201 protein-coding genes, 4 tRNA genes, 2 pseudogenes and 1 riboswitch (1 of these 208 cut by a window edge) are annotated in these 225,623 nt (G+C 73.7%); of the genes and pseudogenes, 95 read left to right on the top strand and 112 right to left on the bottom strand.

Going from position 1 to position 225,623, the window contains the following annotated elements; translation table 11 throughout:
- Together GA0070606_RS15165 and GA0070606_RS15170 are read left to right on the top strand one after the other, a co-directional pair.
- On the top strand, nucleotides 1-890 hold the 3' portion of the coding sequence (locus tag GA0070606_RS15165; protein WP_091099892.1) for an adenylosuccinate synthetase. It extends 391 nt beyond the left edge of the window; the window shows 890 of its 1,281 coding nt (coding positions 392-1,281); the start codon falls outside the window, past its left edge; it ends in the stop codon at nucleotides 888-890.
- A 102-nt stretch (nucleotides 891-992) separates the two neighbouring features.
- Complete coding sequence (locus GA0070606_RS15170; RefSeq protein ID WP_091099896.1) at nucleotides 993-1,607, top strand: DedA family protein; 615 nt, start codon at nucleotides 993-995, stop codon at nucleotides 1,605-1,607.
- A 39-nt stretch (nucleotides 1,608-1,646) separates the two neighbouring features.
- On the opposite strand, the gene GA0070606_RS15175 is transcribed toward GA0070606_RS15170, so the two are convergent.
- Complete coding sequence (locus tag GA0070606_RS15175; protein WP_091099899.1) at nucleotides 1,647-2,288, bottom strand: response regulator; 642 nt, start codon at nucleotides 2,286-2,288, stop codon at nucleotides 1,647-1,649.
- Nucleotides 2,285-3,679, bottom strand: coding sequence for a sensor histidine kinase (locus GA0070606_RS32915; protein ID WP_218106021.1), 1,395 nt, complete (start codon nucleotides 3,677-3,679; stop codon nucleotides 2,285-2,287). Before GA0070606_RS32915 ends, GA0070606_RS15175 begins: the two co-directional genes overlap by 4 nt.
- Before the next feature lie 193 nt (nucleotides 3,680-3,872).
- On the opposite strand from GA0070606_RS32915, the gene GA0070606_RS15185 reads away from it, so the two are divergent.
- Entirely contained in the window at nucleotides 3,873-4,514 is a 642-nt protein-coding gene (locus tag GA0070606_RS15185; protein WP_091107762.1) for a DedA family protein, read from the top strand.
- A gap of 81 nt (nucleotides 4,515-4,595) precedes the next feature.
- Here the strand turns inward: GA0070606_RS15185 and GA0070606_RS15190 are convergent, their stop codons facing one another.
- A complete protein-coding gene (locus GA0070606_RS15190; protein WP_176737328.1) occupies nucleotides 4,596-5,231 on the bottom strand; it encodes a TetR/AcrR family transcriptional regulator in 636 nt (211 codons plus the stop codon).
- Nucleotides 5,232-5,299: 68 nt separating this feature from the next.
- On the opposite strand from GA0070606_RS15190, the gene GA0070606_RS15195 reads away from it, so the two are divergent.
- The 4 genes from GA0070606_RS15195 (at nucleotide 5,300) to GA0070606_RS15210 (ending at nucleotide 10,314) form a co-directional block, all read left to right on the top strand.
- The gene (locus GA0070606_RS15195) at nucleotides 5,300-5,752 is read left to right on the top strand and encodes an SCP2 sterol-binding domain-containing protein (RefSeq protein ID WP_091099907.1); all 453 of its coding nucleotides are present in this window, start codon (nucleotides 5,300-5,302) and stop codon (nucleotides 5,750-5,752) included.
- Nucleotide 5,753: 1 nt separating this feature from the next.
- Nucleotides 5,754-6,968 carry an acyl-CoA dehydrogenase family protein gene (locus tag GA0070606_RS15200; RefSeq protein ID WP_091099911.1) on the top strand — a complete coding sequence of 405 codons (1,215 nt, stop codon included), beginning with the start codon at nucleotides 5,754-5,756 and terminating at the stop codon, nucleotides 6,966-6,968.
- Between the two features lie 311 nt (nucleotides 6,969-7,279).
- Complete coding sequence (locus tag GA0070606_RS15205; RefSeq protein ID WP_091099914.1) at nucleotides 7,280-8,842, top strand: AMP-binding protein; 1,563 nt, start codon at nucleotides 7,280-7,282, stop codon at nucleotides 8,840-8,842.
- Between the two features lie 146 nt (nucleotides 8,843-8,988).
- Nucleotides 8,989-10,314, top strand: a complete 1,326-nt coding sequence (locus GA0070606_RS15210) for an MFS transporter (protein WP_091099918.1) — start codon at nucleotides 8,989-8,991, stop codon at nucleotides 10,312-10,314.
- Between the two features lie 94 nt (nucleotides 10,315-10,408).
- Here GA0070606_RS15210 and purD read toward each other — a convergent pair whose 3' ends face one another.
- The 3 genes from purD to GA0070606_RS15225 all read right to left on the bottom strand — a co-directional run bounded on the left by purD (nucleotide 10,409) and on the right by GA0070606_RS15225 (nucleotide 14,315).
- Nucleotides 10,409-11,659 (bottom strand): phosphoribosylamine--glycine ligase, encoded by a 1,251-nt coding sequence (purD, locus tag GA0070606_RS15215; protein WP_091099922.1) that lies wholly within the window; start codon nucleotides 11,657-11,659, stop codon nucleotides 10,409-10,411.
- Nucleotides 11,660-11,805: 146 nt separating this feature from the next.
- Nucleotides 11,806-12,777, bottom strand: coding sequence for a hypothetical protein (locus GA0070606_RS15220; RefSeq protein ID WP_091107764.1), 972 nt, complete (start codon nucleotides 12,775-12,777; stop codon nucleotides 11,806-11,808).
- 248 nt (nucleotides 12,778-13,025) lie between these two features.
- The gene (locus GA0070606_RS15225; protein ID WP_091099925.1) at nucleotides 13,026-14,315 is read right to left on the bottom strand and encodes an adenylosuccinate synthase; all 1,290 of its coding nucleotides are present in this window, start codon (nucleotides 14,313-14,315) and stop codon (nucleotides 13,026-13,028) included.
- A 123-nt stretch (nucleotides 14,316-14,438) separates the two neighbouring features.
- Here GA0070606_RS15225 and GA0070606_RS15230 point away from each other — a divergent pair, with 123 nt between their 5' ends.
- Both GA0070606_RS15230 and GA0070606_RS15235 read left to right on the top strand, forming a co-directional pair.
- The gene (locus GA0070606_RS15230) at nucleotides 14,439-15,584 is read left to right on the top strand and encodes a diacylglycerol kinase family protein (protein WP_091099929.1); all 1,146 of its coding nucleotides are present in this window, start codon (nucleotides 14,439-14,441) and stop codon (nucleotides 15,582-15,584) included.
- 77 nt (nucleotides 15,585-15,661) lie between these two features.
- A complete protein-coding gene (locus GA0070606_RS15235; protein ID WP_091099933.1) occupies nucleotides 15,662-17,899 on the top strand; it encodes a MinD/ParA family ATP-binding protein in 2,238 nt (745 codons plus the stop codon).
- Between the two features lie 52 nt (nucleotides 17,900-17,951).
- On the opposite strand, the gene GA0070606_RS15240 is transcribed toward GA0070606_RS15235, so the two are convergent.
- The gene (locus GA0070606_RS15240; protein WP_091099937.1) at nucleotides 17,952-18,380 is read right to left on the bottom strand and encodes a DUF3151 domain-containing protein; all 429 of its coding nucleotides are present in this window, start codon (nucleotides 18,378-18,380) and stop codon (nucleotides 17,952-17,954) included.
- A 582-nt stretch (nucleotides 18,381-18,962) separates the two neighbouring features.
- Here GA0070606_RS15240 and GA0070606_RS15245 point away from each other — a divergent pair.
- Nucleotides 18,963-20,240: an LOG family protein gene (locus tag GA0070606_RS15245; RefSeq protein WP_425413050.1), complete on the top strand. Its 1,278-nt coding sequence runs from the start codon at nucleotides 18,963-18,965 to the stop codon at nucleotides 20,238-20,240.
- A 68-nt stretch (nucleotides 20,241-20,308) separates the two neighbouring features.
- On the opposite strand, the gene fbaA is transcribed toward GA0070606_RS15245, so the two are convergent.
- The gene (gene fbaA / locus GA0070606_RS15250; protein WP_091099946.1) at nucleotides 20,309-21,334 is read right to left on the bottom strand and encodes a class II fructose-bisphosphate aldolase; all 1,026 of its coding nucleotides are present in this window, start codon (nucleotides 21,332-21,334) and stop codon (nucleotides 20,309-20,311) included.
- 152 nt (nucleotides 21,335-21,486) lie between these two features.
- On the bottom strand, nucleotides 21,487-21,870 hold the full coding sequence (locus tag GA0070606_RS15255) for a phage holin family protein (RefSeq protein WP_091099949.1): 384 nt from the start codon (nucleotides 21,868-21,870) through the stop codon (nucleotides 21,487-21,489).
- Nucleotides 21,871-21,996: 126 nt separating this feature from the next.
- Here GA0070606_RS15255 and GA0070606_RS15260 point away from each other — a divergent pair, with 126 nt between their 5' ends.
- From GA0070606_RS15260 to GA0070606_RS15270, 3 genes are all read left to right on the top strand, one after another.
- Nucleotides 21,997-22,209 carry a hypothetical protein gene (locus GA0070606_RS15260; protein ID WP_091099953.1) on the top strand — a complete coding sequence of 71 codons (213 nt, stop codon included), beginning with the start codon at nucleotides 21,997-21,999 and terminating at the stop codon, nucleotides 22,207-22,209.
- A 536-nt stretch (nucleotides 22,210-22,745) separates the two neighbouring features.
- Nucleotides 22,746-24,188 carry an aldehyde dehydrogenase family protein gene (locus GA0070606_RS15265; RefSeq protein WP_281191072.1) on the top strand — a complete coding sequence of 481 codons (1,443 nt, stop codon included), beginning with the start codon at nucleotides 22,746-22,748 and terminating at the stop codon, nucleotides 24,186-24,188.
- Between the two features lie 55 nt (nucleotides 24,189-24,243).
- The gene (locus GA0070606_RS15270; protein WP_091099961.1) at nucleotides 24,244-24,810 is read left to right on the top strand and encodes a TetR/AcrR family transcriptional regulator; all 567 of its coding nucleotides are present in this window, start codon (nucleotides 24,244-24,246) and stop codon (nucleotides 24,808-24,810) included.
- A gap of 182 nt (nucleotides 24,811-24,992) precedes the next feature.
- Here GA0070606_RS15270 and GA0070606_RS15275 read toward each other — a convergent pair whose 3' ends face one another.
- Nucleotides 24,993-26,042, bottom strand: coding sequence for an LCP family protein (locus GA0070606_RS15275; RefSeq protein ID WP_091099965.1), 1,050 nt, complete (start codon nucleotides 26,040-26,042; stop codon nucleotides 24,993-24,995).
- A complete protein-coding gene (locus GA0070606_RS15280; RefSeq protein WP_091099968.1) occupies nucleotides 26,039-26,524 on the bottom strand; it encodes a SigE family RNA polymerase sigma factor in 486 nt (161 codons plus the stop codon). The genes GA0070606_RS15275 and GA0070606_RS15280 overlap by 4 nt, the downstream gene beginning before the upstream one ends.
- 180 nt (nucleotides 26,525-26,704) lie before the next feature.
- Between GA0070606_RS15280 and GA0070606_RS15285 the strand changes: the two genes are divergently transcribed.
- From GA0070606_RS15285 to GA0070606_RS15300, 4 genes are all read left to right on the top strand, one after another.
- Nucleotides 26,705-28,249, top strand: a complete 1,545-nt coding sequence (locus GA0070606_RS15285) for an LPXTG cell wall anchor domain-containing protein (RefSeq protein ID WP_091099971.1) — start codon at nucleotides 26,705-26,707, stop codon at nucleotides 28,247-28,249.
- A 362-nt stretch (nucleotides 28,250-28,611) separates the two neighbouring features.
- Entirely contained in the window at nucleotides 28,612-30,054 is a 1,443-nt protein-coding gene (locus tag GA0070606_RS15290) for a 3' terminal RNA ribose 2'-O-methyltransferase Hen1 (RefSeq protein ID WP_091099974.1), read from the top strand.
- On the top strand, nucleotides 30,051-32,576 hold the full coding sequence (locus tag GA0070606_RS15295) for a polynucleotide kinase-phosphatase (RefSeq protein ID WP_091099976.1): 2,526 nt from the start codon (nucleotides 30,051-30,053) through the stop codon (nucleotides 32,574-32,576). The genes GA0070606_RS15290 and GA0070606_RS15295 overlap by 4 nt, the downstream gene beginning before the upstream one ends.
- Nucleotides 32,577-32,665: 89 nt before the next feature.
- Nucleotides 32,666-33,379, top strand: a complete 714-nt coding sequence (locus GA0070606_RS15300; protein WP_091099979.1) for a DedA family protein — start codon at nucleotides 32,666-32,668, stop codon at nucleotides 33,377-33,379.
- Between the two features lie 58 nt (nucleotides 33,380-33,437).
- Here GA0070606_RS15300 and GA0070606_RS15305 read toward each other — a convergent pair whose 3' ends face one another.
- The 14 genes from GA0070606_RS15305 to GA0070606_RS15370 form a co-directional block, all read right to left on the bottom strand.
- Nucleotides 33,438-33,815 carry an ArsR/SmtB family transcription factor gene (locus tag GA0070606_RS15305; protein WP_007073957.1) on the bottom strand — a complete coding sequence of 126 codons (378 nt, stop codon included), beginning with the start codon at nucleotides 33,813-33,815 and terminating at the stop codon, nucleotides 33,438-33,440.
- 57 nt (nucleotides 33,816-33,872) lie between these two features.
- On the bottom strand, nucleotides 33,873-34,412 hold the full coding sequence (gene pyrE, locus GA0070606_RS15310) for an orotate phosphoribosyltransferase (protein WP_091099983.1): 540 nt from the start codon (nucleotides 34,410-34,412) through the stop codon (nucleotides 33,873-33,875).
- Between the two features lie 168 nt (nucleotides 34,413-34,580).
- Nucleotides 34,581-35,387, bottom strand: a complete 807-nt coding sequence (locus tag GA0070606_RS15315; protein ID WP_091099987.1) for an SDR family NAD(P)-dependent oxidoreductase — start codon at nucleotides 35,385-35,387, stop codon at nucleotides 34,581-34,583.
- Nucleotides 35,388-35,396: 9 nt separating this feature from the next.
- Nucleotides 35,397-36,074, bottom strand: coding sequence for a hypothetical protein (locus GA0070606_RS15320; protein WP_091099990.1), 678 nt, complete (start codon nucleotides 36,072-36,074; stop codon nucleotides 35,397-35,399).
- A gap of 71 nt (nucleotides 36,075-36,145) precedes the next feature.
- Complete coding sequence (locus GA0070606_RS15325; protein ID WP_245724694.1) at nucleotides 36,146-36,979, bottom strand: hypothetical protein; 834 nt, start codon at nucleotides 36,977-36,979, stop codon at nucleotides 36,146-36,148.
- Between the two features lie 123 nt (nucleotides 36,980-37,102).
- Nucleotides 37,103-38,674: a polyamine aminopropyltransferase gene (locus GA0070606_RS15330; protein WP_091099994.1), complete on the bottom strand. Its 1,572-nt coding sequence runs from the start codon at nucleotides 38,672-38,674 to the stop codon at nucleotides 37,103-37,105.
- Nucleotides 38,671-39,477, bottom strand: coding sequence for a hypothetical protein (locus GA0070606_RS15335; RefSeq protein WP_245724695.1), 807 nt, complete (start codon nucleotides 39,475-39,477; stop codon nucleotides 38,671-38,673). The genes GA0070606_RS15330 and GA0070606_RS15335 overlap by 4 nt, the downstream gene beginning before the upstream one ends.
- Nucleotides 39,477-39,899, bottom strand: a complete 423-nt coding sequence (locus tag GA0070606_RS15340) for a DUF350 domain-containing protein (protein WP_091099998.1) — start codon at nucleotides 39,897-39,899, stop codon at nucleotides 39,477-39,479. Before GA0070606_RS15340 ends, GA0070606_RS15335 begins: the two co-directional genes overlap by 1 nt.
- A 33-nt stretch (nucleotides 39,900-39,932) precedes the next feature.
- A complete protein-coding gene (locus GA0070606_RS15345; RefSeq protein ID WP_091100001.1) occupies nucleotides 39,933-40,358 on the bottom strand; it encodes a DUF4247 domain-containing protein in 426 nt (141 codons plus the stop codon).
- Nucleotides 40,355-40,861 carry a DUF2617 family protein gene (locus tag GA0070606_RS15350; RefSeq protein ID WP_091100004.1) on the bottom strand — a complete coding sequence of 169 codons (507 nt, stop codon included), beginning with the start codon at nucleotides 40,859-40,861 and terminating at the stop codon, nucleotides 40,355-40,357. Before GA0070606_RS15350 ends, GA0070606_RS15345 begins: the two co-directional genes overlap by 4 nt.
- Nucleotides 40,861-41,484, bottom strand: a complete 624-nt coding sequence (locus GA0070606_RS15355) for a DUF4178 domain-containing protein (protein WP_091100008.1) — start codon at nucleotides 41,482-41,484, stop codon at nucleotides 40,861-40,863. The genes GA0070606_RS15350 and GA0070606_RS15355 overlap by 1 nt, the downstream gene beginning before the upstream one ends.
- 185 nt (nucleotides 41,485-41,669) lie before the next feature.
- On the bottom strand, nucleotides 41,670-42,050 hold the full coding sequence (locus GA0070606_RS15360; protein ID WP_091100011.1) for a hypothetical protein: 381 nt from the start codon (nucleotides 42,048-42,050) through the stop codon (nucleotides 41,670-41,672).
- Nucleotides 42,051-42,171: 121 nt separating this feature from the next.
- Nucleotides 42,172-44,763 carry an ATP-dependent chaperone ClpB gene (gene clpB / locus GA0070606_RS15365; RefSeq protein ID WP_091100013.1) on the bottom strand — a complete coding sequence of 864 codons (2,592 nt, stop codon included), beginning with the start codon at nucleotides 44,761-44,763 and terminating at the stop codon, nucleotides 42,172-42,174.
- Between the two features lie 85 nt (nucleotides 44,764-44,848).
- Entirely contained in the window at nucleotides 44,849-45,484 is a 636-nt protein-coding gene (locus tag GA0070606_RS15370) for a TetR/AcrR family transcriptional regulator (RefSeq protein ID WP_091100017.1), read from the bottom strand.
- Nucleotides 45,485-45,567: 83 nt separating this feature from the next.
- On the opposite strand from GA0070606_RS15370, the gene GA0070606_RS15375 reads away from it, so the two are divergent.
- The 5 genes from GA0070606_RS15375 (at nucleotide 45,568) to GA0070606_RS15395 (ending at nucleotide 50,186) form a co-directional block, all read left to right on the top strand.
- Nucleotides 45,568-46,710, top strand: coding sequence for an epoxide hydrolase family protein (locus GA0070606_RS15375; RefSeq protein ID WP_091100022.1), 1,143 nt, complete (start codon nucleotides 45,568-45,570; stop codon nucleotides 46,708-46,710).
- Between the two features lie 447 nt (nucleotides 46,711-47,157).
- Nucleotides 47,158-47,568, top strand: a complete 411-nt coding sequence (locus tag GA0070606_RS31995) for a hypothetical protein (RefSeq protein WP_141721697.1) — start codon at nucleotides 47,158-47,160, stop codon at nucleotides 47,566-47,568.
- 294 nt (nucleotides 47,569-47,862) lie between these two features.
- Nucleotides 47,863-48,363, top strand: a complete 501-nt coding sequence (locus GA0070606_RS15385; protein ID WP_091100031.1) for a cation:proton antiporter regulatory subunit — start codon at nucleotides 47,863-47,865, stop codon at nucleotides 48,361-48,363.
- A 7-nt stretch (nucleotides 48,364-48,370) separates the two neighbouring features.
- The gene (locus GA0070606_RS15390; RefSeq protein ID WP_091100034.1) at nucleotides 48,371-49,576 is read left to right on the top strand and encodes a cation:proton antiporter; all 1,206 of its coding nucleotides are present in this window, start codon (nucleotides 48,371-48,373) and stop codon (nucleotides 49,574-49,576) included.
- A 178-nt stretch (nucleotides 49,577-49,754) separates the two neighbouring features.
- Entirely contained in the window at nucleotides 49,755-50,186 is a 432-nt protein-coding gene (locus tag GA0070606_RS15395) for a hypothetical protein (RefSeq protein ID WP_091100038.1), read from the top strand.
- A 178-nt stretch (nucleotides 50,187-50,364) separates the two neighbouring features.
- Here the strand turns inward: GA0070606_RS15395 and GA0070606_RS15400 are convergent, their stop codons facing one another.
- From GA0070606_RS15400 to dnaK, 5 genes are all read right to left on the bottom strand, one after another.
- On the bottom strand, nucleotides 50,365-50,571 hold the full coding sequence (locus GA0070606_RS15400) for a hypothetical protein (protein ID WP_091100042.1): 207 nt from the start codon (nucleotides 50,569-50,571) through the stop codon (nucleotides 50,365-50,367).
- A 265-nt stretch (nucleotides 50,572-50,836) separates the two neighbouring features.
- Nucleotides 50,837-51,274: a heat shock protein transcriptional repressor HspR gene (locus GA0070606_RS15405; RefSeq protein ID WP_091100044.1), complete on the bottom strand. Its 438-nt coding sequence runs from the start codon at nucleotides 51,272-51,274 to the stop codon at nucleotides 50,837-50,839.
- 46 nt (nucleotides 51,275-51,320) lie between these two features.
- On the bottom strand, nucleotides 51,321-52,508 hold the full coding sequence (dnaJ, locus tag GA0070606_RS15410) for a molecular chaperone DnaJ (protein ID WP_091100047.1): 1,188 nt from the start codon (nucleotides 52,506-52,508) through the stop codon (nucleotides 51,321-51,323).
- Between the two features lie 83 nt (nucleotides 52,509-52,591).
- Entirely contained in the window at nucleotides 52,592-53,326 is a 735-nt protein-coding gene (grpE, locus tag GA0070606_RS15415) for a nucleotide exchange factor GrpE (RefSeq protein ID WP_091100051.1), read from the bottom strand.
- A gap of 47 nt (nucleotides 53,327-53,373) precedes the next feature.
- Nucleotides 53,374-55,239 carry a molecular chaperone DnaK gene (gene dnaK, locus GA0070606_RS15420; RefSeq protein ID WP_091100055.1) on the bottom strand — a complete coding sequence of 622 codons (1,866 nt, stop codon included), beginning with the start codon at nucleotides 55,237-55,239 and terminating at the stop codon, nucleotides 53,374-53,376.
- 221 nt (nucleotides 55,240-55,460) lie between these two features.
- Between dnaK and GA0070606_RS15425 the strand changes: the two genes are divergently transcribed.
- The 3 genes from GA0070606_RS15425 (at nucleotide 55,461) to GA0070606_RS15435 (ending at nucleotide 60,344) form a co-directional block, all read left to right on the top strand.
- Entirely contained in the window at nucleotides 55,461-57,302 is a 1,842-nt protein-coding gene (locus GA0070606_RS15425; protein WP_091100059.1) for a GTPase domain-containing protein, read from the top strand.
- Nucleotides 57,299-58,984 carry a GTPase gene (locus GA0070606_RS15430; RefSeq protein ID WP_091100065.1) on the top strand — a complete coding sequence of 562 codons (1,686 nt, stop codon included), beginning with the start codon at nucleotides 57,299-57,301 and terminating at the stop codon, nucleotides 58,982-58,984. The genes GA0070606_RS15425 and GA0070606_RS15430 overlap by 4 nt, the downstream gene beginning before the upstream one ends.
- Before the next feature lie 136 nt (nucleotides 58,985-59,120).
- A complete protein-coding gene (locus GA0070606_RS15435; protein ID WP_091100068.1) occupies nucleotides 59,121-60,344 on the top strand; it encodes a hypothetical protein in 1,224 nt (407 codons plus the stop codon).
- Nucleotides 60,345-60,398: 54 nt separating this feature from the next.
- Here the strand turns inward: GA0070606_RS15435 and GA0070606_RS15440 are convergent, their stop codons facing one another.
- Nucleotides 60,399-61,157 carry an SDR family NAD(P)-dependent oxidoreductase gene (locus tag GA0070606_RS15440; protein ID WP_091100071.1) on the bottom strand — a complete coding sequence of 253 codons (759 nt, stop codon included), beginning with the start codon at nucleotides 61,155-61,157 and terminating at the stop codon, nucleotides 60,399-60,401.
- A 56-nt stretch (nucleotides 61,158-61,213) separates the two neighbouring features.
- Between GA0070606_RS15440 and GA0070606_RS15445 the strand changes: the two genes are divergently transcribed.
- Entirely contained in the window at nucleotides 61,214-61,837 is a 624-nt protein-coding gene (locus tag GA0070606_RS15445) for a TetR/AcrR family transcriptional regulator (RefSeq protein WP_091100074.1), read from the top strand.
- A gap of 127 nt (nucleotides 61,838-61,964) precedes the next feature.
- Here GA0070606_RS15445 and GA0070606_RS15450 read toward each other — a convergent pair whose 3' ends face one another.
- Nucleotides 61,965-62,402, bottom strand: coding sequence for a VOC family protein (locus GA0070606_RS15450; RefSeq protein ID WP_091100076.1), 438 nt, complete (start codon nucleotides 62,400-62,402; stop codon nucleotides 61,965-61,967).
- 1 nt (nucleotide 62,403) lies between these two features.
- Nucleotides 62,404-62,979 (bottom strand): DinB family protein, encoded by a 576-nt coding sequence (locus GA0070606_RS15455; protein ID WP_091100080.1) that lies wholly within the window; start codon nucleotides 62,977-62,979, stop codon nucleotides 62,404-62,406.
- A gap of 61 nt (nucleotides 62,980-63,040) precedes the next feature.
- Between GA0070606_RS15455 and GA0070606_RS15460 the strand changes: the two genes are divergently transcribed.
- Nucleotides 63,041-64,000 carry a helix-turn-helix transcriptional regulator gene (locus GA0070606_RS15460; RefSeq protein WP_091100083.1) on the top strand — a complete coding sequence of 320 codons (960 nt, stop codon included), beginning with the start codon at nucleotides 63,041-63,043 and terminating at the stop codon, nucleotides 63,998-64,000.
- Nucleotides 64,001-64,053: 53 nt separating this feature from the next.
- Here the strand turns inward: GA0070606_RS15460 and GA0070606_RS15465 are convergent, their stop codons facing one another.
- The gene (locus GA0070606_RS15465) at nucleotides 64,054-64,644 is read right to left on the bottom strand and encodes a phosphatase PAP2 family protein (protein WP_245724696.1); all 591 of its coding nucleotides are present in this window, start codon (nucleotides 64,642-64,644) and stop codon (nucleotides 64,054-64,056) included.
- 395 nt (nucleotides 64,645-65,039) lie between these two features.
- Here GA0070606_RS15465 and GA0070606_RS15470 point away from each other — a divergent pair, with 395 nt between their 5' ends.
- The 10 genes from GA0070606_RS15470 to GA0070606_RS15510 all read left to right on the top strand — a co-directional run bounded on the left by GA0070606_RS15470 (nucleotide 65,040) and on the right by GA0070606_RS15510 (nucleotide 78,572).
- Nucleotides 65,040-66,476 carry a serine hydrolase domain-containing protein gene (locus tag GA0070606_RS15470; RefSeq protein ID WP_091100089.1) on the top strand — a complete coding sequence of 479 codons (1,437 nt, stop codon included), beginning with the start codon at nucleotides 65,040-65,042 and terminating at the stop codon, nucleotides 66,474-66,476.
- Nucleotides 66,473-67,459, top strand: a complete 987-nt coding sequence (locus tag GA0070606_RS15475) for a sensor histidine kinase (RefSeq protein ID WP_091100092.1) — start codon at nucleotides 66,473-66,475, stop codon at nucleotides 67,457-67,459. Before GA0070606_RS15470 ends, GA0070606_RS15475 begins: the two co-directional genes overlap by 4 nt.
- Nucleotides 67,456-68,115, top strand: a complete 660-nt coding sequence (locus tag GA0070606_RS15480; protein WP_091100095.1) for a response regulator — start codon at nucleotides 67,456-67,458, stop codon at nucleotides 68,113-68,115. The genes GA0070606_RS15475 and GA0070606_RS15480 overlap by 4 nt, the downstream gene beginning before the upstream one ends.
- A gap of 72 nt (nucleotides 68,116-68,187) precedes the next feature.
- Nucleotides 68,188-68,766: a hypothetical protein gene (locus GA0070606_RS32530; RefSeq protein WP_176737329.1), complete on the top strand. Its 579-nt coding sequence runs from the start codon at nucleotides 68,188-68,190 to the stop codon at nucleotides 68,764-68,766.
- A gap of 713 nt (nucleotides 68,767-69,479) precedes the next feature.
- A complete protein-coding gene (gene pdhA, locus GA0070606_RS15490) occupies nucleotides 69,480-70,655 on the top strand; it encodes a pyruvate dehydrogenase (acetyl-transferring) E1 component subunit alpha (RefSeq protein WP_091100103.1) in 1,176 nt (391 codons plus the stop codon).
- Nucleotides 70,655-71,644, top strand: coding sequence for an alpha-ketoacid dehydrogenase subunit beta (locus tag GA0070606_RS15495; RefSeq protein WP_091100107.1), 990 nt, complete (start codon nucleotides 70,655-70,657; stop codon nucleotides 71,642-71,644). The genes pdhA and GA0070606_RS15495 overlap by 1 nt, the downstream gene beginning before the upstream one ends.
- A 5-nt stretch (nucleotides 71,645-71,649) precedes the next feature.
- Nucleotides 71,650-73,125: a dihydrolipoamide acetyltransferase family protein gene (locus tag GA0070606_RS15500; protein ID WP_091100111.1), complete on the top strand. Its 1,476-nt coding sequence runs from the start codon at nucleotides 71,650-71,652 to the stop codon at nucleotides 73,123-73,125.
- A 220-nt stretch (nucleotides 73,126-73,345) separates the two neighbouring features.
- Entirely contained in the window at nucleotides 73,346-73,483 is a 138-nt protein-coding gene (locus GA0070606_RS32535; RefSeq protein ID WP_165947779.1) for a hypothetical protein, read from the top strand.
- Nucleotides 73,484-73,828: 345 nt separating this feature from the next.
- Nucleotides 73,829-76,615: an LppU/SCO3897 family protein gene (locus tag GA0070606_RS15505; RefSeq protein WP_091100114.1), complete on the top strand. Its 2,787-nt coding sequence runs from the start codon at nucleotides 73,829-73,831 to the stop codon at nucleotides 76,613-76,615.
- 121 nt (nucleotides 76,616-76,736) lie between these two features.
- On the top strand, nucleotides 76,737-78,572 hold the full coding sequence (locus GA0070606_RS15510) for an NHL domain-containing thioredoxin family protein (protein WP_091100117.1): 1,836 nt from the start codon (nucleotides 76,737-76,739) through the stop codon (nucleotides 78,570-78,572).
- Nucleotides 78,573-78,582: 10 nt separating this feature from the next.
- Here GA0070606_RS15510 and GA0070606_RS15515 read toward each other — a convergent pair whose 3' ends face one another.
- From GA0070606_RS15515 to GA0070606_RS15525, 3 genes are read right to left on the bottom strand one after another with little or no spacing between them, the layout of a single operon-like run.
- On the bottom strand, nucleotides 78,583-79,332 hold the full coding sequence (locus tag GA0070606_RS15515) for a LamB/YcsF family protein (RefSeq protein WP_091100121.1): 750 nt from the start codon (nucleotides 79,330-79,332) through the stop codon (nucleotides 78,583-78,585).
- Nucleotides 79,316-80,179 carry a 5-oxoprolinase subunit C family protein gene (locus tag GA0070606_RS15520; protein ID WP_091100124.1) on the bottom strand — a complete coding sequence of 288 codons (864 nt, stop codon included), beginning with the start codon at nucleotides 80,177-80,179 and terminating at the stop codon, nucleotides 79,316-79,318. Before GA0070606_RS15520 ends, GA0070606_RS15515 begins: the two co-directional genes overlap by 17 nt.
- Nucleotides 80,176-80,865 (bottom strand): 5-oxoprolinase subunit B family protein, encoded by a 690-nt coding sequence (locus tag GA0070606_RS15525; protein ID WP_091100128.1) that lies wholly within the window; start codon nucleotides 80,863-80,865, stop codon nucleotides 80,176-80,178. Before GA0070606_RS15525 ends, GA0070606_RS15520 begins: the two co-directional genes overlap by 4 nt.
- Nucleotides 80,866-80,973: 108 nt before the next feature.
- On the opposite strand from GA0070606_RS15525, the gene trhA reads away from it, so the two are divergent.
- Nucleotides 80,974-81,651: a PAQR family membrane homeostasis protein TrhA gene (gene trhA / locus GA0070606_RS15530; protein ID WP_091100132.1), complete on the top strand. Its 678-nt coding sequence runs from the start codon at nucleotides 80,974-80,976 to the stop codon at nucleotides 81,649-81,651.
- Nucleotides 81,652-81,840: 189 nt separating this feature from the next.
- Here trhA and GA0070606_RS15535 read toward each other — a convergent pair whose 3' ends face one another.
- On the bottom strand, nucleotides 81,841-82,128 hold the full coding sequence (locus tag GA0070606_RS15535) for a DUF6458 family protein (RefSeq protein ID WP_091100135.1): 288 nt from the start codon (nucleotides 82,126-82,128) through the stop codon (nucleotides 81,841-81,843).
- A gap of 114 nt (nucleotides 82,129-82,242) precedes the next feature.
- On the opposite strand from GA0070606_RS15535, the gene GA0070606_RS15540 reads away from it, so the two are divergent.
- Nucleotides 82,243-82,779 carry a SixA phosphatase family protein gene (locus GA0070606_RS15540; RefSeq protein ID WP_091100139.1) on the top strand — a complete coding sequence of 179 codons (537 nt, stop codon included), beginning with the start codon at nucleotides 82,243-82,245 and terminating at the stop codon, nucleotides 82,777-82,779.
- Between the two features lie 237 nt (nucleotides 82,780-83,016).
- On the opposite strand, the gene GA0070606_RS15545 is transcribed toward GA0070606_RS15540, so the two are convergent.
- From GA0070606_RS15545 to GA0070606_RS15560, 4 genes are all read right to left on the bottom strand, one after another.
- Complete coding sequence (locus GA0070606_RS15545) at nucleotides 83,017-83,286, bottom strand: DUF6458 family protein (RefSeq protein ID WP_043961115.1); 270 nt, start codon at nucleotides 83,284-83,286, stop codon at nucleotides 83,017-83,019.
- Nucleotides 83,287-84,107: 821 nt separating this feature from the next.
- A complete protein-coding gene (locus GA0070606_RS15550) occupies nucleotides 84,108-85,964 on the bottom strand; it encodes an acyl-CoA dehydrogenase (protein WP_091100141.1) in 1,857 nt (618 codons plus the stop codon).
- Between the two features lie 164 nt (nucleotides 85,965-86,128).
- Complete coding sequence (locus GA0070606_RS15555) at nucleotides 86,129-87,256, bottom strand: PP2C family protein-serine/threonine phosphatase (RefSeq protein ID WP_091100144.1); 1,128 nt, start codon at nucleotides 87,254-87,256, stop codon at nucleotides 86,129-86,131.
- Nucleotides 87,257-87,357: 101 nt separating this feature from the next.
- A complete protein-coding gene (locus tag GA0070606_RS15560; RefSeq protein ID WP_176737330.1) occupies nucleotides 87,358-87,987 on the bottom strand; it encodes a septal ring lytic transglycosylase RlpA family protein in 630 nt (209 codons plus the stop codon).
- Nucleotides 87,988-88,251: 264 nt separating this feature from the next.
- On the opposite strand from GA0070606_RS15560, the gene GA0070606_RS15565 reads away from it, so the two are divergent.
- A complete protein-coding gene (locus GA0070606_RS15565) occupies nucleotides 88,252-88,800 on the top strand; it encodes a phosphoribosyltransferase family protein (RefSeq protein ID WP_091100150.1) in 549 nt (182 codons plus the stop codon).
- A 60-nt stretch (nucleotides 88,801-88,860) separates the two neighbouring features.
- On the top strand, nucleotides 88,861-89,334 hold the full coding sequence (locus GA0070606_RS15570; RefSeq protein WP_425413051.1) for an ASCH domain-containing protein: 474 nt from the start codon (nucleotides 88,861-88,863) through the stop codon (nucleotides 89,332-89,334).
- Nucleotides 89,335-89,351: 17 nt separating this feature from the next.
- On the opposite strand, the gene GA0070606_RS15575 is transcribed toward GA0070606_RS15570, so the two are convergent.
- The gene (locus tag GA0070606_RS15575; RefSeq protein WP_091100152.1) at nucleotides 89,352-90,233 is read right to left on the bottom strand and encodes an LLM class flavin-dependent oxidoreductase; all 882 of its coding nucleotides are present in this window, start codon (nucleotides 90,231-90,233) and stop codon (nucleotides 89,352-89,354) included.
- Between the two features lie 98 nt (nucleotides 90,234-90,331).
- Here GA0070606_RS15575 and GA0070606_RS15580 point away from each other — a divergent pair, with 98 nt between their 5' ends.
- The 4 genes from GA0070606_RS15580 (at nucleotide 90,332) to GA0070606_RS15595 (ending at nucleotide 95,300) form a co-directional block, all read left to right on the top strand.
- Nucleotides 90,332-90,652 carry a PadR family transcriptional regulator gene (locus GA0070606_RS15580; RefSeq protein WP_091107773.1) on the top strand — a complete coding sequence of 107 codons (321 nt, stop codon included), beginning with the start codon at nucleotides 90,332-90,334 and terminating at the stop codon, nucleotides 90,650-90,652.
- A 62-nt stretch (nucleotides 90,653-90,714) separates the two neighbouring features.
- Nucleotides 90,715-91,812: a hypothetical protein gene (locus tag GA0070606_RS15585; protein WP_091100155.1), complete on the top strand. Its 1,098-nt coding sequence runs from the start codon at nucleotides 90,715-90,717 to the stop codon at nucleotides 91,810-91,812.
- Nucleotides 91,813-91,913: 101 nt separating this feature from the next.
- Nucleotides 91,914-92,714, top strand: a complete 801-nt coding sequence (locus tag GA0070606_RS15590) for an AAC(3) family N-acetyltransferase (RefSeq protein ID WP_091100158.1) — start codon at nucleotides 91,914-91,916, stop codon at nucleotides 92,712-92,714.
- 240 nt (nucleotides 92,715-92,954) lie between these two features.
- On the top strand, nucleotides 92,955-95,300 hold the full coding sequence (locus tag GA0070606_RS15595; RefSeq protein ID WP_091100162.1) for a flagellar hook assembly protein FlgD: 2,346 nt from the start codon (nucleotides 92,955-92,957) through the stop codon (nucleotides 95,298-95,300).
- Nucleotides 95,301-95,510: 210 nt separating this feature from the next.
- On the opposite strand, the gene GA0070606_RS15600 is transcribed toward GA0070606_RS15595, so the two are convergent.
- Both GA0070606_RS15600 and GA0070606_RS15605 read right to left on the bottom strand, forming a co-directional pair.
- A complete protein-coding gene (locus GA0070606_RS15600; RefSeq protein WP_176737331.1) occupies nucleotides 95,511-98,924 on the bottom strand; it encodes a S8 family serine peptidase in 3,414 nt (1,137 codons plus the stop codon).
- Nucleotides 98,925-99,389: 465 nt separating this feature from the next.
- Entirely contained in the window at nucleotides 99,390-100,253 is an 864-nt protein-coding gene (locus GA0070606_RS15605; protein WP_091100171.1) for a helix-turn-helix transcriptional regulator, read from the bottom strand.
- A 100-nt stretch (nucleotides 100,254-100,353) separates the two neighbouring features.
- Between GA0070606_RS15605 and GA0070606_RS15610 the strand changes: the two genes are divergently transcribed.
- Complete coding sequence (locus GA0070606_RS15610) at nucleotides 100,354-101,073, top strand: SDR family oxidoreductase (protein ID WP_091100175.1); 720 nt, start codon at nucleotides 100,354-100,356, stop codon at nucleotides 101,071-101,073.
- A 136-nt stretch (nucleotides 101,074-101,209) separates the two neighbouring features.
- A complete protein-coding gene (locus GA0070606_RS15615) occupies nucleotides 101,210-101,626 on the top strand; it encodes a hypothetical protein (protein ID WP_091107775.1) in 417 nt (138 codons plus the stop codon).
- A gap of 763 nt (nucleotides 101,627-102,389) precedes the next feature.
- Here GA0070606_RS15615 and GA0070606_RS15620 read toward each other — a convergent pair.
- Nucleotides 102,390-102,968, bottom strand: coding sequence for a class I SAM-dependent methyltransferase (locus GA0070606_RS15620; RefSeq protein ID WP_091107776.1), 579 nt, complete (start codon nucleotides 102,966-102,968; stop codon nucleotides 102,390-102,392).
- A 95-nt stretch (nucleotides 102,969-103,063) separates the two neighbouring features.
- Between GA0070606_RS15620 and GA0070606_RS15625 the strand changes: the two genes are divergently transcribed.
- From GA0070606_RS15625 to GA0070606_RS15640, 5 genes are all read left to right on the top strand, one after another.
- Nucleotides 103,064-103,840, top strand: coding sequence for a TnsA-like heteromeric transposase endonuclease subunit (locus GA0070606_RS15625; RefSeq protein WP_245724697.1), 777 nt, complete (start codon nucleotides 103,064-103,066; stop codon nucleotides 103,838-103,840).
- Nucleotides 103,840-104,304 (top strand): hypothetical protein, encoded by a 465-nt coding sequence (locus GA0070606_RS33305; protein WP_245724698.1) that lies wholly within the window; start codon nucleotides 103,840-103,842, stop codon nucleotides 104,302-104,304. The genes GA0070606_RS15625 and GA0070606_RS33305 overlap by 1 nt, the downstream gene beginning before the upstream one ends.
- Nucleotides 104,305-104,433: 129 nt before the next feature.
- Entirely contained in the window at nucleotides 104,434-105,765 is a 1,332-nt protein-coding gene (locus tag GA0070606_RS15630) for a Mu transposase C-terminal domain-containing protein (protein WP_245724699.1), read from the top strand.
- A gap of 94 nt (nucleotides 105,766-105,859) precedes the next feature.
- Nucleotides 105,860-106,126, top strand: a complete 267-nt coding sequence (locus tag GA0070606_RS15635) for a hypothetical protein (protein ID WP_141721699.1) — start codon at nucleotides 105,860-105,862, stop codon at nucleotides 106,124-106,126.
- Between the two features lie 172 nt (nucleotides 106,127-106,298).
- Nucleotides 106,299-106,709 carry a tyrosine-type recombinase/integrase gene (locus tag GA0070606_RS15640; RefSeq protein WP_425413097.1) on the top strand — a complete coding sequence of 137 codons (411 nt, stop codon included), beginning with the start codon at nucleotides 106,299-106,301 and terminating at the stop codon, nucleotides 106,707-106,709.
- A gap of 51 nt (nucleotides 106,710-106,760) precedes the next feature.
- Here GA0070606_RS15640 and GA0070606_RS15645 read toward each other — a convergent pair.
- Nucleotides 106,761-106,834, bottom strand: a tRNA-Gly gene (locus GA0070606_RS15645).
- A gap of 401 nt (nucleotides 106,835-107,235) precedes the next feature.
- Here GA0070606_RS15645 and GA0070606_RS15650 point away from each other — a divergent pair.
- A complete protein-coding gene (locus GA0070606_RS15650) occupies nucleotides 107,236-108,219 on the top strand; it encodes a zinc metalloprotease (protein WP_091100182.1) in 984 nt (327 codons plus the stop codon).
- 106 nt (nucleotides 108,220-108,325) lie between these two features.
- Here GA0070606_RS15650 and GA0070606_RS15655 read toward each other — a convergent pair whose 3' ends face one another.
- On the bottom strand, nucleotides 108,326-108,877 hold the full coding sequence (locus GA0070606_RS15655; RefSeq protein ID WP_091100184.1) for a pyridoxamine 5'-phosphate oxidase family protein: 552 nt from the start codon (nucleotides 108,875-108,877) through the stop codon (nucleotides 108,326-108,328).
- Between the two features lie 78 nt (nucleotides 108,878-108,955).
- On the opposite strand from GA0070606_RS15655, the gene dcd reads away from it, so the two are divergent.
- The gene (gene dcd, locus GA0070606_RS15660) at nucleotides 108,956-109,534 is read left to right on the top strand and encodes a dCTP deaminase (protein ID WP_091100187.1); all 579 of its coding nucleotides are present in this window, start codon (nucleotides 108,956-108,958) and stop codon (nucleotides 109,532-109,534) included.
- A 59-nt stretch (nucleotides 109,535-109,593) separates the two neighbouring features.
- Here the strand turns inward: dcd and GA0070606_RS15665 are convergent, their stop codons facing one another.
- Nucleotides 109,594-110,634 carry a C40 family peptidase gene (locus tag GA0070606_RS15665; protein ID WP_091100191.1) on the bottom strand — a complete coding sequence of 347 codons (1,041 nt, stop codon included), beginning with the start codon at nucleotides 110,632-110,634 and terminating at the stop codon, nucleotides 109,594-109,596.
- 12 nt (nucleotides 110,635-110,646) lie between these two features.
- Nucleotides 110,647-110,783: riboswitch (cyclic di-AMP (ydaO/yuaA leader) on the bottom strand.
- Between the two features lie 239 nt (nucleotides 110,784-111,022).
- On the opposite strand from GA0070606_RS15665, the gene GA0070606_RS15670 reads away from it, so the two are divergent.
- Complete coding sequence (locus GA0070606_RS15670; RefSeq protein WP_091100195.1) at nucleotides 111,023-113,044, top strand: N-acetylmuramoyl-L-alanine amidase; 2,022 nt, start codon at nucleotides 111,023-111,025, stop codon at nucleotides 113,042-113,044.
- A 95-nt stretch (nucleotides 113,045-113,139) separates the two neighbouring features.
- On the opposite strand, the gene GA0070606_RS15675 is transcribed toward GA0070606_RS15670, so the two are convergent.
- From GA0070606_RS15675 to GA0070606_RS15695, 5 genes are all read right to left on the bottom strand, one after another.
- Entirely contained in the window at nucleotides 113,140-114,153 is a 1,014-nt protein-coding gene (locus GA0070606_RS15675; RefSeq protein WP_091100198.1) for a C40 family peptidase, read from the bottom strand.
- 129 nt (nucleotides 114,154-114,282) lie between these two features.
- Nucleotides 114,283-115,326: a hemolysin family protein gene (locus GA0070606_RS15680; protein ID WP_091100202.1), complete on the bottom strand. Its 1,044-nt coding sequence runs from the start codon at nucleotides 115,324-115,326 to the stop codon at nucleotides 114,283-114,285.
- The gene (locus GA0070606_RS15685; protein ID WP_091107780.1) at nucleotides 115,319-116,632 is read right to left on the bottom strand and encodes a hemolysin family protein; all 1,314 of its coding nucleotides are present in this window, start codon (nucleotides 116,630-116,632) and stop codon (nucleotides 115,319-115,321) included. Before GA0070606_RS15685 ends, GA0070606_RS15680 begins: the two co-directional genes overlap by 8 nt.
- 185 nt (nucleotides 116,633-116,817) lie before the next feature.
- Entirely contained in the window at nucleotides 116,818-119,037 is a 2,220-nt protein-coding gene (locus GA0070606_RS15690) for a (Fe-S)-binding protein (RefSeq protein ID WP_091100205.1), read from the bottom strand.
- A 418-nt stretch (nucleotides 119,038-119,455) separates the two neighbouring features.
- Nucleotides 119,456-119,719, bottom strand: coding sequence for a cell division protein CrgA (locus GA0070606_RS15695; RefSeq protein WP_091100210.1), 264 nt, complete (start codon nucleotides 119,717-119,719; stop codon nucleotides 119,456-119,458).
- Between the two features lie 228 nt (nucleotides 119,720-119,947).
- Here GA0070606_RS15695 and GA0070606_RS15700 point away from each other — a divergent pair, with 228 nt between their 5' ends.
- From GA0070606_RS15700 to GA0070606_RS15715, 4 genes are read left to right on the top strand one after another with little or no spacing between them, the layout of a single operon-like run.
- Complete coding sequence (locus GA0070606_RS15700; protein WP_091100213.1) at nucleotides 119,948-120,754, top strand: DUF881 domain-containing protein; 807 nt, start codon at nucleotides 119,948-119,950, stop codon at nucleotides 120,752-120,754.
- Nucleotides 120,751-122,763 (top strand): class E sortase, encoded by a 2,013-nt coding sequence (locus GA0070606_RS15705; protein WP_245724700.1) that lies wholly within the window; start codon nucleotides 120,751-120,753, stop codon nucleotides 122,761-122,763. Before GA0070606_RS15700 ends, GA0070606_RS15705 begins: the two co-directional genes overlap by 4 nt.
- Nucleotides 122,764-122,766: 3 nt before the next feature.
- Nucleotides 122,767-123,048, top strand: coding sequence for a hypothetical protein (locus GA0070606_RS15710; RefSeq protein WP_091100214.1), 282 nt, complete (start codon nucleotides 122,767-122,769; stop codon nucleotides 123,046-123,048).
- Between the two features lie 7 nt (nucleotides 123,049-123,055).
- The gene (locus tag GA0070606_RS15715; RefSeq protein ID WP_091100216.1) at nucleotides 123,056-123,706 is read left to right on the top strand and encodes an aminodeoxychorismate/anthranilate synthase component II; all 651 of its coding nucleotides are present in this window, start codon (nucleotides 123,056-123,058) and stop codon (nucleotides 123,704-123,706) included.
- Nucleotides 123,707-123,804: 98 nt separating this feature from the next.
- Here GA0070606_RS15715 and GA0070606_RS15720 read toward each other — a convergent pair whose 3' ends face one another.
- The 8 genes from GA0070606_RS15720 to GA0070606_RS15755 form a co-directional block, all read right to left on the bottom strand.
- A complete protein-coding gene (locus tag GA0070606_RS15720) occupies nucleotides 123,805-124,500 on the bottom strand; it encodes a SanA/YdcF family protein (RefSeq protein ID WP_091107782.1) in 696 nt (231 codons plus the stop codon).
- Nucleotides 124,501-124,671: 171 nt separating this feature from the next.
- Nucleotides 124,672-126,474, bottom strand: coding sequence for a Stk1 family PASTA domain-containing Ser/Thr kinase (pknB, locus tag GA0070606_RS15725; protein ID WP_091100219.1), 1,803 nt, complete (start codon nucleotides 126,472-126,474; stop codon nucleotides 124,672-124,674).
- Nucleotides 126,471-127,868: a serine/threonine-protein kinase gene (locus GA0070606_RS15730; protein ID WP_091100223.1), complete on the bottom strand. Its 1,398-nt coding sequence runs from the start codon at nucleotides 127,866-127,868 to the stop codon at nucleotides 126,471-126,473. The genes pknB and GA0070606_RS15730 overlap by 4 nt, the downstream gene beginning before the upstream one ends.
- A gap of 1 nt (nucleotide 127,869) precedes the next feature.
- Nucleotides 127,870-129,375 (bottom strand): peptidoglycan D,D-transpeptidase FtsI family protein, encoded by a 1,506-nt coding sequence (locus GA0070606_RS15735; RefSeq protein ID WP_091100227.1) that lies wholly within the window; start codon nucleotides 129,373-129,375, stop codon nucleotides 127,870-127,872.
- Complete coding sequence (locus GA0070606_RS15740; RefSeq protein ID WP_425413098.1) at nucleotides 129,372-130,808, bottom strand: FtsW/RodA/SpoVE family cell cycle protein; 1,437 nt, start codon at nucleotides 130,806-130,808, stop codon at nucleotides 129,372-129,374. Before GA0070606_RS15740 ends, GA0070606_RS15735 begins: the two co-directional genes overlap by 4 nt.
- An 84-nt stretch (nucleotides 130,809-130,892) precedes the next feature.
- Complete coding sequence (locus GA0070606_RS15745) at nucleotides 130,893-132,317, bottom strand: PP2C family protein-serine/threonine phosphatase (protein ID WP_091100234.1); 1,425 nt, start codon at nucleotides 132,315-132,317, stop codon at nucleotides 130,893-130,895.
- The gene (locus tag GA0070606_RS15750; RefSeq protein ID WP_091100238.1) at nucleotides 132,314-132,799 is read right to left on the bottom strand and encodes an FHA domain-containing protein FhaB/FipA; all 486 of its coding nucleotides are present in this window, start codon (nucleotides 132,797-132,799) and stop codon (nucleotides 132,314-132,316) included. The genes GA0070606_RS15745 and GA0070606_RS15750 overlap by 4 nt, the downstream gene beginning before the upstream one ends.
- A gap of 6 nt (nucleotides 132,800-132,805) precedes the next feature.
- A complete protein-coding gene (locus tag GA0070606_RS15755; RefSeq protein ID WP_091100240.1) occupies nucleotides 132,806-133,594 on the bottom strand; it encodes an FHA domain-containing protein in 789 nt (262 codons plus the stop codon).
- Nucleotides 133,595-133,819: 225 nt separating this feature from the next.
- Here GA0070606_RS15755 and GA0070606_RS15760 point away from each other — a divergent pair.
- The 3 genes from GA0070606_RS15760 to GA0070606_RS15770 all read left to right on the top strand — a co-directional run bounded on the left by GA0070606_RS15760 (nucleotide 133,820) and on the right by GA0070606_RS15770 (nucleotide 135,890).
- Nucleotides 133,820-133,905: transfer RNA gene (locus GA0070606_RS15760), tRNA-Leu, on the top strand.
- A 66-nt stretch (nucleotides 133,906-133,971) separates the two neighbouring features.
- The gene (locus GA0070606_RS15765) at nucleotides 133,972-135,087 is read left to right on the top strand and encodes an NAD-dependent epimerase/dehydratase family protein (RefSeq protein WP_176737333.1); all 1,116 of its coding nucleotides are present in this window, start codon (nucleotides 133,972-133,974) and stop codon (nucleotides 135,085-135,087) included.
- Nucleotides 135,084-135,890 (top strand): WecB/TagA/CpsF family glycosyltransferase, encoded by an 807-nt coding sequence (locus tag GA0070606_RS15770; protein ID WP_091107784.1) that lies wholly within the window; start codon nucleotides 135,084-135,086, stop codon nucleotides 135,888-135,890. The genes GA0070606_RS15765 and GA0070606_RS15770 overlap by 4 nt, the downstream gene beginning before the upstream one ends.
- Nucleotides 135,891-135,957: 67 nt before the next feature.
- On the opposite strand, the gene GA0070606_RS15775 is transcribed toward GA0070606_RS15770, so the two are convergent.
- On the bottom strand, nucleotides 135,958-137,823 hold the full coding sequence (locus tag GA0070606_RS15775) for a S8 family peptidase (RefSeq protein ID WP_091100246.1): 1,866 nt from the start codon (nucleotides 137,821-137,823) through the stop codon (nucleotides 135,958-135,960).
- A gap of 213 nt (nucleotides 137,824-138,036) precedes the next feature.
- On the opposite strand from GA0070606_RS15775, the gene GA0070606_RS15780 reads away from it, so the two are divergent.
- Nucleotides 138,037-138,636 (top strand): hypothetical protein, encoded by a 600-nt coding sequence (locus GA0070606_RS15780; RefSeq protein WP_091107786.1) that lies wholly within the window; start codon nucleotides 138,037-138,039, stop codon nucleotides 138,634-138,636.
- Here GA0070606_RS15780 and GA0070606_RS15785 read toward each other — a convergent pair.
- The 3 genes from GA0070606_RS15785 to GA0070606_RS15795 form a co-directional block, all read right to left on the bottom strand.
- Nucleotides 138,604-139,011: a hypothetical protein gene (locus GA0070606_RS15785; RefSeq protein ID WP_091100251.1), complete on the bottom strand. Its 408-nt coding sequence runs from the start codon at nucleotides 139,009-139,011 to the stop codon at nucleotides 138,604-138,606. The genes GA0070606_RS15780 and GA0070606_RS15785 overlap by 33 nt on opposite strands.
- A gap of 192 nt (nucleotides 139,012-139,203) precedes the next feature.
- On the bottom strand, nucleotides 139,204-139,425 hold the full coding sequence (locus tag GA0070606_RS15790; protein WP_091100254.1) for a DUF397 domain-containing protein: 222 nt from the start codon (nucleotides 139,423-139,425) through the stop codon (nucleotides 139,204-139,206).
- Nucleotides 139,395-140,276, bottom strand: coding sequence for a helix-turn-helix domain-containing protein (locus GA0070606_RS15795; protein WP_091100258.1), 882 nt, complete (start codon nucleotides 140,274-140,276; stop codon nucleotides 139,395-139,397). Before GA0070606_RS15795 ends, GA0070606_RS15790 begins: the two co-directional genes overlap by 31 nt.
- A gap of 631 nt (nucleotides 140,277-140,907) precedes the next feature.
- Here GA0070606_RS15795 and GA0070606_RS15800 point away from each other — a divergent pair.
- Together GA0070606_RS15800 and GA0070606_RS15805 are read left to right on the top strand one after the other, a co-directional pair.
- Nucleotides 140,908-141,195 (top strand): hypothetical protein, encoded by a 288-nt coding sequence (locus tag GA0070606_RS15800; RefSeq protein WP_091100261.1) that lies wholly within the window; start codon nucleotides 140,908-140,910, stop codon nucleotides 141,193-141,195.
- Between the two features lie 98 nt (nucleotides 141,196-141,293).
- Nucleotides 141,294-141,737, top strand: coding sequence for a hypothetical protein (locus GA0070606_RS15805; protein WP_176737334.1), 444 nt, complete (start codon nucleotides 141,294-141,296; stop codon nucleotides 141,735-141,737).
- A gap of 69 nt (nucleotides 141,738-141,806) precedes the next feature.
- Here the strand turns inward: GA0070606_RS15805 and GA0070606_RS15810 are convergent, their stop codons facing one another.
- Both GA0070606_RS15810 and GA0070606_RS15815 read right to left on the bottom strand, forming a co-directional pair.
- Nucleotides 141,807-142,436 (bottom strand): PASTA domain-containing protein, encoded by a 630-nt coding sequence (locus GA0070606_RS15810; RefSeq protein ID WP_245724952.1) that lies wholly within the window; start codon nucleotides 142,434-142,436, stop codon nucleotides 141,807-141,809.
- A 332-nt stretch (nucleotides 142,437-142,768) separates the two neighbouring features.
- Nucleotides 142,769-143,431, bottom strand: coding sequence for a PASTA domain-containing protein (locus tag GA0070606_RS15815; RefSeq protein ID WP_091100268.1), 663 nt, complete (start codon nucleotides 143,429-143,431; stop codon nucleotides 142,769-142,771).
- Nucleotides 143,432-143,552: 121 nt separating this feature from the next.
- On the opposite strand from GA0070606_RS15815, the gene GA0070606_RS34020 reads away from it, so the two are divergent.
- Nucleotides 143,553-145,136, top strand: a complete 1,584-nt coding sequence (locus GA0070606_RS34020; RefSeq protein WP_091100270.1) for a hypothetical protein — start codon at nucleotides 143,553-143,555, stop codon at nucleotides 145,134-145,136.
- A 242-nt stretch (nucleotides 145,137-145,378) separates the two neighbouring features.
- Here the strand turns inward: GA0070606_RS34020 and GA0070606_RS15825 are convergent, their stop codons facing one another.
- Together GA0070606_RS15825 and GA0070606_RS15830 are read right to left on the bottom strand one after the other, a co-directional pair.
- Nucleotides 145,379-146,857 carry a glutamate-cysteine ligase family protein gene (locus tag GA0070606_RS15825; protein ID WP_091100273.1) on the bottom strand — a complete coding sequence of 493 codons (1,479 nt, stop codon included), beginning with the start codon at nucleotides 146,855-146,857 and terminating at the stop codon, nucleotides 145,379-145,381.
- A 297-nt stretch (nucleotides 146,858-147,154) separates the two neighbouring features.
- Nucleotides 147,155-147,736: a YceI family protein gene (locus GA0070606_RS15830; protein ID WP_091100276.1), complete on the bottom strand. Its 582-nt coding sequence runs from the start codon at nucleotides 147,734-147,736 to the stop codon at nucleotides 147,155-147,157.
- A 102-nt stretch (nucleotides 147,737-147,838) separates the two neighbouring features.
- On the opposite strand from GA0070606_RS15830, the gene GA0070606_RS15835 reads away from it, so the two are divergent.
- Together GA0070606_RS15835 and GA0070606_RS15840 are read left to right on the top strand one after the other, a co-directional pair.
- Nucleotides 147,839-148,345 (top strand): MarR family winged helix-turn-helix transcriptional regulator, encoded by a 507-nt coding sequence (locus GA0070606_RS15835; RefSeq protein ID WP_091100279.1) that lies wholly within the window; start codon nucleotides 147,839-147,841, stop codon nucleotides 148,343-148,345.
- Nucleotides 148,346-148,743: 398 nt separating this feature from the next.
- Complete coding sequence (locus GA0070606_RS15840) at nucleotides 148,744-150,315, top strand: S8 family peptidase (RefSeq protein WP_091100284.1); 1,572 nt, start codon at nucleotides 148,744-148,746, stop codon at nucleotides 150,313-150,315.
- A gap of 308 nt (nucleotides 150,316-150,623) precedes the next feature.
- Here the strand turns inward: GA0070606_RS15840 and GA0070606_RS15845 are convergent, their stop codons facing one another.
- The 4 genes from GA0070606_RS15845 to GA0070606_RS15860 form a co-directional block, all read right to left on the bottom strand.
- Complete coding sequence (locus tag GA0070606_RS15845; protein WP_091100288.1) at nucleotides 150,624-153,290, bottom strand: ATP-binding protein; 2,667 nt, start codon at nucleotides 153,288-153,290, stop codon at nucleotides 150,624-150,626.
- Between the two features lie 249 nt (nucleotides 153,291-153,539).
- Nucleotides 153,540-154,694 carry an acyl-CoA dehydrogenase family protein gene (locus GA0070606_RS15850; RefSeq protein ID WP_091100291.1) on the bottom strand — a complete coding sequence of 385 codons (1,155 nt, stop codon included), beginning with the start codon at nucleotides 154,692-154,694 and terminating at the stop codon, nucleotides 153,540-153,542.
- 107 nt (nucleotides 154,695-154,801) lie between these two features.
- Complete coding sequence (locus tag GA0070606_RS15855) at nucleotides 154,802-156,334, bottom strand: acyl-CoA carboxylase subunit beta (RefSeq protein ID WP_091100294.1); 1,533 nt, start codon at nucleotides 156,332-156,334, stop codon at nucleotides 154,802-154,804.
- Nucleotides 156,335-156,561: 227 nt separating this feature from the next.
- Nucleotides 156,562-157,482: a hydroxymethylglutaryl-CoA lyase gene (locus GA0070606_RS15860; protein ID WP_091100297.1), complete on the bottom strand. Its 921-nt coding sequence runs from the start codon at nucleotides 157,480-157,482 to the stop codon at nucleotides 156,562-156,564.
- Between the two features lie 197 nt (nucleotides 157,483-157,679).
- On the opposite strand from GA0070606_RS15860, the gene GA0070606_RS15865 reads away from it, so the two are divergent.
- The 6 genes from GA0070606_RS15865 to GA0070606_RS15890 all read left to right on the top strand — a co-directional run bounded on the left by GA0070606_RS15865 (nucleotide 157,680) and on the right by GA0070606_RS15890 (nucleotide 163,191).
- Nucleotides 157,680-158,219 carry a SigE family RNA polymerase sigma factor gene (locus GA0070606_RS15865; RefSeq protein WP_091100300.1) on the top strand — a complete coding sequence of 180 codons (540 nt, stop codon included), beginning with the start codon at nucleotides 157,680-157,682 and terminating at the stop codon, nucleotides 158,217-158,219.
- The gene (locus tag GA0070606_RS15870; RefSeq protein ID WP_091100303.1) at nucleotides 158,216-159,448 is read left to right on the top strand and encodes a sialidase family protein; all 1,233 of its coding nucleotides are present in this window, start codon (nucleotides 158,216-158,218) and stop codon (nucleotides 159,446-159,448) included. Before GA0070606_RS15865 ends, GA0070606_RS15870 begins: the two co-directional genes overlap by 4 nt.
- Before the next feature lie 71 nt (nucleotides 159,449-159,519).
- Nucleotides 159,520-160,140: a hypothetical protein gene (locus tag GA0070606_RS15875; RefSeq protein ID WP_141721703.1), complete on the top strand. Its 621-nt coding sequence runs from the start codon at nucleotides 159,520-159,522 to the stop codon at nucleotides 160,138-160,140.
- Nucleotides 160,137-161,255, top strand: coding sequence for a peptidoglycan-binding protein (locus GA0070606_RS15880; RefSeq protein ID WP_245724701.1), 1,119 nt, complete (start codon nucleotides 160,137-160,139; stop codon nucleotides 161,253-161,255). Before GA0070606_RS15875 ends, GA0070606_RS15880 begins: the two co-directional genes overlap by 4 nt.
- Entirely contained in the window at nucleotides 161,252-161,947 is a 696-nt protein-coding gene (locus GA0070606_RS15885; RefSeq protein ID WP_091100310.1) for an ABC transporter ATP-binding protein, read from the top strand. The genes GA0070606_RS15880 and GA0070606_RS15885 overlap by 4 nt, the downstream gene beginning before the upstream one ends.
- A 101-nt stretch (nucleotides 161,948-162,048) precedes the next feature.
- Complete coding sequence (locus tag GA0070606_RS15890) at nucleotides 162,049-163,191, top strand: ABC transporter permease (RefSeq protein ID WP_245724702.1); 1,143 nt, start codon at nucleotides 162,049-162,051, stop codon at nucleotides 163,189-163,191.
- 89 nt (nucleotides 163,192-163,280) lie between these two features.
- Here GA0070606_RS15890 and GA0070606_RS15895 read toward each other — a convergent pair whose 3' ends face one another.
- The 4 genes from GA0070606_RS15895 to GA0070606_RS15910 all read right to left on the bottom strand — a co-directional run bounded on the left by GA0070606_RS15895 (nucleotide 163,281) and on the right by GA0070606_RS15910 (nucleotide 170,088).
- Nucleotides 163,281-164,618: an acetyl-CoA carboxylase biotin carboxylase subunit gene (locus GA0070606_RS15895; RefSeq protein WP_091100313.1), complete on the bottom strand. Its 1,338-nt coding sequence runs from the start codon at nucleotides 164,616-164,618 to the stop codon at nucleotides 163,281-163,283.
- An 85-nt stretch (nucleotides 164,619-164,703) separates the two neighbouring features.
- Nucleotides 164,704-165,327, bottom strand: a complete 624-nt coding sequence (locus tag GA0070606_RS15900) for a TetR/AcrR family transcriptional regulator (protein ID WP_091100317.1) — start codon at nucleotides 165,325-165,327, stop codon at nucleotides 164,704-164,706.
- Nucleotides 165,328-165,438: 111 nt separating this feature from the next.
- On the bottom strand, nucleotides 165,439-168,297 hold the full coding sequence (locus GA0070606_RS15905) for a hypothetical protein (RefSeq protein ID WP_091100321.1): 2,859 nt from the start codon (nucleotides 168,295-168,297) through the stop codon (nucleotides 165,439-165,441).
- Nucleotides 168,298-168,300: 3 nt separating this feature from the next.
- Nucleotides 168,301-170,088, bottom strand: a complete 1,788-nt coding sequence (locus GA0070606_RS15910) for an HSP90 family protein (RefSeq protein WP_091100324.1) — start codon at nucleotides 170,086-170,088, stop codon at nucleotides 168,301-168,303.
- Nucleotides 170,089-170,205: 117 nt separating this feature from the next.
- Here GA0070606_RS15910 and GA0070606_RS15915 point away from each other — a divergent pair, with 117 nt between their 5' ends.
- From GA0070606_RS15915 to GA0070606_RS33710, 7 genes are all read left to right on the top strand, one after another.
- A complete protein-coding gene (locus GA0070606_RS15915) occupies nucleotides 170,206-171,486 on the top strand; it encodes an MFS transporter (protein ID WP_245724703.1) in 1,281 nt (426 codons plus the stop codon).
- A gap of 120 nt (nucleotides 171,487-171,606) precedes the next feature.
- Nucleotides 171,607-172,152, top strand: a complete 546-nt coding sequence (locus GA0070606_RS15920) for a SigE family RNA polymerase sigma factor (protein ID WP_091100328.1) — start codon at nucleotides 171,607-171,609, stop codon at nucleotides 172,150-172,152.
- Nucleotides 172,149-173,327: a hypothetical protein gene (locus GA0070606_RS15925; protein WP_091100332.1), complete on the top strand. Its 1,179-nt coding sequence runs from the start codon at nucleotides 172,149-172,151 to the stop codon at nucleotides 173,325-173,327. Before GA0070606_RS15920 ends, GA0070606_RS15925 begins: the two co-directional genes overlap by 4 nt.
- Before the next feature lie 67 nt (nucleotides 173,328-173,394).
- Nucleotides 173,395-174,075 (top strand): response regulator transcription factor, encoded by a 681-nt coding sequence (locus GA0070606_RS15930; protein ID WP_091100335.1) that lies wholly within the window; start codon nucleotides 173,395-173,397, stop codon nucleotides 174,073-174,075.
- A gap of 90 nt (nucleotides 174,076-174,165) precedes the next feature.
- Nucleotides 174,166-175,104: an ABC transporter ATP-binding protein gene (locus GA0070606_RS15935; RefSeq protein WP_091100338.1), complete on the top strand. Its 939-nt coding sequence runs from the start codon at nucleotides 174,166-174,168 to the stop codon at nucleotides 175,102-175,104.
- On the top strand, nucleotides 175,104-175,853 hold the full coding sequence (locus tag GA0070606_RS15940; protein ID WP_091100342.1) for an ABC transporter permease: 750 nt from the start codon (nucleotides 175,104-175,106) through the stop codon (nucleotides 175,851-175,853). The genes GA0070606_RS15935 and GA0070606_RS15940 overlap by 1 nt, the downstream gene beginning before the upstream one ends.
- A 63-nt stretch (nucleotides 175,854-175,916) precedes the next feature.
- Nucleotides 175,917-177,050: a sensor histidine kinase gene (locus tag GA0070606_RS33710; RefSeq protein WP_091100346.1), complete on the top strand. Its 1,134-nt coding sequence runs from the start codon at nucleotides 175,917-175,919 to the stop codon at nucleotides 177,048-177,050.
- A gap of 140 nt (nucleotides 177,051-177,190) precedes the next feature.
- On the opposite strand, the gene GA0070606_RS15950 is transcribed toward GA0070606_RS33710, so the two are convergent.
- The gene (locus tag GA0070606_RS15950; RefSeq protein ID WP_141721705.1) at nucleotides 177,191-177,688 is read right to left on the bottom strand and encodes a hypothetical protein; all 498 of its coding nucleotides are present in this window, start codon (nucleotides 177,686-177,688) and stop codon (nucleotides 177,191-177,193) included.
- 155 nt (nucleotides 177,689-177,843) lie between these two features.
- Nucleotides 177,844-178,746, bottom strand: a complete 903-nt coding sequence (locus GA0070606_RS15955; RefSeq protein WP_091100351.1) for a sulfurtransferase — start codon at nucleotides 178,744-178,746, stop codon at nucleotides 177,844-177,846.
- A 108-nt stretch (nucleotides 178,747-178,854) separates the two neighbouring features.
- Here GA0070606_RS15955 and GA0070606_RS15960 point away from each other — a divergent pair, with 108 nt between their 5' ends.
- Together GA0070606_RS15960 and GA0070606_RS15965 are read left to right on the top strand one after the other, a co-directional pair.
- Entirely contained in the window at nucleotides 178,855-179,382 is a 528-nt protein-coding gene (locus GA0070606_RS15960) for an RNA polymerase sigma factor (RefSeq protein WP_091100354.1), read from the top strand.
- The gene (locus GA0070606_RS15965; RefSeq protein WP_091100358.1) at nucleotides 179,375-180,652 is read left to right on the top strand and encodes a WD40/YVTN/BNR-like repeat-containing protein; all 1,278 of its coding nucleotides are present in this window, start codon (nucleotides 179,375-179,377) and stop codon (nucleotides 180,650-180,652) included. Before GA0070606_RS15960 ends, GA0070606_RS15965 begins: the two co-directional genes overlap by 8 nt.
- Nucleotides 180,653-180,765: 113 nt before the next feature.
- On the opposite strand, the gene GA0070606_RS15970 is transcribed toward GA0070606_RS15965, so the two are convergent.
- The 4 genes from GA0070606_RS15970 to GA0070606_RS15985 all read right to left on the bottom strand — a co-directional run bounded on the left by GA0070606_RS15970 (nucleotide 180,766) and on the right by GA0070606_RS15985 (nucleotide 183,834).
- Nucleotides 180,766-181,212 carry a hypothetical protein gene (locus tag GA0070606_RS15970; RefSeq protein WP_091100362.1) on the bottom strand — a complete coding sequence of 149 codons (447 nt, stop codon included), beginning with the start codon at nucleotides 181,210-181,212 and terminating at the stop codon, nucleotides 180,766-180,768.
- A 3-nt stretch (nucleotides 181,213-181,215) separates the two neighbouring features.
- On the bottom strand, nucleotides 181,216-181,983 hold the full coding sequence (locus tag GA0070606_RS15975) for an SGNH/GDSL hydrolase family protein (protein WP_091100366.1): 768 nt from the start codon (nucleotides 181,981-181,983) through the stop codon (nucleotides 181,216-181,218).
- A gap of 160 nt (nucleotides 181,984-182,143) precedes the next feature.
- Entirely contained in the window at nucleotides 182,144-183,307 is a 1,164-nt protein-coding gene (locus GA0070606_RS15980; protein ID WP_091100370.1) for a TolB-like translocation protein, read from the bottom strand.
- A complete protein-coding gene (locus tag GA0070606_RS15985; protein WP_091100373.1) occupies nucleotides 183,304-183,834 on the bottom strand; it encodes a SigE family RNA polymerase sigma factor in 531 nt (176 codons plus the stop codon). Before GA0070606_RS15985 ends, GA0070606_RS15980 begins: the two co-directional genes overlap by 4 nt.
- A gap of 152 nt (nucleotides 183,835-183,986) precedes the next feature.
- On the opposite strand from GA0070606_RS15985, the gene GA0070606_RS15990 reads away from it, so the two are divergent.
- Genes GA0070606_RS15990 through GA0070606_RS16005 form a run of 4 tightly spaced genes read left to right on the top strand, consistent with a single transcriptional unit; the run spans nucleotide 183,987 to nucleotide 187,375 of the window.
- A complete protein-coding gene (locus GA0070606_RS15990; protein WP_091100376.1) occupies nucleotides 183,987-185,756 on the top strand; it encodes a proline--tRNA ligase in 1,770 nt (589 codons plus the stop codon).
- A 57-nt stretch (nucleotides 185,757-185,813) separates the two neighbouring features.
- The gene (locus GA0070606_RS15995) at nucleotides 185,814-186,239 is read left to right on the top strand and encodes a CBS domain-containing protein (RefSeq protein ID WP_091100381.1); all 426 of its coding nucleotides are present in this window, start codon (nucleotides 185,814-185,816) and stop codon (nucleotides 186,237-186,239) included.
- A 54-nt stretch (nucleotides 186,240-186,293) separates the two neighbouring features.
- Complete coding sequence (locus GA0070606_RS16000) at nucleotides 186,294-186,722, top strand: SufE family protein (protein WP_091100385.1); 429 nt, start codon at nucleotides 186,294-186,296, stop codon at nucleotides 186,720-186,722.
- 20 nt (nucleotides 186,723-186,742) lie between these two features.
- The gene (locus tag GA0070606_RS16005; protein ID WP_091100390.1) at nucleotides 186,743-187,375 is read left to right on the top strand and encodes a DsbA family oxidoreductase; all 633 of its coding nucleotides are present in this window, start codon (nucleotides 186,743-186,745) and stop codon (nucleotides 187,373-187,375) included.
- Nucleotides 187,376-187,483: 108 nt separating this feature from the next.
- Here GA0070606_RS16005 and GA0070606_RS16010 read toward each other — a convergent pair whose 3' ends face one another.
- The 4 genes from GA0070606_RS16010 to GA0070606_RS16025 all read right to left on the bottom strand — a co-directional run bounded on the left by GA0070606_RS16010 (nucleotide 187,484) and on the right by GA0070606_RS16025 (nucleotide 191,061).
- Nucleotides 187,484-188,032 carry a YbaK/EbsC family protein gene (locus tag GA0070606_RS16010; protein ID WP_091100394.1) on the bottom strand — a complete coding sequence of 183 codons (549 nt, stop codon included), beginning with the start codon at nucleotides 188,030-188,032 and terminating at the stop codon, nucleotides 187,484-187,486.
- A 293-nt stretch (nucleotides 188,033-188,325) separates the two neighbouring features.
- Entirely contained in the window at nucleotides 188,326-188,520 is a 195-nt protein-coding gene (locus GA0070606_RS16015; RefSeq protein ID WP_091100397.1) for a hypothetical protein, read from the bottom strand.
- Between the two features lie 37 nt (nucleotides 188,521-188,557).
- A complete protein-coding gene (locus tag GA0070606_RS16020) occupies nucleotides 188,558-189,343 on the bottom strand; it encodes an SDR family oxidoreductase (protein ID WP_091100401.1) in 786 nt (261 codons plus the stop codon).
- Nucleotides 189,344-189,663: 320 nt separating this feature from the next.
- Nucleotides 189,664-191,061, bottom strand: coding sequence for an MFS transporter (locus GA0070606_RS16025; RefSeq protein WP_245724704.1), 1,398 nt, complete (start codon nucleotides 191,059-191,061; stop codon nucleotides 189,664-189,666).
- Between the two features lie 382 nt (nucleotides 191,062-191,443).
- On the opposite strand from GA0070606_RS16025, the gene GA0070606_RS16030 reads away from it, so the two are divergent.
- On the top strand, nucleotides 191,444-195,904 hold the full coding sequence (locus tag GA0070606_RS16030) for a cation-translocating P-type ATPase (protein ID WP_091100405.1): 4,461 nt from the start codon (nucleotides 191,444-191,446) through the stop codon (nucleotides 195,902-195,904).
- A gap of 50 nt (nucleotides 195,905-195,954) precedes the next feature.
- The gene (locus GA0070606_RS16035; protein WP_091107798.1) at nucleotides 195,955-196,758 is read left to right on the top strand and encodes an MBL fold metallo-hydrolase; all 804 of its coding nucleotides are present in this window, start codon (nucleotides 195,955-195,957) and stop codon (nucleotides 196,756-196,758) included.
- A gap of 88 nt (nucleotides 196,759-196,846) precedes the next feature.
- Here GA0070606_RS16035 and GA0070606_RS16040 read toward each other — a convergent pair whose 3' ends face one another.
- The 4 genes from GA0070606_RS16040 to GA0070606_RS16055 form a co-directional block, all read right to left on the bottom strand.
- On the bottom strand, nucleotides 196,847-197,266 hold the full coding sequence (locus GA0070606_RS16040) for a CBS domain-containing protein (protein ID WP_091100408.1): 420 nt from the start codon (nucleotides 197,264-197,266) through the stop codon (nucleotides 196,847-196,849).
- 88 nt (nucleotides 197,267-197,354) lie between these two features.
- Nucleotides 197,355-198,341 (bottom strand): L-threonylcarbamoyladenylate synthase, encoded by a 987-nt coding sequence (locus GA0070606_RS16045; protein ID WP_091100411.1) that lies wholly within the window; start codon nucleotides 198,339-198,341, stop codon nucleotides 197,355-197,357.
- A 152-nt stretch (nucleotides 198,342-198,493) separates the two neighbouring features.
- The gene (locus GA0070606_RS16050) at nucleotides 198,494-199,096 is read right to left on the bottom strand and encodes a hypothetical protein (RefSeq protein ID WP_091100413.1); all 603 of its coding nucleotides are present in this window, start codon (nucleotides 199,094-199,096) and stop codon (nucleotides 198,494-198,496) included.
- Nucleotides 199,096-199,980 carry an ABC transporter ATP-binding protein gene (locus GA0070606_RS16055; protein ID WP_091100416.1) on the bottom strand — a complete coding sequence of 295 codons (885 nt, stop codon included), beginning with the start codon at nucleotides 199,978-199,980 and terminating at the stop codon, nucleotides 199,096-199,098. Before GA0070606_RS16055 ends, GA0070606_RS16050 begins: the two co-directional genes overlap by 1 nt.
- A gap of 93 nt (nucleotides 199,981-200,073) precedes the next feature.
- On the opposite strand from GA0070606_RS16055, the gene GA0070606_RS16060 reads away from it, so the two are divergent.
- Nucleotides 200,074-201,018, top strand: a complete 945-nt coding sequence (locus GA0070606_RS16060) for an RNA polymerase sigma-70 factor (RefSeq protein ID WP_091100421.1) — start codon at nucleotides 200,074-200,076, stop codon at nucleotides 201,016-201,018.
- Between the two features lie 143 nt (nucleotides 201,019-201,161).
- Here GA0070606_RS16060 and GA0070606_RS16065 read toward each other — a convergent pair whose 3' ends face one another.
- Complete coding sequence (locus GA0070606_RS16065; protein WP_091107800.1) at nucleotides 201,162-202,100, bottom strand: GNAT family N-acetyltransferase; 939 nt, start codon at nucleotides 202,098-202,100, stop codon at nucleotides 201,162-201,164.
- Between the two features lie 211 nt (nucleotides 202,101-202,311).
- On the opposite strand from GA0070606_RS16065, the gene GA0070606_RS16070 reads away from it, so the two are divergent.
- Together GA0070606_RS16070 and GA0070606_RS16075 are read left to right on the top strand one after the other, a co-directional pair.
- A complete protein-coding gene (locus GA0070606_RS16070) occupies nucleotides 202,312-203,508 on the top strand; it encodes an NAD(P)/FAD-dependent oxidoreductase (protein ID WP_091100424.1) in 1,197 nt (398 codons plus the stop codon).
- A 102-nt stretch (nucleotides 203,509-203,610) separates the two neighbouring features.
- Nucleotides 203,611-204,378, top strand: a complete 768-nt coding sequence (locus GA0070606_RS16075; protein ID WP_091100428.1) for an HAD family hydrolase — start codon at nucleotides 203,611-203,613, stop codon at nucleotides 204,376-204,378.
- Between the two features lie 125 nt (nucleotides 204,379-204,503).
- Here the strand turns inward: GA0070606_RS16075 and GA0070606_RS16080 are convergent.
- The 3 genes and pseudogenes from GA0070606_RS16080 to GA0070606_RS32545 all read right to left on the bottom strand — a co-directional run.
- Nucleotides 204,504-206,129: pseudogene (locus GA0070606_RS16080) on the bottom strand (TlrC/CarA/OleB/SrmB family ABC-F type ribosomal protection protein); the annotation flags it as partial.
- Nucleotides 206,130-206,295: 166 nt separating this feature from the next.
- On the bottom strand, nucleotides 206,296-206,481 hold the full coding sequence (locus GA0070606_RS16085; RefSeq protein WP_091100435.1) for a hypothetical protein: 186 nt from the start codon (nucleotides 206,479-206,481) through the stop codon (nucleotides 206,296-206,298).
- Between the two features lie 58 nt (nucleotides 206,482-206,539).
- Nucleotides 206,540-206,704: a hypothetical protein gene (locus tag GA0070606_RS32545; protein WP_176737335.1), complete on the bottom strand. Its 165-nt coding sequence runs from the start codon at nucleotides 206,702-206,704 to the stop codon at nucleotides 206,540-206,542.
- An 87-nt stretch (nucleotides 206,705-206,791) separates the two neighbouring features.
- Between GA0070606_RS32545 and GA0070606_RS16090 the strand changes: the two genes are divergently transcribed.
- Nucleotides 206,792-207,349: a DinB family protein gene (locus tag GA0070606_RS16090; RefSeq protein ID WP_245724705.1), complete on the top strand. Its 558-nt coding sequence runs from the start codon at nucleotides 206,792-206,794 to the stop codon at nucleotides 207,347-207,349.
- A 51-nt stretch (nucleotides 207,350-207,400) separates the two neighbouring features.
- Here the strand turns inward: GA0070606_RS16090 and GA0070606_RS16095 are convergent, their stop codons facing one another.
- The 10 genes from GA0070606_RS16095 to gyrB form a co-directional block, all read right to left on the bottom strand.
- Nucleotides 207,401-207,772, bottom strand: coding sequence for a hypothetical protein (locus tag GA0070606_RS16095; protein ID WP_091100442.1), 372 nt, complete (start codon nucleotides 207,770-207,772; stop codon nucleotides 207,401-207,403).
- A gap of 278 nt (nucleotides 207,773-208,050) precedes the next feature.
- Nucleotides 208,051-208,545, bottom strand: a complete 495-nt coding sequence (locus GA0070606_RS16100; protein WP_091100445.1) for a DinB family protein — start codon at nucleotides 208,543-208,545, stop codon at nucleotides 208,051-208,053.
- Nucleotides 208,546-208,684: 139 nt separating this feature from the next.
- Nucleotides 208,685-209,053: a hypothetical protein gene (locus GA0070606_RS16105; protein ID WP_091100448.1), complete on the bottom strand. Its 369-nt coding sequence runs from the start codon at nucleotides 209,051-209,053 to the stop codon at nucleotides 208,685-208,687.
- A 149-nt stretch (nucleotides 209,054-209,202) separates the two neighbouring features.
- The gene (locus GA0070606_RS16110) at nucleotides 209,203-209,856 is read right to left on the bottom strand and encodes a Type 1 glutamine amidotransferase-like domain-containing protein (protein WP_091100451.1); all 654 of its coding nucleotides are present in this window, start codon (nucleotides 209,854-209,856) and stop codon (nucleotides 209,203-209,205) included.
- A 404-nt stretch (nucleotides 209,857-210,260) separates the two neighbouring features.
- Nucleotides 210,261-210,336: transfer RNA gene (locus GA0070606_RS16115), tRNA-Ala, on the bottom strand.
- Between the two features lie 42 nt (nucleotides 210,337-210,378).
- Entirely contained in the window at nucleotides 210,379-210,507 is a 129-nt protein-coding gene (locus GA0070606_RS32920; protein WP_218106023.1) for a DLW-39 family protein, read from the bottom strand.
- Between the two features lie 43 nt (nucleotides 210,508-210,550).
- Nucleotides 210,551-210,624 (bottom strand) — tRNA-Ile (locus GA0070606_RS16120).
- 217 nt (nucleotides 210,625-210,841) lie between these two features.
- On the bottom strand, nucleotides 210,842-211,750 hold the full coding sequence (locus GA0070606_RS16125) for a DUF3566 domain-containing protein (protein ID WP_091100455.1): 909 nt from the start codon (nucleotides 211,748-211,750) through the stop codon (nucleotides 210,842-210,844).
- Nucleotides 211,751-211,754: 4 nt separating this feature from the next.
- A complete protein-coding gene (gyrA, locus tag GA0070606_RS16130) occupies nucleotides 211,755-214,274 on the bottom strand; it encodes a DNA gyrase subunit A (RefSeq protein ID WP_091100457.1) in 2,520 nt (839 codons plus the stop codon).
- Nucleotides 214,275-214,402: 128 nt separating this feature from the next.
- Nucleotides 214,403-216,349 (bottom strand): DNA topoisomerase (ATP-hydrolyzing) subunit B, encoded by a 1,947-nt coding sequence (gene gyrB, locus GA0070606_RS16135; RefSeq protein WP_091100461.1) that lies wholly within the window; start codon nucleotides 216,347-216,349, stop codon nucleotides 214,403-214,405.
- A gap of 507 nt (nucleotides 216,350-216,856) precedes the next feature.
- Here gyrB and GA0070606_RS16145 point away from each other — a divergent pair.
- Nucleotides 216,857-217,411, top strand: coding sequence for a hypothetical protein (locus tag GA0070606_RS16145; protein ID WP_091100468.1), 555 nt, complete (start codon nucleotides 216,857-216,859; stop codon nucleotides 217,409-217,411).
- 317 nt (nucleotides 217,412-217,728) lie between these two features.
- Here GA0070606_RS16145 and GA0070606_RS16150 read toward each other — a convergent pair.
- Nucleotides 217,729-218,166, bottom strand: a pseudogene (locus GA0070606_RS16150) (MarR family winged helix-turn-helix transcriptional regulator); the annotation flags it as partial.
- Between the two features lie 82 nt (nucleotides 218,167-218,248).
- Here GA0070606_RS16150 and GA0070606_RS16155 point away from each other — a divergent pair.
- The gene (locus GA0070606_RS16155; protein WP_091100473.1) at nucleotides 218,249-218,476 is read left to right on the top strand and encodes a hypothetical protein; all 228 of its coding nucleotides are present in this window, start codon (nucleotides 218,249-218,251) and stop codon (nucleotides 218,474-218,476) included.
- Nucleotides 218,477-218,479: 3 nt separating this feature from the next.
- Here GA0070606_RS16155 and GA0070606_RS16160 read toward each other — a convergent pair whose 3' ends face one another.
- The 5 genes from GA0070606_RS16160 to dnaA all read right to left on the bottom strand — a co-directional run bounded on the left by GA0070606_RS16160 (nucleotide 218,480) and on the right by dnaA (nucleotide 225,083).
- The gene (locus tag GA0070606_RS16160) at nucleotides 218,480-219,118 is read right to left on the bottom strand and encodes a DciA family protein (RefSeq protein WP_091107802.1); all 639 of its coding nucleotides are present in this window, start codon (nucleotides 219,116-219,118) and stop codon (nucleotides 218,480-218,482) included.
- A 16-nt stretch (nucleotides 219,119-219,134) separates the two neighbouring features.
- Nucleotides 219,135-220,268, bottom strand: coding sequence for a DNA replication/repair protein RecF (gene recF / locus GA0070606_RS16165; RefSeq protein ID WP_091100476.1), 1,134 nt, complete (start codon nucleotides 220,266-220,268; stop codon nucleotides 219,135-219,137).
- 16 nt (nucleotides 220,269-220,284) lie between these two features.
- Complete coding sequence (gene gnd, locus GA0070606_RS16170; protein ID WP_091100480.1) at nucleotides 220,285-221,157, bottom strand: phosphogluconate dehydrogenase (NAD(+)-dependent, decarboxylating); 873 nt, start codon at nucleotides 221,155-221,157, stop codon at nucleotides 220,285-220,287.
- Nucleotides 221,158-221,198: 41 nt separating this feature from the next.
- Nucleotides 221,199-222,332, bottom strand: a complete 1,134-nt coding sequence (gene dnaN / locus GA0070606_RS16175) for a DNA polymerase III subunit beta (protein ID WP_091100483.1) — start codon at nucleotides 222,330-222,332, stop codon at nucleotides 221,199-221,201.
- Between the two features lie 843 nt (nucleotides 222,333-223,175).
- Nucleotides 223,176-225,083, bottom strand: coding sequence for a chromosomal replication initiator protein DnaA (gene dnaA / locus GA0070606_RS16180; protein WP_091100487.1), 1,908 nt, complete (start codon nucleotides 225,081-225,083; stop codon nucleotides 223,176-223,178).
- Nucleotides 225,084-225,623: the final 540 nt, after the last annotated feature.

Raw genomic sequence — 225,623 nt, forward strand, 5'->3', positions numbered from 1 at the left:
ACGGCTCCTGCGGGCTGGGGGTGGGCGAGACCATGGCGTACGCGCTCGCCCACCCCGACGAAGCGCCCCGGGTGGCCGACTGCCTCCACCCGGCGCTGCTGCGCCGCCGGCTGGCAGCCCTGCGGGACCGGCTGACCGCCGAACTCGGCCCGCTGGACGCGCCGCCCGTCGACGACTGCCTGCCCGCGTTCACCGGGTTCGCCGGGCGGGTGGCGATCGTCGACCGGGGCTGGCTCGCCGGGGCGCTGCGCGCCGGCACCTGCGTCTTCGAGGGCGCACAGGGGGTGCTGCTCGACGAGTGGCACGGCTTCCACCCGTACACGACATGGAGCACCACCACGTTCGCCAACGTCGACAGCCTGCTCGCCGAGGCGGGCCAGGCCGGCACTGCCACCCGGATCGGGGTGCTGCGCGTGGTCACCACCCGGCACGGCCCGGGCCCGCTGGTGACCGAGGACCCGGCTCTGCCGCTGACCGACCCGCACAACCCGACCAACCCGTGGCAGGGGCGCTTCCGGTTCGGCCACTTCGACGCGGTCGCCCACCGGTACGCCCTCGCCGCCGCCGGCGGGGTCGACGGCCTGGCGCTGACCCACCTCGACCTCGCCGGCCCCGGGCTGCGGATCTGCCGCCGCTACGACTGGACCGACCGGCTCACCCCGGGCCCGCCCGGCGACCTGGACCGGCTGGCGGCGCTGACCGCCCGGCTGCTGCGCTCCCGCCCGGTCCACGACGACGCCCCCGTCGACTGGCCGTCGGCGGTCGCCGAGGAACTGGCCACCCCGGTGGTGCTCACCTCGCACGGCCCCACCGCCGGAGACAAGGTCCCGAACGGCCCGCTGCTCGCCCCGCCGACCCTGGTCGACGCCGGGCCCGGCAGGTCGGGCTGATCCGGCGCGTCTGGCGGCGCGGCCCCGGTCCGGCACGTCCGGCTGCCCCGCGAGTCTCGCGACTCGGCCACCGGGCGGGCCGCGCCCGGCGAGCATGGGGGCGTGGAGTCCGCGCTCGACCTGCTGCGGCAGCTGGTCACCTCCCCGTGGGTGTACCTGCTGCTGTTCGGGCTCACCGCGGTCGACGCGTTCTTCCCGGCGGTACCCGGCGAGGCGGCCGTGATCACCGCCGCCGTGCTCGCCACCGGCGGCAACCCCAACCTGGTCGCGGTGATCGTCGCCGCCGCGCTGGGGGCCTGCGCCGGCGACCACGTCTCGTACGCCATCGGGCGCGGCGGCGGCGCCAACCGGCTCGCCCGGTTACCCGCCGACAGTCGACGGCGGGCCGGCTCCGAGTGGGCCCGCCGGGCCGTGCACCGGCGCGGCGGGCTGATCCTGACCACCGCCCGGTACGTGCCCGGTGGCCGCACCGCGGTCACCCTCACCATGGGGGCGGTCCGCTACCCGCTCCGCTCGTTCCTGCTGTTCGACGCGGTCGCGGCGACGAGTTGGGCGCTCTACTGCGCCCTGCTCGGCTACTTCGGCGGGCTGGCGTTCGAACGCGACCCGGTCAAGGGCGTCCTCGCGGGGGTGGGCGTGTCGGTGGCGGTCACGCTGCTGCTGGAGTCGTTCCGCTGGCTGCGCCACCGCACCCCCCGCCAGCGCACCCGCTCCTGACCAGCCCGCCGCACGGCGGCCCTCCTGCCGCACGGGCTGTCAGAGGAGGTCGGCGTCGTGGACCAGGATCGCGAGCTGCACCCGGTTGGCGAGCTGGAGCTTGGCGAGCGCGCGGCTCACGTGTGCCTTGACGGTCGCCTCGCTCATCGTCAGGCGGCGGGCGATCTCGGCGTTGCCGAGCCCCCGGCCCACCTCCCGGACGATCTCCAGCTCCCGCTCGGTGAGCTGGCCGAGCCGCTGCCGCGCGGCGTCCCGCCGGGCCGGGCCACGCTCGGCGAAGGAGTCGATCAGCCGCCGGGTCACGGTCGGGGCGAGCATCGCGTTGCCGGCGGCCACGGTACGCACCGCGGCGGCGAGGTCCCGGGGCGGCGTGTCCTTGAGCAGGAAGCCGACGGCTCCGGCGCGTAGCGCCCGGTGCACGTACTCGTCCTGATCGAAGGTGGTCAGCATGATCACCTTCGCGCCGGTGGCGACCAGCTCCGGCGCGGCGGTCAGCCCGTCGGTGCCCGGCATCCGGACGTCGAGCAGGACCACGTCGGGGCGGAGTCGCCGCGTCTCGGCCAGCGCCCCCGCCCCGTCGGCGGCCTCGCCGACGACGGTGAGCTCCGGCGCCGCCTCCAGGATCAGCCGCAGGCCGGAGCGGACGAGGTGCTCGTCGTCGACGACCAGGACCCGGATCACGTCGCCTCCTCCACCGGGATCAGCGCCCGGACCAGGAAGCCGCCGTCGCACGGGCCGGCCTCCAGCCGCCCGCCCAGCAGCTCCACCCGCTCCCGCAGGCCGATCAGCCCGAGCCCCGCCCCCGGCAGGCCCACACCGCCCGCCGACCCACCACCCGAGCCCCGCACCGCCGCACCCCCCGCCGGCCGACCCGCCGCACCCCGCACAGCCGCGCGATCCACCACCCGGCCACGTGCACCCGACAGACCCGCATCGTCCGCCGACCCACCCGCCGCACCCCGCACGGCCGCGCGGTCCGCCACCCGGCCCCGCGCGCCCGGTCCGGGCTCGGCACCCTCCGGGGGCGCGCCCGCGTCCGCCCCGGGCACGCCGCCCGACGGGGTGTTGCGGACGCTGACCTCCACCCCGCCCGACAGGTGGCGCAGCCGGACGGTGGTGTCCGTGTCCGGCGCGTGCTTGCGGACGTTCGTCAGCGCCTCCTGGACCACCCGGTACACGGTCCGGCCGACGGTGGCGGGAACAGGCCGGGGCGTCCCCTCGTCGCGCCGGTCGACCCGGAGCCCGGCGGCGCGGGACTCCCGCACCAGGTCGTCGACGCCGGCCAGCCCGTCCGCAACGGTCGCCGGCCGGCCGGCGGGGCCGGGCTGGCGCAGCACGCCGAGCACCTCGCGCAGGTCGGTGAGGGCCTGCCGCCCGGTGGACCGGATCAGGGTCGCGGCCTCGACGGTCGCCGGGTCGGCGGCGGTGACCTCGAGCGCTCCCGCGTGCACCACCATCAGCGACACCCGGTGCGCCACCACGTCGTGCATCTCCCGGGCGATCCGGGCGCGCTCCTCGGCCCGGACGCGCTCCGCGCGCGCCTCCTGCTCGCGTTCCAGCCGCTCGGCCCGGTCCCGCAGCACGCTGAGAGTGTCCCGGCGGGCGCGTATCCAGAGCCCGACGACCAGCGGAAACAACACGGTCAACGCGAACATCGCCGTCGCGTTGGCGGGCGTGGCGGTGGTCAGCCGCCGCTCGCCGCCGACGGCCACCCCGATCAGCACGCCCACGGCCGAGACCAGGGCCGCGCCGGCGAGGAAGGCGAGGAGCCGCCGCCGGTCCCGCAGCCGCAGGCCCGCCTGACCGGAGGCCACGACCGCCGCCGGCCAGGCCGCCAGGAGCAGCCACGCCGCGGCGGCCGCCACGAACAGCGGCCAGCACCGCGCGCGTACCGTCGCGGCGGCCCAGCCTGCGAGGACGGCGACGGCGAGGACCAACGCCCGGGGCAGCGGCGAGCGTGCCCCCAGCGCGCCGGTCGCCGACCCCCAGACCGCCGCCGCCACGACGACGGCGAGCAGCACGGGGGCGTACCGGTCGACGGTGTGGCGGAGCGCGACGGCGCGGGAGGTCACGTCCCGAGCCTAGGCCGGACGGAGGCCGCTGCCGCCCGGCCTACGCTCGGCTGCCCGCGCCGCCCGCGCCCGACCCTGAGAAACCGCCGGGCCCGACCCGGATCCGTCTCCGGGTCGGGCACGACTTAAGTCGCACGTGCCGCCTGACCGTCGGCCGATGGCGGCGCCGTCCCGCCGCACCAGCATCGAGATCATGGATTCGGTGCTCGACCTGCTCCACCAGACGATGTCCTCGCCCTGGGTCTACCTGGCGCTCTTCGCGATCGCGGTGATCGACGGCTTCTTCCCGGCGGTGCCCAGCGAGACGGCCGTGATCACCGCCGGCGTGTTCGCGGCGACCGGTCGGCCCGACCTGACGGCCGTGATCGTGGTCGCGGCGGCCGGCGCGCTGGTCGGCGACCACGTCTCGTACGCCATCGGCCGGCACGGCGGCGGTCGGCTGCTCGCCCGCCTGCCCGAGGGCGGCCGGCGGCGTGCCGCCTACGAGTGGGCGCGGCGCGGGATCGCCACCCGGGGCGGGCTGATCCTCACCGTCGCCCGGTACGTCCCGGGTGGCCGGACCGCCGTCACGATGACCATGGGCGCGACCCGCTTCCCCCGGCGGCGGTTCCTCGCCTTCGACGCGCTCGCCGCCTGCTCGTGGGGCGTCTACTCGGCGCTCGTCGGCTACCTGGGCGGGCTCGCCTTCGAGCAGGACCCGATCCGCGGGCTGCTGCTCGGCCTGGGCCTCGCCCTGACGGTGACCCTGGTGGTGGAGGTGACCCGCTGGCTCGTCGGCCGCCGCCGGGCGGCCTCCGCCGCGCCGGCCCGGGAGCCGGTCAGGCTGCCGCGCTGACCCGCTCGGGCGGCCTGCGCCGCGCCGGCCCGAAAGCCGGCCAGGTCGCCGGGCTGACCCCGCTCCTCCCGGCCCGGCTTCCTACCGCCCGGGCCGCCAGGTGGCGCCGGCCAGCAGCTGCCCGGCCCCGAGCCAGGCGACGTTCATCATCCGGGTCGCGGTCTTCTCCGGATCGGCGTCCGGGTGGTCAGCGAGCCAGTCGGCCAGCGACTCGGTCGCCCCCACCAGGGCGTACGCGACGACCTCCAGGTCGGTCTCGCCGGCCTCGCGCCCCTCGGCGCGCAGCGCGTGGTCGAGCATCCCGGCGACGATGTCGACCAGTCGGGCGCGCATGCCCGCCAGCTCGCCGGCGAACGGCTGCTCGCCCCGGGCCTGCCGGTAGAGCACCGCCCACCCGTCCCGGTGCGCTCCGACGAAGCCGAAGAACGCCCGCAGGCCGCGCCAGAGCCGCTCGTCGGCCGGCAGCTCCGGGGCCGCCGCCCCGGCGATGGCCTGCATCATCCGGGTGCCCTCCCGGTGCAGGCAGGCGACGAAGAGTTCCTCCTTGGTGCCGAGGTACGCGTAGACCATCGGCTTCGAGATGCCGGCGTCCTCGGCGATCTCGTCCATGCTGGCCGCGTGGAACCCCCTGCGGGAGAAGACTTTCACGGCCGCGTCGAGCATCTGCTGCTCGCGTACGGCACGGGGGAGGCGCTTGAAGGTGGGTGCGGTGGACACCCTTGCGAGCATACCTACTCGTGCGTAGGGTTACGCACGAGTAGCCAATACCCGGAAGGTGCAGCCCCATGACTGACTTCGACCCGGCCAACTTCGCGAACGTCGGCCCCAAGGAGTTCGCCCAGCTGGTCAAGTCCACCCCGGACGACAAGATCGCCGAGGTCATGTCCGGCGACCTGCGCGGCAAGATCCTCAGCGAGGTCTTCGGCCGGATGCCGCAGCTCTTCCGCGCCGACCGGGCGGGCTCGACCAACGCGGTCATCCACTGGAACATCACCGGCCGTCCCGACGGCGGCACCGACACCTACGAGGTGGTCGTCGCCGACGGCGCCTGCACCGTCAACGAGACCCCGCAGCACGACCCGAAGCTCAGCCTCACCATGGGCCCGGTCGAGTTCCTGAAGATCGTCTCCGGTGGCGCGAACCCCGTCATGATGTTCATGACCGGCAAGCTCAAGGCCAAGGGCGACCTGGGCCTGGCAGCCAACATCGCCAACCTGTTCGACATCCCCAAGGCCTGAGATGGCCGAGTTCTCGCTCGACCTGAACGAGGAACAGCGGGATCTGCGCGACTGGGTGCACGGCTTCGCCGCCGAGGTCGTGCGCCCGGCCGCGGCCGAGTGGGACGCCCGGGAGGAGACCCCCTGGCCGATCATCCAGGAGGCGGCGAAGGTCGGCCTGTACGGCTTCGAGTTCCTCGCCACCTGCTGGGCCGACCCCACCGGCCTCTCCCTCCCGATCGCCAGCGAGGAGCTCTTCTGGGGTGACGCCGGCATCGGGCTGGGCATCTTCGGCACCTCCCTCGCGGTGGCCGCGATCTACGGCGCGGGCACCCCCGACCAGATGGTCGAATGGGTGCCGCAGTGCTTCGGCACCGTCGACGAACCGGCCGTCGCCGCGTTCTGCACCACCGAGCCCGAGGCCGGCTCCGACGTCGGCGCGATGCGCACCCGGGCCGTCTACGACGAGGCGAGCGACGAGTGGGTGCTGAGCGGCCAGAAGGCGTACGCCACCAACGGCGGGATCGCCGGGGTGCACGTGGTCACCGCCTCGGTCGACCCGTCGCTCGGCTCCCGTGGGCAGGCGGCGTTCGTCGTACCGCCGGGCACCGCCGGGCTGACCGCGACCCGCAAGCTGCGCAAGCTGGGCCTGCGCGCGTCGCACACCGCCGACGTCTTCCTCGACGACGTACGCGTGCCGGGGCGCTGCCTCCTCGGCGGCAGGGACGCCCTGGACGAGCGGTTGGCGCGGGCCCGTTCCGGCCGGCGCGCCTCCGGCCAGGCGGCGATGCGCACCTTCGAGCTGTCCCGACCCACGGTCGGCGCGCAGGCGCTGGGCGTGGCCCGGGCCGCCTACGAGTACGCCCTGGACTACGCGAAGGACCGGGTCCAGTTCGGCCGGCCGATCATCGAGAACCAGGCGGTCGCGTTCGCGCTGGCCGACATGAAGACGGAGATCGACGCCGCCCGGCTGCTGGTCTGGCGGGCCTCCTGGATGGGCCGCAACAACCGGCCCTTCACCGCCGGCGAGGGCTCGATGTCCAAGCTGAAGGCCGGCGAGGTGGCCGTCTCCGTCACCGAGAAGGCCGTGCAGCTGCTCGGCGGGGCCGGGTTCCTGCGGGACCACCCGGTCGAGCGCTGGTACCGGGACGCCAAGATCTACACCATCTTCGAGGGCACCTCCGAGATCCAGCGACTGGTCATCTCCCGCGCCATCTCCGGCGTCCAGATCCGCTGACCCCGCACCCCGCCCGACCGGGCCGTCGCCGAGCGGCCCGAGCGACCGCAGCCCCCCGATGGGCCGCCGTCCAGCGGCTCGGACCGACCGCAGCAACCCCGAAGGGCCGCCCACCAGCGGCCTGAACGACCGCAGCAACCCCGAAGGGCCGCCGACCAGCGGCCCGAACGACCGCAGCAACCCCGAAGGGCCGCCCACCAGCGGCCCGAACGACCGCAGCACCCCGACCAGCCCCGGCGCGTGATCGAAGTGATCGCCCGCGGAGGGACCCCGTGCGGGGCCCTCCGCGCACCGCACGAGGAGGCCACGTCATGGACCTGCCGTTCGTCGTCGCCACCCTGACCCGGCGCGGGTTACTCACCCCCGGCCGGCCGTCCCGCATCGCCGCCCAGCTCGGCGCGCTGCGCAAGTGGGGCCTGAGCCTCGGCGGCGAGCTGCGCCAGGCCACCGCCCGCAACCCCGACCGGACGGTGGTGATCGACGAGGAGGGCGCCGAGCTGACGTACGCCGAACTGCTGGACCGGGCCGAGCGGACGGCCCGGGCGATGCGGGCGGCGCTCGGGGTGCGGGCCGGCGACCGGGTCGGCGTGCTGTGCCGCAACCACCACGGCCTGATCGAGACGATCGTGGCCGCCACCCTGCTCGGCGCGGACGCCGTGCTCGTCAACACCGGGCTCTCCGCCGCTCAGCTCGCCACCGTCGCGGAGGAGCAGCGGCTGCGGGTGCTGGTGCACGACGCGGAGTTCGCCGAGCGGGTCGTCGGCCTGCCCGCCGAGGTGCACCGGCTCGACGAGCGCGCCCGGGAGGAGCTGGTGGCCGGCGCGTCCCCCGGCGCGCTGCGTCCGCCGGAACGCGACGGCCGGATCATCGTGCTCACCTCCGGCACCACCGGCGCCCCGAAGGGCGCCCGACGCCCGACGCCGCACGGGTTCGGGCCGCTGGTCTCCATCATCGACCGCATCCCCCTGCACGCCGGGGACCGGGTGCTGATCGCCGCGCCGATCTTCCACACCTGGGGGTTCGCGGCCCTCCAGGTGTGCTTCGCCCTGCGGGCCACGATCGTGCTGCACCGCCGGTTCGACCCGGCCGCCACGCTCGCCGCCCTGACGCGGCAGCGCTGCGACGCGCTCTTCGCCGTGCCGGTGATGCTGCAGCGGCTGCTGGAGGTGCCCCCGCCGGACCCACGTCCCCCGTTGAAGGTGGTCGCGGTCAGCGGGTCCGCGCTGCCCGGCGGCCTCGCCCCCAGGTTCATGGACGTCTACGGCGACGTGCTCTACAACCTGTACGGCTCGACCGAGGTCTCCTGGGCCTCCATCGCGGACCCGGCCGACCTGCGCGCGGCGCCCACCACGGCCGGCCGCCCGCCGCACGGCACCCGGCTGGCGATCCTCGACACGGCCGGCGAGCCGGTGCCGGACGGCGCGGTGGGCCGGATCTTCGTCGGCAACGAGATGCTCTTCGAGGGCTACACCTCCGGCGCCACCCGGGAGCGCCGCGACGGGCTGCTCGACACCGGCGACCTGGGCCGGCTCGACGCCGACGGGCTGCTCTTCGTCGACGGCCGGGCGGACGACATGATCGTCTCGGGCGGGGAGAACGTCTTCCCGTCCGAGGTGGAGGACCTGCTGGCCGGGCTGCCGCAGGTGCGCGAGGCCGCGGTGATCGGCGTACCCGACCCCGAGTACGGCCAGCGGCTCGCCGCGTTCCTCGCCCTGCACCCCGGCGAGACCCTCGACCCGGAGGCCGTCCGCGAGTACGTCCGGCACTACCTGGCCCGCTTCTCCGTGCCCCGCGACGTCGTCTTCGTCAGGTACCTTCCGCGCAACGCGACCGGCAAGGTGCTCACCCGCGAACTGCGCCGCTACTACACCTGACCGCCGGGCGGGCCGCTCGGTCCGGCGGGGCCGGGCGCCGGCCGTTCCCGTTCGCGGTCCCGCGCGCCGGCCGTCCCCGTTCGCGCTCCCGCGCGCCGGCCGTTCCCGTTCGCGGTCCCGCCGGCGGCCCTTAGGCTGGCAGCACGATGATCAGGTCAGAGCCCCGCCGCCGTACGCCGCTGCTGCTGGTCGAGGCGGCGACGCTGCTCTCGGGCATCGGCAACGGCGTGGCCACCGTGGCCCTGCCGTGGCTGGTGCTGGAACGCACCGGCAGCGCCACCGCCGCCGGTCTCGTCGCGGCGGCCACCGCGCTGCCGCTGCTGCTGTCGAGCCTCGTCTCCGGCACGGTCGTGGACCTGTTGGGCCGGCGGCGTACGGCCCTGGTCTCCGACGCGCTCTCCGCCGTCTCGGTCGCCGCGATCCCGGCGCTGGACGCCCTGGTCGGGCTGAACCTCGGCTGGATCGTGGCGCTGGCCGCGCTCGGCGCCGTCTTCGACCCGGCCGGGCTGACCGCCCGGGAGACCCTGCTGCCGGCCGCCGCGCAGGCCGCCCGGTGGCGGATCGAACGGGCCAACGGCATCCACGAGGCGGTCTGGGGCCTCGCCTTCCTGATCGGGCCCGGCGTCGGCGGCGTGCTCATCGCCGCGATCGGGCCCGGCCCGACGCTCTGGGTCACCGCCGCCGGATTCGCGCTGGCCGTCGCGCTGGTCGCCGCCGTCCGGCTGCCCGGAGCCGGCCGCCCCGAGCGGCCCCCGGCCGGACTGTGGGCCGGCACCGCGGAGGGGCTGCGGTTCGTCTGGCGGGACCGGCTGCTGCGGACCATCGCGCTGATCACCATGGTGCTGGTCGCGCTCTACCTGCCGGTCGAGGGCGTGCTGCTGCCGGCGTGGTTCGTCGACCAGGGCGAGCCGGCCCGCCTCGGCGCGATCCTGATGGCGATGAGCGCCGGAGCGGTGGTCGGGGCGCTCGCCTCCGGCACGGCGGGACGGCGGATCCGGCGGCGCACCCTCATGGTGATCTCCCTCGTCGTCACCGGGGTGGCCCTGGTGGGCCTGGCCACCCTGCCGCCGTACCCGGCCATGCTCGGCTTCGCCGCCGTGATCGGGCTCGCGTACGGGCCGGTCAACCCGCTGGCCAACTACGCCATGCAGACCCGCACCCCGGAGCGGCTGCGCGGCCGGGTGGTCGGGGTGATGACCTCCTTCACGTACGCCGCCGGCCCGGCGGGCTACCTGGCCGCCGGGCCGTTGGTGGAGTGGCTCGGGCTGCGCCCGGCGTTCCTGCTGCTCGCCGGGGCGCTGCTGGTGGCGGCGCTGGTCGCCGCGCCGCTGCCGGTGCTGCGGACGCTGGACGAGCCGCCCCGCCACCCGCCCGCCCCGGTCGGCGGCACGTCCGGCCGGGTCGAGGGCCCGCTCCCGCTCGGCGAGCAGTGGGCGCCCTCGGCGCACCGGGACCCGCCGGGTCAGGGGTAGAGCGTGGACCCGGGCGTGGTGGCGATGGCGGTCAACTGCGCCACCTCCTCGCCTCACCGCTCAAACGGAGGCCGGAAGGGTGGAGGTTGCCCGGTCAGCCCGGAATCGTGATCCGGCCCTCGGCGGCGGTGGAGGCGATGTCGGTGCGGTGGTGCGAGCCGGGCAGGTCGACGCCGCGTACCAGCTCGTAGGCGGCCTCGCGCGCGGCGGCCAGGTCGGGGCCGGTGGCCGTACCGCAGAGGACCCGGCCCCCGGCGGAGAGCAACGCGCCGTCGGCGGCCCGCCGCGCGGTGCCCGCGTGGATGACGCCCGGGCGCTCGGCCCCGGAGATCACGTCGCCGGTACGCGGGGCGGCCGGGTAGCCCTCGGCGGCGACCACGACCGTGACGGCCGCCCCGTCGCGCCAACGCAGCGGCGGGTGCGCGGCCAGCGTGCCGGTGGCGGCGGCGTGCAGCAGCCCGGCGAGCGGGGTCTCCAGCAGCGCGAGCACCACCTGCGTCTCCGGGTCGCCGAAGCGGGCGTTGAACTCGATCACCCGGGGGCCGTCGGCGGTGATCGCCAGCCCGACGTAGAGCAGGCCCGCGAACGGCGTGCCGCGGCGCGCCATCTCGGCCAGGGTCGGGTGGACGACGTCGCGCATGACCTCGTCGACCAGGCCGGGCGGCGCCCAGGGCAGCGGCGCGTACGCCCCCATGCCGCCGGTGTTCGGGCCGGTGTCGCCGTCGCCGACCCGCTTGAAGTCCTGCGCCGGCAGCAGCGGCACCGCCGCCTCGCCGTCGGTGACCACGAAGAGGGAGACCTCCGGGCCGGCCAGGTATTCCTCGACGACGACCCGGCCGCACTCCTCTGCGTGCCGCAGCGCGGCGGCGCGGTCGTCGGTCACCACGACGCCCTTGCCGGCGGCGAGCCCGTCGTTCTTCACCACGTACGGCGCGCCGAACTCGTCCAGCGCCCGGCCGGTGCTCTCCGCGTCCGTGCAGGTGTACGCGCGGGCGGTCGGCACGCCGGCGGCGGTCATCACGTCCTTGGCGAACGCCTTCGAGCCCTCCAGCCGGGCCGCCTCCGCCGACGGCCCGAAGGCGGCGATCCCCTTGGCGCGTACGGCATCCGCGACCCCGGCCACCAGCGGCGCCTCGGGCCCGATCACCACCAGGTCGGCCCCGGTCTCCACCGCCAGCGCGGCGACGGCCGCCGGATCGCATGGATCGACGGCCCGCACCGAGGCGACCGAGGCGATGCCGGGATTACCCGGTGCCGCGATCAACTGCTCGACGGCCGGATCCGCAGCCAGCCCGAGCGCGAGCGCATGCTCCCGCCCCCCACCACCAAGAAGAAGTACCCGCACGCCCGCATCCTACTGACCCCTCCCCCCGGCCTCGTTGATCATGGCGTTAGCGGCACTGATCGCGATCAACTTCGCCGCTAACGCCATGATCAACGAGGTGACGGGGCGGGGAGGGTGAGAGGGGGGTGGGAGGGGTGGGTTCGTGGTCAGCGGCGGTGGGAGGCGGCGATGGCGTTGCGGACGGTCCAGGGGATGTAGCCGGGGTCCAGGGTGTCGGCCCAGGTGAAGCGGAGGACGGTCCACCCGGCGTTGAGCAGGCGGTTCTGTCGGCGCCGGTCGGCGAAGATCGCCTCGGGGCTGCCGTGCGGCCCTCGGCCGTCGGCTTCGGCGATCACCCTCGGGCCACGCCAACCCAGGTCACCGACACCGAGCAGGTAGCCGTCGTCGTCCCGTACCGGTAGCTGGAGGACGTCCGGAGGCACTCTGCCGTCGACGCAACGCAGCCGGGTACGGGTCTCGAGCGGAGACTGCGCGCGGCCGTCCGCCTCCGCGAGGTAGCCGCGTGCGGCCACCGCTCCCCGCCGGCGCCGCAACAGGCGCGGCATGGACAACAGGTCGTCCTCCGTGATCAACCGGCGGCACAGCGCCGAGTCCAGCACCGAGACCGCCGGGTACCGGCCGACACGCCGGATCACCTCGGCCACGGTACGCAGCGGACACGTGACCGCCATACCGTCGACGCGGACGACCGAGGCCGCCGGGTGTTCCAGTTGGTGGAGCACCAGGCCGGGGTGTCGGACCCGCTCCCGCCTCGCGGCGGCACCGGGCAGCGCCACGTGGATCTCGTCGCTGGGCGGCAGCCCGGCGATGCCGTGAAGCTCAGCGGCCGTGCCGAGGACCGCGTGCGCATGCGGACCCAGCGAGAGCAGAGCCGCCCGGATCCGTCGCCGCCGAACGGCCGGCACGTCAGGGCCGACGACGGCGGCGCGTCCGTCCGGCGACTCCCCGCCCGCCCCACCGCCGACCAGGTAGACGGTTCGGGCGACCCGTCGCCAGCGGCCGAACGTGACCAGGTTGTCGATCTCATGCCGCCCGAACCCGATCCTCAGCGCCTGGACCCGGGTGACCAACCCGTCCTGCCCGCCAGCAATCCGCCGCAGCTCCGTCGTACGATCCACGACCACCCACCCTGGCCCACCCCGCCCTGTCCCGCTCCCCCCTGTGGACAACCACCCCCGGCCCCTGTGGACAACCGCCCCAGCTCCCGTTGATCACCGCCCCCAGCTCCCGTTGATCATGGCGTTAGCGGCACTGATCGCGATCAACTTCGCCGCTAACGCCATGATCAACGGGGTGGGTCCGGGGTGGGTCCGGGGTGGGTCCGGGCGGGGTGGGGGTGGGGGTGGGGGTGGGGGCGCGGGGGTGGTTAGGGGAGGAGGGGGTGGCGGAGGACGTTTTCTTCGCGGCCCGGGCCCACGCCGACCACGCTCACCCTGGTGCCGCAGAGTTCCTCGATGCGGGCGATGTAGCGGCGCGCGTTCTCCGGGAGTTCGTCCTCGGTCCGGGCCTTGGTGATGTCCTCCCACCAGCCGTCGAGCTCCTCGTAGATCGGAGTCGCGTGGTGGAAGTCGGTCTGGGTCATCGGCATGTCGTCGAAGCGCTCGCCGTTGATCTCGTACCCGACGCAGATCGGCACCTTCGGCAGGCCGGTGAGCACGTCGAGCTTGGTGACCACCAGGTCGGTGACGCCGTTGAGGCGGCAGGCGTACCGGGCGACGACCGCGTCGAACCAGCCGCAGCGACGCTCCCGGCCGGTGGTGGTGCCGTACTCGTGGCCGATCTTGCGCAGGTGCTGCCCGTTGTCGTCGAACAGCTCGGTCGGGAACGGCCCGGAGCCGACTCTCGTCGTGTACGCCTTGCTGACCGCGATGACCTTGCTGATCGCCGTCGGCGGGATGCCGGCGCCCACGCAGGCCCCGCCGGCCGTCGGGTTCGACGAGGTCACGAAGGGGTACGTGCCGTGGTCCATGTCGAGCATGGTGGCCTGGGCGCCCTCCAGCAGGACGGTCTCGCCGCGGTCCAGCGCGTCCCAGAGCATGACCCGGGTCTCCGCGATGTACGGCCGCAGCCGCTCGGCGTACTGGAGGTACTCCTCGACGGTCTCGTCGACGTCGATGGCCTTGCGGTTGTAGATCTTGAACAGGAGCTGGTTCTTCTCGCGCAGCGCCAGCTCCAGCTTCTTGCGCAGGATGCCCGGGTCGAGCAGGTCCTGCAGCCGGATGCCCATCCGGGCGACCTTGTCCCCGTAGGCCGGGCCGATGCCCCGGCCGGTGGTGCCGATGCGGGAGCTGCCGAGGTAGCGCTCGACGACCCGGTCGAGGGCCCGGTGGTGCGGCATGATCAGGTGTGCGTCGCCGGAGATGCGCAGCCGGCTGACGTCGACGCCGCGCTCGGCGAGCCCGTCGATCTCGGCCAGCAGCACCTTCGGGTCGACCACCACGCCGTTGCCGATGACGATCATCGCGCTCGGGGAGAGCGCGCCCGACGGCATCAGGTGCAGCGCGTACTTCTGACCGTCCGGGGTGATCACCGTGTGGCCGGCGTTGTTGCCGCCGGAGTAGCGCACGACGTAGTCGACCCGCTCACCCAGCAGGTCGGTAACCTTGCCCTTGCCCTCGTCGCCCCACTGGGCGCCGAGGAGCACGATCGCTGGCATCTTCTCGCCTCCAGAAGGCTCGGGTGCCAGGTGGCGACCGGTCAGCGAGCCCGGGGTGTCAGGCTAACAAGTAGTGACGGCGCGGCCGGCAGGGGTCACGTCGAGAGGCAGGAGGCCGTTTCCGTGTACGACGTGGTGCTGCTCACCCTCGGCTCGGAGCGCGACGCGCCCGGCGGGGCCTGCGGCAGCGGCGGTGGCTGCTGCGGCGGTGCGACGGCGCCCGGGGCCGACGCCGGAACGGACGTCACCGACGGCGCGACGCCCGACGCCGGAACGGACGTCACCGACGGCGCGACGCCCGACGCCGGAGCACCCGGTGCGGCGCACACCTGCGCGGCGGACGTCTGCGGCACCGATGCCTGCGCGAGCGACGGCGCCCGGGCCGGGGAGCGCTGCGACACCCCCCGGGTGCCGGTGCTGGCCTGCGCGGACGCGCTCACCGCCCGGGGCGCCCGGGTGGAGACGGTCACTGCCCGTTCGGACGCCGAGATCGACGAGGTGCTCGCCCGCTTCGACGGGCCGCCCCGCCCCGACGGCCTCGCCTGGCCCGACCCGGACTCCAAGGTCCGGCTCGTCGTGGCGGCGGCGAGCGACGCCCAGTTGCGCGCCGTCGTGCGCCGGCTCGTCCGGCGGTACGCCCCACCGCCCAGCCGCCGCCCCGACGACCTGCCCGGCAACCGGACGGTGCCGGACCTGCCCCCGATCGGCGTACTCCCGCTCGATCCGGCCAGGAGCACGACGCACCGTGACCTGGCGGCGCAGCTCGGGCTGCCCCGCGACCCGGCGGCGGTGGCCGCCGCGGTGCTGGACGGCACCCCCCGCCGGCTGGACCTGCTGCGCAACGACGGCGGCTCGGTGACCCTGGACGGCGCACTGATCGGCGCCGCCGACGACGGCGGCCGGCCCCTGCACTGGCGGGGACGCGTCGAGGTGGACGACGCCGTCCTCTCCGACGGCGACGAACCGATCATGGCCTGCGCGATCGGCAACGCGGGCGGCTACGCCCGGCTGGACGACGTGGCGCTGCTCAGCCCGCCGGATCCGACCGACGGGCGGGTCGAGGTGGCGGTCGCGGTGCCGGTGGTCACCCGGTCGACGTTCGGCCGTAAGCGGGTGCGGCTGGAGGTACGCCGGGCCCGCGGGCGGGCTGTCTCCGTGCTCCCCCGGGACGAGAAGCTTCCGTACCTCGACGACGGTGTCGAGGGCGAACTGAACCGAAAGCGGTCCTGGTGGACCGAGCCAGGCGCCTGGGCGATCTGGGCGGGCTGACCTCGACGTCCCCTCGCGGCACCCCGCCCCCGTTCGGCCCGTGGGCCTATCCTCGGCAGGAGGAATGGGGAGGAACCGTGGTGGACAACAACGCCGACCGGGCCCACGTGCCCGGCCAGCAGCCAGTGCCGGAGCGGGACATCGAACCACTCTGGCCACCGGACCAGATCGACGGCGGGTCGGGCGTCGGCACGCCGCGGTGGGCCGCGGACCCGTCGACCGGCGCACCGCCGCCCGCCGCCCCGCCTCCGGTTCCCCACCCGGCGACCGGTCAGTCACCGGCCGCGCCGCCCTCGCCCGCCGACTACCCGTCGCTCACCGGCGGGGTGCCCGCTCCCAGCGGTTGGGCGATGTCCGGCCAGCCCGGCGGTCCGTCCTGGGCTCCCACCCCGCCCGCGCAGGGCTGGACGCCCCCGGTGGTGCACACACCACCGAACCCGGCGATCAAACCGACGGTCCCGCCCGAAGCCGGCCCGGGCGCCCGGCCGACCACCGACACCGGCGGCACGCCGGCCGGCGCGGCCGGTACATCGGACACCGCGACGGGTGGCACGCCGCCAGCGGTGCCGGCGCCCCGGGTCGACCTCGAACTGCCCTTCACCCTCGACCAGCCGGCCACGGCCGGACCGGCCCCGGTTCTCCCGTCGGCCAGGCCCACGCCGGGTCCCGACGCGTTTCCCGCCGGCGGTGGCGACCCGGCGGACCGCACGTCGCAGGGCGCGCGCCCGGACGCCGACGGCTCGGCGCCCGCTCCGGACGAGACCGTTCCGTCCTGGACCAACGGCACCACCACGCCGGGCACCTCGTCCTCGGCCAGCGGCAGGGCTGCGGTCGGCGGCTCTGCGCCAACCACCGCCAGCGGCAGGGCTGCGGTCGGCGGCCCGCGCGGGGCCGAATCGCCATGGGCCCAGCCACCGCAACGGACCGGGGCGGCCGGCGCGGAGCCGACCACCGGCTCGACGACTCCGGCCACGGGCGGCTCGGGGCCGGCGCGGCAGGGGACCGGCCCGGAGACACCGCAGGCGTCCGGCGGTGTGCCGCCGCAGTTCAGCCCGGCGCCGCCGCAACAGGCCGTACCGCCGCAGGCCGTCCCGGCACCGCCGCAACAGGCCGTACCGCCGCAGGCCGTCCCGGCACCGCCGCAACAGGCCGTACCGCCGCAGGCCGTCCCGGCACCGCCGCAACAGGCCGTACCGCCGCAGGCCGTTTCGGCACCGCCGCAGCTCGGACCGTACCCACCGCAGCCTGGGCCGTACCCACCGCAGCCCGGCTGGTACCCGCCGCCCGGGCAGCCGGGGGGCACGCCGGCACCGCCGCAGGCGTACCAGCCGACGGCGGGTGTGACCCAGCCGCTGACCGCCTACCCGGACGCGACCTGGCGTCCCGAGGCCGCCGCGCCGCCGACCGCCGAGGACTTCGCCCGGCGCCGGCAGGTCCGCCCGGCCGACCCGGTCGCCAGCATGGGCGTACGGGCGGTGGCCAACAAGATGGGGCTGCGGCTCCCACCGGGACGGCACGAGCAGGAACTCAGGCGGGACATCGAGATGGTCCGCCGCAACTTCGGCGGCCTGCGTCAGGTGACCGTGGTCAACCCGAAGGGTGGCGCCGGCAAGACGGTAGCCATCCTGCTGCTCGCCATGACCTTCGGTCAGAAGCGCGGCGGCTACGTGCTGGCCTGGGACAACAACGAGACCCAGGGCACCCTGGGCATGCGCGCACAGCAGGACTTCCACGCCCGTACGGTCCGCGACATGCTGCGAGACCTGGGCCAGTTCCAGGGGCACGGGCGGGTCGGCGACCTGTCGCAGTACGTCCGGTCGCAGGGCGAGGGGATGTTCGACGTTCTCGCCTCCGACGAGTCGGCGACCGGCGGCGAGATGCTCACCGCCGCCGCGTTCGCCGAGATCCGCGAGGTGGTGAGCCGGTTCTACAAGCTGATCTTCGTGGACACCGGCAACAACGTGCGCGCCCAGAACTGGCAGGCCGCGATGGACGCCACCGACCAGTTGGTGGTCACCATGTCGGCACGGAACGACTCGGCGGAGACGGCCGCCCGGATGCTGGACCACCTGGAGCAGAGCGGCCGGCAGCGGCTGGTCCGGCAGGCGGTCACCGTGGTCTCCATGCCCCCGTCGCGCAAGGAGATCGACCTGCCGGCGATCCAGGAGCACTTCGCGGCCCGGACGCGGGCGGTGCTGCTCGCGCCGTACGAGCGGCTCATCGACACCGGCGAGCCGATCCGCTACGCGGCCCTCTCCTCGGCCACCCGGGACGCCTGGCTGAAGATCGCCGCCGCCGTCGCCGAGGGGCTGTAGGGGCCCGGACACGCCGTCGGCCGGCCCGGTCGGGCCGGCCGACGGCTCGTGCTCAGTTGCTCGCCAGCGCGTCCGCGGCGGCCGGGTCGCAGTCCCGGAGGAACTGGGCGCAGCGGGCCGCCTCGTCCGCCTCGCCGATCTCGTCGGCGGCGCGGGACAGCACGTAGAGGCAGCGCAGGAAGCCCCGGTTCGGCTCGTGCGACCACGGCACCGGGCCGTGCCCCTTCCAGCCGTTGCGGCGCAGCTGGTCCAGCCCCCGGTGGTAGCCGGTGCGCGCGTAGGCGTACGCCGGGACGACCTGGCCCGCGGCGAGGGCCCGGGCCGCCAGCGCGCCCCAGCCTGCGCTGTAGGTCGGGAAGCGCGCCGCCACCTCGGCGTACGCCTCGTCGCTGCCGGCCTGCTCGGCGGCGGCCAGCGCGGCGTCGGCCTCGTCGTGCGCGGGGAGGAGGGTGGCCGGTGGTTCCGGCAACAGGTTCTGCATCGTCCCATTCAACCCGCTTCGCCCGCGACCGCGCGAGGGGGTTGGGCGAGCCGGTTGACTGAACGGCTGAGGAGTTGGTCACGCCTGCGGCCTATGCCACCCCGGGATATTTTCCATTACAACTATTGGTCCGGAGCCTCCCCAGGACCGGGTCACGCAGGAGCTCGGTGGCTGCGCCGCCGGGCTCCTGTCCGTCTCGGGAGAGGCCGGCGCGATCCCGGGTCGGCGGCCCGGTGCGGCCGCGACGACCGGCACCGTCGCCGCGCCCGCACCGCCCGCCGCCGATCCGGGCCCGTCGACCGCCGTCCGCCGACCCGGCGCGGGTCGGCCGGGGCGCGGCCGGCCGGGCGCGGCGCTTGCCGGCACGGATCTGCCCGGCACGGCCGACACGGTACGGCCGGGCGCGGCGCTTGCCGGCACAGATCTGCCCGGCACGGCCGACACGGTACGGTCGGCCGGACGCGGTGCCTGCCCGGTGCGGGTCTGCCCGGTGCGGCCCGGCGCGGGTCGGTCGGGAGGCCGCCGACAGCACGGAAGCCCCGCAGGTTTGGCCGGTTGCCCGGGCGGGGCAGGATGGCGAGGGTGCCGACCCCACCTCCCGCGGACGTCATCGAGCCGCACACCTGCACCGACGAGATCGAGACGCGCGCCGAGTTCGACCGGCGGCTGGCCACGGGCAGCCTGGTCGGGCTGACCGTGCAGGGGCTGCGGCTCGACCTCGCCCCCGTCCCCGACCTGACCGGCACCGAGGTGGCCGGCACCCTCTTCGTCGGGTGCCGCTTCGCCTCCCGGGAGGTCGGCGCCGACCTGGTCCGGCGCGGCGCCAACGTGGTGCCGCCGTTCTCCGGGCTGCCCTACCCGACCCAGCCGTCGCACCTCTACACCCCGGAGGAACTGTCCGCCGGATTCGCCGAGGGCGGCTTCGCCGGAATGTACGACACCCGGGTGTACGAGCACTTCCGCGCGCACGGCGGGGCGCTGCCGGAGGTCAAGGAGGCGCTCGGCCAGCGGCTGCACGACCACGGCGTGGACAACGCGCTCGCCGACGCCACCCGCGCCTGGCTGGCCACCCACGGGCCGCAGTCGGTGGTCGGCGTCATGGGCGGGCACGCGGTGCCGCGCGGCAGCGTGCCGTACCGGATGGCGGCGGTGCTGGGCTGGGAGCTGGCCCGGGCCGACCGGCTGGTGGTGACCGGCGGCGGGCCCGGGGTGATGGAGGCCGCCAACCTCGGCGCCTTCCTGGCGCTGCGGCCGGCCGAGGACCTGGACGCGGCGATCGACCTGCTCGCCGAGGCGCCGGACTTCACCGACCACGACCGTTACACGGCGGCGGCGCTGCGGGTGCGGGAGCGCTACGGCCGGCCGGTGCCGCCGCCCCGGCCCCGCGCCGCCGACCCCGCGAGCGTGTCCCGAGTCGACCCGGCCAGCGTGTCCCGCGTCGACTCGGCCGCCCTGGCCGGCGGCGAGGCGGACTGGGCGCGCACCGGCGGGCTCGCCATCCCCACCTGGCTCTACGGGCACGAACCGGCGAACCTCTTCGCGGGCCGGATCGCCAAGTACTTCTCCAACGCCATCCGGGAGGACACCATCCTGCGGCTGGCCCGGGGCGGGATCGTCTTCGCGCCCGGCCGCGCCGGCACCGTGCAGGAGGTGTTCCAGGCGGCCACGAAGACGTACTACGGCACCGACGGGGCCAGCGGCGCGTACGTCTTCCTGGACCGTGCGTACTGGACGCACGAGCTGCCGGTGGAGGCGCTGCTGCGGCCGCTGCTGGGCGCCTCGCCGTTCGGCGACCTGTCGACGACCGTGCACCTCACCGACGACGTGCACGAGGCCGTCCGGGTGCTCACCGCGGCCTGACCGGCACCGGACACGCCGACGGCCGGCCCCACGCGGGGACCGGCCGTCGGGCGGTACGCGTCAGCGCGTCACTTGGCCAGCGTGGTGCCGGTCGAGCGCAGGTGCTCGCAGGCCTCCACGACGCGGGCGGCCATGCCGGCCTCGGCGGCCTTGCCCCAGACCCGCGGGTCGTACATCTTCTTGTTGCCGACCTCGCCGTCCACCTTGAGCACGCCGTCGTAGTTGCGGAACATGTGGTCCGCGACGGGACGGGAGAAGCAGTACTGGGTGTCGGTGTCGATGTTCATCTTCACCACGCCGTAGTCGAGCGCCTCGCGGATCTCCGACAGCAGCGAGCCGGAGCCGCCGTGGAAGACCAGGCTGAGCGGCTTGTCCTTGCCGTACTTGGCGCCGACCGCCTCCTGGATCTGGTTGAGGATCTCCGGGCGGAGCTTGACGTTGCCCGGCTTGTAGACGCCGTGCACGTTGCCGAAGGTCAGCGCCGCCATGTAGCGGCCCTTCTCGCCCAGGCCGAGCGCCTCCACCATGGCCAGGCCGTCCTCGACGGTGGTGTAGAGCTTGTCGTTGATGGCGTTCTCGACGCCGTCCTCCTCGCCACCGACGACGCCGACCTCGATCTCCAGGACGATCTTGGCCTCGGCCGCCCGGTCCAGCAGCTCGGCCGCGATCTGGAGGTTCTCCGCCACCGGCACGGCCGAGCCGTCCCACATGTGCGACTGGAACAGCGGCTCCTGGCCGGCGGCCACCCGCTCCTTGGAGATCTGCATGAGCGGCCGGACGAACTTGTCCAGCTTCTCCTGCGGGCAGTGGTCGGTGTGCAGGGCGATGTTGACCGGGTACTTCTTGGCGACCTCGTGCGCGTAGGCGGCGAACGCCACCGCGCCGGTCACCATGTCCTTGATCGAGGGTCCGGAGAGGTATTCCGCGCCACCGGTCGAGACCTGGATGATGCCGTCGCTCTCCGCGTCGGCGAAGCCCTTGAGCGCCGCGTTCAGGGTCTGCGAGGACGTCACGTTGATCGCGGGGTACGCGTACCGGCCGGCCTTGGCGCGGTCCAGCATCTCCGCGTAGGTCTCGGGGGAAGCGATGGGCATGTCGAACGCTCCTTACTTACCGCTGTCGGCCGTGGCCGGCCGCTGTTGTCCTTGGGTGCGCCGGACCGCGCTGTCCACCGTCGGCAGTATCCCGTAGAAGAGCGCCGCCGGCACAACCGACCCGGTACGCGCCCACGCGCCGGCGGCGGGCCTCACCGCTCCTCCCACCTGTCGGGCACCGTCACGCTGATCAGCCAGGTGACCACGGCCATCACGATGGCGCCCCAGAACGCGGCCCAGAAGCCCGACACGTCGAAGGGCAGGTCCAGCCCCCGGGCGATCCAGTCGGTCAGCAGGAACAGCAGGGCGTTGACGACGAGCGCGAACAGGCCGAGGGTGAGCAGGTAGAAGACGCAGCCGAACACCTTTATCAGCGGCTTGAGCACCGCGTTGACCACGCCGAAGATCACCGCCACGACGACGAGCGTGAGCGCGGTGTCGGCGCCGGACCGGCCGCCCACCTCCACCCCGGGCACGATCAGCGTGGTGATCCACAGCGCGACCGCGGTGATCGCCAACCGGATCAGGAAACCCACCCGACCATCCTGGCACCGGTGGTGGCGGCCGGTGGGGCGATTCGGTCGACTCGGCTTCCGAGCGGCGGACGGGCGCAGCCCGTACGGTGTGTGGGGAACCGTCCGCCGAGATCCCGGGAGGGACTGATGGGTCAGCCCGACGAGGACTTCGCCCCCAGCGACCACCTCAGCCCCGAGGAGCGCGACCTGGAGGCGGAGCCGGCCGACGCGGTGGAGCAGGCCGCCGCGGTCGATCCCGGCGAGGCCGACGTCGAGCCGCACCGTGGCCTGGAGGTCGACGACTGGGACGCCATGGAGCAGGCCCGGGTGGTCGCCGCCGACGAGGACGACTACCGCTGACGACGCGGCCCCGGCGGGACGTGACCGGACACCCCGGTGACGTCCCGCCCCTTGCCTGGTAGGCGTAACCGCTATGAAGGGATCGCGCGACTAGCTCGCAGACGGTCCTACGTTCTTTTTCCCACGCCGACGCGTGTTCTAGTCGACCCTGCTCGATGCCGGCCTCGGTGCCAGTTGAGGACCATTCGTTCGGCACGACGTTCGCGGTGGAGCTGACGTGGTCGGCGCCGCGGAAGCCGTCGGTCTGGAAGCTGCGGCGTGGCGCTCCCGCGTCCCGGAAACCGCACCAGTTCGGGCCGATCAGGCCCGACTCGAGAGAACCGGGCGGAGCGGGCTGAGATCCGCGTCCGGCAACGAGGCGTATCCAGCCCGTGTTGCGGGGCACGACGCCGGACCGGACTCCTTTTTTCACGACCGGCAACCTCCCGCCGCTTGACTAACCAGATAGTCAACTCTACGGTCGCTGTTGACTAATCAGTTAGTTAGGAGATTCTGTGACGTACTCGATCGACCACCTGTTCGTGGACGGGCGGTGGGTGTCGCCCGACACCTCCGAGCGGCTCCCGGTCGTCAATCCCGCGACGGAGGAGGTGTTCGCCTGGGCACCGTCGGCGTCGGTCCGGGACACGGCCGCGGCGGTGGAGGCCGCGCGCCGGGCGTTCGACGAGGGACCGTGGCGGCGCACGACGCCCCGGGAACGCAGCCGATACCTTCTCCGGCTCGCCGACGCGATGGAGCGGCGTCGCGACGACCTGGTGGACCTGGCCGTCAAGGAGGGGGGGTTCCCGGTGGCCGCGGCCGGCGTCGTGCACGTCCAGACGCCGATCGATCTGCTGCGCGACGTGGCCGACCGCCTGTTGCCGGCGTTCTCGTTCACGGTCCCGCTCGGCCCGCACACCGGGATGACGTTGACCGGCCAGCCGCAGACCACCCAGGGCGTGGTGGCCCACGAGGCGATCGGCGTGGCCGCGCTGATCACGCCGTTCAACGCCCCGATCGCCGGCGCGATTCACAAGATGGCGTGGGCGCTGGCCGCCGGATGCACGGTCGTGGTGAAGCCGTCGCCCTACACTCCGCTGGAGGTTCTGGCGCTCGGCGAGTTCGTCGAGGAGGCCGGCTTCCCGCCCGGCGTGGTCAACATCATCACCGGTGGCCTGGACGCGAGCGTAGAGCTGACTACCCACCCGGGCGTTGACATCGTGAGCTTCACCGGCTCGGACGCGGTCGGACGCCGGGTGATGGCTCAGGCCGCCGGCGGCCTGAAGAAGGTCGTGTTGGAGCTCGGCGGCAAATCGGCCAACATCATCTTTGCCGACGCGGACCTCGACCGGGCCGCGCTGGAGGTGGTGGGCAACATGGTCGCCAACTGCGGCCAGGGATGCCTGCTGCTCACCCGGACCCTCGTCGAGAAGTCCGTGCACGACGAACTGGTCGCCAAGGTGCTGGCCCTGATGCCCGCGGTGAAGGTGGGTGATCCGGCCGATCCCACGACGACGATGGGGCCGCTCATCCGCGACGAGGAACGGCTGCGGGTGGAAGGCATGATCCGGCAGGGCGTGGCCGAAGGCGCCCAAATCGGCTGGGGCGGAGACCGCCCGAGCGGACTGGATCGGGGCTTCTATCTGGAGCCGACACTGCTGGTCGACGTCGACAACGCGATGAGCGTCGCACGCCGGGAGGTGTTCGGCCCGGTCGGCTCGGTGATCCCGTTCCGGGATGACGCCGATGCGGTACGCATCGCCAACGACAGCGACTTCGGCCTCAACGCGGGCGTCTTCACCCAGGACTTCCTGCGGGCAAAGGCGGTGGCCGGCCAGATCCGCAGCGGCATGGTGAACATCAACTCCTCGTTCGGCGTGCACCCGGACGCGCCCTTCGGCGGGTACAAGCACAGTGGGCTCGGACGCGAGGGAGGCACGTACGGCATCCAGGAGTTCCTCGAACAGAAGGCGATCTCCTGGCCGGTCGGAAAGCTGTAACCGGTGGGCGGGGCGGCCGGCATAACTGGTTAGTCACATGGCTACGCTGGGAGCCATGTCTCGTGCCGACGCGACCAGGGCGCGCATCCTGCAGGCCGCCACCGCCGAGTTCGCGGCCGGCGGCATCGCCGGTGCGCGCGTCGACCGCATCGCCGCCGCCGCCGAGGTCAACAAGAACCTCATCTACGTGTACTTCCACAGCAAGGGCGGGCTGTTCGACGCCGTGTTCGAGGCGCACGTCACCCGCGGCCTGCACCAGGTGCCGTTCACCCCCGACGACTTGCCGGGATACGCGGGACGGCTGTTCGACTACTACCGCGAACATCCGGAGGTCGTGCGGCTGGCGACCTGGCACCGCCTCGAACGCGGCGACAGCGGCGACCACGACCCGGCCGTCGCCGGCGACGCACGCGAAGCCAAACTGGACGCGCTCGCCGGCACCGACGGGCCATTTCGCCCCGCCACCCTGCTCACCCTGGTCTTGGCCATCGCCGGCGCGTGGACACCGACCAGCATCTCGGCGATCCCGCACACCCCGGCCGCCGCTCAGGACGCCCACGAGTGCCGCGACGCGGTCGTCGAGGCCGTCCGCCGACTGATCCAGCAATTTCCCGGCCCGTGACGCCGGCCGCCACCCGAACCGAAGGGTGAGCACGAACCGAGACCTCAGTACGCCGGAGGGCGCCCCACATCGGGAGCCGTCGTGGGCAGGCGTCCAACCGCACCTGCGCATCCAGGTCATGGGGCGGCGAAGCCCGCTCGACCTGCGCCGCCCCGCCCGAAGGGACCAGGCCAGCCTCACAGTCAGCCCAACCGCTCGACCCGGCCCGGGTTCTGGGCCGCCCACTGCGCCAACCGGTCCTCGCGCAGCGCGGCGAAGAGCGCCGGGGCCCGCTCCGGGTCCGGCCGCAGCCGCCAGTCGGAGCGGTCGAGCGGCGTGACGGGGAGGCTGAGCCCCACCGGCTCGACGGACTTCAACTGCGGCAGCACTCCCACCAGCCCGACCAGGGACGCCCCGTCGACCGTCGTCAGGCGGGCGGCGCCGAGCAGCGCGTGGAGCCGGGCCGGATTCGTCAGCGCCCCCTGCTCGACGGCCCGCCGGACCAGTCCCGCGGCGAAGAGTCGGGCGTGCCTGTCCCGGTCGAAACCGCCCCCGGGCAGTTCCAGCCGCTGGCGCAGCAGGTCCATCGAGGCGGTGCCGTCGAGCCGCTGGCAGCCGGCCGGGAAGACCCGCCGGGTGTGGAAGGAGCGGACCTCGCGCGGCAGGCACACCTCGACCCCGTCGACCTCGTCGGTGAGCCGCTTCAGCGCCGGATAGGTGAGCACCGCGCCGGCGTCGACGCGTACGCCGGTCAGATCGCCGACCACCCGGCGGGTCAGGTCGTAGCCGCGGCTCGGGTCGGACGTGCCACCGGCGCCGAGCGGGAAGGCGACATTGAGCTTGTCGGTGCCGTGACCGGGGATGGGCACCTCCACGTCGCGGGGCAGCGAGACCAGGTAGACCTGGCTGCGGTCCGCCGGGACGTGCACCAGCAGCACCGAGTCTGCTCTTCGGCCGTCCTCGGCCTTCGAGCCGTCCAGGCCGAGCAGCAGGACGTTCAGCGCCCCCGTGGGCGCCGGCGCGGCCGTCCCGGGGAGCAGCGCCGCGTCGGGGGCGACGCGGTCGGGGGCGAGCCGGGGCACCCCGACCCCCAGCACCGCGAGCAGGGCCAGCGCGACGCCCGCCGCCCGGAGGCGCTGACGGCGTCGGCGACGGACGGCGGCGAGCCGGTCGATCGCGGCGCGCACCGGACCGGCGGCGGGAGTCAGCGGCTCGTGCCGGGCGAAGGCGGCACGCAGGTCGTCCTCGATCATGAGCAGGCCTCCACGTGTTCCGCCCGGAGCGTGGCCAGGGCGCGCGAGATGGACGAGCGGACGGTCCCGACGGCGCAGCCGAGGATGTCGGCGATCTCCGCGTCGGGCAGGTCCTCGTAGTAGCGCAGCACCAGCGTCGCCCGCTGCCGCCGCGGCAGCCGGGACAGCCAGGACCAGACCTGGTCCCGGTCCACGGCGTGCTGGGTGTGGTCGGCCGGCACGGGCACCGCGTCGTCGGGCTCGGCGCGCAGCAGCACCCGGCGCATCCAGGAGCCCCGCCGCCAGTCGACGTACTGGTTGGTCAGCATCCGGCGTACGTAGCGCTCCGGCGAGTCGGCACGGGCCACCCGACGCCAGTTGAGCTGTACCCGGACCATGGTGTCCTGCACCAGGTCCTGCGCCTGGTGCGGATCGCCGGTCAGCATGACCGCGTACCGCAACAGCGCGGCCAGCCGTGAGTCGGCGAACTCCTCGTACGTCACTGCACCTCCCGGGCTCCTGTTCCAGATGACGGACCCGGGCGGCCGGAACGTTGCGGCGATCCTGCTCAACCGTTCGGTCGGTGTTGGCCCTGGGAGCGGGTCGGGGATGGTGGTGGGTCCTGACCACTCCTTAAGATCCGCTGGCCACTCCTGGCACCCCCACGGGAGGGAACCCCCCACATGTTCAAGCACTCCACCCGGCGCTCGCTGGCCGGGCTGGGCGTCGCAGGCGCGCTCCTCGCCGCCTCCGCCACCCCCGCCGTCGCCGAAGAGCCCGGCGACGAGCTTCTCCTCTACGCCAACAACGCGCTGGTCGCGCCGGGCGGCGAGGCCAAGTCCGTCACCCTGTACGCGTTCGCGGAGGCCCTGCCCGAGAGGCTGACCCTCACCATCGACCGCGACGGCGTCGACGGCTTCGCCGCGGTCGTCCTCGGCGACCGGTTGTCGGGCTGCAAGGAGGCCGGCGCGGTCATCACCTGCACCCTCGACGGCACCGAGATCACCGACTACCTGGTCAACCTGACCGTCACCGCCAGGGACGCAGCCGCACCCGGCGACAAGGGCGAGCTCGTCCTGAGCGTGGCGGCGAAGGGCATGCCCACCGCCACCGCGCGTTCCACCGTCGAGGTCGGCGAGGGCGTCGACCTGAAGACGGAGCGCTCCCTCGAGCTCACCGGCGACCCCGGCGCCACGGTCAAGGCGCCGCTCTCGGTGGCCAACGTCGGCGACCGTCCCGCGCGCGGCACGGTGCTGCTCCTCGCCTCGACCCCTGGTCTCGCTCCGGCGCGGCGGCACTCGAACTGCTCCTACCTCTCGGGGTTCGGCAGCAACCTCGCCCAGTGCCACTTCGACGAGGAGCTTCCGCCGGGAGCCGCCCTCCAGCTCGACGACTCGTCCGCCCTGACGATCGCCTCCGACGCCTGGGCGCCGGGCCGGCAGTACGGCCAGGCGATCTGGTTCGCCAAGGGCGACTGGGCCGAGTTCATCGGCGACTTCTCCGACGCGGAGTGGGAGAAGGGCAGCGGAAGCGCGTTGCGGCTGGTGCCGGCACCGGCGTCGCGGGCCCGCGCGGTGAAGCAGACCGACAAGGACACGACGAACAACGTCACCTGGATCGACGCCACCGTCACCGGTGACCAGCGGGCCGACGTCGCCGCAACCGGCGCCGAGGTCACCGGCGCGGCCGGCGCAACGGTCGTCGCCAAGGTCGGCTTCGTCAACAACGGGCCCGCGGCGATCAACTCGTACGGCCCGGGCGAGCTCCTGACCGGCGCCCTGGTCACCGTTCCGGCCGGCGCCACCGTGGTGAAGGCACCCGACGTGTGCTCCCCGGGCACCGCCGAGGAGCCGACCGGCTCGTACGGCGAGCCGGGCGGCCGGGTCTACTTCTGCGAGTGGTTCGAGCTGCGCCGCAAGGGCGAGGCGGCCGTCTTCGAGTTCGGCCTGCGGATCGACGAGGTGGGCGGCGCGCCGGGCTCGGTGCGGCTGCTGCACTTCGGCCCGGACGAGCCGGGGAAGGTCGCCGACCTGGACCCGAAGAACGACATCGCCGCGCTGACCATCAAGGGCGCGACCGGCGGCGAGGGCGGCGGCGGTGAGGATCCCGAGCTGCCGATCACCGGTGAGTCCACCGGCCTGATCGCCGGCATCGGCGGCCTGCTGCTCGTCGCCGGCATCGGCGGCTACGTGGTGGCGAAGCGCCGCCGGACCCGCTTCGTCGCCTGATCCACCCGCACCACCGGTGCCCCGCCGCCCACCGGGCCGGCGGGGCACCGCCGTCTCCACCCACTCCCGACCGCACGCGCACCCAGGCGCCACCCCGACAGCACGCGCCCCACCCCCAGGATCCCCACCCCGACAGCACGGCCCCACCTCCAAGATCCCGCCCCGGCAGCACGCGCCCCCCGCTCCCCGAGCCACCCGCCGCCTCCCGACGACGCCGGCCACGAAGGGTTTCCGGGGGAGCCCCGCCCGCGCAGGGATCAAGCCTGACCGCCCGGAGCGGGCGGGGCTCCCCCGGAAACCCCACCCACAACCAAGCGAAAACCGGACGACGCAAGATCGAAGGCACTGACACCATTGGGCGCGTGCTGCTCACCCTGACCACCACGCACCGCCCGGCGACCGACCTCGGGCACCTGCTGGTCAAGCACCCCGACCGCGCCCACTCCTTCGACGTCCCGGTCGGCACCGCGTACGTGTTCTACCCGGAGGCCGGCGAGCAGCGCTGCACCGCCGCCCTGCTGCTGGAGGTCGACCCGTTGCGGCTGGCCGGCGCGCGGGGCAAGGGTCGCGGCCGGCAGCAGGCCGCGACCCCGGAGGGCTTCACCCTCGGGCGGTACGTCAACGACCGGCCGTACGCCGCGTCCAGCCTGCTCTCGTCGGCGCTGTCCAGGGTGTACCGGTCGGCCCTGCGCGGCGAGTCCCGCGAGCGCCCGGAGCTGGCCGGTACGCCGATCCCACTGGAGGTGCGGGTGCCGGTGCTGCGCTGCCGGGGCGGCGCGGACGTGGCGGTCCGGATGTTCGCGCCGCTCGGCTGGGCGGTGACCGCCGCCCCGATCCCGCTCGACGAGCGGCACCCGGAGTGGGGCGACAGCCGGTACGTCGACCTGACGCTGACCGGGACGCTGCGGGTCGCCGACGCGCTCAACCACCTCTACGTCCTGCTGCCGGTGCTCGACGACGCCAAGCACTACTGGGTGGCGCCGGACGAGGTCGACAAGCTGCTCCGGGCCGGCGAGGGCTGGCTGGCCGACCACCCGGAACGCGGCACGATCACCCGCCGCTACCTGGCGCACCGGCGGGCGCTGGCGGGATTGGCCCTGGCCCGCCTCGCCGAGCAGCGGCTGGCCGACGAGCCGGCCGGCGCCGACGCGGACACGGTGGACGGGGACGCCGGCGAGGGCATCGTGCGCCAGCCGTCGCTGGCCGCGCGCCGCCGGGAGGCGGTCCTCGCCGCGCTGACGGAGGCGGGCGCGAGCCGGGTGCTGGACCTGGGCTGCGGCGGGGGCGCCCTGCTCGCGGCGCTGGTCGGTGACCGCCGGTTCACCGAGGTCGTCGGCACCGACGTGTCCCCGCACGCGCTGACGACGGCCGCCCGGCGGCTGCGGCTGGAGCGGCTGCCCGAGCGGCAGCGGGACCGGATCCGGCTCTGGCAGTCCGCCCTGACCTACCGGGACGACCGGCTGCGCGGCTACGACGCGGCGGTGCTGATGGAGGTGATCGAGCACGTCGACCCGCCCCGCCTGCCGGCGCTGGAGGACGCCGTCCTCGGCCACGCCCGCCCCGCGACGGTCGTGGTGACCACGCCCAACGTCGAGTACAACGTCCGCTACGAGGGCCTGCCCGCCGGGCGGTTCCGGCACGCCGACCACCGCTTCGAGTGGACCCGCGCCGAGTTCGCCGCCTGGGTCGACCGGGTGTGCGCCACGTACGGCTACACCGCCGCGATCAGCGGGGTCGGCGGCGACGACCCCGAGGTCGGCGCCCCCACCCAGCTCGCCGTGCTGACCCGCAAGGAGGCCCCGTGACCACCCTCGACATTCCCGAGCTGGCCCTGGTCGCGCTGGTCGGCGTCTCCGGCTCCGGCAAGTCCACCTTCGCGCGCCGGCACTTCGCGCCCAGCCAGGTGCTCTCCTCCGACGCGTTCCGGGCGATGGTGGCCGACGACGAGAACGACCAGTCCGCCTCCGCCGACGCCTTCGAGGCGCTGCACCACGTCGCCGCCACCCGGCTGCGGCGGGGCCGGCTCACCGTGGTGGACGCGACCAACCTCCAGCCGCACGCCCGGGCCGCCCTGGTGCGGGTGGCCCGCGAGCACGACGTGCTGCCGGTGGCCGTCGTGCTGGACGTGCCCGAGGCGCTGGCGTGGGAGCGCACCGAGGGCCGCGCCGACCGCACCTTCGGCCGGCAGGTGCTCGCCCGGATGCAGCGCGACCTGCGCCGGTCGTACAAGCAGCTGGCCCGGGAGGGCTTCCGCAAGGTGCACGTGCTGCGCGGCGTGGAGGAGATCGACGCCGCCGAGATCCGCTACGAGAAGCTGTTCAACGACCGGCGGGAGCTGACCGGGCCGTTCGACGTCGTCGGCGACGTGCACGGCTGCCGCGCCGAGCTGGAGGCGCTGCTGACCCGGCTCGGCTGGGAGCTGCGCCGCGACGAGCGGGGCCGGCCGGTGGACGCGACGCACCCGTCGGGGCGTACCGCCGTCTTCGTCGGTGACCTGGTGGACCGCGGCCCGGACTCCCCCGGCGTGCTGCGCCTGGTGATGGGCATGGTCGCCGCCGGGCACGCGATCTGCGTGCCCGGCAACCACGAGCAGAAGCTGCTGCGCCGGCTGCGCGGCCGGGAGGTGCGGCTCACCCACGGGCTGGCCGAGACGATGGAGCAGCTGGCGGCCGAGCCGGACAGCTTCGTGGCCGAGGTGGCGGGCTTCATCGACGGCCTGGTCAGCCACTTCGTGCTCGACGGCGGCCGGCTGGTGGTCGCGCACGCCGGGCTGAAGGAGGCCTACCAGGGCCGCGCGTCGGGCCGGGTGCGCTCCTTCGCGCTGTACGGCGAGACCACCGGCGAGACCGACGAGTACGGGCTGCCGGTGCGCTACCCGTGGGCGCGGGAATACCGAGGCTCGGCGATGGTGGTCTACGGGCACACGCCGGCCGCCGTGCCGGAGTGGGTGAACAACACCATCTGCATCGACACCGGCTGCGTCTTCGGCGGCCGGCTCACCGCGCTGCGCTACCCGGAGCGGGAGCTGGTCTCGGTGCCGGCGGAGCGGGAGTGGTACGCCCCGGCCCGGCCGCTGACCGCCGCACCGGCCCGGCCCGACCAGGTGCTGGAGCTGACCGACGTGACCGGCCGGCGGCACATCGAGCACGCCTACGGGTCGCTGACGGTGCCGGCGGAGAACGCCGCGGCGGCGCTGGAGGTGATGAGCCGCTTCGCGGTCGACCCGCGCTGGCTGGCCTGGCTGCCGCCGACGATGGCGCCCTGCTCGACGGCGACCACGGGCGGCTTCCTGGAGCACCCGGCGCAGGCGTTCGCCGACTACCGCGCGGCGGGCGTGGACCGGGTGGTCTGCGAGGAGAAGCACATGGGCTCGCGGGCGGTGGTGCTGGTCTGCCGGGAGGCCGACGGCGGGCCGTTCGGGCCGGGCGGCGGGGTGGTGCACACCCGCACGGGCCGGCCGTTCTTCGGCGAGCCGCTCGACACCGAGCTGCTCGACCGGGTCCGGTCGGCGGTCGGCGCCGCCGGGCTCTGGGACGAGCTGGGCACCGACTGGCTGCTGCTCGACTGCGAGCTGCTGCCCTGGTCGGCGAAGGCGGGCGGCCTGATCCGCGAGCAGTACGCCGGGGTCGGTGCCGCCGGCCGGGCCGCGCTGCCGGCGGCGTTGGCCGTGCTCGATGCGGCCGTCGGTCGGGGCCTGCCGGTGGAGGGGCTGCGCGACCGGACGGCCCGCCGCCGCGACGAGGTCGTCGCCTACTCCGACGCCTACCGGGCGTACGTGGGGCCGACGGACGGGCTGCGCGGGGTGACCCTGGCCCCGTTCGCGGTGCTGGCCGGCGCGAAGGCCAGCTACGCCGACCGGGACCACGGCTGGCACCTCGCGCTGGCCGACCGGCTCTGCGCGGCCGACCCGGAGTTCTTCACGCCCACCCGTCGGCAGGTGGTGGACCTGGCCGACCCGGCAACCGAGACGGCGGCCACGCGGTGGTGGCTGGACCTGACCGCGGCCGGCGGCGAGGGCATGGTGGTCAAGCCGTACGCCGGGCCGGGCGCCCGATCGGAGCGGGGCTCGCTGCTCCAGCCGGGGATCAAGTGCCGGGGCCGGGAGTACCTGCGGATCGTCTACGGTCCCGGGTACGACGAGCCGGAGCAGCTCACCGCGTTGCGCCGCCGGTCGCTGGGGCGCAAGCGGGGGCTGGCGCTGCGCGAGCACGGGCTGGGGCTGGCGGCGCTGGACGCGCTGGTCGCCGGCGCGCCGCTGTGGCGCCGGCACGAGCTGGTCTTCGCGATCATGGCGTGCGAGTCCGAGCCGGTCGACCCCCGGCTCTAGCGGGTGTGACGTCGAGCACCGGCGCCCCGGACAGCCACCTAGACTACGGACGTTCCGTCCCTTGACCGGCATCCATCGGAGGTCGCCTCGTGCCGACGCCCACCACCACCCTGGCCCTGGGGCCGAGCTGGCTCGATCCAGAGGTGTTGATCTCGACGTTCGGGCTGATCGGCATCCTGGTCATCGTCTTCGCCGAGTCCGGCCTGCTGATCGGGTTCTTCCTGCCGGGTGACTCGCTGCTGTTCACGGCGGGGCTGCTCACCGCCGACGGGAAGTACATCACCTACCCGCTGTGGCTGGTCTGCCTGCTCATCACCCTCGCGGCGATCGCCGGCGACCAGGTGGGTTACGCGTTCGGTCGCAAGGTCGGCCCCGCGCTCTTCCGCCGGCCGAACTCGAAGCTGTTCAAGCAGGAGAACGTGCTCAAGGCGCACGACTTCTTCGAGAAGTACGGCGCGCGCTCCATCGTGCTGGCCCGCTTCGTGCCGATCGTGCGGACGTTCACGCCGATCGTGGCCGGGGTCAGCCGGATGAACTACCGCACCTTCGTCGTCTACAACGTGATCGGCGGCATTCTCTGGGGCACGGGCGTGACCGTGCTCGGCTACTTCCTGGGCCAGATCCCGTTCGTCAAGGCGAACATCGAGATGATCCTGATCGCCATCGTGGCGCTCTCGGTCATCCCGATCGCCGTCGAACTGCTCCGGGCGCGGATGGCCGCCAAGCGTGGCACCACCCCGCAGGAGCGGGCCGCCGCCGAGGAGGCGATCCGGGAGACCCGCGAGCACTACGGCAAGCACTGACCAACCGGCCGTCCGGCGCCGTCCCCGATCGGGGATGGCACCGGACGATCGGCAATGGTCAGCGAGCCTTCTTGGTGGCGCGCTTGCGCGGCGGGGTCAGCAGATCCGCGATCGTGGCGATCGCGGTCGGCACCAGCCGGTAGTAGGCCCAGACACCGCGCTTCTCCCGCTCCAGCAAGCCGGCCTCGGTGAGGATGCGCAGATGGTGACTGACCGTCGGCTGCGAGAGGCCGAGCGGCGCGGTCAGGTCACACACGCACGCCTCGCCCTCGGGCGCCGACTGGATCAGGCTGAGCAGCCGGAGCCGGGCGGGGTCGGCGAGGGCCTTGAGGACCCCGGCGAGACGCTCGGCATCGGCACGTTCGATCGGCTCGCCGGCAAGCGGCGAGATCTGAGGCATGGTCATTTCAGCCAACGCAGTTCCCACGTATTCCATCCTTCCACCAGCAGCATCGATCCGCCTGCATATCGGCGAATCCGAATAGGCAGACTTTTACGCCACAAGGCCGAGGTCAGCCAACGTATAGGCCGCCCGATAAGGCAGTCCGGCGGCTCGCACCGCGTCGCCGGCGCCACGATCAACAATAACCGCCACACCGGCGATGTCGGCCCCGACCTCGCGAAGGGCCTCGACCGCCGTCAACACGCTTCCCCCGGTGGTGGAGGTGTCCTCCACCGCCAGCACGCGCCGGCCCGCCACGTCGGGCCCCTCGATCCGGCGCTGGAGGCCGTGCGCCTTGCCCGCCTTGCGGACCACGAACGCGTCCAGCGGATGATCGGTCGCGGACGAGGCGTGCAGCATCGCCATCGCCACCGGGTCGGCCCCCAGGGTGAGCCCGCCCACCGCGTCGTAGTCCCAGTCGGCGGTCAGCTCGCGCATCACCCGGCCCACCAACGGAGCGGCCTGGTGATGGAGCGTGACGCGGCGCAGATCGACGTACCAGTCCGCCTCGCGCCCCGAGGAGAGCACCACCCGGCCGTGGACCACCGCCAGGTCGGTAATGAATTTACGCAGGTCGTCGCGGTCCCCCATGGCGATAGAGGGTACTGCTCAAGTCTGTGAGCCGCGTGCCGGGTCCACCCGGAGTCCACCGTGGGGGCGACGATGGATGGCAATGGTTCGCTACGCTGAGCGACCGTTCAGGCGGCCGGGTCGACGCTCGACGCCGGCCGGCGGCACGCCGCGGCCCGGATCCCGGGATCAGCCGGCGTCGCGACCGATGCGGCCCCGGGTGTCGCGGGCCACCGCCTCCAGCAGCCGCCGCGGCGCGTGCCGCAGGCCGGCGACGGCCAGCTTGTACTTCCACGCGGGAACGCTGACCAGCTTGCCTTTCCGCAGGTCACGCAGGGCCTCGGCGACCACGTCGTCGGCCCGCAGCCACATCCACCCCGGGGTCTTCGACATGTCGATGCCGGCCCGCTCGTGGAACTCCGTACGCGTGTAGCCGGGGCAGAGCGCCATCACGCGGACGCCGAACGGCCGAGCGGACTGGCCGACGGATTCGCTGAAGTTGGTCACCCACGCCTTGCTGGCCGAGTAGGTCGATCCCGGCATGACCGCGCCGAACCCCGCCACGGAAGAGACATTTATCACTGCCCCGCGCCGATGCTCGGTCATCGGTCGGAGCGCCGCGAGGGTCAGCCGCATCACGGCGTGCACGTTGAGCCGCAGCAGCCGCGCCTCGTCCTCGGCGGACGACCGCAGGAACGGGGTGTTCAGGCTGATGCCCGCGTTGTTGACGAGCAACTCGACCGAACCGTCGGCCAGCCGCCGCTCCACGGCCGCACAACCGTCGTCGGTGGACAGGTCGGCCGGGATCGTCTCGACCTGCCGGCCGTGCCGCGCGGTCAGCTCCGCCGCCGTGTCGGCCAGCCGGGCGGCGTCCCGCGCGACCAGCACCAGGTCCCAGCCCTCGGACGCCAGCCGGCGGGCGAAGGCGGCGCCGATGCCGGCGGTCGCTCCGGTGATCAGAGCCCGCCGCCCGGGGGCCGGCTGGTCGAGCGTCACGGGCGGTCCTCACCTCGGCGGGTACGGGGGCGCGGGCGGCGCGCCGGTCGGCTGGTGCCCCGGGTGCGGGGCGGGCTGCGGTGCGGGCGGTGTCGGGGGCTGCTGCGGGGCTGGTGCCGCGGGTCGCCGGCGGAACCAGGCGTTCGCCGCCGGCAGGGCCAGCAGCGTTGCTACCACAAGGTAACCGAGCACCTGGCCCACGGAAAGCCCCGCGCCCAACGGAATCCACCAGGACGGGTACGCGTCGTCGACGAGGCCCAGCAGCTCGGCCGTCGAACGGTCGTCCTCGCCGAGTCGCAGCGGGGAGGTGCGCTGGCCCACCAGGACGGCCGCGGCGCAGCAGCCGAGGAGCAGCCCGAGCCCGGACACCACCCAGGTCGCGGTGCGCGCGCCGTCGCGGCGGGCCCGCAGGCCGAGGGCGAGGCCGGCGAGGAGCAGCCCCGCGAGCAGGCTCACCACCGCGGTGAGCACCGTGGACACGCGCAGCAGGGTGACCACGCCGTCGATCTCGTCCGGGCTGGCCGAGGTGCCCTGGGCCGCGTCGCGGAACCGGGCCACGGTGCCGCCCAGCGTCACCGCGCCGGCGGCGGCGTGCGCCAGGGCGGCGACCGCCATCAGGATCAGCACCGCCACGGCCAGCGTCACCACGGCCGGGCGGCGGGACGGCGACTGATCGGGCTGCGACACGACGAGTCCCTCCGGTAGGCGTCGGATGCAACCTACTCGGAGGGACCGTCGGCGTCGCTGTTACCGACCGGTCAACTCACCGGCGGCGGCGTCGGGCCGGGGCGGTCCGAGCCGGGCTGCTCGCCACCCGGGTTCGTCCCCGGCTGGCCGGGCTGGTTGCCGCCGTACGGCGCGGACGGCGGCTGGCCGGGCTGACCCGGTGCCGACGGGTAGCCGGGCTGGCCGGGGGCCTGCGGGTAACCGGGCTGGCCGGGGGCCTGCGGGTAGCCCGGCTCGCCCGAGGTCTGCGGGTGGCCCGGGTAGGACGCGCCCGGCACCGGCGGCTCCCACGCCTGCTTCGGCTTGCGGAAGAACTCGTTGGCCTTCGGCAGCGCCAGCAGGATCAGCGCGGCGAGCAGCGCGAGCAGCCCGATCACGGCGACCAGCGTGGAGACCGGGGTGACCCAGCCGGGCAGCGCCTCGTCCAGGCGACGCTGGATCTCCTCCGGGCTCGGCCCGTCGCCGGTGCCCTGGCCGGTCCCGCCGAAGCCGCCGCCGGCGAGGCCGCTCACCAGGCCGCCGCCCGTGCAGCAGACCAGGATGCCGCCGAGGACCCAGGTGGTGATGCGGGCCCCGTTGCTGCCCCGGTTGTTGAACACGCCGAGCACGGCGAGCACCACCGCGAGCAGGAGCAGGAAGACCGAGGTGCCGATGGTGATGAAGGTGGTGATGTCGGCGAGGTTCTGCGTGCCGTTGGCGGTGGTGCCCCGGTAGGCCTCGTCGAGCACCTCCGAGACGGTGCCCAGCGTGCTGAGCGTGATGATGATGCCGATGAGCTGGGTCAGCGCGAACAGCCACAGCAGATACGTGGAAATGGTCACCACACCCGGCCGGGTGCGGGCCGGCGTGTTGTGGGAATCGACCATGATTCTCCTTCCCTAGATCGCGCTCACACCGTATCGAGATCGGGCCAGTCGGGCACGGCAGCGGACACCGACCCGCCGTGTCGGGTGCGGGTGACCGGGCCTGGACGGGCGCAGGTCGGCGGGCTAGTAGCCGCGCCACTCCGCGCGGGCGTACTCCAGCACGCGGGGCTGGAGCAGGGTGGAGGCCGGCACGTCGACGCGGCGGCGGTCGGCGGGAAAGGCCCCGGCGGCGGCCAGCGTCGCCGCGTCGAGGAAGTGCAGCGCCGGCGCGTCCGGCGGCAGGGCCAGGGTGGGCGCCGTCGCGCCGGGGGCGGCGAGCAGGAAGCCCCAGTCGCCGAAGGACGGCACGTCCACGTGGTACGGCGTGGTGGCGAAGCCCGCCTCGCGCAGCGACGCCTCGATCGACCAGTACGACCGGGGCGCGAAGTACGGCGAACCGGACTGCACGACCAGCCGGCCGCCCTCGGCCAGCACCGCCCGCACCAGCGCGTAGAACTCGACCGTGTAGAGCTTCGCGGTGGCCGTCTCGTCCGGGTCGGGCAGGTCCGCCACCACCGCGTCGAACCGGTCGGTGGCCGTACGCAGCCAGGCGAACGCGTCGGCGTGCACCACCCGCACCCGGGGGTCGTCGAGCGCCCCGCCGTTGAGCCGGCGCAGCTGCGGCTCGCTGCGGGCCAGCGCCACCACCGCCGGGTCCAGGTCCACCACGGTGACCCGCCGGACGTCGGGATAGCGCAGCAGCTCGCGTACGGCGAGGCCGTCCCCCGCGCCGAGCACCAGCACCTCGCCGCGCGGGCCGTTCACCACCGGATGCACCAGCGCCTCGTGGTAGCGGTACTCGTCGACGGAGCTGAACTGGAGGTCGCCGTTGAGGAAGAGCCGCAGGTCGGTGCCGGAGCGCCCGGTCTCGGCGACCGACCGGGTCAGCACGATCTCCTGGTAGCGGCTGCGCTCGGCGTGCACCACCGGGTCCCGGTAGAGCTGCTGGCGGGCGGTCAGCTCGAAGTCGTGCGCGGTCACCCACGCGTACCCGAGGCAGAGGAAGACCACGACGCTGCCGGCGCCGAGCGCGACGCGCGCCCGGTGGCTCAGCTCCCGCCGGAAGACCGTGCCGACGAGGGCGAGCCCGGCCACGGCGTTCACCGCGCCGACCACCAGCGCGCCCTTGAGCTGGCCGAACACGGGCAGCAGCAGGAACGGGAAGGCCAGCCCGCCGAGCAGCGCGCCGACGTAGTCGGCGGCGAACAGGTCGGCCACCGCGCTGCCGGCCGCCTGCTCCCGGATGCGCTGCAGCAGCACCATCAGCAGCGGAATCTCCGCGCCGATCAGCAGGCCGAGCACGAACGCGGTGGCGACCAGCGCCGGGCCGTAGAGGTCCAGCCAGGCGAATGCCGCGTAGAGGCCGAGCACGGAGAGCCCGCCGAGCAGGGCCAGCGCCAGCTCGATGGCGGCGAACGCGGCGGCGGCGCGCGGCTGCAACGGCTTGGCGGCGAGCGCGCCGACGCCCATCGCGAACACCATCACGCCCAGCACGATCGACGCCTGGCCGACCGTGTCCCCGATCAGGTAGCTGCCGAGGGCGACCAGGGCCAGCTCGTAGACCAGGCCGCAGGCGGCGCAGACGAAGACCGCGACGAGCACCGCCGCGCGGGACAGCCGCCACCGCGCGGGCGGTGCCGACGCGTCGACGGTCACCGGCGCTCCGGCGTACGCCCGGCGGGCTGCCGGGGAGCGGTCGACGCCGGACGCCCCTCAACCCGCCGGCCGAGCTGGCGATGGCGCTGCCAGAGGCCGATCGCGACGAACAGCGCGGTGAGCAGCAGCAGGCCGGCGACGCCCAGCAGGTAGCCCCAGCGGTCCCGCCACAGGTCGCTGCCGGCGTCGGGCAGCGCGGGCGGCGAGGTCGCCGGCGCCTCGGTGGCCGCCGGGGCGGGGCCGGCGATGCCCAGCTCGGCGACGAGCAACGGCAGGGTGACCGCGGCCCGGGTGACCGCCCAGCCCGGGTCGTCGAAGAGGACGTCTTCGGTGAGGCCGAACCGCTCCAACCTTTCCTCGATCTTCCGCTCAGCGCTGAGCACTTCCTCGATCCTCCACTTAGCGCTGAGGCCGATCGGCCCGCTGACGGAGAAGAAGGCATAGCCCGAGGAGTTACTGATCATCGGGGCGTAGTGGACATTCCCGTTGACCCGCACCCAGCGGGGGCAGGCCGGATTGTCCTCGACGGACACCCCGTCGCCGAGGTTGGAGCCGACACTGACGACATCGTCGTGCTGATCCTCGAGCTGCCAGCCGTAGCAGAAGCCCTGGCTCTGGGCGGCCCTCGCGAGGATCGCCACGGTGTCGGCCCGCTCGGTGGCGGTCGGCGGGGGGACCACGGTGCTGTCGTCGTAGTTCAACGCGCCCGCGACGCAGCAGCCCACGACCACCACCACGACGGTGGCGAGGATCGCCAGGCCCTTGCGGCGGTTGGCCCCGCCGGGCTTCTTCGCGCCCGTCATCAGCTGATCGCGGCGGCGATGATCGCGCCGGTGGCCAGGTGGACGACGGCGGAGACCCAGACCGCCGGGTGCGGCTGCGGGTCGACCAGGATCTCGCCGAGCTTGCCCGGGGTGGCCACGTCGAGCAGGAGGAAGGCCGCCGCCATGATGACCAGGCCCAGGATCCCGTACGCCGCCGCGCCGACGATGCCGAGCACGAAGTCGTCGGCGCTGGCGGCGATCGCGGCGACCACGATGACGCCGACGCCGGCCAGGTTGGAGGCGAGCAGCAGCGCGGCGTTGCGGTTGCGCTGCGCCCAGATCAGCTCGTGGAGCTTGCCGGGGGTGGCCACGTCGACGAGGGCGTAGCCGACGGCCATCAGGACGACACCGACCACGCCGTAGGCGAGCGTGACCAGCAGATCGGTGACCAGCGTCTGCAAGGGGGACTCCAGGATCTCGTCGGGTGAGGGGGGCTACTTGCCGCTGCCGGGGCCGCCGCCCCGGACGGTGCTGCCACGGCCCCAGCCCCAGTGGGAGCCGACCGTGGAGTGGTAGCGGGGATAGGCGGTGCTCATGCGCTCCAGCAGGATCACCGAGCCGGCGGCGATCGGCAGGATCACCACCGAGTCGTCGTCGTAGCGCAGGTACACGCCGCTGCCGTCGACGTACTGGTCGGCCGGCTGCCACGCGTCGGTGACCTCCTTCGCCACCTGACTCGGCGAGCGTGGCGAGGTGTAGGCGACAGCGTTGCGGCCGATGTCCCGGCTCGCCGCCCGCTTGTACTTGTCCTCCACGAAGCCGCGCGGGGAGAAGCTGCCGTAGAAGATGGCGAAGGCGGCGACCAGCGCGCCGATGACGGCGAACGCCACCCCCACCACGAACCAGCGTCGGTACGTCATCGCAGTGCCACCACCGTCTCGGTCAGGACCAGCTCGTTGGTCTGGGGGTACGCGTGCCAGGTGCGCCAGGCGAGGGTGCCGGCCGGCGGGTCGGGGCGCACCGACAGCGCGGTCACGGCGTCGGCGTCGCCGGGAAACACGCCCACCAGGGCGTACGGGTCGTCGGCCAGGTCGGCGCGGAGGGCGGCCACCTGCTCGCTCAGCCCCGCGCCGGCGGGCCGCAGCACGGTCGCCGTGAAGTGGTAACCGCTCGTCTCGTCCCGCACCGTGGCCGGCAGCTCGGGCGGGCGGCCGGGCAGGCAGGCGACCGTCTCGGTCAGCTCGGCGCCGGGGGCGCGCAGCACCACCTGGTGCGAGGCGCCGAGCAGGCGCAGCCGCAGCCGGACGCCGCCGGGCAGGTCGAGGTCGAGCACGTGCAGCGCCGGCAGTTCGCCGTCGCCGAGGGCCAGGCTGAGGTCGGCGGCGCTGGTGTCGACGTACGGGGCGTCGAGGGTGACCAGCATCAACCCACCTCGGACTGCGGGTAGATCATCACGTCGGCGCGGTGCAGCACCTCGCCCAGCGCCACCTCCCAGCCCGCCTCGCCGTACGCCTCGAAGGAGAGCCGGGCGCCGCCGGGCGCCTGGTAGTCGTGGTATCGCATGGTGCCGTTCGGGTCGAGGCCGGTGGTGCCGGTCGCGGTGTAGCGGGCCTGGCCGGACTCGTCCCAGTTGTAGCGGCGGCCGGCGAATTCGATCGTCGGCGCGCCCGGGGTGACGGTGGCGCCCGGCTCGGCGGCCCAGAGCACCAGCTCCAGCTCCGGGTCCTCCTCGACGGAGAGCCAGCGGCGCACGCCCGCCGCGTCGTCGAGCAGGTGCTCGGCCCAGCTCCAGCCGCCCTCGACGAGGCGGATCGAGCCGCGCACCGCGTACGACGTGCCGCGGATCTCGACGATGTCGCCGGGCTTCAGCCGGCGGGGGTCGCCGCGCAGCGCGTCGGCGTCCCGGTCGCGCAGCGGGTCGACCGGGCCGGTGGGGGCCTTCGGCCGGGACCTGGCCCGGCGCAGGGCCACCACGGCGACCACCACCCCGGCCACCCCGACCAGACAGCCCACCGTCGTCAGCAGGTACGCCACCGACCCGTCCACCGACCACCTCCCCAGGTACGTCGGCGGAGACGGTAACAACCCCGCGCACCTGGGGAAACCTGTTGTCGATCGGGTGAGGCGGCGACTACACGGCGTGCCGGCCCGGTGAGCGGCGGCTCAGCCGCCGGGTCGGCCGGTGGGACCGTGGGGCGGAGCCGGTCGGGCGTGCCGACCCGGCGAACGGCTCACGCTCCGGCGAGCCGCTCCGACGCGTACTCGCCGAGGGTGGCGCGCCCCATGACGCACCCGGCGAAGGTGCCGAACGCGGCCGACTCGCCGCGCAGCGCCGTCCAGGCCGCCCGGCCGGCCGCCGGGTCGACCCGCTCCAGCAGCGTGGCGGCGTAGACGCGGCCCGCCGGGCTGCCCTCGGCGAGCAGCCGGTCGAGGTGCGCGCGTACGCCCTCGGGGTCGTCGGCGAGCGCCGCCTCGACCCGCCGGTACGCCTCGGTCACCGGCAGCAGCGTGCCGGCGATCCCGACCCCGCCGAACGCCACCGTGTCGGCCCGCCGCAGCTCGTCGAGGGCCGCCGCGAGCTCCCCGCCCTTCCTCTTCCCCATCCCGAACATGCCCCACCACCTTCCCCGCCCACCCACCCCCCACCCCGTTGATCATGAAGTTGTTGCCCTGCACACCGGCGTGTCGGGCGACAACCTCATGATCAACGCGCTCAGGCGGGGGTGGGTGGGGTCAGGAGGTCGAGATTGTCAAAGCGTCCTTGGTGTCCGACAGGTCGACCCTGACCGTGTCGCCGTCGCGGACCTGACCGGCCAGGAGGGCCTTGGCGAGCTGGTCGCCGATCGCCGTCTGGACCAGGCGACGCAGCGGCCGGGCCCCGTAGATCGGGTCGTAGCCGTGCTCGGCGAGCCAGGTGCGGGCGGCGTCGCTGATCTCCAGCGCCAACCGGCGGTCGGCGAGACGGCGCCGCATCCGCGCCAGCTGGATGTCCACGATCGCCCGCAGGTCGTCGCCGCGCAGCGCGGCGAAGACCACGATGTCGTCGAGCCGGTTGAGGAACTCCGGCTTGAAGTGCGAGCGGACCACCGCGAGGACGCCCTCCCGGCGCTGCTCCTCGGCCAGCGTCAGGTCGCCGATCACCGACGAACCGAGGTTGGAGGTGAGGATCAGGATGGCGTTGCGGAAGTCCACCGTGCGGCCCTGGCCGTCGGTGAGCCGGCCGTCGTCGAGCACCTGGAGCAGGATGTCGAAGACGTCCGGGTGCGCCTTCTCGACCTCGTCCAGCAGGATCACCGAGTACGGCCGGCGGCGCACCGCCTCGGTGAGCTGGCCGCCCTCCTCGTAGCCGACGTAGCCGGGCGGGGCGCCGACCAGCCGGGCGACGGAGTGCTTCTCGCCGTACTCGCTCATGTCGATGCGGACCATGGCCCGCTCGTCGTCGAAGAGGAACTCGGCGAGGGCCTTGGCCAGCTCGGTCTTGCCGACGCCGGTCGGGCCGAGGAAGAGGAAGCTGCCGGTCGGGCGGTCCGGGTCGGCGACGCCCGCCCGGGCGCGGCGGACCGCGTCGGAGACGGCGGCGACGGCCTCGGCCTGGCCGACCACCCGGGCGCCCAGCGACTCCTCCATCCGCAGCAGCTTGGCGGTCTCGCCCTCCAGCAGCCGGCCGGCGGGGATGCCGGTCCAGGAGGCGACCACGGCGGCGATGTCGTCCGCGCCGACCTCCTCCTTGAGCATCGCGCCGTCGGCCTGGAGCCGGGCCAGCTCCTCCTCGGCCTGCCGCAGCTCGGCCTTCAGGGCGGGAATCCGGCCGTAGCGCAGCTCGGCGGCGCGCTCCAGCTCGCCGTCGCGCTCGGCCCGCTCGGCCTCGCCGCCGAGCCGCTCCAGCTCCTCCTTGGCGGTGGAGAGCTTGGTGATGTGGTCCTTCTCCAGCTTCCAGCGGTCCGACAGCGCGGTGAGCTGCTCGCGCTTGTCGGCCAGCTCCTTGCGCAGCCGTTCGAGGCGCTCGGCGGAGGCGGCGTCGGGCTCCTTGGCCAGCGCCATCTCCTCGATCTCCAGCCGGCGCACCGCCCGCTCGATCTCGTCCACCTCGACCGGCCGGGAGTCGATCTCCATCCGCAGCCGGGAGGCGGACTCGTCGACCAGGTCGATCGCCTTGTCCGGCAGGAAGCGGTCGGTGATGTAGCGGTCGGAGAGGGCGGCGGCGGCGACCAGGGCGGCGTCGGTGATGCGTACGCCGTGGTGCACCTCGTAGCGCTCCTTGAGCCCGCGCAGGATGCCGATGGTGTCCTCGATGGTCGGCTCGCCCACCAGCACCGGCTGGAAGCGGCGCTCCAGGGCCGGGTCCTTCTCGATGTGCTCGCGGTACTCGTCCAGCGTGGTCGCGCCGACCATGCGCAGCTCGCCGCGCGCCAGCATCGGCTTGAGCATGTTGCCGGCGTCCATCGAGCCCTCGCCCTTGCCGGCGCCGACGACGGTGTGCAGCTCGTCGAGGAAGGTGATGACCTGCCCGTCGGAGTTCTTGATCTCCTCCAGGACCGACTTGAGCCGCTCCTCGAACTGGCCCCGGTAGGACGCCCCGGCGACCATCGCGCCGAGGTCGAGGGAGACGAGCTTCTTGTCCCGCAGCGACTCCGGCACGTCGCCGGCGACGATCCGCTGGGCCAGGCCCTCCACGATCGCGGTCTTGCCGACGCCGGGCTCGCCGATCAGCACCGGGTTGTTCTTGGTACGCCGGGACAGCACCTGGATCACGCGGCGGATCTCCGAGTCCCGGCCGATGACCGGGTCGATCTTGCCGTCGCGGGCGCTGGCGGTGAGGTCGACGCCGTACTTCGCCAGGGCCTGGTAGGTCTGCTCCGGGTCGGCGGTGGTGACCCGCCGGTCCCCGCCGCGGACGGTCGGGAAGGCGGCGACCAGGTTCTCCTCGGTGGCACCGGCGTTCCTGAGGGCGACGGAGACCGCGCCGCCCACGCGGGCCAGGCCGGCGAGCAGGTGCTCGGTGGAGGTGTACTCGTCGCCGAGCGGGCGCGCGATCTGCTCGGCGGCCCCGATGGCGTTGACGAACTCGCGGGCCAGGGTCGGCTCGGCGATGCTGGAGCCACGCGCGGCGGGCAGGGCGTCGACCGAGCGCTGGGCGACCCGGCGCAGCTCGGCGGGGTCGGCCCCGACGGCGCGCAGCAGGCCGGCGGCCGTCGAACCCTCGGTGTCCAGCAGTGCCAGCAGCAGGTGCCAGGGCTCCACGGTGGCGTGACCGCGCTGGTTCGCCATCGCGACGGCACCGGTGATGGTCTCGCGGCTCTTGGTGGTGAGGCGTTCCGTGTTCATGGGCTCCCCCGGATCGGCGTGTCCACTGGGAAGGACACAACCAGAGTTGAGCCTATTCCGCTCAACCCTGGCCGTGTGAGCTGGATCACCCGGGACGCCGCCAGCGCCCGAACTCGCCGGCGGCGGGCGGCGGGCCGGGCAGCGGGGGATCGGTCGCGGCCAGCCCCGCCAGCAGCAACGCGAGCTGCCGGCGGCGCAGCTGCCCGGTGCGCTCCGGATCCGGTACGCGGATCGCCGCGCACCCCTCCAGCAGCAGCGCGACGTCGTGGACCACCACGTCGGGGCGGAGCCGGCCGGTGGCGTGCGCCCGCCCGACCAGCGCCTCGGTCAGCTCGCCGGCGCGGATGGCGTCCCGCCCCATCTCCTCGGTCGGCGTGAAGGTGCCGGCGAGGCGCACGGTCAGCGAGTGCACGTCGGCGTCCACAAGCCGCTCCAGGAAGCCGGCGAGGGCCGACCAGGCGTCCGGCTCCGCCAGCGCCTCCTCGGCCTCGGCGACGTACCGGCGCAGCCCGTCGTGGCACAGCCGCCGCAACAGGTCCTCCTTGCCGGCGTACCGCCGGTAGAGGGCGCTGATGCCGACGCCGGCGCGTTCGGCGACGGCGGCGATCGGCACCCGCGGATCGTCGAGGAAGACGGCGCGGGCCGCGTCGAGGATGACTTCGTCGTTGCGGGCGGCCTGGGCGCGGCGGCCCGCGAGCGGGCTGCGGGTCGGGTTCGGCATGTCGTCGAGGATAACAGCGGAACGGATCGTTCCGCTCTGCTACAGTGAAGCGGAACGAATCATTCTGTTCCGAAGGAGTCGCCATGACGGACCACGCCATCCGCCCGTACCGCGTCGAGATCCCGCAGGCCAAGCTCGACGACCTGGCGGACCGGCTGCGCCGGACGCTGTGGCCCACCGACGCGGCCGGGGTCGACGCGTCGTACGGCGTGACCAGCGAGCGGGTCCGAGCGCTGGCCACCTACTGGCTCGACAGGTTCGACTGGCGGGCGGTGGAGGCGCGGCTCAACAGCCACCCGCAGTTCGTCACCGAGATCGACGGCGAGCAGATCCACTTCCTGCACGTCCGCTCCTCGCGGGCGGACGCCGTCCCGCTGATCCTCACCCACGGCTGGCCCGGGACGGTCGTCGAGTTCCTCGACCTGATCGCCCCGCTCACCGAGCCCGAGGATCCGGCGGCGCCCGCGTTCCACCTGGTCGTGCCGTCGCTGCCCGGCTTCGGGTTCTCCGGGCCGACGCGCGGCACCGGCTGGGGCTGCCACCGCACCGCCCGCGCCTGGGTGGAGCTGATGGACCGCCTCGGCTACGAGCGGTACGGCGCCGTCGGCAACGACGCGGGCTCGATGATCTCGCCGGAGATGGGCCGGATCGCCCCGGAGCGGGTGCTCGGCGTGCACGTCACCCAGCTCTTCTCGATGCCCACGGGCGACCCGGCCGAGTTCGCCGGCCTCTCCGAGGACGACCAGGCGGCGCTCAAGCACCTCCAGTGGTTCTACGAGAACATGTTCTCCTTCAACGTCCTGCTCAGCCAGCAGCCGCAGACCCTGGCGTACGCGCTGTGCGACTCCCCGGTCGGGCTGCTCGCCTGGAACGCCCAGCTCTTCGGGGAGAGCCTGGACTTCGACTTCGTCCTGGCCAACGTGGCGATCTACTGGCTGACCGGGACGGCCGGCTCCGCCCTGCGGTTCTACTACGAGGACGCCCACGCCCCTCGGCAGGCGAGCGAGCCCACCACCGTTCCGATCGGGGTGGCCATGTTCGCCGGTGACTTCCAGTCGATCCGACGCTTCGCCGACCGGGACCACGGCAACATCGTCAGCTGGAACTCGTACGACCCGGGCCTGCCGGCCGGCGGCCCCCGCGACGCCGCCGGGCACTACGCCGCCCACCAGGCGACGGACCTCCTGGTCACCGACGTCCGGGGCTTCTTCGCCGGCCTGAGCTGACGCCGCCCCGCCCCTGATGCCCGCCCCGCCACCGGGGCGGGCATCGGCGTCCGGGCGTGCTCGCCGTCAGCGGCGACATCGACGCCGCCGAGGCGACCACGCGTCCCGCTCGACCGTCGACCTGGCGCCTGAGCGGGCGACGCGCGACGAGGCCCCGGCCCGACCCGACCGTCGGTGACGCGACGATGTCGCCACGCTGCGTGACCGAGGTCGACATTGGCACGCAGGAACTACAGCGCCGCCCCGCCGCCGGCGGCCCGGGCGTTCTGCCAGGTAACCGGGTTTCAGCGGGTCGTCGGGTAACAGATCATCGCCATCGCCGCGTTGACCGCCCGCGCCAATCCGCCGGATCATTTTCCCGCGGCTCGACGCTAATGGCGCTCACCGTCCGTCAGCAGCGTTGACCCATCGATAGTCGCCGACTAATTTTTCCTCGACGGAAGCGCGTTGGGCTTCCGCGAGGAGAATGCGGGGAAATCGAAAATGGCAGTTTCGCCAAAGGTCAAAGCGTCCCTCGTGACTGCGGCCACCGTCGGACTCGCGTTGGCGGCGACGCCGGCGAACGCGCTGGCGGCACCCAAGGCCGGCGGAGAGACGGCGACCGCGACGTCCACCACCGCGGCGACGAGCTCGTGCGGGACCGGCCGCGTCGAATCCATCGCCAACAACCTCCCCATCCGCGCCTGGGCTTCCCACAGCGCGCCCGTCATCACCTGGGCGCAGAAGGGCTACCAGTACAACTGCGATCAGTTCGACCCCTACACGCTCGGCGACCGGTACACCGCCTGCGGCGTGAGCAATGCCAATGGCTGGCTCTGGATCGCCTTCAACGACGGATCCTGGGGGTCGCCTACATGACCTGCCTCAAGGACGTGTAGGGCATTCTCGCGACTGACCGAGAACGCGACTGACGACGGGCTGTCTCCGGCCGACCAATAGGGTGGTCGGAGACAGCCCGCAACCAGAACACCAGCCTTCACCGCGCTTGAGCAAATTGCCTTACAACAGATTCGACCAGACCGTCGAGCAGACCCCACCAGTTCGTTGAGCAGACCCAATCGGAATAAGCCACAGTTGCCGCCCGAAGCAGCCCGTACGGGGATGATTCCGCACCAAGATCCCGTGCTGCGGGTAGGCGGTAGCCTTGTTCACGTGCGCGTACGTGTCGAACAGACCGCCCTGCCTGGCATCGGGGTCCGTCACGATCTGTTGACGGAGTCCGGTCGCCGCCTCGGCGTGGTCTCCCACCGCAATGGCCGCCGTGACCTCGTCCTGTACGACCCGGACGATCCCGACTCATGTCAGCACGACATACCGCTGACGGACGACGAGGCGGAGGCGCTCGCCGACATCCTCGGCGCGTCGCTGATGCTCGGTCAGCTGTCCGGGCTCCGTGAGCAGGCCGCCGGCCTGCTCACCGAGCAGATCGCCATTCCGGCCGGCTCGAAGTACGTCAACCGGAAGCTCGGGGACACGCAGGCACGTTCCCGCACGGGCGCCTCGATCGTGGCGGTCCTGCGCCAGGGCGAGGTGATCGTCTCGCCGGAGCCCTCCTTCCGCTTCGCCGCTGGTGACGTGGTCGTCGTGGTCGGGACCCGCAAGGGGCTCGACGGAGTGACCGCCATCCTCGCCGACAGCGACCCGGACGGCTGAGGCGCGGATGCACGAAACGACAACACTGCTCGTCGAAGTCGGCGCACTGCTCTTCCTGCTCGGCCTCCTCGGCCGGCTGAGCCGTCGTATCGGTCTCTCGCCCATCCCCCTCTATCTGCTCGCCGGGCTCGCGTTCGGGCACGGCGGCCTGCTCCCGCTCAACGCCAGCGAGGAGTTCTTCGCCGTCGGCGCCGAGATCGGCGTGATCCTGCTGCTGGTCATGCTCGGCCTGGAATACTCGGCCAACGAGCTGGTCGGCAACCTGCGCTCCGCGGCGCCGGCCGGCCTGATCGACGGGCTGCTCAACGCGCTGCCCGGGGCGGCGTTCGCGCTGCTGCTCGGCTGGGACTGGGTCGCCGCCCTGGTGCTCGCCGGCATCACCTGGGTCTCCTCCTCCGGCGTGATCGCCAAGGTCCTCGCCGACCTCGGCCGCCTCGGTAACCGGGAGACCCCGGTGATCCTCTCGGTCCTGGTGATCGAGGACCTGGCCATGGCGTTCTACCTGCCCCTGGTCACGGCCGTGCTCGCCGGCAGCGGCCTGCTCGGCGGCGGGATCGCGCTCGGTGTCGCGGTCGGCACCGTGCTGCTGGTGCTGGTGGTCGCCATCCGGTACGGCAACCTCATCTCCACCGCCATGTCGGCGAAGGACCCGGAGGCGCTGCTGCTCGGCGTGCTCGGGATGACGCTGCTGGTGGCGGGCATCGCGGCGAAGCTCCAGGTGTCGGCGGCGGTCGGCGCGTTCCTGGTCGGCATCGCGCTGTCCGGGCCGGTCGCGCACCACGCGACGGAGCTGCTGACCCCGCTGCGCGACCTCTTCGCGGCCGTCTTCTTCGTCTTCTTCGGCCTCGTGACGGATCCGCGGGACATCCCGCCGGTGCTGCTGCCCGCGCTCGCGCTGGCCGTGATCACCATGGCGACGAAGACGCTCACCGGCTACCTGGCCGCCCGCCGGGTCGGCATCGCCGAACCCGGTCGGTGGCGGACCGGCCTGGCGCTGGTGCCCCGGGGTGAGTTCTCCATCGTCATCGCCGGGCTCGCGGTGGCTGCCGGCAGCGTCGAGCCGAAACTGGCGGCGCTCGCCACGGCGTACGTGCTGATCACGGTCGTGACCGGGCCGATGCTGGCGCGGCTGCCCGACTTCGCGTGGTTCAAGCGCTGGCTGCGGCAGCGGGGCGCGGCCCAGCGCGCCCGCGCCGTGCCGGTGCAGGACTGACCGCCGTCGTCGTTCGGGCCGGGTCGACCGTACGGTCGGCCCGGCCCTCGGCCAACGGTTGTCGAATTGCTCCCTGCGGGGTCTATCGCCGGTCATCGCGACCGGGTTACCGTTTCGCCCCAGCAGCCAGAGCTCGCGGGTGGCGACGCCCCCGCGGACGAGAGCGGAAGGTTGGCCGGTGAGCGTGCAGGAGTCGACGTTCCACGGCTTCGCCAACCCCGTCGATCCGAGCCCCGCCGAGCTGCGGGCGTGGGCCTACCAGCCGGATTCGGTGCCGTTGACCTCCATGCCGCCGGACTGGGACCTGCTGGTCTCCGGGGACCGGTTGGTGGCAGTGCTCTTCGAACTCGCGATGGACCAGGCCTGCCCGGCCCGCCGGTTCGCGCTGCACTGCCTCTACATCTACGCCGCCGACGGCATCCGGACGAAGTTCCGCGCCCACCCGAAGCGACGCTTCCGCAAGCTGGTCGAGCAGGCCGAGCGCACCGGCGACGACCTGATGCGCACGTGGGCGCACAACAGCCGGGCGCTGCTGGCCCGGCCGGAGCTCTTCGTCTACCGGGACTGGTGCGAGGGCGGCCTGGTCCGGGAGAACCGCCGCATCGCCTGAGGTGGACGGAGGTGTGTCGGTTCCGCCCGGGCGCGGCCGACACCTGGCGACCGCCGGCGCGCCCGTTTCCCGCCGCGACCCCTCGCCCGCCGTCCGACGGTGGCAGGCCACGGGATGACTGCCCACGGCGAACGGGCCGGGACCCCCCGTGGGTCCCGGCCCGCACGTCGACGGATCGTCAGCGTTCCGGTCCACCCGGCTTCCGGTGCGCCTCGTCGCGCCCCTGGTCGACGCCGTGATCCACCTGGTCGGCGAACTCGCCGTTCTTGATCTTGTCCGTGAAGCGGCCTTCGGTGACCCGGTCGAACCTCTCCCGGACGCTCTTCGCCACCTTGTCGAGCCGGTCCTCCGTCTGCTCGGCAACCTTCTTCGCCGATTCCGTCATGGCTCCCCCTGCCATCGGAGTCCGGATTGAGGCGGTTCAACCTGATTAGTAGGTTAGCGGAACCGACGCCTTCCCCGCCGGGAAACCAGCAACCGCGGTCGGTGGAACGCCACGGGTGTCATCAGCCGACTGTGACGGCATGGCCTTCCACCGACCGCGCTGTGGCGCGCGTGGTGGCACGGCAGGCGCGCGGAGCGCGCCCGACCGAGGGTGGAAAGGCGACCGCGCCCGGCCACGCGAGGCGGCCGGGCGCGGTGCGGTGCGGTCAGCGCTCGGTGCGTCGGGGACGCCAGACCACCAGCGCGGTGGAGGTGCGGTTGGTGGGCACCAGGTCGCTGCCCGGAAAGCGGGCCAGCGCCTCCAGCTCGGCGATCCGGCGGTACGCGGCGTCCAGCTCCGCCTCCAGCCGGGCCACCCGCTGCTGCGCCTGCTCCAGCAGCCGCTCCAGCCCGATGATCCGCTTGACCCCGGCCAGGTTGATGCCGTCGTCCTGGCTGAGCCGCTGGACCTCGCGCAGCAGCACCACGTCCCGGACGCTGTAGCGGCGCCCGCCGCCGGCGGCCCGCCCCGGCTGGACCAGGCCCAGCCGGTCGTACTGGCGCAGGGTCTGCGGGTGCATCCCCGCCATCCGCGCCGCCACCGAGATCATCAGCACCTTGGCCTCGTAGGCAGGGTCACCCGAACCGACGAACTCGTCCGACATCCCGCTCACCTCCGCGTGCGCTCCACCGAGCCGACTGAACACCGGGTCAACTGAATCGACGTACCCGCGCGTCGAGATGTTCCCGGGCGGCCGGCGGGGTCTGCGCGGCGAAGGTCTCCAACGCCGTACGCGCCTCGTCGGACAGCCGTGCGGGCACCACCACGTCGAGCGTCACCAGCAGGTCGCCCGCCCGCCCGTCCCGGCGGACCACCCCCTTGCCCCGGGCCCGCAGGACCCGACCGCTCGGCGTGCCCGGCGGCACCCGCAGGGTCACCGCGCCGTCGAGGGTGGGCACCCGCAGGTCCGTGCCGAGCACCGCCTCCGCGAACGTGATCGGCACGGTCAGCGTGAGGTCGTCGCCCGTACGCCCGAACAGCTCGTCCGGCCGCACCTTCACGTGCACGAACAGGTCGCCTGCCGGGCCGCCTCGCGCGCCGGGCTCGCCCCGCCCGGCCAGCCGGATCTTCTGGCCGTCGGCCACCCCGGCCGGGAAGCGGACGTTCAGCGTGCGGGTCTTGGTGACCCCGCCGGTGCCCTGGCACTCGGGGCACTTCTCCTCGACGACCGTGCCGACGCCCTGACAGTTGCGGCACGGCTCGGAGAAGCTGAACGACCCCTGGTTGCGGGTGGTGACCCCGGCGCCGTGGCACACCTGGCAGGTGCGCGGCTGGGTGCCGGGCTTGGCCCCGTTGCCGTGGCAGGTGTCGCAGACGCCGGGGGCGCGCAGCGTCAGCGGGAGGGTCACCCCGCGTACGGCGTCGTCGAAGTCGAGGGCCACCTCGGCCTCGACGTCCCGGCCCCGGGCCGGGCCACGGGGCGCCGCCCCGCCGCCGGCGCCGCCACCGGAGAAGATCGAACTGAACAGGTCCTGGAAGCCGGCCCCGCCGAAGCGGCGGTCGCCGCCCCCGCCGGCCGCGCCCCCGAACAGGTCGGAGACGTCGAACGGCATGCCACCGGGCTGGCCGGCGCCACGGGCGTTGCGCCGGAACGCGCCCGAGCCGAACAGGGAACGCAACTCGTCGTACTCGCGGCGCTTGGCGTCGTCGCCGAGCACCGCGTACGCCTCCGAGGCGGCCTTGAAGCGCTCCTCGGCCTTCGGGTCACCGGGGTTGTGGTCCGGGTGCGAATCCCGGGCCAGCTTCCGGTACGCCTTCTTGATGTCGTCGGCGGAGGCGGCCTTGTCCACGCCCAGCACGGCGTAGAAGTCCTTCTCGATCCAGTCCTTGGAACTCACCGGTCCACCCCCTCCCTACCTGGGGACCGGCCGCCCCGCCCACCCGGTGGGGGTGGACGGGACGGCCCGGTCGTCGTCGCGCACTACTCCGGGTCGGCGACCGCGACCATCGCCGGTCGCAGCAGCCGCTCACCGACCTGGTAGCCCCGGCGCATCACCTGCACGCAGGTCGGCTCGGTGACGTCGGCCGAGGTCTGGTGGGCCACCGCCTCGTGCCGGGTCGGGTCGAACGGGTCGCCCTGCTCGCCGAACGCCGTCAGCCCGAACTTGCCGAGCGCCGTGGTGAGCTGCTCCGCCACCGTGCCGAACGGCCCGACCAGGTCGCCGTGCTCGCGGGCCCGGTCCAGGTCGTCCAGGATCGGCAGCAGCGCGGCGAGCACGGCACCGGTCGCCTGCTCGGTGACCAGGCCCTTGTCCCGGTCGACCCGCTTGCGGTAGTTGGCGTACTCCGCCGTCACCCGCTGCAGGTCCCGGGTCCGCTCGTCGAGATCCTTGCGCAGCGCCTCCAGTTCGGCGCCGAGCGCGGTCCCGCCGCCGTCGGCCGGCTGGGCCGGGGCGTCCACCACCGGCGGGCCGTCCACCGGGGTGGCCTCGACCTCGATCTCGTCGACCACGACCTCGGCCTCCTCGACCAGCCCCTCGGCCGGGGCGTCCGACCCGGCGTCGGCGGCGGCCGCGTCCGGCTCGCTGGTCTCGCTGATCTTGCGGTTGTTGCGGATGACGACCCGCGGCCCGTCGCCGGCCTGCTCGGCGGGCGCGGAGCCACCCGGCGTCGACCCGGTCGCACCCGGGTCGGCGGCTCGTGGCTTCTCCGTCATTGGGCTACCTCATCCCTCTGCCGTGGTTCCGTGTCCGGGACGGATCGTCACTTCTTGTCCTCGTCCACGATCTCCGCGTCGACCACGTCGTCCGCGCCACCGGCCGGACCGCCGGCCTGCGGACCACCGGTCGCCCCGGCGCCCGCGGCGCCCGGGCCGGCCTCGCCCGGCTGCTCGCCCTGCTGGTTGTAGAGCAGGGAGCCGGCCTGCTGGGAGACCTGCGCCAGCTTCTCGTGCGCCGACTTGATCTTCTCGATGTCCTGACCACCGAGCGCGCCGCGCAGCTCGCCGAGCGCCTCGTTGATCTGGTCACGGGACTCCGCCGGCAGCTTGTCGCCGCTCTCGGCCAGGAACTTCTCGGTCTGCCACTGGAGCGCCTCGGCCAGGTTGCGGGTCTCGGCCTCCTCGCGGCGGCGCTTGTCGTCCTCGGCGTGCTCCTCGGCGTCGCGGCGCATGCGCTCGATGTCGTCCTTCGGCAGCGAGGAGCCGCCGGTGATCGTCATCTTCTGCTCCTTGCCGGTACCGAGGTCCTTGGCGTGCACGTTCACGATGCCGTTGGCGTCGATGTCGAACGTGACCTCGATCTGCGGCACGCCGCGCGGCGCCGGCGGGAGGCCGGTCAGCTCGAAGGTGCCGAGCTTCTTGTTGTAGGCCGCGATCTCGCGCTCGCCCTGGAAGACCTGGATCAGCACCGACGGCTGGTTGTCGTCCGCCGTGGTGAAGACCTCGGAGCGCTTGGTCGGGATCGTGGTGTTGCGCTCGATCAGCTTGGTGAAGATGCCGCCCTTGGTCTCGATGCCCAGGCTCAGCGGGGTCACGTCGAGCAGCAGGACGTCCTTGACCTCGCCCTTGAGGACACCGGCCTGGAGGGCGGCGCCGACGGCGACGACCTCGTCCGGGTTGACGCCCTTGTTGGGCTCCTTGCCGGTGAGCTGCTTGACCAGGTCGGTCACGGCCGGCATCCGGGTCGAGCCGCCGACCAGGATGACGTGCTCGACGTCGGAGACCTTGATGCCGGCGTCCTTCACGGCCTGCTCGAACGGGCCCTTGCAGCGGTCCAGCAGGTCCTGCGTCATCCGCTGGAACTCGGCCCGGCTGAGCGTCACGTCCAGGTGCAGCGGGCCCGCCGCGCCGGCCGTGATGTACGGCAGGTTGATGTTGGTGGTGGTGGCGGCGGACAGCTCGATCTTGGCCTTCTCGGCCGCCTCGCGGAGCCGCTGCAGGGCCATCTTGTCCTGGGCCAGGTCGATGCCGTGCTCGCCCCGGAAGGTCTTCACCAGGTGGTCGATGATCCGCTGGTCCCAGTCGTCGCCACCGAGGTTGTTGTCACCGCTGGTCGACTTGACCTCGATGACGCCCTCGGCCAGCTCCAGCAGCGACACGTCGAAGGTGCCGCCACCGAGGTCGAAGACCAGGACGGTCTGCTCCTTGGAGCCCTTGTCCAGCCCGTACGCGAGGGCCGCCGCGGTCGGCTCGTTCACGATCCGCAGCACGTTGAAGCCGGCGATCTCACCGGCCTCCTTGGTGGCCTGGCGCTGACCGTCGTTGAAGTAGGCCGGGACGGTGATCACCGCGTCGGTGATCTGCTCGCCCAGGTACGCCTCGGCGTCCCGCTTGAGCTTCATCAGCGTGCGGGCCGAGATCTCCTGCGGGGTGTACTTCTTGCCGTCGATGTCGACGGACCAGTTGGTGCCGATCTCCCGCTTGACCGAGCGGATCGTCCGGTCCGGGTTGGTCACCGCCTGGCGCTTGGCGACCTCACCGACGAGCACCTCGCCGTTGCGGGCGAACGCGACGATCGACGGGGTCGTCCGCGAGCCCTCAGCGTTGGCGATGACGGTGGGCTCACCGCCCTCCAGGACGCTGACGCAGGAGTTCGTCGTGCCGAGGTCGATACCGACCGCACGTGCCATCTTCGCTTCCTCGCTTCGTGACGTTGTGAGCCGCCCGCGGGCGTCGCCCGGAGCCGCTCGGCGGGCGTCGCCCGCAGCGACCCCACCACAAGTTGAGTGAACTTGACTCAATAGTGCCACGCCCCCGGGAATCGTCAAGTCGAGGTTGAGCCGACCCGACGCAAGTCACGGTTGCTACCGATCGGTTGTCTTCCCTTGCGTCGGTCGGGCACGCTTTAGCGGTGACGACGCACGGCGATTCCGCCACCCAGGCCGGCGCGCCCACCGTCGCAGCCCGCACCGGCCCCACGGACGCCGGGGAGGACCGGCCCGCCACCACCGGGGACGACAGCCTCCCCGCCGCACTGGCCGGCCTGCGCGCCGCGATCGGGGCCGCCCGGTTCCCGCTGGCGCTGCCCTCCGCCGAGCCCGCCCGACGGGCCGCCGGAAGCCTCACCGACCAGCTCGACGACTACCTGCTCCCCCGGCTGCGCCGGCTCGACGCGCCGCTGCTCGTGGTGGTCGGCGGGTCCACCGGCGCGGGCAAGTCCACCCTCGTCAACAGCCTGGTGCAGGCGCGGGTGAGCGCCGCCGGGGTGCTGCGGCCCACCACCCGTTCCCCGGTGCTGGTGTGCAGCCCCGCCGACTCCGGCTGGTTCCGCCAGGGTGAGCTGCTGCCGGGCCTCACCCGCACCAACGAGCCCAGCGAGGACCCGCGCACCCTGCAACTGGTCACCGCCCCGGCCCTGCCGCCCGGGCTGGCCTTCCTCGACGCCCCCGACATCGACTCGGTGGTCGGCGCCAACCGGGCGCTGGCCGGCCAGCTCCTGGCGGCGGCGGACCTGTGGCTCTTCGTCACCACCGCCGCCCGCTACGCCGACGCGGTCCCCTGGGAACTGCTGCGCAGCGCCCGGGCCCGGGGCGCGGTGATCGCCATGGTGCTCGACCGGGTGCCCCCGGAGGCGGCCGACGAGGTCGCCGCCCACCTGTCGGAGATGCTCGCCGCGCAGGATCTCGGCGCGGCCCCGCTGTTCGTGCTGCCCGAGACCTGGGTCGACGGGCAGGGCCTGCTGCCCGACCGGGTCACCGCGCCGCTGGCCGCCTGGTTCGCCCGGCTGGCCGCCGACGCCGACGCCCGGGCGGCCGTGGTCCGGCAGACCCTCGACGGGGCGCTCGCCGCGCTCCACCCGGCGGCCGAGGAGCTGGCCGACGCCGCGGAGGAGCAGGTGACCGCCGCCGACGCGCTCGACGAGCGGGTGCGGGCCGCCTACCGGGGGGCGCACCGGACCGTCGAGCAGGGGCTGCGGGACGGCCGGCTGCTCCGGGGCGAGGTGCTCGCCCGTTGGCAGGAGTTCGTCGGCACCGGCGAGTTCTTCCGCACCCTGGAGGCCCGGATCGGGCGGCTCCGCGACCGGGTGGTGGCCGCCGTCACCGGTCGGCCCGCGCCCGCGTCCGAGCTGCGCGAGGCGATCGAGTCCCAGCTCGTGACCCTGCTGCGGGGCGTCGCCGCCGAGGCGGCGGAGAACGCGTACACCGGGTGGAAGGCGCATCCGGCCGGGGCGGCGCTGCTCGAACCGGGGCTCGCCCATCCCGCCGCCGACCTGCCCGAACGCGCCGAACGCCTGGTCCGGGAGTGGCAGCGCGGCGTGCTGGAGCTGGTCCGCGCCGAGGGCGGCGACCGGCGCTTCGTGGCCCGCACGGCCGCGTACGCGGTGAACGCCACCGGGCTCGCCGTCATGATCGCGGTGTTCGCCTCGACGGCGTTCATCCCCACCGGGCTGGAGGTCGCCACCGGGGCCGGCACGACCGTCGCCGCGCAGACCGTGCTCCAGGCGATCTTCGGCGACCAGGCCGTGCGTACGCTCGCCGCCAAGGCCCGGGCCGACCTGTTGGAGCGGGTGCGGGCGCTGCTGGACGACGAGGCCGCCCGCTACCTCGCCCGGACGGCGGAGGCCCGGCCCGCCGCGGACACCGCCGAGGACCTGCGCCGGGCCGCCAACCAGGTGGAGATCGCCCGGCACCGCAGCGGCCTCGCCGACGCGGACGCCGCGAGCCTCCCCGGCACCGAGGGCGGAGAGCGATGACGAACATCGTCGGGCGGATGCGCGAGGCGTTCCGTGGCGACCGGCGGGTCGACGCCGACGCGCTGATCGGCCGCCTCGACGCCGTACGCCGCTTCCTCGCGGTCGTCGACGGCCACCTGCCGGATTCGCAGTTCGTGCCGGCACACACCCTGGTCGAGCGGGCCGGCACCCGGCTGGCGCTCTCCCGCGACCACACCGTGGTGGCCCTGGCCGGCGCGACCGGCAGCGGCAAGTCGAGCCTGTTCAACGCGCTCGCCCGGATGGAGCTGTCCCCGGTCGGGGTGCGCCGCCCCACCACCGGCGTCACCCACGCCTGCGTCTGGGGGCCGCTCGACGGCGGCAACCGGCTGCTCGACTGGGTCGGCGTGCTGCCCCGGCACCGGTTCGTGCGGGAGAGCGTGCTCGACGGCGACGACGAGTCCGCTCTGCACGGGCTGATCCTGCTCGACCTGCCCGACTTCGACTCGGTGCAGCGGTCCCACCGGCTGGAGGTGGACCGGCTGCTCGGCCTCGTCGACCTGGTGGTGTGGGTGGTCGACCCGCAGAAGTACGCCGACCGCGTCATCCACACCAGCTACCTCCGCGAGTTCCACCGGCACCGCGACGTCACCCTGGTCGTGCTCAACCAGGCCGACCGGCTGCCCCCGGCCGAGCTGCCCCGCGTGCTGGCCGACCTGCGCCGGCTGCTCGACTCCGACGGCCTGGCCGGCGTGCCCCTGCTGGCCACCACCGCCGTGGACCCGGCGGGCATGCTCGGGCTGCGGGAGGCGCTGGAACGGACGGTGGCCGAGCGGCAGGCCGCGCTGCGCCGACTCCAGGGCGACGTGGACACCGTGGTCGCGGGGCTCGACGAGCTGGTGGGGGCCGCCTCGCCGCCCGCCGGGCCGGACGACGCCGCCGTCGCCGACCTGCACCGGGCGCTGGCCGGCGCGGCCGGGGTGCCGGCCGTCGCCGAGGCGGTCGAGCAGGCGTACCGGCACCGTGGCGGCGCGGCCACCGGCTGGCCGCTGGTCCGGGGCTGGCGCCGCCTGCGGCCCGACCCGCTGCGCCGCCTGCACCTGCCCGGCCCGGCCGGCGAGCGGGACGAGCCGGCGGAGAGCCTGGTCGCCGCGACCTCGGTGCCCGACCCCACCGCCGCCCAGCGCTCCGCGCTCGGCCTGGCGATCCGGTCGGTGGCCGACCGGGCGGGCGCGGACCTGCCCGCCTCCTGGCCGGCCGCGGTCACCGCCGCCGCCCGGTCCCGCCTCGGCGACCTGCCGGACGCGCTGGACCGCGCGGTCGCCGGCACCGACCTCGGCATGGACCGGCGGCCGATCTGGTGGCGGATCGTCGGCGGCCTCCAGTGGCTGGTGACCCTGGCCGCGCTGGCCGGGCTCGGGTGGCTGGCGCTCGGCTACGCGCTGCGCGCGCTGGGCCTGCCCGCGTTGGACAACCCGACCGTGGGCGAGGTGCCGCTGCCCACCCTGCTGCTCCTCGGCGGCCTGCTCGCCGGGCTGCTGGTGGCGGCCGTGACCAGGCCGGTCGTCCGGTGGGCGGCCCGCCGCGCCCGCCGCCGCGCGCGACGACGGCTCACCGACGCGGTGACGGCGGTCGGCGAGGAGCACGTGCTGGCCCCGGTGCGGGCGGTGCTCGCCTCCTACGCCGAGGCCCGGGCGGCCCTGCGGGACGCCGCCGGCGACTGAGGCGGGGCAACCCCGCCCCGCGCTGCCGCGTCCCGGGGCGGCCGGCCGCCCGGCGCGCGGGCGGGCGCCGCGACGCGGGGCGGCGCTCCGGGTCGCTCGTACCGTCCGGAGGCGGGCGGCGGCGTAGGGTCGGTGGATGGGAACGCCTCAGACCCCGTACGACGCGGTGCTGCACGCCGCCCGTGACGTGGCCAAGCTGGAGAACGCCCTCGACGCGGAGATGCTCGGCGCGGCCCTGCTCGGCAGCGTCTACGCGGTCGCGGAGACCGACCGCGACGCCGCCGTCCGGGACTTCGTGACCGGCTTCCTGGCCGCCACCTCGCGCCGCCGCTCGGCCGCCGCGACCACCATCCGCCCGGTCTTCGCCGCGCTGGTGCCCGACGCCGACGGCGCCGCCCGGGTCCGTCCCGGAGCCACCGCCCCCGACTGGGCCGCCCACCTCGGGCGGGTGCACCTCACCGGCTGCTGGTCCTACGGCGACGTGTACGGCGACCAGACCTCCTACCTCGCGACCTTCGCGTACGACGATCCGGCCGGCGGGCCGGCGCACGCGGTGGTGACGCTGCTCGACCACAACATCGGCATCACCAAGGACGTCTTCGTCGGCGGGCCGCCCGAGCGGATCCTCGACCAGGTGCGGCAGATGTGCGCCGGGGACGAGCTGACCTGGTTCCGCGAGGAGGAGCCGGCGCGGATGCACGCCGAGGTGGGCCGGCATCTGGCGATCACCGACGGGATGGGCGAGCTGCCCGGGGAGGGCTCGCTGGCCACCGACCGCGCCCTGCTCGGCGCCCGGCTGGCCCGGCTGCCCCACCCCACCCGCAGCGTGCCCGCGCCCGCCGCCGAGCCGCTCACCGCCGCCGAGCGTACGGAGCTGATCCGCCGGTTCCTCGCCTCGCCCGAGGCGACCCGGTTCGGCCTGGACGCCGTCGACGGGGCTGAGCTGGCCTCGCTGCACTTCTGCCTGAGCCTGCTGCTGGACCACGCGGCCAGCTTCCCGGACGCCGACCCGATGCGGTGGAGCCCGACCGTGGCGGGGCTGTTCCTGCTCGACTGGGTGCACCGGCGGGCGGTGCTGGACATGGACGACGCCGCCCTGCTGCCCCGGGTGCTGCGGTCCTGGGCCGCGTACGCCGCCCGCAAGCGCGGGCTGCCCGAGCGGGCGGCGGCGCAGACCGACACGGCGATCGAGGAGATGGTGCCGGAGTTCGCCCGCCTCTACAGCACGGGCGAGCGGCGCAGCCCCGCCACCGCCGCCGTGGCCCAGTTGATGGCCGACGGCGTCGACCCGGACGACCCGGCCGCCCTGGACGCCTGGATCGAGGCCAACCGGCACCGCCTGGCCGACGACGGCGCCTGACGGTTCCCGCGCTCCGGGCGCCCCTGACGTACTCCGTCAGGGGCGCCCGGAGTGTCACAGGGCCGAGCCGCCGGTGGCGTCGACGACCTGGCCGGTGACCCAGCGGGCCTGTTCCGAGGCGAGGAACCGCACCACGTCGGCCACGTCGTCGACGGTGCCGACCCGGTTGAACACCGACAGCGCGGCGGCCGACTCCCGGGCGTCGCCCTGGAGCCAGCCGGCGTTCATGTCGGTGTCGATGATGCCGGGCATCACGGCGTTGACGGTGATGCCGCGGGCGGCCAGGGTCGGGGCGAGGGCCAGCGTCAGCGCGTTCAGCGCCGCCTTCGTCGCCGAGTAGACGGGATGCGTCGGGGCGGCGATCCGGGTGTAGCCCGTCGAGATGTTGACCACCCGCCCGCCGTCGCGCATGTGTGGCCACAGCGCCTGGGTGAGGAAGAGCGGGACGGTGAGGTTGATCTCCACCGTCCGCCGGTAGGTCGCCTCGTCGATCGAGCCCAGCCGCTGGGACTCGGCGATGCCGGCGTTGTTGACCAGGACGTCGATCTCGCGGCGCCCGACGGCCTGCTCGACCTGGTCGAGGAACGCCGTGGCGAGCCGCTCGGCCGCGGTCGCGCCGTCCGCGTCGAAGCCGGCCTGGACCAGCACCGGCACCGCGCCGGAGCGGCGGACCAGCTCCGCGGTCTGCCGGGCGGCGGCCTCGTCGCGCGTGTAGTGGACCCCGACCACCTCCGCGCCCGCGTCCGCCAGCGCCACCGCGATGGCCCGACCGATCCCCCGCGAACTGCCCGTCACCAGCACCGATCGCCCCATGACCCCTCCTTTTGTAGCAGTCACTACAGAAACTGGCGACTACTATAGTGGTCGCTATGAAAAGCGGGAAGCGGGGGCCGGGCCGACCCCGGTCCTTCGACCAGGAGCAGGTCCTGGAGCAGGCCACCCAGGTGTTCTGGGCGCACGGCTACGAGGGCGCCAGCCTCGCGATGCTGCAGGCCGCCACGGGCCTGAACCCGCCGAGCATCTACCACGCGTTCGGCTCGAAGGCCGGGTTGTACTCGGCCTGCCTCGACCACTACGTCTCGAACGTCCGGCAGCAGACGAACGCCGCGCTCACCCGGGAGGTCGCCGACCGCGCCGGGCTGGCGGAGTTCCTCCTCAGCGCGGCACGGCAGTTCACCGACGCCGGATGCCCGGGTGGGTGCATGATCTCCACGGCGGCGCTCGAACTGCCACCACAGTCGGACCCCGTCGCCCGCGCCGTCGCCGGCCGGCGCGACACGACCCTGGGGCTCCTCACCGACTACTTCCGGCGCGCCCAGGCCGCGGGCAACCTCGACACCGGAGCCGACCCGCGGGCGCTCAGCCGGTACTTCGGCGCGATCATCCAGGGCATGTCGGTGCAGGCCCGCGACGGCGCCACGGCGGACGAGCTGACGGCCGTGGCCCACATCGCGCTCACCGCCTGGCAGGAGCCGTCCGCGGCCCGCCGGTAGCGGTCGACCTCCCGCCCCTCAGGCCCGGCCGCCGATGCCGACTCGGCGGCGGCGTCGGCTCGGCGGCGGTGCTGGCTTCGCGGCGGCGTCTGCCTGGCCGGTGCGGACGGCACCGCCGCCCGGCCGATCAGTCGAGGCAGAACTCGTTGCCCTCCGGATCGGCCAGCACGATGTGCCCGGCGTCGAGCGGCGGCGCGGGCTCGAAGCGGCCGAGCCGGGTGGCGCCACGGGAGACGAGCCGCTCGGCCTCCGCCTCCAGGGCCGCCATCCGCGCGTCGCCCGTCAGCCCGGGAGCGGCCCGCACATCGAGGTGTACGCGGTTCTTCGCCCGCTTGCCCTCCGGCACCCGCTGGAAGAACAGCCGGGGCCCCGTACCCTCGGGATCGAGCACCGCCGAGGCGTCGTTGCGGCGCTCGGGCGGCACACCCATCGCCTCCAGCGCCTCATCCCACGACTCGAAACCCGAGGGCGGGCCCTGCACCCGGTAGCCGAGAGCATCGGCCCAGAAGGCGGCCAGCGCGGCCGGGTCGGCGCAGTCGAACGTGATCTGGACGTCGCGGGCCATCTCAGCTCGCCTCCCGTCGGTGGGTGTGCAGGTAGAGATCGCGGAGCAGGCACACCTCGGCCAGGTGGTGGATCAGCTCGCGGTTGACGTGCAGCACCAGCGCCGCCAGCGGACGCTCGGCGTACGGCCCCTCCGCCGCTCCGCACGGGCGGGACAGGCCGGATTCGCCCAGGGACTCGACCCCGGCCAGCCAGGTGGCGTACTCCGCGTCGAGCTGGGCCAGCGCCCCGGCCGCGGTCGCGGCGTACTCGAAGGACCCGTAGTCGGCGGGTGCGCGACCGAAGTGCGCGGCGTTGCGGGCCGCGAGCACGCCGACGATCACGTGCCCGAGTCGCCAGGCGATCGTCGTGAGCGGCGGCGGGTCGGGTTGCGGCACCGCGAAGTCGATGGTCATCGCGCCGGACCCGACCCGCAGCGGCGCGGTGCCGGTGCCGCGCGGGCGCACGCTCCAGCAGCCGGGCACCGGCTCCCAGAGGTACTCGTCGTCGGTGAGACCGTCGAGACGGGCGCGGAGCTGGTTGGTCCAGTGCCAGGTGAGCTGCTCGCGGAGCAGCGGGTTCCAGGGCTGGTCGGTCATGGACACATCCTCCCGAAGATAGCGGACAGGATCGTTCCGCGATCTGTGGAACGCTGACCGCATGACCGTCGAGGCGACGACCGAGCGGGTCCTGCGGCTGCTGATGTTGCTGCAGCGCCGGCCGTCCTGGACCGCCGCCGCGCTCGCCGCCGAACTGGGGGTCACCGACCGCTCCGTACGCCGCGACGTGGAACGGCTGCGCGCGCTCGGCTACCCCGTGCACGCGACGGCGGGCGTCGGGGGCGGCTACCAGCTCGGCGCCGGCACCCGGCTGCCGCCGCTGCTCCTCGACGACGAGGAGGCGATCGCGACGGCGGTCTCCCTGCGACTGGCGTCGGGCGGCACGGTCGCCGGGGCTGGCGAGGCGGCACTGCGGGCGCTCGCGAAGCTCGACCAGGTGATGCCGTCCCGGCTGCGCGCCGAGGTGCGGGCCGTGCACGACGCCACCGAGACCCTCGTCGGCCCCGGTGTCGAGATCGACGCCGAGCTGCTGGTGACGCTGGCACGGGCCTGCCGCGACGCCGTACGGGTGCGGTTCCGGTACGCCGGCCGCGACGGCGGGGAGCACGAGCGCACGGTCGAGCCGGTACGGATGGTCACCACCGGCCGCCGCTGGTACCTGATGGCCTGGGACGTCGACCGCGCCGACTGGCGCACGTTCCGGCTGGACCGGATGCGCGCGGTGACGGCGACGACCTGGCGGTTCCGGGCGAGGGAGCATCCCGATCCGGTGGCCCACGTGCAGCGGTCCGTCACCGAGGCGCCCTACCGGCATCTCGCCCGGGTGCGGTTGCGCGCCCGGGCCGACCGGGTGCGGGAACTGGTGCCACCGCAGGTGGGGCGGGTCGAGGAGGACAGCGACGGGTGGTGCGTGCTCGTCGTCGGCGGGGAAGACCTGGACTCGCTCGCCGTGCACGTGGCGCGGCTCGGCTTCGAGGCGGTGGTGCTGGAGCCCCCGGAGCTGCGGGAGGCCACCACCCGGCTCGCCCGCCGCCTCGCGGCGATGGCCGGGACCGACTGACCCGGCCGGGCCCGCCACACCGCACACACCCCCTCGACCCACCGACGGGCGGCTCAGCCCAGGACGGCGAAGACGAACCCCGCGACCAGGGCGCCGAGCAGGCCGCCCGCGAGCACCTGGGGCACCGTGTGGTCGCGCAGGCGGACCCGGGACCAACCGACGAGCACGAGCAGCGGCGCGGTCGCCAGCAACGCCGCCCCGAACGTCGACACCAGCACGACGACCGTGCCGGCGGCGACCGCCGAGTGGATCGACATCTTCCACCAGTGGCTCACCGCCACGGCGACCACCAGACCGACCAGGCCGGCGGCGGCCAGGGCCAGCACCGGGCGGGGCGCCCCGAGCACCGCGAGCAGGGCCAGACCGGCGGCCACCGAGCAGAGCCCGAACAGCAGCGGGACGCGGCGCTGCTCGCGGACCCCCACGTGGTGGTCGGTGAACCGGCCCCGACGCACCCCGCCGACGATGTACGCGAACGGGATGCCGCTGACGAAGAGCGTGGCGAGCAGCCCCCAGGCCAGCCCGTGGACGCCCCGCGCGCTGTGCCAGCCGACCGCCACGGTCAGCAGGGAGACCAGCACCGCCGGGGCGGTCAGCTCGGTGACGAGCCGGGCGATCCGCAGCGTACGTCCGGGGCGTGGCACGGCTGTCGGGCCGGTCGAGGGTCCTGTGCCCGTGCCGCCCGCTCCGCTCAGCGTCCCGCCTCTGCTCCGCCCCGGGCCGTCGCCCGGAGCCACCCCGGCCATCCACCGGCGACCCGGCCGGACCGCGCCCGGTGCCTGATTCCGCCGCCGACCGTCACCGTACCCGCGCGACCGGTCGTCCCGACGAGCATCCGTGCTGCCGGGGCCGCGACGTGCGGCTCGTCCGGTCCGACAGGTTCCTCGGCAGCGGTCCGGTCATCCTCCGACAACGTCGATCACCATGATCCGGCCAGGCAGCCGCCCACCGCCGAGGATCCCAGTTCCTACTTTCGTCAGGGGTGGTGGGGGCACTTGGTCGGATAATTTCGCGGCACAGGATTCCTAGCGTTTCGCCCATGAAACGAAAGCACCTGAGCTGGGCGCTGTTGCCGCTCCTCCTCACCCTTGTCGTGACCCCTGGCGCAACTGCCAACGCGGCCGTCGAGCCCTCTGCTGCGGCGATCGACGCGTACGTCGCCAGGGCCATGGAGGCCAAGGCGCTACCGGGTATCTCGGTCGTGGTGACCCACGGGGGGAAGGTCGTGCACGCCGGCGGGTACGGGCACGATTCGGCGGGCGATCCCGTCACCGAGCGCACCCCGATGCGGGTCGCCTCGGTCAGTAAGTCCTTCACGGCCATGGCGGTCATGACGCTGGTCGACGAGGGCAGGATCGCGCTGGACGAGCCGGTCGCGCAGCAGTTGCCCGACTTTCGCATGGCCGATCCCCGGGCTGGCAGGATCACGGTGCGGCATCTGCTGAACCAGACGTCGGGCCTGTCCGACGGCAGGGTCGACCTTCGCGCGGCGGAATCCGCGACGGATCTCGCCAGCTACGTGGCTGCGCTGCGGTCTGGCGCCGTGGCCGCCGACCCGGGCACCCGCTGGGCGTACTGCAACGCGAACTACGAGGTGGCGGCCAGGCTCGTCGAGGTCGCCAGCGGCGTGAGCTTCGGTGAGTACCTGGAACAGCGCGTCTTCGGGCCGCTCGGGATGACCGACAGCGCCGTCGGGGACCAGACGGTCAAGCCGGCCAAGGGGTTCAACTCGCTGTTCGGAGTGTGGGTGTCGCGGCCGGAGCTACGCGACTTCGAATACGCCAGTGGTGCGGGTGGCGTCGTCACGAACGCGGCCGACATGGGTCAGTGGTTGATCAGCCAGACCGGCGGCGGCACCCAGCTGGTGCGCCCGGAAAGCCTCGCGACCATGCACACCGCCTCGAAGGTGCGCGACTACGGCATGGGTTGGGGGCGCGAGACCGTGCACGGCGCCGAACTGCTCGTGCATTCCGGCAACCTGTTCACCTACAGCGCCGTCGAGGCGATCGACCCGGCGACGGGGTACGGGTTCGCCGTGATGGCGAACAGCGCCGGCCTCTACGACGACACCTACGAGGTGTTGACCGGCCTGGTCGCGTTGAGCCAGGGCCGGACCCCGGAGTCGCCGGGCGGGCAGCGACAGCTGGTCGAACTGGCGCTGGGCCTGATCGTGCTGGCAGCGGTGGGTCTGGGCGTGCTCGGCACGCTGCGCTCGCGGCGCTGGGCGGGCCGGCACACCGGGCGTCCGGCCTGGCGCATCGGGCTGCGACTGGTCCCGGCGCTGCTGCCGCTGGTGCTGTTCGTCCTGTACCCGGAACTGGTCTCGTTCCTCATGAACGGCCGGACGGTCACCTGGGCACAGGTGACGTACGCGGCCGCGCCGCTGACGCTGGCGTTGGCCGTCGCGGCCCTGGCGGGTGTCGTCACCAGCGTGATGCGGCTACGCGGGCTGCGATCGGTAGCCTCGGCCCGGTGAGCAACCGTGCCATGTTGGCGGCGATCGCGGGCGTCGGCGTCGTCAACGGCCTGCACATCGACCATGTGCCGACGTGGCGACAGCTGCTCTTCGTCGTGCTGGCCGTCGCCGCCTATCTGCACGGACGGTACCGGCCGGCGCGGCACGACTGGGTGCTGCTGACGGCTGCCGCGGTCCCGGCAGTGGTCCACCTCGTACCCGACGTCTGGCGTGGTGCCGGAGCGCTGATGGCCCTCGGCCTGTTCGTGGTGCTGCCGTGGCTGGCCGGTCGCTTCCGGCGGCAGCAGGCCGAACTGGTGTCCGCCGGCCGGGAACGGGTCGCCCGGTTGGAGCGCGAGCAGGAACTGGTCGCGGAGCACGCCAGGCTCCGCGAACGGGCCCGCATCGCCGCCGACATGCACGACTCGCTCGGCCACGAACTGGCGTTGATCGCGCTGCGGGCCGGAGCCCTCGAGCTGGCCACCGGCATGACGAAACCGAACCAGGAGGCCGCGGCGGCGCTGCGGGCCTCCGCGGTCACCGCGACCGACCGGCTCCGTCGTACGGTGGGAATGCTGCGGGAGGCGGCGAGCACCTCGACCGAACCACCGGATGAGAGCGTCGAGGACCTGGTGGAACGTGCGCGTGCGGCCGGGATGACGGTCGACCTCCGTCACGAGGGACAGCGGGCGGCGTTGGCGCCGACAGTGGACCGGGCCGTGCATCGGGTGGTGCAGGAGTCGCTGACCAACGCCGCCCGGCACGCACCCGGCGCCGACGTGGTCGTCCAGGTCCGGCAGACTGCCGACGAGGTGTCTGTGACGGTCCAGGACCGAGGGGTTCACGCCCCTCCCGCACCGTCGAGGGGTGGTAGTGGTTTGGCAGGTCTGCGCGAGCGGGTGCGGCTGCTCGGCGGCACGTTGCACGCCGAGCCGTCGGACGGCGGGTTCGCCGTGACGGCACGAATCCCGCACCGCCGCACCGACGGCGAGGCACGTCGGTGATCCGGGTCCTGCTGGCAGACGACGAGGCCATGATCCGGGCAGGGATACGATCGATCCTGGCCACCGACCCCGACATCGAGGTGGTCGCCGAAGCCACCGACGGCCGCGAGGCGGTCGAGCTGGTACGCGCCCACCGGCCGGACGTCGCGCTCCTCGACATCCGCATGCCCCGCCTGGACGGCCTGTCCGCCGCCGCCGAGCTGCGTAGAGCCACCCCCGACGTCTCCGTCGTCATGCTGACCACGTTCGACGAGGACGAGTACGTCTCCAGGGCACTGGCCGAGGGGGCCGCCGGGTTCCTGCTCAAGGCCGCCGATCCGCGCGAGCTGATCATCGGGGTGCGGGCCGTCGCCGACGGCGCGGCCTACCTGTCACCGCGGATCGCGCAGAAGGTCATCGCTCAGCTGGGCGCCGGCCAGCTTTCGAAGGCTGATGCCGCACGCAGGCGCGTGGAGCAGCTGACTCCGCGCGAGCGCGAGGTGCTCGCCCTCGTCGGCCGGGGAAAGTCCAACCAGGAGATTGGCGGTGAGTTGTTCCTCGCCGAGGGCACCGTCAAGTCCCACGTCAGCGCGATCCTGCTGCGGCTCAGCCTCAACAACCGCGTCCAGGCCGCCATCCTGGCCTACGAGGCCGGTCTCGTCCGCGCCGACGGATGACCGGACGCGGCCGGGACGTCACGCGACGGACCGCGGTGGGCACCCGGATCGGCGGGGACGGCGGCCGGCAGCGTGGTTGCCGGTGGCTCGGCGGAACTCGGCCCGTCCGTGGGCACGGCGGCCGACGATCCCGGTTCGGCCGTCGGTGAGGTCGGTCGGGCCGCCGGCGAGGTCGGTCGGGCCGTCGGTGAGGTCGGTCGGGCCGTCGGCTCGACGTCCGGCGAGCCGGTCGCCGTCACCCCCGGCGACGGGCTGGGCGAGGCCGACGGGCTGGGCGACGGCGAAGGGCTGGGCGAGGGGCTCGGCGCGGGCAGCGGGACCGGCCGGTCGGCCGGCGGGCGCGGCGGGACCGCCGCGGGCGGGCGCGGCGGGCGCACGGGCGACGGCGCGTCGACCGGCGTACGGGGGACCGGGGCGGCGGGCCGCCAACTGCTCGGGGTCGCCACTGTCGGGGTCGGGGTCGACGGGGTGACCGGCGGCTGGCTCGTCACCGGCAGCGGGATCACCACCGGGCCGACCGACGGCGTCGGCAGGAACGGGGTGCCGCTGTCCGGCAGGGCCGTGCTGCCGACCGTGGCCGAGCCGGTGCTGATCGCGGCGAGGATCGGCATCGACGCGGTGCCGGCGAGCAGCGCCACGGTGAACAGGTAGCCCCGGGGTGGCCCGCCCGAACCGGGTGCCCGGTGCGCGCCGACCATCCGACGGTAACCGCCCGCCCGGTGCCGGCCGAGGAACGGGGCACCAGGGCCTTCACCTGGATCGGACACCGCACACTCCTCCTCGTCGGCCTCCCGCCGGGCGGGGAAGCGGTGGGAACCACCCGTCCGCGCGGCCCGCCGACCGCTCGGCGCGTCGGCGACCGACCGGGAACCCGGGGGCCAGCGCGGTGCGGCCGGAAACGGCAAACCGCTCGACCTGGGCGAACCCGCGACAATCAGCCTGTCCCAGTGACGCTCTGTCGGCCAACCCTGCACAGCGTGTCGACACGCGTATCTGGCCGAACGGTGACGAACCATCGCCGGATCGGCCGCGCGTCGATGGAACGGACGCCCGGCGCTTCGTGCAACGAAGCGGACCGCCGGCCGGTGCGGGGCGGGCGTACTGTGGGCGCGCTCACGTGTGATGCGAATATGGACCACGACGGCAACGCAGCCACGACCTCCGCGCACCCTCGCGGCAGGCGCGGCTGGGCGCCGGCGCTCCCGAACCGGGTTCGGCCAAGAATCCGGCTTCACGCCGCGCGGCAACCCCCACCGGGGCTAGGCGCGGCCGCCAGGAACCGGTCCGGCACCAGCCGGACAGGCGCACGAGTTGCGCGGCCGGGTGACCCCCCGGTGCCGACGCAGACAGACAGGGAGAGACGGATGGCAAAGGGCGACCCCGGGGTCTCCAGCCGCGGCCGACGGGCCGCACCCCGGTCCAGGAAGGGCGCGACCGGCGACCCGCAGCTGGTGCAGCTGCTCACCCCCTCCGGTGAGCGCATCGAGAGCGCGACCGGCCCGGACGGGACGGAATACCGCGTCGACTTCACCGACGAGGAGTACCGCGGGCTCTACCGCGACCTCGTGCTGGTCCGCAAGCTCGACGCCGAGGCCACCGCGTTGCAGCGCCAGGGTGAGCTGGGACTGTGGGCCAGCCTGCTGGGCCAGGAGGCCGCCCAGGTGGGTTCGGGGCGCGCGCTGCGTACCCAGGACATGGCCTTCCCGACCTACCGGGAGCACGGCGTCCTCTACTGCCGGGGCATCGACCCGATCATGCCGCTGGGCCTGTTCCGGGGCGTCGACCAGGGCGGCTGGGACCCGAACGAGTTCAAGTTCAACATGTACACGATCGTGATCGGGGCGCAGACCCTGCACGCGACCGGGTACGCCATGGGCGTCCACATGGACGGCAAGACCGGCACCGAGGACGGCGAGGCGGTGATCGCCTACTTCGGCGACGGCGCCACCAGCCAGGGCGACGTCAACGAGGCGTTCGTCTGGGCCAGCGTCTTCAACGCCCCGCTGGTGTTCTTCTGCCAGAACAACCAGTACGCCATCTCGGAGCCGCTGGAGCGGCAGACCCGCGTGCCGCTCTACCAGCGGGCCGGCGGCTTCGGCTTCCCCGGTGTGCGGGTGGACGGCAACGACGTGCTCGCGTCGTACGCGGTGACCCGGCACGCGCTGGACAACGCCCGGCTCGGCCAGGGCCCCAGCCTGATCGAGGCCTACACCTACCGGATGGGGGCGCACACCACCTCCGACGACCCGACCCGCTACCGGATCGCCAGCGAGGTCGAGGCCTGGCAGGCCAAGGACCCGATCGCCCGGATGAAGGCGTTCCTGGAGAAGCAGCGGATCGCCGACGCGGACTTCTTCGCCGCCGTCGACGAGCAGGCCCGCACCGAGTCGGTGCACCTGCGCGAGCGGGTGCTCGCCATGCCCAACCCCGAGCCGGTGACGATGTTCGACCACGTCTACCCCAACGGGTCCCCCGAGCTCGACGAGCAGCGGGCGCAGTTCACGAAGTACATGGAGTCGTTCGAGGGGAGCGCCCACTGATGGCCACGGAGACGCTCACCCTCGGCAAGGCCCTCAACACCGGTCTGCGCCGGGCCCTGGAGAACGACCCGAAGGTCGTCATCATGGGCGAGGACGTCGGCAAGCTCGGCGGCGTCTTCCGGATCACCGACGGCCTCCAGAAGGACTTCGGCGACCAGCGGGTGATCGACACCCCGCTCGCCGAGTCCGGCATCATCGGCACCGCGGTCGGCCTGGCCATCCGCGGCTACCGCCCGGTCTGCGAGATCCAGTTCGACGGCTTCGTCTACCCGGCGTACGACCAGATCGTGTCGCAGGTGGCGAAGATGCACTACCGCTCGCAGGGCAAGGTCAAGATCCCGATGGTGATCCGGATCCCGTTCGGCGGCGGCATCGGCGCGGTCGAGCACCACTCGGAGTCGCCGGAGGCCTACTTCGCCCACACCGCCGGCCTCAAGGTGGTGAGCTGCGCCAACCCGCAGGACGCGTACTCGATGATCCAGCAGGCCATCGCCTCGGACGACCCGATCGTGTTCCTGGAGCCGAAGCGGCGCTACTGGGAGAAGGGGCCGGTCGAGCTGGACGCCCCGCTGTCCGAGGCGTACCCGCTGCACGCCGCCCGGGTCGTCCGGCCCGGCGCCGACGCCACCCTGCTGGCGTACGGGCCGATGGTGCGCACCTGCCTGGACGCGGCGACCGCCGCCGCCGAGGACGGCCGCGAGCTGGAGGTCATCGACCTGCGCTCGATCTCGCCGCTCGACCTGACCGCCGCGTACGAGTCGGTGCGGCGCACCGGCCGCTGCGTGGTCGTCCACGAGGCCCCAGGCAACCTGGGCCTGGGCTCGGAGATCGCCGCCCGGATCACCGAGGAGTGCTTCTACTCCCTGGAGTCCCCGGTGCTGCGGGTGACGGGCTTCGACACCCCCTACCCGGCCTCCCGGGTGGAGGAGGAGTACCTTCCCGACCTCGACCGGGTGCTCGACGCCGTCGACCGCACCTTCGGCTGGTGAGCGGCATGTCGCGGATCAAGGAGTTCAACCTTCCCGACCTGGGCGAGGGCCTGACCGAGGGCGAGATCCTCGCCTGGCTGGTCAAGGTCGGTGACGTCATCGAGCTGAACCAGCCGATCGTCGAGGTGGAGACGGCCAAGGCGGCCGTCGAGATCCCGGCGAAGTGGGCCGGCCAGGTGCAGGCGATCTTCCACCCGGAGGGGAGCACTGTCGAGGTCGGCACGCCGATCATCGCGATCGACACCGACCCGGGCGCCGGGCCGATCGAGCCGTCGACGACCGGTGCGCCGGCCGCCGACCTGCCCACCCCGTCGGCGGCGTCGCTGGCGGCGGTGGAGGTCGCGCCGGCCGAGGGTGCGGTCGAGCCGGGCCTGATCGGCGGTCCCGCCCCGGGTGGGCGTACCGCCGTGCTGGTCGGCTACGGCCCGCGGACGGCGGCGGCCAAGCGGCGCCCGCGCAGGGGCGACGCCCCGGTGCCGGCCCAGGCCGCGGCCCCGGCGGCCCCGGTCGCACCCGCGGCCCCGGTCGCGCCGGTCGCGCCGTCGGCCCCGGTGAGCACGGCGCCGGCGAACGGCCACGGCCGGGCCGGCGGTCCGGTGCTGGCCAAGCCGCCGGTACGCAAGCTCGCCAAGGATCTCGGCGTCGACCTCTCCACGCTGACCGGCTCGGGCCCGCTGGGCTCGATCACCCGGGAGGACGTGCAGCGGGCGGTGGCGGGCGCGACCACGACGGCGGCCGAGCCGCTCGCGGCGGCGGCTCCGGCGGCGGCGAGCTTCGGCGCGGACCGCGAGCAGCGCATCCCGGTCAAGGGGGTACGCAAGCTCACCGCCGAGAACATGTCCCGCTCGGCGTTCACCGCCCCGCACGTGACGGAGTTCCTGACCGTCGACGTGACCCGGGCGATGAAGGCCCTGGACCGGCTCCGCAACCGGCGGGAGTGGCGCGACGTGCGGGTCTCGCCGCTGCTGCTGGTCGCCAAGGCGGTGCTGCTGGCGGTCAGGCGGCACCCGATGGTCAACTCGACCTGGGCCGGCGACGAGATCGTGGTCAAGGAGTACGTCAACCTGGGCATCGCGGCGGCCACCGAGCGCGGGCTGATCGTGCCGAACATCAAGGACGCCGGTCGGCTCTCGCTGCGCGAGCTGGCGGACGCGATGACCGACCTGGTGCAGACCGCCAAGGCCGGGAAGACCTCGCCGGCCGACATGTCCGGCGGCACGCTGACGATCACCAACGTCGGCGTGTTCGGGGTGGACACCGGCACGCCGATCCTGCCCCCGGGCGAGTCGGCGATCCTGGCCTTCGGCGCCGTACGCGAGATGCCCTGGGTGCACAAGGGCAAGGTGAAGCCGCGTCAGGTCACCACGCTGGGCCTGTCGTTCGACCACCGCATCATCGACGGCGAGCTGGGCTCGAAGTTCCTGCGCGACATCGGGGACTTCCTGGCCGATCCGGAGGCGGCGCTGCTCGCCTGGACCTGACCGGTCTCGACACCAGCCACGGCCGGTGTGCCAAGGGTGAACGCCCGGCACACCGGCCGTGTCCGTTGGGAGACAGAACCTTCGGATCTCGGCTCCGCTGACCTTCGATCATTAGGCTCGTGTCCCAGCTCACCTAATAATCGATGGAAGTTGGGGCCGCGTTGCGGTTCAATAGAGACATCAAGGGGCTGACAACCGAATAAGCCAGGAGGAGAGACCCGTGAGCATGATCGAGCGAATCCGCAACCGCCGCGACGCCAACCGCCGCGCCCGCGCCATCGAGCACGCGCTGCGTTCCGCCAACTCGCCCGCGGTCCGCGAAGAGATCCTCGCCATCGCCCAGCGTCACATGAGCTGACGCCCAGAACCTTCCTCACCTCCTCCAGATCGATGGCCCACCCGGTCCGCCCGGGTGGGCCATCGGCGTTCCCGGGCCGACTGAGACCGGGATTCCACCTCGCCGCAGCGCCCGGTACGGTGGGCTTCGGTCGTCGTCCGCGACCCCGGAGCAGGTCGAGTCGATAGAAGCCGCTCGACACCACCCGGCCACGCGGAGTGACGGCCGACGCTCCCCGGAAGCCCTCGGGCGGCCACCGGATACGGTGCGGGGAGCCGGCACGGCCGGTACACCGGCGACGCCGGCCACCCTGCCGAGCAGACCGATCGGCAGCGGCGGCCGACAGGTGATGGAGGAGGCGCACGCATGACGTCCGAGGGCACGCACCACCCCGGCCAGCAGCCGGACGAGGTGTCGCCGGGCGCCGGCGGACCGGCGCCGTACGGCGACCGCCCGGCGCAGCAGGGCAACGGCTACGGCGCCCCCGACCTGGGCTGGGCGCCTCCGCCGCCGTCGGGACAGCCGAACCCGCCCGCCTGGGCCGCCCAGAACGAGCAGCAGCAGCCGGGCCCCGCCTGGGGCGCCGCGCAGGCCCCGCAGCAGAGCGACCAGGCCCCGCCCGCCGCCTGGGGCCCGGCCGGCGGCTCCCCGCAGCCGGCGTGGGCAGGCGCACAGGGCGAGCAGGCCGGTCCCGCGTGGGCCGCCGCCGCCCCGCCGCCGCACGCCGCCGACCAGCCCGAGTGGGCCCAGGGCGAGCAACCCTCGCCGGCCTGGTCGCAGCCCGAGCCCGCCGCGCGCGGCGCCGCCCAGGTGCCGCAGGCCACCCCGGCCCCGCAGGCCTGGCCCGCCCAGCAGGACGACCCCGCCCGCTCCGGCGGCTGGAACGCCGGCCAGCAGGACGACCAGGCCCGCTCCGGCGGCTGGAACGCCGGCGGCGAGCAGCGCGACGCGCAGCCCGAGTGGGCCCAGGGCGAGCAGCCCTCCCCGGCCTGGTCACAGCAGCCCGAGCCCGCCGCGCGCGGCGCCGCCCAGGTGCCGCAGGCCACCCCGGCCCCGCAGGCCTGGCCCGCCCAGCAGGACGACCCCGCCCGCTCCGGCGGCTGGAACGCCGGCCAGCAGGACGACCAGGCCCGCCCCGGCGGCTGGGCCGACGACGCCGCCCCCGGCGACCGGTCGCAGCACGACGACCCGAACCGCTCCGGCGGCTGGAACGCCCAGCAGGACGACCCGAACCGCTCCGGCGGCTGGAACGCCGGCGGCGAGCAGCCGCCGGGCGCGTCCTGGGCTCCGCCGCAGGACGCGCAGCCGCAGGGCGACGAGTGGCCGGCCCGGGACGAGCCGGTCCGGGTCCGGGGCGCCGCGTCGGTACCGCAGCAGTCCGACGACCGGGACGCCAACGGCTGGGGTCCGGCCGAACCGGCCTCCACCCCGCCCGCCCGGGCGGCCGTCGGCGTCCCCGGCGACGGCGGCCCGCAGTGGGGCAACGGGGCGGAGAGCCTGCCGCAGCGGGCCGGCACCAACCCGGTCGTGCCGGACGTCGAGCCGTGGTCGGCGGACGAGGCGTGGGGCCGCGCCGAGACGGGCGAGCCGGCCGCGAGCCGGGCCGGCAACGGCTGGGAGGCGGACCGCGCCGAGGAACCGCCGATCTACCAGCCCGCCCCGGGCCCCGGCATCTCGCCGGCCAACGCGGTGCCGCTGCCCCCGCAGGAGCAGCGGGTGCCCGGCGCCAGCCTGGCCGCCGCCCCGCCGGCCGACTACGCCCCGCCGGCCCAGTTCGCGCCAGAGCAGTCCGCCCGGGACGGCGGTCTGCCCGCGTACGACCAGGAGCAGCCGGCCTGGGCCCAGGCCGGCTCCCGGCACGACGAGCCGCAGTCCCCCGCCGGGCCGGTGGTCCCCTCCCCGCGCACCTCGCCGGAGGCCGGCGGGCGGGCGTCCGTGCCGGCGCCGGAGGGTGCCGACGCGGCGGCCGGCAGCGTCTCGGCGAGCGCCGCGGTGCCGCTGGCCAGCCGCGTGATGCCGCCGACCGACCAGGCTCTGCGACCGGGCGGCACGCCCGCGCCGCAGCCCCGGGTGTACGGCCGGCCCGCCCGCCCGGATGCGGCGGACGAGCCTGAGCGGGGCGAGCCCAACGGGCACCTGCCGGACCACGCGCCGCCGCGCTTCGACCAGGGCCCCGAGCCGCGCATCGCCCAGGACCCCGGCGCGCGGTTCGGCCAGGGGCCGGACGCGCGGTTCGACCAGGACACCCGCTTCGGCCAGGCGCCGGACAACCGGTTCGACCAGGACACCCGCTTCGGCCAGGCGCCGGACAACCGATTCGACCAGGACACCCGCTTCGGCCAGGCGCCGGACGCCCGGCTCGACCAGGACACCCGCTTCGGCCAGGCGCCCGAGCAGCGGTTCGACCAGGGGCAGGAGACGCGTTTCGACGAGCGGGACCGGGGACCGGCCGCCTTCGGCGCGGCCGCGCCGGCCGCCCCCGCGTCGCCGGCGGCACCCCCGGCCTTCCCGCCGGGCGTACCGTCCTTCGTCGACGCCCCGGCGAGCGACCGGCCCGTGAACGGGGTCCGGCCGCACGGCAACGCTGACCGGCCGGAGGAGCACTTCGGCGCCCCGGCCGCCGGTGCCGCCGTTGGCGGGCCGCCCGGCTACGGGCCGGCGCCGACGGCCGAGCCCGCGCCGGGTGGCGCCTTCCCGGCGGCGTTCCCGCCGCCCGGGCAGCAGCCCGGGCAGCAGCCCGGCCCGTCCTGGGACCAGGGCGACGCGGACCGGGAACAGGGTCGGTTCGACTCGTTCAAGCCGATCGCCGAGCCGAAGACCGAGGCGCCCCCGCCGAAGGTCCGCAACGGGCGGGTGCTGGCCGCGGTGCTCGTCGCCGCGGTGCTGATCCTGGCGGTGCCGCTGGGCCTGCTCATGCTCCTCGGCAAGGTCGGCGGCGCGGAGGAGACCCCGGCCTTCGACCCGGCGGTCGGCAGCTGCGTCAAGCAGTCCGGCGCGGGCGCGGCGGCGGCGGACTGCGGCGAGGCCGGCGCCTTCACCGTGGTCTCCAAGGTGGACGCCAAGGACAAGTGCGCCGACCCGGCCCAGCCGCACGTGGTGCTCCCCGGCGACGGGGCGAACCGGGTGCTCTGCCTGAAGCCGGCCGGCAAGTAGCCACGCCACGACGGCGGGCCACGGACTCCCGTGGCCCGCCGTCGTCGCGTCCGGCCCGGTGTGAGCGAGCCCGCTCGGGGTGCCGCCCGGCCCGGCCGGTCGCGTCCGGCAGACTGGGCTCATGAGCGCACGAGTACGGGCCCCGGAGCTGCGCGGCCGGGGCTGGCTGAACACCGGCGGGCGGGACCTGAAGCTGTCCGATCTGCGCGGCAAGATCGTGGTTGCCGACTTCTGGACCTTCTGCTGCATCAACTGCCTGCACGTGCTCGACGAGCTGCGACCGCTCGAGGAGAAGTACGGCGACGTGCTCGTCGTGATCGGCGTGCACTCGCCCAAGTTCGAGCACGAGAAGGACCCGGACGCGCTGGCCGCCGCCGTCGAGCGGTACGGCGTCCACCACCCCGTGCTCGACGATCCCGAGCTGGAGATGTGGCAGCAGTACGCGGCCCGCGCCTGGCCCACCCTGTCGGTGATCGACCCCGAGGGCTACGTCGTGGCGACCATGGCCGGTGAGGGTCACGCCGAAGGGCTGGCCCGCCTGATCGACGACCTGATCGCCACCCACGAGGCGAAGGGCACCCTGCACCGGGGCGACGGCCCGTACGTGCCGCCGGCCGAGCCGGAGACCACCCTGCGCTTCCCCGGCAAGGCGGTGCTGCTGGGCAACGGCAACCTGCTGGTGTCGGACTCGGCCCGGCACTCGCTGGCCGAGCTGGCCCCGGACGGCGAGACGCTGGTCCGCCGCATCGGCGCCGGTACCCGGGGGCGGGCCGACGGTCCCGCCGGGGCGGCCACCTTCTCCGAGCCGCAGGGGCTCTGCCTGCTGCCCACGCACGCCGCCGAGGTCGCCGGCTACGACCTGGTCGTCGCCGACACGGTCAACCACCTGCTGCGCGGCGTACGCCTCTCCGACGGCGAGGTGGTCACGGTCGCCGGCACCGGCCGGCAGTGGCGCTCGACGGTCGACGACCACGCGCACGACGCGCTCTCGGTCGATCTTTCCTCCCCCTGGGACCTGGCCTGGTACGACGACAAGGTCGTCGTCGCGATGGCCGGCATCCACCAGCTCTGGTGGTTCGACCCGGTGAAGCGCACCGCCGGCATGTACGCGGGCACCACCGTCGAGGCGCTGCGCGACGGCCCGCTGGCCGAGGCGTGGATGGCGCAGCCGTCCGGCCTCTCGGTCTCCGCCGACGGTGCACGGCTCTGGGTCGCCGACAGCGAGACCAGCGCGATCCGGTACGTCGAGAACGGCGTCATGGGCACCGCCGTCGGGCAGGGCCTCTTCGACTTCGGCCACGTCGACGGGCCGGCGGCACAGGCCCTGCTCCAGCACCCGCTGGGGGTGTGCGCGCTGCCGGACGGCTCGGTGCTGGTCGCCGACACGTACAACGGGGCGGTGCGCCGCTTCGACCCGGAGGGCGACCGGGTCTCGACGGTCGCCGACGGGCTCGCCGAGCCGAGTGACCTCGTGCTGACGCCGGCCGGCGAGGTGCTGGTGGTGGAGTCCGCCGCGCACCGGCTGACCCGGCTGGCGCCGGGCGCGCTCTCCGCCGCGGGGGCGAGCACGGTCGACGGGCCCCGGCTCCGCGCCGAGCGCAGGCCCACCGACGTGGCGGCCGGCGAGGTGGCCCTGGACGTGATCTTCACTCCCGCGCCGGGGCAGAAGCTCGACGAGACGTACGGCCCGTCGACGCGGCTGGTGGTCTCCGCGTCGCCGCCGGAGCTGCTGCTGGAGGGCGCGGGGACCGGCACCGAGCTGTCCCGTCGGCTGGTGGTGAACGGTGCCGTGGCCGGCGGCGTGCTCCAGGTGACCGCCCAGGCGGCGACCTGCGACGCGGACGTCGAGCACGCGGCCTGCCACCTGACGCGCCAGGACTGGGGCGTTCCGGTCCGGGTGATGGACGGCGCCGCCGCCCGCCTTCCGCTGGTGCTCAGGGGTCTGGACGACGCCTGACACCGACCTCTCAGGCGAACGGGGCGAGCGTCACCCCGGCGTCGATGAGGGCGGCACGGACCAGTTCGGCGCAGCGGACCGCGCCGGGGGCGTCGCCGTGCAGGCAGATCGACTCGACGGGGCACGGGACGACGCTGCCGTCGACGGCGACCACGGTCCGCTCGGTGGCCATCCGTACGGCGCGGGCGGCCACCTCCTCCGGGTCGGTGACCAGCGCGCCGGAGGCGGTGCGCGGCACCAGTCGGCCGTTGGGCAGGTAGCCCCGGTCGGCGAAGCCCTCGGCGACCACCCGGAGCCCCGCCCCGGCGGCGAGCTGGGCGAGGACCGAGCCGGGCGAGCAGAGCAGCGGCAACTGGTCGTCGTAGTCGCCGACCGCGGCGACCAGCGCCGCCGCCTGGGCCTCGTCGCAGGCGGCGGCGTGGTAGAGCGCCCCGTGCGGCTTGAGGTAGCGGACGCGGGTGCGGAACAGCCGGCAGAACGCGTCGAGCGCGCCGAGCTGGTAGGTGACCTCGTCGCGCAGCTCGGCGAAGGCGTACGCGATGTGCCGCCTGCCGAAGCCGGCGAGGTCGCGGTAGCCGACCTGCGCGCCGACGGCGACGCCGCGCGCGGCGGCGGCCTCGCAGACCCGCCGCATGGTGGAGGCGTCGCCGGCGTGGAATCCGCAGGCGACGTTGGCGGAGGTGACCAGGTCCAGCAGCGCGGCGTCGTCGCCGAGCCGCCAGATGCCGAATCCCTCGCCGAGGTCAGCGTTGAGGTCCATGGAACCTGACCGTAGTCCCTGGGCGGGCCTGCGCGAGCGGGGTCACGTCGTCCACCACCCCGACGACGGGGTACCCGCCGGTGGTCGGATGGTCCGCGAGGAAGACCAGCGGCTGGCCGTTCGCCGGCACCTGCACCGCGCCGAGCACGATGCCCTCGCTGGGCAGTTCCCCGGCCACCGCGCGGGGCAGCGCCGCGCCGGTGAGTCGCGCGCCGACCCGGTTGCTCACCGGGCTCACCGTGTACGCGCTGCCGAACAGCCGGTCCAGCGCGGCGGCGGTGAACCAGTCGTCGCGGGGGCCGAGTCGCAGCGTGAGCCGCAGCTCGGTCGGGGTGGGCGCCGCGACGGTCACGTCCACGCCGGCGGGCGGGCCGGCGGGCGCCCCCAGGGGGAGCAGGTCGCCGTCGCGCAGCGGCGGCGGGCCGAGCCCGGAGAGGGTGTCGGTGGCGCGGCTGCCGAGCACCGGTTCGACGGCGATGCCGCCGCCGACGGCCAGCCAGTTGCGCAGGCCCTCGCGGGGCGGACCGATCCGCAGCACGGCACCGGCCGGCACCGAGAGCGGCCGTCCGACGTCGCCGGGGCGGTCGCCGACCCGGACGGTGGTGCCGGCACCGGTCACCGCGACCGTCGCGGCGCGGGGGAAGCGCAGGTCGCAGCCGGTCATGGTGATCTCCAGGCCGGCGGCGTGCTCCGGGTTGCCGACGAGCCGGTTGGCCAGCCGCAGCGCGGCCGGGTCGAGCGCGCCCGACCGGGGCACGCCCAGGTGCGCCCAGCCGGCCCGGCCGAGGTCCTGAACGGTGGTCAGCGCCCCGGCGCGGAGCACCTGGACCGTCGCGGCCCCGGTCACGCGGCCACCAGGCGCACCCCGGTGCCGGGGGTGAGCCGGGCCGGCGGGTCCGCGTGCACGTCGAAGAGGGTCATTGCGGTACGTCCGACCAGCAGCCAGCCGCCGGGCGAGGCCGTCGGGTAGATCCCGGCGTACGGGCCGGCCAGGGCGACCGCGCCGGCCGGCACCCGGGGACGCGGACTGGGCAGCCGGGGCACCGCCAGTTCGGCGGGGAGCCCGGTGAGGTAGGCGAACCCGGGGGCGAAGCCGCAGAAGGCCACCCGGAAGTCGGTGCGGGTCAACCGCTCGACCACCGCGGCCACGTCCACGCCCCAGTGGTCGGCGACGGCGGGCAGGTCCTCGCCGTCGTACGTCACGGAGACCTCGACCGGGTCGGCGGTGGGCCGGTCGGCGGGGGTGTGCGGTCGGGGCGCCCAGGTCGCGATCCGCGCGGCGGTCGCCGCCGGGTCGGGCACGCCGTCGAGCAGGACGGTGGTGGCTGCCGGCACGATCTCGTCGGCGGTCAGCTCGCCGCGCTCGCGCCGCCGCCACAGCTCGGCCCGCCACGCCTCGACGAGGCCGGCGGTCGCCCCGGGATCGGTGGCCTCCTCGGCGGCCTGGGCCCCTCCGGTGCCGGTTGTCCGGGCCGCTTCCGGCGTGGTGCAGTCGAGCAGCAGGGCGTGCGCCCCGACGGGTCGGATCCGCATGTCGACATACTTCCCGACGGGTCCGCCGGTACGGAGTTCGACCGATCGACGTCCCACGTGACCGGACGCACTACTTGCAGGTAACCTACGGTGTCGTAACCTGAGAGCGTGACCACCTCCGCACCGCTTCGACTCAAGCCGGTCGACATCGGCAAGCCCCGGATGCGCGGCTGGCTACATGCGTACGCCTTCTTCGTCGCTCTCGTCTGCGGGATCGTGCTCAGCGCGATCGCGGCCTCCCGCCCCGGCTGGGCACCCCTGGTGAGCTGCGTGATCTACAGCCTGACGGTGTGCGGGCTCTTCGGCACCAGCGCCCTCTACCACCGGCGGGTGTGGTCCGAGCGCGGCTACCAGATCATGCGCCGCATGGACCATTCGATGATCTTCGTGTTCATCGCCGGCACGTACACACCGTTCTGCGTCCTGCTGCTGGAGCCCCGGCCGGCCGCGATCATGCTGTCGCTGGTCTGGGGTGGGGCGGTCGCCGGCGTGGCGCTGAAGATGGTCTGGCCGCACGCCCCGCGCTGGGTCTCCGCGCCGCTCTACCTGGCGCTCGGCTGGGTCTCGGTGGCGATGCTGCCCGACATCCTCCACCGGGGCGGCGTGACCGCACTGGTGCTGCTCATCGTCGGCGGCGCGATCTACAGCGTCGGCGCGGTCTTCTACGCGCTGCGCCGGCCCAACCCCTGGCCCACCGTCTTCGGGCACCACGAGTTCTTCCACGCCTGCACCCTGGTGGCCGCGCTCTGCCACCACATCGCGATCTACTTCGCCCTGTTCGCCTGACAGGCCTTGCGTCCCGGGCGGATCCTTCCGTCCGGGACAGGCCCCGGGGCGGCGCGTGACCGGGAGTCCGGCGAGGGGTGTCGACGGCCGTCGACACCCGAAGTCGCCGCACACGCCACGGGGCCCACCACGCGACCCGGGGCCCCGCCACGCTGGCGGAGCCCCCGGGTCGGAACGGTGTCGGAACGGTCAGACCGTGCGGCGCGGCCGGCGCACCTCGCGGTACTCCTCGACGACCCGGTCGTCCTGCACCGGCACGACCCGCTCGGCGACGACCCGGTCCTCGGGGACCGGCCGGGCGACGACGGTGCGACGGCGCGTGTTCCAGAAGTGGAGCGTGACCAGCAGGCCGGCCAGGCCGGCGAGCATCAGCACCCAGCCGACGACGGCCAGGTTGAGCCAGCCCAGATCCGCCTCCACGGCGAACGCGAAGATCGCACCCAGCGCGATCAGGAAGATACTGCCACCAAAACCCATGTCGTCGCCTCCTCGGCTGTCCCTGGCGTCTGCCTCCGCCGCGGCCATCGGTGAGGTTGCGGCATCCATCGACTTACCCAGGCGCTCTGATCGTCAATCGGGCAAGCTGGGGACATGACGGACGCTCACGCCGAGGAACGGACACTGGTGCTGCTCCGGCACGCCAAGGCGGAGCCGCCGGGGGATGTGCTGGATGTGCAGCGCCCGCTGGCCACCCGGGGCCACGCGGACGCGGCGGCGGCCGGCGCCTGGCTGGCCAAGCACGAGTTGCTGCCCGACGTGGTGATCTGCTCGGCCGCCCGACGCACGCGGGAGACCTGGCACGGCGTGGCGATGGGCATGACAGGGTCACCGGCCGAGGGCGGCTCGGCCGGCCCCGCCCCCGTCGTGCACTACGAGGCGGACGCGTACGAGGCCCGTCCCGAGGACCTGTTGGCGCTGGTCAACAGGGCCGACCCGGCTGCCCGCACCGTGCTGCTGATCGCCCACAACCCGGGCATCTCGCTGCTCTCCGCCCTGCTCGACCCACTGCGGGCGGACCAGGACGGGCTGCGCACCAGCGACGTCGTGGTACACCGATCCGTGGGCGACTGGGCCGGCCTGGGCCGGGGAGGGGCACCGATCGCCGCTCGGCACACCGCACGCGGCTGAGCCATCCGCACGGCATCCGGTTGCGGCACCGGGCCGGCCGACTGCCCGCGGCTGAGCCACCCGTACGCCATCCGGTTGCGGCACCGGGCCGGCCGACTGCACGCAGCTGAGCCATCCGCCCGGTGCTCGGCGGATGGCTCAGCGGCCACGTACCGTCGGCCCGCCGCCGGCCCCGGGTGCGGGGGCGGTGAGGCGCGGCTCAGCGGCCGCAAATCGTCGGCCGGCCGGCTCAGCGACTCAGGACGGTGGCGCCGTCGGCGGCGGCGGGTCGGGCGGTGGCGGCATCATCGCCGTGGGATGCGAGAGCCGGTTCTCCTCCACGATCAGTGTCCGTGCCCGCTTGCGGCGGTCCTGCCAGAACCAGAGCGTGGTCAGGAGCACCGCGAGCCCGGCCAGGATGAACACCCAGCCGACCGCGCGCAGGTCGACCCACCAGACGTTGGCCCGGATGGCGAAGGTGAGGATCGCGCCGATCGCGATCAGGAAGATCCCGCTACCAATGCCCATGTGCGCTGCACTCCCCCGTGCGGTGGCTCTGGGCGTTCTCTGACGTGGTCCCGCGACGGTTACCCGCCACGCCGCCCGGCTACCCGGACGGGGTCCCCGAATAGCGGCCCGAGCCTCGTCCGCCCCGGCAGGCCGGCGGCCGTCCTTCCGGAGCCGCTAGGACGCCTCCACGACCACGCAAAGTGACACCATTGAAGGATCGGGCGAAACTACCTACGGTCACCGGGGACCGGCGCCACCTAAGAGGGCTAATCGGTCAGAAATGCTCTTACCGCCCATAACTAGCCGCTTGGCGCTCCGCCACCGACACCTGCTCCGGACGCTTTGCTCTGCAGCCATGGACGCACCGGGCACCCGGAGTCACTGGCGCCTCCGTGGGTGCAGAGCAAAGCGTCCGGAGAGGTATGGGCCGAGCAGTCGCATGACATGACGCTCGGTGAGCAAACCTGCCGAGTTCGCCGACGAGTCCCACGTGCACCGAGGAGCTTCCGCAGGGATTCCCGACGCCGGACACCGTTGGCAGACCGGCGAACCAGCGAACCAGCCGGCAGGCGGACCAGCCGGGCCGGGCGGACCAGCCGGCAGGCGGACCAGCCGGCAGGCGGACCAGCGGACCAGCGGGGCCGCGCGGACCAGCGGGGCGCCGGACCGGCGCGTGGCGAGGGCGGATCGTGGCGTGGACGAACGGCGTCGGGTTCAGCGGATGGACGAACGACGGCCGGCGGGCTGTCGCCCGCCGGCCGTCGTCGTCGGATCACCGTCGTGTCAGCGCCGGGTCGCCCCCGGCTCCGCCGCCGCGCCGTGGCGCGCTACGGCGTGTCTCAGAAGGCCTCCTCCGGGAGGTCCATGATGTCCAGGTCGGTGCCCTCGATGATCCGCCGGTCGGCGCCGATGCGGGGCAGCACCTCGCGGGCGAAGAACCGGGCGGCGGCCACCTTGCCGGTGTAGAACGCCTTGTCGGCCGCGGAGACCTCGCCGGCCAGGGCCTTGAGGGCCACGTCGGCCTGCTTCTGGAGCAGCCAGGCCACGACCAGGTCGCCGATCGCCAGCAGGAACCGGCGGCTGCTCAGGCCGACCTTGTAGAGCGCCCGAGTGTCGCCGCCCTGCGCCTCGCCCAGCCAGCCGGTCATCACGCCGAGGATGTTCTGGATCTCGGCGAGCGCCTTGCCGAGCGCCTGCCGCTCCTCCTTGAGCTGGCCGTTGCCGCCCTCGGTGGCGATGAACTCCTGGATCTCGGCGGCGACCACCATCAGGGCCTTGCCGTTGTCCCGGACGATCTTCCGGAAGATCAGGTCGAGGCTCTGGATCGCGGTGGTGCCCTCGTACAGGGTGTCGATCTTGGCGTCCCGGACGTACTGCTCGAGCGGGTAGTCCTGCAGGAAGCCGGAGCCGCCGAAGGTCTGCAGCGACTCGTGGCCGAGCAGCTCGTACGCCCGCTCCGAGCCGACGCCCTTGACCAGCGGGAGGAGCAGGTCGTTGACCCGCTTGGCGAGCTTGGTGGCCTTCTCGTCGCCCGCCGCCTCGGCGATGGCGACCTTGTCCTGCCAGGTGGCGGTGTAGCAGACCAGGGCGCGCAGGCCCTCGGCGTACGACTTCTGCAGCATCAGCGAGCGGCGCACGTCCGGGTGGTGGGTGATCGTGACGCGCGGCGCGGTCTTGTCCGCCATCTGGGTCAGGTCGGCGCCCTGCACCCGGCTCTTGGCGTACTCGAGGGCGTTCAGGTAGCCGGTCGAGAGGGTGGCGATGGCCTTGGTGCCGACCATCATCCGGGCGCTCTCGATGATCATGAACATCTGCCGGATGCCCTCGTGCTTCTCGCCCAGCAGCCAGCCCTTGGCCGGTACGCCGTGCTCGCCGAAGGTCAGCTCGCAGGTGTTGGAGACCTTCAGGCCCATCTTGTGCTCGACGTTGGTGGCGAAGACGCCGTTGCGCTCGCCCAGCTCGCCGGTGTTCTCGTCGAAGTGGTACTTCGGCACCACGAAGAGGGACAGGCCCTTGGTGCCCGGCCCGCCGACACCCTCGACGCCGACCGGGCGGGCCAGCACGTAGTGGATGATGTTGTCGGTCAGGTCGTGCTCGGCGGACGTGATGAAGCGCTTCACGCCCTCGATGTGCCACGAGCCGTCGGGCTGCGGGATGGCGCGGGCCCGCCCGGCGCCCACGTCCGAGCCGGCGTCCGGCTCGGTGAGCACCATCGTGGAGCCCCACTGCTTGTCGACGAAGAGCTTCGCCCACTTCTTCTGCTGCTCGGTGCCCTCGACCTGGAGCACGTGCGCGAAGGACGGGCCGGAGGCGTACATCCAGATGGCGGCGTTGGAACCGACGATCAGCTCGGCGAGGGACCAGACCAGCGCCCGGGGCGCGTTGCTGCCCTCCAGCTCGGCCGGGAGCTCCAGCCGCCAGAACTCGGAGTTCATGTACGCGCGGTAGGACTTCTTGAACGACTCCGGCAGCGGCGCGGTGTGCGTGGCCGGGTCGAAGACCGGCGGGTTGCGGTCGCTGTCCGTGTAGCTGGCGGCCAGATCCTCGCGGGCGAGGCGGTCGACCTCGGCGAGGATGTCGCGCGCGGTGTCGACGTCCAGGTCCGTGTACGGCGCCTGGCTGAACGCCTGGTCCGCCCCGAAGACCTCGAAGAGGTTGAACTCGAGGTCCCGAAGGTTGCTCTTGTAGTGGGTCATGCTCGCTGGCCCCGCTTCCGGACAGGTGTTACCGATCAGTAACCCCGACTGTATTACCGAGGGGTAGGCAGCGACAAGCCGATCACCGAAGTGACGGCGATTACACACTTCCCGTTCAGGTTGCGATGGGTCGTCCCGCACCCGCATGAACGGCCCGGGTCGGCTCAGCTCTCGGCCGCGCCGACCTCCCAGCTCGGGACGACGGCGGTCACGCCTTCGCGCGAGCCCGTGTACTCCATCAGGACCAGGGCGATGTCGTCGTCGAGGCGGCCGTGCACCCACTCGACTAGAGCGGTCTCCAGCGAGGCGAGCCCGTCGGCGACGGTGCCGTGACCGAGCAGCCGCCAGGCCCGGTCGGCGGTCGGGAAGAACTCACCCTCACGCCGCGCCTCGCCGAGCCCGTCGGTGAAGAGCAGCAACCGGTCGCCGGGCTCCAGCCGCTCGACCCGCGGGCGGACCACCGGCATGAAGCCCAGCGGCGGGGCGGGCGCCGGCGGCTCCAGCGGGATGACGGCGCCCCGGCGCAGCAGCAGCGGCGGCGGGTGGCCGCAGTTGACGATCGTCAGCGTCCCGCCCCGCTCCTCGACCAGCGCTGCGGTGACGAAGTCCTCGTCGCCCACGTTGCGGGCCACCGCCCGGTCCAGGTCGGTCACGATCGCCCGCAGGTCGGCCCGCTCGTACGCCACGTGCCGGTAGGAGCCCAGCACGATGCTGGCCAGCCGGACCGCGTCCAGCCCCTTGCCCCGCACGTCACCGATGATCATGCGTACCCCGTACGGCGTGTCGATCGCCTCGTACAGGTCACCGCCGATCTCGGCCGTGGCGGTGGAGGAGATGTAGCGGGCCGCCACCGAGAGACTGCCGACCTGGGGCCCGAGCGGCCGCAGCACGGCCTGCTGCGCCACCGCCGCGAGCCGGGACAGCTCCGCGATCCGTTCGGCCTGCCGCTGCCGTACACCCGCGGTGACCGCCGCGATCCCGGCGCCCAACGCGATGCACGTGACGGCGATCGCGGTGGAGAGCGACACGGACCGCTCGCCGAGGGCGAAGCCCGCCCCGAGCGCGGTGGCGGTGGCACCCACCCCGAGGACGATCCGCCACGACGCCAGCGCGGCGGCCAGGAAGGGCGCGGCGACCATGAGCGCGATGTAGTTCGCCGGCCGCCCGTCGGCCAGTTCCACGGCCGAGACGAGCGCGAGCAGGACGACGGCCGCGCCGAGGCCGGCGCGGGATCCGGGGCTCAGCGGGCCGTGGCCCGACTGGAAGGGTTTCGTGCGTACGAGGGACAGCATGCCTGATGGACGTGAACGGGTGAATGAACCTGGCCCGTCGTCCGAGGATGTTCTGACCGCGCGGATCGTCCGGCCGCCCCGATCGCCGGCCGGAGCAGGGCTCAGCCGAGCACCTCGTAGCGGACCTCGACGTGCCCGGCGTCGAGGGAGGCGATCTCGGCGAACGCGGCGCGGGACAGGTCCAGGCAGCGTCCCTCGATGAACGGGCCGCGGTCGTTGATCCGCACCGTCACGGACTTGCCGGTCGCCGGGTTGGTCACTCGGACCTTCGTGTCGAACGGCAGGGTCTTGTGGGCGGCGGTCAGCTCGGACGGGTCGAAGTACTCGCCGTTGGCGGTGAGCTGCCCCTCCGAGTAGAACGAGGCGCCGCACGAGCCGCTGTCCACCACGGGGCGGGCGGTGCTGGTCTTCTTCGTGGCGGTGGGCTTCGGCGTGGCGGTGCGCGGCTTGCTCCGGGAGGGCGCCTGGGTGGACCGGCTGGCCCTGGGGCTGGCGGTCGCGCTCGGCGACGCGCTGGCGCTGGGCGAGGCGGCCGGTGAGCTGGGGGCCGCGCTGCTCGGCGTGCCGGCGGGCGAGAGGTCCACGGCTACCGGCCGGGCGGCATCCGAGCCGGAGGTCAGCCGGACGGCTCCGACGGTGCCGCCGACGGCGAGGGCGACCCCGACCGCAGCGGCGGCCGCGATGCCGGCCGGCGAGGAGAACATGCGGGTACGGGAGTGCCTGCCAGCCACCGAACCGGTCCTTTCGTCATCTGAACAAACCGGGTCGGACCGTAACGAGAGAAGCACTTCCGAAGTCAACGTGATCATGGTGGTATGCCCGTAATTATGGTGATACGTGTAGCCGATCATCCGACCCGGCGTCGGCCGGGCGGCCCGGGTGCGCGGCCGGTCGGGAGCACGGCGCGCCGAGTGAGCGGCGCCGGTCACGGCCGACGGGGTCGCGCGATGGCGGGCGGGTCGCGCGGGCGCGCCCGCTGGCGCAGGATGGTCCGCATGCCCTCCGAGCTGAGCGGACGCCTGGCCGAGCTGGTCCGGTGGATGGATCCCGGCCCCGGCGCCAGCCACCTGGTCAGCGATGTCTCCGGCTGGTGGCGGGACCCGCAGGTGCTCGCCCGGCTGGGGCCGGCCCTGGTGGAGCCGTTCCGGGCGGCCCGGCCGACGGTCGTCGTCTCGCCCGCGGTGACGGGGTTCCTGCTCGGGCCGCTCGCCGCGACGGCGCTCGGGGTGGGCTTCGTCCCGGCGCACAAGCCGGGCGACGGCCGGTTGCCCGCCGGGCCGCTGACCTGGGCGCAGAGCCCGCCCGACTTCCGCGGGCGACGGGTAGACCTGGCCGTCCGGGAACACGGCCTCGACCGGGGCGACCGGGTGCTGGTGGTGGACGACTGGGTCGCCACGGGAGCCCAGGTCCGCGCGCTCTACGAGATCTGCGCCGCGCGGGGCGCCGAACCCGTCGGCACCGCCACCGTGGTGCTCGACTGCCCGCCGGCGGTCGCCACCGAGCTGCGGATCCGAGGGCTGGTCGACGGCGACGCCCTGGCGTGACCTGGACGAACTCCTCGACGGCCGTGCAGACCCGGACGAGCGCCTCCGCGGAGCGGCCGAATGCGCGAGCGCGAGATCGACGCCGGCGGTAGCGTCGGCAGGATGTGGCCTCGGATCGGCGGACTGCGCACCCTCGCCCTCGGCACCCCCGGTGAGCTGCGGACGCGACTGAACACCCTGGTGCTCGCCGGGGTGAAGACTGCGACCGCGGGCCTGACCGTCGAGTACGCCCAGGAGGGCGAGGAGCTGGAGCACGTCGGCGAGCGGCTGGTCCTCGTCGACGACGAGGACTCGCTGGTCGGCGTCGTCGAGGTGACCGGCGTCGAGGCGGTCCGCCTCGCCGACGTGCCGTGGGACTTCGCCCGCGCCGAGGGGGAGGGCGACCGCTCGATCGAGGAGTGGCGCGAGGGGCACGCGGCGTACTGGGCGCGGGTCGGCACCCCCGTCACCGACGACAGCGAGGTGGTCTGCGTCCGGTTCCGGCTGGTCTCCGCGGGCGACGGCGGCATCACCACCGGGGACCTCAGCACCTGAGCGTCCCGGCGGGTGGCTCAGGTGCGGCGCAGCTCCGGCAGCAGGCGGGTCGCCACGTCCACCAGGACGGACTCGTCGCCGGCGTACCAGCTGCTGGCCCGGGGCCAGTGCGTCACCACGTCGGTGAAGCCGAGGGCGGCCGCCCGGCCGACCTGGTCGGCGAAGAACTGGGCGCTGCGCAGCGAGAAGGCCGGCGCCGAGTCCAGCGAGAGGTAGCGGTCGAGGGTGCCCGGGTCGCGGCCGGCGGCGGCGAGCGTCTTGTCCATCCGGGCGGACAGCTCGGCCACCCCGTCCCACCAGCTCTCCAGGTCGTCGCCGCCGGGCCCGGTGGTGACCCAGCCCTGGCCGAACCGCACGACCAGCCGCATGGACCGGGGCCCGTTGGCGGCCATCACGAACGGCACCCGGGGCGTCTGGACGCAGCCCGGGTTGTTCCGCGCGTCCACCGCCGCGAACCAGTCGCCCCGCCAGGTCGTGCCGTCCTCGCGCAGGATCAGGTCGAGCAGTTCGGTGAACTCGGCGTAGCGGTCCACCCGCTGGCGCGGCGGCAGCGTCTCCCCGCCGAGCACGGCCGCGTCGAAGCCGATGCCGCCCGCGCCGAGGCCGAGCAGCAGCCGCCCGTCGGAGACGTCGTCGAGCGCGGTGACCTGCCGGGCGAACGCCGCCGGGTGGCGGAAGTTGGGCGAGGCGACCAGCGTCCCGAGGCGGATGCGGGAGGTCACCGTCGCGGCGGCGGTCAGCGTGGTCACCGAGTCGAACCACGGCCCGTCGACCAGGTCGCGCCAGCCCAGGTGGTCGTACGTCCAGGCGTGGTCGAAGCCCCACTCCTCCGCCTGCCGCCACCGGCGACGCGAGTCTGACCAGCGCTGGTCGGGGAGGATCACGATGCCAATCCGCATGATCGCCAGCCTAGCGGCCAGCACCGGCCCCGACGCCGACCCACGCGACACCCCTTGCCATGCATCGATGATCTGAATATCTTGACACGGTGGCCGCGATGCGCGAACCGACGTTCCTGATCCTCACCGCGCTCGCCGGCGGTCCCCGGCACGGTTACGGCATCGTCCAGGACGTCACCGCCCTCTCCGCGCAGCGCGTCTCGCTCCTGCCGGGCACCCTCTACGCCGCCCTGGACCGGCTGCACGCGCAGGGGCTCGTCGCGCCCGACCGGGAGGAGACCGTCGACGGCCGGCTGCGCCGCTACTACCGCCTCACCCCCGACGGCGTCCGCGCCCTGGACGCCGAGACCGCCCGGCTGCGACAGCTCGCCAGCGCCGCCGAGACGCGGCTGCGCGCCCTGCGCCCCGGGCTCGCCTGACCCGCCCGCAAGCCCGCGACGCACGCTCCGCGGCGGGCGCGCGTACCGACGAGAGGACGGCCATGCCGACGAACGGCGACCCGCTCGCCCGCCGCTACCGGCGGCTGCTGTTCTGCCATCCGCGCGAATACCGGCGGGCCCGGGCCGACGAGATGGTCGGCGTGCTACTGGACGCGGCGCCGGCCGGCCGCACGCGGCCGACCGTGCGGGAGGCCGCGAACCTGGTCCGGCACGGCCTGCGCTGCCGGCTGGGGCGACCGGCCAGCCGCACGGTCGGGGTCTGGGCGGCCCTCACCGCCGTCGTCTGCGGCCTGTTCACCGCCGCCCTCGCCACCCGGGCCGCCTGGGAGACCTCCCGGCCGATGCCGGACCGGGCCGAGACCGCCGCCGTCGTCGCCGCCGTGCTGCCCGGGCACGACCTCGGCGAGGTCGACCTGTCGCCCGCGCTCTTCACCTTCTACACCCAGCCGCTCACCGTGTGGCACATCGACAACCTGATCCTCGGGGACGGCGGCGAATACGAGCAGAGCGAGGTCACGGCCGAGGTGGTCGGCGCGCCCACGGCGTCCGCCGAGGAGGCGCTCGCGCTGGCGCAGCGGCGTTTGCGCGAGACCGGCTGGCAGGTGTACGAGCCGACGGTCGGCCGATACTCCGGCTGCGCCGACAAGTTCTGCTCGCGAGTCACGGACACCACCGAGACCACGCTCCCCGCCCGACGTGGGGACACCGAGGTCGCCCTCCACGTCCGCGCCGAGACGCCCGGCGACACCGTCGGACTCCGGCTGGAGCTGCGCCGGACGACCCCGCCGGCCGTGTTTCCGGCCGGCGTCGCCAGCGGCTTGCTCGGCGCGGGCCTCGGCTGGCTGGTCTTCGGCTGGGCGAGCCGCCGCACCGAGGCGGCGCACCCCGCCCGGGGCGCGGTCACCGTCCTGTATGCCATCACCATGTTCCTGTGGTGGACGCCCGTCCTGCTGGCCGCTCCCGCCCTGGTCGGGCACCACGTCGACGAGCCGCACCCGACGTGGCACCCGCTGTGGGAGTGGCTCGGCCAACCGGTCGCCTCGCTCCTGTTCGTGGTGGGCGCGGCGACCGCGCTGCTCGGGCTGGGCCTGGCCACCGTGCCGCGCCGGGACCCGCTGCCCAGCACGGCCGCCGGCTGACCGCCCCGGAGATCCCGCGTCGGGGCACCGTCGCCGCCGCCGACGGCCAGCCGGGCGGAAAGGCGGTGGGCGACGGACGACGGCCGCGTACGCTGCCCCGCGTGGATCAGCCGGCGCCGCACACTGTCGAATCCCTCGCCGCCGACCTGCGCGATCTCGGCCTCTCGGCCGGGGACGTCGTGCTGGCACACGCGTCGGTGCGGAGCCTCGGCTTCGTCGCCGGTGGGGCGCACGCGCTCGTGGCGGCTCTGCTGGAGGTGCTCGGTCCGGCCGGCACCCTGGTGGTGCCCACCCACACCCCCGACAACACCGACCCGGCCGGCTGGAACTCCCCGCCCGTACCCGAGGCGTGGTGGCCGGTGATCCGCGACCACACGCCCGGCTTCGACCCGGCGCGCACCCCCAGCCGGTACGTGGGAATCCTGCCGGAACTGGTCCGCACCTGGCCCGGCGCGCTGCGCAGCGACCACCCGCAGGTCTCCTTCGCCGCCCTCGGCGCGCGGGCCGGGGAGGTCGTGCACGGGCACCGCCTGGACGACGCGCTGGGCGAGCGGTCGCCGCTCGGCGCGGTGTACCGCCTCGACGGCAAGGTGCTCCTGCTCGGCTGCGGCCACGACGCGAACACGTCGCTGCACCTCGCCGAGTGGCGGCAGGCGTCCCCGCCCCGCGCCGAGCACGGGGCCTCGGTCCGCGGGTCCGACGGCGGCAGCCACTGGCTGACCTGGGTCGACGTCCTGACCGACGAGGACGACTTCGAACGGCTGGGCGCCGACTTCGAGGCGACCGGCGCGGTCGCCGAGGGCCGGGTCGGCCAGGCCACCGCGCGGTTGATGGCGCAGCGTGCGGTGGTCGACTTCGCCACCGACTGGATGGCCGTCCACCGCCGGCGCGCCGGCTCGTAGGCCGGCACCCGCGCCCCGCTGACGTGGCGTCCGGGCGCCGCGACGGTCCTTCCAGGACGATCTCCGGTGCTCGCGGCGCCGGCGCCGGCTGCTAAGATCCGGCAACTCGGCTGGGGCCTCCACGCGGGTCGCCGGTTCACGACCGGCCACCGTGCGGCGTGCCGCAGGAACAGCCTGCCAGCGAGACGCGTCCGGCCCCGGGCCGGAGCCTTCACCTTCTGTCCCGCAGGGAGGACGAGCGTGGTCCGAGGCTCGCTCAGCCGCGCCGGCATCGCCGGTGCCGTGTCGTTCGCACTCGCCGTGGGCCTGGTCCCGGTGACGACGGGTACGGCGCGCGCCGAACCGGTCCCGGGCGAGGTGGTCGTCCCCGCCGCGTACGTCCTGTCCCCCCAGACGCGGCTGCTGAGCGCCGGCCCCTCGGGGTTCCTCCGGCACGAGCCCACGCACGAGTACCTGTGGACGAGCTACGCCGGTGTCGACACCAGGCTCGCCATGTCCAGCACGGACGCGGTCACGGTCCCGGACTTCGGCGCCGGCTCGGACGTCGTCGCGAGCCCGAAGCTCGCCGACCGGACCGTCACGCTGCGGGACGTGACGACCGGCCGATCGCGTACGGTCGCGGTCCCCCTCGGTCACACGTACGTCAGCACCCTGGGGTCGACCGTCGTGACGACGGCGCAGGACCCGGCGGACGGCGACCACACGTGGCGTCTCCTAGATTCCCACGACGACGGTTCCGTCACCCCGCGCGCCGTGGCGGGCGTCCCCGACGGGGTCACGGCGGTGTTCGACATCTCGGGCCCGATCGGCGACGCGCGCGGCCAGGTGGTGCAGTACCGGGTGGGCGGCACGCCGCGCACCGGTTTCCTCGACGTCGAGCGCGGCCGGCTGGTCCCGCTTCCGTACGCCACCTACGGGAGCACCGGCACCGTCGTGCTCACCTCCACCCACCTGCTGTGGTGGCACGACGGCACCGTCGCCGTCCACGCGCGCGCCGACCTCACCGCCACCCCGCGCACCGTGCCGCTGACCGGGGACTCGCAGGTGCTGGGCATGGTCGGCGAGACGCTCGTGGTGGGCCGGCACGACCCCGCGACGGGCCCCCTGAATTACCTGGACCCGGTCTGGCGGGTCGAGGCCGTCGACCTCGGCGGGCGCACGGTGCGGACGCTGCTGGCCAGGTCGGCGGGCCTGCCCATGCCGACCCCGGACGGCCGGCTCCTGCTGCAGGGCGGCCCCGACGTGGAACGCTGGGGGATCTCCGTCGTCGAGGCCGTGGACGGCGGCGACGTGACGATCCGCAGGGTGGCCGAGGCGTACCCGCGCAAGCTCCAGGCGGTGTCGGGGCTGACCCTCACCCAGGGGCGGCTCAACACCCTGGAGCGGAGGAACGCCTGGCAGGAGCGTCGCCACCTGCACACCCGCGAGATCGGCGTGACGGGCTCCCTCGCGATCGGTGCGCGTACCGACCGGGGCCCCGGGCCCGCGAGCTGCGACACCACGGCGTGTCCCGAGCTCCACGACACCGGCGACGGCCGGACGGTCGTCTCGGGCCTCAGCTACGGCCGCACCGACGACGACCGGCAGCCCCGCCTCCTGGAGCCGACCGCGTCCATGCCCGGCCTCCGGATCGACGGCACCCGCACCTACCAGTCGGTGGCCGCCGTCGGCGGCCGCTTCGCGGCCCTGACCCTGCCGTACGCCGGCACGGCGGCGGAGACCCGCGTCGTCGACCTCGGCACCGGGGGCACCGTGTTCACGACCACGGCCCAGGTCGAGGCGTTGTGGGGCACCACCCTGTGGGTGCGGGACGGCAACGACGCCGTGTCCCCGGTCGACGTGCTGACCGGGCAGCGGGGCACCCAGGTGTGGTTCGGCCGGGGCTGCCTCCTGGAGGACCTGCAGGCCGTCGGGCGCTGGCTGCTGTGGACCTGCGTGGGCTCGGCACCCGGCCAGGGCGTCTACGACACCGTCAAGCGGACGAACCTGACCCTCGTCACCGGCACCGACTGGTCGTCGGCGAAGCTCGGCGACGGCTTCGTCGCGTCCGAGGTGGACGGGCAGCTGAAGATCACCGACGTCCGTGGCGGCACGGCGGTGTCGCGCGCCGCCGGGGCGTTCGCGTCGTGGCGCCCCTGGGACGTCGACCCGCACACCGGGGTCGTCGCCCACCTCGGCGCCGACGGCGGCATCCACCTGGTGCCCAGCGGCATCCCGGTCTCGCCGCTGGTCCGGCTCGACGCGGTCGTCCCCACGGCGGCCCACGTCAAGAACGGCACGGGGCACTGGAGCCCGAGGTGGTGGCTGTCCAAGCCGACCGCCTCCTGGCAGCTCGTGATCAGGGCCCAGAGCGGCGCGGTCGTCCGTACCCTCTCCGGCGGCCAGACGCGCGGCCTGGTCGCTCCGGTGTGGAACGGCGAGGACGACCGCCGCCGGCAGACGCCCAACGGCGACTACGCGTGGACGCTGACCGCCACGCCTGCCGACGGCCAGGGCGAGGCCCTGACCGCGTCGGGGACCCTGCGCTTCAGCAACGGGTGTCAGATCGGGGACCGCCCGCAGTTGGTCACGATCAGGTGCAGGTGACCCGGCCGGCCGCCCGGAACGGTTCACGAGCGACCCGCGTACTTCCCGGCCGTCGCGCCCGGCGCCCCGGCCGACGCCGCCCAGGGAGAGTTGACCGCACGCGGCACGACCACGCGTCCACCGGAGAGTGGACGCGTGGTCGCCGCCGCGAACAGTCGTACGCCCCGCAGCGTCTCCGCCCACGGGCGGCAGGTGTCGGAAGCGGGTCCGTCAGTGTCGCCGTGCGGCGGCCTCTCCGCTTCCGAACCGGTAACCGCGGATGATGGTGTGCTCTGCGGCATTGCCCCTGCCGTCGCTCAGTTTGACGCGTAGCGAGGCGAAGCCGGCCCCTCCCGGATTGACGATCATGGCAGTGCGCTTTCCGCCCGTCGACAACACCGGCACGGTGCGCCACGTACGGCCGTCGTCGAATGAGACGGCGACGGTGACGCGTTCGACGTTGCCCGCGTCGGAGCCCGGTTGTGCCCCGACGACGACGGGGACCGCGACTGCGCCGGACGGCGCGCGGTTGTGCTCGTCGAGCCGGGGATTGAACGTGGCCGAGAGGAGCGGCAGCCGTACGGGTACGTCGCCGGCCACGCGACCGGACCGGAACGTCCATGCCGCGTCGATCCTCGTGGACAGGTTGTCCGCGCCACGCTGGCTCCGGACCTCCAGCCGGTACGCGGCCTCCGCCTCCGGCACCTGGAATACCGTCTTGCCCCGAGGCGCGTCGGCCTCGCCGATCCTCACGCCGTCGCGGAACAGGGCGATCCGGATGTCCGCCGTGTCGTCCCAGCCGCTTCGGCCGTCGCCGTCGCTGTAGAGGGCGGGGGCCACCGTGACGGTGTCACCCAGCCGGGTGACAAACTCGTCCGGAACGCCGTGCCGGGGCTGACCGAACGCGGGACCGAACACGCCCCGGTTCCATTCCTCGACATACGTCCGACCCGGCTCGTAGTGCAGCGGGAGCGACTGACTTCTTCCGGTGACGACCGGAAAGCCTTCGGCGTCGTGCGCCTGCTCGTGGTGGTCTCCGATCCATCGCACGCCCTCGCCGGTGTAGTACTCGGTGTTGGTGAAGGGCAGGTCGAACGGGATGTTGAACGCTAAGCCGCCGGCGCCCGGCCGCGTAGCGGAGACCGGGAACACCGTCTTGTTCCCCCGCGTCACCGCGCTCTGCCGGGCATAGCTGGAACGGACCGTCGCGAGGTCGCGTTCGGTGACTCGTCGTTCGAGTCCGTTGGCCATGCGGCCCGGGACGTACCAGGCCCCGCGATAGACGTGGGGACTGTTGAAGCTCGAGCCGTCGGGCCCGGGCGTGGCCCACATGGCCTGGATGCTGGTTTCGAACCCGTCGACGACCTGGTCCGGGCCCAACTGCCCGGCGAAGACACCGCCGACCTGAGCGCCGAATACGCCGCTGCCGACGATCCCGACCCCGGTTCTGAATTCGGCGGCGACCGCCATGAACTGGCCGACGGCATCAGCTCGCGGCACGGTCAGCGACACCGGCCCGCCGCGCCGCGCATCCACCATGACCGTCCGGTCTCCCGACAGCTCCAGTCGCGGATGAGCCAGCAGGGTCGTCGTTGACGCGGCGGGATCGCCACCCGACACGTCGTCGACGGTGCTGGTGATGACGTATGACGCCTTGGGCAGCCGCAGGGTCACGGACCCGTCGGCGCCGTAGACCGACGCTTCGTCGGACGTGTCCGTTCGCCAGATCGTGGTCGAGTAGCTGTCGGCGGCCTGCCCGTTCCGGTTCGTGTGCACGAGTGTGAGGTCGTAGCTTTCCGGCTCGCGCTCCAGCCCGATCGGGACCGTGATCACGGTGTCGCCCTGCTCGGCGACGAGCTGCCCGCCGTAGCGCCCGTCGAGGTTGTTGGCACGAACGTCGGCGGTGACGGTGACGTTCGCGCTGCCGCCGGCCGCCACGGTGACACTCGTCGCCGACGCCGAGAACATTCCCGCTGGCGCCGGATTGCCGTCCGGCGCGACGGCCTTCACCTTCAGCGACAGGGTGACGGCCGCCGATCCGTGGTTGTGGAGGCTGATCGTCTCGGTGACGGGGGTGGCGTCGTGATGGGGCCAGGCCTGCCGGCCGAAGTTGACGCTTGGCGGGTCGACGGTCACCGTGGTGTCGAGTGCCCGCCCGATGTCGAGGCGACCCGCGCCCTGGGCGAACACCGACAGCGCCGGGTTCGGCCTCGCCGAGCCCATCAGCGCAGCCTTCAGTCGGGCGGGCGGCCAGGCCGGGTGACGTTGTGCGAGGATCGCCGCCGCCCCCGCCACGTGCGGCGTCGACATCGAGGTGCCGCTCATCGCCACGTAGGGCTGGGTCGCTCCGCCGCCGCTGCGAGCAGCGGTGATGTCCACCCCCGGAGCGGTGATGTCGGGCTTGACGGCGGCGTCCCCGGCCCGAGGCCCGCGGTTGGAGAACTCGGCGAGGCCGTCGGCCTTGTTCACGGCGCCCACCGCCAGAGCGGCGTCCGCGCTGGCCGGGCTGTTGACCGACGCGTCGGCGCCGTCGTTGCCCGCCGCCGCGACGAACAGGGTGCCGTACTGAGCCGTGAGCCTCTCGACGGCCTCCTCGACCGGGTCGAGGCCAGGCGCGTCACTCCCGCCGAGACTCATGTTGACCACATCGGCGCCCTGCTCGGCAGCCCACTGCATACCCGCCAGGATCCACGACTCCGAGCAGCCGAACTCCACACAGACCTTGCCGTTGAGCAGCCGCGCTCCCGGGGCCACGCCGCGGTACCGCCCCCCGGAGGCCGCACCGGTGCCGGCGATCGTCGACGCCACGTGGGTGCCGTGTCCGGCGTGGTCCCGGTCGTCCTCGAACCCGTCCGTAAAGTTCGCGCTGGCGGCGACCCGACCCGAGAGGTCGGGATGAGCCACGTCCACGCCGGTGTCCAACACCGCCACGGTGACGCCCGAACCGTCGTAGCCGGCCTGCCACGCCGCCGGCGCGCCCACCTGCGGAACGCTCTCAGCCAGCAGTGGCTTGCGCACACCGTCGAGCCACACCTTCGAGACGCCCGGAACGAGGGCCCGCTTGCCGGCCCGCGCCTGGGTGATTTCGGCCCACAGGTCGCCGTTGCGGGCCGACCGCACCGCGAAACCGCGCGCCCCGGGCAGTTCCCGCGCCACCCGTGCGTCCGCGGCTTTCACGGCACCGCGCGCCGACGCCGCGGATGCGCCCCCGTGACCGACGATGAGCGGAAGATCCTTGCGGCGGTCGTCGTACCCGAACTCCACCAGCGTCGTCACCTCGAACAGTCGAGGATCCAACCGGCCCGACGACACCAACGGCAGCGCGTCCGCCGGGATCACTCTCTGGCGTCCTCCGGCCGACTGCGTGACGAACCGCATCTTGTCCCGCCCGCGCCCGGGCTCGACCGTCACGCGTCCGCCCGCGACCGTGACCTTGTCGCCGGTCACGAGCGTCACCACACGCACGTCGCCGGCCGGGCTCATCCGCGCAACCGGCGACGACGTGGCCGCCGCCGGTTGAGCCACCAGACTCAACGGAAGCCCGAGAGCGACCACCGCGAGGCCGCCGCTCAGCCTTGTCCTGAATCGCATGCGTCTCCCACCTCTGGGTTTGGAATCCATCACCTCCACTGTGTCGTCGATCATGAAAACGTTACCCACCTCGCGCCGCCGGTCTGTCCGAGCGATCAGCGGGCCCGGAGGGGACCGGGGCTTCCGGGACTGGTGGCACGCCAACGGCACGCGACATGATCGCTGGCCTGGAGCACCGATGGCGCCGACGCTGAAATGATCTTCAGCAGGAAGTACGCCGCGTGGTCGCGACAGTGGCCCGTGAATGGCCCCGCCGGGCGCTCGTGGCCCGGGCAAGCCGAAGGCCCTGGCTGGGACTTGCGTCCTGACCAGGGCCTTTCGCATGGAGCGGGTGACGGGAATCGAACCCGCAGTGTCAGCTTGGGAATCGGATTGATTCACACGGTGGGTAGTCGCGCCGGCTGGTCGAGAAATGCGTAACGTTCGGGTTGAGGCCGTCGACGTGCCCAGCGTGAGCCGGTGTTGACCTCTGCATCGGGCACGCATCGGGCACGAGCTGCCAGAGCCGCTACTCGATCGTCATCCTGCCTGCCACGCAGACAGTGGGGTGAATCGTTCGGTGCCGGTGACGCGGAGCAGGTCGAGCGCCGAGCTTTCGGGTGTGCCGGGTGCGGCCGAGTAGACAATGAGAGTTTGATCGGCTTCCGGTACCAGGAGGGTGTCGCAGTCGAGGATGAGCGGCCCGAGTTCGGGGTGCTGGATGGTTGTTGTGGTGGCGCGCAACTGTCCCGAACGCCCGGCTCGCCACAGGTCGTCGAACCGGTTGCTGCCGGAGCGCAGATCGGCGATGAGGCGGTTGAGGTCGGGATCGCCGGGGTAGCGGGCCTGGGCGGTTCGCAGGCACCCGACGCAGTGGGCGGCCGTTGCCGCCTCCTCCTCCGGTGTCAGCGTTATTCGGTCCGGGTCGGTGCTCAGAAAGCGCTGCCGAATGAGATTGCGTTGCGCGGGTAGCCGTTCGGAGAAATCGCCGAAGAGCGCGGCAGCAAGGGGATTCCAGGCGAGGATGTCGGACTTGGCCGACAACACCAGGGCGGGCAGGTCAGACATCCGATCCAGGAGCCGCAGCACGCTCGGACGTATCAGCATCGGGACGCGTCCGGCCTGCGGCGGCTCGGATCCGGCCAGCCGGAATACGAGGTCGCGGTCGCTGTCGCTGAGTCGCAATGCCCTGGTCAGCGCGCCGAGTACCTGGCTGGAGGGTCTGGGGCCGCGTCCCTGCTCGAGCCGGACCACGTAGTCGACGCTGAGGCCCGCCAGCTGGGCGACCTCTTCGCGGCGCAGCCCCGGTACCTGTCTGCGCGGCCCGGCCGGAAGGCCGACGTCAACCGGTCTCACCCGTGCGCGTGCGGTACGCAGCACCGCCGCCAGTTCGGCTCTGTCCACGCATCCATCCTGCCGCAGCACTGATGCCTGGGGGTGGTACCGCGAGTCCCATGGCTGGGCAGCCCTGGCGGGCGGCAGACGCGGCGGGGACGCTATCGGCATGGCATCAACGACGATTGCTCTGGTTACCGGGGCAAACAAAGGGCTGGGACGCGAAACCGTACGTAGGCTCGCGGGGCTGGGCTGGCAGGTGTTCCTCGCCGCGCGGGACACGACGCGCGGCATGGCGGCGGCGGCCGAACTGGTCGAGGACGGGTTGAACGTGGAGTTCGTACCGCTCGATGTGACCTCGGATGAATCCGTCGCCGCTGCTGCCGGAACGGTGAAGGCGCGTGCCGGGCGGCTGGACGTATTGGTAAACAACGCCGGTATCGGTGGCACGAACAGCGCTCCGGCCGATACCACGGCGTTCGATCTGCGGGAGGTGTTCGAGGTGAACGTGTTCGGCCCGGTCCGGGTGACACATGCGTTCCTGCCACTGCTACGCGCCGCCGAGCAACCCCGGATCGTGATGGTGTCCAGCGGAATGGGATCGGTCGCCACAATCACCGACCCGAACCTGAGCGGATTAGTTCCCCCCACTCTCGCTTATCCGGCGTCGAAATCGGCACTTAATATGATCACCACTCAATACGCCAGCGCACTGAGTGATATCAAGGTAAATGCGGTCGATCCCGGCTACACCGCCACCGACATGAACAACAATTCGGGTTTCCAAACTGTGACCGAGGGGACCGATGCAATCGTACGACTGGCCGATATCGGCCCCGACGGACCGACCGGTGGGTTCTTCGACCGCACCGGCCCCGTTTCGTGGTGACCGTGGCCGTCCGCTCCGGTGCTGCGGGCCGCTGACGTCCGGATCAATGGGCGCGGGATCGGCACCGGCGTGTCCCCGCCACTGATCCTGTGCCTGATCGTGTGGTGTGGGATCGAGACAAGAAATGGTGAGCACTATGGGAGACCGTGATTCGAGCAAGGGGAGCGATATCCTGTCGATCGGGTTGCATCCGAGCACCATCGACTACAGCCGGTACCCCGGACTGGACGAGGCGACTCTGGCCGCACGAATCGAGGCGGGCGAGGCTGCGCTGCGCGTGGCCGGATTCAATTTCATGTCGTGCCAGGTGCCTGCTGAGCCGGACGAGGCCGAGGCGAAGGTGCGCGAGTGTGCCGCCACAGGGTCGCTTCGAGTCGCGATGATCGGGGCAGGTGTGCGGATGGCACCCGAGCACACCCTGCTGTTCGAACGGCTCGTAAATGTGCTCAATGAGATGCAGCCGGGTATCAGGTTCTGCTTCAACACGTCACCGGAAACCACGATCGACGCGCTGCGACGATGGGTTCAACCGACGCAGCGCGACAAGGGCTGACAATCGGAACCTTTGACCAGAGCCCGCAGGTCTACTGCGATGAGGCCGTGGTGGGGTTGCGGCGCGTGTACCCGGGCAGGCCCCGGCCTGCCGGCAATAGCCGGCGCGAGGGGGTCGCAGAGGCTCCGGGGCCAAGGGCGGCCCGCAGGGCCGTCGCGAAGCGATGCGAAGCACCCTTGCTCGCCGAGACGCTTGCAGACGAAACAGCTTGCCGGGTCACTGCAACGCCGTGCCATCCCGATGCTGCCGCCGACCCGCCCTCCTGGGGAGCGGGCCGCCGCCCGGCCCGCCACGTCAGGCGGACCTTGACATAGGTTCGGACGCTGGCGGGTCGGGCGGTGGTCTGCTCGGCTTGCCCGGGTCGATGGCAGGCGGGATGGCCTACCGCAACCACCCACGGACCCGGCGGCTGCCGACGATCTTCGTCCATCCTGGAGCCGTTGCGCCCCCGCCGGAGGCGCTCTAAACCGCAACCCCGCGACCGTCGTCATCTCGCCGACGTGGCCGGCGTGCGCTCCCCTACGCCGCGCGGGCTTCTGGCCGCGCGGCCCGGCCTGCTGCCGGCCTGTCCCGTCCGCGTTGAGTTGGCACCGTCCGGTATGACTTGGCACGAGGTTGGCACTGTCCGGGTTGAGGTGGCACGTCCGGTACGGTGCTGTCCGGTCTCAGCGAGGTTAGCGGGTTCTCGGCGAGTTGACAGGCTTCCCGATGAGTGTGCGTGTACTTGGTCTCGACCGGCAGTCAGCTGTGTGCCGATCGGGCACTACGGCGCGGCGACTGTTGCGGCAATGGCCGCGTACTTGCGGTCCGGGCGGTCCGGGGACTGCTGCTGCAAGCGCTGAAGTTCGGTGAAACCAGCCTTTGCCAGGCGGGCAGAGAATGTGTCTACGGGCCAGCGGTATGCCGTGTGGACCTTGTGGTCGAACGCGGCCACATCGTCGTCGCTGTCGAAGAAGCCGATCACCAGGTTCCCGGAAGGAGGCAGCATCCGGCGGAACTCGGCGAGTACCGCATCCAGCTCCGATGGCGGTAGGTGGATGGTCGAGTACCAGGAGAGGATGCCGGCCACCGAGTGGTCGGGAAGGTCCAGGTCCGTCATTGATCCGAGCTGGAACGCCGGCCCGGGAAAGTGGGTCCGGGCGTAGCCGATGAACTCAGGTACCAAGTCGACGCCGGTCACGTTGGCGCCGAGCGAATGCAGGTAGGCGCTCCAATGCCCGGGGCCGCAACCGAGATCGAGCACGGCGCCGTCCAAGCCGACGAGGTGGTCTCGGACAAGGGCCCTGTCATCCACGTGGGCCTGCCAGTCACCATCGAACAGGGCGATGTACTGCTCGGACATGTGCGAGTAGGCGTCGCGGACCGGCTGGTTGCTCACGGCGCCACTCTAAAGTCTGCCCGCGTTCCACCCCGAACCCAGTACGCGTCCGGGTTGAGGTGGCACGTCCGGTACGGTGCCGGGTGCTGCGCGCGGTGCCGGGCCTGGGTGGGCCGCTGACGGCTGAGTTCGAGGTCGGCTACGTCGGCGCCGAGGGATCGGAGGTCCGCACCTCCTTGATCGACTCGGCGGGGGTGCCGTTCGAGCTGGTCAAGCCGGTACGCGGCTTCCCGTCGTACAAGCGGCAGCGCAACTTCCCGGGCTTGTGGTGGTCGTCGACGACCGGCGCTCACGTCGGGTACGAGTCGTGGCTGGAGCGCGATCACCTGATGCTGCTCGACTTCGCCCCGGCGGTGGCCGGGATCGCGTCGCAGCCGTTCTGGCTGTTCTGGAACGACGAGGCTTCCGGCCGGCGCCGTTCGCACGCGCCGGACTACTTCGCCCGGCTGGCCGACGGGCGGGGCCTGGTGGTGGACTGCCGACCAGTCGACCGGATCAAACCGCGTGACGCCGCGGCGTTCGCCGTGACTGGCCGGGCGTGTGAGCTGGTCGGATGGGAGTATCGGCTGGTCGGCGCGCCGGAGCTGGTGATGGTGCGCAATGTGCGCTGGCTGGCCGGTTACCGGCATCCGCGGTACCGGCTGCCGGCGGTGGGCGCGGCGTTGCGGGAGGTGTTCGCCGAGCCCGCGCCGTTGATGGACGGTGCTGGCGCGGCGGGTGAGCCGATCGCGGTCCTGCCGGTGTTGTTCCACCTGCTGTGGTGCGGTGAGCTGGCCTGTGACCTCGGGGTACGGCTGCACGAGGCGACCATCGTGACCACGGCCGGGGCCTGCTGATGGGCGCGGGCAAGTTGCCGGTGCTGCGTGTCGGGGAGTGGGTGCGTTTCGACGGCGACGAGCACCAGGTGGTGGCGCTGGCCGGCACGTCGGTGCGGCTGCGCTCGCGGGGTGGGGTTGCGCAGGTGGTGCTGCTGGCGTTCCTGCTCGCCGCCGCGGACTTCGAGCTGCTCGACGAGCAGCAGGCGGTGCCGGCGGTGGAACCGCTGGGGCTGCTGGAGACCCTGCCGCACGAGGTGCTCGAGCGGGCCCGGCGCTGGGAGCGGCACCTCGTCGAGGTGGTCACCGGCCGGGCACCGGAAGCGCCGGAGGGCGCCGGGCCGCGGCCGGGTTACGACCCAGCGGCGAGCACGCTGAAGGACCGCGACGCGGCCAAGGCCGTCGAGCTGAGCGCCGCCGGGCAGCCGACCTCGGCGCGGACGGTGACGCGGATGCGGCTGCGCTACGCCGAGCAGGGCCTGTGAGGGCTGGTCGACCAGCGATACACCCGCGGCAGCGACCCGGTCGGCCGGGCCGACGAGCGGCTGGTCACGGCGATCCGCGCCGAACTGGACGCGCAGACGCACGCCTCGACGGGCACCCGCGGGCGCCTGATGCGACGGGTGCGCACCGCGCTGGACGCCGAGCACGGGCCCGGGGTGGTGCCGATTCCGGGTCGCAGCGCGTTCTACGAGCTGGTCGGCGTGCTGGCCGGCGGGCGGCACTCGTTCGGCGCGGCGACCACGCGCCGGTCCCTGGCCAACCGGCCGGTTGCGCCGTTCACCCCGACGTTCGCCACCCGGCCCGGTGAGCTGGTGCAGATCGACTCCACGCCGCTGGACGTGATGGTGCTGCTGGACTCCGGCGTCCCCGGCCGCCCCGAGCTGACGATGGTCGTCGACGTGGCCACCCGCACCATCGCTGCGGCGGTGCTGCGCCCGGCCGGCACCAAGGCCGTCGACGCCGCGTTGCTGCTGGCCCGCACGCTGGTCCCTGAGCCGATGCGGCCCGGCTGGTCGGCCGCGCTGCGCATGTCCGCCTCCCGGCTGCCGCACACGCGGCTGCTCGACATCGACGCCCGGCTGGAGACCGCCGCGGCCAAGCCGGTGATCGTCCCGGAGACGATCGTCATCGACCACGGCCGGGTGTTCGTCTCCGAGGTGTTCACCCGCGCTTGCGACCGGCTGGGCATCTCTAGCCAGCCGGCCCGCAAGGGCACCCCGACCGACAAGCCGCTGGTCGAGCGGCAGTTCTCCTCTATCGCCAGCCTGTTCTGCCAGCACGTCGCCGGCTACACCGGCGGCAACGTCACCCGCCGCGGCGACCGGATCACCGACGAGCCGCTCTGGAGCCTGCCCGAGCTGCAAGACCTGCTCGACGAGTGGATCGTCGCCGGGTGGCAGCACCGGCCCCATGACGGGCTCCGCGACCCGCACGCGCCGCGCCGGGCGTTCAGCCCGAACGACGCCTACGCCGCGATGGTCGCCGTGTCTGGCTACCTGCCCCTGACGCTGTCGGGGACCGACTACCTGGAGCTGCTGCCGGTGCACTGGCGCCACGTCAACGAGTACGGCATCACCATCGACCACCGCACCTACGACGACGACGCCCTGCCCCACGGCGAACGCTCCACCGTCGCTGAGCAGGGCGGGCGCTGGGAAGTGCACTACGACCCCTACGACCTGTCCCACGTCTATGTCCGCACCCCGGCCGGCTGGATCACCGCGGCCTGGACGCACCTGCCGATGGTCAGCGCGCCGTTCGCCGACTTCACCTGGCGCCACGCCCGCCGGATGGCCGTTCCTCGCCGCGTTCTACCCCGAGATCGTCAACCTTGCGCGGCTGTTCTGCTCGCCTACCTGGCGGGCCGTTGCCCGCCGGGCGCTGACCTCCGCGGAGCACCGGCTCACCATCACCGCCAAGATCAGCCGGCAGATCGGACCTGAGCCCGTCCCCCATGACTGGCCCGTCACCCAGGGGTGGACCGGGTACGAAACAGACCGTTGGCTGCGGGCGATGGCCGGCCTGCCGGATATCGTCGTGCCCAACCGCACGTTCCCGCAGACCCGCCGGGTCACCTTCGACGGCGTCCCGGTCAACCACGCCACCTCCGACGAGACCCTCGCCAAGAAAGCCAACAAGGAGTTCAACAAGCACCGCCATGTTCCGAGCTGGGCGCTACCGAACTACGCCGACCGGCCCACCAACCACGACCTGCCGCTCGACTACCAACCCGAGCCCGAACACCACCCACGCCTCAGCCTGTCGCAGCTGCTGGACGCACTCATCGCCGACAGTGCCAAGTAGATCCGGACGACTAACCTGATCTTGTCCGCGCGGACCTGGCACAACCGCAGCTCAGGCACCCGACACCAGTGCCACTTTCCGCCGGACGGGACACGGCCCACCACACCCCGGTCAACGATCCTGTTGCTCAGACGGCAGCCTCACATTCGGACCACCCAAGACCGATGCCGGCATCCGTACCGTCACCGTTCCCGATGCGATCCGCCGCGACATTCGCGCAAACCTGGACGACTTTGTCGACGAGGACCAGGGCGCGCTCGTCTTCACCGGCGCGAAGGGTGCCGTCCTGCGCCGCTCCAACTTCCAGAGCGCCTGTAAGTGGCGCGAGTCGGTGGCGGCGGCCGGCCTGCCTGGCTTCCACTTCCACGACCTACGGCACACAGGCAACACCTTGGCCTCTCGGACCGGTGCCAGCCTGGCCGACCTGATGGCCCGGATGGGTCACGCCTCGACTCGGGCCGCAATGATCTACCAGCACACCGCCAAGGAGCGTGACGAGCACGTCGCTGACGGCCTCAGCGAGCAGATCAAGAAGGGCCGTGATCGGGCACGTAGCGGGCACGGCCAGCGCAGGAAGCGGTAGCAACGATCGAGGCCCCAGCCAGGAAACCGGTCCTGAGCTGGGGCCTCACGTTGGAGCGGGTGACGGGAATCGAACCCGCACTGTCAGCTTGGGAAGCTGATGTTCTGCCATTGAACTACACCCGCAGGCGGCACCACTGTACCTGAGTCGTCACGCCGGTGCACCCAGGTACCCCCTCCGGCGGCGCGTGCCCTCCTCCCGGCGGGCACCCCGGACCCTCGGCTCGCGCCGCCGAGGCGGGGGTGGGCGGCGGTGAGGCGCCGCCGAGGCGGCGGCGAGGTGGCGGCGAGGTGGCGGCCGGCACACCCGAAGACCGGCGCCGCAGAGGCCACGGGAGCGCTACCGGCACCGAGGGCCATCCGCCCATCACCCGATGTCGATCATTATTGACCCCCTGCCAGCAGAAAGTTCCGTCGCCGCAGCTCATGGACGTTCTCAAATCCGTCAATCGGTTGTAGCGTCTGCCCAACGTTCTCAGCCACGGCGTGACACACCCCCTGTCGCGCCGCCAGAAAGAGGTGGGCCCATGGGACTCCGTCCCAACCTGCTGACCCGGCGTACGGCCGGCGTCGCGTCGACGACCCTCGCGCTGCTGCTCAGCACCGCCGCGGTGGGCGTCGTCCCGGCCGCGTCGGCCTTCTCCGCCGCCCCGAGCGAGGTCTGCGTCGAGCCGGCCGACGTCCACTCGGACGCCCGGATCAAGCCCGGCGGCGGCGCCAGGCACGAGCCGAACGAGCTGACCCTCGCGGAGACCCGCGAGCGTGAGGCCGACCTGGCCGCCGCCCTGCGCGAGCGGGCGCGGTTCCGCGCGGGCGCCGGCGCCTCCACGACGGCGACCGTGACCATCCCCGTGGTCGTACACGTGATCCAGGAGGACGGCACCCGGGCCGGCGGCAACATCCCGGACTCGATGGTCACGTCGCAGATCAACGTGCTGAACCAGTCCTTCAGCGGGGCGACCGGCGGGGCGGCCACCGCGTTCAGCTTCCAGCTCACGAAGATCAACCGGGTGACGAACCCGGCCTGGTATCCGATCGTGCAGGGCTCCTCCGCGGAGCGGTCGATGAAGACCTCCCTGCGCGAGGGCGGCAAGAACATGCTCAACATCTACCTGGGCGAGCTGAGCGACAGCCTGCTCGGCTGGGCCACCTTCCCGACCCGCAAGCTCAACAGCATGGACGGCGTCGTCGTGCTGAGCGAGTCGCTGCCGGGCGGCACGGCCACCAACTACAACCAGGGCGACACCGGCACCCACGAGGTCGGCCACTGGCTGAACCTCTACCACACCTTCCAGGGCGGCTGCTCCGGCTCGGGCGACAGCGTCAGCGACACCGCCGCCGAGGCCTCCCCGGCCTACCAGTGCCCGACCGGGCGGGACACCTGCACCGCCCCGGGCGTCGACCCGATCACCAACTTCATGGACTACACGTACGACTCGTGCATGTACCAGTTCACCGCCGGGCAGGCCAGCCGCATGCTGACCGCCTGGAACGCGTACCGCGCGGCGTAGTTCCACCGTACGGCCGGTGCCGGCCCCGTCGGACGGGGCCGGCACCGTCGTGTGCGGGGCGGTGTGGCGCGGCGGACGGGGACGGCCCGGCGCGCCACACCGCGTCTCAGGCAGCCGGGCGGTGGGCGGCGTGACCGCCGCCTGCCGGCCGCGTCGCGGGTGCCGCGGCGGCGCCGGAGGGGGCCGCGGCGGGGTCGAGCCAGACCTGGACGGCGGGCCGCCCGTGCCCCTCGCCCGCCCCACCGGCGACGCCCGGCTCGCGACGGGCGAGCATCGCCACGTCGACGGTGAACTCGAACAGCCGCCAGTCGACAAGCGGCGTGGCGCGGTGGGTGCGGGCCAGCCGGGCCACCCGGGCCGGGTCGGTCACCGGCCGGGCGTGGCCGGCCACGTAGGCCTCGTCGTCGCTCTCCTCCGGCGGGAACGAGTGCAGGGCGTAACGGCCGTCGCGCTCCAGGTCGCGCCGCTTCGGCGAGTCGACCACGAAGCAGAAGAGACCCTCGTCGGTGATCACCGGGGAGACCGGGTGGACCCGGGGGCCGCCGTCGGCGCGGACGGTGGCCAGATAGCCGAAGCCCGGCCCGTACTGCTGCATGAGGGAGCGGATCCCGTCGGCGAGGCGGGGCTCGTCGGCGGCGAATTCGGACCAGGAAGCCATGCCGACATTCTATCGAACACGTGTACGAACAGGTAGTCCGACACGCAGGTCACGCACATCGCTCGCTATGGTGTTCCGATGCTGCTCTCCGACCGCGACCTGGTCTCCGAGATCAAGGCGGGCACGCTCGCGCTGGAGCCCTTCGAGCCGACCCTGGTGCAGCCGTCCAGCATCGACGTACGCCTCGACAAGCTCTTCCGGGTCTTCAACAACCATCTCTACACCCACATCGACCCGGCGATCCAGCAGGACGACCTGACGTCGATGGTCGAGGTGCCCGAGGGCGAGCCGTTCGTGCTGCACCCGGGCGAGTTCGTGCTCGCCTCGACGCTGGAGGTCATCTCCCTCGGCGACCAGCTCGCCGGGCGGCTGGAGGGCAAGTCGAGCCTGGGCCGGCTCGGCCTGCTGACCCACTCCACCGCGGGCTTCATCGACCCCGGCTTCTCCGGCCACGTGACGCTCGAACTGTCCAACGTGGCCAACCTGCCCATCACCCTCTGGCCCGGCATGAAGATCGGCCAGCTCTGCATCTTCCGGCTCTCGTCGCCGGCCGAGCACCCGTACGGCTCGGCGGTCTACGGCTCGCGCTACCAGGGGCAGCGCGGCCCGACGCCCAGCCGCTCCTGGCAGCACTGGCGCACCTGGCCGACCCGCTGACCCCACCCCTCGGGCACGGGCGGAGGGCCCCCGCCGGACGGGAGCCCTCCGCGCGTACGTCAGGCGGGGCGGCCGTAGCTGTGGATCGGGCCGTCGTCGACCTTCTTCATCTTCACCGGCACCCCGGCCCGGGAGGCGTGCACCACCCAGCCCCCGCCGACGTACATGCCGACGTGGTGCAGGTCGCTGTAGTAGAAGACCAGGTCACCCGGGCGCAGCTCGCCCCGGCTGACGGTCGCGGTGACCCGGCGCTGCTGCGCGGCGTTGTGCGGCAGCGAGATCCCGGCCTTCGCCCAGGCGGCGAGCATCAGACCTGAGCAGTCGTACGAGTTCGGCCCCTCGGCGCCCCAGACGTAGGGCTTGCCGATCTGGGCGCAGGCGAACTTCACCGCCGTGCCGGCCCCGCCGCCCGGATAGCTGGCCGGGCAGGGGGCGGGGCGCAGCGGGCCGCCCCCGCCGCTGCCGTAGATCCGTAGCCGCAGCTTCTGCAACCGGTCGATCTCGGCGTTGATCTGCTTCTTCTTCGCGGCGAGCTGGGCCTCGGTCCGGCCGAGCTGGGCGACCATCTCGTCCAGCGGCCCCTTCTTCGCGGCCAGCCGGTCGCGCAACTCGGCGACCTGCCGCACGTCCTGCTGCTGGTGCTGGGCGAACCGGTCGAGCAGTTCGAGCTGGCCGACCATCTGGTCCGGCGAGCGGCTGCCCAGCAGGGCGTTGACGGCGGAGACGTTCTCACCCTTGTAGGCGCGGACGGCCAGCGCGTTGACCTTCTCCATCGCCTGGTCGACCTGCTCCTGGAGCGGCGCGATCTGCCTGGCGAGCGCGTCGGCCTGCCGGCGCTTGGCGGCCAGGTCCTGACGGGTGGCGTTGTGCCGTTCGATGATCGGTTCGAGCTTGTTCCAGTCCTCGTCGATCTGGCGCTCGATCTCGGCGACCGTCGGTTCGGCGTGGGCCGCCGTGGCGCCGCCGGTCAGGACGACGGCGAACGCGGCCAGGGCGGCGAGGGCGGTGGTGCAGCGGTACCAGCGTGGGCGCGGCGCAGCCGTCGTCGGGCCGGCGAGGACCGACCGTGCCGACGGTGGCCGCGGGGCATGGTGTGCCACCGGGCTCCGTACTCCTTCTTCCCGTACCGCCTACCGGGTTAGCTGACGGGTTCGGGCGGGAAGGGGACGCCCTACCGCAGAGGCTGCGGATTCACCCCGGGGTACCTGGGTCCCCGGCTCGCTCGGGAGCGACTCGGCGGTGTCGGACCGTCACCACCCCGGATGGGCGGACTGTCACCGGCCCGACGAATGACCAGAGTAGAGACGGCCGTTATCGATTCGCAACCCGTCGCGCCGTGACACACCGTATTCACATGGGCCGAGGGAGCGCGCAACCCCGGCGACGAAGATTTTCTTCTTTCTGAAGTGACAGATGGAAAGGTATTGACCAGAGGCGCCGGGCGGGGCGAAGGTGGCCCCACATTCGCCCGTCCGACCTGGGGGTCTGATGCACCTGACAGCGACATCGAGGAGCAGACGCGTCCTGCTGGCCGCCGCCGTCGCGGCCGCCCTGGCGGCGACGCCGCTCACCGCCGCCGGATCCGCCGCCGCCGCGCCGACGACCGACCGGCAGCAGCAGTACGCCGCCGCCGCGGCCGAGTACGGCGTGCCGGAGAGCGTCCTGCTCGGAGTCTCCTACCTGCAGTCCCGCTGGGACACCAACGCCGGCACGCCGAGCACCAGCGGCGGCTACGGACCGATGCACCTCACCGACGCGGAGCACGTCGCCGCCCAGTCCGGGGGCACCCACCACGACGAGGGCACCGAGGACCCGCGCGGCGACGACTCCCGCCCGTCCCTGGCCGAGGCGCACGAGCCGCCGGCCGATCCGCCTCCCGCCGAGGCCGCGCTGCGGACCCTCGACGCCGCCGCCGAGCTGACCGGCGCGAGCGAGGAGGCGCTGCGTACGGACGTCACGGCGAACATCCGGGGCGGGGCGGCGCTGCTGGCCGCGTACCAGAAGGAGATCGGCGCCCCGGTCGGCGCCGACACCGACCCGGCGGCCTGGTACGGCGCGGTGGCCCGCTACTCCGGCGCGGACAACGCCGACGCGGCGGCGGCCTTCGCCGACGAGGTCTACGGCACCATCAACACCGGCGACAGCCGGCTCACCGACGACGGGCAGCAGGTCAGCCTGCCCGCCCGCGTGGTGCAGCCGCAGCGCTCCTGGCTGGACCGGCTCAACCTGCGCAAGCTCGCCCGGCCCGACGGGCTGGAGTGCCCCGACACCATCTCCTGCGAGTGGATCCCGGCGCCCTACCAGAAGTACGGCCCCGGCGCGGGGGACTACGGCAACCACGACCTCTCCGACCGGCCCAACCGGCAGAAGATCGAGTACATCGTCATCCACGACACCGAGGGCTACTTCGGGCCGAGCGTCAACCTGGTCAAGGACCCGCGGCGGGTGGGCTGGCACTACACCCTGCGCTCGGTGGACGGCCACATCGCCCAGCACATCAAGACCAAGGACGTCGGCTGGCACGCCGGCAACTGGTACGTCAACGCCAAGTCCATCGGCCTCGAGCACGAGGGCTTCGCCGGGCACGGCACCTGGTACACCGAGGCGATGTACCGCACCTCGGCCAAACTGGTCCGCCACCTGGCGGCGCAGTACGACATCCCGCTGGACCGGCAGCACATCATCGGGCACGACAACGTCCCCGGCACCGTCGCCTCCACCGTGCGCGGCATGCACTGGGACCCGGGCCCGTACTGGGACTGGTCGCACTACTTCGACCTGCTCCGGGCGCCGTTCAAGTCGACCGGCACGCCGCGCACCGGGCTGGTCACCATCGACCCGGACTTCGCCACCAACCAACCGCAGTTCACCGGCTGCAACCGGCAGCCGCCGGGCGTGCCGAACCCGCCCCCGCCCACGGCGCCGTGCCCGCTGCGCGGCTCCTCCGCGGTGGTCCTGCACAGCGCGCCGAGCCACGACGCGCCGCTGGTCAACGACATCGCGTTGCGGCCCGACGGCACCCCGAACACCATGTACGTCTCCGACCACGGGGCCCGGGCCTCGGCCGGCCAGACGTACGCCCTGGCCGGGGTGCAGGGGGACTGGACCGCGATCTGGTACCTCGGCCAGAAGGCGTGGTTCCACAACCCCGCCTCGAAGCCGACCGCGAAGTGGTCCGTCGGTTTCGTGGTGACCCCGAAGGCCGGCAAGGCCACCATCCCGGTGTACGGCCGGGCGTACCCGGAGCAGGCGGCCTACCCGGCCGGCGTGCCCTACCAGCCGATCTCGCCGCTGCAGTACACCCTCTCCGCCGGCCAGCGGTACGCCGTCGGCACCGTGCTGCCCGGCGAGTACTACCGGGCCGTCACCTTCGACGGCTCCGCACCTGGTGACTGGACGGTGATCCGCGGCGACAACAGGTACGTGCAGATCCAGTTCGGACACCGGGTCATGTACGTCAACCTGGACGACGTGAACCTGCTGCCGTCCCCGGTGGGCGCGCCCCGCTGACCCACCGCGGCGGTTCCGGCGCACGCCGGCCAGAGCACGACGAGGGCCCCCGGTCGACTCGACCGGGGGCCCTCTCGCGCGGGCGGTGCGACGGATCAGCCGGGCCTGCGGAACCCGGCCACCGGCATGGTGTTGATGCTGGAGACGTTGACCGGCTTGCCGGCCCGGGGCGCGTGCACCATCTTGTCGTTGCCGAGGTAGAGGCCGACGTGGTGCAGGTCGCTGAAGAAGAAGACCAGGTCACCCGGGCGCGCCTCGGAGCGTGGGATGGCCTTGCCCTCGTTCCACTGGGCGCCCGTGAAGTGCGTCAGGTGGATGCCCGCCGCCTTGTAGGCGAACTGGGTCAGACCGGAGCAGTCGAACGAGTTCGGGCCGGTCGCGCCCCACACGTACGGGTCGCCGACCTGGGCGCACGCCGTCCGGATCGCGGTCCGGGCCGCGTCGCTGACCACACCGTTGATGGTCGGGCACTTCTCCGTCTTGACGGTCGTCACCGGCAGCGACGCCTCTAGCTTCTTGATGTCGGCGTCGATCTGCTTCTTCTTCGCCGCCAGGTCGTTCTGCTGCTTGGTCTGCGCGACGATCAGCGCGTCGAGCTTCTGCTTCTCGGCGTCGTACTTCTCGCGGACCTTGGTGACGCCCTCGAGCTGCCTGCGCTCGTTCGCGGCCAGCCGGTCCAGGAGGGTCAGCTGCTCGGTGAGCGTGTCCGGCTTGGCGCTCACCAGCAGCGCGCCGATCTCCTGCGACGGGCCCGAGATGTAGTAGCGGGAGGCGAGGTCACCGACCCGGTCCATCGCCAGCTCGGTCTCCAGCGCCAACGGCTGGATCTTCTTCTGCAGGTCCGCCGACTTCTTGCGGTTGACCTTCAGCTGCGCCCGCACCTTGTTGTACTGCTCGATGGTGGGCTCCAACTGCTCCCACTTCTTGTCGATCGCCGCCTCGATCTCGTCGACCGAGGGCTCGGCGTACGCGGGCGCGGCGAGCGCGCCGGCGCCGACGACAGCCGCGGCGACCAGGGTGAGCAGACGGTGGGCGGCCCGGCGCAGGCCACCCGGACGAGCAGACCGTCCCGGTGCGTGACGATGAGGGGGCATGGTTGCCACCGGCACCGACTCCTTTTGCAACCCGGCCGCCGGGCGCCTCGCGCGGAGGAAGAGGGGCGAGACAGACGACCCACAGCGGCCGGTGCCCAACCTTAGGGAAGGCACGGAGCGGAATCAAGGCGACCATCGTCCACATCACGGCTGCGCGATCGCTTGCGTACCAAGGGTGTCGGCCCGGCCGCCGACGATCGCGGTCAATACGTCGTCCAACGTCACCACGCCGAGCGGCCGACGACCGTCGCTGACCAGCACCATGTGCCGCCGCTCGCGACGCATCGACAGCAGCAGGTCGGCGAGCGTACGGTCCGGCGGCACCACCGCCAGCGGCCGGTGGACCTCCGCCGGCACGGGGGCGCGCCGGCTCACCCCGGCGTACCCGAGCACGTCCTTGACGTGCACGAAGCCGAGCACCCGGCGGGTGGACCGCTGCACCACCGGAATGCGCGACCGGCCCGTCCGGGTCGCCAGCACCTCCAGCGAGGCGGGCGAGACGTCCTCGGCGACGGTGGTCACCGTCGACCAGGGTTGCAGGGCGTCGGCGGCCGTACGCGTGTGCAGGGCGAGCGCGCCCGTGATCCGGGCGTGCTCCTCGGCGTCGAGCAACCCCTCCGTACGCGCCTGCGACACCAGCCCGGCCAGCTCCTCGGCGGTGAACACCGTCTTCACCGCCTCGGTGGCCTCGATCCGCCACAGCCCCAGCACCCGGCGGGCCGCCCACTTCATCGCCAGCAGCAGCGGCTTGGCGGCCAGGCAGAACGCCAGCATCGCCGGCCCCAGCCAGAGCGCCGACGGCTCCGGCCCGGCCAGGGTGATGTTCTTCGGCACCATCTCGCCGACGACCGTGTGCAGGAAGACCACCACGCCGAGGGCGAGCAGGAACGCCACCGGGTGGACCACCCGGTCGGGCAGGCCGACGGCGTGGAACGCCGGTTCCAGCAGGTGCGCCAGGGCCGGCTCGGCGATCGCGCCCAGCCCCAGCGAGCAGACGGTGATGCCGAGCTGCGCCCCGGCGATCATCAGTGGGATCTGGTTCATCGCCGACAGCGCCCAGCGGGCCCGCTTCGAGGTGGCCGCCAGCGGCTCCACCACGGTGCGCCGGGACGCGATCAGCGCGAACTCGCTACCCACGAAGAACGCGTTGCCGAGCAGCAGCGCCACCGTGAGCAGCAACTCAGGCATCGTCGCCCGGCTCCTCGGGGCGGACCACCCGGACCTGCTCGATCCGGTGCCGCTCCACCTCGACGACGGTGAACTCGTAGCCGGACTCCCCGACCGTCTCGCCGGCCACCGGGATGTGCCCGAGCCGGGCCATCAGGAAGCCGGCCAGCGTCTCGTACGGCCCCTCCGGCAGCCGGAACCCCGTCTGCTCGGCCAGCTCGTCGGAGCGCAGCACCCCGTCGACGAGGACGGTGGGCTCCCCGCCCGGCACCGTCAGCTCGACCGGACCGGCGTCGTCCACGGCCGCCGGGTCGAACTCGTCCGCGATCTCACCGACCAGCTCCTCCACCAGGTCCTCGGTCGTGACCACCCCGTCCGTGCCGCCGTACTCGTCGACGACGATGGCGAGGTCCGCACCGGCGGCCCGCAGCGCCGCCAGCACCCCGTCGAGATCCAGGCTCTCCGGCACGTACACCGGCTCGCGGGCCACCGACCCCACGGTGGTGTGTTCCCGGCGGGCCGGCGGCACGCCCAGCGCGTCGGGCACCCCGGCGACGCCGGTCACCACGTCGAGGGTCTCCTCGTACACCGGGAACCGGGTCCGCCCCGTCCGCCGGGACAGCGCCAGCAGCTCGGCGACGGTGGCCGTGGCCCGCAGCGCGACGACGTCCACCCGCGGGGTCATCGCCTCGGCGGCCCGCTTGTCCCCGAAGCGGATGGTCCGGCGCAGCAGCATGGCGGTGTCCGGTGGCAGGGCGCCGGCCCGGGCCGAGATGGCGGCCAACAGCCCCAGCTCCTCCGGCGAGCGGGCGCTGGCCAGTTCCTCCTGCGGCTCGACGCCCAGCAGCCGGACCAGGCGGTTCGCCGAGTCGTTCAGCCCCCGGATCAGCCAGCCGAAGGCGCGGGAGAAGCCGCGCATGGGGCCGGCGGCGGCGAGCGCGGTGGGCATCGGCCGGGCAAGCGCCAGGTTCTTCGGCACCAGCTCGCCGAAGAGCATGGAGATCAGGGTGGCCAGGGCCAGGGCGAGGAACGGGGTGAACCGGCCGGCGGTGTCCCCGGCGACCGGGCGCAGCAGCGGGGTGAACAGCCGGGCCAGGGCGGGCTCGGCCAGATAGCCGGTGAGCAGGGCGGTGAGGGTGATGCCGAGCTGTGCCCCGGAGAGCTGGAACGACAGCTCGCGCAGCGCCCGGCGTACGGTCGCGGCCCGGCCGTCGCCCGCGGCGGCACGCCGCTCGATCTCCGGCCGGTCCACCGTGACCAGGGCGAATTCGGCCGCGACGAAGAACGCGTTGCCGCTGGTCAGCAGCACGAAGCCGACCAGGGGCAGCAGCGTGGTCAGCAGCAGCCCGTCGATGCTCGCCTCACCTCGGCGCGATTCTCGCACGCCGCGGCGGCCGGGGCACGACCGAGAATCCGGGGCGCCCCGCCGGGGTTCCGGCCACCGCCGGTGCCCGGAAACGACGACGGCGGCGGCACCGTCGGGTGCCGCCGCCGTCGCTCAGGCGGTACGCGTCAGCCCGCGACCGGCGCCGTCTCCTCGGCGCCCGACGCCTGCTCGGGCTTCACCGAGCGGAGCAGCACGCTGGCCACGTCGACGACCTCGACCTGCTCGCCGGCGCCCTTGCCGTTCACGCCGTCGTTGAGCATCGTCGAGCAGAACGGGCAGCCGACGGCGACCGTCCTCGCCCCCGTGGACATGGCCTCCTCGACCCGGTCCACGTTGATCCGCTTGCCGATCTTCTCCTCCATCCACATCCGGGCACCGCCGGCGCCGCAGCAGAAGGAGCGCTCGCTGTTGCGCGGCATCTCGATGAGGCCGCCGTCGCCGCCCGCGCCGTCCCCGCCGGCGATGGCGCTGCCGAGCACCTCGCGCGGCGGGGCGAAGACCCGGTTGTGCCGGCCCAGGTAGCAGGGGTCGTGGTAGGTGACGCCGCCGTCGACCGGCTGCACGGGGGTGAGCTTGCCGGTGGCGACCAGGTGGGCCAGGAGCTGGGTGTGGTGGACCACCTCGAACTCGCCGCCGAGCTGGCCGTACTCGTTGCCGAGGGTGTTGAAGCAGTGCGGGCAGGTGGCGACGATCTTCCGCTTGCTCTTCTCCCGGCCCTCGAACGCCTCGTTGAGGGTCTCGACGTTCTGCTGGGCGAGCATCTGGAAGACGAACTCGTTGCCGATCCGGCGGGCCGGGTCGCCGGAGCAGGTCTCGCCCTCGCCGAGGATGGCGAACTTCACGCCCGCCTCGTTGAGCAGCGTGGCGACCGCCCGGGTGGTCTTCTTGGCCCGGTCCTCGAACGCGCCGGCGCAGCCGACCCAGAAGAGGTACTCGAAGTCGTCGACCTCGCCGACCCGCGGCACCTCGAAGTCCAGGCCCTTGGTCCAGTCCTCGCGGGTGTTCTGCGGGGCGCCCCACGGGTTGCCCTTGTTCTCCAGGTTGCGCAGCATCACGCCGGCCTCGGAGGGGAAGCTCGACTCGATCAGCACCTGGTAGCGGCGCATGTCGACGATGTGGTCGACGTGCTCGATGTCGACCGGGCACTGCTCGACGCACGCGCCACAGGTGGTGCAGGACCAGAGCACGTCCGGGTCGATGACGCCGCCTTCCTCGGCGGTGCCGATCAGCGGCTTGTCGCCCTCGGCCAGGGCCAGCACGTCGACGTGGGCGAGCTGGGCGGCGGTGGCCTTCTCCTCGCCGGTCAGGTCCTTGCCGCCGCCGGCCAGCAGGTACGGCGCCTTGGCGTACGCGTGGTCGCGCAGGCTCAGCACCAGCAGCTTCGGCGACAGCGGCTTGCCCGTGTTCCAGGCCGGGCACTGCGACTGGCAGCGACCGCACTCGGTACAGGTGCTGAAGTCCAGCAGGCCCTTCCAGCTGAACTGCTCGACCTGGGCGACGCCGAACTGGTCGGACTCCGGGTCGGCCTCCTCGAAGTCGAGCGGCTTGCCCTGGCTCGTCATCGGGCGCAGCGCGCCGAGGCCGGAGCCCGCGCGGCCCGGGTCACGCTTGAAGAAGATGTTCGGGAACGCCAGGAAGCGGTGCCAGGCGACGCCCATGGTGACGTTCAGCGAGATGACGATGAGCCAGGTCATCGAAATGATGATCTTGATGACGGCGGCGACGCTGACGCCCGCCTCCCAGTTCGGCAGCGCCGCGCCCACCGCGTGGCTGAGCGGGGTGGCCCAGACCGGGTACTCGAAGTGGTCGGTGGCGACCTTGAAGCCCCGGATCAGGAAGCCGAAGATCAGGACCAGCAGCACGATCCACTCGACGAAGTAGCCCTGCCACATGGTGGAGCCGGTGAACCGGGAACGGCCACCCGGCCGGGTCGGCCGGTTCCGCAGGCGGATCGCCATCAGCACCACGATGCCGACGATGCCCAGGATGCCGATCAGCTCGGTCACGCCGCCGTAGACCGCCCAGCCGCCGATCAGCGGCAGCCCGCCGGTCGGTGAGACGACCTCGAAGTACGCCTCCAGCACCAGCAGCGACAGCACGATGAAGCCGACCATCACGAACCAGTGCGCCGCGCCCACCACGCTCCAGCGGAGCATCCGGGTGTGGCCTGCGGTCTCCGCCAGCATGGTCTTCGTGCGGGTGCCCTTGTCGCCGAACCGGGTCGGGTCGGGCTGACCCAGCCGGATGACGGCCACCATCTTCATGACCGCGCGTACCGCAAGCCACACCGCCACGGCGGTGATGGCGAACGCGAGGATCGTGGTGACGATCTGGACGCTGCCCATCGAGTTGGCCTCCCGGTCTGCTGCCTGTCGAGCGGCTCGGCGACCGGGGCCGGGGTCAGGGGGCGGTCGGCGAGCCGCCTCCACCGCACCCTCGACCGGACCGGTCGATGACCTCGCTCCGCTCGGTCATGCAGTGCAGCCTACGCGCAAGGTTACCCAGCGGTAACGTGAGTTATCCCGCACTCCGGCCGCGCCGCCCTGCGCACACCTTAGGTGCCCCGGCCCGAAACCGCCGGGCAGGGGCTCCGCGCAGTGACCTGATCCTCCGGATGCCGCCGGGCGACCGCGCGGGAGCGCCCGGGCTCGGCTCGGGACGGCGACGCGGACGCTCCCGCGCCGGTGACGCCGGGCGGCAGGTCCGAGCGCCGGTTCGGCGACGCGGACGCCCGGCGCCGGTGACGCCGCCGGGCGGCGGGACTCAGCGCCAGCGGGAGAGCAGGATCAGGGAGGCGACCATCGCGCCGAAGCCCACCGCGAGGTTCCAGTAGCCCCACGACATGACCGGGTATTCCTGCTCGGAGAGGTAGTAGACCACCAGCCAGCCGATGCCGAAGACGATGAGGGCGACCGCCGAGATCGGCAGCCACACCGGGCTAGGCTTGCGCGTCGCCGCCGTCGCCGTCGGACGAACGTCCGTCGGCGGGGTGTACACCTTCTTCTTGCGGACCTGAGACTTGGGCACGACGCTCTCCAGAGGGGGTGACGACCTCGTCCGGCCTGACAACCGGGCGCGGGGGCGACGGTCCATGGCCAATAATGTTCGACAGCTAGCGTAGTCCCGAAGACCCGTCCAAGCCACGAATGGGGTCAGGCCGGTGCTCGGAGTGACCGAAAAAGGCGGGACTGTTCGGGTCGCCGCACCGGCCCGCGCCTCGGCGGGCTGAACCAGACGACGGGGAAGGAACGCTCGGTGGAGTACACATCCGGCGCGGCCTCCTGGCAGAAGGTCCTCCGGCGGGCGATCGCCGGCCTCCTGCCACGGCGCCCACGGCAGCGACGGCCGGGCTGGTCGATCGGGGTGCCGCTGATCGCCGCCGCGGCAGGGTTGCTCTTCACCACCACGGCCACCACGGCCGGCGGCACGGCCCTGCGGGAGGACCGACGGCCCCAGCTCAACCAGTTGATCGAGGACCGCCGGGCGGAGGTGGCCGCCAACGAGCAGCGCGCCGCCGCGCTGCGCGGGGAGGTCGAGGACCGCACCACCGCGCTGGCCAGCGCGGGCGGCCCGATCAAGGAGCAGCAGGACCGGGCGGCCGCCAGCCGGGAGGCCGCCGGGTTCACGGCGCTCACCGGCCCCGGGGTGACGGTGGAACTCAACGACGCCCCCCGCAGCAACGACGGCTCCCTGCCCGCCGGGGCCACCAACGACGACCTGGTCGTCCACCAGGGGGACGTGCAGGCGGTGGTGAACGCGCTCTGGGCGGGTGGCGCCGAGGCCATGTCCATCATGAACGTCCGCGTGCTGTCGACCAGCGCGGTACGCTGCGTGGGTAACACCCTGCTGCTACACGGCCGGGTGTACTCCCCACCATTCAAGATCGTAGCAATCGGCGATCCCGCCGCCCTCCAGCGGGCCCTCGCCGACTCCGAGGGAGTCCGGTTGTTCAGGGACCTGGTCGACGACTACAAGCTCGGTTACAAGGAGACCGTCTCCAACGTGACCGTGCCGGCGTTCGAGGATTCGACCACACTGCGGTCGGCGACGGTGCCACGGTGAACCGCGTGCCCGACGACTGGTCGGATGAGCGCGACGGCCGTCACCGCGACCAGGGTGACGGCCCCACGGCGTTCCTGCCCAGGGTCGACCGGCCCGCCCCGACGCGCCCCGCCCCGGCCGGAGCCTGGCCGGAGCCGGTGCTGCCCCGTCCGCACGGTCCCGGCCCGTCGACCGACGACGGTCGCCCGCCCGCCGGTTGGCCGCACGCGGCGCCCGACCCGACCCGCCATGCCGACGCCGCCCGATTCGCCGACCCGGCGCGCGAGCCGGGTCGGCCGGCGAACCCCGGCCGCTTCGCTCCCGGCCCGGAGCAGGCCCGACCCGCCACCAACCCGCCCCGGCCCGCCGATCCGGGCCGCCCAGGCACCGGCCGCCCCGGTCCCACCGGCTTCGGCCCGCCCACGGGCCACGTCGACAGCCGGCCGGCGACCGGCCCCACGGACCTCGGGCCGCCCGCCGGCCGCAGCGACCACCGTCCGTTCGCCGGGCGCACCGACCATGCCGACGACCGCCCGACCACCGGCCGCATGGACTTCGGGCACGCCGACCTCGGCCCACCCGGCGGCCACGCCGACCACCGGCCGACCACCGGCCGCACAGACTTCGGGCGCACGGACTTCGGGCGCACGGACTCTGGGCGCGCCGACTTCGGGCGCGCCGACTTCGAGCCGCCCAGCGGGCACGCCGACGACCGGCCGACCACCGGGCGCACGGACTTCGGGCGCGCCGACTTCGACCCGCTCAGCGGCCACGCCCAGCACCGTCCGGGCACCGGCCCCGCCGACTTCGGGCCGCCCGCCGGCCGGGAGGCCGGCGGGCCGCCGTCCTGGCCGGGTGGCGGCCCGGTCCGGCCGGCCACCCCACCGCAGCCGGCGTCGCCGGCCGACGCCGTCCGGCAACCGGACCCCGCCGGGGGCGCCGGCCAGGGCGGCGGACACCCCCACCGCCCGTCCGTCGACCGCCCCGCCGCCCAGGCCGGCCCGCCGACCACCGACGGGCCCACCGCCTTCATCCCGCCGGCCGGCGCGCGGCCCGCCGGGCCGTCCGCCCCCGTGTCGCCGGCCGCGTCCGACCGCTCCGCCGACCCCGGGGCCACCGCCGTGATCCCGGCGGTCTCCGGGCGTACGCCGGGCGGCGGTCAGGCCGCCCTCGTCGAGTCGACCGCCCTGATGGGGGCCGTGCCGCGCCCCCCGAAGACCGACGAGCCGGGCACCTCGAACGCTCCTGCCGAGCAGCCTCGGCCGCGCCGGGGCGAGCGGGTCGTCCAGCTCCGCCCCGAGCAGACCGGCGAGGGCTACAAGAGCGTCTACTCCGAGCTCACCCGGCCCACGCTGGGCTCGCGGCTGCGCACCGGCATCCGCGTCACCGGCGAGGTGCTGATCACCTTCGGCATGGTGGTGCTGCTCTTCGCCGGCTACGAGGTGTGGGGCAAGTCGGCGATCGTCGACGCGCACCAGAACGACCTCAGCCAGCAGTTGGCGCAGGCGTGGGGCCCGGAGGGCGACCCGACTGTCGCGCCGTCGGCCAGCGCGTCCACCAAGCCGAAGCCCCCGGTGCAGGGCAAGCCGATCGCGGGGCTCTACATCCCCAAGCTGGACAAGAACTGGGTGGTGGTCGAGGGCGTCACCCAGAAGGACATCCGGTACGCGCCCGGCCACTACCCGTCCAGCGCGCTGCCGGGTCAGGTGGGCAACTTCTCCGTCGCCGGGCACCGCAACCGGGCCACCTTCTGGCGGCTCGACGAGCTCGCCGACGGCGACGCCATCGTGGTGGAGAGCAAGACCGAGTGGTACGTCTACACCGTGACCCAGAGCCGGATCGTCCGGCCCACGCAGGTCGAGGTGGTGGCGCCCGTGCCGGGCAAGCCCGGGCAGAAGGCGACCAAGCGGATGCTCACCCTGACCACCTGCAACCCGAAGTTCGACAACTACCAGCGCCTGATCATCCACGCCGAACTGGCGCGTACCCAGCCCAAGTCGGCGGGCCGGCCGACGGAACTGGGAGGCTAGGCGGTGTACGGCTGGATCTGGCGCAAGCTCCCCTTCGGGCTGCCCGGCAAGCTCGTCGGCAGCCTCCTCATCGCCAGCGCGATGATGGCCCTGCTCTGGTACGTGGTCTTCCCGTGGGCCGAGCCCCTGCTGCCCTTCGACGACGTGCAGGTGACCCAGGACTCCGGCGATCCCGCCGGTGACGTGGTGCCGGGCGGCGACGGGGAGTCCGAGCCCGGCGACGGGCACGACCTGCCGTACGACACCGAGCGGAACAACACCCCGCCCCCATCGCCGAACGAGTGAGCCCCTGATGCGTGTCCTGGTGATCGACAACTACGACTCGTTCGTGTTCAACCTGGTGCAGTACCTGGGCCAGCTCGGCGTGGAATGCGAGGTCCGGCGCAACGACGAGATCGACGTCGCCGAGGTGGGCGGGGTCGGCGCGGCCGGCGTACTGCTGTCGCCCGGTCCGGGCAGCCCCGACCGGGCCGGCGTCTGCCTCGACGTCATCCGCCGGTACGCGGGCGAGCTGCCGATCTTCGGTGTCTGCCTCGGGCACCAGGCCATCGGCGAGGCGTTCGGCGCCACGGTGACCCGCGCCCCGGAGCTGCTGCACGGCAAGACCTCGGAGGTCCACCACCAAGGGGTCGGGGTGCTCGCCGGTCTGCCGGACCCGTTCACCGCGACCCGCTACCACTCGCTCGCGGTGCTGCCCGAGACGCTGCCCGAGGAGCTGGAGGTCACCGGCTGGACCGGCTCCGGGGTGGTGATGGCGATGCGCCACCGGACCCTGCCGATCGAGGGCGTCCAGTTCCACCCGGAGTCCGTGCTGACCGAGGGCGGTCACCTCATGCTGGCCAACTGGCTCGCCGCCTGCGGCCACCCGGAGGCGCTGGAGCGCGCCCCGGAGCTGGCCGCCGAGGTGGACGCGCGCCGCCGCGCCGCCTTCGCCGCCGGCTGAGGCTGCTCCGCGCCCCCTCCGCCGCCCTGCCGAGGCTGCCGCGCCCTCTGCCGTCCGACTGAAACTGCCGCGCGGCCGGTCCGTCCGGGCCGGTTCGGTCAGCCCTTCAGCGCCTCCCGGACCGCCGGGTCGGCCGGTGAGCTGACGGCGGGCGGCCGGCGACGAACCGCGTCCCACGCCGCCTTGCCGCTGGCGAAGTAGTCGCGGGCGGCCTTCCCGACGAGCAGGACGGGCCCGCAGCCGGTGCAGCGGGCGGTCACCCCCTCGGCGTCGACGCCGAGGTGCCGACACAGCGTCACCGCCCGGGACAGGTGGTAGGACTGGGTCACGACCAGGGCCCGCTCGACCCCGTACACGTCGCGCGCCCGGGCGCAGCTGTCGTAGGTGTCCAGGCCGTACGGGTCGGCCACGACGCGCCGCGGATCGACGCCCAGCCGCTCGGTCAGGTAGGCGGTCATCACCGTCGGTTCGTCGCCGGACGTGCCGCCCCCGTCGCCCGACACGAGGACCACCCGGGCCCGCCCGCTGTGCACCAGCTCGGCGGCGGTCTCCAGCCGCCCGGTGAGCCGGTCCCCGGGTTGGCTACGGTCCGCCGCCACCGCCGTGCCGAGGACGATCACCACATCGGCGGCCGGTGCGTCGGCCTCGTCGTGCAGGTGGCCGCGGGCGGCGACAGTCGTCCACAGCCAGGGCAGGCTGGCGAGCAGCAGCGCGGCCAGACCGATGACCGCGACGCGGATCAGGCGTCGCCGCCGGCGGGGCGACCGGCCCTCCGGCCCCGCTGCCCCCGTCACGGGCGGCACCGGGCGGTCGTCCCGTTCGTCACCGTCGTACCCAGCCCCGCAGCGTCCCGGCCGGCGGTCGCCCGGTCAGTCACCACGCGAGGAGCCCCGGCCGACCCCGCGCGGTCCGCACGCCGGCCGGCACCGCCCGCCGACGGGACCGCACGGCGGTGCCCGCCGGGGTCACCGCTCGGGAAGCCGGATCGGTGGGGTGGTCGGCAGCGGGAAACCACCGCCGCCCCCGGTGCCCGGGGTGGAGGGCGAGCTGCTCGGCGAACCGCTCGGTGAGTTGGTCGGCGACGGATCGGCCGCCGGGACGCTGACCGTGATGGTCACGGTCCTGCCCTTCGCGAGGTTCGAGCCGGGCCGCGGGTTCTGCGAGAGGACCCGGCCGGCCTCGGCCTCCGGCACCTCCCGGCCCTGCTCGACGTCGACGTCGTAGCCGGCGTCCTCCAGCTCCTCCTTGGCGTCCTCCTCGGTGGAGCCCACCACGTTCGGCACCCGGCCGACGTTGCCCTTGGAGACGGTGAGGGTCACGACGGTCTTCTCGGCGACCGGCTTGCCCTCCTCGGGCGACACCTCCAGGACGATGCCCTCCTGCTGGGCGCTGTCCTTCGACTCCTTCTTGACCTGGAAGCCCGCCGCCTCGAGCCGCTGCTTCGCGTTCTCGTAGGTGGCGCCCTTCAGGCCGATCGGGATGGCCACCGTGGCCGGGCCGCCGCAGACCTGGACGACGACCTCCTGGTTGGGCTCCAGGGAGGAGTTGCCGGTCGGCGTCTGGTTGACCACCTCGCCCCTCTTGCAGGTGGCGTTGAAGACCTGCTCGCCCGCCCTGGGCACCAGGGTGGCCTGCTCGATCCGGGCGAACGCCTCCTGCTGGGTCAGGCCGGTCACCGTCGGGACGGTGACCCGGTCCTCGCCCTGGTTCAGCAGGGCGGCGGCGAGGGCGATCACGGCGAGCACGCCCACCGCGGCGAACGTCGCGATCAGCCAGGACGACGCCCTGCGGCGGCGCGGGTCGCCGACCCGGGCCGGCATCTGCCGGGTCTGCGGGGCGCCGGGCGCGCCCGCGTAGCCACCGGCGGCCGGGGCGAGCTGCGTCGTCTCGTCCTGCGGCAGGACCGGGGTCGCCATCACCGGGCGGCCGGCGGCCGCGCGGAGCAGGTCGGCCCGCATCTCGCCGGCGCTCTGGTAGCGGTTGAGCGGGTTCTTCGACAGCGCCTTGAGCACGATCGCGTCGACCGCGGGGTTCACGTCGGGGTTGATGTCGCTGGGGGTCGGCGGGGCCTCCCGCACGTGCTGGTAGGCCACGCTGACCGGGCTGTCCCCGACGAACGGCGGATGCCCGCAGAGCAGCTCGAAGAGCACGCAGCCGGCGGCGTAGACGTCGGAGCGGGCGTCGACGGCCTCGCCCCGCGCCTGCTCCGGCGAAAGATACTGTGCCGTGCCGATCACCGCGCTGGTCTGGGTCATCGTGGTGGCACCGCTGGCCAGCGCCCGGGCGATGCCGAAGTCCATCACCTTGACCTGGCCGGTCTGGGTGAGCATCACGTTGCCGGGCTTGATGTCGCGGTGGATGATGCCGTGCCGGTGGCTGAACTCCAGCGCCGCGCACATGTCCGCGCAGATCTCCAGCGCCCGGCGCGGCTGGAGCCGCCCCTCGACGCCGAGGACCTCCTTAAGGGTCCGCCCGTTGACGAACTCCATCACGATGAACGGCAGCGTCTCGCCGGTCGGCGCGGTCTCCTCGCCGGTGTCGTAGACGGCGACGATCGCCGGGTGGTTGAGGGACGCGGCGTTCTGCGCCTCGCGGCGGAACCGCATCTGGAAGGTGGCGTCCCGGGCGAGGTCGGTCCGGAGCATCTTGATCGCGACGTCCCGACCGAGCCGGAGATCGCGACCGCGGTGCACCTCGGCCATGCCGCCGTAGCCGAGGAGCTCGCCGACCTGGTACCTGCCACCGAGCAGGCGGGCCTGCGCTGTCATCGCGTCTGTCGTCCTTCGCTCGTCGTCTCGTCGCCGCCCGGCCGGGGCAGTTCCTGTCGACGGTACGACGTTCCGGCCGGATCGTCGCGTCCGTCGGGCCGCAGCGCGCCGGACGTCACCGTCTGCGGGGCGACCGGGCCGGACTGCTGCGACTGCTCCCGCAGCTTGTAGGAAATCACGCCGGAGCAGACCAGGACCAGTACGGCCAGGAGGATGGCGAGCAACACCATCCCGGGCCGGGACCGCTGCCCGCCCGGCGGGGGCGCCGGAGGCGCGGCCTGCCCCGCGTACGCCATCGGACGGGCCGGCGGCACGGGCGCGGCGCCGCGCGGATAGCCGGGCGGGGCGACGGGCGGGCGGGACACCGGCGCGGCGGGCGCGACCACCGTGGGGCGGTGCGGCGCGACGGCCGGGCGGGGCGCCGCCGCCAGCGGGCGCGGCGGCTGCGGAACGGCGGGCGGCGGCCGGTGCGGGGACACCGGCGGGCGGGCCGTCGGCACCTGGGCGCGGCCGGGCGGGGCGGCCGGCGACGCGGGGGCCCCGGAGACCGGACGACCACCGGCGCGGGCCTGCTGGGAGAGCTGCGCCTTCAACTGCCGAGCCACCCCGGCCAGCGCCGCGGCGCTGGGCCAGCGGGCGGCCGGATCCTTCGCGAGCGCCCGCTCCACCACGGCGCGCACCGGCGGCGGGATGTCGGCGGGCAGCGGTCGGGGGGTCTCCCGGACGTGCCGCATGGCGATCTCGAGGGGATTCTCGCCCTCGAACGGGCGCCGGCCGGCAAGGCACTGGTAGGCCACCACGCCGAGCGCGTAGACGTCGGAGGCGGGTGTGGCGACGCCGCCGGTGGCCTGCTCGGGGGAGATGTACGAGGCGGTGCCGAGCACCGAGCCGGCAGCGGTGAGCTGGGCGACCAGCTCCGACCGGGCGATGCCGAAGTCGGTCAGCACCAGGGTGCCGTTGGGCCGGACCAGCAGGTTGCCCGGCTTCACGTCCCGGTGCACGATGCCCTTCACGTGGGCCGCGTGCAGCGCGTCGGCGGCCTGGGCGACCAGCGCCATCGTCCGGGCCGGGGTGAGCCGGCCGACCCGGGCCAGGGTGGCCGACAGCGCGTCGCCCTCGACGTACTCCATCACCAGGAAGGCGATCTGCTGGTCGTTGCCGAAGTCGTAGACGTCGACCACGCCGGGGTGGTTGATCGTGGCCATCGTGCGGGCCTCGCCGCGGAACCGCTCGGCGAAGTCGGGGTCGTCGAGCAACGCGGGGAGCAGGCTCTTGACCGCGACCGTCCGGCCGAGCACCTGGTCGGTGCCGCGCCAGACGTCGCCCATGCCACCGCTGGCGATCCGCTCGTCGAGGCGGTAGCGGTTGCCGAGCTGCACCCCGGGACTGAGCATGTCAGCGGCCCCCGGGGTCGGCGATGGCGGCCCGCATGATCTGCCCGGCGATCCGGGCCGCCTCGGCGCTGCCACCCTGCCCCGCCTGCTCCAGCACCACGCAGACCGCGGAGACCGGATTGCCGTTCTTGTCGAGGGCGAAGCCGATGAACCAGCCGTGGTCGGGCCGGTCCGGGGCGGACTGGGCGGTGCCGGTCTTGCCCCCGACGGTGTAGCCGTCGATCTGCGCGTTCGTGCCGGACCCGCGTTCGACGACGCTGACCATCATCTCCCGCAGGTCGTCGGCGACCTGACCGTTGACCGGCTGCCGCAGCTCCTTGGGCTTGGCGGTGTAGTAGCTGGTGGTGCGGTCGGGGGCGAGCAGCTGGCGGACCACGTACGGCCGCATCTGGCTGCCGTCGTTGGCGACGGCCGCGGCGATCATGGCGCCCTGGAGCGGGGTCATCCGCACGTTGTTCTGGCCGATCGAGGACTGCGCCAACGCGGCCGGGTCGGTGCTGCCGTCCGGGTTCTGCATGTCGCCGGTCCGGCTAGCCGCCACCGGGTGACCGCCCTCGCCGAGCTGGCCGACGGTGAGGTCCTCCTGCTCGAAGCCGAACTGCCGGGCCTTTTCCTTGATCTTGTCGGCGCCGAGCTTGACACCGAGCTTCGCGAAACCGGTGTTGCACGAGTAGGTCACGGCCGTCTTGAGGCTGACCTCGTCCTGCGGGCAGATCGACGCCGCCGCGTTGCGGATCGGGGTGCCCGAGGTCGGCGGGGTCCAGCTCGACCCGGCCGGAATGCTGGTCTCCTGGCCGATGCCGCTCTCGAGCGCCGCGGCGGCCACCACGATCTTGAAGGTGGAGCCCGGCGGCAGCACCTCGCCGATCGCCCGGTTCTTCAGCGGGCCGGCCGGGTCACCCTCCAGCTTGTTGTACGCGGCCGTCGCCTCTTCGGTGTCGTGGCTGGCCAGCGGGTTGGGATCGTAGCTCGGGATGGAGACGAGCGCCTGCACCGCCCCGGTACGCGGGTCGACGGCGACCGCCGCGCCCCTCGGCACGTCGAGCCGGTTGTTCCGCAACTGCTCGTACGCGACGTCCTGCGCCCGCTTCGAGAGGGTGAGCAGCACGTTGCCGCCGCCCGTGTCGTTGCCGGTGAACATGTCCTTGACCCGGTTGGCGATCAGCGCGTCGCTGGTGCCCGCCAGGAAGTCGTTCTCGAACTTCTCGATGCCGGTGTCGGCGAGGTTGACCGGCTTGTAGCCGAGGACGTGCGCGTACTTCGCCCCGGCCGGGTAGGTGCGGCGGTACTTCAGTTCGCCGTTGGTCTCCTTGCTGGTGGCGAGCGCGGTGCCGCCGGCCTCGATGTTGCCGCGCTTGCGCTCGTACTCGGCGACCTGGACCCGGCCGTTGTAGTCGCTGGTGCGGTATTCGTCAGCCTTGTAGGCCTGGATCCAGTTGAGGTTGGCGAAGAGCAACCCGAAGAGGACCATCACGACGACGCCGACGCGGCGCAGGGGTGCGTTCACGGCCTGATCACCTCCGTGGGGGCACCGTGCAGCTGCTCCGGCGGGCCGCCGGACGGTCGGGCCGCCTTGCCGCCACCGCCGCCGACCGGCCGGCGGGCCCCGTCGGAGATCCGGAGCAGCACCGCGATGAGCAGCCAGTTGGCCATCAGCGACGAGCCGCCGGCGGAGAGGAACGGGGTGGTCTGGCCGGTGAGCGGGATGAGCTTGCTGATCCCGCCGACGATCACGAAGACCTGGAGCCCGAGGGTGAAGGCCAGGCCGCCGGCGAGCAGCTTGCCGAAGGAGTCGCGGACCGCCAGGGCCGCCCGCAGCCCCCGCTCGACGATCAGCAGATAGACGACGAGCAGCGCGGAGAGGCCGAACAGCCCGATCTCCTCGCCGATGCCGGCGAAGATGAAGTCGTTCTGCACCTCGGGCAGTTTGCCCGGCTGGCCGCCGCCCGGCCCGGCGCCGAACATGCCGCCGGTGCCGAGCGCGAGCAGGCCCTGCACCAGCTGGTAGCCGTCCTCGTAGGGGTCCGCGAACGGGTCCAGCCAGATCTGCGCCCGCAGGTAGAAGTTCGCGAACGGCCCGCCGACGAGGTCGCCGAGGACGTACGCCAGGTAGGCGCCGCCGAAGAAGAGCACCAGGCCGATGAGCAGCCAGCTGACCCGTTCGGTGGCGATGTAGAGCGTCACCACGAACATGCCGAAGTAGAGCAGCGAGGTGCCCAGGTCCTTCTCGAAGACGAGGACCAGGACGCTGACCAGCCAGACCGCGACCACCGGGCCGAGGTCGCGCCCGCGCGGGAAGTCGATGCCGAGGAAGCGGCGGCTCGCCAGCGACAGCACCTCACGCTTGCGCACGAGGTAGTAGGCGAAGAAGACCAGCAGCGCCAGCTTGGCGAACTCACCGGGCTGGATCGAGAAGCTGTCGCCGAACTTGATCCACAGCTTCGCGCCGTTGATCTCGGAGAACCGGCTCGGCAGCACCGCCGGGATCATCACCAGCACGATGCCGGCCAGCCCCAGGGTGTAGGCGTAGCGGGAGATCGAACGGTGGTCGCGCATCACGACGAGCAGCCCCGCCGCGAGGATCACCGACAGGAGCGTCCAGGCCAGTTGTCGGCCACCGTTGCCGGCGAAGACGGCCAGGTCCGCCCGCTCGGCGGGGGTGGCGTCGCCCAGGTCGAGCCGGCGCAGGAAGCCCACCCCGATGCCGTTGAGCAGGGCGACGGCCGGCAGCAGGGCCGGGTCGGCGAAGGGCGCCAGGAACCGGATCACCAGGTGCAGGCCGAGGAAGACGGCGGTGAGCGCGGCGGCCGGCAGCCAGAAGTCGGCGGTGACCGTGTCGAGCACGTTCGCCTCGACCATCGCCCCGTACGCCGCCACCAGCACCATTGCCAGCAGCAGGAGCGAGAGCTCCGCGTTACGCCGGGACCGGGCCAGGCGCACGCCGGGCTGCTCGCCCGTGGTGGCGGGCGAGGGTGCCGGGATGGCCGCTGCGGTCACGGATCGTCCTCCGATTCGAACCGACGCTCACTCCGGCGACCGGCAGGCGGCCGGATCGAGCGTCGGCGAGACGGCGTCGGAGGGCGTGGCGTCGGGCGTGGTGGTCGGCGCGACCGGCTTCGCCGAACGGCTGCCGGCCGCCGGGCTCTTGCTGGTCGTCGGCGTGGGCGTCGCCGCGCCGGCGGTCGGCGTCGGGGTGGTGACGGCCACCGCGCTCGGGCTGGGCGGGCAGACCGGCTTCAGGTTCGGGTTGGTCGGGCTGTCGCTGGTCAGCTCGGCCAGCCGACGCTCGGCGTCCGGCTCGCTCTTGGCCGGGATGCCCTGCTTGACCTGCTCCTGCGCGGCCAGCGTGAGGTCGTCCAGGTCGGCCGGGCTGGTGGAGTGCACGGTGGAGAGGTCCATGCCGGCGATCTCGCCCTGGATCCCCCGGAACACCGCGACCTGGCCGTCCTCGGTCGCGCCGACGTAGTACTGCCGCTGGGTGTAGCTCCAGCCGCCGAAGACGGCCCCGCCGAGGAGCACGAGCAGCGCCAGCGTCGCCGCGGCGGCGCGCATCGGGCGGTGCTTGGGGCGGTCCGGCTCGTCGTCGCCGGCGGCGGGCTCCTCGGGAGCGGGGGGCCGCGGGGCGTTGAGCGCGGACGCGCGGGCGGCGGGGGTGGAGACGTCGGCGGAGGTCGCCATGCCCCGGTCGCGGGCGGCGGCACCGCCGACGATCGGGCTCGCCTCGACGATGTCCTGGTCGCTGGCGTCGGCGATGATCACCGTGATGTTGTCCGGCCCGCCGCCGCGCAGGGCGAGCTGCACCAGCCGCTCGACGCACTGCTGCGGGTCGGCGTACTCGCGCATGGTGTCGGCGATCGTGTCGGCGCTGACCACACCCGAGAGGCCGTCGCTGCAGATCAGGTAGCGGTCGCCCGGGAGCACCTGGCGGACGCTGTATTCCGGGTCGATGTCGCGGCCGTCCAGCGCCCGGGTGAGCAGCGACCGCTGCGGGTGGCTGCTCGCCTCCTCGGCGCTGATCCGACCCTCGTCGACGAGCATCTGGACGTACGTGTCGTCCTTGGTGATCTGCGCGAACTCACCGTTGCGCAGGAGGTAGGCCCGCGAGTCGCCGATGTGGACCATGCCCAGCTTGCTGCCGGAGAAGAGGGTGGCGGTGAGCGTGGTGCCCATGCCCTCCAGCTGGGGGTTGGCGTCCACGGTGTCGCGGAGCTGCTGGTTGGCGGTGCCCACGGCCGATCGCAACGCGTCGACGAGGGCGTCACCCGGGACGTCCTCGTCGAGCGGCGCCATGGCACCGATGACGATGTTGCTGGCGACGTCACCGGCGGCCATGCCGCCCATGCCGTCGGCGACGGCGAGTAGCCGCGGCCCGGCGTAGACGGAGTCCTGGTTACCGTCTCGGATCAGACCGCGGTCGCTGTGGGCCGCATAGCGCAGGGTCAGAGTCATGGCCGTAATTCGAGAGAAGTGCGGCCGATCCGGATCGGCACGCCGAGGGGGACGGGGGTTGGTCCGGTGACCTTAGCGCGATCCAGGTAGGTGCCGTTAGTCGAGCCGAGATCCTCGACGAACCACTGCCCGTCGCGCGGCACCAGCCGGGCGTGCCGCGCCGAGGCGTAGTCGTCGGTGATGACGAGGGTGGAATCCTCGGCCCGACCGATGGTGATCTGCGCTTCCCCGAGGGTGATCCGGGTGCCCGCCAGCTGGCCGGCGGTGACCACGAGCTGGTGCGCCGCCCTGCCCCGCTTCGCCTTCGCCGGCTTCCCCGCCTGACCGAGCGAGGCGCCGACCGCCCGTGGGGCGGCCACCAGCCGGCCCGACCGGGCGCCCGCGAACAGGTCCCGGCGGATCACCCCGACCACCGTGAACACGAAGATCCACAGCAGGATCAGGAACCCGAACCGGGCGACGGTGATGACGAGTTCCGGCAAGGCGGGTCAGCCGTCCACGCGGAAGGTCAGCGTCGTGGTGCCGAGCTGGATCATGTCGCCGGGGTTGAGCGCGACGGCGGAGACCCGCTGGCCGTTGACCATCGTGCCGTTGGTCGACCCGAGATCGGTGAGCACGACCTGGCCGCCGTCGAAGTCCAGCCGGGCGTGTCGCCGCGAGATGCCGACGTCGGGCAGGCGCAGGTTGGCCTGGTCGCCGCGGCCGATCACGGTCGAGCCCATCTGGAGGGGGTAGGTGCGCCCGTCGCCGGAGACCAGCCGCACGTTGCGGCTGCCGCCGTGGCCGGGCGGGGGACCGTAGCCGCCGCCCTGGTCGTACGCGGGGTAGGCGGGCGGGCCGGCGTCGTAGCCCGGCGCCGAGACCGGGGCCACCTCGCCACCGGTGTAGACCTCGGCGGTGACCCGGAACATGCCGGTGTCCAGCCCCTCGCCGCGCTCGATCTCGACGATCACGTCGCCGTAGACCGTCCAGGCCTGCTCGCCGATGAACTCCGCCTGCGACTGGGCCAGCTCCTGGGCCAGCGCGGCGGCGTACGGCGCCAGCCGACTGTGGTCGTAGGGCGAGAGATCGATCACGTAGCGGTTGGGCACCAACGTGCGCCCACCGGCCAGGATCGCCTTGTGCGCCTCGGCCTCCCGCTGCATGGCGTTGAGGATCTCCACGGGGTGGACCACCCCTTTGAAGACCTTGGCGAAGGCTCCCTCGACCAGGCCTTCCAGACGCTTCTCGAAGCGTTGCAGCACGCTCACCGGCTCCTCCTCGGGTCCCGAGGACATGATGGTATCCGGCCGGCGCGCGCGCAGCTCACACGCCGCTCGGCCGTCTGACGGCGGCCCGTTCGGAAGGGCCCGTGTTGTCGTGCTACTCTTTCGTCCGCCACGAACGGTACCGCCTCACGGAGGGTAATCGATCGGGGCAACGACCACGGACCGCGTACGATGTCCGGGGCCCGCTGGAGACAGCAGGACCGGCACAGACTACAGTGTTCGAGGTCAGGCCACGGGGAAGTGGCGGAATGGCAGACGCGCACGGTTCAGGTCCGTGTGCCCGAAAGGGCGTGGGGGTTCAACTCCCCCCTTCCCCACCAAAGAGCGAGGGCTCCGCAGCGATGCGGGGCCCTCGCTGCATGTCGGGGCGTGCCGTACGTCACGCTATGCTCCGATGGTTTCTGCCTCCGAAGGACCAGGAGTGGCGTGTGAGTGTCGCATTCGTGACCGGGTCGGGCGGGCTGATCGGCTCCGAGGCGGTCCGGCACTTCGCCGGCCTCGGTCTCCACGTCGTCGGCATCGACAACGACATGCGGCAGGAGTTCTTCGGCGAGGAGGCCTCGACAGCCTGGAACGTCCGGCGGCTGACCGACGAGCTGGGGGCCGCGTACTCGCACCACAGCATCGACATCCGGGACCGTGCCGCGCTCGGCAAGCTCTTCAGGCGGTACGCCGGTGACGTCGCCGTGGTGATCCACACCGCCGCCCAGCCGTCGCACGACTGGGCGGTGCGCGACCCGTTCACCGACTTCGACGTGAACGCCGCCGGCACCCTGAACGTCCTGCAGAACGTGCGCGAGCACTGCATCGAGGCGCCAGTGATCCACTGCTCCACCAACAAGGTCTACGGCGACCGGCCGAACAGCCTGCCCCTGGTCGAGCTGGAGACCCGGTGGGAGATCGAGCCGGGGCACCCGTACGAGCAGGGCATCCGCGAGGACATGTCCATCGACGCCTGCCTGCACTCCGTCTTCGGCGCCTCGAAGGTCGCGGCCGACGTGATGGTGCAGGAGTACGGCCGCTACTTCGGCATGCGGACGGCCTGCTTCCGGGGCGGGACACTCACCGGGCCGGCGCACTCGGCGACGGAGCTGCACGGCTTCCTCGGCTACGTGATGCGCGCCAACATGGAGCGCCGGACGTACAAGATCTTCGGCTACCAGGGCAAGCAGGTCCGCGACGCGATCCACAGCTCGGACGTGGTCTCGGCGTTCGAGGCGTTCTTCCGCAACCCGCGCTCGGCCGCGGTCTACAACCTCGGCGGCGGCCGGCACTCCAACACCTCCAACCGGGAGGCGTTCGCGCTGGCCGAGCAGATCACCGGCCAGGAGATGATCACCGAGTACGTCGAGGCCAACCGGATCGGCGACCACAAGTGGTGGATCGGCTCGAACGAGGCGTTCCAGGCCGACTACCCGGAGTGGAAGCAGGTCTACGACGTACCCATGATCATGCGTGAGATCTACGAGGCCAACGTGGACAAGTGGGTGCCGGCGTCATGACCGCCAGGGGCAAGCGGAACGTCCTCGGCGTGCTGGTCGACGCCACCGACTACGCCGCCGCGACGGAGCAGGTGGTGGCGGCCGCGCAGGAGCGGCGCCCGCTGGCGCTCACCGCGCTGGCCGTGCACGGGGTGATGACCGGGGTGCTCGACCCGGCCCACAACGCCCGGCTGAACTCCTTCGACGTGGTCACCCCCGACGGCCAGCCGGTGCGCTGGGCGCTCAACCTGCTGCACGGCGCCGGGCTCACCGACCGGGTCTACGGCCCGACGCTGACCCTGCACGTGCTCTCCCGCTTCGCCGACGAGGGCCTGCCGGTCTACCTCTACGGCTCGACCGAGGAGACCCTGGCGAAGCTGATCCCGGCGCTGGAGCGGATGTTCCCCGCGCTCAAGATCGCCGGTGTGGAGCCGTCCAAGTTCCGGGCGGTGCAGCCGGGCGAGGACGTCGAGATCGCCGACCGGATCAGGGCCAGCGGCGCCCGGCTCGTGCTGGTCGGGCTGGGCTGCCCGCGCCAGGAGGTCTTCACGTACGCCATGCGGCCGCTGCTGGACATGCCGCTGATGGCGGTCGGGGCGGCCTTCGACTACCACGCCGGGCTGCTGCGCCAGCCGCCGCCGTGGATGCAGCGGGCGGGCCTGGAGTGGTTCTGGCGCCTCGGCCTGGAGCCGAAGCGGCTGTGGCGGCGGTACGTGATCCTCAACCCGGCCTACCTGGCCCGGCTGGCCGCGCAGAAGACGGGCCTGTGGAAGGCGCGACCGCCGGCCCCGGCCACCGAACGCCCCACCAGCTTCGCGGTCTGACCCGGCCCGACAGCAGACGGTGCGGCCCCACCCGGAACACCGGGCGGGGCCGCACCCTGTCGGGGACCTAGAGGGTCAGGGTCCAGGTGTTGATGTAGCCGGAGTCGCCGGCGTAGACGTCCCGCACCCGCAGCTGCCAGGTGCCGTTCGCCGCCTCGCTCGACAGGTTGGCCGTGTAGGTGGTGTTGATGTTGTCCGCGCCGTCCCAGAAGCTGCTGTTCTTCAGCCGGTAGGACGAGCCGTCGGGCGCGACCAGGTCGACGACGAGGTCACCGCGGTAGGTGTGCACGATGTTCACCGCGACGGTCGAGGCCGACGAGGCGTTGCGGGCGCACCCGGAGATCGGGATGGAGCTGCTCACCGTGGCGCCCGTGTCCGGGATCGCGACGTCGGTGCCGTTGGTGCCGGAGCAGCTGCCGCCGCCGCTGCCGGTCACCGTCAGCGAGTAGGTCGCGGTCCTGCTGCCGGAGGCGGCGGTGCCCGTCACGGTCACCGTGTACGTGCCGGGCGGGGTGCTCGCCGAGGTGCTGACGGTGAGCGTCGAGGAACCGCCCGAGGTGACGGTGGCCGGGTTGAACGAGGCGGTCGCCCCGGACGGCAGGCCGCTGGCGGACAGGCTCACCGACTGGGCGGAGCCGTTGGTGGTGGCGGTGGCGACCGTGGCGGTCACCGAGCCGCCCGGCGCGGTCGAGCCGGAGGTCGGCGAGACCGAGACGGAGAAGTCGTTCGGCGGCGGCGGGGTGTCGCCGTTGACGACGTAGAGCAGCTTGTTCGGCGAGCCGGTGCCCGGGTTGGTCACCACGTTGCTGGTGGCGTTGTTCACCAGGTAGTCGCGGACCTGCTGCGGCGACCAGGACGGGTTGGCGCTGGCCACCAGGGCCGCCGCGCCGACCACGTGCGGCGTCGCCATCGAGGTGCCGCTGATCGTGTTGGTGGCGGTGTCACCGGTGTGCCACGCCGAGGTGATCGACGAGCCGGGCGCGAAGATGTCCAGGCAGGTGCCGATGTTGGAGAACGACGACCGGGCGTCGGTGTTGGTCGTCGACCCGACGGTGATGCCCTCGGCGGTGCGGGCGGGCGAGGTGTTGCAGGCGTTGCCGCCGGAGTCGTTGCCGGCCGCGAGGCCGTAGCTCACGCCCGAGTTGATGGAGTTCCGCACGGCGGTGTCGAGCGTGCTGTTCGCGCCGCCGCCGAGACTCATGTTGGCCACGGCCGGCTTGACGGCGTTGGCGGTCACCCAGTCGACGCCGCCGATGACACCGGCGTTCGTGCCGCTGCCGGAGCAGTTCAGCACCCGCACGCCGACCAGGCGGACGCCCTTGGCGACCCCGTACGCCGAACCGCCGACGGTCCCGGCGACGTGCGTGCCGTGCCCGTTGCAGTCGTCGGCCGAGCCGCCGTCGACGGCGTCGTAGCCGGAGACCGCCCGGCCGCCGAAGTCGCTGTGGCTGAACCGGATGCCGGTGTCGATGATGTAGGCGTGCACGTTGCTCGCCGTGTTCGGGTACGTGTAGGAGTTGTCCAGCGGCAGGGCCCGCTGGTCGATCCGGTCCAGGCCCCACGACGGCGGGTTGGTCTGCGTGCCGGCGATCGAGACCGTGTGGTTCTGCTCGACGTACGCCACGGCGGGGTCCGCCGCGATGCGGGCGGCGGCCTTGGCGTCGACCCGGACCTCGAAGCCGCGCAGGGCGGCGCCGTAGGTGCGGGCGACCGCGCCGCCGTGCCGGTTGACCAGCCGCTTCGCGGTGTCGCCGACGCTGCTGCTGGCGACCGAACTGTCCTTGAAGACGACGATGTAGCTGTCGGCCACGGCGGTGGCACCGCCCGCGGCGCGGATCGTGCCGACGGGCTCGGCGGCCAGGGCCGGCGTGGCGGTGGCCACCATGGCCATGGTGGCCACCCCGACGAGCAGGGACCTACGTGGAAGACCCATCTTCTACTCCCTCCGACCGGCACCCGGCGTCCGACGTCCATGGCGAGAATCGATGGCTGCCGATCAAGCAGAGGGTAGAGCGGGGCGACATGCAATTCAAACATGTCGACTTGTCTATACCATCGACGAGATGACCCCTACGGGACGCCGTTACGGGACGAACGGGGCCCACCCCGGATTCACGCCCGTCGAGAACGGGCAATGCTCTGCGTCATGGAGAGTCACCTCACCGTCCTGGCCCCGCTGGCCGCCGTCTGGCTGGCCGCCGGGTGGCTCGCGGACGGCATGCCGAGGCTGGACCTCGCCGACGACCTGCGCCGACGTGCCGGACGGGTGCTCGCCCTGACCCTGACCGCCCTGGGCCTGACGGCCGCCGTGCTGGGCGTCGGGCTCTCCAGCGGCGGCGCGACCCCGGTGGACCGGGCCGCCGCCGGCCTCACGCTCGCCGCCGCCCCGGCACTCGTGGTCGCGACCTGCACCGTGCGCCGGGTGCGCCGGCTCCGGGCGGGCGCGGGAGCGTTCGCCGCGGCACCCGGCACGCCCGCCCCGCACGGCCTGCGGGCCGCCGCCGCGCACCCGCTGGTGGGGCTCCCGCTCCAGGTCACCGGCCTGGCGGTGCTGCCCGCGGTGGTGGCGGCCGGCGCCCCCGGCCTGCTGTTCGGGCCCGGCGTGACCGGGCCTGCGATCACCGGCGGCGTGCTGGGCGTCGCCGCCATCGGCGTACGCCACGCGCTGCGACACAGCCGCCTCGCCGAGCGGGCCACACCGCCCCGGCCGGCGTCATCGCGAGCGGCCGGGCCCCTGCACGTATAGCAGCTCCAGGATCGCCCGGGTCGCCTCGAACCAGCGGTCCAGCCAGCCGGGCGGCGGCACGCTCCCCTTCGGCGGCAACTCCATCAGCAGCCCGCGCAGCAGCGGGTGGTCGACCAGCGACTCCGTCGGCTCCGTCGACCAGCCGCCCGGCGGGAACGACGGCTCGGTCAGCGGGTTCGGATCCAGCGACGGCAGGGTGAGCGGCGGGCCGCCCTGCTCCGGCGCGGTCGTCGCCGACTCCCGGCCGCCGACCTCCGTGTCGGTCGACACCACCTCGGTCAGGACGGTGTCCCGGCGCGCGCCGCGGTACTTGCCCCCGAAGCGCTCCGGCTTGCCCGGCCCGTTGGTGAGGTTGTCTGACCCGATCGTCGTCATCCGTCTCGCCTGCCTCGTTCGGTCGCGACTCGTGCGGCGGGTCGTCGACCAGCGCCGTATCGAGGGGTACAACGACACGGGCCCGATGTGGCGACGGGATGTCCGGGCTTCTTCGCCCGGCGCCGGGACGCGGGCACGGCAGTGTCCCCGCCCGGCCCGCGCGCCGGACGGGGACACCCCGTCACCTCCCGGTCAGTCCCGGCCGAACGCACCACCCCTGGCGCCGGCGACGAAGGCGTGCCACTCGCCCGGGGCGAAGACCAGGGCCGGACCCGTCTTGTCCTTCGAGTCCCGCACGCCGACAGCCCCCGTCACGTACGCCACCTCCACGCAGTTGTCACAGTTCGGCCCGCTCTTCGAGCTCTTGAACCACGCTGCCTGCGTCAGGTCCACGGGGAACCCCTTGGTCGCCATTTCCACAACGGCTCCTCTGCCAGTTTCGCGATGTGTGCGATGGACTCCTCCGGACGCATGGCAGCCGATCGGATGTGATCGAAGATGAAGCTGTACTTCTGCAGTTCGTCGCTCTTCTCCAGGAAGAGCCCACCCGTGGCGTTCTCCGCGTACACGACATCCGGATCACCGGGCTCGGGGAAGCTGAGGATCGTGAAGGTCCCGTCCATGCCGGCGTGCGCCCCCACCTCGAAGGGCAGGACCTGCACCGTCACGTTCGGCAGCTCGGCCACCTCGACCAGCCGTTTGAGCTGGCCACGCATCACTTCGTCCCCGCCCACCGGCCGGCTCACCACCGCCTCATCGAGCACCACCCACAGATCGACCGGATCTTCCTGAGTCAGCAACGACTGACGGCCGAGCCGGACACGGACACGTTGTGCGACCTGGTCGGCCGTGAAGTCCGGGCGGGCGGCGCGGATCATCGCGCTCGCGTACTCCTCCGTCTCCAGCAGGCCGGGCACCACCTGCTGCTCGTACGCCCGGATCGAGCTGGCCGCCGCCTCGAGCCCGACGTAGGCCCCGACCAGGACGGTGCTGTACGGGTGCCACCAGCCCTTCTGCCGCGCCTCCCGGGCGATCTGCACCAGCTCGTCGCTCTCGGCACCCACCACGCCGTAGATCCGGAGCATGTCCCGCACGTCGCGCGGGGTCGCCGTGGTGTGCCCGGTCTCGATCCGCGAGATCTTCGACGCCGAGCACTCCAGCTGCTCGGCGACGACCTCGATCGTGATCCCGGCCGCCTCCCGCTGCCGGCGCAGTTCCGCGCCCAGGCGGCGGCGCCGGATGGTCGGGCTGCGCCGCTCACTCACGGCCGTGCCCCCCGCCCGCTGGTCGGGACCCCCGGCTGTCGGCCCTCACCGGTCCACCTCCGCCTCGCGCGCGCCGCTGTCGTCGTCCCCGCCGGGGCGCGACCGTCTGTTCGGCGGGCGAATCGTCCGCGGCGTGGGGTGGTGCCGGTCATCGGCCGGCCGCGACGGCGAAACCGGCCCCCAGTGTGCCGCCCATACGTGAACCGCTTCAAGCGCCGCTTCGCGCGAGCCGCTCACGTATCGGCAAAAGTCGACGTGCAACTTGCATGAAGCACGTCGCTGATGCAGTCTGTGCGTATGGCACGGGTTACTCACCGTCTCCGTCCGCTTCCCCGCCGTGGTGACCCCACGGGCTCCGGGACGCGGGCCGGTGGGATCGCCCGTCCTCCGACAACCAGACGTGCCCCGGGTTGATGACCCCGCCGCTGCACGCCAGTCGGCTGCGGCGGCGGGAGCGGTTACCCGGAGCAGCCGGGTGATGGTCGGGTGGCGGCTCGCCACCAGCGGTACGGCCCGACCACCACCGCCCGCACCACCGGTTCACGAGGCACGACCCCGTCGCCGGCACCGAGACGTCCCCCGACCCGCTCACGCCGGCCCGTCCGCCGGCCGATCCCTACCAGGAGCCCATGTGCTTCCCCGCTCTGGTGACGTACTGCACGTGACTCGCGCGGCGAGTGTCCAGTTCCTCAGACCCATCATGTTCCGGGTGATCCGGGTGCTCGACTGGCCCACCTACGACGGGTGGGTCTGGCTCGACGGCTACGAGTTGAACGCATCGGGGGACGCGGTCAGCCGGCGGTCGATCTTCGTCCAGCGGGAAGGGCTGCGCCAACTGCGGGCGGCCCCCGAGCCCCGCCCGCACACGGTGCGCGCGCCGCGTCGGCCGGTCGCCCGCACCCCGGTCCGCGTGGGCTGAGCCGCGCGATCGGCAGTCGGAGGGCGTGCCGCGCCATAGAATGAGGTACGCCCACCCCGGCAGGTTCCACCCCGCGCGTCCAGGACCCCGAACCTGGGATGGCCATGGTCAATCAGCCCGCCGCGCGGCGGCACCACCGCTCCCGTATCGCCTACGCCTTCGGAGTCCTGGCGCTGATCGGCGCCGCCACGACACTTGTGGTCGTGGTCCGCGACCCCGCCCTGTCGTCCACCACCCGGCTGACCGCCCCGGTCCCCGCACCGGAGATCACCGTGGTCGACGACGACCCGTCGGACGACGAGTGGCAGGACCCTTTCGACTCCCCCTACCCGGGGGACGGCGACGACGCGTTCGGCGCCGCCGACGAGCCCGGCACCACGGCCGACATCGACTCGTCGACCGGATCGTCGGGCGGGACGACGGAGGCCGCCGGCCACTCGCCGGACGACGCCCGCCGCTCCCTCTTCTGGTCCGGCATCTTCGGCCTGGCCATCTCGCTGGCCGGGCTCGGCCTGGTCGGGACCAGACGCCGGATGTGGTGACCCGGGGCCAGCTGCCGGCAGCGAGGGGGGTCGGCAGCTGGTCGTCCGGGCGGGGCCGTCAGCGGCGGCTCACCGGGTGGGGGTCGGCGCGGCGGTCGGCGTGGGCTCGCCGCCGGTCGGCGACGGCGCGCCGCGGGACACCACCAGGGTGACCTCCTCCCCCTCGGGAACCGGTTCCCCCGCCTCCGGCTCGGTGCGGATCACCGTGCCCTCGGGCCGATCGGATTCGCGGTACTCGACCCGGTGCTCCAGCCCGAGATCGTCCAGGATCGCTCGCGCCGTCGCCAACGGCAGATTCACCACCGGCGGCATCGGCACCCCCGCCGCCGTGGTCGTCGGCGTCGCCGAGGGCGACGGGGTGGTCGGGGCGGCCGAGGTCGGCGCGGGGGTCGTCGGCGACGCCCGGGTCACCGAAGGAGACGGGTCCGGGCCGGGTGGATCGTCGTCCGCCGACTCGAGCGCCAGCCAGAGCCCGACGCCGAACAGGCCGAGCAGCAGCAGCGCGACCACACCCCACAGGATCGGCAGCCACCAGCGTCGGCCGCCGGCCTCCTCGGCGTACCACTCGGTGCCGGCCTCGCGCGGGTCGGCCGGCCGGGGCGGCGGCACCTCGGCGCGGCCCGACCAGGCCGGCGGGCCGGAGCGCCCGGGCGGCACGGCGGCCGTACGGTCCATCGGGGCGGTGCGGTCGGCGGGCATCGGCCGGGTCGCGTCGCCTGCGGCCGGCGCCCCGCCCTCGGGGCCGGGCAGGCGCCGGGTGCGGTCCGTCGGCTCCGACCCGCCCGGCGGAGGCAGCGGCCGGGTCCGGTCGTCGCCCTCCCCGGCGGGTGGCTCCGCGCGGTCGTCACTCATGCCGGCACTCCGCTCCGCCGCGCGCCGACACGAGGCACCACCGCGCCGTGCCGACGATTCGCTCGCTGGCGCCCCCTCATGGCACGTCCTCTCCCGAGCCGGGCGGGCATCGCGGCCCCTGACCGTCAACCTAACGGCCCGGGCGGCCATCGGCCGGGATCAACATGCCGGAGGTCCCGTCAGGGTGTCGGGGCTGCCGATTCCGGGGTGGCCGACACCTCGCCGCACCAGATCGACACCTGGTCGTTCCACCTGCCCGTGTTGTCGCCGGTCGGATCCTGGCGGGTGACCGGGCCGGTCCGGCCCGAGCGGTAGCGGGGGTAGAAGCCCTCGTCGACGAGGTCGTCCGCCGCCTCGTCGCAGTCGTCACCCACCACGTCCGGCACGGTCGCGGCCGGGGCCGGCCCGCTCACGTACAGCGTCACCGTGCGCCCCGGGCGCACCGGCGTCCCGACCGTCGGGGAGGCGCGCTCCACCGTCCTTCCCGTACCGCCCAGGAAGACGAGCCGCCAGCCCAGCCTCCGCTCGCGCAGCTCGTCGCGGGCCTCGGCGAAGTCCTCCCCGACCACCTCGGGCACCGTGAGCCCGGTCGGCGACGCCGTCCTGCGCGGCGGCGACGGCGTCGACCGCGCCGGCGTCGAGCGGGTCGGACCCGGTGTGCCGGCGGGCGCCGCGTCCGCCGCCGTGGCCGGCGCGGTCGGTCCGTCCTCACCGGCCAGGAGCCAACCGCCGGTCGCCCCGACGGCGGCGAGCAGCACGAGGGCCAGCCCGCCGCCGAGCAGCACGGTCGACCGGCCCGGACCGCCGCCGTTCCGCGCGTCGCCCACGTTCCCGTCCGTCATGCTCCACCCACCTCGATCACCGGCGACCGTATCCGCCGCGGCCAAGCCCGGCATCGTCCCGGTCACCCGGTGGAGACCTCACGACTCGCCGCGCCGAGCACGGGACGTTACGCTGCCCGGCATGGCCAGACGGGGCTGGGGAGGATCGATCGCCACCGCGGTCGGCGTCGCTGCCGGCACGGGCGCGGCCCAACTGGGCTTCGGTTACGGGCTGGGCGTCATCGACTGGGCTCCGGCGGACGCCACCGCCGGCACGACCGCCTGGGTGGCCGGCCTGATCTGGGCCAGCTGGATCGCGGCCACCTCGACCGTGGCCGGCGCGGTGTGCGCGCAGCGGCTGCGCGACCGCGCGCCGACGCCCCACGCCGGGCCCGGTGACACCACCGTCGCCGAGCCCGACGACCGGACCGCCAACGCGCCGCGGCCAGTGGCCGACGACACGACCGCGACCGGGTCGGGCGACGGCGTCCTCCGGCACGTCGCGCTCGCAGTGGCCGCCGGGCTGGGCGCGCTGGTGACCGTGCTGCTGGTGGCCGTGCCGGCGCGGACGGCGGTGGCGGCCGACACCGACTCGCCCCGGAACGTCGCGGCCGTGTACGCGGCGGTCGGCGTCCTGGTCGGGGTGCTGACGGCCGTCTGGGCGCTGCGCTCACGGGCCGCCGCGAACAACGTGATCGCCACCGTGGGCTGGCTCTGGCTGCTCGCCGGGGTCGCGGTGGTCGACGGGGTGCTGGCCGGACGCGGGCTGACCAGCGCCCAGCTCGGCATCTGGCAGCTCAGCGCCGACGATGGGCAGTTCTGGATCCGGGACCACCTCTACTGGCCCGGGGCGCTGCTGTCGCTCGGTTCCGCGCTGCTGATCGGCGCCCTGGCCGCCCGGGGCGGGGCCCGCCACGCCGACCGCCGGGTCGGGGCGGCCGCCTCCGGCGCGGCCGGCCCGCTGCTCGTCGCGACCGCGTACTTCCTTGCGGTGCCGCGGCTGACCGCGATCAGTCCGGAGCAGCTGTCGGCGCACCTGATCGCGCCGTACGCGGTGATCGTCGGGGTCGGCGGTTCCGTCCTGGTCGCCGCGCTCGCCCAGCGGGCCGCCCGCCGCGCCGCGTCCCACGGCTCGGTGCGGGTGCCCCGGCAGCGCACCGGCGAGCCGGCCGACCTCCCCGGCGACCCGTCGCCGGCGGGGCAGCACGACGCGGCCGAAACGGACACCGGCGCCACCTCCACGGTCCCTGACCCGGCCGGACCGGACACCGGCGCCATCACCCCGACCTCCGACCCGGCCGGGGAACCGGACGCCGGTGGCGCCACGCCGGCCCGCGCCGCCGTCCGGGCCGGTGCCCGGACGGCGGCCGCCACCGGGAGACCGTCGAGGTCCCGGAAGCCGGCGGCCGACGCCGGCAGCCCGCCTACCGGGTCGGGACCGGCGGGGCCGGGACCGGCCGGGGCTGCGGGACGGCCGGCGGCAGCGGGGCCGGGGGGAACGGGATCCGCCGGGGCCCCGGCCCGGGTGGCGGCGCCGGTCGGCGATCCCGCCGCGCCCCCGCCCGGGGAAGCTCCGACGACCGTGTCCGGGGACGGTCCGACGACGGTGCCCGGGGACGGTCCGGCGTCGGCGTCCGTCCCCGGCGGGCAGGCGGCCACGGACGCCGATCCGGAGCAGCCGCCGCCCGGCGGTCGCCGGCCCCGGTCCGGCCGCCGCACCCGCTGATCGCGCTCGCCGGCCGGACGCCGCTCGACCATCGCCTGCGGGTTTGTTCCGTCCGCAGGCGCCGTGGTGCCGTTCCGCCTCCGGTCAGCACGGGGCCGTTCCGTCCGCAGGCGCCGTGTGCCGTTGCGCTCCCCGGGCAGTGCGGGCCGTTGCGCCCGCGCTGCCCGCCCTTCGACACGCTGCCTTGTGGCTCCGCGCCGCACGCGAGGGCCGGCCCGCGACTCCCGCCCGGGGTCGAGGGGTCAGTCGACCGGCCAGGTGTGCACGGGCTCGTTGGTGCGTTGCAGCTCCGCGTAGCGCTGCAGCATGTGGTGCAGGGCGGCGTCCCGGTCCATGCCCCGGTGCCGCTCGGCCGACCAGACGGCCTCCGTCTGCCAGACCGCGCCGTTACGGCCGGTACGGCAGCGCTGCTCGATGATGCCGAGCAGTCGGTCGCGTTCGGCCGGGGCCACCCCGAACCGGTCGAGGCCGGCGGCGGCCCTGGGCAGCAGGACGTCGAGGACCAGCTTGGTCACCGGCACCTCGCCGAGGCGGGGCCAGTGCAGGACGGCATCCATGCCGCGACGGGCGGCGGCGTGGAAGTTCTCCTCGGCCGAGCTGAAGGTGAGCTGGCTCCAGATGGGCCGGTCGGCCTCGGCCAGCCCCCGGGCCAGGCCGAAGTAGAAGGCGGCGTTGGCCAGCATGTCGACCACGGTCGGGCCGGCCGGCAGCACGCGATTCTCCACCCTCAGGTGCGGGCGGCCGTTCATGATGTCGTAGACCGGCCGGTTCCACCGGTAGACGGTGCCGTTGTGCAGGCGCAGCTCGCCCAGTTCCGGTACGCCGCCGGCGTGCAGCACCTCGACCGGGTCCTCGTCCTCGCAGATCGGCAGCAGCGGCGGGAAGTAGCGGACGTTCTCCTCGAACAGGTCGAAGATCGAGGTGATCCAGCGTTCCCCGAACCAGACCCGGGGGCGTACGCCCTGTGCCTTGAGCTCGTCCGGCCTGGTGTCGGTGGCCTGCCCGAACAGCGCGATCCGGGTCTCCGCCCAGAGCTGCCGGCCGTACAGGAAGGGCGAGTTCGCGCCGACGGCCACCTGCACCCCGGCGATGGCCTGGGAGGCGTTCCAGTAGTCGGCGAAGCTGTCGGGGGCGACCTGGAGGTGGAACTGGAGGCTGGTGCAGGCGGCCTCGGGGGCGATCGAGTCGGTGTGGGTCTGCAACCGCTCGACGCCCCGGATGTCGAGCTCGATGTCCTCGCCGCGGGCGCCGACGATCTGGTCGTTGAGCACCCGGTAGCGCTCGTTGGTGGAGAGGTTGTCCACCACCAGGTGCCGCTCGGTGAGCGTCGGCAGGATGCCGACCAGGACGATCTTCGCGTCCGACCTGGCGGCCCGCTCGTCGGCCCGGGCGAGGCTGCCGCGCAGGTCCCGCTCGTAGTCGGCGAAGCCCGTCCCCTCGATCAGCCGGGGCGGAGCGTTCAGCTCCAGGTTGAACTGCCCCAGCTCGGTCTGGAAGCTCGGGTCGGCGATGTCGGCGAGGATCTGGTCGTTGCGCATCGCCGGCTCGGCGGCGGAGTCGACCAGGTTCAGCTCGATCTCCAGACCGGTCATCGGCCGGTCGGCGTCGAAGCCGAAGTCGTCGAGCATCAGGGCGAAGACGTCCAGGCACCGCCGGACCTTCTGCCGGTAGCGGACCCGGTCCTCCCGGGAGAAGGCGCCCTGCTCGACGTCCCTGCCCATGTTTCCTCCCGGCGCGAGGCGCAGTCGGGACCTACCGCCCGGAAAGCGCGTGGTGAACCATTCAGGTTAGGAGCGTCGCCCGCGCCCGGACCAGAGGCGGGACCCGGCTATCCATCGACCGGGACGACCCGCGGCCGGGCCGGCCGACGCTCTCGGCGGCATCACTACCCAGGTCGTACCGCCCGCCACGCGGACCGAGCCGCGAATAAGTCGTGACAAATCGCACCGTCCGACCCCGGACGCGCGCCGGGCCCGCGCCGTGGTGCGGCGCGGGCCCGGGACGCGGTACGGAGAAGGTCAGGCCTGGCGGACGGCCTCGCCCTCGATCTCGATCTTGATCTTCTTGCCGACCAGCACGCCGCCGGTCTCCAGCGCGACGTTCCAGGTCAGGCCGAACTCCTCGCGGTCGATCTCGGCGGTGGCGGAGAAGCCGAAGATGTCCTGGCCGAACGGGCTGCGGCCGACGCCCTCGAACTCGACCTCGAGGTCGACCGGGCGGGTGACGCCCTTGACGGTCAGCTCGCCGGAGAGGACGAACTCGTTGCCGTCGCGGGACTTGACGCCGGTGCTGCGGTACTCCAGCGTGGGGAAGGTCTCGGCGTCCAGGAACTCGGGGCTGCGCAGGTGCCCGTCCCGGTCCGCCTGGCTGGTGTCGATGCTGGCGGCCTGGATGGTCGCGGTCACCGAGGACTGCATCGGGTCCTCGGCGACGACGATGGTGGCGGAGGCGTCCGCGAACTCACCGCGTACCTTGCTGACCATCATGTGCCGGGCGACGAAGCCGACGCGCTTGTGCGCCGCGTCCAGCAGGTAGGTGCCGGCGGTGGGGATGGTGAGGCCTTCCCAGTCGCGGGTAACCGCTTCGGTGCTGCTGGTCATGGAACTGCCCTCCGTGGAAGTTTGGTTTAGTAGCCCAACGACTGCTTGAGCAACTATAGAACGCACAATATTCCCTGTGTCAAGGACTGCTAGGATGAACAGGTGGATCAGAACGTGTTCGACGACCCCCGGATCACCGCTGTCGGCCTCCTCTTCGAGGCCCACGCCGGGCTGTCGGCCCGGTTCGCCGCCCAGTTCGAGGAGCACGGCCTCTCCACGGTCGAGTTCGAGGTGTTGACCCGGCTCGCCCGCTCGCCCGGCAACCAACTTCGGATGACCGACCTGGCCGCGCAGACCTCCCTCTCCACGAGCGGGGTCACCCGGGTCGTCGACCGGATGGAGCGCGACGGCCTGCTGACCCGTCGCGCCTGCCCCTCCGACCGACGCAGCTCGTACGCGGTCGTCACGGCCGCCGGCCTGCAACGGCTCGACGAGACGTTGCCCGGGCACCTGCGGATCATCGAGGAGTGGTTCACCGGCCAGCTCGAGCCGGAGGCGCTGGACGCCCTGCTCGACGGCCTGCGGCGGGTGCGGGACGCGGTCCACCCGGGCGCCACCGCCGGCAGCGCGGCGAACCCGACCGCCGACCCGGCGACCACCCCGGCCTGACCGCCGCCGCAGGCCCCGGAATCCCGCACCGCCGCGCCGCCCGGACAGCCGCACCCGCACCGCCGCGCCGCCCGGACAGCCGCACCCGCACCGCCCGCCGCCCGGACAGCCGCACCCGCACCGCCACGTCGCACGGGGTGACGCCCGCCGCGCGGCACACCGGAGCCGGTGATCGCCGAGACGGCCAGGCACCAGAGCGCCGGCACGGGTGACGCGCGCCGTCGCGCCCCGGCACCCTCGGAGCACGATCGGGTACCGGGTGGACGGATCACCCGGGAGCCGGCAAGATCGATTCCCGGAGCCGGATCGTCCACTGTGCAGCGACGGCGGCTCCCCCCATCCGCCGTCGGCGGGAATCCCGGGCGGCGGATGCGATCGCATCAACAGGAAGCGGGAAAATGGGACTTCCGTACATCAACAGCCGCCGTTGGCGGGCGCTCGGCCTGCTCGCCGCCACCGCGGCGGTCACCGCCGTCGGCGCACCGGCGGTGGCGGCACCTGTCACCGGCGAGATCCGGCTGGCCGGCGCCCCCGACGCGGTGCCGGGAAGCTACATCGTGGTGCTCAGGGACTCCGCGTTCGGCGCCGCCGACGCCGGTGACCGGAAGCGGATGGTGGCCGACAGGGCGCGCGAGCTGGTACGCGGTCACGCCGGCACCGTGGGCCGGACCTACTCGGCCGGGCTGACCGGGTTCGAGACGAAGCTGTCGGAGGCGGCGGCCCGACGCCTGGCGGCCGACCCCTCGGTGGCGTACGTCGAGCAGAACCAGCGGGGCGTCGGGACGGGCGGGACGCAGGCCGGCCCCCCGTCGTGGGGGCTGGACCGGATCGACGAGCCGTCCCGCCCGGCCGACGGGGTCTACACCTATCCCAACAAGGCCGGCACGGTGCACGCGTACGTCATCGACAGCGGCATCCGGACCACGCACGCCGACTTCGGCGGCCGGGCGAGCAGCGGCTTCGACGCGGTGGACGGCACCGGAACCGACTGTCAGGGGCACGGCACGCACGTGGCGGGCACGGTCGGCGGCAAGACCTACGGGGTCGCCAAGAGCGTCCGGCTCGTCTCGGTACGGGTGCTCAACTGCGACAACACCACCACGACGGCCGACACGCTCGCCGGGGTGGACTGGGTGACCGCCAACGCGGTCAAGCCCGCGGTGGCGAACATGAGCATCGGTTTCCGCAGCGGCAGCACCACCGTGGACGCCGCCGTCGCCCGCTCGATCGCCTCGGGCGTGACGTACGCGGTCTCCGGCGGCAACGCCACCACCGACGCCTGCGCGCAGTCGCCGGCCCGCGTGCCGGAGGCGATCACGGTCGGCGCCACCACCAGCACCGACGCCCGCGCCGCCTTCTCCAACTACGGCACCTGCCTGGACCTGTTCGCGCCCGGGAACGCCATCGTCTCGGCCGGCCGCGCCAGCGACACGGCCAGCGCCACCATGAACGGCACCTCGATGGCCGCCCCGCACGTCGCCGGCGCGGCGGCCCTGATCCTCGCGGAGAACCCCACGTTCACGCCGGCCCAGGTGCGCAGCCGCCTGGTCGCCGGGGCCACCTCCGGGGTGGTGACCAGCGCCGGCACCGGCTCACCGAACCTGCTGCTGCGGGTCGACGGGGCGCTGCGCAACCCGTACACCCCGGTCGAGGCGTGCGGCAGCGGCTACCGGGTGCTCGCCTCCCGGCCGCTGGCCACCAGCGCCGGCAGCCTCCGGGGCCGGGTCTACCTGCTCCACAACAGCAGCAACGCGAACCACTGCGTGGTCACCATGAAGGCCACGTCGCTGGGCACCGCGACCGAGGTCGCGGCGTACCTGGAGGTGCAGGGCTCCGCGCGGCGCACCGACAGCGGCGCGTTCTCCTACTACGCCGGGCCGGTGCGGGCCGCGGCCGGCGGCAAGTGCATCAAGTGGGGCGGGTCGACCAGCGGAATCGCCTACGACAGCCCGTTCGAACGCTGCGCCTGACCTGCTGGAACGGTGGACCGCCCGGCCCGTCACGGCCGGGCGGTCCGCGTCGCCCACGCTCGGAGCACCGGCAGAAAGAGCGGCAGAACTGCCGCGCCCACGGGGAGATAGTCGATCAAACCGGACGGAGGCACGAGCGGGCGGTGGCTAGTCTTCCGGCAGTGGGGACGCACCGGGGGGTGACGGCGCGGGCGACGAGCGAGGGGTAGCAAGAGGGGATCGTCGCCCGCGCCACCCCCGGCACGCTCAGCGAGACACCCACTCCCGCCCCTGGCACGGCCAGCCGGGCACCCACGCGCCCGGAGCGCTCACCCGCTCCCGTCCCCGGCGCGACCAGCGGTCCGTTCCGGCGCGCGACTGCCGCTGATCCGGGCCGTCGTCAGGACGTGGAGCAACTCCTCCTCGCTCGGCAGCAACCGGATGCCGCTGCGCAGGCGGAACCGGTCGAGCCGGTCCAGGACGGCGGGGTCGGCCGTGCTGGCGGCCAGCCCCACCAGCGCCTCCACCACGTCGCGCCGATCCTGCCCCTCGGCGCCGGCCTCGGCGGCAGCGGCGAACCACTCCGCCGCCAGTTCGCGATCGCCCCGGTGCAGGGCCAGGTTCCCCTCGATCAGGGCGCAGATGCCGTCGCCGGGCGCCGACTGCCAGCGGGCACCCTGGGGCCACCCGTCCTCCCCCGAAGGCGGCGACGGCGGGTCGGGCCGCAGCTCGGCCAGCACCCCGGCCGCCTCGGCGGACCGTCCGTCCCGCGCCAGCGCCAGGCCGACCGTGCCGAGCACCCGCCGCCGGTGACCGGGGTCGCCGAGGTCCGTCAGCGCCGCCAGCACCCGGCGGCCCTGCTCGACGGCTTCGGCGTACCGGCCCTCCAGGCGGGACACCTCCGCGAGGTTGGCACGGGCGAGCAGCCGCAGCCGCTGCTCCCCGCACTGCGCGGCGAGCCGGTCGACCGCGGCCAGGCGGCGACGGGCGGCCACCAGGTCGCCGACCCTGATGTCGTGCCAGGCGAGGTTGTTCTGCGCCACCGCCATGTCCCGGATCCGGCCGCTCCGGCTGGCCAGCGCGAGCACCGCCTCGGCCTGCTCCCGCGCCTCGCCGTGCTCACCGAGGGCGACCAGCAGGCCGCAGAGCACGGCACGGGCCTCCAACTCGCCCGCGACGTCGCCGGCTTCCCGGAACGCGGCCAGCGCCGCCCGCGCCGCCGGCACCTCCTCGGCCCCGGCGCCGTGCTCGGCGGCGAGCCGCGCCACCCCCAGGGACGCCCAGGCCCGCAGCACCGGGTCGGCGTCGGCGGTACGCGGGTCGGCCAGCAGCCGGCGCAGCCACTGCCGCCCGGGAACGTCCCGCCCCCGGAACCGCCACCACCGGGACAGCGAGGCCGCCAACAGCAGCGCGGTCGACGGGTCGTCGACGGCTGCGTGCGCCAGCGCCGAGCTGATGTCGCCGCTCACCTCGTCGAGGCGGTGCACCGCGGCCGGCAGGTTGGCGCCGACCAGCTCCGTCGCGGTCCGCGCCACCAGGCCGGCGACGACGCGGGCGTGCCGGCGACGGATCGCGGTCAGCTCGCCGGCGCCGGTCGCCTGCTCGACGGCGAAGTCCCGTACGGCGTCGAGCAGGCGGAACCGGAACGGACCGGTGCCGCGCACGCTCAGCAGGCCCAGCTCCAGGAGCCGGTCCAGCAGCGGGACCGGGTCCACCACGACCGTGCCGTCCCGGTCGGCGTCGTCGGCGAGCATCTCCTCGGCCAGCTCCACCGACCAGCGGTTGCCGAACGCGGCGAGCCGGCGCAGCGCGGCCCGCTCGTCGGGGGCGAGAAGGCGGTAGCTGGTGGCCACCGCGTCCCGCAGCGTCTCGGCCACCGCCGCGCGGGAAGCCTCCGGACGGCCCGGGTCGGTCGTGTCCCAACCCGGGCGCTCGGCCGCCCCCGACGAGGTGTCCAGATCGAGGACGCGATCTCCGTACCGGTCGAGCAGCTCGTTGAGGTCGAGGATCCGGCCCCGGGCCGCGATCAGCTCGATGGCCAGCGGCAGCCCGCCCAGGCGGCGTACCAACGCGGTCAGGGCGGGCAGCTCGGCCGGGCCGGGCGGCTCCCGGCGGACCTGGGCGAGCCGGGCGGTGAAGAGCGCGACCGCGGGGTGGTCGGCGGGCCCCGACGGGCCGGCCAGCCCGCTTCCCGGCGGTGGCACGTCGAGCGGGCAGACCGGCCAGACCCGCTCCCCGGGCAGGCCGACCGGGTGCCGACCGGTGACCAGGACCCGCAGCGACGGCACCGCTCCGGCCAGGCGGCGCACCGTGTCGGCGACCGCGTCGGGCGCCCGCTCGGCCGCGTCGACGAGCAGCAGCGCCGGCCGGCCGGCCAGCCGCACGGCCAGCTCGGGCAGCCGGGCGACGCCGAAGACGGCCACCGAGGCCGCGAGCACGTCGGCGGCGTCGGAGCCCTCGCCGACGAGCACGCCGACGACCCCGCCGGGGTGCCGGCCGGCGACCGCGTGGGCCACCGAGAGGGCCAGCGCGGTCTTGCCGACGCCGGCCAACCCGACCAGGCTCACCAGCCGGGGGCCGCGCCCGTCGGTGAGCAGCCCGGCCAGCTCGGCCAGGTCGGGATCCCGGCCGATCAGCGCGACCGGGGGCGGGAGCGCGATGGGCGTACCGACGTGGTGGTCGGCGTCGAGCGGGGCCGGCGGCCCGCCGGCCGGGGCGACCGGCGCGGCGGCCGGGACCGACCCCCGGGCGGCGGCGAGGAACGCCGACCGGGCCGCCCCGGTCAGGCCCAGCGCGCCGGCGAGCAGCTCGACGGTGGTGCGCTGGGGCCGGGACGACCGACCCCGCTCCAGGTCGCGGACGGTCCGGACGCCGACGCCGGCCCGCGACGCCAGCTCGGCCTGGGTGAGGCCGGCGGCGAGCCGGTGCCCGCGCAACAGCTCCGGCAAGCCGGTACGACCGCCCGGATGCCGCGAACGATCATGATCCGGAGTCATGGGCAGGAAGAGTACGGAAGGGGTGCGACCGACGGCAGTCGAGCGTCGCCCTGCCGACGGTGGGTGCGGATATCCGACAGCGGCCCCGCCCGGGACCCGGGCGACCGCCCCGCCCGGGACCCGGACGACGGATCCGGGACGACGGATCCGGGACGACGGATCCGGAGGAAGGTGGCGCGGACGGCGACGCGGGGCCGGGACCGGGTCCGGCGGCGGGATCGGTTGCCCGACGCCACCGGACCGACGCCGTCACATGCCCAGGTCGCGCGCGATGATCATGCGCTGCACCTCGGAGGTGCCCTCGCCGATCTCCAGGATCTTGGAGTCGCGCCAGAAGCGGGCCACCGGGTACTCGTTCATGAAGCCGTAGCCGCCGTGGATCTGGGTCGCCTCGCGGGCGTTGTCCACCGCGATGGTGCTGGCGTGCAGCTTGGCGATGGCGGCCTGCCGCTTGAACGGCTCGCCGGCGAGCATCCGCGCGGCGGCGTCGTAGTAGGCCAGTCGGGCGGTGTGCGCCTTCATCTCCATGTCGGCGATCTTGAACTGGATCGCCTGGTAGCTGCCGATCGGCTGACCGAACGCCTGGCGGTCCTTCGCGTATCTGATCGACTCGTCGACGCAGCCCTGGGCCAGGCCGACGGCGAGCGCGGCGATGGCGATCCGGCCCTCGTCGAGGATGCGCAGGAACTGGGCGAAGCCCCGGCCGCGCTCGCCGAGCAGGTTGGCCGCCGGCACCCGGCAGTCGTCGAAGGTCAGCTCGTGGGTGTCCGAGGCGTTCCAGCCGACCTTGGAGTAGCCCGGCGCGACGGTGAAGCCCGGCGTGCCGGAGGGCACGATGATGGTGGACAGCTCCTTGGTGCCGTCCGGGCGGGTGCCGGTGACCGCCGTGACGGTGACCAGCGCGGTGATGTCGGTGCCGGAGTTGGTGATGAACGCCTTCGAGCCGTTGATCACCCACTCGCCCGTGGACTCGTCGAGCACGGCGCGGGTCTGGGTGCCGCCGGCGTCCGAGCCGGTGCCCGGCTCGGTCAGCCCGAAGCCGGCCAGCGCCTCGCCGCTGAGCAGCTTGGGCAGCCACTGCGCCTTCTGCTCCTCGGTGCCGAAGCGGTAGATCGGCATCGCGCCCAGCGAAACCGCCGCCTCCAGGGTGATCGCCACGCTGGAGTCGACCCGGGCCAGCTCCTCCAGCGCCAGGCAGAGCGCGAAGTAGTCGCCGCCCATGCCGCCGTGCTCCTCGGCGAAGGGCAGGCCGAACAGGCCCATCTTGCCCATCTGCCGGATCACCTCGTACGGGAAGGTGTGCTTCTCGTAGTGCTCCGCGATGACCGGGGCGACCACCTCGCGCGCGAACTCGCGCACGCTCTCCCGGAGCGCCTCTTGCTCCTCGGTGAGCCGGAAGTCCATGGAATCCTCCTGTGTGGATGGGCCGCCGGGCGCTCGTGACGCCGGAAACGGACGGGTCGCTGGTGCGCGGTGCGGGCCCGGGCCGGCCGGGTGGGCCGGCGGCGGGATCAGACCGGGGTGACGCCGTGCCGGCGCCGGGAGAAGTGCCGCTCCTTGGTGCGGGCGGCGGCGAACCGCCGGACCAGCTCGGCGCGCAGCTCGTGCGGCTCGACGATCGCGTCGACCACCAGCTCGCTGGCGAGCCGGACGACGTCGATGTCGCGCTCGTACTCCTCGCGCTTCGCGGTGACGAACGCGGCCCGCTCGGCCTCGTCCTCGATCGCCGCGATCTTGTTCGCGTAGACGGCGTTGACCGCCGCCTCGGCGCCCATCACCGCGATCTTGGCGGTGGGCAGCGCGATGGTGGCGTCCGGCTCGAAGCCCGGGCCCGCCATCGCGTAGAGGCCGGCACCGTACGCCTTGCGGACCACGACGCAGATCTTCGGCACGGTCGCCTCGGAGATCGCGGTGATCATCTTGGCGCCGTGCCGGATGATGCCCTGCTTCTCCACCGCGCTGCCGACCATGAACCCGGGCACGTCGGAGAGGAACAGCAGCGGCACGTTGAACGCGTCGCAGAGCTGCACGAAGCGGGTCGCCTTGTCGGCCGAGTCGACGAAGAGCACGCCGCCCTTGAACATCGAGTTGTTGCCGACCACGCCGACGACCTCGCCGTTCAGCCGGCCGAAGCCGATGGTCAGCTCCTTGGCCCAGAGCGCCTGGATCTCGAAGAAGGAGCCGTCGTCGAGCAGGCCCTTGACGTACCGCCGCATGTCGAACGCCTGCCGCTCGCTCGCCGGCACCAGCGCGGCGAGGTCGGCCTTCTCGGGCGCCGCGACGGCGGGCGCGGCCGGCGGCGTCTGCGTCCAGTTGGTCGGGAGGTAGGACAGGTAGCGCTTCACCACGTCGAGGGCGTCGGCCTCGGTCTTGCAGAGGAAGTGCCCGACACCCGACTCGGCGCAGTGCACCTTGGCCCCGCCCATCGCCTCCAGCGTGGTCTTCTCGCCGGTGACCATCTCGACCATCCGGTCGGAGCCGAGGTACATGCTGGCGTTGCCGTCGACCATCGCGACCACGTCGCAGAACGCCGGAATGTAGGCCCCGCCGGCCGCGCTCGGCCCGAACAGCGCGCAGACCTGCGGGATCGAGCCGGAGGCGCGGACCTGGTTCCAGAAGATCTTGCCGGCGCCGCGGCGGCCGGGGAAGAGGTCGACCTGGTCGGTGATCCGGGCGCCGGCCGAGTCGACCAGGTAGACCATCGGCACGCTCGTCGAGTAGGCCCGCTCGATGATCCTGATGATCTTCTCGACGGTGCGGGCGCCCCAGCTGCCGGCCTTGACCGTGGAGTCGTTCGCCATCAGGCAGACCGGGCGGCCGTCGATGGTCGCGGTGCCGGTGACGACGCCGTCGGCCGGGAGGCCCTCGGCCATCGCGTTGGCGTAGAGGCCGTCCTCGACGAAGGAGCCCTCGTCGACCAGGAGCGCGACCCGCTCCCGGGCGAAGAGCTTGCCCTTGGCGGCGTTCGCCGCGTGGTACTTGTCCGCACCGCCGGCCCGGGCCCGCTTGCGCAGCTGCTCCAGAGCCTCACCGTCGAGCGTCACGCCGACTCCCTCGCCGAACTGGGGCCGGCCGCCTCGTGGGCGGACCGACCGACCTGAACGATCGTTAGGCTAGCGCATCCGCGGGACGGTCGGCGACCCGCGACCCCCCACCCGCCCACCCCGTTCGCGATCTTGCACTTCCGGCCCTCGATCTGCGGCATTGATGCCGTTTGCCGGGGCGGCAACCGCATGATCGCCGAGGGGTGGGCGGGGGCGACGGGGGGCCGTCAGGCGGGGTGGGGGGTGAGGCGGGTGCGGGGGCCGGCGCGGAGGACGCCGGAGGGGAGCTGGCGGCCGACCAGCCGCTCGGCCAGCTCGGCCACCTCGACCAGGGCGTCCAGGTCGATGCCGGTGTCGACGCCCATGTCGTGCAGCATGTGCACCGCCTCCTCGGTGGCCAGGTTCCCGCTGGCCCCCGGCGCGTACGGGCAGCCGCCGAGGCCGCCGACGCTGGCGTCGAACTCGGTGACGCCCAGCTCCAGCGCGGTCAGCATGTTCGCCAGCGCGGTGCCCCGGGTGTTGTGGAAGTGCAGCAGCACCGGGACGTGGGCGTTGCGGTCGCGTACGGCGGTCAGCAGGTCACGGACGCGGCGGGGCGTACCCATCCCCGTGGTGTCGCCGAAGGCCACCCGGTCGGCGCCGTCGCGGACGACCCGGTCCACGATGGCGGCCACCCGGGCCGGGTCGGTGTCCCCCTCGTACGGGCAGCCGAAGCTGGTCGCGATGATCACCTCGGCCTGCGCGCCGGCGCCGTGCAGCAGGTCGATCAGCTCGGCGATGTCGTCGAGCGACTCCTCCGTGGAGCGGTTGACGTTGCGCCGGTTGTGCGTGTCGCTGGCCGAGACCACCACCTCGATCTCGGTGAACCCGGCGGCCAGGGCCCGCTGGGCGCCCCGGGTGTTCGGCACCAGCGCCGAGTAGCGCACGCCGTCGGCCCTGGTGGCCCGCTGCCACACCTCGTCGGCGTCGGCCATCTGCGGGATCGCCTTCGGGTGCACGAACGACACGGCCTCGATCCGCTTCACCCCGGTGCCGGAGAGCGCGTCGAGCAGCCGCACCTTGGCGTCGGTCGGGATCGGCTCCTCGTTCTGGAGCCCGTCGCGCGGCCCGACCTCCCGGATCGACACGAAGCCTGGCAGTTCCGCCATAAGGGGTCACCTCACTGTGACGGTCGTACGTGCTGGTCCTCCCAGCCTCCCATCCGCACGCCGTCCCCCGCGAGGTGGCGTCCCGCACGCGCCCGGGCCACCGAGGACCTGCCGTCGGCGGTGATCGCCGAAAATACCTCGCCCGCCCGTGCAACCGGTCGGCCCGGCGCTGCGCACCTACCGGTGAAGGGAGCGGGATGCGACGCGACGAGGACGAGAAGCGACGCCGGTTCAGCGAGTACTTCGCGGCCCGGCGTGAGCTGGTGCGGCGTACCGCCTACCTGATGTGCGGCGACTGGCACTGGGCCGACGATCTGACGCAGGCCGCATTCATCCGGCTCGCCGAGAACTGGCACCGGATCCGCGATCCGCAGGCGGTGGACGCCTACCTGCGCACGTGCCTGATCCGGGCGTACCTGTCGGAGACCCGGCGGGTGTGGCGACGCCGCGAGCGCACCGTCGCCGAGCCGCCCGACGTGGCCGGCGCCGACGACGACGCCGAGGCGACCGCCCGCCGGGTGGCCTTCGCGCAGGCGCTGAGCCAGGTGCCACCGCGCCAGCGCCTGACCCTGATCTGCCGGTTCTACCAGGGGCTCGACGTGGCCGAGACGGCCGCCGCGCTGAAGTGTTCCGAGGGCACGGTCAAGAGCCAGACGGCACGCGGGCTGGCGACGCTCCGCCAACTTCTCGGCGACGCCGTTCCCAGCCTCGCCAGTGCCATGGAGGGAAGGACATGACCGGGCTGCGTGAACTTTTCGAGGATGCAGCGGAATCGCCGGCGCGGCCGGGCCGACTGACGGCGGACGAACTGTACGACGCCGGCCGTCGCCGGCACCGCCGGCGACGCGCCGCGACGACCGTCGCCGGGGCCGCCGTCCTCACCCTGGTCACCGTCGCCGCCGTGAACCTGCCGGCGGCGGCGCCTCCGCCGGTCGCCGGCCCGCCGGTCGCCGGCCCGGCCACCCCGACCGGGAATCCCGAGCCGGCGTACGGAAGCCGGATCCGGTGGGCCGGTGCCGCCGACCGGCACCACCTCTACCTCGCGCTGTCGAACTGCGCCGACGAACCGTGCCAGAAGCAGACCGCCGCCGTGGTCCGCTCCACCGACGGCGGCCGTACCTGGAGCGACCGGGGCACGCCGGTCGCCCTCGACGCGCTGACGGTCGTCGGCCCCGACACCCTGATCACGACCGCACCCGACGCGCGGTCCGCCGCCGAACCGGCCCTGCTGGCCAGCCTCGACGGCGGTCGCACCTGGGCCGCCGCCCCGTTCACCGGCACGGCCGAAGCCGTCCCGGACGGCGGCGTGGCCATCTGCTGGTCCGCTCGGGCCGACCAGCCGTGCGTCCTGTACGCGGTGGACCCGACGACCGGCGGGGTGGGGGCGCTGGCCTCGCAGCCGCCGACGAACAGGCGGACCGACGAGCTACGGATCGAGGAGTCGGCGGGTCGGCTCCGGGTCGCGGGCACCGACCCGACGACCCGCAAGCCCGCCGTCTCGACGAGCGCCGACGCCGGCCGCACCTGGTCCACGCACGTCTTCGCCGACGCGCCGGCCTGCCCGGGGCAGACGTGCGAGCCGCCGTCGCTGGCCGTGACCGGGACGACGGCCTACGCGGTGGTCTCCGGCGACGGCGTACGGACCGTCTACCGGGCCGACGGCACGCGCTGGCAGCGACTCACCACCGCCGGCCTGCCGGACGGACTGGCCGGAACCGGCTCCTTCGTGACCGCCGACGGCACCCACGTACTCACCCAACTGCTGAACGGGAGGGACGGCGACGTGCGCCGCTACTGGGCGCGGGACGGCGGCGCGTACCGGGCCGCCGAACTCGACGGCCTGCCGAAGAGCGCCGAAGCCGTCCGCCGCGCGCCGGACGGCTGGTTCTACGCCCCCGACCGCGCCAGCGGCACCCTGTACGGCTCCACCGACGGCTGGCGCTGGTCGCCGGTGACCCACCGCTAGCAGCGCACCCCCGTAGAGGGCGATCGGCGATCAGTCGCGCCCTGTCCACCTCCGAAAAGATGGGAAATATCGTGATCCGCTCCAGGACACCTCGCCACCTACGCTCCTGGTTCGTCGGCCTCGGCGCCACCACGTTGGTCGTCGCGCTCGCCGCCTGTGGCGCCGAGGACCAGCCACCGGCCGTCGCCACCGCCGGCGGTCAGGGCGTCCAGCCGTCTGCGTCGGCCGCCTCGGGCGTCGTGGCCCAGTACGTGGAGGCGCAGCGTCAGTGGGTCACCTGCCTGCGCGAGCGGGGCTTCCAAATGCCGGACCCGGACGCCCAGGGCCGGGTCGACCTGCGGGCGCCCGGAAGCCCGAAGAAGGGTGACCCGAAGTGGGCGGAAGCCCAGAAGGCCTGCGTGAAGTACCAGGTGCCGGTTCCGGAGGAACTGGAGGAGAAGCCGCCGGCGCTGACGGCGGAGGAGATCGGGCACCGGCGGGCGTACGCCGGCTGCATGCGCGAGAACGGGGTCGCGGACTTCCCCGACCCGGGCCCCGACGGCCACTGGCCCCAGGACGACCGCAAGGACGGCGGCCCCGCCGTCAGCGAGCAGCAGGCGGCCGCCCAGTACCGGGCCGGCCAGATCTGCGAGCCGGTGCTCACCGGCCAACCGCCGACCACGCCCGACCCGAACGCCACCGGCCGCGGATGAGCGAACCGATGGAGCCGACCGAGATGAGCCGCCGTCGACCACGACGGCGGCTCCGGGCCGCGGCCGGCGCCGGTCTGGTGCTGGCGACGCTCGCGCTGGCCGGCGCAGCGACCCTCGGCCTGGGCGGTCGCGGCGACACCCCGCCGCCGGCCCGCACCAAACCCTCCGCGACCGCCCCGATCACCCGGCAGACCCTGGTCCGGTCCGTGGCGCTGGCCGGCGAACTCGGGTACGGCACGGCCACCCCGCTCGCCTCGCTGGCCGCCGGCACGGTGACCTGGCTGCCCGAGACGGGGGCCACGGTGCGGCGCGGCGAGGCCCTGCTGCGCGCCGACGAGCAACCGGTGGTGCTGCTGTACGGCGCCCTGCCGATGTACCGGCCGCTGGCCACGGACGTGCGGGGCTCGGACGTGCGGCAGTTCGAGCGCAATCTCGCCGCCCTCGGCTACCGCGGGTTCACCGTCGACGACACCTTCTCCGCGAGCACCGCCGACGCGGTCCGGCGCTGGCAGAAAGACCTGGGCACACCGGAGACCGGCACGGTGGACCGGGAGCGGGTGATCTACGCTCCCGGCGCGCTCCGCGTCTCCCGGCGACTGGTGCCCGTCGGCGCGAGCGCGACCAGCACCGTGCTGGCGTACACCGGGAGCACCCGGGTCGTGACGGTGTCCGCCGGCGCCGGCGAGGCGACCTGGGCGAAGAGGGGCACCAAGGTCAGCGTGACCCTGCCGACCGGCGTCTCGGTCGCCGGAAAGGTCACGACGGTGGCCGCGCCGGCCGCGCCGCAGAACGGACAGGGACCGGCCGACTCGGAGCGGCCCGGCACCGGCTCGGCCACCGTCGAGGTCACCATCGCCGTCGCCGACCAGCGGGCGCTGGGCGGGCTGAGCGACGCGCCGGTCGACGTCCGGTATGTCGCGCAGCAGCGCGAGCAGGTGCTCACCGTGCCGGTCGACGCGCTGCTCGCTCTCGCGGAAGGCGGCTACGGCGTCGAGGTCACCGGCCCCGACGGAACCCGCGTCCTGCCGGTACGGGCGGGGCTGTTCGCCGAGGGACGGGTCGAGGTGCAGGGCGACGGACTGGCCGAAGGGCTGCTGGTGGGGGTGCCCGGATGAGCGGGTACGTCATCGAGCTGGCGGGTGTCTCCCGGACGTACCCGGGCGGGGTGGCGGCGCTGCGCGGGGTCGACCTGCGCATCGGGTACGGCGAGCTGGTCGCCGTCGTCGGTCCGTCCGGCTCCGGCAAGTCGACCATGCTGCACCTCATCGGCACGTTGGACCGGCCGTCGTCCGGCTCGGTACGGATCGACCGGAACGACGTCTCGGCCCTCTCCGACCGGGAGCTGTCCGCTCTGCGCGGCACCCGGATCGGGTTCGTGTTCCAGCAGTTCCACCTGGCTGCCGGGATGCCGGTGCTGGACAACGTGGCCGACGGGCTGCTCTACGCGGGCGTACCGCTGCGGCGGCGTCGGCGGCGCGCCGAGGCCGCGTTGCGGCGGGTCGGTCTCGGCCACCGGCTCGACCACCGGCCGCACGAGTTGTCCGGCGGCGAGCGGCAGCGGGTGGCGATCGCCCGGGCGGTGGTGGGCGAACCGGCGGTGCTGCTCGCCGACGAGCCGACCGGCAACCTGGACTCCGCCTCCGGCGCGTCGGTGCTGGCGCTGCTGCGCGGCCTGCACGGGCAGGGCACCACCGTCGTGGTCATCACCCACGACCGGCAGCTCGCCGCCGGCCTGCCGCGCCAGGTCGTGCTGCGGGACGGTCAGGTCGTGCACGATTCGGCCCGGACACCGGCGGCGACGGCGTGACCGGGCGCTCCGGCGGGGCGCCGTCCGGAACCACCCCGCCGGCACCGGGTGGGCCCGGGAGGCTGCGTCCGGGACGGCTCTCCCTCGCCGACGTCGCGCGGGTGGGTTCCGTCGGTCTGCGGACCCACCCGCTCCGGGTCGCGCTCACCGCCCTGGGCGTCACGATCGGCATCGCCGCGATGCTGGCCGTGGTGGGCATCTCCACCTCCAGCCGGGCCGAGTTGGACCGGACCCTGGACCGGCTCGGCACCAACCTGCTCACCGTGGCGCCGGGGAAGACCCTGGCCGGGGACAAGGCGGTCCTGCCCGAGCAGGCGGTGGGGATGATCGCCCGGATCGGGCCGGTGGAGTCGGTCGGCGCCACCGGCGCCGTGGACCGGGCCGTCTACCGCACCGACCGGGTCCCACCCGGCCAGACCGGCAGCATCGCGGTGCTCGCCGCCCAGCCGGAACTGCTCGGCACGGTCGGCGCGACCGTCAGCTCCGGTTCCTGGTTCACCGCCGCGACGGCGGAGTATCCGACGGTCGTCCTGGGCGCCACCGCGGCGCGGCGCCTCGACGTGCCGAGGGTCGGGCTCCGCGTGTGGCTGGGCGGCGAGTGGTTCACCGTGGTCGGCGTGCTCGCGCCCGTGCCGCTGGCCGAGGAACTCGACTCGGCCGCGTTGGTGGGGTGGCCGGCCGCCCGGACCTACCTCCAGTTCGACGGCCGGCCGACCCGCGTCTACGTCCGCACGGCGGAGAGCCACGTCGAGGCGGTCGGCGCGGTGCTGGGGCGGAACGCCAACCCGTCGGCGCCGGAGGAGGTGGTCGTGTCCCGCCCCTCGGACGCGCTGGCTGCCCGGCAGGCCACCGACACCGCGCTCAACGGGCTGCTGCTCGGCCTCGGCGCCGTCGCACTCCTCGTCGGTGGCGTCGGCATCGCCAACACGATGGTGATCTCCGTCCTGCAACGCCGGGCGGAGGTGGGGCTGCGGCGGGCGCTGGGTGCCACCCGGGGCCAGATCCGCGTCCAGTTCCTCGCCGAGGCGCTGCTGCTCTCCGGCCTCGGCGGCGTCGGCGGCACCCTGCTGGGGACGGCGATCACCGCGCTGTACGCGTACAGCCAGCAGTGGCCCACGGTGGTGCCGGCCTGGGCGATGGCCGGCGGCCTGGGCGCGACGGTGCTGGTCGGCACGGCCGCCGGCCTCTACCCGGCGATCCGCGCCAGCCGCCTCCCACCCACCACGGCCCTGGCCGGCCCCTGACCGGTCGGGGAGTGCGGGAGTGCGTCGGCCGTGAGGTTGGCGGTGTCGGGCCGCGCACACCGCCAACCTCACGATCACTCGCCGCGGGGTCAGCGCATGCGGGAGACGATGCCGGTGTCGTAGTCGCCGGAGAGGAACTCGTCGTTCTCCAGCAGTTCGGCGAAGAACGGGAGGTTGCACTTCGGGCCGGTCAGCTCGAAGCCGGCCACCGCGGCCCGCGCCCGCTCGATCGCCTCGGCGCGGGTGGCCCCGCTGACGATCAGCTTCGCCATCAGGCTGTCGTAGAACGGGGTGACCGTGTTGCCGGCGACGTAGCCCGAGTCGACGCGTACGCCCTCGCCCGCCGGCTCCGTCCAGGCGGTGATCGCGCCCGGGCCGGGCAGGAAGCGCTTCGGGTCCTCGGCGTTGATCCGCAACTCGATGGCGTGCCCGCGCGGCGCGAGCGCGTCCGGGTCGAAGTTCGGCGCGAGACCGGCGGCCACCCGCAACTGCTCCTCGACCAGGTCGACGCCGTAGACCAGCTCGGTGACCGGGTGCTCGACCTGGAGCCGCGTGTTCATCTCCAGGAAGAAGAACTCCTGCGTCGCAGGATCGAACAGACACTCGACCGTGCCCGCGTTGCGGTAGTTCACCGCCTCGCCGGCGCGCACGGCGGCGGCCAGGAAGCGCTCGCGCAGCTCCGGCGAGACCGCCGGGGACGGCGACTCCTCGACCAGCTTCTGGTTGCGCCGCTGCACCGAGCACTCCCGCTCGCCGAGGGCGACCACCCGGCCGTCGGCCAGGCCGAGGATCTGGACCTCGACGTGGCGCACCCGGGGGAAGTAGCGCTCGATCAGCACCGAGCCGTCGCCGAACATGCGCTCGGCGAAGGCGCGCACCTTGTCGTACTCGGTGCGCAGCGCGGCCTCGTCGTTGGCGACGCCCATGCCCATGCCGCCACCGCCGGCGGCGGCCTTCACCATCACCGGGTAGCCGATCTCCGCCGCCGCCGCGACCGCCGCGTCGAGGTCGGCCGCCGGGTCGGTGGTGCCGGGCGCGACCGGCACCCCGGCCGCCGCCATCAGGTTCCGGGCGTTGATCTTGTCGCCCATCGCGGTGATCGCGTCCGCGCCGGGCCCGACCCAGATCAGCCCGCTCGACTCGACGGTACGGGCGAAGTCGGCGTTCTCCGACAGGAAGCCGTAGCCGGGGTGGATCGCCTGAGCGCCGGTCGACTTGGCGGCGGCGAGGATGGCCTCGACGTTGCGGTAGCTCTGGGCCGGGTTCGCCGGTCCCACGCACACCGCCTCGTCGGCCTCGGCCACGAACGGCAGGCCGGCGTCGGCCTCCGAGTGCACCGCGATCGCGCGGACGCCGAGCCGCCTCGCGGTGCGGATGATCCGGCGGGCGATCTCGCCACGGTTGGCGACCAGCAGCGACTCGATCATGTTTCCTCCCAGCGTCCGGGGGTCGGGACGGGTGCCAGGTAACCACGACCGCTCGGTTACTGACGAGTCGCCACCCGGCGGCCGGTCAGGGGTTGGGGTGTGCCAGGAGGGCGGCCAGGGTGGCGGCGCGCAGCAGCTCGGCCCGGCGGCGCCGGTCCACCTCGCCGCCGAGGAACGGCGTCGAGTTCATCAGGCCGAACGCGGCGTGGGCCAGCACCCGCGCCTCGCCGTCGGGCATGCCCGGGTGCAGCGCCGTCAGCACCGACACCCACTGCTCGACGTAGAGCCGCTGGAGCCGGCGGATCCGGCGGCGCGGCTCGTCGGGGAGGCGGTCCAGCTCGTGCAGGTGCAGGGCGATCACCGCCGGGTTGGCCAGCGCGAAGTCGACGTGGAAGTCGATGAGCGACTCCAACGCGCCGCGCGGGTCGTCGGGGTGACCGGCGGACCGCTCCTGGCCACCGGCGAGCAGCTCCTCGCTGACCGGGATCAGCGCGGCGACCAGCATGGCCTCCTTGCCCGCGAAATGGTGGTAGAGCGCGGGGCCGGTGACCCCGGCCGCCGCGCCGATGTCGTCCATCGAGACGCCGTGGTAGCCCCGGGAGGCGAAGAGGCCGACCGCGATCTCCAGGATCTCGTCCCTGCGGGACCGGCGCCGGCCCGACCCCGCGGCGCCGTTCGTCCTGCCCCGTGCCTGCTGCTCCACCGTCACCGGGCAAGCGTAGACCGAGTACGCGACGGCGTGGAGGCTCGGTTACCGGCCGGTCGCCTCCGCCACGGCAGGTTGCCGCCGCCCGAGCCCCCGGCGCGGGCGGCGCACCCGTCAGTGCTCGTGGTCGAGGCCGTGCTCGTCCCGCAGCGCGGCGGCCTCGGCCGGGCGGCCCAGCAGGTCCAGCGCCCGGGCCAGCAGCCAGGCCGCCTGCTGCGCCGGTCGCGTCCCCGCCGGCAGCCCGCCGAGCACCTCGTGCAGCAGCGGCTCCGCCGCGGCCGGCCGGTCCAGCCGCAGCAGCAGCTCGCCGGTGAAGACCTCCACCTGCGCGGCCTCGCCGAACGCCTCGATCGACCGGAGTCGGGCGGGCACCCCGGCCAGCCGGTCGTACGCCTCGGCCTCCCGGCCGTGGGCGAGAAGCACCCGCGCGCCGGCCTCGGCAGCCAGCGCCAGCTCGTACGTCACCGGCGGCGGCTCGTCCGGCTGCCCGGCCAGCCCCGCCGCCAGCTTGTCCAGCTCCTCGACGGTGCCCAGGGCAGCCGCCTCGTCACCGGCCCAGAGCCGCGCGTACGCCTCCCGGCGGCGGGCCCGGAACTCGTCGAGCGGCAGCCCGGCCCGCCGGTAAGCCGTCGCCGCCGCCGCGAACCGGCCCGCCGCCAGCGCGTCCCGGTCGACGTCGTAGAGGATCCCGCCGGCCTCCTCCAGCACCTGGGCCCGGTGCGGAAGGTTGTCGGGGCCGTCCAGGTTCTCGGCGAGCTGCTCCAGCAGGGCCAGCGCCGGATCGATCTCGCCCAGCCCCTCGTAGACGCCGGCGAGCAGGTGCCGGCACCGGTCCGCCTCGGCCTGCGCGCCGAGCCGGTCGAGCCCGAGCACCGCCTCCTCCGCGACCTCGGCCGCCTCGCCCAGCCGGCCCGCCACCCGGTACGCGTTCGCCAACTCCCAGCGCAGGAAGGCGTCGCCGGCGGCGCCCCGCTCGACGCAGAGCGTCACCGCCTCGGCGAAGTCGTCCACCGCGTCGGCGGCCCGCCCCGCGGTCATCAGCGCCCTGGCCCGGGCGACCCGGACCGGCAGCCACGCGTCGGCCGGCGCCACCCGCAGCGCCTCGTCGCAGGCGGCGACCGCCTCGGCCGGGTCCTCGGTCGTCCGGGCGTACGCCAGGCAGGCCGCCGTCACGACGTCGCCGAGGCCGAGCTCCCGGCCCAGGTCGCGGGCCCGGACGGCCGCCTCGTGGGCCTCCGCCACCCGGTCGAGCTGTTCGAGCAGGTGGGACCGGTGCAGCGCGATCCGGGCGGCCAGCCACGGGTCGCCGCCGGCTCCGGCCGGCACCCGGTCGAGGACCTCGACCGCCTCCGACCAGCGTTGCCGGTGCATGAGCGCCAGCGCGACCCGGTCCAGCCCGGCGGCCCGCTGCCGGTCGTCGCCCCGCCGGTCGAGCACGTCGGCGGACTCCCGGACCAGCTCGAGCCCTTCGTCCGCGGTCTCGTCCGCCCCGGCCAGCAGCACCCCGAGCCGGCCGGCCACGGCCTGCGCCCGCAGCTCGTCGCCGAGCTCCCGGTAGGCCGCGACGGCCGCCCGGTGGGCCGCGACCGTGGCGGCCACGTCCTCGCCGTCGCCCAGCTCGGCGGCGCGCAGCTCCAGCCGGTGGGCCGCCGCCGGGGCGGGCACCTCCGTGGCGCCGAACCGGTCGTCCCAGGCGGCCAGCGCGGCCCGGAACGCCTCCTGGTCGTGGCGACGCAGCCGCTCCTCGGCGAAGTCGAGCAGCGCGGCGGCGCCGGCGTCGGCCGGCACCGCGACGGTGGGGGCGAGCGCCGGCGCCGGGGTGGGGTCGGCGGCCGGCCCGGCGGTCGCGGCCGGAACCGGTCGACGGCGCAGGCTGGCCGAGAGCGGCAGGTGCGCGCCGGTCGGCTCGGCGGCGAGCCGGCGGGAGATCCACTCCGACTGGTACGACGTGCCGTTGCGGGCGTCGAACCGGGCGGCCAGCGCGGTCGCGGTCGCGGTCAGCTCGGCGGCGAGCGCCGACGCCGCGATCTCGCCGGCCGGTCGGTCGCCCGCCGCCCGCCGGTAGACGGTCAGCTCGCCGGCCCGGCGCAGCGCGGCGGCGCCGGTCGCGGCGAAGTGCATGGCGGCGGCCGGTGAGGGCGCCCGGTCGAGCCAGTCGAGGTGCCGCTCGACGATCTCCACCGCGCGGGCGTCGTTGCCGGTGAGCGTGCAGAACTCGACGTGGTTGCCGATGTCCCACAGGTCCGACAGGTTGCCCCGCAGCCGGCGGTACGCCTCCCGGTGGGCGTCGCGCGCCTGCTCGGGGCGGTCGGTGTGCAGGTAGGGCAGGAGCAGCGCGGTGAGGATGGCCTGCGGCTGCTCCGTGCAGCTGAGCCGGCCGGCGAGGACCGGCTCGGCCAACGCGACCGCCTCGGCGTGCCGGCCGGTCTCGGCCAGGTACTGCACCTGCGTGGTGGGGTCGCAGCCGGCGCAGTCGGAGAGCTCGTCGCGGGGGGTGGTCTGCCAGAGCCGGTACCAGTGCGCGGCGGCGTCCGCGTCGCCGAGGTGGTCCGCCACCAGGAAACGGTGCTTGTGGACGGCCTGGAGGCTGTGGCCGCCCTCGCGGTAGCGGCGCTCCATGTCGTCGAGCACCGCGTTGGCGCGGTCCAGCGGGATCTCGGGGAACCGCAGCAGGCCGGTGACCATGTACTTGAAGTGCCACAGCAGCTGGTGGGCGTAGCGCTGGTGGTAGGGCTGCGGGTCGCGGTCGAACTCGGCCAGGCACCAGGAGAAGGTGACGAACGACTTCGCCGGCTCACCGCCGTAGACGTACGCGGTGGTGGCCTGCATCCGGGTCACGAAGGCCAGCTCCCGGTCGTCGGCGGCGTCGACCCGGCGCAGCAACTGCTCGACGGCGGCGATCTGCCCGGCGCCGTACGGCATGTTGGCGACCTCGCGGAGCACCCGCCACAGGTCCTCGTCTTCACTGCTCATCGTTCACTCCTGTCCCGGCACGGCCCGGCCGAGCAGGCCGAGGAAGGAACTGTTCAGCAGCGCGGCGTCGGCCGCGCGGATCGGATGGTGCCCGAGCAGCAACGCCTGCCCGTAGAGCGCCTCGACGGCCAGCCCGGCCAGCTCCGGGTCGGTCAGCGTGGTGACCCGGCGGACCAGCGGGTTGCGGTGGTTGAGCACCAGTTGCGGGCGGTCCGGCGGGGCGGAGGCGGCCAGCGCGTCCAGCACCCCGCCCCACAGCTCGTCGGCCCGGTCCCGGCTCGCCGCGAGCTGGTCGTTGAACGCCGCCGACCGGCTGACCAGATAGAGCGCCGGCAGCGAGACGGGGTCGTACGCCCGGACGACCACCTCGCAGCCGAGCCGCTCCAGGGCCCGCTGGGCGGCGGTGAGGAACGGCCGCAGGGCCAGCTCGACCTGCGGGTCGAGGCTGTCGAAGCGGGTGGTCAGGTCGCTGGGCTCCAGCCGTTCGATGAGCACCGAGCGGTCCACCGCCGGCAGCCGCTCGATCAGCTCCGTGTCGTAGGTGTAGCCGCCGTTGACCACCGCCAGGTCCTGCGCGGCGGCGACGGCGGCGAGCTGGCGGAACTCGTCCAGGCTGGCCGCGTAGCGGAGCAGACCGTGGCGCTGCCGGAACTCGGCCAGGGTGAGCGTGCCGACGTTGGTCTCCATCGGCCACCACTGGTCGACCAGGCGCAGCATCTCGTCGTCGTGCAGGGCGAGCGCCTTCACCCCGAGGTGGTGCACCTGGAGGAACTCGGCGAGCCGCCGCGGGTCGTGCTTGGCGAGCCGGACCAGCCAGCCGCGCACCTGGTCGCCGAGGGCCTCCCGGGTGGCGGCGAGGAGGCTGTCCTCGTACAGGGCCTCGCGGCTCGCCGTCGGTCGCAGCTCGGTGGCGTCGACGACGCAGTGCGCGAAGAAGGCCCAGTCGGGCAGCAGGCCGTCGGCGTGCTCGGCGAGCAGCATCCGCTTGAGGTGGACCCGGTGGCCGGCCCGGGCCGCCGGGTTCACCGGGGTCGACAGGATGAAGGCGGCCCCGGTCAGGCCGGCCTCCGGCACCGACAGCGGCAGCACGTCGAACGGGTCGAAGCCGAGCGTCTCCCGGGCGTAGCGGACCAGCGCGGCCCGGTCGACGGGCGCGCCGGGGGTCGTCGGCCAGGGCGGCGGCCCGGAGGTGGTCACCACGTCGCCGACCCGGACGGTGACCGGCAGCAGCGCGCCGAAGAGCCGGGCCAGGTCGACCACGGTCGGGGTGCCGAACCACTTGTCGGCGTCGCGGCGCGGCACCAGCGTCACCGTGGTGCCCGGCTCGGCCCGCCCGGCCCCGGGCGGGGCCGGCTCGACGGCGTACCGGCCGTCGGAGTGGCCGGTCCAGTGCACCGTCGGGTGGTCGCCGTGCCGGGTGACCACCCGGATCTCGTCGGCCACCAGGAAGCAGGAGAGCAGGCCGATGCCGAACTGGCCGAGGAACTCGTGCCGGGAGAAGCCCAGCTCGTCGCGCTTGGAGCTGCGGCCGATGGTGGCCAGCAGCTCGTGCACCTGCGCCTCGGTGAGGCCGATGCCGGTGTCGTGCACCCGCAGCGTGCCGTCGCCGGTCAGCTCGGGGGTCTCGACGCGCACCAGCGCGGGCGCGTCGGGGTCGGCCGCCCGGCGTGCGGTGATCGCGTCGACGGCGTTCTGGAGAAGCTCGCGGACGTAGACCCGCGGGCTGCCGTAGAGGTGGTGACTGAGCAGGTCGACCACGCCACGGAGGTCGACCTGGAAGGTGTGGTCCACGCTGGAGTGCTCCCCGGTCCGATGCCGGCGCCCACCGTACCGATGATCACCGACACGCGCGGTCCCCTTTTCCGGTGGCTTGACCCTCGACCCGGTCGAGCCCCGAGGCTCGCCGCCGTGACCGCACCCCCGCTCGGCCGCGACTACCGACTGCTCTGGTCCGCCGCCGTCTCCTCGCGCCTCGGCGACGCCCTGCGTACGCCGGCACTGGCCCTGCTGGCCGCGACGCTGACCCGCGACCCCCGGGTCATCGCGGCGGTGACCGTGGCTGGGCAGCTCCCGCCGCTGCTGTTCGGCCTGCTCGGCGGCGTGTACGCGGACCGCTGGGACCGCCGCCGGACGATGGCGGCGGTCGACGGGCTGCGGGCCGTCGTGGTGGGCGGACTCGCGGTCGCCGTGGCCGCCGACCGGGCCGGCGTCGCGGTGCTGGTGGCGGCGGCGTTCCTGCTCGCCGCGCTCGGCACCCTCTTCGACGCCGCCGCGTTCGCGATGCTGCCGTCGGTGGTGCCGCCGGCCGAGCTGCCCCGGGCCAACGGTCGCCTCCAGGCCGGCACGGCGGTGGCCGGCGGCTTCCTCGGCGCCCCCGCCGCCGGGGTGCTCTTCGCCCTCGCCGCGCCCCTGCCGTTCCTCCTCGACGCCGTCACCTTCGCCGCCGCCGCCATGCTCACCCTCGCCCTGCGCCCCGCCCCGCCCGCGCGTTCCCGCACCGACGAGTGCGCCCGCGAGCCGCGGAACGAGGGCCACGACCGCCCGGCCGCGGCCGGGCGGGGGCGGTCGGTGTGGCGGGAGGCCGGGGAGGGGCTGCGGTTCCTGCGGGAGGACCGGACGCTGTGGCGGCTCACCGGTCTGACCGCCGGGAGCAACCTGGCGATCAGCGGGCTGCTGGCGGTGCTGGTGCTCTACGCGCTCGACGTGCTGCGGGTGCCGCCGGCCGGGTACGGGGTGTTCGCGGCGGCGGCGGTCCTCGGCGGACTCGCCGGTGGGCTGGGGGCGGGTCGGCTGGCCGCCCGGCTCGGCACGGTGCCCGCGCTGCGCGCCGTGCTCGCCGTCCAGGCCGTCGCGCTGACCGGGTTCGCGCTGGCCCGGCACCCGATGCCCGGCGGGCTGGCGCTGGCCGTCTTCGCCGCCGGCACCACCGTGTGGAACAGCCTCTGGGCCACGTACGGGCAGCGCCATGTGCCGGCCGGTCTGCTCGGCCGGGTGGGCGCCGCCCAGCGGATGGTCGGCCTGCTCACGGCACCGGTCGGGGCCGCGCTCGCGGGCCTGGCGGGCGCGGCGTGCGGGGTGGGGCCGGTGGCGGCGGCGGTGGCCGGCGTCTTCGTGCTGGTCACCCTCGCGGCGTGGCGGGTGCTGCGCCCGGCCGCGCCGGCGCCGCCCGCCACCGTCGGCTCGGCATGACCGCACGCCCGGCGGCACCCGGCCCTGTCGCGGCGATCGACGAGGTCGCCCAACCTTTTCCGGGGGTCCGTGCGTCTGCCTGGTGACGGCGCGGACCACGGCCGGCCGGAGGGAGGGCGGATGGGACCGGCGACGACCGACGACGGGCGGAACGGGTACGTCACCTTCGTCGAGAGCCACCAGCACCGGCTGCTGCGCGCGGCCTACCTCGTCTGCGGCAACCGGCACCAGGCCGAGGACCTGCTCCAGGACGCGCTGCTCAAGCTCGCCCTGCGCTGGCCCACGGTGCGGCAGGGCGACCCGGCCGCGTACGTGCGGACCATCCTCTACCGCGACGCCGTCTCCTGGTGGCGACGCCGCCGCCGGGAGTGGCTGAGCGCGTACCCGCCGGAGACGGCGGCGCACGAGGGCGACGGGACGCTGCGGCTCGCGCTGCGCGACGCCCTCGGCCATCTGCCGCCCCGGCAGCGGGCGGTGCTGGTGCTGCGCTACTTCGAGGACCTCACCGAGACGGCCACCGCGGAGGCGCTCGGCGTCACCGTCGGCACCGTGAAGAGCCAGTGCCACGCGGCGCTGCGCCGGCTCCGCGAGGTCGCGCCGGAACTGGCCCACGACGAGGGGCGGCCCGGCGACGGCCTGGTCACCGGGATGGAGGTGAACCCGTGAGGGACGACGAACTGCGGAGGCTGCTCACCGCCGTCGCCGAGGACGTCCGGCCGTCGCGCCCGGCGGCGACCGGGTGGGAACGGGCCCGCCGCGTCCGGCGCGCCCGCCGGGCCGCCGGCGCCGCCGCCGTGGCGGTCGCCCTGCTCACCGCAGGTACGGCGGTGGCCCTGCGCCCGGCCGACCCGCCGCCGCCGGCCGCCGCGACGCCCGGCCCCACCCCGAGCGCCCCGCCCGTGCAGCGGCCGCCGGCCGAGCTGAGCTACCCCGGCGACCCGCTGGGTCGGCTCGGCGACCCGGTCGGCGCGAAGCTCTCCGCCCGACCCGTACGCCAGGCGCTGGCGCTGTACCAGCCGGTCGACCCGGACACCGGTGCCGAGGGCACGATCCGGGTGCTGGGGGACGACGGCTTCGTCCGCGAACTGGACGTCGTCACCCCGGCCCGCACCCGCGACGCCCACGGCAACGAGGCGGTCCCGCTCAAGACGGGCAGCCTCGCCCCGGACGGGCGGACGGCCGCCTTCGCCCAGACCGACGAGGTGGTCGTGGTCGACCTCACCACCGCGACGGCCCGCCGGTTCCCGCTCGCCGGACACCTGGAGCACGTCCTCTGGTCCGGCGACCGGCTGCTCGTCGGCGACGACGACACCACGTACGAGATGGACCCGCGCACCGGCGTCAGCCGGAAGGTCCCGTTGTCGCCCTGGGACGTGGTCGTGCCCGACCCCGGCGGGCGGCCGGACCTCCTGCTGGAGCTGGGCGGCCCGCCGGGTGGCCTGATGCTGCACCGCGTCGCCACCGACGAGCGGGGACGCGGACAGGACCGGGTGCCCGTCCGCACCTCCGGGCTGCTTCCGGAGCACCGCGTCGACGAGTTCTACGGGCGCGGCTGGCTGCGCGGCGAACGGCTCGCCCGGGCCGGCTGGATCAGCGTCGGCAACATGAGCGGGCTGGAGGGGGTCGCGGTGCTGGACGCCCGTACCGGGACGGTGACCCAACTGCTCGACCTGGGTCGGGACGTGTGGAAGGGCTGCTGCGAGGTGCTCGGCTGGGACGGGGATGGGGCGGTGCTGCTGCGCCGCAACCCGGGCGGGCTGCTGCGCTGGCGGCCGGAGACCGGCGAGGTCACCGGCGTCACCCGGGACCTGTACGGCGCGGTGTCGCTCGCCGCCCGCTGACCGGGCCGTCCCCCGTCGCCGTGGGGCCCCTCGCCGGCGCCCTCCGCCGCCTCGTACCGTGGCCGCCATGACGGACGCCTCGGTCGGAGACCGCGCCCCCGGCCCGGCCGCTCCCGACGCCCGGTCGGCCGGTTCCGCGGCACCTGTCAGGATCCTGCTGGCCGAGGACCAGGGGATGATGCGCGGAGCGCTCGCCCTGCTGCTGGACCTCGAGGACGACATGGAGGTCGTCGCCCAGGTGGCCGAGGGCGACAGGATCGTGCCGGTCGCGCTGGACGTCCGGCCCGATGTCGCGGTCCTGGACATCGAGCTGCCCGGCCGCACCGGGCTGGACGCCGCCGCCGAGCTGCGCACCCGACTGCCCGACTGCCGGGTGCTCATCGTCACCACGTTCAGCCGGCCGGGCTATCTGCGCCGGGCGATGGAGGTCGGGGCGCGGGGATTCCTGTCGAAGGACGGCCCGGTCGACCAGCTGGCGGCGTCGATCCGGCGGGTGCTCGGCGGCGAGTCGGTGATCGACCCCGCGTTGGCGGCTGCCGCGCTGAGCGCCGGGCCGAGCCCTCTGACGGCCCGGGAGCGGGAGGTGCTGGCGGCGGGGCAGGGCGGCGCGACGGTGGCGGACATCGCGGCGAAGCTGTGGTTGTCGGAGAGCACCGTCCGCAACTACCTGTCGTCGGCCATCGGCAAGACCGGAGCCCGCAACCGTACGGAGGCGGCCCGGGTCGCCGACGAACGCGGCTGGCTCTGACCCGCGCCCTCCGGCGGTGACATTTGTCCTGCCGGGGTCCGGATATTTTCGTCTACAAGGCACCTGACCTGCACTCGTAGCGTTTCTGGCATGACGGAGACACGTGGTGCGGGACCGGCGGTGGCCTTTGCCGGCGTGGTCCGCACGTTCGGAGACGTACGGGCGGTCGCCGGGCTCGACCTCACGATCGGGCGGGGCGAACGGGTCGCGCTGCTGGGCCGCAACGGCGCGGGCAAGTCGACCTCGATCAGCCTGCTGCTGGGCCTGGACGAGCCGACCGCCGGCCAGGTACGCCTGTTCGGGGCGGCCCCGCAGCGGGCGGTGCGCGCCGGGCGGGTCGGCGCGATGCTCCAGGACGCCAAGCCCGTTCCCCGGGTCACGGTGCGCGAACTGGTGACCTTCGTGGCCAGCACCTATCCGAAGCCCATGCCGGTCGACGAGGCCCTGGCCCTGGCCGGGCTCGGCGAACTCGCCGGTCGGCGGGTGGACCGGCTCTCCGGCGGTCAGGCGCAGCGGGTCAACTTCGCCGTCGCCCTCGTCGGCGACCCGGACCTGCTGGTCCTCGACGAGCCGACCGCCGCGCTCGACGTGGCGGCCCGCCGCTCGTTCTGGGAGTCGATGCGCGCGTTCACGGGGCGGGGCAAGACCGTCCTCTTCTCCACCCACTACCTGGAGGAGGCGGACCAGAACGCCGACCGGGTCGTCGTCATCGACCGGGGTCGGGTGGTCGCCGACGGCACGGGCACCGACATCAAGCAGGCCGTCGGTGCCAGCGTCGTCTCCTTCGACCTCCAGGGCCGCCCGGAGCCCGCCGGACTCGCGTCGTTGCCGGGCGTGCTCTCGGTGGCGGTCGTCGACGGCCGGGTACGCCTGCGGACGGCCGACTCCGACGCCACCGTCCACGCCCTGGCCCAGCAGGGACCGGTGCGGGGCCTCGAAGTGACCTCCGCCGGCCTGGAGGACGCCTTCCTGGCCCTCACCGCTCCCACCGCCGCCCCCTCCGTCCCGACCCAGAAGGCAGGTTCGTGATGTCCGCCCAGATCGCCCCGGTCTACCAGTACGTCGGGCTGGAACTTCGTCGTACCTTCCGGGACACGGGGTTCGTCGTCTTCGGCATCGGCACGCCCGTGCTGATGTACCTGATGTTCACCAACGTCGGCGGCGGCGTCGGCGGCGGCTCCTCCGAATGGGCCGTCACGGCGATGGTGGGCCTGGCCGCGTACGGCGCGCTGAGCGCCGGGCTGACCGCCGGTACGGCGGTCGCCGAGGACAAGGCGGCGGGCTGGCTCCGGCAGCTACGCATCACCCCGCTGACCGCGGCCCAGGCGGTCGCCGGGCGGACCGTCACCGGTTCCCTGATGGTCCTGCCGACGGTCCTGGTGGTCCTGCTCACCGGGGCGATCGTCAACGACGTACGCCTCGAGCCCGGTCAGTGGGTGGCGCTGACCCTGCTGCTGTGGATCGGCTCGCTGCCCTTCACCGTGCTCGGGCTCGCCAACGGCTACGCCCTCTCGACCCAGACCACCAACGTCGTGAACGTGGTGACCAACCTGGTGCTCGCGTTCGTCGGCGGCCTGTGGTTCCCGGTCGCGGAGTTCCCCGGCTGGCTGGCCGCCGTCGCCCGGTGGACGCCGGCCCACCGCCTGGGCGAGCTGGGCTGGGCCACCACCCGGGGTGACGTACCGGGCCCCGACACGGTTCTCGTGCTGGTCGCCTGGCTGGTGCTGTTCGGCGCGTACGCCGGCCACGCGTACCGTCGGGCCAGCCGTAGCGCCTGACGACGGCACCGGGACGGTCGCCGCGGGACACAACACCACCACAAGGCGGGAGAGATCCGAGACATGCGGAAGTTCCGGTGGCCGGGCGCGGACGCGGAAGCCCACGAGCTGCCCGAGCTGACCAGCGGGAAGGCCTTCCTGCCGTGGCTGATGCTGACCGCCGGCGCCGTCGCCGACCTCGTCCGGGGCGACGTGCCCCTGCCCTGGCTGGCCGGGACCGGCCTGCTGGCCTTCGTGGCGCTCTACGTCGCGGTGACGTTCCGGGCGTTCGACTCCCGCCGCCGGACGCACCGGACCACGCTGGGCCTGCTCGCCGCCCAGGCCGCCGTCACCTACCCGCTGGCCCTGGGGTACGGCGGCAGCTGGATCCAGCTGTTCCTGCCGCTGGCGCTGGCCTGCGGCACCGTACTCCGTGGTCAGCACCTCGTCGCGGCGCTGATCGTCCTGGGCGGGTCGGCGGGGGTGATCTCCGGGGAACGGGACCACGACCCGCTGGCAGCGATGATCAACGGTTACGGGACCTTCATCTCCGGCGTGGTGACGGCGGCGATCCTCGGTCTCGCGGCGACGACGGCGGAACTGCGCCGCACCCGGGAGGAGCTCGCCCGGTCGGCGGTCGACCAGGAACGGCTGCGCTTCGCCCGCGACCTGCACGACCTGCTCGGGCACAGCATGTCGGTAATCGTCGTGAAGGCCGAGGCGGTGCGCCGGCTGGCGGAGCGCGACCCGGCGCGCGCGGCCGCCCAGGCGTCCGACATCGAGACCGTCGGCCGGCAGGCCCTGACCGAGATCCGGGAGGCCGTCACGGGCTACCGGGAGAGCAGCCTCGCCACCGAACTGGACCGGGCCCGGTCGGCGCTGACCGCGGCGGGAATGTCGGCGGACGTCCAGCTCTCCGGTCCACCCCTCGATCCGGAGTCCGAGGCGGTGCTCGGCTGGGTGGTGCGGGAGGCGACGACGAACGTCGTCCGGCACAGCGGTGCCACCCGGGTCGAGATCGTCATGGCGCACACCCCACGGCAGATCCGGCTGGAGATCACCGACAACGGCACCGGTCCGTCGCACTCCCGTCCGCCGGCCGGCTCCGGGCTCAGGGGCATGTCGGAGCGCCTCGCCGAGGTTGGCAGCACGCTGGTGGCCCAGGCCGGGCCGGAGGGCGGTTTCCGGGTGAGCGCCGAGTTGCGGAGACCGACGTGAGGTGAGCGCCGAACCGCCGGAACCGACGTGAGCCGGGCCCGGCCGGGGCCGGGCCCGGCCGGGGCCGGGCCGGGGTCGCCGCCGCCCGGACGCACCGATGGTGGCCGGCGGGCCGGCGCCCCGACCGACGGGATCGGCGGCTACGCCCGATACCAGCCCCGCCAGGTCCCCCCGTCACGCCAGGACCACCACCGGCCGCTGTTGTTCACCCACACCTCGATGACCCGGTTCCCGTTCGAGGTGTAGCAGTCGTACGTGTCGTCGGCCCTGCCGTTGTTCGGCATCTCGTGCCACCGACCGGCCCCGGGCCACGTGTGCCAGATCGTGCGGTTGTCCGCGATGACCCAGGACTCGTCGTACGTGCCGTTGCTGTTGAAGTCGCAGGTGAGCTGGTGCGAGTCACACTTGGCCCAGCCCGCGTAGCCGAACGCCCACACGCGACAGGCCGCCGCGCCGACCTCGTCGCCCGAGGCGGAGCCGACCAGCGTCCGCTGGGCGGTCGCGGGCACCGGCTTCGGGTCGGGGCGGGACGCGGCCCCTGCCGGCGTCGCGGCGACCAGGCACAGGACCAGCCCCGCCACGATCGCCGCGAGCCCGGCACGGCCCGACGCCCCCACCCGCATCCGTAGCTTCCTCATCGAACTCCTCCGATCTGCTGTGTCGGACCGCGGCGTCGTTTCCGCTGGTCCCTTTTGCGGAGGCTAGAGCGAAGGACGGGGGCGCCGTGACGGTCGTTCGACCCACGACGGGACAGGAGCCGCACCCGCGCGGCCCGGCCGGACCGGCCGACGCGTCAGCTCGCGAGGCCGCCGGGCTGGTCGCCCTTCACGACGGGGGCCCGGACGAGGTTGCCCCACTCGGTCCACGAGCCGTCGTAGTTGCGCACCTGCGGGTAGCCCAGCAGGTGCCGCAGCACGAACCAGGTGTGGCTCGACCGTTCGCCGATGCGGCAGTAGGCCACGATGTCGTCGTCCGGGGCGAGGCCGAGCTGGTCGGCGTAGATGGCGCGCAGCTCGTCGGGCGACTTGAACGTGCCGTCGTCGTTCGCGGCGGACTTCCACGGCTTGTTGACCGCGCCCGGGATGTGCCCGCCGCGCAGCGCGCCCTCCTGCGGGTAGTCCGGCATGTGCAGCATCTCGCCGGTGTACTCGCCCGGCGATCGGACGTCGACCAGGGGGCGGCCCGCCGCGACGTGCGCCATCACCTGCTCGCGGTAGGCCCGCAGCGGCGCGTCGTCGCGGCGCGGCACCGGGTAGTCGGCGCGTGGGCGGGACGGCTTGTCCCGGGTCAGCTCGCTCCCCTCGGCGACCCACTTCTGCCGCCCGCCGTCGAGCAGCCGCACGTCCGGGTGGCCGAACAGCGAGAAGACCCAGAGGGCGTACGCGGCCCACCAGTTGAAGTTGTCGCCGTAGAAGACGACCGTGTCGTTTCGACCGATGCCCTTGGCGGCGCACAGCTCGGCGAAGCTCGCCGCGTCGAGGTAGTCCCGGGTCACCTGGTCGTTCAGCTCGGTGTGCCAGTCCACCTTGACGGCGCCCGGGATGTGGCCGGTGTCGTAGAGCAGCACGTCCTCGTCACACTCGACGACGACGAGGCCCTCGTCGCCCAGGTGCTCGGCCAGCCACCCGGTGGTGACCAGCCGCTGCGGGTCCGCGTACGACTGGAGTCGGGGATGGGGATCACTCGGCACAGACATGGTCCCCAAGGTACGCCGCATCTCCTGTAGGCCAACGGAAAACGGGTGCAGCGAACCGGACACGCCACACGTGACACCCGCGAACCCGCCGACCACCGAGGATCGCCGATGACCGTACGCCAACGGACCGGGCCGCCGCCGACAACCGGGCCAGCCGTGGACTTCACCGACTTCTACCAGGCGCACTTCCACCGCCTCGCCGTGCAGTTGTACGCGTACCTGGGAGACCACGCGGAGGCGCAGGACCTCACCCAGGAGGCGTTCTGCCGGCTGCTGGAGCGGTGGGACCGGATCAGCGCGTACGACGACCCGTCCGCCTGGGTGCGCCGGGTCGCCTGGAACCTCGCCACCAGCCGGCTGCGCCGCGTCCGCACCGCCGTCCGGCACCTGGCCCGCCAGCGGGAGGAGCACGCGCCCGGGCCGGAACCGGACCGGGTCGCGCTGAGCCGGGCCCTGGCCACCCTGCCCACCAACCAGCGGCGGGCCGTCGTGATGCACCACCTGGCGCACCTGAGCGTCGCGGAGATCGCGGCACAGGTGAACGCCCCCGAGGGCACGGTCCGCTCCTGGCTGTCCCGGGGCCGGGCCGCCCTGGCCACCTACTTCACCGAGCGGCAGGAGGCCCACCGTGCGTGAGACCGCGCTGGACGAGATGTTCGCCGAGTTCGAGGCGGACACGATGACCACCTTCCGGCCTCCAGGCGTACCGGCCGCCCAGCGCCGCGTCCGCGAACGGCGGCGCCGGCGGGGCCTGCTGGCCGGCGCGATCGCGCTCCTGCTGGCCGGGCCGGGCGGCGCGTACGCCGTCGCCGGCCGGGGCGGGGAGCCCACCCCGCCCACCCCGCCCACCCCGACGCCCACCGTGTCACCGCCCCCCACCACCACGCTTCCCGAGCGGAGGGCCGCCCTGCCCGGCGTGCCCGGAAGGCTGGCCGACCTGCACTTCGTCGACGCCCGCAACGGTTGGGCGCTCTTCGACACCTGCGAGTCGAACGACCCGGGCGCGACCGGCTGCCGGCGGGCCGTCGGACGGACCACCGACGGCGGGGCGACGTGGCGGCAGGCAGCGGCGATCGACGCCCCGACGGGCGGGGCGCACCTGTTGCCCGTCGACGAGCGGACGCTCACGGTCGCCGTCGACGACTCGTTCCTCGTCACCACCGACGGTGGCGCGACCTGGTCCCGCCACCCGGCCAGCTCCCCGCCGCGGGCCGCGCAGGCCGGCGTCGCCACTCGCAGCGGATTCCTCGTCCGCTGCCCGGGATCCAGCGGGCTCGACGACGGCGCGAGAGGCACGACGTGCCGGCAGGCGGAGCTGGCGAGGATCGGTTCCGGCCCCGTCCGTCCGCAGCCCCCGGTGGCCCTCACGTCGGAGACCCACAGCCAGCTCGTCGAGGGCGGCGACGGGCGGCTCTGGCTGACCGTGCGCGACGGCGACCGGTTCACCGTCCTGGTGGGCACCAACGGCGCGGCGAACTGGCGGAAGCTGCCGGCCGTGCCGGGGGCCGCACGGCTCCTGGTCTCCCCGGACGGCAACGACGCCTGGCTGGTCACCGTCGCGGAGGGCGAGTTCGACGCGACGGCCCCGGGGAAGGTGTGGCAGCGGGTCGAAAACCGTTGGGAACGGCGGCCGGACCTGCCCGACGACACCAACGACGTCGCCGCGGCCAACGGCGGGGTCCTCGCCGTCACCGGGGCCCACGGCAGCGTCGGGTTCTGGTCCGACGGACGCTACGTCGACCCGCCCGAACTGCACGCCGCGGTGCGCGCCGGAATGACGGCCGGGACCGGCGGCAGCCCGTGGGTCGACGTGCTGCGCGACGGCACGGTCGTCGTGGGCATCGGCACCGTCCGGATCGTCGGCGTCGGCTCCGGCACCGTCCGCACCTGGACCCGGATCTCCTGACGCGCGGCGGGTCCCGCCGCCACGGTGGGACCCGCCGCCGCGTCCGGGCCTGCCAGGCACGGCGGGAGCGGCCGTCCCCCGGGCGCGGTGGGGGCCCCGCCGTCCGGACCCGGTCAGGCGCGACGGTGGGCGATCCGGCCCGCCACCACGGTCACCAGGCAGGCGCCCTCGGCGTCGAACACGGCCAGGTCGGCGCGACCGCCGGGCAGCAGCTCGGATGCCACGGCCGCCGGCAGCACCCGCAGGTCGCCCCGGTCCACGGCCGCCCGCAGCGCCGGGTCGGCGACGTGCTCGGCGAGCACCCCCGTGGCCCCTTGACGCAGCAGCGCGTGCACCCGCTCGCGGGGAGAGTCGGCGGCCGGCAGCGGACCGTCGTGCACCAGCCCCGGCCCGAGCGTGCCCGGCCAGCGGCGGACCCGGGCTCCCGCGTACGCCTCGATCAGCTCGGGCAGCGGGCCGACCGCGAGGATCCGGTCGGCCCGGACCGCGACGGCGGCCCCGGCCGTCGGCGGGGCGTCGGGGCCGGTCCGCAGCAGCGGCGCGGTGTGCAGGGTGAGCACGACTCAGTCACCGACCGGGCCGAGCACCGGGCGTTTCGGGGTGACCGTGTCGCCGGAGGAGCGGCCGGTGAGCCGGCGCTTGATCCACGGTGCCAGGTGCTGCCCGGCCCACCGCAGGTCGGCGGCGCGGGCGGCCAGCCACGGTGTCGGCGCCGGGCGCGGCGGCACCATCAGCCACTCCTCGTCGCAGCCGACGCCGAGCGCGTTGAGCACCTGCGCGGCCACCCGCCGGTGCCCGGCCTCCGACAGGTGCAGCCGGTCGGTGCTCCACAGCATCGGGTTCAGGTACGTGTCGTCGGCGTACAGGTCGACCAGGATCGCGCCGTGCCGCTCGGCGGTCTCGCCGACGGCCCGGTTGAGCAACTGGACCCGGGGCGCGACGAGCCGCTGGCCGGGCAGCCGGGCCATCACGTCGGCGAACCGGAACAGCACCACGTCGGCGCCGCCGGAGCGCAGGTCCCGCACCACGTCGTCGAAGCGGGCGACCAGGGCGTGCGGGTCGAAGGTACGGCGCAGCACGTCGTTGCCGCCGGCGGCGAAGCTGATCAGGTCGGGCTTCATCTCCAGCGCCGCCGGCACCTGCTCGGCCACCACGTTCGGAAAGAGCCGGCCCCGGATGGCCAGGTTCGCGTACCGGAAGTCGGGGCCGGCCTCGGCGGCGAGCCGGGTGGCGACGAGATCCGCCCAACCCCGGTAGGTGCCGTCCGGGTAGGCGTCGTCCATGCCCTCGGTGAAGCTGTCTCCCACCGCCACGAAACTGCGCCAGCGCACGCGCGCCTCCCTCTGCCGTCCCGGTCGACCGTCGGCCAGTCTGTCACCGGGGCCGCCGGCCCGTCACCGCTCCGGCGGGCCGACGTGGCGGAGGTCCCACCGGACACGCCGGAGCCGTCGCGCCCCGTGTCGCGACGGCCCCGGACGAGCGGTGGGCGGCTCAGCCGGAGACGCCCAGGATCTGCTGCCCCTTCAGGGACGTCGGCTCCGGCACCTCGCTGATCCTCCGGCCGTCGCCGTCGAGCAGCACGAGCACGTTGCGGTCACCGGCGCCGACCCTGGCGACCAGCGTCCCGTCCGTCTGGAAGTACGCCTGGAGCAGCTTCCGGCCGCCGAGTTCCAGGTCGACCTTCCTACCGGTACGCGTGTCGAGCACCGCGTTGACGTCGAGTTCCCGCGCCACGTCGCCCGACTCCTCGTCCGGCCCTCGCAGGCGCAGCGCGATTCGGGAGCCGTCCGGCGAGAGGCTCGCGACGTCGAAGCAACTCCTGTCGGCGTTCCCGCCCACGTTCGGAATCGACCGGCTCTTCCGCCCGCGCTGGTCCGTCAGCACGACCCGCCCCGTCGATCCGTCGGGGAAGGCGAGCACCTTGCCGTCGGCGGACCAGAGCGGGTGGCAGCCCCGCAGGTCACCGATCCGGGTGAACTTCCCCGTCGACAGCTCGACCACCCCGACCTCGGTGACCACGCTCGGCTCCGCCGAGACGACGCGCGACACGGTGACCCGCCGGGAGTCGGGTGCCCAGGCCGGCGTCCAGCAGTCCTGCTCGACGAGGTTGCCGCGGTAGACCCGGGCGTCCGTGCCGTCGACGTCGGCGACCCGGAGGTACGAGGAGTCGTCGACCCAGGCCACCCGCTCGCCGTCGGGCGAGACGACCGCGTTGCCGATCGCCGCGCGTACCGGAACGGAAAGCAGCCGAACGGGCGCGGAACCCGGCCGGAACGACCAGAGGCGCGCCGGGCCCGCGCCACCGGGCTGTGGGCCGTAGAAGACCCGCCCGATGGTCGCGGTCGGCCCCACCGCACCGGAGCTCACCGCGGCCTCCGGGGAGGCGGTGGTCGTCGGCGGCGTCACGCCGGGGGTCGGGGTGAGGGTGATCGAAGGGGTGGTGGCCGGCACGGGCGCGGGGCCGTCGTCGCGGGGCATCAGCGCGAACGCGGTGCCGGTGGCCGCGCCCAGCATCACCACGGCGGCGGCGGAGGTGGCGACGGCGCGCTGGACGCCGAGCCGACGGGAGGTACGCAGGGCCCGGTCGCGCAGATCGGCCGGGCTGACCTCGTCGGCGAGCGCGGCCAGGTCGAGCCGGAGGCGGTCGTCGTTCATCGGGCGCTTCCTTCCAGGGCGTACAGCTCGGCGAGTTCCGGGGCGACGGTGCGCAGCTTCGCCAGGGCCTTGGAGGTCTGGCTCTTGACGGTGCCGACGGTGACGCCGAGCAGTTCGGCGGCCTCGGCCTCGGTGCGGTCCTCGAAGAACCGCAGGACCAGCACGGCGCGCTGCTTGGCGGAGAGCCTCTGCAACGCGGCACGCAGGGTGAGCCGGAGCGTGGTCTGTTGGGCGTGGTCGGGGGCCGAGCCGCCTCCGCGTGGCTCGGGCATGTCGCCCGGCATCGACTCGGCGACCCGACGGCGCCGCCACCAGGAGACCTGGAGGTGGTACATGGTCCTGCGGGTGTACGCCTCGGCGTTCCCGCTGTGGTGCAGCCGGTTCCACGACCGGTGGGTCCGGGCCAGCGCTGACTGGACGAGATCCTCGGCGAGGTGCTGGTCGCCGGTGAGCAGGTAGGCCGACCGCAGCAGCGCCGGGGTGCGGGTCCGGACGAACGAGTCGAACTCACTCAGGAGAGGGTCCACACGAGCCGATCCTTGGGGTCAGGTGGTGCATCGTCGTGACGCCTCCCCAGACGTCACCCCGATCCGGCGTGGTTGCCGTCGGCGGCGGGAAATTTCCTCCGGGGTGACAAATCGGATCGCCCGCCCGGCAGCCCCGGTCGTACGCTGCGCCAATGCTGCTGCGCATGTCGACCCTGCTGCTCCGGACCCTGCGCGAGGACCCGGCGGACGCGGAGGTGCCGAGCCACCGGCTCCTGCTGCGCGCCGGCTACGTCCGCCGCGCGGCACCGGGCGGCTACACCTGGCTGCCGCTGGGCAAGCTGGTGCTGGACCGGGTCGCCGAGGTGATCCGGCAGGAGATGACGGCGATCGGCGACCAGGAGGTGCACTTCCCGGCGCTGCTGCCGGCGGAGCCCTACCGGGCCAGCGGCCGGTGGACGGAGTACGGCGACGACATCTTCACCCTCGCCGACCGCAGGGGAGCCGAGCACCTGCTCGCGCCCACCCACGAGGAGCTGGCCGCGCTGCTGGTGAAGGACCTGTTCACCTCGTACCGGGACTTCCCGGTGACGCTCTTCCAGATCCAGACCAAGTTCCGCGACGAGGCCCGGCCCCGGGCCGGCGTGCTGCGCGGACGTGAGTTCCTGATGAAGGACGCGTACTCGTTCGACCTCGACGAGGCGGGCCTTCAGGCGGCGTACGACCGGCACCGGGCCGCGTACCGGCGGATCTTCGACCGGCTCGGGCTGGAGCACACGATCGTGCACGCGATGTCGGGCGCGATGGGTGGTTCGGTGTCCGAGGAGTTCCTGGCGGCGACGCCGGTCGGCGAGGACACCTTCGTCGGCTGCACGGCCTGCGACTACGCCGCCAACACGGAGGCGGTGACCACCCCCGCCCCGCCGGCCGGCGACCCGGACGCGCAGCCGCCGGCCCAGGTGCACGACACCCCCGAGACCCCGACCATCGCCAGCCTGGTCGAGCTGGCCAACGCCCGCCGGCTGGGCGGCCGGGACGACTGGACCGCCGCCGACACCCTGAAGAACGTGGTGCTCCGCCTGCGCCGGCCCGGCGCGGAGGAGACCGAGCTGCTGGTGGTGGGGCTGCCCGGCGACCGCGAGGTGGACCTGAAGCGGCTCGGGGCGGCGGTCGCGCCGGCCACCGTGGACGTCTTCGACGGCTGGGACGCCCACCCCGAGCTGGTCCGGGGCTACATCGGCCCGCAGGTGCTGGCGAAGCTCGGCATCCGCTACCTGGTGGACCCGCGGGTGGTGCCGGGCAGCGCCTGGCTGACCGGCGCGAACGAGCCGGGCCGGCACGCCACGGGGGTGGTCTGCGGGCGGGACTTCGTGCCGGACGGCACGGTCGAGGCCGCCGAGGTGCGCCCCGGCGACCCCTGCCCGGCCTGCGGCACCGGCGAGCTGACCATGCGGCGGGGCATCGAGATCGGGCACATCTTCCAGCTCGGCCGCCGCTTCACCGACGTCTTCGCCGTCGACGTGCTCGGCCCGGCCGGCAAGCCGGTCCGGCTGACCATGGGCTGCTACGGCATCGGGGTTTCCCGGGCCGTGGCGGCAATCGCCGAGCAGCACCACGACGAGCGGGGACTGGTGTGGCCGGCGGCGGTCGCGCCGTGCGACGTACACCTGGTGGCCGCCGGGAAGGGGCCGCAGCTGGAGGCGGCGCTGGAGCTCGGCGGGCGGCTCTCCGCCGCCGGGCTGCGGGTGCTGGTCGACGACCGGACGCACGTGTCGGCGGGGGTGAAGTTCACCGACGCCGAGCTGGTCGGCGTCCCGCGCGCCGTCGTGGTCGGTCGCCGCCTCGCCGAGGGGTACGTCGAGGTGCGCGACCGCGCCACCGACGAGCGCGTCGAACTGCCGGTCGACGGGCTGGCCGAACGGCTCGTCGCGGAGGTGCGCCGGGAGCGCGGCGACATGGTGTAGCGGACGCGCCACGGGGTACCGCACTCCGATCGGCCGGATGTTCCTCTGGAGGCTCTCATGACCGGTTACCGGGTCAGCGACGTGATGACGAGGCAGGTCATCTACCTGCCCGCCGAGACCACCCTGGACGAGGCGGCCCGGGTGATGAAGGAGGCGGACATCGGCGACGTGGTGGTCACCGACGGCGCCACCCTCGCCGGCATGCTCACCGACCGGGACATCGTGGTGCGCGCGGTGGCCGAACGCAGCGATCCGGCCAGCACCACGATCGGCTCGATCATCACCCGCGAGGTGGTGATGATCGAGCAGCACTCGACCGCCGCCGAGGCGGCGGCCCTCATGCGGGAGCGGGGCATCCGGCGGGTGCTGGTCTGCGACGCCGAACGCAAGCTGGTCGGCATCGTCTCCCTCGGCGACCTCGCGATGCAGCTCGACCCCAACTCGGCGCTGAGCGAGATCAGCGAGCAGGCGCCGACCGTCTGATTCCGGTGCGGCGGCGCGGCAGGCCCGGCTCGCGACGGCGGTAGCCTCGGAGGCATGTCTTCCATGCCGGCCAGGCTGTCCGAGATCGTCGACGAGTTCGCCGCCGCGCCCCGCGACGTCGTGCTGGAGATGCTGCTGGAGTATTCCGACGTCGTCCCGCCGCTGCCCGCCGGTTCCGCCGACCGGGAGGGCATGGAGCAGGTGCCGGAGTGCCAGACGGCGTTCTTCCTGCGCGCCCGGGTGACGCCGGAGAAGACGGTGGAGACGCTCTTCGACTGCCCGCCGGAGGCGCCGACCACGCGCGCGTTCGCCGGCATCCTCGCCGATGGGCTGGCCGGCGCGAGCCCGGACGAGGTGCTCGCCGTCCCCGACGACCTCTACCAGCGGATGGGGCTGGCGCAGGCGATCAGCCCGCTGCGGGTGCGCGGCGGCACGGCCATCCTCGCCCGGCTCAAGCGCCAGGTCAGGGAACAGATCGGCTGATCCGGGGGTTGTCACCCGCCATGGAGATCGAGATCTACGCCGACGTCGCCTGCCCCTGGTGCTACATCGGCAAGCGCCGGCTGGAGCAGGCCCTGGAGTCGTACGACGGCGAGGTGACCGTCCGCTACCGGCCTTACCAGCTCGACCCGTCGCCGGTGCCCGAGCCGCGCCCGCTGGTCGAGGCGATCGCCGCCAGGTTCGGCGGGAAGGACCGCGCCCGGCAGATGTTCGGGCACGTCACCGAGGTGGCCGCCGGCGTCGGGCTGAAGCTCGACTTCGACCGGGCGGTCGCCGCCAACACCTTCGACGCGCACCGGCTGGTGGCCTGGGCCACCGAGCGGGGGCGCGCCTCCGAGACGGTCGACGCGCTCTACCGTGCCCACTTCACCGACGGGGTGGACGTCGGCTCCCGGGACGCGCTCGCCGCACTGGCGGGCGAGGTCGGCCTCGACGAGGCGGAGGCCCGCCGCTTCCTCGACTCCGACGAGCGGGTGGCGGAGGTCTCCGCCGAGCTGGCCGCCGCGCGCCAGATCGGCGTGACCAGCGTGCCGACGTTCGTGCTCGCCGGGAAGTACGCGGTCACCGGCGCCCAGGAACCGGAGACGCTGCTCGCCGCGCTGGCCGAGGTGGAGCGCCGCGAGGCCGCCGACTGACCCGCCGACGTGCCGGCGCGACTGGGCTGCGGCCGGCCCCGACGGCACTCGCGGTTCGCGGGCGGCCGGCAATGTTTCACGTGCAACGGTATCGACGCCGATCAGCGGCTAGGCGGGTCGGGCCAGGTCCTCCACCACGCGGGCACCGGGCAACGCGCCGAGCGCGGGCCCGGGCAGCGCGATCTTGCTGTGCCGTACGCCGGAACCGATGATCACGTGCGGGGTGGCGATCACCCGGGAGTCGACCAGGATCGGCCACTGCTCCGGCAGGCCGATCGGGGTGATCCCGCCGTACTCCATGCCGGTCAGCTCCACCGCGTCGGCCATCGGCGCGAAGCTCGCCTTACGGACGTCGAGCGCCCGACGGGCCACCCCGTTGACGTCGACCCGGGTGGTGGCGAGCACGACGCAGGCCGCGTAGCGGACCGTCCCCTCGCGCTTGCCGGCCACCACCACGCAGTTGGCCGACACGTCCAGCCCCACCTCGTACGCCGCGCAGAAGGCGGCGGTGTCGGCGAGCTCGGCGTCGATCGGCGCCACCAGCACGTCGTCGGCGTCCACCGGAGCGTCGGCGGGCCACTGCCCGAGGGCGGCGGCGACCGGCGGGGCGAGCAGGTCGAGCCGGGCGCGGGCGGGTTCGGTCTTCAGCGTCCCCATCACGCTGCGATCCTCGCACCAAGCGGCTCGCCCCGCCCACCGGAGCCCTCACCCCCGGGTCCGGGCCACCTGCCCGGCCCGATCCGTCGCAGGAGCCTGCGACGCCACCGGCCGCGCCGCCCCGGCCCAATGCGTCGGCAGGAGTCCGCGCCGGAGACCGGTCACGCCGCCGGCCCGCTGCGTCGACAGAGCCCGCCGGTCACGTCGGCCCCGGAGCCGCGTCGGAGGCCCGTCACGTCGGCCCCCGGTAGCCCGCCCGTCCGGCGACCGGTCACCGGACGGGCGGGCACGGGTCAGCTGCCGGTGAGGAAGCCGTTCTCGCGAAGCAGGGTGCGGTCCCGCGCGGCGGCCAACTCCTCCGCCCGCTGGGCCTGGACCCGACGCACCTCCATCTCCTCCAGGGCGTGACGGATGGCGAGGCGCACGACGCCGTAGAGGAAGACGAAGCCGGCGACGTACAGGATGACGGTGGCGACCATGGCGAACATGGCGTCACGGTATGCCGGACGTGAACGCGCAGGTCGTTCATCTTGCGCCGGTTCCCCCGTACGTGTCGGCGAGGTGGTCGGCCCAGGTCCGGGCGCCCGTGGGCGTCGCCTCGGTGACCAGTCCGCCCGACCGCAGGGCGCGGCCGGTCTTCCCGGGGATCCGCACCGGGAGCAGCGGGCGGCGGGACCGTCGGGCGGCGTTCCAGGCCCGGACGGCCGCGTCGAAGCGGAGCACCTCCGGGCCGCCGTACTCCTCGATGCCGTGCAGCGGACCGGCGGCGAGCCGCCGGACCAGCCGGTCCGCGACCTCGGCGGGGTCGACCGGCTGGGCGAGCACCGCCGGGTCGCCGAGCACCGGGCCGAGCCGGCTCGCGCCGCGCAGCATGTCGTCGAGGAACTCCGGGAACTGGGTCGCCCGCAGCACGGTCCACGGCACCGGCCCGGCCGCCACGACCTGCTCGGCGGCGAGCTTGTGCCGGTAGTAGGGGATCGGCACCCGGTCCACCCCGACGATCGAGACGTAGACCAGGTGCCGTACGCCCACCTGCCCGGCGGCGACGACCAGCCGGCGGGTGCCGAGCACGTCAACGGCGTGGGTCCGCCGCCCCCGGTTCGGGGACGAGGCCAGGTGCAGGACGGCGTCCACGCCGGCCACCGCCTCGGTGAGCCCTTCCCCGGTGGCCAGGTCGACCACCACCCACTCCTCGGACGCCCCGGTACGCGCCCGCCGGCTCGTCGCCCGCACGGCCCAGCCCTCGTCGCGCAGCCGGGGCAGCACCACCCGTCCGAGCCGACCGCCCGCCCCGGTGACCAGCACCCGCATGGTTTCCTCCCTCTCCGAGTTCCGCACCCCGCCGCGTGCCGAGCCCTCGCCCACCTCGCGACCGGCGATCCGCGCCCCAGCTGCGACCCGGCGACCATCACCACGGCCATCGGCAGGATCGTCAGGAAGTTCATCGCCCGCCCATCCTCCCGGCCCGGCCCTGCGGCCCGGATCGGTTCGCCGCATCCCCGCACGACGTCCCGCGCGGAAGCAGCCCGGCAGGATGGTCCGCCGACCTGCCTGGACGGTTCCCCGGCCGACCCGCACAGGGCCCGCCGGCCGGCCCGGCCGCGGAGCCGACCTGCCGCCCCGGAGCGGAGTCAGTCGGCCGGGCGGACGGCGGACGGGCCGGGCACCACCCGGCCGGCGATCAGGACGCCCAGCACGGCCAGTCCGGCGGCCACCGCCAGCGTGCCGGCGTAGCTGCCCGGCCCCGGGACCGCGCCGGCGGCCAGCACCGCGCCGGTGAGCGCCAGCACGGTCGCCGCGAAGAGCGAGTCGCCGAGTTGCAGGGAGGAGCTGTTGCGGCCCTGCTCACCCGGGGCGGACAACTCCAGCGTGAGCACCGACAGTGACGGGTAGAGCAGCCCCATCCCAAGCCCCGCGCCGGCCCAGCCGAGCACCCCGACCCACACCGGAACCGCGGGCGCGACAGCGAGCGTCACCACGGCGGTACCGACCGCGATGCAGGTGAGCCCGGCTCTCGGCAGGGTGGCCCGGGATCGCGGCGCGGGCATCCGGCCCTGCGCCCAGGAGCCCAGCGACCAGGCGAGGGCGCCGGTGGTGAGGACGAGCCCCGCCGCCGTCGGCGACAGCCCGCGCTCCCGGGAGAGCATCAGCGGGATCACCACCTCGGCGCCGACGAACGCCGCCGAGGCGAGACCGCGCAGCCCGATCACCGTCGGCAGCCCCCGGCCGGCGCGCAGGAACCCGGCCGGCAGCAGCCTCGGCGCGCAGACCAGCAGCCCGACCAGCGCCAGGGCGACCAGCCCGACGGCGGTGGCGCCGCGCTGCTGACCCCCGATGTGCAACAGTGCGGCGCTCACCGCCGCCCCGCAGGCCCAGCCGATCCGGGCGGCCGCGCCGGCCGGCAGGCCCGCCGTCGTGCCCGTGCCGATCGCGCGCAGCCCGGGGTGGATCAGCAGCACCGCCGGCACGGCCACCACCGGCACCGCCAGGAAGACCCACCGCCAGCCGAGGTGCTCCACGATCAGTCCGGCCAGCGCCGGCCCGACCAGCGAGGGCACGACCCACGCGGCGGCGAACGCCGCGAAGATCCGCCGGTGCAGCGCCTCCGGGTACGCCTGCCCGACGATGACGTAGAGCGCCACCGAGAGCAGGCCGGAACCGAACCCCTGCACGATCCGGCCGACCACCAGGGCGTTCATGGCCGTGGCGCCGCCGGCGACGAGGAGCCCCACCACGAACCACACGAGTCCGTGCCACATCGGCGCCCGGGGGCCCCGCGTGTCGCACCAGATGCCGGAGACGACCATCGCCAGCACGCCGGCCGCGAACGGGCCCCCGAAGGCGATCCCGTAGAGGGCCAGCCCGTCGAGGCTGCGGGCGACGGTCGGCATCGCCGTGCCCACCGCCAGCGCCTCGAACGCCAGCAGCGAGACCAGGGCGACGCTGCCGACCGTCATCGCGCGCAGCCGTGGCGCGAAGAGCCCCGCCGTGGGCGGAACCGGGCCGGCGGGCGCCGCCGTGGCGGTCACCGCCGGCCCGCCGGGCGCGGCAGCCAGAGCGGTCGGTGGCGAATGCGGGTCCGTGGGTCCGACGGGCCTACCTCGGCGCGGAGCAGTTCGATCAGCATGAGGCCAGCGTCGGGCCTCAACCGGGCTTGAGGTCAAGGGTGACCCGGCTCTCTCCGGGCACCACGGGCCTGGCTCCCCGGACACATGGGCCTGCCCGTAGGGGCGACCAGGGGCGTGTGCCCACCGTCCCGTGCCCACGGAAAATTCCCCTGCTCCGGGGGCATGACCGACGGTCCGCCGGGAAGCCAGGCCGCCGGAGCGGAGGCACGGGAGGCGAGATGGCGTACGGCGGCAGCAACAGCGACGGGGGGCCCGGCCGACGCCCGGCCGGTCGTACGCCTCGATGACCTCGCTGGGCCGCGCCGCCGGCCGGCTCCTGCCCTCGGTGGCCGTGCCGCAGGTCGTCGGCGAGGCGTCCCGAAGCGTCGGTGCCGCCGCCACCCGGCTGGCCCGGGCGGCCGGGCTCACGAGCCGCCGGATCTGGTCCCGGCCCGGTCGGCACCACATCGAGGTGCACGGCGTCTGCCAGAACGGCGGAGACGCCCTCGCCCGGCAGGTCGAGGCGGCGCTGGAGCGGGTGCCGGGGGTGGAGTGGGCGCGGGTCAACGCGCCGTCGGGCCGGGTGGTCGTGGCCGTCGGTACGCCGGAGCCGGAGCTGCGCGACCTCGTCGCCACCGTCGCCCGGGCGGAACGCACCTGCCCGCACGAACCGGACCCGGAGGTCCCGCCGCCGCATCCGCCCGAGGAGGGGCCGCGCACGCCGCGCACCCTCGGCGCGCTGGCCTCAGACGCCCTCGGCCTGACCATCTCCGCCGCCACCCGGATCCTGCCCTTCACCCCGGTGCCCGGGGAGGTCGCCGGGCTGCTCGGCGCGGTCGACCTGCACCCGAAGCTGCACGCGCTGGCCGACCGGGGGCTGCGCGCCGACCCCCGCGCCGAACTGCTGTTCCCGCTCGCCGAGGCGGTCGTGCAGGGCCTGACCGGCGGGTGGACCGGAATCGTGCTCGACGGGGCGCAGCGGGTGGTGCAGTGGGGCGAGGCGCGGGCCCACATCCGGGCCTGGGCGCGGGCGGAGCCGCGGCTGACCGGCGATCCGGAGCGGGCCGTGGCCCGGGTGCCGCAGCTCGAACGTCCCCGCCCGAAGCCGGACGGCCTCGTCGAGAAGCACGTCAGCCGGATGCTCGCCGCCGGCGCCGCCGCCGCGGCCGCCGCCACACCGGTCGTCGGGCGGAAGCGGGCCGCCGCGCTGGGGCTCTCCGCGCTGCCGAAGGCGCCCGGCAGCGGTCGCGAGGGGTACGCCGCGCAGCTCGGCCGGATCCTCGCCCGGCGCGGGGTGATCGCGATGGACCGCGGCGTGCTGCGCCAACTCGACCAGATCGACACGGTGGTGCTGGACGCCGCCGTGCTCGGCTCCGACCGGGGTGTGCTCGCGGACCTGGCGCCGCTGGCGGGGGCGGACACCGGGCAGGTGGCGGCGCGCGCGTTCGCGCTCTTCGACCCGGGCGCCCCGGCGGGGCTGCGGCGGGCCGACGGCTGGCGGCTCGGGCCGCTGGACGCGCTGGGCGCCGAGGATCCCGGCGACACCGGGGACAGCCGGCGGCTGCGCGAGGCCGGAGGGCTGCTGCTCGGCCTGGCCGAGGGCGACACCCTCGCGGCCGTGCTGCGGGTCGAGCCGGAGCCCGCGCCGGGCGTCGACGCCCTGCCGGCAGCCGCCCGCCGGGCCGGCCTGCGGCTGGTCGTGGCCGGCGACGACGACCGGCGGTACGGCTTCGCCGACGCCCACCTGCCCGGCGGCGACCGGCTGGCCGAGTCGGTGCGGACGCTCCAGTTCGGCGGCGCGGTGGTGATGGTGGTCTCGGGCGACCGGGCGGCGCTCGGCGTCGCCGACTGCGGGCTGGGGATGTCCGCCCCCGAGGACCTGCCGCCCTGGGGCGCACACCTGCTGGTCGGCACCGACCTGCGGGTGGCGGCGCTGATCGTCGAGGCGGCCGGGGTGGCCCGCCGGATGACCCGGCAGAACATCGGCCTGGCCCTGGCCGGCACGGGCCTCGGCGCGCTGGGGGCGTTCACCGCCGCGCCCGCCCAGTTGCCCGGTCGCTCCCTCTCCGCCGTGAACGGCGCGGCCGCGCTGGCCTTCGCGCACGGCGTCGTGCGGGCGCGGAGGCTGCCCGACCTGGCGGAATCCCCGGCGCCGACGATCACCGCCTGGCACCTGATGCCGTCCTCGGCCGTCCTCGACCAGCTCGGCACGGGCCCGGAGGGGCTCGCCACGGCCGAGGCCGAGCGCCGCCGCGGCGGCGCGGCCGGGCAGCCGTCCGGGCCGACCGGGCTGCTGCGCGCCTTCGTCGACGAGCTGGCCAACCCGCTCACCCCGGTGCTCGCCGCCGGGGCGGTGCTCTCCGCGACCTTCGGCTCGCTGGTCGACGCGGCCCTGGTGGGTGGGGTGGTCGGCGGGTCCGCGCTGCTCGGGGCGGTGCACCAGCACCGTACCGAGCGGTCGCTGGCCGAGCTGCTGTCCCGGTCGGCGGTGACCGCCCGGGTGCGCCGCGACGGCGCGGAACGGGTGCTGTCCGCCGACGAGCTGGTGCCCGGAGACGTCGTGCTCCTCGAATCGGGGGACGCCGTACCGGCCGACTGCCGGGTGCTGGAGTCGGCCGGCCTGGAGATCGACGAGTCCTCGCTCACCGGCGAGTCGCTGCCGGTCGGCAAGACCGACCAGCCGGTCGTCGCCGCCGCCGTCGCCGACCGGCGGTCGATGCTGTACGAGGGCACCACCGTCGCCGCCGGCCGCGGCACGGCGGTGGTGGTGGCCACCGGCGCGGACACCGAGGCCGGGCGGAGCCTCGCGATGGCCCGGCAGACACCTCCGGCGAGCGGCGTGGAGGCCCGGCTGGGCCGGCTGACCCGGGCCGCGATCCCCCTCGCGGCCAGCTCGGCGGTGGCGGTGGCCGGCGCCGGGCTGGCCCGGGGCGTGCCGCTGGCCGCGACCGCCGCGACCGCCGCGAACCTCGCCGTCGCCTCCGTGCCGGAGGGCCTGCCGTTCCTGGTCAGCGCGGCGCAGTTGGCCGCCGCGCGGCGGCTGGCGGAGCACGGCGCGCTGGTCCGCAACCCGCGCACCATCGAGGCGCTCGGCCGGGTGGACGTGCTCTGCTTCGACAAGACCGGTACCCTCACCGAGGGGGAACTGATGCTCGCCGGGGTCGGCGACGACGGCCGGTACGCACCGGTCGACCAGCTCGACGACGGGCTGCGGGCGATCCTGGCGGCCGCGCTGCGCGCCACCCCGGCCGCCGACGACCCCCGCGAGCTGCCCCAGCAGACCGACCGGGCGGTCCGCTACGGCGCCCGCACGGCCGGGGTGACCGAGCGGGTCGGCGCGGACGGGTGGGAGCCGGTCGGCGGCCTGCCGTTCGAGCCGTCACGCGGCTACCACGCCACGGTCGGCCGCGCCGGGGGTCGGCTGCTGCTCAGCGTCAAGGGGGCGCCCGAGTCGGTGCTGCCCCGGTGCTCCGCCTGGCGTACGCCGGGGGGACGCGACGAGCAGCTCGACGACGAGGGGCGCGGCGGGTTGCACGCGTTGCTCGCCGACCGGGCCGGGGCGGGGCACCGGATCCTGGCGGTGGCCGAGTGCGGCGTCTCCTCGACCGGGGTCACCGACGAGCAGGTGCGTGACCTGACCTTCCTCGGCTTCCTGGCCCTCGCCGACGGGGTGCGCGAGAGCGCCGCCCCCGCCGTGCGGCGGATCCGCCAGGCCGGCGTGCACACCATCATGATCACCGGCGACCATCCCGCCACCGCCGAGGCCATCGCGGCGACCATCAGCGACCACGACGAACAGCGGGTGGTCACCGCGACGGAACTCGACCGGCTCGACGACGACGCCCTCGCGGCGCGGCTCGCCGCCACCGACGTGGTGGCCCGGTGCACCCCCGCGCACAAGGTGCGCATCATCCAGGCGCTGCAGAGGTGCGGGCGTACCGTCGCGATGACCGGCGACGGCGCGAACGACGCGCCGGCGATCCGGCTGGCCGACGTCGGCATCGCCCTCGGCCAGCGGGGCACCCCGGCGGCCCGCGCGGCGGCCGACCTGGTGGTCACCGACGACCGCCTGGAAACCATCATCGCCACGCTGGCGGAGGGCCGGGCGATGTGGTCCTCGGTGCGCCACGCGCTCAGCATCCTGGTCGGCGGCAACCTCGGCGAGATCGCGTTCAGCGTGCTGACCGCCGCCACCAGCGGCCGGTCGGCGCTCACCGGGCGGCAACTGCTCCTGGTCAACCTGCTCACCGACCTGGCCCCGGCGCTGGCGATCGCCGTCCGGCCCCCCGCCGCAGACCACGCCGACGGCCTGCTCCGGGAGGGCCCGGACACCTCGCTCGGCGAGACGATGACCCGGGAGATCGGGCTGCGCGCCGCCGCCACCACGCTGGGCGCCACCGCCGGCTGGACGGTGGCCCGCTACACCGGGCGGCGTCGGCGGGCCGGCACCGTCGCACTGGTCTCGCTGGTCGGCACCCAGCTCGGGCAGACGGTGCTGGCCGGCGGCACCAGCCCGGCCGTGCTCGCCTCCACCGCCGCGTCGGCGGGGGTGCTGGTGGCCGTCGTGCAGACGCCCGGGCTCAGCCAGTTCTTCGGCTGCACGCCGCTCGGGCCGGTCGGCTGGACGATCGCCACGGGCTCGGCGCTGGGCGCCACCTTCGCCAACGGCGCGCTGACCCGACTCGTGGAGCGCCTGCCGCAGGCCGGCCCGCACCAGCCGGAACGGGCCGACGGAAAGGGCACCGACGCCGGGTCCGAGGGGTGAGCGCCGCCGACCCGCATGGGCGGGCCGATCACGGGTACCCGGAGGTGGGCATGTTGACGACGCAGCCGGAGGTCACGTTCATCGGCACCGCCACGACGGTGCTGCGCATCGGCGGGTTCACCCTGCTGACCGACCCGAACTTCCTGCACCGGGGGCAGCGCGCCTACCTGGGCAAGGGCCTGTGGTCGCGCCGACGCACCGATCCGGCGCTGCGGATCGCCCAACTGCCGACGCTGGACGCGGTGGTCCTGTCCCACCTGCACGGCGACCACTTCGACCGGGTGGCCCGCCGGGAACTCGACCGGGAACTGCCGATCGTCACCACGCCCGCCGCCGAGCGGAAGCTGCGCCGCTGGGGATTCCGGGCCGCCGAGGGCCTGCCCACCTGGCGCTCCCGGCAGCTGCACCGGGGCGCCGAGACGCTGCGGCTGACCTCGATGCCGGGCAGGCACGGGCCGGGCGCGCTGGACCTGCTGCTGCCCGACGTGATGGGCACGATGATCGACCTGGAACGCGACGGCGCCCGCGAGTTCCGTCTCTACGTCACCGGCGACACGCTGAACCGGCCGATGCTGGCCGACGTCCCGCGGCGGTACCCGGACATCGACGCCATGCTGATCCACCTCGGCGGCACGCGGATCGCCGGCATCCTGCTCACCATGGACGCCCGGCAGGGCGCGGACCTGGTCGAGACCGTCCGGCCGGGGCTGACCGTGCCGATCCACTACGACGACTACCCCGTGTTCCGCTCCCCGCTGGGCCACTTCGTGGCGGAGGCCCGCCGGCGTGGCTTCGCCGGCAGCGTCCGCACCGTCGCCCGGGGCGAGACCGTCCCGCTCACCCCGCCGGCCTGAGTCGCCGGCCACCGCCTCGTGGCCCCGCACGCCGATTCGTCGCCCTCCCGGCCAAGTCGGAAGGGCGACGATCAGGTCGTGCGCGCGGTCAGCCGCGCTCGGAGATGGCCTCGATGAGGTCACCGACCGGACGCTCGGGCAGCGAGCGGGCCACGTCGGCGACGGCCACGATGCCGACGAGCTCGTGCCCGTCGATCACCGGCAACCGGCGCACCTTGTGCTGGCTCATGGTCCGCAGGATCTCCGCCGCGTCGTCGTCGGCGCCGATCGTCACCGCCTCGCCCTGGGCCAGCTCACCGGCGGTGACGCCGCCCGGGTCGCGGCCCTCGGCGAGCACCTTGACCACGATGTCGCGGTCGGTCAGCATGCCCTTGAGCCGGTTGTCGTCCCCGCAGATCGGCAGCGAGCCCACGCCCAGCTGGGCCATCTGCCTGGCGGCCGTCCTGAGGTCGTCCTGCTCACGGATGCAGGTCACGTCGTTCGTCATGATCTCGCGTGCGGTCGGCATTGGCATGACACCTCACTTCCGGGGGTTGTTGCCGTTTCTCCTACCCCCGCCGTTCCGGCCCATGCACCACCGGTTTCTCGCGCGGCTGTCAACCCGCCGGCTGCCAGGTCGCCGCGGCGCGGCGCAGCCGGTCGTTGATCGCGCGGCCGACGCCCGCCTCGGGGACCGGCTCGACCACGATCTCACCGACCCCGGTGGCGTCCAGCTCGTGCAGCGCGTCGAACAGCCGCGCGGCGGCCTCGGTCAGGTCACCGGCGGCGGAGAGCACCTCGACCGCCGCCCAGTCGCCCGCCGGCGGCTCCCGGAAGGCCAGGAAGCCGCGCCGGACCCCGTCGGCCGCCGGCGGCTCCGCGCCCGTCGCCAGCCGCAGCGGCGTACGCGGGGCGTAGTGCGCCGCCAGCGTGCCGGGCGCGACGGGCTGGCCGGAACTCCCCGGGCGTACGGTCACCGGGCCGACCGCCTCCGCCAGCGCCTCCAGCGGCAGCGCGCCGAGGCGCAGCACGACCGGCCGGCCGGCGCGGGCGTCCACGATGGTCGACTCGATCCCGCAGCGCGTCGGCCCGCCGTCGAGCACCACGTCCACGGCGGCGCCCAGGCCGCGCACCACGTGCTCGGCCCGGGTCGGGCTGAGCTGGCCGAACCGGTTCGCGCTCGGCGCCGCCACCGGCACCCCCGCCTCGGCGATCAGCGCCCGCGCGTACGCGTTGTCCGGCACCCGGACCGCCATCGTCGGCAGCCCGGAGGTGACGATCTGCGGGACCGCGGCGGGCCGGTCCACGATCAGCGTCAGCGGCCCCGGCCAGAAGCGTTCGGCCAGCGCCGTCACCGCCGGCGGCACAGCCCCGACCAGCTTCTCCAGCTCGGCCGCGTCGGCGAGGTGCGTGATCAGCGGGTCGAAGCTGGGCCGCGCCTTCGCCTCGAAGATCCGGGCGGCCGCGCGGGCGTCCAGCGCGTTCGCGCCGAGCCCGTAGACGGTCTCGGTGGGAAAGGCCACCAACCCGCCGGTACGCAGGACGGAGGCGGCCTCGGCGATGCCGCTGTCGGCCGGGAGCACGCGTGGGGTTCCGGTGGTCACACCTGCGACGCTAACCTGCCGCGGCGCGGTGCCCGTGGCCGACCGTGCGGACTGTGACGGTCGAGCCCCGTGGAGGCCGGCCGCCGATCGGCCGGAGACGGTTGCCGCCGAGGCCGCGCCGGAGACGGTCGTCGCCGAGGCCGCGCCAAACCCTAGTCGCCGACGAGGTCGCGCCGGACGGCGAAGAGCGCGCCGATCACCGAGACGCCCGTCCAACCCGCGAACACCAGCAGGCTGGAGCGGTCGCCGCCACCGGCCGCGAGGTAGGCGGAGAACGGCAGCGGCGCGTCCAACCGGCCGGCCAGCCCCTCGACGAAGATGAACCAGCCGCCGTACCCGAGGAACAGCCAGGTCGGCCGGCGGAAGATCGCGGCGTTGGCGGCGGCGAACACGGCCATGAGGGGGACGACGGCCGCGGCGTCCCGGAACTCCCGGATGTCGCCGTCGAGCAGCACCGTCGCGCCGCTCAGCGTCATGAACACCAGGGCCACCACGACGGCGGCGACGAGGTGGCCGACCAGGGTGACGGTGCGGTTCGGCTGCGCCAGGTGGAGCAGGACGGCCGTCCGGTGCTGGTAGTGCTGGCCCACGTGCATGACGGCGAGGCCGAAGGTGCCCACGCCGGCCAGAAGCTGCCACGCGGCGGCGTCGAACACGCCGAAGAGCAGGCCGAGGGCGCCCACGATGGCGACGGAGAGCCAGGTGGACCGGACCGTCGCCATGCGGTGCAGCTCGCTGCGGACCAGCGTGATCATCACGCTGCCGCCAACTCGAAGAAGATCTGTTCCAGGTTCGGGGTGTCCACGGCCAGTTCGTAGACGGGCACCTGCGCGCCGAAGGCGATCTCGCCGGCCTGCTCGGGTGACAGCCCCACCACCTCCAACACCTGCCCCTCGGTCCTGACCTGTCCGCCGGCCCGTTCCAACGCCTGCCACAGCCGCCGCGGATCCCGCCCACGGATCCGCAGCCGGTGGGCCGTCGACCCGTACAGCTCGGCCAGCGGCATCGCGCGCCTGATCCGGCCCTTCGCGATGATGACGACGTCGTCGATAACCTTGGCCAGTTCGGCGAGCAGGTGGCTGGAGATCAGCACCGTGCCGCCGTTGCGGGCGTGCTCGCGCACGAGCTCGCGGAGCCAGGCGATGCCCTCGGGGTCGAGGCCGTTCGCCGGCTCGTCGAGGACCAGCACCGCGGGGTCGCCCAACAGCGCGGTCGCCACGGCCAGCCGCTGACGCATGCCGAGCGAGTATCCGCCGGTGCGTTCGTCGGCGGCGTGCTCCAGCCCGACGTACCCGAGCAGGTGGTCGACCCGCGCGCGGCCGGCACCCGCGAGGACGGCCTGCGACGTGAGATGGGCCCGCCCGGTCTGGCCCGGGTGGCTGACGCCCTGTTCCAGGACCGCGCCGACCTGCCGCACGGGATCGCGGAGGTTCCGGAACCGCCTGCCGTTGATCAGGGCGTCGCCGGACGTGGCACGGCTCAGCCCGAGCAGCATCCGCAGTGTCGTCGTCTTGCCCGAGCCGTTGAGGCCGAGGAATCCGGTCACCCGTCCCGGTGCCGCGACGAAGCTGACATCGTCCACCGCGATGGTCCGGCCGTAACGCTTGGTGAGGTTCAGCGCCTCGATCACGGTGGCCATTATGGACGCAGTGTCGTGGTTTGGCCGACCCCGCTACGGAAGGTAACGTTCACGGCACGCCGCCAGCCGGCGCACACGGCCTAGGATCGGGTCATGTCCTTGACGGCGGACGACGTCGAGCGGTTCGAGGCCACCAGGCCCCGCCTGGAGGCCATCGCCTACCGGCTCCTCGGCTCCGCCGCCGAGGCCGAGGACGCCGTGCAGGAGACGTTCCTGCGCTGGCAGTCCGCCGACGTTCGACGCGTCGAGGTCCCCGAGGCCTGGCTGACGAAGGTGCTCACCAACCTGTGCCTCAACCAGCTCGCCTCCGCGCGGGCCCGCCGCGAGACCTATGTGGGCGAGTGGCTTCCCGAGCCGCTGCTCGCCGGTGATCCGATGCTCGGCCCGGCCGAGACCGCCGAGCAGCGCGAATCGGTCTCGTACGCGGTCCTCACCCTCCTGGAGCGTCTCTCCCCCAACGAACGGGCCGTGTACGTGCTGCGGGAGGCCTTCGACTACCCGCACCGCGAGATCGCCGAGATCCTCGACATCACCGAGGCCGCCAGCCAGCAGATCCTGCACCGCGCCAGGAGGCACGTCGCGGCCGGCAGGGCCCGTGCCGAGATCGACGAGGCCGCCGCCCGGCGGATCGTGGAGGAGTTCCTGACGGCGGCGACCAGTGGCCGCCTGGAGCCGCTCGTACGCCTGCTCACCGAGGACGCCGTCGCGATCGGCGACGGTGGCGGGAAGATCCCGGCCCGCGCCAGGGCGTTCGAGGGCGCGGTCGCGGTCGCGAGGTTCGTGTGGGGTCTGGTCAGACCCGGCAGGGCCAAGCAGGCCCTGGTGGGCGGCACGCCCGAGGTCCACGCCTGGACCGCCAACGGTGGGCCCGCCGTCGTGGCCGTGGTGGACGGCCGGGTCGTCGGCGTCATGTGCCTGGAGGTCACCGCCGACGGCATCGTCGCCCTCCGCAACCAGGTCAACCCGGACAAGCTCGAACGAGCGACCGCGCGGTGGCGGGCCACCGACCACGGGGAACCCCTGCTCCACGCCTTCTGACCGCCACGTGGCGTACGCCCGGTGGCGCGACGACCCGGTGACCCCGTCCGAATCCGACCCGCTGAGCGCGCCCTCGCCCGGCCCTGCACCAGCCTCCGCGCGGGAGCCAGATCAGAGAATCAACACCCGTCCGGTGCCGCAGGTCATGCGGTCTCCGAGACCTCCAGGACCATCCGGATCTCTGTCACCTGGTAGCCGGCGCGGTCGAAGGCGGCGGCCATCGGGACGTTCGTGGTGTCCGTCGTCGCGGTGATGCGCTCGGCGCCCTCGCTCGCGTGGAAGCGGGTGATCTCGCCGAGAATCTCGTCGATCAGTCCTTTGCCGCGCTGCTCAGGTACGACACCGAGATAGCCGACGTTGCGGTTGTACGGGGTGGCCGACGGGACGGCCAGACCGGCGAGCGTGCCGTCAGGCAACTCCGCGAGCCTCCACCAGCTCCGCTCGCCCGGGCAGTCGAGGTAGAACCTGATGTCTTCCTCGGCCAACTGCCTGGCATCCTTTGTACGCAGCTCGTCATGGGTGGCCTGGTCGAGGCTACCAGCCGAGACCCGGACGAATGCCTCCAGAAACTCCTCGTCGCTGCCCTCGCGGAACGTCAGGCGACCGCCGATCTCGGGCAGGCCCGCCGCCGGAGTCCACTCGTAACGCAGGCGCTGGATCTCCCGGCTCAACCCTGAACGCAAGCCCGCATCACGTCGCCAGGCGACCGCCTCAGCCAGCTCCGGTCGGGTGCTCCAGTCGGCCGGAAGGGAGATGTTGTACATCGGACGCGTGCCGAAGGCCGCATGTCCGGCGTCGAGGAGCCCGGTGGCAACCGCGACCGGATCGGCGACCGTGGAGCGCACCTGAAGGCAGTCGAGGGCAATGGGGCGCTCACTGTCGGCGCGCCCCCACCACAGCGCGCGGGCGAGGACCTGTCCGTTCTCGTCCTCGGCAAGCCACACCCACTCCGGGCGGAACTGGTGGGCGTCAAGTTCCTCGCGGATCCGCTCAGCAGTCAGGGCCGCGACGGGACCGTCGGCCGCATATGCGGCGGCACGGTCCAGCGCGGTGGGGTCTGCGGCGGCGGAGAGGATACGCATAAGCGTCATGATCACGACCGGGGGAGCGCCGCGGCAACACGTTTCCCCGCTGCCACACCTGACGAGCAATCGCGCGGTGGCGGGCCATCGGCCACGGGATCCCTTGTTCCGCGCCTTCCGACCGCCACGTGACGTGCTTCACATCCGCTTCCTGTCAGGAAACGACGGGCCATCCGGTTCAGGTGGCAACCCGCTAGACAGGAGCATGGACATGTCGCACCGCATCATCGTCCTCGGAGCCGGATACACCGGGGCTTCCGTCGCCGGCCGCCTCGCCAGGCGGCTGCACCGTGAGGACGTCGCCGTCACCGTCGTCAACGCCGAGACCGACTTCGTCGAGCGCGTCCGCATGCACCAGCTGGCGACCGGTCAGGACCTCAAGCCCCGGCCGCTGCGCGAGATGTTCGCGGGCACCGGCGTGAGGCTGAGGATCGCGAAGGTCACCGGCGTCGACGTCGACCGCAGGACAGTTGCCGTCACCGACGCTGGCGGCGCCGAGGAACTCGCCTACGACACGCTCGTCCACGCCCTCGGCAGCGGCTGGGATCCGCAGGGCGTCCCGGGGACCGCCGAGCACGCCCACGAGATCTCCAGCCGCCCCGGAGCACTCCGGCTACGCGAACGCCTGTCCCGGCTCGACGCCGGGCAGGCCGTGGTCGTCGTCGGCGGCGGCCTCACCGGCCTGGAGGCCGTCACGGAGATCGCCGAGGCGCGCCCGGACCTCGACGTCGCCCTGGCCGCCCGGGGCGGTCTCGGCGACTGGCTCTCCCCCGGGGGCCGCGAACACCTGCGGAAGGTACTCGGCAGGCTGGGCGTCACCGTCCACGAGCACGCCACCGTCACGGGTGTCGCAGCCGACCACGTCACCGTCGCCGACGGCAGGACCGTCCCGGCGGCGGTCACCGTCTGGACCACCGGGTTCGCGGTCCACCCGATCGCGAAGGCGACCGCCCTGGAGGTCACCGGCACCGGCCAGATCGTGGTCGACGCCACCATGCGGTCGGTCTCGCACCCCGACGTGTACGCCGTCGGCGACGCCGCCATGGTGATGGGCCCCGGGGACAAGCCGCTGCGGATGTCGTGCGCCTCGGGAATCCCCACCGCCTGGCAGGCCGCGGACGCGATCGCGGCGCGCCTGACCGGCCGGCAACTCCCGGCCACCAGGATCCGCTACGTCAACCAGTGCATCTCGCTCGGCCGCGGGGACGGCCTGATCCAGTACGTCACCGCCGACGACCGCGCCCTGCGGGCCACCCTGACCGGACGCCTCGCGACCGTCTACAAGGAGTTGGTCTGCCGGGGCGCCGCCTGGGGCGTCGCCCACCCGACGCTCGGCCTGCCCACCCGGCGCCACCGCGTCACGGGCGAGCGGCCGGCGGCGGGCGCGACCCTCGGTGCGCCGGCGTAGCGCACCGTTCGAGCGGCTCTCGACGCACCCACGCCGAGCGGAAGCCGTGCTCGCGCCCGCCGACCCCCTCGACTCGCCCGTCCCGTGCGCGAGGATTGCCGCATGCTTCGTACCCCTCGGGCCCTCCTGCTGGACTTCGGCGGCGTCCTGGCCGACGCGCCGCCCCAACCACCGGCCCCGCCGGGGCTGGTGCGGCGCCTCGCCGCACTCGTCGACGGCGCGGTCCCGGACGAGCAGATCGCCCGGGACCTGGTCGAGGGCGCGCGGGCGTACGCCCTGTGGCGCGACGACGTGGGCAGGACGGGCGATCCCGTCGAGCTGCCGCACGGCCAGGTGTGGGCCGACTTCGTGACCCGCACCTGGCCGCGGGCCGCCCGCGAGGCCGTCGAGCGGGAGGCGACCCCGCTGGCGTACGCCTGGACCTGGCGGGATGGCTGGGCGGTGCGTCCCGGCATCTCCGAGGCGTTGCGCCACGCCGCCGACGCCGGGCTTCCGATGGCGGTCGTCAGCAACACGCTCTGCGGTGCCGCCCACCGCGACTTCCTGGCCGGCGCCGGGCTCTCCGGGCTCTTCGCGGCGGAGTTCTACAGCGACGAGGCCGGGCCCCGCAAGCCCAACCCGCAGCTGGCGCTCCTGGCCGCCGGAGCCGTCGGGGTGCCGGTCGGCGACTGCTGGTTCGTCGGCGACAGCGTGCACCGCGACGTCGTCTGCGCCCGACGCGCCGGCACGGGCGCGGCGATCCTGATGCGGTCGCCCCGCACGGACCGGGAGGCCCCGCTGCGGGGTGTCGAACCGGACGCCCGGATCGAGGACGGCCACGGGCTGCTCGCCCTGCTGCGTCAGGTGGACGACGGGCCGCCCCGGGGTTGACCGGCCGAGGGCTGAGGCCCGGGGCCGACAGCGGTTGCCACCGCGGCCCGGCGACGGAGGGCGGTGCATGCGGCGGGGCTGACCGACGAGGTGCAGGCGTGGGCCGCAGGGCCGGCCTCCCGGAGTTGCGCGACGCGGCCGGCTCGCAGCTCCAGGTGGGTGCCGGTGAACCGGGCACGCATGCGGCGGTCGTGGGTGACGATGACCACCGCGCCGGGGTACTCCGCCAGGGCATCCTCCAGTTCCTCGACCAGGGCCGGGGAGAAGTGGTTCGTCGGCTCGTCGAGCAGCAGCAGGTCGACCGGTTCGCTGACCAGGCGGGCCAGCTCCATCCGACGCCGCTGCCCGTACGACAGCTCGCCCATCCGCAGTCGCAGGTCCGCCGGCCGGAACAGGCCGAGGGAGAGCAGTTCGTCGGCGCGCTCGTCCGGGTCGCCGGCCCGCCCGTGGGCGAACGCCTGCGGCACCGTCAGGTCGGGCGGCCACGGCACTTCCTCCTGCCGCAGGTACCCGATCCGACCGTGCGTGCGTACCGTTCCGTCGTCGGGTTGCAGTTCCCCGGCCAGTACCCGGACGAGGGTGGTCTTGCCCGCCCCGTTGGGTCCGGTGACCAGGATTCGTTGCGCGCCCCCGATCCGCAGTGACGGCACGTGCAGTCGGTCGGCGACGCGGATCCCCGTGAGTTCCGCGGTCGCCTCCGGCGTCTGGCTGCCGGCGCCGGTGATGCTGGCGGCGAAGACCAGCGGGTCGGGGGGTGGCGCGACGGGACTGCCGGTGAGGCGCTCGATGCGCTCCTTGGCGTTGCGGATGCGCCCCATCGCACCGTGGTCGCGGCCACGGGCGCGGAAGGCGCCGTGCCCGAATTTGGCCATCGGCGCCTTGCGCGGAATCGCGTCCAGGCGGACCGCGTTCGCGGCAGCCATTCTCCGGCTGCGGGCCAGCTCGGCGCGCCAGTCCTCGTACTCCTGGATCCGGCGCCGGCGCTCGGCGGCCTTGGCGGCGAGGTATCCGCCGTAGCCGTCACCGAAGCGCGTCACCGCGCCGTCGCCGACTTCCAGGATGGTGGTGGTGACCCGGTCGAGGAACTCCCGGTCGTGGGTCACCGCGAGCACCGTGCCGCGGTGCGCCCGCAGGTGCGCCTCGAGCCAGCTCACAGCCTGGTCGTCCAGGTCGTTGGTCGGCTCGTCGAGCAACAGCAGTTCCGGCTGGGACGCCAGGGTGGCGGCCAGGGCCAGCCGCGACCGTTCCCCGCCGGACAGCGTGCCGAGTGCCCTCGTACGCTCCAGTGCCGGCAGGCCGAGCCCGTGCAACGCGATGTCCACCCGGGTGTCCGCCGCGTATCCCTCACGCGCCTCGTACCGGGAGACCAGCCCGGCGTAGGTCTCCATCGCGGCCACGAGTTCCGTCCCCGCCAGGCTACGCAGTGCGGTCTCGGCGTCGCGCATCCGTGACTCGAGCTCGCGCAGGTCGGCAAGGGCGAGGTCGATCGCGTCCTGGACCGTGGCCTCGGGCGGCAGCGCCAGAGACTGGGCGAGGTAGCCGATGCCGCCGGGCGCGATCACCGTCACCTCCCCGTTGTCGGGCCGGTCCGCCCCGGCGAGGAGCCGCAACAGCGTGGATTTGCCCGCGCCGTTGTCACCGATGATGCCCGCCTTCTCGCCCGGCCTGACGGTGAAGGACACGGCGTCCAGCACCACGCGGTCGTCGTAGCGGCGGGTGACGTTGTGTAGCGCCAGTTGGGCAGTGAGCAAGAAGATATCCCCTGATCTCGGCCGAGCCGATCAGCACGGGCAGGCCCGCGCGGACGAGTTACGGATCTCCGATTGGCGACGGGCCCGATCGGCGGGTGTCACCCGTAGGTGGGCGGATGGCTTGACGAGACGGTCCGTCTCGCCTGTGTTCCATGACGATAGGCAATCACGATCCCCTGGTCAAGACGATACGGTCCGTCTCGTCAAAATGGGTTCGGCGGCGTGCCGATCCGGCCAGGCCGAGCACGGTGAACCACAGGAAGATCCAGGTGAGCCACCCCAGCTGGTCGAGGCCCCCGCTGTCCGCTGTGGTGGCCTCGTCGAAGCTGGCACCGTAGATTCCGAAGAGCACCAACGTGATCGCGCCGGCGGCGATCAGCCACGCGGAGACGGCCCTGTGAGGACGGTGTTCATGGCTGCGGCTGTTCCGCCGAGGCCGAGTTGATCGACTGGGCGACGGGCGAGTAGGGCTCGACGCGCTCACCGACCATCTCCTCCTGCCGGTCCGGTGGGAAGAGTTCGCCACACAGCAGCGCCGCGGCGAATCGGTGAAGGTCGCCGATCGTGGAAACCAATCGACAGATCGTCAGAACAAATCCTCATGCCGACCGTGCATCGACGCCTGACGACGCGAGGGGGGAGCACTGGCTATGCTCCGGCTCATGAGCGAAGCGAGCCGCCGCCCTTCCCCGTCCGCGGTCCCCACCGAGGCCGAGTCGCTGCGATCGGTCCTCGAACGCAACCGGCGCACCTTCGCCTGGAAGACGTTCGGGCTCGACGAGAAGGGCCTGCACGCGACCACGGCGGCCAGCACCATGACCCTCGGCGGCCTGGTCAAGCACATGGCCCTCGTCGAGGCGGACTGGCTCGCGGTCAAGCTCGCCGGCCGCGAGTACGGAGCCCCCTGGGATACCGTCGACTTCGACGCCGACCCGGACTGGGAATGGCGCAGCGGGGCGCTGGACTCCGCGGACGACGTCTACGCCGTGTGGCGAGACGCCGTCGAGCGGTCCCGCGAGCTGGTGGCCGAGGTCATCGCGGAGCGCGGCCTCGACGGGCCGGCCTCCTTCACCTGGCCGGACGGACGCACCCCCTCCGTCCGCGCCATGCTCCTGGACATGATCGAGGAGTACGCGCGGCACACCGGGCACGCCGACCTCCTGCGGGAGGCGGTGGACGGCCGGGTCGGCGAGGGTGCGCCCGCCGACTTCACCTTCTGAGCGCGCCGTGGCGCCGCAAGCACGGGAGCACTGAGTGGCGGGCGCCGGCTGCTACCACCACTGGAAGGGGCCATGCAGCCATTGGGCGATGGCCCAGCCCGGGATGGATGCTACGGCCGCTCCAACCACGGCGAGCATGATGCGCTTGCTGAGCGGCAGGACGCGACGTTCCACATAGACGACGTCTCCTTGAACGAGGAAGAAGCCGGCGCCGCCGACCAGTGTGCCCAATATGATCAGCGGAACGATTCCGTCCGGGCAGGGAGGGCCGTAGCGACCGCCGCAACTGCCGGACTCGAAGAAGATCGAACCCCAGCCCAGCACCGAATGCAGCAGCCCCATTCCGGCCGCGGCGCCTGCGAGTGCGGGCCTCAGATAGTGGACGAGAGTCGCCTGCTTGGGCCGCCGGACGACGTTGGGCATGTGTGCTGACCTCCTGCTCGGCCCGCAACCCCTGCGTGCCGGACATGATGCTAGGAGAGCGAGGCAAATTTCGGCCCGGTCCGGAAATCGTCCTCATGCGTCCCAGGCGGGCGGCGTCACCTGCACCTTCGTGTCTGGCCGCCGCCGGAGATGGGTACGGACCACCGCGCCGCTCTGGGTCCTGATCACGAGCTGCCAGGAGGCGGTCGGCTTGGAGAGCCACCACTTCGGGCTCCAGTGCCCCGTGCCGTCCTCGCTCAGCCCCGAGTCACGATCTCCTATCGGCCGGTGGCGCCGTCGACGAGCTCACGCAGGATGTCGGCGTGGCCGGCGTGCCGAACCGTCTCGCCCGTCATGTGCGCGAGCACCCAGCGAAGCGTACGAGGCGAGTCGAAGACCGGGTGCGCGGTACGGGCGTCGGGGTCGGCGGCTGCGGCGATGTGGGCGTCGCTCTCGGCGATCGCAGCCCGATAGCTGGCGATGACCTCATCCGCGGAACGATCCGGCTCGACCACCATGCTGAAGTCGACGTCGGCGTAGCGCGCGTCACCGGCGAGCGTGTAGCCGAACCAGTACCGTTCGGCGTCCGTCAGGTGCTGCACCAGGCCCAGCAGCGTGGTGTCGGAGACGACCAGGCGGCGCCGCAACTGTTCCTCGCCCAGACCGGCGACCTTCTTGAGCACGCAGGACCGCGCGAAGGACAGGAAGGCGAGGGTGGTGTCGAGCTCGCCGCCGTCGTTGCTCGGCACGGCCTCGCGTTGGGTCTCAAGCATGTTCCCGACCCTAGATAGCGCCCCCGATGCCCTGCGAGCTGGCCATCGCCTGCGACGGCACCCGCCTCGTCCGACGCACCACCGACCAGCCCGTCCGCAACCGGAAAGCCAGTAGACCCCGCAAGGTGGCCGCCGATGCCTAAGACATCCGTAGCGCGCGGGCCACCTTCCGCTGCACCACCCGCAGCAGCTTGATCGTCTCCTCGTCAGAGAGGCCAGTGGTAATCGACCAGTCACAGCCAGAACCCACCACGTCACTCGCGAAGACAATCTCGGTGGAGAGCAAAAGCTTCCGCCACTGCGACCCCGTCAACGGCTCCCTGCGGTCCAATGCCGCTATAAGCCTGCGTCCCTCGCCGTGGTGAAGGTCTGCCTGGTCTTGGAAGCCCATAGCTCGGGCGAGATCATCCGTAGCATGCGCGGGTCCACCCCACTCGGCCAACCCTCGCCTCAGCAGGAACCGCTCGTCCGACGTGAGATCGACCGCTACGACGTCGGAAGCGCTCATCCGCGAGATTGTCACACCCAGCCCCCTACAGAGACTTGCCCCGCACGGGCGCGAAGCAGCCTGGCCCCGCACAGCATGGAACCTGGACCGACCGTCAAGCATGTGCTGGGACGGATCCGTCAAGCGTCAGGTGGACCTGCCGACCGCGGCTACGAGGGGAACAGCCTCCAGTGCCCCTCGGAAACGACCTCGACGGTGCGGTCGGTCACCTTGATGGCCGTCTGGTCGTCGATCGCGTACGCCGGACCGGCGATCTCGGCCGCCCATTTCTCGGCACCAGCCATGGTGTTGTCCGGCTCGAGACCCAGGTGCGGGAAGATCGAGAAGTCGACGACCCCCAGTGTGCGGTCGTCGGGCGCGGACTGCCATTCGACGAAGTCCGCACCGATCCGGGGGGTCAGCACCATGCTCCCAGCACTCAACCCCACCCAGACGGTGTCCCGCAGCGACGGCAGGAGATCCGCCAGCCCGGACTGCCGCATCCAGTGGCACAGGTACGTCGCATCGCCGCCGGCCACGAGCATGACGTCAGCCTCCCGGACCCAGGGTACCCATCGCTCCTCGCCGATGCTGGGCAGCGCTGTCAGCTCGAGGACGCCCAGCGACTTCCAGCCCAGGTCGCACATGGGTAGCGGCGTCTGCCCGGTGATGAAGCGCCAGGCCGAGGCTGGCCCACCCATGACGTGGGCCGCCGTAGGGATGCAGAGGGCACTGGAGTCGGCGATCGGCTTGCCCAGCAGGTCGACCAGCGCATCACGGATGCTCGGGTTCTGGACGCCCGCGGACGTGAGAAGAAGTTTCACGCTTGCCTCCTGTACGTGGCGGTCATGACGCTCTCCCCGGGGTCGGGAGATCGGGTGCATGAAGTACAGACTGGGCACCAGAACGAAACTCATCGCCGTTGCGACCCCGCAGGCCCCGCACGGCCTCTCTCTGGGACCTGTCGCGCATCACCTGGCAGGGTTGCGTCGCACATCAGCTGTTGGGCCCACTCCGGGGTAGGGCCCTGGCCAGCTCCGCCATGCCGTCTCTGCCTTCGGTGATGGCGTCCGCTCCCGCCTCAGTAGGCGCGCACGCTTGCCGGGCTTGTTGGCGAACCCGATCGTGCGAACGTCGGCAGCGCGTCCGCCTTCGATCTCAGAGGTGGACCGCCTACGAGGACGCACCTGGCCGGATTGGCAAGATCAACCGACGGAGGTGCTGGTGCTGGTGGAGCCCAGGGGACTCGAACCCCTAACCCCTGCCTTGCAAAGGCAGTGCTCTGCCAGTTGAGCTAGGGCCCCCGGGGCGGACGATGCCGCCGGTGCTGGCAGTGGCCAGTGCGCTCAGCGCAGGTCGGGCGCGGTGGTCGCCTCGTGCCACAGGGCGCGCTCGTCGTTGGAATCCTTGACCTTCTTGGCGACCACGGCAGCCACCCCGACGATGCTCGCCAGGATCAGAAGCTTCTTGAACATTGGGGCTACCCCTCGCGCTCGACTGCCGTCGGACGATGTGCGGTGGGGCTAGCTGGAATCGAACCAGCGACCTCAGAGTTATCAGCTCTGCGCTCTAACCGACTGAGCTATAGCCCCGCGTAGCGACGAGCAACATTAACCCATCCGCCCTCCCGCCCCCAAATCGGGGGCCACCCGGGCATCCGACGTCGCCGTCGTCCCTGAACCTACCGGAGGCCGCGCCGCGGGCCCAGGCGATTTCGCCGCCCGCACGCCGGCCGCCCGCCCGCCGACAGGCCGGGAAAGCACGAAGGCCGGGGCGCCGCGCATCGGCGGGCCCCGGCCTCCGAGGTGGTCAGTCGCGCTCGGCGAGGGTCAGCTCGATGCCGCCGACCAGGTCGGCGCAGACGTTGTAGACGAACGCCCCGAGCGTGGCCAGCGCCGTGAACAGCACGACGTTGACCAGGCCGATCAGCGCCGAACTGAGGATCACGCCCTTGGCGGTGATCTGGAAGCCGCTGGCGCTCTGGCCGCCGCCCGCGCTGACCAGGTCGGTCAGGCTGTCGTTGACGCTGCTGAACACGCCCATGGCGTCGAGTGCCAGGTAGAGCACCGACGTGGCCACGACCACGACGATGAAGAGCACCACCGAGACGGCGAAGGCGAACTTCATCACGGACCAGGGATCGATCCGCTTGAGGTTCAGCCGGGCCCGGCGCGGTCCGCGCGACGCGGCCGAGCTGACCGACGTACGCGCGGCGCGTACCGCCTCACCCACGCGGGCGGCGCCGACGGCGGCCGCGCCGCCGATGCCCGGCGGCAGGCCGCCCCCGTTGGCGGGCCGGCCGGTGCCGGCCGGCCGGCCACCGTCCGGCTGCGGCTTGGCGGTGCCGGTGACCCGGGGCTGGGTGCCCGTGGTCCCCGTGATCCGCGGCTGGGTGCCGGTGGCGCCGGTCGACTGGCCGGCGCCGACCTTCAGCGGTTGTGTCGTCGTCGGCTTGGCGGCGGTCGCCGTGGCGGCGGCCGGCTTGTCGGCCGCCACCGCCTCGGTCTTGTCCGCCTCGTCCGCGTCCTCGGAGGGCTTGTCCGGCGGCGGTGTCATGCCGGGGGCCCGGGTGAATTTCGGGGCAGGCGCGTCGGCGGGGACCGTCGCCCGGCCCACGGCCGCGCGGCCGGTCGCTGGTGTGCCGCCCTTGGCGGCCTCCTCGTCGACCGGGTTGGCCGAGGTCCCCGTGTTCCCCGACTTCGCCTGTGTCTCCGTCATTCAACTAGTCCTGTTCGTCAGGCTCGTCGGCATTGCGAGCAATCGCCACGATAGTCACGCCGTCCGGAAGGTCCATCAGCTTGACCCCCATTGTGTTCCGATCACGCGTACGGCGTACAGGCTTCACCGGAGTCCGGATGACACCACCGTTGCTGGTGATCGCGAACAGCTCGTCGTCCGGGTCGATCACCACCGCGCCGACCAGACCACCACGTCGCTCCGTGATCTTCGCAGTCAGCACGCCCTTACCTCCCCGGCCCTGGACCGGGTATTCCTCGATCGGGGTACGTTTCGCGTATCCCCCGTTCGTGGCCACCAGGACGTCCTTGCCCTCGCGGACGACCTCCATCGCCAGCAGGACGTCGTCCTCGCTGAAGCGCATGCCGATCACGCCCGACGTGGCCCGGCCCATCGGGCGCAGCGCCTCGTCGCTCGCGTTGAACCGGATCGCCTGCGCGTTCTTCGAGACCAGCAGCAGGTCCTCGTCGGGGGCGACGAGCGCCGCCCCGACCAGCTCGTCCTCGTCGCGCAGGTTGATCGCGATGATGCCGCCCGATCGGGGGGAGTCGAACTCCTCAAGCCGAGTCTTCTTCACCAGGCCGTTCTTCGTGGCGAGTACCAGGTAGGGAGCCACCTGGTAGTGCGGGATCTCGATGATCTGCGCGATCTGCTCGTCGGGCTGGAACGCGAGCAGGTTCGCCACGTGTTGGCCCTTGGCCACCCTACTGGCCTCGGGAAGCTCGTACGCCTTGGCCCGGTACACCCGGCCCTTGTTCGTGAAGAACAGGACCCAGTCGTGGGTCGAGCATACGAAGAAGTGGCTGACGATGTCGTCCTGCCGCAGGCTGGCGCCGCTGACGCCCTTGCCGCCGCGGCGCTGGGAGCGGTAGAGGTCGACCTTGGTCCGCTTCGCGTAGCCGGTGCGGGTGATCGTGACGACCACGTCCTCGCGGGCGATGAGGTCCTCCATGGAGACCTCGCCCTCGAACGGCACGATCTTCGTCCGCCGGTCGTCGCCCCACTTCGCGACGATCTCGCCGAGCTCCTCGGAGACGATCTTCCGCTGCCGCTCGGGCTTGGCGAGGATGTCCTTGAGGTCGGCGATCTCGATCTCCAGCTTGGCCAGGTCGTCGAGGATCCGCTGCCGCTCCAGCGCGGCGAGCCGCCGCAGCTGCATGTCCAGGATCGCGGTCGCCTGGATCTCGTCGATCTCCAGCAGCCGGATCAGGCCCTGTCGGGCGTCGTCGACCGTGGGCGAGCGCCGGATCAGGGCGATCACCTCGTCGAGGGCGTCCAGCGCCTTGGCCAGACCGCGCAGGATGTGCGCCCGCTCCTCGGCCTTGCGCAGCCGGAACGCCGTACGCCGTCGGATGACGTCGATCTGGTGCTCGACGTAGTAGCGGATGAACTGGGCCAGGTTCAGCGTGCGGGGCACGCCGTCGACCAGCGCCAGCATGTTGGCGCCGAAGGTCTCCTGGAGCTGGGTGTGCTTGTAGAGGTTGTTGAGCACCACCTTGGCGACCGCGTCGCGCTTGAGCACGAGCACGATCCGCATGCCGGTGCGCCCGGAGGACTCGTCGCGGATGTCGGCGATGCCGGCGAGCTTGCCCTCCTTGATCAGCTCGGCGATGCGCTCGGCCAGGTTGTCCGGGTTGACCTGGTAGGGCAGCTCGCTGACGACCAGGCAGGGGCGGCCCCGCTTGTCCTCCTCGACCTCCACCACGGCGCGCATCCGGATCGACCCGCGCCCCGTGCGGTACGCGTCCTGGATCGCCTGGGTGCCGACGATCAGGCCGTGGGTCGGGAAGTCGGGCCCCTTGACGATCTCCAGCAGCGCGTCGAGGGTCGCGGCCTCGTCGGCGTCCGGGTGCTCCAGGCACCACTGCACCGCCGCGCCGATCTCGCGCAGGTTGTGCGGCGGGATCTTGGTGGCCATGCCGACCGCGATGCCCTCGGAGCCGTTGACCAGGAGGTTGGGGATCCGCGACGGCAGGATGGTGGGCTCCTTGGCCCGGCCGTCGTAGTTGTCCTGCAGGTCGACGGTGTCCTCGTCGATGTCCCGCAGCATCTCCATCGCCAGCGGGTCGAGCTTGCACTCCGTGTAGCGCATCGCGGCGGCCGGGTCGTTGCCCGGCGAGCCGAAGTTGCCGTTGCCGTCGACCAGCGGGTAGCGCAGCGACCAGGGCTGCGCCATCCGGACCAGCGCGTCATAGATCGCGGAGTCGCCGTGCGGGTGGAACTGGCCCATCACGTCGCCGACGACCCGGGAGCACTTCACGTAGCCGCGGTCCGGCCGGTAGCCGGAGTCGAACATCGCGTAGAGGATCTTGCGGTGGACCGGCTTGAGCCCGTCCCGGACGTCCGGCAGCGCACGCCCGACGATGACGCTCATCGCGTAGTCGAGATAGGAGCGCTGCATCTCCACCTCGAGCCCGACCGGTTCGATGCGGTCGTGCGCGACGACGGCGGCGACGGTCTCGGGGACCTCGGGCTCGCTCGGTGTGGACTCGGGGGTATCGGTCACTGTTAACCCTTATCAGACTCAGAGTCGTTTTCGTGCTGTGGATAACGGCTGTGGAAACCGGCCATACTGTGGATAACTCTGTGGATCGCCAGGCCGGCCGGTGGATGACCGGTCGGCCCGCCGGCCCGTCAGATGTCCAGGAAGCGGACGTCCTTGGCGTTGCGCTGGATGAACGAGCGGCGCGCCTCGACGTCCTCACCCATCAGCACGCTGAACAACTCGTCGGCGGTTGCCGCGTCGTCGAGCGTGACCTGACGCAGCGTACGCGTCGCCGGGTTCATCGTGGTCTCCCACAGCTCGGGGTAGTTCATCTCGCCGAGACCCTTGAACCGCTGGATGTCGTCCGGCTTCGCGTTGGGCTTCTTCTGCTGGCGCAGCGCGATCAGCCCGTCCCGCTCCCGGTCCGAGTACGCGTACTGCGCGTCGTCGCCCTTCTTGTTCCACTTGATCTTGTAGAGCGGCGGGGCGGCCAGGTAGACGTGCCCCAGCTCGACCAGCGGACGCATGAAGCGGAAGAGCAGGGTGAGCAGCAGCGTCTGGATGTGCTGGCCGTCGACGTCGGCGTCGGCCATCAGCACGATCTTGTGGTAGCGCAGCTTCTCGATGTCGAAGTCGTCGTGGATGCCGGTGCCGAGCGCCGTGATCAGCGCCTGGACCTCCGCGTTCTTGAGCACCCGGTCGATCCGGGCCTTCTCCACGTTGAGGATCTTGCCGCGGATCGGCAGGATCGCCTGGACGCGGGGATCGCGGCCCTGCTTGGCCGAGCCGCCGGCCGAGTCGCCCTCGACGATGAAGACCTCCGACTCGCGCGGGTCGGTGGACTGACAGTCGGCCAACTTGCCGGGCATCGAGCCGGACTCCAGCAACGACTTGCGGCGGGCCAGCTTGCGGGCCTGCTGGGCGGCGATCCGGGCGCGGGCGGCCTGGGACGCCTTCTGGATGATGATCTTCGCCTCGGCCGGGTTGCGGTCGAACCAGTCCACCAGCCACTCGTTGCAGACCCGCTGCACGAAGCTCTTGACCGGGGTGTTGCCCAGCTTGGTCTTGGTCTGGCCCTCGAACTGCGGGTTGGCCAGCTTGACCGAGATGATCGCGGCCAGGCCCTCCCGGATGTCCTCACCGGAGAGCTTCTCGTCGCCCTTGAGCAGCTTCTTCTCGGTGCCGTACCGGTTGACGACGCTGGTCAGCGCGGCCCGGAAGCCCTCCTCGTGGGTGCCGCCCTCGTGGGTGTTGATCGTGTTGGCGAAGGTGTAGACCGACTCGCCGTACGACTCGTTCCACTGCATGGCGATCTCGACCGACATGCCCTCCTCCTCGGAGCCGAACTCGACCACCGTCTTGTGGATCGGGTTCTTCGAGGCGTTGAGGTGCCGGACGAAGTCGGCGATGCCGCCCTTGTAGCAGAAGGTGACCTCGCGCGGCTTGCCCTCCTCCTCTTCCGGGACCCGCTCGTCGAGCAGGTGGATGGTGACGCCCCGGTTGAGGAAGGCCATCTCCTGGAGCCGCCGGTAGATGGTCTGGAAGTCGAAGTCGACCGTCTCGAAGACGTCCGGGTCGGGCCAGAAGGAGACCGCCGAGCCCGTCCTGTCGGTCGGCTCGCCCTTCTCCAGCGGGGTCGGCTTGGAGTTCTGGTACTGCTGGCGCCAGACGAAGCCGTCCTTGTGGATCACCACGGCCATCCGGGTGGAGAGGGCGTTCACCACGGAGACGCCCACGCCGTGCAGACCACCGGAGACGGCGTACGCCTTGCCGTCGAACTTGCCGCCCGCGTGCAGCACGGTCAGCGCCACCTCGACACCCGGCTTCTTCAGCTTGGGGTGCAGGTCGACCGGGAAGCCTCGGCCGTTGTCGGTGACCCGGACCCCGCCGTCGGCGAGCAGCACCACGTCGATCGTGTCGCAGTGGCCGGCCAGCGCCTCGTCCACCGCGTTGTCGACGACCTCCCACACCAGGTGGTGCAGACCGCGCTCACCGGTCGACCCGATGTACATACCGGGGCGCTTCCGGACCGCCTCCAGCCCTTCGAGGACGGTGATCGACCCGGCGCCGTACTCCTGCTTGTCCTGCGCTGCCACCCTCGGCCACTTTCTCGCACCGTCCGCGCCTGGTGGCGCGTCGGGCGCGGGTTCGGCGGACAGGACGCGACGTCGACGCGCGGACCGGCACCGGGGACAATCCGGGGTACGGGTCGAACGCGCCGGTCGCCGCGGTTGCCCGCGGATCGCGATCGGCTCGACCCGACGTGGACAATGATCGCGGGCCCCGCACCGGGCCCGTGTCTCGTCGCTCCGCACCGGGTCTTCGTCTCGGGGTCAATCTTACTGTGCGGCAGCGACAGAACCACCACTCGGCACCCCTGCGAGGCGTCTCAGACCGACGTAGCCGGCCGAACCACGCCGCCCGCAACTCCCCCTACACGCCAGGGCCCGATCGGGGGCGCGACCGGCCGACGATGGGTGCCGGCGGTCGGGCCGGAGTGCGCCCGTTCCGCCGCGCCGACGGCCCGGCCTTGATCTTTTCCGGCCGGAACCGGACGATCGACCCGATCGAACCGACACGCGCTCGTGAAGAGGTGACACCAGATGGGGCTGGACAACGTCGCGGTGCAGTGGCCGCGGACCGGCCGCTTCTACGACCCGGTCGCGCCGGCCGAGTTCGTCGACTTCGGCGACATCGTCGACATGCCGCGCATCTCCGCGCCGACGGCGGCGCTCGCCGAGCTGATCGCCAAGACCGGCACCGTCCGGGCGACCGCGTACACCGAACTGGTGGACCTGCTGCTCGGGCTCGAAGGTGTGCTCTACGCCACGGACGCCGCCGCCGAGGACGAGGACCCGGTGATCGACCCGGACGGGTGCGCGTGGATCGCCGGCGGCATCGAGCGGTTCGTGGCCGGCCACCGCCCGCACGGCGAGGCCGTGACGTTCGACTCGGTCAGCCAGGTGCTGCGGTCGCTGCTCGCCGACGGACGGCTGGCCGAGCAGCAGCTGCGCTGGCTCGACAGCCGGCTGGACGCGCTGCGCGACGAGAGCGGTGCGCCGCCGCAGTGGAGCTTCACCTGCGCCGAACTGAGCGTGCTGGCCGCCTTCTACCGGCGCTGCGCCGACCGCGGCTTCGCCGTCTACGCCGACGCCTGACCCGGCCCGTCAACGCCTGACCCGGCACGCCGACGCCTCACCCGGCACGCCGACGCCTGACCCGGCACGCCGGCCGGGCCGCGCTCGACCGCCTAGCTGCGCGACTCGGCCGGGCCGCGCTCGTCGACCCGGCCCGGCACGTCGGCCGCGCCGCGCCCGTCGTCCCCGCCGGCTGCCGGCTCGGCCGCCGGGCCGCGCTCGGCGGCCGGGCCCCGCTCGGCGGCCGAGGCCGTTGGGCCCCGCTCGACGGCCGGGGCCGCTGGGCCGCGCTCGACGGCCGGGGCGGCCGGGACGGCTGGGGCGGCGGCGTCGGCGCGGTTGGCCGCCGCGATGACCCGGGTGAGCACGGTGTGCAGGTGCCGCAGTTCCTCGATGGGCATGCCGAGCCGCTCGACGATCGCGGGCGGGATCTGCTCGGCGCGCGCCCGGAGGGCCTGGCCCGCCGCGGTCAGCGTCACCGCCAGGCTCCGTTCGTCGGCGGGGTCCCGCTCCCGGCGGACGTAGCCGTTCGCCTCCAGGCGCTTGAGCAGGGGCGACAGCGTGCCCGGGTCGAGCTGCAGCAGGCGGCTCAGCTCACGCCCGGACAGGGGGGCGTGCTGCCAGAGCGCGAGCATCACCAGGTATTGCGGGTGGGTCAGCCCCATCGGCTCCAGCAGCGGCCGGTAGACGCCGACGACCCCGCGCGCGGCGACGGAGAGCGCGAAGCACACCTGCTGCTCCAGGGCCAGGGGATCCCCCTCGAACTGGTCGGACACGGCGGCTCCCTCCTCTCGTCGTTGCGATGGTAACAATCATTGGTGTACTAATGCTTTGTACGCCAACGAAAGAGGTCGGGCGATGGGCGAGGAGAAGCCGACACCGAGGGCCCCCGGCGAGGGCGGCCGCTTCATGTCCTGGGCCTTCCGCCACCTGGCGGGCCCGCCCGAGGTGCAGGGCGCGGTGCAGGGCGGCTCGAACCGCGCCCGGGAGGCGTGGAAGCAGGACCTGGAGCGGCGCAAGCAGTGGAGCCGCGAGCAGCGGGAACGCAAGCGCGCCGAGCGGGAGGCCCGGCGCGGCGGCAGCTGACCGTCAGCCGTAGGTGTCGCGGGGGCCGCGGCCGCGTACCCGGCGGGGCCCTTTCGACCAGGACGGCGCGGCGGGGCCGTGGATGTGCAGCTTGCGCACCACGTTGTGGCCGACCTCGCTGGCGATCTGCTTCAGCAGCGAGCTGGCCAGCAGCCGCAGCTGGGTGGCCCAGGCGGTCGACCGTGCCTCCACGGTCAACTCGCCGTCCTCCAGCTTCACCGGCCTGCTGTGCTGGGCCACCTCCGGGCCCACCACCCGCTCCCAGGCGCCGAACACCGTCGCCTCAGCCGCCGGCTGCTGCCAGCCCCGCGCCTTCACCAACCGGTTGAGCACCGCGCCGAGGGGCTGCGGGTCGCGCGGGTCGGGCCCCGGGCCGGAGTAGCCGCGCAGCCGCCGCGGCGAGTCGCCGTCGCCGCCCGGGCCCCCGCCGGGGGTACGCCGACGCGTGCGCGCCGCCGCCTCCCGGCGTGCCCGGGCCGCGTCGAGCACCGCCCGGGCCAGCTCCGGCCCGCTGGCCCCGCCCGTCGCCTCGCCGCCGCCCGGGGCGCCGGAACCAGCCGCCGCCGCGCCACCCCTTCCGCCCGGTGCACCAGGACCGGCCGTCGCGCCGTCGCCGGCCGGTCCGCCGCGTCTCGGGCCCAGGCGGGCGGGTGGCAGCTCATCCGACACGCCGCACCGTCCCCTCGCCCACGGCGTACCGGACGCCGCGCAGGGACGCCGGCACGTCGTCGTCGACCGCGCAGGTCACCAGCAGCTGGCTCGCCCCGCCGACCAGCTCCGCCAGACGCTCCCGCCGTCCGGCGTCCAGCTCGGCGAAGACGTCGTCCAGCACCAGCACCGGCTCGATGCCGTCGGAACGGAGCAGGTCGTACCCGGCCAGCCGCAGCGCGAGCGCGTAGGACCAGGACTCCCCGTGGCTGGCGTACCCCTTGGCGGGCAGCGGGCCCAGCGTCAGCGCCAGCTCGTCGCGGTGCGGGCCGACCAGCGTGGTGCCCCGCTCGACCTCGGCGGAGCGGGACTCGGCGAGCGCGGCGGTCAGCGCCGCCGCGAGCGTCTCCCGGTCGGTGGTCGGCTCCGCCAGCTCCACCGAGGGCCGGTACGCGATCCCGGCCGCCCCCTGGCCCGCCGCCACCGCGTCGTACGCCTTGCCGACGTGCGGGGCCAGCGCGGCGACCAGCTCCAGCCGGCCGGCGAGCAGCTCCGCCCCGTGCCGGGCCAGGTGGGTGTCCCAGACCGCCAGGGTCGACAGGTCCCCGCCCCGCGACCCGCCCGTCTTGCGGGCCAGGTAGGCCGTGCGCAGCAGGGCGTTGCGCTGCTTGACCACCCGCTCGTAGTCGGCGCGCACGCCGGCGTAGCGGGGCTGGCGGCTGACCAGCAGGTCGTCGAGGTAGCGGCGGCGCTCCGCCGGATCGCCCCGGACGAGCTCCAGGTCCTCCGGGGCGAACAGCACCAGGCGCAGCGCGCCGAGCACGTCCCGCGCCCGCCGGGCCGGTGATCGACCGAGCCGGGCCCGGTTGGCCTTGCCCGGAACGATCTCCAGCTCGACCAGCAGCTCGCGTCCCTCGTGCACCACGGCGCAGCGGATCACCGCCGAGGCGGCGCCCATCCGGACGAGGGGGGCGTCCGTGGCGACCCGGTGCGAATCCAGGGTCGCCACGTAGCCCAGCGCCTCGACCAGGTTGGTCTTGCCGACGCCGTTGGCGCCGATCAGGACGTTCGCCCCCGGCTCCAGGTCCACGCCGACCCGCTCGTACGAGCGGAAGTCGACCAGTTCGAGCCGGCGGACGTACACAGGTGCGTGGTTCCGGTCAGCGCTTGCGGACGGCGTGCCCGCCGAACTGCTGGCGCAGCGCGGCGACGGCCTTCATGGCGGGCGAGTCGTCCTGGCGGGAGGCGAACCGGGCGAAGAGCGAGGCGGTGATGACGTTCAGCGGCACGGCCAGCCGGACCGCCTCGTCGACCGTCCAGCGGCCCTCGCCGGTGTCCTCCGTGTAGCCGCTCAGCTCGGCCAGCTCCGGGTCCTCGTCGAGGGCCCGGTCGAGCAGGTCGAGCAGCCACGAGCGGACCACGGTGCCCTCGCGCCAGGACTTGAAGACCCCCGGCACGTTGGTGACCAGCTCCGACTTCGCCAGCAGCTCGTAGCCCTCGGCGTAGGCGTGCATCAGGCCGTACTCGATGCCGTTGTGCACCATCTTGGCGTAGTGCCCGGCGCCGACCGGCCCGGCGTGCACGAAGCCGAACTCGCCCTCCGGCTTCAGCGACTCGAAGATCGGCATGAGCCGGTCGACGTGCTCCCGGGCGCCGCCGACCATCAGCGCGTAGCCGTTCTGGCGGCCCCAGACGCCGCCGGAGACGCCGACGTCGAGGTAGCCGATGCCCTGCTCGTTGAGCCGCTCGGCGCGCGGGGCGTCGTCGCTGAACCGCGAGTTGCCACCGTCGATGACGATGTCGCCCTCGCCGAGGACGCCGGCCAGTTCGTCGATGGTCGCGTCGGTGACGCCGGCGGGAACCATGACCCAGACCGCGCGCGGCGACTCCAGCTTCTCCGCCAGTTCCGCCAGGCTCGCGACGTCGCTCAGCTCCGCGTTGTGGTCGAAGCCGACCACCTCGTGCCCGGCGGCGCGCAACCGCTCGCGCATGTTGCCGCCCATCCGGCCGAGCCCTACCAGGCCGAGCTGCATGTGTTCCTACCTCCGTGCGTCGGGGTCTTCGTCGGGCGCGATCAGCGGGAGACGCGGATCGGCATGATGAGGTAGCGGTACCCGGGGATGACCTCGCCATCCTCGCCGGCGGGCGAAATCACCGCGGGCTTGAAGGCGTCGACGAACGACAGCACGGCGAACTGGGCCCCCAGGTTGGCGAGGCCGTCGATCAGGTACTGCGGGTTGAAGCCGATGGTCAGCGGGTCGCCGGTGAAGGTGGCCTCCATCGCCTCGCTGGCCCGCGCCTCCTCGGTGCCGCCCGCCTCGACGACCAGGCCGTCGGCGCTGAAGCTGAGCAGCACCGGGGTGGTCCGCTCGGCGACCAGCGCGACCCGCTTGACGACCTCGATCAGCGTGCTGACGGGCACCCGGGCCTCGGCGTTGTGGCTGGCCGGGAAGAGCGAGCGCACCGGCGGGTAGTTCGCGCCGTCGAGCAGCCGGCTGGTGGTGCGCCGGGTGCCTCCGGCGAAGCCGATCATCCCCTCGCCGGCCGCGCCCTGCGAGAGCGCCATGGTGACGTGGCCGCCGAGCGGGCCGAGGGCCTTGGCGGTGTCGTTCAGGGTCCGGGCGGGCACGAGGGCGTTGAGGCTCACCTCGGGGTCGTCCGGGTTCCACTCCATCTCGCGCAGCGCCAGCCGGTAGCGGTCGGTGGCGAGCATGGCCAGCGTGTTGCCGGAGAGCTCGATGCGTACGCCGGTCATCATCGGCAGCGTCTCGTCGCGGCCGGCGGCGACGGCGACCTGGGCGACCGCGGCGGCGAAGGCGGCCGCGTCGACGGTGCCGGTGCTCTCGGGCATCTCCGGCAGGGACGGGTAGTCCTCGACCGGCATGGTGGGCAGGGTGAACCGGGCACTGCCGCAGACCAGTTCGAGGTGCGCCCCGACGGCGGCGATGTCCACCGGCTTGGCGGGCAGCGCCTTGGTGATCTCGGCAAGCAGCCGGCCGGAGACCAGGGCCGCGCCGTCCGCGTCGCCCTGCACCTCGACGGTCACCTGGCTGGAGACCTCGTAGTCGAAGCCGGAGACCTGCAGGTTGCCGTCGGTGACGCGCAGCATCACGCCGGCGAGCACCGGTACGGACGGCCGGTTGGGCAGGCTCTTCGCGGTCCAGGCCACGGCCTCGGCGAGCGCGTCACGCTCCACTCGGAACTTCATCAATGCCTCCGCGTCGACGTCAGCGACAACTCTCTCATGCCGACCGCTGCCTACCGACCCGCCTGTCCGTGCGGGTACCCATCGCACCTTAGGGCGCGAGGGCATCGGCTGTGCGCCCGACCCCGTGGACTCCCGGTGCTGCCGGAGCCCGCCCACGGCGGATCCGGCCGATCCACAGGAAGTCCAACGGTGGTGATTGGTTTTTGTTGTCTTAGAAGAGATGACTCGTCATCTTCATCGCACCTGTGCAAACTGTGGAGAACCGACGTCTGCGCAGGTCAGACACGTTATCCACCGGTGGTTTGGCTGTGGAGAACCAGGGGTACAACCCGTGTCGCGATCCACAGGCACCCGCCGCCCCCAGGTTTTCCACCGTTGTCCACCGGTTGTCCACCGGTAATCCCCAGACTTTCTCCCCAGTCCTGTGGACGAACGGAACCGCTCCGACGGGCGTCATCCCCAGAACCTTCAACAGCTCGCCCACAGGCCGACCGTCGTCGGTGGACAACGGTCGGGTTGTCCCCAGGCTTCCACAGCCTCGTCCCCAGGGTTTGTCCACAACCTGTGGGTAACCAGGGCGTGGACGGACGGTAGTTTTCCACAGGCGGTGGACAACGAGATGTGGACAACGATCCGGGCGGTTGTCGGTCACGCCCCCGATGCTGTGGCCTACACCATGTCGAGGGTCAAGCCGACCGGCTGTGGAAAAGCGGGAACGCCCGGCCGCCGATCCGGCCGGGCGTTCCCGTCGCCCTCGTCGGCCCGCCTCCACCGGCGGGCGTACGCGACCACGACTTCGGTCCGGCGCGCGCCCCGAGGCAGCGCCCGACCGAGTTCCGTCGCTCAGGTGTTCTGCTTGATCCGGTTCGTCAGCTCGGCGATCTGGTTGTACAGCGAGCGGCGCTCGGCCATCTGCTGGCGGATCTTGCGGTCGGCGTGCATGACCGTGGTGTGGTCCCGCCCGCCGAACGCCTGCCCGATCCGGGGCAGCGACAGGTCGGTCAGCTCCCGGCACAGGTACATGGCCACCTGGCGGGCGTTCACCAGCACCCGGGAGCGGGAGTGCCCGCGCAGGTCCTCCAGGCTGACGCCGAAGTAGTCGGCGGTGGAGACCATGATCTGGTCGGCGGTGATCTCCGGGCCGGCGCCGTCGGGGATGAAGTCCCGCAGCACCTCCTCGGCCAGCGACAGCTCGACCGTCGACCGGGTCAGGCTGGCGAACGCCGTCACCCGGATCAGCGCGCCCTCCAGCTCCCGGATCGAGTTCGACACCCGCGAGGCGATGAACTCCAGCACGTCCGGCGGGGCGTAGAGGCGCTCCTGCGCGGCCTTCTTCTGCAGGATCGCGATGCGGGTCTCCAGGTCCGGCGGCTGGATGTCGGCGAGCAGCCCCCACTCGAACCGGGTACGCAGCCGGTCCTCCAGCGTCGCGAGCTGCTTCGGCGACCGGTCGGAGGTGATCACGATCTGCTTGTTCGCGTTGTGCAGGGTGTTGAAGGTGTGGAAGAACTCCTCCTGCGTGCGCTCGCGGGTCTCCAGGAACTGGATGTCGTCGATCAGCAGGATGTCGACGTCGCGGTAGCGCCGCTGGAACGCGCTGGTCTTGTCGTCCCGGAGCGAGTTGATGAAGTCGTTGGTGAACTCCTCGGTCGAGACGTACCGGACCGAGCGGGCGTTGCCCAGCGTCGTGGCGTAGTGCCCGATGGCGTGCAGCAGGTGCGTCTTGCCCAGCCCGGAGCTGCCGTAGATGAACAGCGGGTTGTACGCCTTCGCCGGCGACTCGGCCACCGCGACGCTCGCCGCGTGGGCGAAACGGTTGGACGAGCCGATGACGAACGTCTCGAACATGTACTTCGGGTTGAGCCGATTGCCGCCGCTTTCGGCGCCGCCCGGCAGCCGCCGGTCGTCCCGGCCGCCGGGCCGGTGATCCATGCCACCCCGACCCGGCCCGCTGTCGGTGCCGGTGTCCCGGGGCAGCGCCCGGATCACGTGCTGGTCACGCGGGGAGACGGCGTCCTCGCGGTAGCGCGGATCGAAGCCGCGGGTGTCGGCGGCCGGCGGGTCCAGCCGGGCGGCCCGGTCGTCGAAGCCGCGCCGCTCGGGCGCGCGCCGGGGCGGCGCCGGCCGGTCGGGCCGTGGCGGCTCGGCGAAGGCCGTGCCGAACAGGGTCTCCTGCCCGTCCCGGTCGCCCGGGCCGGGGCGACGCCCCGGCCCGGGCGACCCGTCGGGCCGCCGCTCCGGGTGCGCCTGCTCGGGGATGAGCGGCGGCTGCCCGCCGTCGAGGGCCGCGCCGTCGAGGAGGCCCACCGCCGCGCCGTCGTACGCCACTGGCCCGTCGTCGAGGTCACGGGTCCCGTCGCCGAAGTCACGCGCTGCGCCGTCGAAGTCACGCGGTGGGCCGTCGAAGTCACGCGGCGCGCCGTCGTGGTCGGCGGGCCCTGGTTCCGGTTCGCTGCGGTAGACGGTGCCCGCCGGGCGGCCGGAGCCGTCGTCGGCCACGCGCACGGTCACCGCGACCTGGATCGGCCGGCCCAGCCGGCGGGTGAGCGCCTCGGTGATCGCCGGGCGGAGCCGGGACTCGATCACGTCCCGGGTGAAGGCGTCCGGAACGGAGAGCAGCGCGGTGTCCTCGACGATGGCCCGCAGCCGGGTCAGCCGGAGGTAGGCCCGCTGCTGCGCGGAGATGATCTCGTCGGCGAGCTCGTCGGTCGCCGCCGTCCACACCGCGGCAAGGTCGGTCGTGCCGGTCACCGTCGTGCCACCCCCTCGCCTCTGCTCCGCCGACGCCGCCGTACTTCTCCGGTCGGCCGTCCCGGGCCCGCCGCGCTGACGGGTGGAACGACACCACCCCGGACGACCCGACCGGTCCTCGTCCACAAGTTATCCACAGCCTGTGTACGTACCGATTGTGGCCGCCCGCCGGACGGGGGTCGGACCGCCCCCTGCCTGAACGGGCGCTGAAGCGGGGTTCACCGTGCCGAACGATTCACTACCTTGTCCGGTCTTGCCCGCCAGCGACGACCGGACCTTTCGACGCTGACCGCAATCGGGCACGGTAACAGCGTTGTCCGCACGCCATCAACCGCCGACGCGCGGCGGATGATGGCGACATCAGCGAAAACCCCTCCCGGCGGCCGGCGGTGTGCCGGTGTCCGCCCTGCTGGGGGTGTTTGACGGTGGTTGCCGCCCTGCGTAGGGTGGAACGGCTGCTCTCTCGCCCTCTGCTAGGGTGATGGGTGCTTGCTGTCCGCGGTCGCTTCCCCGCATCGCCGAGGTCCCGCGTCGCCGGGC

The organism is Micromonospora citrea (assembly GCF_900090315.1).
Lineage (GTDB): Bacteria > Actinomycetota > Actinomycetes > Mycobacteriales > Micromonosporaceae > Micromonospora > Micromonospora citrea.

Excerpts from the sequence above, each read along its gene's own strand:
- GA0070606_RS15185 (WP_091107762.1), top strand. The coding sequence starts at position 3,873 with ATGGATTCGGTGCTCGACCTGCTCCACCAGACGATGTCCTCGCCCTGG.
- GA0070606_RS15195 (WP_091099907.1), top strand. The coding sequence starts at position 5,300 with ATGACTGACTTCGACCCGGCCAACTTCGCGAACGTCGGCCCCAAGGAG.
- GA0070606_RS15200 (WP_091099911.1), top strand. The coding sequence starts at position 5,754 with ATGGCCGAGTTCTCGCTCGACCTGAACGAGGAACAGCGGGATCTGCGC.
- GA0070606_RS15205 (WP_091099914.1), top strand. The coding sequence starts at position 7,280 with ATGGACCTGCCGTTCGTCGTCGCCACCCTGACCCGGCGCGGGTTACTC.
- GA0070606_RS15210 (WP_091099918.1), top strand. The coding sequence starts at position 8,989 with ATGATCAGGTCAGAGCCCCGCCGCCGTACGCCGCTGCTGCTGGTCGAG.
- GA0070606_RS15225 (WP_091099925.1), bottom strand. The coding sequence starts at position 14,315 with ATGCCAGCGATCGTGCTCCTCGGCGCCCAGTGGGGCGACGAGGGCAAG.
- GA0070606_RS15240 (WP_091099937.1), bottom strand. The coding sequence starts at position 18,380 with ATGCAGAACCTGTTGCCGGAACCACCGGCCACCCTCCTCCCCGCGCAC.
- fbaA (WP_091099946.1), bottom strand. The coding sequence starts at position 21,334 with ATGCCCATCGCTTCCCCCGAGACCTACGCGGAGATGCTGGACCGCGCC.
- GA0070606_RS15260 (WP_091099953.1), top strand. The coding sequence starts at position 21,997 with ATGGGTCAGCCCGACGAGGACTTCGCCCCCAGCGACCACCTCAGCCCC.
- GA0070606_RS15270 (WP_091099961.1), top strand. The coding sequence starts at position 24,244 with ATGTCTCGTGCCGACGCGACCAGGGCGCGCATCCTGCAGGCCGCCACC.
- GA0070606_RS15275 (WP_091099965.1), bottom strand. The coding sequence starts at position 26,042 with ATGATCGAGGACGACCTGCGTGCCGCCTTCGCCCGGCACGAGCCGCTG.
- GA0070606_RS15285 (WP_091099971.1), top strand. The coding sequence starts at position 26,705 with ATGTTCAAGCACTCCACCCGGCGCTCGCTGGCCGGGCTGGGCGTCGCA.
- GA0070606_RS15305 (WP_007073957.1), bottom strand. The coding sequence starts at position 33,815 with ATGGAATACGTGGGAACTGCGTTGGCTGAAATGACCATGCCTCAGATC.
- pyrE (WP_091099983.1), bottom strand. The coding sequence starts at position 34,412 with ATGGGGGACCGCGACGACCTGCGTAAATTCATTACCGACCTGGCGGTG.
- GA0070606_RS15325 (WP_245724694.1), bottom strand. The coding sequence starts at position 36,979 with ATGGTCGATTCCCACAACACGCCGGCCCGCACCCGGCCGGGTGTGGTG.
- GA0070606_RS15335 (WP_245724695.1), bottom strand. The coding sequence starts at position 39,477 with ATGACGGGCGCGAAGAAGCCCGGCGGGGCCAACCGCCGCAAGGGCCTG.
- GA0070606_RS15345 (WP_091100001.1), bottom strand. The coding sequence starts at position 40,358 with ATGACGTACCGACGCTGGTTCGTGGTGGGGGTGGCGTTCGCCGTCATC.
- GA0070606_RS15350 (WP_091100004.1), bottom strand. The coding sequence starts at position 40,861 with ATGCTGGTCACCCTCGACGCCCCGTACGTCGACACCAGCGCCGCCGAC.
- GA0070606_RS15360 (WP_091100011.1), bottom strand. The coding sequence starts at position 42,050 with ATGTTCGGGATGGGGAAGAGGAAGGGCGGGGAGCTCGCGGCGGCCCTC.
- clpB (WP_091100013.1), bottom strand. The coding sequence starts at position 44,763 with ATGAACACGGAACGCCTCACCACCAAGAGCCGCGAGACCATCACCGGT.
- GA0070606_RS15370 (WP_091100017.1), bottom strand. The coding sequence starts at position 45,484 with ATGCCGAACCCGACCCGCAGCCCGCTCGCGGGCCGCCGCGCCCAGGCC.
- GA0070606_RS15375 (WP_091100022.1), top strand. The coding sequence starts at position 45,568 with ATGACGGACCACGCCATCCGCCCGTACCGCGTCGAGATCCCGCAGGCC.
- GA0070606_RS15390 (WP_091100034.1), top strand. The coding sequence starts at position 48,371 with ATGCACGAAACGACAACACTGCTCGTCGAAGTCGGCGCACTGCTCTTC.
- GA0070606_RS15400 (WP_091100042.1), bottom strand. The coding sequence starts at position 50,571 with ATGACGGAATCGGCGAAGAAGGTTGCCGAGCAGACGGAGGACCGGCTC.
- GA0070606_RS15405 (WP_091100044.1), bottom strand. The coding sequence starts at position 51,274 with ATGTCGGACGAGTTCGTCGGTTCGGGTGACCCTGCCTACGAGGCCAAG.
- grpE (WP_091100051.1), bottom strand. The coding sequence starts at position 53,326 with ATGACGGAGAAGCCACGAGCCGCCGACCCGGGTGCGACCGGGTCGACG.
- dnaK (WP_091100055.1), bottom strand. The coding sequence starts at position 55,239 with ATGGCACGTGCGGTCGGTATCGACCTCGGCACGACGAACTCCTGCGTC.
- GA0070606_RS15430 (WP_091100065.1), top strand. The coding sequence starts at position 57,299 with ATGACGAACATCGTCGGGCGGATGCGCGAGGCGTTCCGTGGCGACCGG.
- GA0070606_RS15435 (WP_091100068.1), top strand. The coding sequence starts at position 59,121 with ATGGGAACGCCTCAGACCCCGTACGACGCGGTGCTGCACGCCGCCCGT.
- GA0070606_RS15440 (WP_091100071.1), bottom strand. The coding sequence starts at position 61,157 with ATGGGGCGATCGGTGCTGGTGACGGGCAGTTCGCGGGGGATCGGTCGG.
- GA0070606_RS15445 (WP_091100074.1), top strand. The coding sequence starts at position 61,214 with ATGAAAAGCGGGAAGCGGGGGCCGGGCCGACCCCGGTCCTTCGACCAG.
- GA0070606_RS15450 (WP_091100076.1), bottom strand. The coding sequence starts at position 62,402 with ATGGCCCGCGACGTCCAGATCACGTTCGACTGCGCCGACCCGGCCGCG.
- GA0070606_RS15455 (WP_091100080.1), bottom strand. The coding sequence starts at position 62,979 with ATGACCGACCAGCCCTGGAACCCGCTGCTCCGCGAGCAGCTCACCTGG.
- GA0070606_RS15460 (WP_091100083.1), top strand. The coding sequence starts at position 63,041 with ATGACCGTCGAGGCGACGACCGAGCGGGTCCTGCGGCTGCTGATGTTG.
- GA0070606_RS15470 (WP_091100089.1), top strand. The coding sequence starts at position 65,040 with ATGAAACGAAAGCACCTGAGCTGGGCGCTGTTGCCGCTCCTCCTCACC.
- pdhA (WP_091100103.1), top strand. The coding sequence starts at position 69,480 with ATGGCAAAGGGCGACCCCGGGGTCTCCAGCCGCGGCCGACGGGCCGCA.
- GA0070606_RS15495 (WP_091100107.1), top strand. The coding sequence starts at position 70,655 with ATGGCCACGGAGACGCTCACCCTCGGCAAGGCCCTCAACACCGGTCTG.
- GA0070606_RS15500 (WP_091100111.1), top strand. The coding sequence starts at position 71,650 with ATGTCGCGGATCAAGGAGTTCAACCTTCCCGACCTGGGCGAGGGCCTG.
- GA0070606_RS15505 (WP_091100114.1), top strand. The coding sequence starts at position 73,829 with ATGACGTCCGAGGGCACGCACCACCCCGGCCAGCAGCCGGACGAGGTG.
- GA0070606_RS15510 (WP_091100117.1), top strand. The coding sequence starts at position 76,737 with ATGAGCGCACGAGTACGGGCCCCGGAGCTGCGCGGCCGGGGCTGGCTG.
- GA0070606_RS15515 (WP_091100121.1), bottom strand. The coding sequence starts at position 79,332 with ATGGACCTCAACGCTGACCTCGGCGAGGGATTCGGCATCTGGCGGCTC.
- GA0070606_RS15525 (WP_091100128.1), bottom strand. The coding sequence starts at position 80,865 with ATGCGGATCCGACCCGTCGGGGCGCACGCCCTGCTGCTCGACTGCACC.
- GA0070606_RS15535 (WP_091100135.1), bottom strand. The coding sequence starts at position 82,128 with ATGGGTTTTGGTGGCAGTATCTTCCTGATCGCGCTGGGTGCGATCTTC.
- GA0070606_RS15540 (WP_091100139.1), top strand. The coding sequence starts at position 82,243 with ATGACGGACGCTCACGCCGAGGAACGGACACTGGTGCTGCTCCGGCAC.
- GA0070606_RS15545 (WP_043961115.1), bottom strand. The coding sequence starts at position 83,286 with ATGGGCATTGGTAGCGGGATCTTCCTGATCGCGATCGGCGCGATCCTC.
- GA0070606_RS15550 (WP_091100141.1), bottom strand. The coding sequence starts at position 85,964 with ATGACCCACTACAAGAGCAACCTTCGGGACCTCGAGTTCAACCTCTTC.
- GA0070606_RS15555 (WP_091100144.1), bottom strand. The coding sequence starts at position 87,256 with ATGCTGTCCCTCGTACGCACGAAACCCTTCCAGTCGGGCCACGGCCCG.
- GA0070606_RS15565 (WP_091100150.1), top strand. The coding sequence starts at position 88,252 with ATGCCCTCCGAGCTGAGCGGACGCCTGGCCGAGCTGGTCCGGTGGATG.
- GA0070606_RS15570 (WP_425413051.1), top strand. The coding sequence starts at position 88,861 with ATGCGCGAGCGCGAGATCGACGCCGGCGGTAGCGTCGGCAGGATGTGG.
- GA0070606_RS15575 (WP_091100152.1), bottom strand. The coding sequence starts at position 90,233 with ATGCGGATTGGCATCGTGATCCTCCCCGACCAGCGCTGGTCAGACTCG.
- GA0070606_RS15580 (WP_091107773.1), top strand. The coding sequence starts at position 90,332 with ATGCGCGAACCGACGTTCCTGATCCTCACCGCGCTCGCCGGCGGTCCC.
- GA0070606_RS15585 (WP_091100155.1), top strand. The coding sequence starts at position 90,715 with ATGCCGACGAACGGCGACCCGCTCGCCCGCCGCTACCGGCGGCTGCTG.
- GA0070606_RS15600 (WP_176737331.1), bottom strand. The coding sequence starts at position 98,924 with ATGATCGACGACACAGTGGAGGTGATGGATTCCAAACCCAGAGGTGGG.
- GA0070606_RS15610 (WP_091100175.1), top strand. The coding sequence starts at position 100,354 with ATGGCATCAACGACGATTGCTCTGGTTACCGGGGCAAACAAAGGGCTG.
- GA0070606_RS15615 (WP_091107775.1), top strand. The coding sequence starts at position 101,210 with ATGGGAGACCGTGATTCGAGCAAGGGGAGCGATATCCTGTCGATCGGG.
- GA0070606_RS15620 (WP_091107776.1), bottom strand. The coding sequence starts at position 102,968 with ATGTCCGAGCAGTACATCGCCCTGTTCGATGGTGACTGGCAGGCCCAC.
- GA0070606_RS33305 (WP_245724698.1), top strand. The coding sequence starts at position 103,840 with ATGGGCGCGGGCAAGTTGCCGGTGCTGCGTGTCGGGGAGTGGGTGCGT.
- GA0070606_RS15630 (WP_245724699.1), top strand. The coding sequence starts at position 104,434 with ATGCGACGGGTGCGCACCGCGCTGGACGCCGAGCACGGGCCCGGGGTG.
- GA0070606_RS15650 (WP_091100182.1), top strand. The coding sequence starts at position 107,236 with ATGGGACTCCGTCCCAACCTGCTGACCCGGCGTACGGCCGGCGTCGCG.
- GA0070606_RS15655 (WP_091100184.1), bottom strand. The coding sequence starts at position 108,877 with ATGGCTTCCTGGTCCGAATTCGCCGCCGACGAGCCCCGCCTCGCCGAC.
- dcd (WP_091100187.1), top strand. The coding sequence starts at position 108,956 with ATGCTGCTCTCCGACCGCGACCTGGTCTCCGAGATCAAGGCGGGCACG.
- GA0070606_RS15670 (WP_091100195.1), top strand. The coding sequence starts at position 111,023 with ATGCACCTGACAGCGACATCGAGGAGCAGACGCGTCCTGCTGGCCGCC.
- GA0070606_RS15680 (WP_091100202.1), bottom strand. The coding sequence starts at position 115,326 with ATGCCTGAGTTGCTGCTCACGGTGGCGCTGCTGCTCGGCAACGCGTTC.
- GA0070606_RS15690 (WP_091100205.1), bottom strand. The coding sequence starts at position 119,037 with ATGGGCAGCGTCCAGATCGTCACCACGATCCTCGCGTTCGCCATCACC.
- GA0070606_RS15715 (WP_091100216.1), top strand. The coding sequence starts at position 123,056 with ATGCGTGTCCTGGTGATCGACAACTACGACTCGTTCGTGTTCAACCTG.
- pknB (WP_091100219.1), bottom strand. The coding sequence starts at position 126,474 with ATGACAGCGCAGGCCCGCCTGCTCGGTGGCAGGTACCAGGTCGGCGAG.
- GA0070606_RS15730 (WP_091100223.1), bottom strand. The coding sequence starts at position 127,868 with ATGCTCAGTCCCGGGGTGCAGCTCGGCAACCGCTACCGCCTCGACGAG.
- GA0070606_RS15745 (WP_091100234.1), bottom strand. The coding sequence starts at position 132,317 with ATGACTCTGACCCTGCGCTATGCGGCCCACAGCGACCGCGGTCTGATC.
- GA0070606_RS15755 (WP_091100240.1), bottom strand. The coding sequence starts at position 133,594 with ATGTCCTCGGGACCCGAGGAGGAGCCGGTGAGCGTGCTGCAACGCTTC.
- GA0070606_RS15765 (WP_176737333.1), top strand. The coding sequence starts at position 133,972 with ATGCTCCGATGGTTTCTGCCTCCGAAGGACCAGGAGTGGCGTGTGAGT.
- GA0070606_RS15770 (WP_091107784.1), top strand. The coding sequence starts at position 135,084 with ATGACCGCCAGGGGCAAGCGGAACGTCCTCGGCGTGCTGGTCGACGCC.
- GA0070606_RS15775 (WP_091100246.1), bottom strand. The coding sequence starts at position 137,823 with ATGGGTCTTCCACGTAGGTCCCTGCTCGTCGGGGTGGCCACCATGGCC.
- GA0070606_RS15780 (WP_091107786.1), top strand. The coding sequence starts at position 138,037 with ATGGAGAGTCACCTCACCGTCCTGGCCCCGCTGGCCGCCGTCTGGCTG.
- GA0070606_RS15785 (WP_091100251.1), bottom strand. The coding sequence starts at position 139,011 with ATGACGACGATCGGGTCAGACAACCTCACCAACGGGCCGGGCAAGCCG.
- GA0070606_RS15790 (WP_091100254.1), bottom strand. The coding sequence starts at position 139,425 with ATGGCGACCAAGGGGTTCCCCGTGGACCTGACGCAGGCAGCGTGGTTC.
- GA0070606_RS15805 (WP_176737334.1), top strand. The coding sequence starts at position 141,294 with ATGGCCATGGTCAATCAGCCCGCCGCGCGGCGGCACCACCGCTCCCGT.
- GA0070606_RS15810 (WP_245724952.1), bottom strand. The coding sequence starts at position 142,436 with ATGCCCGCCGACCGCACCGCCCCGATGGACCGTACGGCCGCCGTGCCG.
- GA0070606_RS15815 (WP_091100268.1), bottom strand. The coding sequence starts at position 143,431 with ATGACGGACGGGAACGTGGGCGACGCGCGGAACGGCGGCGGTCCGGGC.
- GA0070606_RS34020 (WP_091100270.1), top strand. The coding sequence starts at position 143,553 with ATGGCCAGACGGGGCTGGGGAGGATCGATCGCCACCGCGGTCGGCGTC.
- GA0070606_RS15825 (WP_091100273.1), bottom strand. The coding sequence starts at position 146,857 with ATGGGCAGGGACGTCGAGCAGGGCGCCTTCTCCCGGGAGGACCGGGTC.
- GA0070606_RS15830 (WP_091100276.1), bottom strand. The coding sequence starts at position 147,736 with ATGACCAGCAGCACCGAAGCGGTTACCCGCGACTGGGAAGGCCTCACC.
- GA0070606_RS15840 (WP_091100284.1), top strand. The coding sequence starts at position 148,744 with ATGGGACTTCCGTACATCAACAGCCGCCGTTGGCGGGCGCTCGGCCTG.
- GA0070606_RS15845 (WP_091100288.1), bottom strand. The coding sequence starts at position 153,290 with ATGACTCCGGATCATGATCGTTCGCGGCATCCGGGCGGTCGTACCGGC.
- GA0070606_RS15850 (WP_091100291.1), bottom strand. The coding sequence starts at position 154,694 with ATGGACTTCCGGCTCACCGAGGAGCAAGAGGCGCTCCGGGAGAGCGTG.
- GA0070606_RS15860 (WP_091100297.1), bottom strand. The coding sequence starts at position 157,482 with ATGGCGGAACTGCCAGGCTTCGTGTCGATCCGGGAGGTCGGGCCGCGC.
- GA0070606_RS15865 (WP_091100300.1), top strand. The coding sequence starts at position 157,680 with ATGCGACGCGACGAGGACGAGAAGCGACGCCGGTTCAGCGAGTACTTC.
- GA0070606_RS15870 (WP_091100303.1), top strand. The coding sequence starts at position 158,216 with ATGACCGGGCTGCGTGAACTTTTCGAGGATGCAGCGGAATCGCCGGCG.
- GA0070606_RS15880 (WP_245724701.1), top strand. The coding sequence starts at position 160,137 with ATGAGCGAACCGATGGAGCCGACCGAGATGAGCCGCCGTCGACCACGA.
- GA0070606_RS15885 (WP_091100310.1), top strand. The coding sequence starts at position 161,252 with ATGAGCGGGTACGTCATCGAGCTGGCGGGTGTCTCCCGGACGTACCCG.
- GA0070606_RS15895 (WP_091100313.1), bottom strand. The coding sequence starts at position 164,618 with ATGATCGAGTCGCTGCTGGTCGCCAACCGTGGCGAGATCGCCCGCCGG.
- GA0070606_RS15905 (WP_091100321.1), bottom strand. The coding sequence starts at position 168,297 with ATGAGCAGTGAAGACGAGGACCTGTGGCGGGTGCTCCGCGAGGTCGCC.
- GA0070606_RS15920 (WP_091100328.1), top strand. The coding sequence starts at position 171,607 with ATGGGACCGGCGACGACCGACGACGGGCGGAACGGGTACGTCACCTTC.
- GA0070606_RS15930 (WP_091100335.1), top strand. The coding sequence starts at position 173,395 with ATGACGGACGCCTCGGTCGGAGACCGCGCCCCCGGCCCGGCCGCTCCC.
- GA0070606_RS15935 (WP_091100338.1), top strand. The coding sequence starts at position 174,166 with ATGACGGAGACACGTGGTGCGGGACCGGCGGTGGCCTTTGCCGGCGTG.
- GA0070606_RS15940 (WP_091100342.1), top strand. The coding sequence starts at position 175,104 with ATGTCCGCCCAGATCGCCCCGGTCTACCAGTACGTCGGGCTGGAACTT.
- GA0070606_RS33710 (WP_091100346.1), top strand. The coding sequence starts at position 175,917 with ATGCGGAAGTTCCGGTGGCCGGGCGCGGACGCGGAAGCCCACGAGCTG.
- GA0070606_RS15950 (WP_141721705.1), bottom strand. The coding sequence starts at position 177,688 with ATGAGGAAGCTACGGATGCGGGTGGGGGCGTCGGGCCGTGCCGGGCTC.
- GA0070606_RS15955 (WP_091100351.1), bottom strand. The coding sequence starts at position 178,746 with ATGTCTGTGCCGAGTGATCCCCATCCCCGACTCCAGTCGTACGCGGAC.
- GA0070606_RS15960 (WP_091100354.1), top strand. The coding sequence starts at position 178,855 with ATGACCGTACGCCAACGGACCGGGCCGCCGCCGACAACCGGGCCAGCC.
- GA0070606_RS15980 (WP_091100370.1), bottom strand. The coding sequence starts at position 183,307 with ATGAACGACGACCGCCTCCGGCTCGACCTGGCCGCGCTCGCCGACGAG.
- GA0070606_RS15990 (WP_091100376.1), top strand. The coding sequence starts at position 183,987 with ATGCTGCTGCGCATGTCGACCCTGCTGCTCCGGACCCTGCGCGAGGAC.
- GA0070606_RS15995 (WP_091100381.1), top strand. The coding sequence starts at position 185,814 with ATGACCGGTTACCGGGTCAGCGACGTGATGACGAGGCAGGTCATCTAC.
- GA0070606_RS16000 (WP_091100385.1), top strand. The coding sequence starts at position 186,294 with ATGTCTTCCATGCCGGCCAGGCTGTCCGAGATCGTCGACGAGTTCGCC.
- GA0070606_RS16005 (WP_091100390.1), top strand. The coding sequence starts at position 186,743 with ATGGAGATCGAGATCTACGCCGACGTCGCCTGCCCCTGGTGCTACATC.
- GA0070606_RS16010 (WP_091100394.1), bottom strand. The coding sequence starts at position 188,032 with ATGGGGACGCTGAAGACCGAACCCGCCCGCGCCCGGCTCGACCTGCTC.
- GA0070606_RS16015 (WP_091100397.1), bottom strand. The coding sequence starts at position 188,520 with ATGTTCGCCATGGTCGCCACCGTCATCCTGTACGTCGCCGGCTTCGTC.
- GA0070606_RS16020 (WP_091100401.1), bottom strand. The coding sequence starts at position 189,343 with ATGCGGGTGCTGGTCACCGGGGCGGGCGGTCGGCTCGGACGGGTGGTG.
- GA0070606_RS16030 (WP_091100405.1), top strand. The coding sequence starts at position 191,444 with ATGACCTCGCTGGGCCGCGCCGCCGGCCGGCTCCTGCCCTCGGTGGCC.
- GA0070606_RS16035 (WP_091107798.1), top strand. The coding sequence starts at position 195,955 with ATGTTGACGACGCAGCCGGAGGTCACGTTCATCGGCACCGCCACGACG.
- GA0070606_RS16040 (WP_091100408.1), bottom strand. The coding sequence starts at position 197,266 with ATGCCGACCGCACGCGAGATCATGACGAACGACGTGACCTGCATCCGT.
- GA0070606_RS16050 (WP_091100413.1), bottom strand. The coding sequence starts at position 199,096 with ATGATCACGCTGGTCCGCAGCGAGCTGCACCGCATGGCGACGGTCCGG.
- GA0070606_RS16055 (WP_091100416.1), bottom strand. The coding sequence starts at position 199,980 with ATGGCCACCGTGATCGAGGCGCTGAACCTCACCAAGCGTTACGGCCGG.
- GA0070606_RS16060 (WP_091100421.1), top strand. The coding sequence starts at position 200,074 with ATGTCCTTGACGGCGGACGACGTCGAGCGGTTCGAGGCCACCAGGCCC.
- GA0070606_RS16065 (WP_091107800.1), bottom strand. The coding sequence starts at position 202,100 with ATGCGTATCCTCTCCGCCGCCGCAGACCCCACCGCGCTGGACCGTGCC.
- GA0070606_RS16070 (WP_091100424.1), top strand. The coding sequence starts at position 202,312 with ATGTCGCACCGCATCATCGTCCTCGGAGCCGGATACACCGGGGCTTCC.
- GA0070606_RS16075 (WP_091100428.1), top strand. The coding sequence starts at position 203,611 with ATGCTTCGTACCCCTCGGGCCCTCCTGCTGGACTTCGGCGGCGTCCTG.
- GA0070606_RS16090 (WP_245724705.1), top strand. The coding sequence starts at position 206,792 with ATGAGCGAAGCGAGCCGCCGCCCTTCCCCGTCCGCGGTCCCCACCGAG.
- GA0070606_RS16095 (WP_091100442.1), bottom strand. The coding sequence starts at position 207,772 with ATGCCCAACGTCGTCCGGCGGCCCAAGCAGGCGACTCTCGTCCACTAT.
- GA0070606_RS16100 (WP_091100445.1), bottom strand. The coding sequence starts at position 208,545 with ATGCTTGAGACCCAACGCGAGGCCGTGCCGAGCAACGACGGCGGCGAG.
- GA0070606_RS16105 (WP_091100448.1), bottom strand. The coding sequence starts at position 209,053 with ATGAGCGCTTCCGACGTCGTAGCGGTCGATCTCACGTCGGACGAGCGG.
- GA0070606_RS32920 (WP_218106023.1), bottom strand. The coding sequence starts at position 210,507 with ATGTTCAAGAAGCTTCTGATCCTGGCGAGCATCGTCGGGGTGGCTGCC.
- GA0070606_RS16125 (WP_091100455.1), bottom strand. The coding sequence starts at position 211,750 with ATGACGGAGACACAGGCGAAGTCGGGGAACACGGGGACCTCGGCCAAC.
- GA0070606_RS16145 (WP_091100468.1), top strand. The coding sequence starts at position 216,857 with ATGGGGCTGGACAACGTCGCGGTGCAGTGGCCGCGGACCGGCCGCTTC.
- GA0070606_RS16155 (WP_091100473.1), top strand. The coding sequence starts at position 218,249 with ATGGGCGAGGAGAAGCCGACACCGAGGGCCCCCGGCGAGGGCGGCCGC.
- gnd (WP_091100480.1), bottom strand. The coding sequence starts at position 221,157 with ATGCAGCTCGGCCTGGTAGGGCTCGGCCGGATGGGCGGCAACATGCGC.
- dnaN (WP_091100483.1), bottom strand. The coding sequence starts at position 222,332 with ATGAAGTTCCGAGTGGAGCGTGACGCGCTCGCCGAGGCCGTGGCCTGG.